The organism is Brevibacillus brevis (assembly GCF_900637055.1).
GTDB classification, from domain to species: Bacteria; Bacillota; Bacilli; order Brevibacillales; family Brevibacillaceae; genus Brevibacillus; species Brevibacillus brevis.
In genome coordinates this window covers 6,150,515-6,381,200 of record NZ_LR134338.1, presented here as the reverse complement: position 1 = coordinate 6,381,200, position 230,686 = coordinate 6,150,515, and the positions used below count along the sequence as shown (strand labels likewise).

The following is a 230,686-nucleotide window of genomic DNA, read 5'->3' as shown; positions in this document are numbered from 1 at the left end:
TCTGCTTTAATCAGTGTCGTTGCTCTAGTTGGCGGTTCGTTGATTGTGAAGCACGTATTCACTTTTTCCACAACACTCAGTGTCATTGTCAACTTTATTGGTGGGGTTTACTTCATCTATCTTCTGTTAAAGGAGAATAAAGCGTGATAGAAGTCCGGAATGTCTCAAAACAATATGGTAGCAAATATGTCGTGGAAGATGTCTCTGTGAAAATTGCCAAGGGAAAAATCACGTCCTTTATCGGACCCAATGGAGCCGGGAAGAGCACCTTGCTGTCCATGATCAGTCGTCTGTTGACCAAGGATCAAGGCGAGGTTTTCATTGAGGGCCAGGAGATTGGACAGACGAAGAGCAGTGAGCTGGCCAAAAAAATATCGATTCTCAAGCAATCAAACCACATTACGGTACGGTTGACGATCCGCGAGCTGGTCAGCTTTGGTCGCTTCCCGTACTCGCAGGGGAATTTGACAAAAGAGGATTGGAAGCATGTTGATGATGCCATCCGTTATTTGGAGCTTACGGACATTCAGCACAAGTACCTCGACCAGCTGAGTGGTGGTCAACGCCAGCGTGCGTACATCGCTATGGTCGTCGCTCAAAATACAGACTATGTCCTTCTGGATGAGCCGCTCAACAATCTGGATATGAAACATTCCGTCCAGATCATGAAGGTACTGCGACGTCTGGTAGACGAAATGGGCAAAACGGTCGTCATCGTGATTCATGACATTAACTTTGCCTCTGTCTATTCGGACTATATTGTCGCTCTCAAGGACGGCAAGGTCGTAAAAGAGGGTACCACAGACGAGATCATCACACGTCCAACTCTAAAAGATGTCTATGACATGGATATCCAGATCGAAGACATTGAACAGAACAAAATATGCGTATATTTCGCGTAAGATCCATCCTCCTATCGTTAAAATTTTGATGGCCTGCAGGGGTTTTCATCAGCAAGCTATCAATAATTTTATATATCTTTTTAAATTCTATATAGAGGTGAGAGAAGTGAACAAAAAACTACTCGTGCTGTTTATGGCAGTACTGATGGCAGTATTTACAGCTGCATGCGGCTCAAATAGCGCTGCACCTGCAACACCAGCGACAGATGCGACAAAAGCACCTGAAGCTGCACAAACATCTGAGGAAATTACCATCAAGCATAAATTGGGTGAAGCAAAACTGAAAAAGAATCCAAAAACCGTTGTTTCTTTTGACTACGGTGTCCTGGATTCCTTGGATAAATTGGGTATCGAAGTAGCGGGTGTTGCACAGTCGTCTAACATTCCTCCGTACCTGGAAAAGTTCAAAGATGCGAAGTACACAAATGTTGGTGGTTTGAAAGAACCAGACTTTGAAAAAATTAACGCAATGAAGCCTGATGTGATCTTCATCTCCGGTCGTCAAGAGCCTGCATATGAAGAGCTGAACAAAATCGCTCCAACCATCTTCATGGGCGTAGACAACGAGAAGTACATGGAATCTTTCAAAGAGAACATGAAGACATTGGGTACCATCTTCGGTAAAGAAGCACAAGTAGACGAAGAGCTGGCTAAAATCGATGAGTCTATCAAGCAAGTGAATGAGAAAGCAACAGCAAGCGGTAAAAATGCACTGATCGTATTGGTGAACGAAGGTAAGTTGAGCGCTTATGGTCCAGGATCTCGCTTTGGCATGATTCACAAAGAGCTTGGTATCACTCCTGTAGACAAAGACATCAAAGTAGAAGGCCACGGTCAAAGTGTATCCTTTGAATATATCATGGAAAAAAATCCGGACTACCTGTTTGTTGTAGACCGCGGAGTTGTGAATAAGAACCAAGACGCTTCCACTTCTGCAAAACAAACGATCGAAAACGACTTGATCAAAAACACCAAAGCGTTTAAAAACGGCAATATCATTTACCTCGATGCAAACTACTGGTACCTCTCCGGTGGCGGATTGGTTTCCACTGGCAGCATGGCTGAAGAAGTTTTGAAAGAAGTTAAGTGGTAAGAGGCTAGAAAAGAAAGTGGCGACAGCCCAGGGGAGTCAGATATTCCCTGGGCTGTCGCCTTTTTCATTTATATCCGGGGCCCGCTTGGCAAACTCCTGTAACATCCCTCTTATTTGTTCTACCAACAAAGCAGGTGCCTTCTTAGGTGAACCCGAGTCAAACGGTGGCTGGGGATCGTATTCCAAAATCAACTGGAAATTCGGCGGACTGCAACCGGGAACAACAAGAATATCAGCGGAAGTAAATTCAGAAAAACTGTAATCGGTAGGGATAGCAAAAAGCCGGTTACACCGTAAAACGTGGTGAAAACCGGCTTTTTGCTTGCGGAATCTAACAATTATCTGGCTCCAACCAGCTTGCGCTCTTCCGTGTAAACAGGTTGGGGAGTGTTTTCGTTTGGTTGCTTTTGATCCACAGCATGACACAGCTCATAAGGGAGGCAGAGCGGTACACCCGTGCGAGGATCAGTCAGGATGTCTGCTTCGATGTTGAATACTTTACGCAGCATCTCAGGCGTCATGACTTCAGCAGGGCTTCCCTCAGCGACAACGGTACCGCGAGAGATTGCAACCATGTGCTGTGCATAACGGGTTGCGTGGTTCAAATCGTGGACGACCATGACGATCGTACGATTTTCTTCGTCATTCAGCTTTTGCAGAAGCTTGAGAACTTCTAGCTGGTGAGCCATATCCAGGAAGGTCGTAGGCTCATCCAGGAACAGGATATCCGTTCCTTGCGCCAGAGCCATCGCAATCCAGGCGCGTTGGCGCTGACCGCCGGATAGCTGGTCGACCGGACGATCATGGAAATCGGCCATGCCGGTCATGGAGATAGCCCAGTTTACGATCTCCTTGTCTTCCTTGGTCAAGGAGCCGAAGCCTTTTTGATGGGGGAAGCGGCCGTAGGTAACGAGCTCAGACACGGTCAAGCCATCGGGTGCGGTAGGGTTTTGCGGCAAAATCGCCAGTTGCTTGGCGACTTCCTTGGTCGATTGCTGGTGGATCGATTTGCCGTCCAAAAATACTTGTCCGCCTGTTGGTTTCATAATCCGCGCGAGAGTTTTGAGGATCGTCGATTTACCAGAACCGTTTGCACCGACCAGGGCAGTGATTTTTCCAGAAGGAATGCTGATGTTCAAGTCTTTGACAATGGAAAGCTCACCGTATCCGATGTCCAGCTTTTGCGTGTATAAGCGCTCCACAATGGGCCAACTCCTTTTTATGAAAGTATGTACCTGTATAAGTAAACATAGTAATGATAATCATTTTCACTAAGTTAAAGTATATAACGGAACGAGGTCAAATTCAATATGTAAAAAGCCAACCTGCTCACATGCGTGAACAAATTGGCCTTAGGTTAACAAATGATTATCCTGTTTTAGTAGGTAATATGAGCGATGATCCCTTGTTCGTCGTCCAATACCAGCTCGATACCGGCGGAATAAGGGTTGCGCTGCATCTGGGTCTCCAGGTAGTAGCGAATCGCTTCAATCATATTAATCTCGACGAAGATTTGTTGGCGATCCATCCAGTGTATTTCAGCAGAGAAGCCATACTCCTCGTCCCACATCAACTCGACGGAGATATCTTGTGGCTTGACCTGCTTTTTGTAGGCTGCGTGAATACAGATCGCATTAATGATATCTTGTTCAGAAAATGTTATCTTTTCCATGCATTCAGTTCCTGTTCCTTCTCACGCTTGGTTTTGAAGTAGACGATCACTTTGCGGATCAGGATAATCACAGCGAGGATCGCCATCAGGTTGATCATGAAGCCAAGGATGGAGCCCAGAATACCCATGTCAGCGAACAGGGTTCCAAACAGCAAACCAGCCAGACCACCAATCATGAGACCTTTCATGAATCCGCCGCTTTTGCTTGCTGTAGCAGCAGGAGTTGTGGTCGTACCTTTATTTGTTGAAGCATTTACATTCGTATCGGCTTTGTTAGGCGTTTGCGTGTTCGTAGGAGCCGTATTAGAATTGAACGATTTTTTCCCGGACTTATAGCCTTTCGCGTCGGCGTGATCAATGAAACCTCCGGCTGGAGCGAGTACGAGCATTACGGCAACCAACATCATGATGAGTTTTTTCATGTTATTTGAGTAGCCCCTCTCATTTAAATGACTTCTATATTTCTATATATAAGTCTACATGAATATCGGGCGAAATTCCAACGAACTTTCAGTGACGATCGGTCTAAATACCTACAAAAAAGCCCCTGACGAGCAATCTGGTCAGGGGTTCTTCGATTTACGCGCTCTTTTTCAGTTTTCGAGCTGCCCAGTTGCCCAACGATTGAATGAGCTGGACCAAGACGACGAGAATGACGACAGTAATGATCATGACTTCGATGTCCCATTGCTGGTAGCCGTAACGCAAGGCGAGATCACCCAGTCCGCCGGCACCGACTGCGCCAGCCATAGCAGTAGCACCGATCAAACCGATGGTAGCGATGGTCAGGCAGAGGACGATGCCAGGCCGTGCTTCACGCAGCATGATGCGAAAAATAATTTGCGTCCGGGATGCGCCCATCGCCTGGTACGCTTCGATAACGCCACGATCTACGTCATGCAGGGCCGTTTCCATCAGGCGTGAGATGTAAGGCGATGTATAGACGATGAGCGGCACAATGGCTCCTTCAATCCCAATCGAAGTGCCCACGATCAACTCCGTAAAAGGAATGATTGCAACCATCAGGATAATAAAAGGCAGCGAACGCACAATGTTGATGATCGTGTTCAGGGTGTGATAAATGATTTTGTTCGGGAAAAGGTGGTTGGCCTGTGTGATGACCAGCAAAATCCCAAGTGGAATCCCGATCAGTGTCGCAATGAACAACGAAAACCCGACCATGATGACAGTCTCTTGCAGGGATTGCCCGAATACCGGAATCATTTCAATCAAGCGCTCCATTAGCTCCGCACCTCCTCTGGTGACACAATATCTACGCGGTAGACGGATTCGCGCAAGAAGCGAATGCCATCCTGAATGGCCTGGTCTTCACCGGAAATGTGCAAAAGCAAAATGCCGAGAGCCGTTCCCTTAATGGTCGTAATCGAGCCGTACAACAAATTGGTGCTAATCGGAAAACGTGCAGACAGTGTTCCTAGGACAGGATCGAGAGCGGCATCGCCTCGAAAAGCAACGCGGACAATTTTGGAGACAGGTCCAGTTTCTTTTATCTTGGACAAAATCTCCTGTGGTACCTGATCGTCGAAAACCGTTTTGATAAAATTACGGGTCGTTTGCTCTTGCGGATTGCTGAAAACATCCAGAACAGAGCCTTGCTCGATGACGACGCCGTTTTCCATGATGGCTACCTGGTCGCAGATTTTCTTGATGACCTGCATTTCATGTGTAATCAGCACGATGGTCAGGTTGAACTTTCGATTGATGTCGAGCAACAGCTCCAGAATCGATTCGGTTGTCTGCGGGTCGAGAGCGGAAGTCGCTTCGTCACAGAGCAGGATTTCCGGATCAGTCGCAAGCGCACGAGCGATGCCCACCCGTTGCTTTTGTCCACCGGATAGCTGAGAAGGATAAGCGTTTGCTTTATCAGACAAGCCAACCAAGCCGAGAAGGTCTTCTACCTTGCGCTTAATGACATCTTTGGGGACGCGATTCATCCGCAAGATTTCCGCCACATTGTCAAAGACATTATAGGAAGAGAGCAGGTTGAAGTGTTGAAAAATAATCCCGATCTTTTTGCGAGCTTGCCGCAGTTCTTTTTCCTTGAGGGACAGCATGTTCTGACCATTGACGATCACAGAACCGCTGGTCGGCTTCTCCAACAGGTTGATGGTACGGAGCAGGGTGCTTTTCCCCGCTCCGCTAAAGCCGATAACTCCGTAGATTTGCCCTTTTTCCACCTGCAGGGATACGCCCTTCAATGCTTCTACCTGCTTGTTTCCTACTTGATACGACTTATGAATATCGGTTAGCTGTATCATAACGAGTTCTCCTTGTTGTTCTTGATGTTCCTGGCGTCGATCTTACCAGGACGGCAGTACAGCTCCTTCAAAACGTTCGTCGATGAATTTTTTCACTTCTTCTGAACGGTAGATGTCGACCAGCTTTTTGACAGCTGGGTTGTCTTTATTGGTTTCGTTGGCTGCCAAGATATTCACGTATGGAGAGTCAGCCGTCTCGGCGAAGATCGCATCTTTTTTCGGGGAGTAGCCAGCTTCCATCGCGAAGTTCGTATTAATCGAAGCGACCTCTACGTTCTTCAGCGAGCGTGCCAGGAAAGCAGCCTCCAGCTCTTTGAATTGCAAATTTTTTGGATTTTCTATGATGTCCAGTGGTGTTGCGTTGTCGCCCACGCCATCTTTGAGTTTAATCAAGCCAGCTGCCTGATAGAGCAAGAGGGCGCGTGCTCGGTTGGTCGGGTCGTTTTGAATGCCGACAACGCCGCCTGCCGGGATGTCCTCGACTTTTTTATGCTTGGTGGAGTATAGGCCCATTGGGTACGTGACGGTTTTTCCGACCTCGACGATCTTTGTTTTGTGATCTTGATTGAACTTCGCCAAGAACGGGATGGTTTGGAAGCTGTTTACATCGAGATTTCCTTTATCGAGCGCTTGGTTCGGCTGTACGTAATCATTGAAAACGACGACTTCGACGTCGAGTCCTTTGCCTTTGGCGACTTCTTTTACTTTGTTGAGAATCTCTTCGTGCGGGCCGCCAGTGACGCCCACTTTGAGTGAGGTTTGTTCAGCAGCAGTGCCGCCGTTAGCAGGCGCAGCTTCTTGTTTACCGCCGCAAGCCGTTACGAGCGATGCAGCGAGCAGTAGTGTAGTGAGCAGTAGACCAGTCTTTTTCATGAAAATACCCCTTTTCTCTGGATGTAAGATGGAATAGAAAAAGCCTCTTCCGACAGAAGAGGCGAAAACTGCGAGTATGTATCCACACTGCAACAATACCTCTCTTATCTGTCGGAATAAATTCCGCTGGATTTGGCACCGTATCGTTTGTGATAGGTTGCCGAGGTGTCATAGGGCCAGTCCCTCAACCTCTCTTCATAAGAGAATGTGCTATGAAATTATCATTCCAAACATTGCTGTTAATTCTTATTTGGATAGTTGGATTATAACGACTGATTTTTTCGATGTCAACTGTTTTTGCAAACGAATGACTTGGTGGAAAAATGTGAAATTGATCTAAATACGAATATTCTATTGAAGAATTAAAAAATCATTTGTATAATGAGAGCGAATGAACCCGATACCAGCTATCGCAGGTGATGACATGACTCTAGTGGACTCCAATGAAACCAGAAAAAAGCTGTCTGCCATCTATAATGAGATAGCAAAAGAGTTGTTCGGATTTGGAACGACTTTGCTCCGAGTCACGATTGAAAATCAGATGATTACGTTCCAAGCCAAGCATCGCCGCTCTCCGCGCTCACAAGCGTTGGAAGGAGAAGCGCCGGCCCTCAAGCTCGAAGTCGATTTTCGCATGTCTCTTCTTTATAAGAAGAAACTGAAAGAACGACTGGAAGAAGAGATGGGGTTGCCGTTGGAAGCTGTGTTGCGGGACTATGATGCGCCTACGCAGTGGGCAATCACGAATGTTATTTTAGCTGAATCAGAACTGAATACCTGACGCAATCGTTCGGATTTTCTCTTTTGATCTATCTTAAGGGGAGACCGTAGACTTTGCGTAAAAACGGGTGTCACTTCTCTTTGTTTACGAAGAAAAGTGCTCTTGTTTAGAATGATACGTTCTAATCAAGGGTACTTTTCTTTTTATTGTCACACCATATTTTGTCATCAAATGAACTCAACTGGAGGAGAATTACGATGAAAAAATTACTTGCTGGAATCCTGTCTTTTTCTGTGATGTCACTGGCTCTTGCTGGCTGTGGCAGCAATGATCAACCACAAGCGGGAGGGGCTGGCGGCGAAGCCAAGGGCGAACCACAAAAGCTGGTCATCTCCACATGGGGCTTCTCCGAAGACTTTTTCCGCAAAGAAGTATATGAGCCGTTTGAAAAAGAACATAACGTGAAAATCGTGCTGGAAATCGGAAACAACGCAGAGCGTCTGAACAAAATTCGCCAAGGCAGCTCCGATGTAGACTTGATCTACCTCTCTGACTACTATGCACAGCAAGGAATTGAGAGTGGCGCATTTGAAAAAATCGACCGCAGCCGCATCACGAATCTGGATCAAATCTATGATATTGCCAAAGCACCACTGGGCGAGGAGTACGGTCCAGCTTATACGATTGGCCAATTCGGGATTGCTTACAATCCAAAGCTCGTGAAAACCGAGATCAAGGATTGGAAAGACCTGTGGAACCCAGAGCTGGCGGGCAAGCTGACACTGCCAAGCATTACGTCTACGACAGGCCCAATGGTTCTCGACAGTGCATCCCAGGTAGCGGGCAGCAAGGAATTTAACGAGGATCAAGCATTCGCGAAAATGAAAGAAGTCAACCAAGGTGTAGTGAAGTTCTACGACAAGACCTCCGAATACGTGAACATGTTTGGCCAAGAAGAAATCGGCGTAGGACCGATCATGGAAATGTACTTTAAAGATATCAAAGCAGCTGTGCCAGAAGCGGTGTTCGTAGCACCTGCAAGCGGCGGATATGCGGTCATGAATACGGTTAACATCGTAAAAGGCTCGAAAAACAAAGCACTCGCAGAAGACTTTATCAACTACCAGCTGAGCAAGGAAGTTCAGGAGAAAACAGCAAAAGCGAAAATCGATTCCCCTGTAAACAAGACAGTTCAACTGTCAGAAGAAGAAGCAAAAGGCGTAACGTACGGCGAAGAAACTGTAAGCAAGCTGCAAATGCTGGACATGAAATTCGTTAACGAGCACTCCAAAGCATGGATTGACCGTTGGAATCGTGAAATCACGCAATAACGAACGATAGAAAAACAGAGGCGAGGGTATAGACATTTACGGATATACCCTCGTTTTCTTGAGGAAGAGGAGGACCACTCGTGAAGCAAAAGATCATTCTTGATGTGGATACGGGCATTGATGATGCGCTGGGCATTATTCTCGCTGTGAAGAGCGGGCAATTGGATCTGGTTGGCATTACGACGGTGAATGGCAACGTGTCGTTGCGAAAAGCCACAGAAAACACGTGCAAAATTCTCGATTTCTTGCAAGTCGGCGAGCAAATCCCTGTCGTCCGTGGCGCGTCTGAACCGCTGCTGCGACCGTTGTTTTTCGAGCACGCCGTACATGGTGAGGATGGCTTGGGAGGTGCGCTTGCCGGAGTTCCGGTTTACAAGGAACCGACTGCTGGCTTTGCTCCTGATTTCATCGTAGACAACGTACTTGCTCATTCCGGCGAGATTACACTCATCATGACGGGGCCGTTGACCAATTTGGCGCTGGCGGTAAAAAAATGCCCGGAGCTTGTCCAACACGTCAAGGAAGTCATTTTCATGGGTGGAGTGGTCCGCGAGCACGGCAATGTAACGCCAGTTGCGGAGTACAACATGTACGTCGATCCAGAAGCAGCCAAGGTTGTGTTTCATGCCGGATTCCCGCAATTGACGCTGGTTGGACTGGATGTGACGCGAAGAGTGCTGCTGAACGAGGAGCATATTCGCGAGCTGGGAGATACACCGATGGGCGAGTACGTAAGACAGAGTACGTCTGATTACCTCCATCGCTATTTTCAGCGAAATGGCATCTATGCGTGCGCCATGCATGATCCATTGGCTGTCGCAGTCGCACTCGATCCGAAGCTGGTGAAGACGCAAAAGCTGTATGTGGATATCGAAACGAGAAGTGAGCTGTGTGATGGGCAAACGGTTTGCGACTTTCAAAACCGCCTGAAAAAAGAACCGAACATAAACGTCTGTCTGGACGTAGATGCAGATGCGTTCTTTGCGCGTTTTCTCGGCGCATTGAAAGCCTGACGATACCGTGAACAGGAGTTAATCAGATGAGAAAAACGGGTCTTTATTTATTGCTGTTGCCAGGTGTGCTGTTTTTGACGCTGTTCATGGTCATTCCGATCGTGATGACGATTGCGTCCACCTTTTATCAAGAGGGTAGCTTTACAATCCAAGGCTATCTCCAATTTCTTACCGACGCGTACTTCCTGAAAATTATGCTGACGACGCTTCAGGTCAGTCTGGTCACGACGATTGCATGTGTTCTGATTGGTTTTCCTGCCGCGTACTACATTTCCAAGCTCAGCCCACGCAAAAAGGGCATCCTGCTGGCATTGGCGATTTTTCCTTTGCTGACCAGCTCTGTCGTGCGGTCGTTCTCTTGGATGATTATTCTCGGAAAAAAGGGCTTGTTGAACAGCTCGCTGCTTGCAATCGGGCTCATCGATAAGCCGTTGGAAATATTGTATACGCCGACTGCGATGATGATTGGTTTGATTCATTTGTTCCTGCCGCTGATCATTATTACGCTCGTGGGTGTGATGGAAAACATCGACCCGGATTTGCTGAAGGCGGCGGAAAGCTTGGGTGCTTCCAAGTTGACGGCCTTCTGGAAGGTCATTGTGCCGCTTAGTGTACCGGGACTCATCATCGGTAGCATCCTGGTGTTCGTCGGAAGCTTGACTGCCTACACCACGCCAGCCCTGCTAGGTGGAAAACAGCGGGTCATCTCCACGTTCCTGTATCAAAATGCGATTACGCTTAATGATTGGCATTTGGCATCTGTCATTGCCACGATCATGATTGTCATTACATTTGTCGTCATCTATTTCATGAACAAGCTGGCGACGAAATTAAATCCGAAGGGGTAGAAGCTATGCAGGAGAAAAATCGCGGGTTGGCCCTGTTTACCTCTCTCGTCTTTCTGTTTTTGCTAGGGCCGCTCATTATCATTTCTTTTACGTCGTTTGAGCCGGGGAGCGTCTTGAAGTTTCCGCCGGAGGGCTTTTCCTGGCGGTGGTACGAAAACATTTTTGAGGTAGAAATGTTCATGACGACGTTCAAGACGTCGATGTTCGTTTCCTTGTTAGGGAATCTATTGGCACTCTTGTTGGGGATTCCGGCTGCCTATGCGCTCAGTCGCTTTGATTTTCGGGGCAAAGGCATCCTGAATGGCATTTTCATCTCACCGGTCCTGATTCCTGGCATCGTGATGGGTTTTGCCATGCTGAAATACGTCATCGTCGTGTACGAGTTGCCGATCTATGCGGGACTTCTCGTCGGTCATACGGTGCTGATGCTTCCATTTATCATTCGCGTCATTGCATCTTCCTTGTCCAACTTTGATTTCGCCATTGAAGAAGCGGCTTTAAGCCTTGGGGCAGGTCGTCTCGAAACCTTTTTCAAAGTCGTCTTGCCAAATATTCGCTCCGGGATTATTGCTGCGATTCTGATCGCTTTTCTGGAGTCGTTCAACAACGTAGATATCTCTGTTTTCATGACGGGACCAGGGGTAAGCACGCTGCCGATCCAGATGCTGACGTACGTAGAAAACAACTTCGATCCGACGATCGCCGCGATTTCCGTGCTGCTCATGATTCTTACGGCTATTCTCATGTTCATCATTGAACGTCTGATGGGGCTTTCCTACTTTACAAAACGATAACGGAGGCATCAACTCATGGCATTGCTCACGCTGGAAAACGTATCGGTTGCCTATGACAATCAATATATTTTGCAAAACTTCAATCTCAATATCGAAAAAGGACAGCTCATCTCTTTGCTCGGTCCGAGCGGTTGCGGAAAGACGACGACACTGCGTTTGATTGCGGGTTTTCTGGAAGCAAAAGATGGAAGGTTCATGTTTGAAGGAAAAGATTATACGCGCGTTCCGGTCAACAAACGCAACTTCGGGTTTGTGTTCCAGAGCTATGCGCTGTTTCCGCACCTTTCTGTTTTCGATAACGTGGCGTTCGGTTTGCGCCTGCGCAAGGTCAATGAAACAGAGGTAAAGACTCGGGTGCAGCAAATTCTCGAAGTCGTGAGTCTCGGCGGCTACGAAAAGCGTTTCCCGAAGGAGCTGTCCGGTGGTCAAAGACAGCGCGTGGCGATTGCCCGGGCACTGGTGATTCAGCCTGACCTGCTGCTGTTCGATGAGCCGCTCAGTAACCTCGATGCCAACCTGCGGATCAACATGCGCGTAGAAATCCGTCGCATTCAGCAGGAGCTGGGAATTACAACTGTGTACGTATCGCATGACCAGGAGGAGTGCTTCTCCATCTCGGATCAGGTGGCGATCATGAACAAGGGTGTGATCGAGCAGCTCGACGATCCAGCCACGATTTTCAAATATCCGAAGACGGAGTTCATCGCCCGCTTTATCGGTTTTACCAACTTCATCGACTTCGCAGAGCGCACCGAGCAGAACGGAGAAATCGGCTTGCGTGTTGGGGACCATGATTTTACCGCGTCCAAAAATCCAGGTACGGCGAATCCGTCCGGCAAAAAATGCGCAATGCGACCAGATGACCTCCTCGTGACGACAGAAGAGAGTGCTGAGGCGGGAATGAACCGTCTGCGCGGAACAGTAAAGGTAAGCACGTTTTTGGGACGCAGCTATCAATATGTCGTGGAAACAGAGTTGGGTGACTTCACGGTCAATCAAGAGATGGAGACACCGTACAAGACTGGCCTGAACGTCAATCTGCTGTTTCCAAAAGACAAAGTGGTACTCGTGGACTAAAGACAGGAGGTTATTTTCGTGAAGGTCGATTTGTTGATTCAAGACGTCCAAGTGTTTAACAGCTATTTTAAAAAGTTCATCAAAGGAAATGTCGCTGTACTGGATGGACGCTTCTTCTATATCGGTGAGCGGGGTACGGAAACATTTGAAGCTGCCGAGATCGTGGACGGACAAGGCCGCTACATGATTCCTGGTCTGGTCGATATTCACTTGCATATTGAGAGCACGATGGTGACACCGGAGACGTTTTCCTTTGGCTTGATTCAAAACGGAGTGACGACGATCGTACCGGAGCCGCATGAGATGGCCAATGTGTTCGGAATCGAAGGGATCAAAGAGATGATTCGTGCGAGCCGTGATTGTGTCGTTGATATGCTGTACGCGATCCCGAGCTCCGTACCAGCTACCTCGATGGAAACGACAGGTGGGTCTGTCGAGATTGCAGACATGGACGAGCTCTTGCGTTCTGAAGAGATCATTTGCCTCGGCGAAATCATGAATTATGTAGACATCATCAAGGACCCTGACTGCAAGACGAATCGCATCCTGGAGCATATCCGCAAAACGTATCCAAAGCTCGTTATCGAGGGGCATGTCCCGAAATTGCTCGATTTGGACCTGCATCGCGTCATTTATGCGGGGGTGGACTCCGATCATACGCACCAGACGCGTGAGGGCATGGAAGCGAGAATTGCAGCGGGCATGTTTCTGGAGATTCAAGAAAAATCGATGACGGATGAAGTCATGGACTATTTAATCAAGGAAGATGTTTCTGAGCATTTTTGTTTCGTGACGGATGATGTGATGACCGATTCTTTGGTCAATCGTGGACATTTGAACCATATCGTGAAAAAAGCCATGCAAATGGGCATGCAGCCGGAGCGCGCGATCTACGCAAGTACATTTACCCCAGCCAGACGTATGAACATGACGGATCGAGGGGCGATTGCTCCTGGCAAAATAGCGGACTTCCTGCTACTATCCGATCTGCATGAACTCAAGATCGAACGCGTCTACAAAAATGGGGAAAAAGCTTATGACGCCAAGGAAGAGTACCGACAAGTGGTCAAAGAGAAGCAGTTTCCTGCGCATTTTTATGAGAGCATCAAGCTATCGCCGCTTACAGAGCAAGATTTCCGCGTCACAGTAGATGTGCCGGACAATCGCTATCCATGTCGGGTCATGCTCGTGCAAAACGGTTCTACTTTTACAGAGGATCACCGTGGAATCGCTGAGGTGCGGGAAGGACAACTTTTGTGGGAGGAGAGCCCGTACGGCTTGATCGCCGTCTTTGAACGCTATGGCAAAAACGGCAATCGCGGTTACGGCTTGATCAGCGGCGATACGATCAAGCGAGGGGCGGTAGCCACCAGCTATTCGCATGACAACCACAATCTCTTGGTTGTCGGACACAATCCGCACGATATGATGGTCGCAGCCAATGAAGTCATCCGTAACCAGGGCGGCTTTTACGTGGTCGAGGATGGCAAGGTGATCGCGAGCCTTCATTTGCCTGTCGGAGGCATTTTGACAGAAGAACCATTGGAAAAAACCGCAAAGGAAGTCGAGCAACTTCGTCGTGCTATGGAGTCGCTCGGTTACGATCACTACAACCCGATTATGTCGATCAGCACGCATTCCTTACCGGTCAGTCCAGCCTTGAAGCTGACGGATCTGGGGTTGATTGATGTAAATGACGGGAAAATCGTTCCGTTGCTCTTGATGTGATAAAAGTTGCTTGCTGAGAATATTATTTTCGGCAGGCAATTTTTTTTGATCAAAAAGTCCCGAAAGAAACATATAAATTTTTATGCATAGGTATACACTCCCGAATCATCTCCCTATTTTCTGACTGGAATTCGGGTATTTGGTAGGTTTTGGTTTAGGTATTCAGAATCTGTAATACTGGAAAAATTTTCTGTAACATGGTATTCGATCCTAATCCAGAAAAGAGGAGATAGATAAATGGATACTGTAGGGTTGAGAAACAAACTGTGCAGTAAAGGGCTGTCGCTTTTGTTCATGCTGGCAATGATGCTGGTGGCGGGCGCAGCTACTCTCGTGTTCGCTGAGAAAGCCTCGGCTCACGGGTACATCGAATCGCCAGCGAGTCGGTCTTACTTGTGTAAGACGGGGCAAAACACAGGCTGCGGTCAAATCCAATGGGAACCGCAAAGCGTGGAGGGCATTGGAGGGTTCCCGCAATCGGGTCCGGCTGATGGTGAATTTACCGGTGCAGGCCGCTATCCGGAGCTTTACGCACAAACAGCAGATCGCTGGACCAAGGTTACCTTGCAGGGTGGACAAAATGCGTTTACTTGGAATCTAACAGCCCCGCATAGCACAGCGGAGTGGAAATATTACATCACGAAAAAAGATTGGAATCCTAACAAGCCGCTTGCCAGAGCGGATCTGGAACTGTTCTGTTCGTTCCAGGACGGAGGGAAAAGACCGCCATTCACGGTAACGCATTCGTGCAATGTACCGACAGATCGCAGCGGTTACCACATTATTTTGGCTGTTTGGGAAATTGCTGATACGGGCATGGCGTTTTATCAGGCGATTGACGTGAATTTGATTAACACGGGAACAGGAGTCGTAGAACAGCCTACCGTTCCAGGCAATGTAACTTCTGTGTCGCAAACAGCTACAAGCATTGAGCTAAGCTGGACAAAATCCGTGGCATCTGAGGGAATCAAGCAATACGATGTGTATCGCGATGGTAAATTAATCGCATCAACGAAAGAAACAGCTTACACGGACAAAGATTTGACGCCTGCTACGGCTTACAGCTACACCGTTGTGGCGGTCGATGGAAAAGGGAAAGAGTCTAACGCGAGCAAAGCACTTACCGTTCGCACAAAAGCTGAAGATATCGTGGATACAGAAGCACCGACGGCACCAGCAGGAATCATGACTCACCATCCAACAGAGACAGAAATCGACCTCATGTGGAGTCCTTCCCGTGACAATGTCGGCGTAGTGAAATACGAGGTGTACCGTGACGGTTCCCGTGTAGGGTCAGTCGAGCAGCCTTCCTTTGTTGATAAAGGATTAACAGCAGGAACATCTTATACGTATACGATCAAGGCAGTTGATGCGGCAGGTAATATTTCCGAAGAGAGCGCACCTTTTGCTGCAAGCACAACAGAGAAAAAGCCTGAAGTACCAGGTGAAATCGCCGAGTGGGATTCCTCTGCTGTGTATGTACAGGGAGACCGTGTCTTGTATGATGGACTGGAATTCGTAGCAAAATGGTGGGTAACTGGTGAACAGCCAGACCGTTCCGATGCGTGGAAACTGGTAGGCGATGTCGTACTGTCGTGGGATTCCGGCAAAGCGTATGATGGCGGAGCGCAAGTGAACTACGAAGACAAGGTTTATGAGGCAAAATGGTGGACCAAGGGCGAAGAGCCAGGGAAAGCCGATGTATGGAAGCTGGTTGAATAATGTTGCAAAGCCCGGGTGATCTCCCTGGGCTTTTGTTTGTCTAAATGCACCCAGTATTTTGCTGATTCCTACTTGTTTTGATATACTTATAATTTGAACGATAAACAGTCTCCTGCTACATTGATCCGGGATTGTTTGCCCATCTTATAAGGTTAGAAGGAAATGAAAAATTGAACGAAACCTATTCGCTAAAAGAAAAATGGCGACAGTTTTTGGCTGTATTGCTTCCGATTTTGATATCACAACTGGCGCTATTTTCGATGACGTTCGCCGATACCATCATGTCTGGACATGCCAGTCCGACAGATTTGGCGGGTGTAGCGATTGGGGCTAGTCTGTGGACTCCGGTTCAAGCAGGCTTGACGGGGATTCTGATGGCTGTCATGCCGATGGTTGCCCAGATGGTAGGGGCAGGAAAACGAGAGCAGGTTCCTTACACGGTTATGCAAGCCTTGTATTTGAGTGTGGGGATTGCGGTCGGTGTCATCATCATCGGTGGTTTGGTGCTTGATCCGATCCTGAACTGGATGCAACTGGAGCCTGAGGTGCGCACGATTGCTCGCGGCTTCCTGCATGCAATCGCTATTGGAATTATTCCGATGTTTCTTTATACGGTGCTCCGCTGCTTTATCGACGCATTAGGACAAACACGGGTAACGATGTTCATTACCCTGCTTTCATTGCCGATCAACGTCTTCTTGAACTACGCTCTTATCTTTGGTAACTTTGGCTTGCCTCGACTGGGCGGAATCGGTGCTGGGCTTGCATCTGGCATTACGTACTGGTGTATTTTGCTGATTACGCTGTTTGTCGTGAATCGCGTACACCCATTCGTTGAGTTCGGTTTGTTCTCCCAATTTCACCGGATCTCGATGAAAGCATGGAAAGAGCTGCTGAAGCTGGGGCTTCCTATCGGATTTTCGATCTTTTGCGAGGTTAGCATTTTTGCGGCCGTCACTTTGTTCATGAGTGAGTACAGCACGATTACGATTGCGGCGCATCAGGCAGCGATGAACTTCGCATCATTCCTGTACATGGTGCCATTGAGCATATCCATGGCGTTGACGATTGTCGTGGGCTTTGAGGTGGGAGCCAAAAGGTTCCGGGACGCGAAGCAGTACAGTTATATGGGGATAGGTATCGCTCTTGGTATCGCCCTCATGTTTGGAATTAGCTTGCTAATGTTCAGTGAGCAAGTGGCTGGTTTTTACACGACCGACATCGAGGTGTTGGAGCTTGCCCAGCATTTCTTGATGTACTCGATCCTCTTCCTGATCTCTGATGCCGTTGCGGCTCCTATTCAAGGGGTGCTGCGCGGGTACAAGGATGTGACCGTTACCTTTATCGTTGCGCTGATATCTTATTGGGTGATTGGCTTGCCTCTGGGATACATTCTGGCGCAATTCACTTCGCTTGCAGCATTCGGATACTGGATTGGTCTGATTACGGGATTGGCTGCCGGTGCCATCTTCCTTTTTGGACGTCTGCTGTCGTTACAGAAACGCATGATTCGCAGCCATTCATAAGGAAACAGATAAGCGGAAAATCCCTCATAAGGGGGTTTTCCGCTTTTTGCATGAACAGACAAGGGCTCGTTTACACTAGGAGCAAGACGATATATACTTTCTATCATAGGAAATGGAAGATAACCTGACATCAAGGCAGATGGGGGGAGAAACTCATGTCACTCTCGGCATTCATGACGTATGATTTTTTGCTAAAACTAGGAGTCGCACTATTTCTGGGTTTACTGATCGGAATGGATCGACAGCTCAAACACAAACCGCTTGGTGTCAAAACCAGTATGGTCATCTCGGTAGCGAGCTGTCTCATTACGATTGTCTCCATTGAATCCGTGCATCGATTCTCCATGCCCGGACACACCAATATGGACCCACTTCGACTGGCTGCTCAAATTGTGAGCGGTGTCGGTTTCCTTGGGGCCGGTGTGATTTTACGCCGGAGTAATGATGTCATTTCGGGTTTGACCACAGCATCGATGGTCTGGGCAGCTTCTGGACTTGGGATTGCAGTAGGAGCAGGATTTTATTTTGAGGCAGTAACCGCGACGATCCTCATTATTTTGGCGATTAATTTGTTCCCGATCATTCTTCGCTTGATTGGTCCGGAATCGCTCAGACAAAGAGATTTGTCGATCAAGATTGTGGTCGAAGGCGGGGGCGATTTAGATTTGGTATTCAAGCAGATTAAGCACCTCGATCTGCAAGTGAAGCGGGTCAAAGTCAAAGACTTGGACAATACGTTGCAAAAGCTGGAAATGATGATTACGGCATCGGAAAATACGTATACGACAGATATTTACAGCTTGCTGAAGGCCGTCGATCATGTCATTTCGGTAGAAGTAGAAAGCAGATAATAAGGAATACTAGAAGACGGAGGCCATGTGTGGCTTTCGTCTTTTTCATTTCATTTTCAAGTGGCTGTCGTGAGGGAAGAAGCGCATTTCCAGTCTACGCTTCGGCCTCCGCCCTGCTGAGGGTGAAGACTGTCCGCTTCGGAAAAAATGGCGGGAGCGCTTCAAACGTAGATGTTTCGAGGAAGGATTCCATAGGTGAAGCTGAAATTCCCCGCCATTTTTTCCTACGCTGGGTCGGGCTCCAGAGGCGCTTGGACTGGAAATGCGCTTCTTCTACGGGGGCTTTTTGTTTACTTCTTGGAAGGGAGCTCATGAAGTCTCCCTGAGTTGCTTACAAAACGTTGTAAAAGCTCCTACTACACACAAGCTGTACGAAAGCTCTGTCACATGTCTTCCCCCGACCACAACCGTTGGAGGACAGCATTATTCTTTCTGAAAAAACACTTCATCCCTTGCTAACAAGAATGAAAATCATTATCATTTTAGTTGAGAAGAACTGCTTCATTCCCTTTTTGACATAAGTAATACGTTCGATATTGAGGAGGATGCGAGATGGAATTCAGAATTGAAAAGGACACGATTGGAGAAATAAAGGTTCCGGCGGATAAGCTGTGGGGCGCCCAAACACAACGTAGCTTCCAAAACTTTGAAATCGGCGAAGAAAAAATGCCACTTCCATTGATTCGCATGTTTGCCATCCTGAAAAAAAGTGCTGCTCTGGCGAATCAAAAGCTGGGCAAGCTCGACAATGAAAAGGCAGAAGCGATTGTGGCGGCAGCAGATGAAGTGATCCAGGGAAAATGGGATGAGCATTTCCCATTGGTTGTCTGGCAAACTGGCAGCGGTACGCAATCCAACATGAACGTTAACGAAGTCATTGCTCATCGCGCGAACCAATTGCTTCAAGAGAAGGGCAGCTCGGCTCGCATCCACGCCAACGATGATGTGAATAAATCACAGAGCTCCAATGATACATTCCCGACAGCGATGCACATGGCTGGACTGGTCGCTATCGAGGAGCAAGTACTGCCTGCACTCCAGCTGTTAAAGGCAACGCTGAAAGAAAAAAGCGAAGCCTATATGGATATCATCAAAATCGGTCGTACGCATTTGCAGGACGCGACTCCGCTGACGCTGGGCCAAGAATTCAGCGGTTGGGTACGCATGCTGGAAAAATCCGAAAAGATGATCAAGGAGAGCAATGAGTACCTGCGTGAGCTGGCGATTGGCGGAACAGCGGTAGGAACAGGCATCAATGCGCATCCGCGCTTCGGTGAAATGGTCGCGGCAGAAATCAGCAAGGAAACCAACCATCAATTCATGACCGCAGAAAACAAGTTCCACGCGCTGACCAGCCATGACGAGCTCGTTCATGTACATGGTGCCCTGAAAGCACTGGCAGCGGATTTGATGAAAATCGCCAATGACGTGAGATGGCTGGCGAGCGGCCCGCGTTGCGGAATCGGTGAGATTATCATTCCAGCGAACGAGCCAGGCAGCTCCATCATGCCAGGCAAGGTGAATCCGACCCAAAGCGAAGCGATGACGATGGTCGTGTGCCAAGTGATGGGCAACGATGCTGCCATTGGCTTTGCTGCTAGCCAGGGGAACTTCGAGCTGAACGTGTTTAAGCCAGTGATCATCTACAATTTCCTGCAATCCGCAAGATTGTTGGCAGACGCAATGAAGTCCTTCAACGACAATTGCGCAGTAGGCATCGAGCCTGATCTGACAGTGATCAAAGAAAACCTGAACAACTCGCTGATGCTGGTGACGGCGCTGAACCCGCATATTGGCTATGAAAATGCGGCAGCCGTAGCGAAGCTGGCTCACAAAGAAGGCATCACTCTCAAGGAAGCGGCGATCAAGAGCAATTTGCTGACCGAAGAGCAATTCGATCAAGTCGTGCGCCCTGAACAAATGATTCATCCAAAAGAATAGCATCCTCATAAACAAAACCGATGGTCCCGTGCTTGTGGCCATCGGTTATTTTTTTGAGAACCATTACAGATGCGAGCCGCCACTTGCATCAATCAATTGACCGGTTACCCAACGGCTGTCCGAGGAAGCGAGGAAGGCGGCAATATCCGCTACATCATCAGGTTCTCCCCATCTGTTGAAGGTGGAAAGTCCAGCGGCGTACTTCTGCCCATCCGGATTATTTTGCAACGTGCCAGCATTCATCTCGGTGTTAATAATGCCCGGCAGAATCGCGTTTACCGTAATATGACGGCTCCCCAGTTGTTTAGCCAGAGCTAGCGTCAGTGTGTTAATAGCCCCCTTCGATATACTGTAAGTGAACACACTTGGGGAAGCTGCACGAGTCACAAAGGATGAGAGATTGATGATACGCCCTTCCTCTCTTAGGCGGGGCAAAGCTTGTTGGATCATAAAAAACGGTGCTTTGACATTGATGTTCATGACCTCGTCAAACGATTCTTCGGTAGCCTCTTCCAGCGTTAAGATTTGTCCGATCCCAGCATTATTGACGAGAATGTCAAAACGATGATCTCCTGTACGCTTCTGCAGTGCTTCGTCCAATGTCGCATAGAAATCGCGAATGCCGTCAAGGGTGCGCAAGTCTGCACCGATTGCGAATGCCTGGCCTCCCGTTCGTTCGATCTCCTGTACGACTGCTTCTGCTTCTTCTTGTCTTCTTCCATAGTGTACGACGACCAATGCGCCATCCTGTGCCAGACGTAATGCGATGCCACGACCAATCCCACGGCTTGCTCCGGTTACCAATGCCATTTTCCCTTTCAAATTACGCATGGTTTCATCTCCCCTAATTGAAATTCAAGTTAGTTATAACACAAGGGGATGTTTGAAATGTTGCTCTCTCACTCGCTCGGTTGGTCTTGTGAACGGAATGGCGATAATGATAATAAACAATCACTTGCTTTACCTTTTCTTTAACAATTCTTGATATAGTGATGCTATCTATATCTACCATGCACGAGTTCGGAGGTGTTTGTCCGTGAGGATTATGATTGTAGATGACGACAAAGAGATTGTAGAGCTGATGGCGATATATTTGAGCAACGAAGGGTATGAGATCGAAAAGGCTTTTGACGGTCTGGAAGCGATGGAGAGGCTGGAGCAGAAGCCCATTGATCTCGTCATTCTGGATGTGATGATGCCCAATCTGGATGGGCTGGAAGTGACTAAGCGAATACGAAAAAACTCGACCATCCCCATCCTGATGGCGAGTGCCAAAACGAATGATATGGACAAAATCCTGGGCTTGATGACGGGTGCAGACGATTATGTGGCGAAGCCGTTTAATCCGCTGGAAGTGATTGCGCGGGTCAAGTCTCTCCTGCGACGGTCGAACTACACGCAGGCAAACAAACAGGATCATGTGATTGAGGCGGGGCCATTGATTATCGACAAGCAAAGTCACTTCGTTCAGACAAAGGAAGGCACCCCGATCAAGCTGACGGCATTGGAATTTTCCGTCCTGCATCTTCTGGCAAGTCATCCGAATCGGGTATTCAGCTCGGAAGAAATTTTTGACCGCTGCTGGAAAATGGAGAATTTCGTTTCCTACAAGACGGTAATGGTTCACATCAGCAATCTGAGAGAAAAGCTGGAGAAGGCGACCAATGGCGAGAAGGTGATACAGACGGTCTGGGGGGTCGGCTACAAAATTGAAGCTTAGAGCCAAGGATTTTATTCGCATCCTTTTCGATTTGCTGCTTGGCCTCATGATCATCTACGCTGTTTTTCAAATGGCTGATTTTTTTGCCAACAACTATTTGTACACCATCCCGGAAATCAGAGAGTTCATCTGGAAGTTGCGGGTCAATTTCGATATCAACTCCTTTAAAATCCCAATTATTTTGTTGGCAACCGGTATGTTTGCAGCGTGGTCCGTCGTTCGTATCCGCAAGTACTTGGAACAAAAGCAAATGGAACAAATCATTAACGAGCTGCATTTCATTGCAAAAGGCAACTATCACCACCAGATTTCCATTCGTCCGAACGGCAGCTTGGGCCAAGTCGTCGATAGCATCCATGCTCTAGTCAAAAGCGCCTTAGATGCGATGGAGGAGGAGCGGCGGCTGGAGCAATCGAAGGATGAGCTGATCACCAACGTTTCCCATGATCTGCGAACGCCGTTGACCTCCATCATTGGCTACCTTGGACTGATTGAGCAGAACAAACACCAGGACGAAGAGAAGCTCAAGCATTACGCACATATTGCCTATGAGAAGGCCAAACAGATGAACGTGCTCGTCAATGATTTGTTTGAGTACACGAAGGTCCGCAATCGCGGGGCGTATTTGAAGCGAACGCAGTTTGACTTGGTAGAGCTGGTTGAACAAGTATCGGTTGGCTTTCGACTCGTGGCGAATGAGGCAGGGCTGCGTTTAATCGTAGATACGCCTGATCAAAAAATCGAAATGGCAGGAGATACCGACAAGCTCGTTCGCGTTCTGGAAAACCTCATTTCCAACGCCGTGAAATACGGACACGATGGTACAGAAATTATCATTCGCGTCTTCGAGCAAGGAGAAGGTGTCGCGATTTCTGTCGCCAATAACGGAGCGCCGATCCCGGCTGAATATGTGCCGAGCTTGTTTGAACGCTTTTTTCGGGTGGAGGCCTCACGTTCGAAAGAGACAGGAGGCTCGGGTCTCGGTCTCGCTATCGCCAAAAGCATCATCGATTTGCACCAAGGCAGCATTTCCGTCGAAAGCACAAACGAATGGACGACCTTTACCGTTCGGCTGCCACGTACAATCTCAAGCATTTGAGAAAAGCTTTACTTTTTCTTTACCTTTCGTTTCCGTTAATTTTAATCGAAAAGTCTATCCTGACTGCATGAAGGTTACAGCCTTTGTTTTTTGCAGGTGTAGGAGGGCTTTTTTTATGAGGAAAACAACATGGGCTGTGCTCATGCTCACCATATTCTTTGGGTTGACGCTTTTACGCGAATCAGATGGAGAGAGGGTTTGACAATGGATAACGTGCAAAAAATGGAGAGACCGACAGAACTGCTTGCTATTGCTGGTTATGCAGTGTTTGCCCTCTACTTGTTTCTCGTCGTGAAGGTACTGCTGTTTAAATTCGGCAGTTTAGATACCAGCTTGCTATTGGACCAGTGGAAAATCATTTGGAGCGATCCGTCTGTGATTGCGGACCGGTTGCGCCACCGAAGTAATTTGGTGCCGTTTCACGAAATCGAAAACTATGTCAAAGGCATTCGGTATAACCAAAGCTGGCATAGTGCGGTGAACTTCGTAGGAAACGTGATCGCCTTCATGCCGCTAGGCTTCTTGCTGCCGCTTTTGTTCCCGAAAAAAGCAGGCTCACTGTTCAGAGTCATCCTGCTATCCCTAATGTTAAGCTTCGGTGTGGAACTGACACAACTCGTAATGAACGTCGGAACATTCGATGTCGATGATTTGCTCCTGAATACAGCGGGCGGTATTATTGGGTATGTGGTCTACTTGTTCATTTGGCTTCTACAGAAAAAACGATTCATCTATTCGGTAACTTCATAGGCTACTTATTAGGCACCCATGTGGTGCTTTTTGTATTGTAAGAAAAGGTATGGATGAACCAGCAAAGCCGGTGAGAAGAAAAAGCACAGGGCTCGCAGACCTTGACAACGCCCACCCAGTCGGAACTTAAAAAAGGGGACCACGCTTGTCGAACACTTCTTCTTTGAGATACTTCCGCCCATAGGGTGGCTTTGGCTCGACGGTCCCCTTTTTTAAGTGGAGACGGCCAGTCAATCCCCCCTGCTGGCGTGTCAGAGTCGAAGAGAACTGTGCTTTTTCTTCCCCTCCACAATGTTGACTCAAACCAACCAGTCCCCCTTGTTTTGTCCCAATCCCTATGTTTACACTAATAGAGACCCATTGAAAATTCCTGTCGAAAGAGAAGGTGATTCTCTTTGTTAGATAAAGCGCAAGAGATTTTACGAAAGTACTTTGGCTACGAATCATTTCGAGAAGGCCAGAAGAAAATCATCACAAGCCTGTTAGCTGGACATGACACCGTAGGCATCATGCCAACAGGGGGCGGGAAATCGATCTGTTATCAAGTCCCAGCGATGCTCCAGGACGGCGTAACCATCGTGATCTCCCCACTCATCTCGCTGATGAAGGATCAGGTAGACGTGCTGGTCAGCATGGGCATTCCCGCCACCCAAATTAACAGCTCATTGGATTATAGCGAGGTTCGCGATCGCCTGCGTATGGCGGCTCAGGGAGAGTACAAGCTGTTGTATATCGCCCCGGAGCGTTTGGAATCCGAAGCGTTCCAAAACCTGATTCAGGATGTACCGATCTCGTTTGTAGCAGTGGACGAAGCGCATTGCGTCTCGCAGTGGGGGCATGATTTCCGTCCGAGTTATTTGGCGATTGCCCGTTTTCTTCAATCCTTGCCACAGCGCCCGCTCGTCGCAGCCTTGACCGCCACAGCGACTCCAGAGGTAACCGAGGACATCAAGCGACAGCTAGAATTAAAGGACGAGCGCCTTTTTATCACAGGGTTTGGCAGAGACAATCTCATCTTGTCTGTACGCAAGGGGGAGAACCGTCGAGAATTCATCCAGGCGTACTTGCGGGCGAATAAGCAGCAGGCGGGCATTATTTATGCGGCAACGAGAAAAGACGTGGACGCCTTGCATGCAGATTTGGACAAGCGTGGCTTTGCTGTGACCAAATACCATGCAGGACTGACGGAGGAGGAGCGTGCGGCCAACCAGGAAGCATTTCTGTTCGATGATGTCCGGACGATGATCGCGACCAACGCATTTGGCATGGGAATCGACAAGTCCAATGTGCGCTACGTCATTCATTACAACATGCCGAAAAACCTGGAGGCGTATTACCAGGAAGCAGGCCGTGCTGGACGCGATGGGGAGACAAGTGAGTGTATTCTACTGTTTCAGCCACAGGATATCCAGACGCAAACGTTTTTCATCGAGCAGAATCAACTGCTGGACGAGCGCAAGGAGCTTGAGTACAAAAAGCTGTACGCGATGATCGACTATTGCCGGACGCCGCGCTGCTTGCAGCAAAACATCGTGCAATACTTCGGAGAAACAGATGCTGCCGCGTGCGGACGTTGCGCGAACTGTACCGATGAGACCGAGCTGTCCGATATTACGCTCGAAGCACAGAAGATTTTCTCCTGCGTCAAACGTATGAGAGAGCGCTTCGGTGCCGCACTCGTCGCGCAGGTACTGAAAGGCTCGAAGAATAAAAAGGTCACTCAGTTTTCCTTCGATCAGTTGCCTACGTACGGTCTGATGAAGGAATACAAGGAAAAAGAGATCGCAGACTTGATCCAGCTCCTCATTGCCGAAGGCTATCTGCAAGTAACGGAGAGCCAATATCCAATCGTCAAGCTGGGGGAGCGGGCATTGCCTGTTCTGCGGGGCGAAGAGCGCGTCGTGCAAAAAATCTCGATACGTCCTGTGCAACTGACAGAGGATGACGAGTTGTTCGAGCACCTGCGCGCGTTGCGCAAGGAAATCTCGACGCGACAAAAAGTTCCTCCGTACGTGATTTTCCCAGACAGTACCTTGAAGGAAATGAGCAGTGTTTGCCCGACTGACAGAGAGGCCATGCTCAAGATCAAAGGAGTAGGCGAGGCGAAATTCGAGAAGTACGGGGAACTGTTTCTCGAATGCCTGCAAAACTATGCCGTAATGAAGTCGTGACATCCTCGTCACGGCTTTTTTTGCTATTTTTCCTTTCATATGCCTGCTATAGTTAGATAGCAAACCAGAATTTTCATATATAAAAGAATAGGAGGACAATAAGAGCAACACCATCGAGGGGCACTGACAGATTAAGAGAGACAGAGGGGAAAACATGAAAAAACTAGCGAAGGGCTTGTTAAGCGTAGCACTTGCATCCATGGTGCTTGGAAGTGCGATGATGGGGATCGCCGCACCGGTAAAAGCCGCAGAAACACCTACCAAAATTACGCTGCTGGGTACATCTGACATTCACGGACGATTCATGCCGTGGGATTATGCTTTGGATGGCCCGAATCAAAATGGCAGCATGACGCAGTTGTTCACGATGATTAAAGAGATTCGCAAAGAAAATCCAAACACCGTGTTGATGGATGCAGGCGATTCGATCCAAGACAACTCGGCAGAGCTGTTCAATGACCAACCGCAGTCTCCTGTCATGGTCGCGATGAACGAAATGAACTATGACGCATGGGCTTTTGGCAATCATGAATTTAATTTTGGACTTGATGTATTAGACAAGGTCAGCAGCCAATACAAAGGCGCTGTTTTGGCAGGAAACATTTACAAGGAAAACGGCGAGCGCTTTCTCCCGGCGTATACGATCATTGAGCGTGCCGGCGTAAAAATCGGCGTCATTGGGATGAATACGCCGATGATTACCGATTTCGAAAAAGGAACCGATCATCTGGATGGCCTCGTGATCAAAAACCCGGTAGAAGAAACCAAGAAAGCCGTAAAAGAGCTGGAAGGCAAAGTAGACGTCATGATCGGTCTCATGCACATGGGCATCGAGAATGAAAACGGAATTCCGGGTACGGGCGTAGCAGATATTGCGAACGCCGTTCCAGAACTGACCGCGATTTTTGCAGGGCACATGCACAAGCTTGTGAAAAAGGAAGAGATCAACGGTGTCCTGATCACAGAGCCGGATAAATACGGAACGCATCTCTCTCGCATTGACCTGACTTTCGAGAAAAAAGACGGCAAGCTCGTGCTGACTGACAAGGAAGCGACTGCGGTCCCTGTAAAAGGCGCAGATGGCACACTGGCGGTATCCGATGCAGCGCTGGAGACCAAGCTCAAGCCTTTCCATGAATTCGCGCGTGCAGATGCCAACATCGTCGTAGCAGAGCTTAAAGGCATGGATCTGGTGCCGAAAAACGAGATCGAGGGCATCCCGACGGTCCAAATTCAGGAGACGCCGCTATCTGACTTTTTCCATGAAGTGATGCTCTACTACAGCAAGGCAGACGTGGTTGCTCACCAGATCGACAACGACAAAGCCAAGCTGGATGTCGGTCCGATCAAGAAAAAGGATATCGCCTACAACTACCAATACGCAGGTGGCGAGATTACCGTTTATAAAGTAACCGGAAAAGACTTGAAGGACTATATGGAATGGGCGGTGGGCTACTTCAATTCCACGCGCGCTGGTGACGTGACCGTAAGCTTTGATCCAAAACGCCGCGCTTCCAAATACAGCACGAACGATTTCTTCGGTGGCGTGAAATACGAAATTGACCTGACCAAGCCGTACGGCAGCCGCATCACGAACCTGCGCAAGCTCGATGAGACACCGATCAAGGCTACAGATAGCTTGAAGCTCGGAATGAACGCATACCGAATGGAAGCTTTGCAAGCAAAAGGTGGCGCGTTGGAAGGACGCAAGTTTGAACAGCTTTGGTCTTCCAAGGACAACAGTGCGTTTGGTGAAACAGGTGGAACGATCCGCAACCGTGCTATTGCGTACCTGAAAGAAGTGAAAAAAGGCGTTTACGAGCCAAAAGTACAAAACAACTGGAAGATTACAGGTGTGGACGCCACTGCACCTGAACGCAAGGACGTAGTAGAGCTGATCAATGCAGGTATTCTGAGCGTTCCGAAAACGGCAGATGGCAAATACACCAATATCGCTTCCATCAACATCAAGGACGCGGTAACCAAAGAAGAAATCACCGAGCTGTCTGCAAAAGCAAAAGTCGATGCAGCGAAGTTTTCGTCCGTCAAAACAAAAGGTGAATTTTATCAGCAACTGAACGAAGCGAGAAAGGCTGCGGAGAAATCGGGTACACCGACAACTAATACGCAGCAAAAGAAATAGCATAGATTGACGCAAGAAAGCCGTGACGCTAGTAGTCACGGCTTTTTCTTTTTCTATGACGCAAACCTGTCAACGAACGATTCTTCTGCGATACTTCACCAAGTACAGCAGGAACCCGAGCAGCAGCAGCCCTTGACCAACAATCGCACCGGAGATGGAGATGCCGATATAGGTGATCAGGTAGTAAATGCCGGAGCCGACTGCCATCAGCAGATTCTCGATGAAGTTCTGAATCGCAATCGTTTTCCCGGAACCAACCATCCGCTTGCCTTCGTCCTGCAAGACGGTATTCATCGGGATAATGAACACGCCGCCCATGAATCCAACGAGAAGCAATAGACAGATCGCAACAAAGGTGATATTCGTCCAAGGAAATAGAACGATGATGAGAAACATTCCGAATCCGTATGTCAGCGATCGAGTGAAATGAGACAAAGGAATGAGCTTCGGAGCGAGAAAAGCTCCGGCGATAATTCCGATGGATGTCGTCGCAAGAATCAGCGATACAGAGAAGCTCTCCGGGTTAATCCCAAGCGCGAGGGGAATCCAGGCCAGAACGGCCACGCGCAGGACAGCAGAGGACATCCAGAATGCTCCGGTTCCAATCAGGGCAAAGCTCGTTTCCGGACGATTCATCAGGTGCTGGAAGTCGATGAAAAAGCGTCGTGCTTCTGCCCCATAGCGAATCGATGCATCCCCTCTCATGCGCGGAATGAAGAAAGTCATGCCAAGCGACAGCAGATAGATCAGCAGACAAATTCCTGACGAGATAAGCGGCGCTGTCATGTTAGCGATTGCTCCACCACCACCGATTCCTGTCAAAATCGCAAAGATCGTATAGGCTTCGATGCGTGCATTCGCATGAAACAGTTCATCTTCATTTCGAGTCAGCTCCGGCAAGATTCCGTACTTGGCCGGAGAATACACGACCGCTCCGACTCCGACTGTGAAGTAACACAACATCAGCATCATGATGCTCGACTGGTCAATGAAAAACAGCAGGACGACACCAAGCGCTTTAATCAGGTTGCCAATCACCAGTACGATTGACTTGGCGTGCTTGTCGGCAAAAGGCCCAACCAGTGGAGCGAGAAAAACGTAAGGGAGAAAGAATGAAATCGATACGAGTGCAAGCATCGCGGGAGAAAAACCGTTCTCCCGCAGCAGATTCGCGATGACAAACAAAATCATGTTGTCGGCAAAGGCCGATAGAAATTGAGTGAAGTACAGGGCTTGTAGTGGTTTTAATCGTATGTTCACATCATTTTCCTCCCGTTTCGGCCAGCTGTTTCAGACTGACGTAATCCGTTTTGCCGCTGCCGAGAAGTGGTAGAGCCTTGATGATTTGCATCGTACCTGGGATGAGCAGTGGCGAGTATTGTTTTTCCGTCAAATACGCGCGCAATTGGCTCAGTTGAACCGATTCATCTGTGGTAAACAGCAGGACACGCTCACCTTTTCGCGGATCATTCACTGTGATCGCAGCAAAACCGGAGTGTCCGAAGCATTGCATAGCCAGTTCTTCAACCAGATTGAGCGAAACCATCTCGCCGCCGATTTTGGCGAAGCGCTTCAGGCGGGATTGGATGCTGAAAAAGCCGTCCTTGTCAGCTGTAACCAAATCACCTGTGTGGTACCATTCCTCAGCCGGTACAAAGCCTTTTCCGTGAATCATATAACCCTTCATGACGTTTGGACCCTTCACCAACAGCTCTCCGCCAGCCTCGATTCCTTCGACTGGTTCCAGCTTGGCGGTCATCCCAGGCATCAAACGACCGACGGTTCCTGGTTTGTTAGCCAGCGGGGTGTTTAGCGACAGGATCGGAGCTGTTTCCGTTGCCCCATAGCCTTCAAAAATCCGCACACCGAACTTTTCCATCCACAGCTTGCGCACATCGTCTTTCAGTTTTTCTGCTCCTGCAAATACATAGCGCAAGGAGTAGAAGTTGTAAGGATGGGCCATACGTCCGTAACCAGCCATAAAGGTCGAGGTTCCGAAGAGGATCGTTGCGTTTTGATCATAGACCAATTCTGAAATCGCCTTGTAATGCAACGGACTTGGATACAGATAAACCGGGATGCCTTTCACTACCGGCAAGAGTGTTCCTGCAGTAAGACCGAAGCTATGGAACATAGGCAGGGCATTGAAAAACTTGTCGCGACTCGTAATGTCAATCACACTGGTCACTTGTTGAATATTCGCGTACAGATTCGTATGCGTCAGGATGACACCTTTTGGCTTGCTCTCACTGCCGGAGGTGAAGAGGATCAGCTCGTTGCTAGTCGCAGAAGCCTTTTTCTTCCGCAAATAAGAGAAGAGTGCGGACACTTTGTCAAAAGCAGTCGCGGATGCTTTCAAATCCTCGAGATAAACAATTTTCATGCTGGGTGAAAGACCTGCGATGATGTGCTCCAGCTTCCCTTTTTCAATGAATACACGCGACGTCAGGATCGTATCGATATGGGCAGTCTCACAGCAATCCAGCAAGGAACGAATGCCAAGCGAAAAGTTCAGGATGGCTGGAGTGGCTCCGATGCGGAACAACGATAGCAACGTTACGAGATGACCTACTGAATTGGGAAGGAATACACCGACGACCGGTTTTCCCAAGAGCATTGGCTGCAATTTGTTGCCGAGTAAGTAGCTGCCGATTAACAAGGTCTTGTAGTCGATCGCGGACGTCAGATCCTTGGCGATCTCCATTTTTGCACCATTCAGGCGTGCTGCTTCGAGAACTTCATCAAACAGATTCACGTTTTGCTTCATCCGGCTCTCGAACAAGCCTTCTTGGAGAATACGCAGGATACGATCATTGGCCGTGGCTTTTTGTTCGCGCATCGACAGGTTCTGATCGCGCTCGATGGTGAACGGAGTGCCTACTGTCATGGTTACATCTGGGAACCAGGAGAGCTTCAGCTTTCCTTTCAAATACGAGAAGATCGAACGTTCCAGGCCATTAATGATGATCGGGTAAACCGTTACGCCAGTGCGTAGAGCGAGATAGCCGACACCGCTGTAGATTTTCATGATGCCGCCCGTCGTCGTGATCCGACCTTCTGGGAAAATCACCAGCGTCTGTCCGTTGCGGAGGACGCGAAGCATGTGACGGATGGAGTACGGATTGAGTGGATCGATCGCGATATGCTTGCGGAAGCGGAGGAAAAACGCAAACCGCTTGGCGATCTCCGTGTTGACGACAAAGGTCGCTTCTTTTGGCAAGCAAAACGACAAGAGTACGGCATCTAGCAAGGAGACGTGATTGGGAGTGATAAGAGATGGCTTCGACAAGTCAATTTTGGAGAGTCCAAGCACACGAGGGCGAAACCACAGCATCAGGATCGTTTTTACGAAAGAATAAATAAGGGCCATGTGGACCACACCTTTACAAAGGATAATTTGCGTTGCTCTATAGCTTTCATTGTAAAGAGTGGGGCATGTAAAAAAAGTACCAACATTCATTGGTACCTGGTAATAAGACCTAGAATAGCTTTTTTTGGCTGGCTTTTGCGGCCGCTTCCTTGCTTGTTTTGACGCCCATTTTTTTGAGGATTCGGTTGATGTGATTTTTGATCGTACGCTTCGTGATGTGGAGAGATTGTTCAATCTGCGTTTGCGTATGACCTTGGTGGATTAGTTGTAGGATGTCCCTTTCTGCGGGAGACAACAGCTTTTGATTTTCATCGTTTTTCAAACGCAAAAATTCGTTGCGCAGTGCCGCAGCCGCTGTAGGGTGAATGGCAGATTGCCTGTTGTGAGCAGCACGGATGGCGTCAGGAATTTCCTTGAAGCTCGATTTGCTGATGTAATTGACGGCACCCGCTGAGAAGGATTCCACAATCACAGCCTCATCTGTCAGAGAGGTGAGCATGATGATTTTACTGTCAGCCTGGAGTGCCATGAATTCGATTGCCGTCTCGATCCCATCCAAATTGTTCTCGGTCAAGTTAATGTCCATTAAGACGACATCCGCTTTGGCAGGCAAAAAGCGCTCGATTGCTTCTGCTTTGAACCCGGCTTCCCCTACTACAGTAAGATCCGGTTCTTTGTTCAGGAAGTCAATGAGACCTTTGCGCCAGACGGGATCGTCCTCTACTAAAAATACCCTGATTGGATTCATGTGTGTGTTTGCGTCCTTTCGCTATTCAGAGTCGTTTATGATGACGCGCTTTTTCGGGAAGAACAGGAAAACGGTGGTTCCTTTGCCTTGCTCACTGTAGATTTCCAGTTGGCCCTGATGCTTTTGCATGACATTGTAGCAGTAGGAGAGCCCAAGACCAAAATTTTGCCCTGTCCTTTTTGTCGAGAAAAAAGGATCGAGCACGTGAGGCAGGTTCTCTTTTGTGATGCCTGTGCCTGTGTCTGCGACAGTGATGATGAGATGCTTGTGGGACAAAAATAGCTGAAGATGGAGCTTGCCGCCCGACTTCATGGCTTCCAGCGCATTCATGCACAAGTTGGTGATGACTTCGCGCAGTTGTACTCCATCGCCATACAAGCGAAGTGTTTCGTCCAATTCACTAACAACTTCTACCTGTTGTTTCAGGATATAGGGTGTCAAATTTTGTGTGACTTGCCCGATGATTTGGCCGGGGTCACATGGTTCTTCGCGCAGCTCGACGTCCCGCAGCTGGTTTTGAATCCGATTCATCATGTCCAGCATATGCTATTGCATCAGGACAAGCGCGTCTTCTTTTAGCGACGGCTGGTTGGTTTCATCTGCATATGTCTCGATACGGTCGGCATACAGCGAGATTTTGCCTGCTTCATTTTTGATCGTATGGTTAATGATTTGCGCACCGGAGGTCAAGGCGCGCAAGGTACTGTCCAGACGTTTTTTTTCTACGCGGAGACGGACGCCAAGGAAGCCGTATTTCAGACTGATGGCAACGATCAGGATAAACTGGATCGTGACTACGAGCATGTTGTAGCGCCAAGCTTCGTAATCGTTCTGGATACGCATGATGTAGATGAAAATAAAGACGAAAAACAACGGAACGATGATGAGTACGTTCGTGAAAAAGCTGTTCTTTTTCACGAGTGGATCTTTTTCTCTCATGTACTGCACGACAAGCAGCGTACAGGAGAACAGAAAAAACGGAATCACCCATGCCACCATAATCCAGTAGTTAAAAAGCAGCTCGGGATAAACGGGTGTAATCCAAAGCATCCCAAGTGGCATGAGAAGAGCAGCGTATTGTATCGTCAGCTTTACTCTGCGAGACAAAAATTCAGCTGAGTGTACGGCAAACATGAGAAACGTGTAGGGCAAACCCGCTTGGCAAATAAAAGAAGAGATGCGGCTTGCCAATATCAGGGTGTTCGTGGTCCCGGGCTTTGCGGCCAGGTAATCTGCAAAATAGGGCATGATCGTCTCGTCAATCACGCCTGAGATAAAGCCCCCAGCTCCAACAAAGGCAGTCGCACAAGCCCAGCGGATTGATGTTCGTTTCGGGTCTGTGAACAGCACGAACAGACCTAATGCCCATATGGTAAACAAGATGAAAACCATCATGGATTTGCTATCTCCTGTCAATCATTATTTATCTATTATATCGTACACCAGGGAAAGGAGACGGAAAAATAAATCAACGGGACAAAAACGGGGGAAGGGGGAAAAGAGCAGCAAGCAGGTTTTTCCAAATATTCGTGGAATTGAAAAGGATTGGTTGTGCATTTCGTGACTTTCTATCTATTCAACGGCGGGTGATAGAGTGAAACGATTAGATTTAATATTCCAGACGTTGGTAGACGCTGGTCCTGATAAAAAAGTAAGCGCTTCAGAGTTGGCTGAGCGGCTTGGTTTGAGTCGAGCGAATGTGAGCAGCGATTTGAACCGTTTGTGGAAGGAAGGCCGAATCGAGAAGGAAGAAGGGCGTCCGACGCTGTTTTTTGCCAAGCAAGGAAACGATTCGCTCTATTTGGCGGAGACGTCGCTGGACAGGCTGGCGAAAACCAACAAGAGCCTGATCACGCGTATTGAGCAGGCAAAGGCGGCCGTTTTGTATCCGCCGAGAGGGATGCATTGCTTGATTTTGGGGGAAACGGGTGTGGGTAAATCGTGGTTTGCTGGGATGATTCACGAGTTTGCCGTTGATATTGGACGCCTGGATAAGCGTGCTCCTTTCGTGATTTTTAACTGTGCTGATTATGCCAACAACCCCCAGCTTTTAATCAGTCAATTGTTCGGAGTCAAAAAAGGGGCGTATACCGGAGCGGAGATGGACCGCAAAGGACTGGTGGAAAAGGCAGACGGTGGCATTCTATTCCTCGATGAAGTGCATCGGCTGCCAGCGGAAGGACAGGAAATCTTTTTTACTTTTATGGATAAGGGGATTTTCCGCCGCGTAGGGGAAACCGAGGTGGAGCGGACTGCTCAGGTCCAGATTCTTATGGCTACGACTGAGAATCCGGAGTCGAGTCTCTTAAAAACGTTCATGAGGCGTATTCCCATGGTGATCAAGCTGCCATCGTTAGTAGAGCGTGGCTTGGAAGAGCGTTTCCGAATTACGATGGAAATTTTCCAAGAAGAGGCTTTCCGGTTGGGGAGAGAGATTCAGATATCAGCCAATGCTGTACAGGCGTTCTTGTGCTACCACTGCCCAAATAATATTGGACAGTTAAAAACAGATATTCAGCTCACCTGCGCCAGCGCTTATGCCGAGTTTATTTCGTTAAAGAAAAATCAACTGCATGTGTCGGTCCAAGACCTGCCGCATCATGTCAAGCAAGGGCTTCTTTTGGTGAAGGATTACAAGCAGGAGCTGGATCAAATCATCGGGACGGAGCACAATTACTTTGTCGTGCAGCCTTCTAAGGAAGGCATTTGGATCGGACGGGAAACAGGGGATGCGACGGACAGTGTCTACGAAAAGATCGAACAAAAAATACATGAGCTGCAAAACCTCGGTGTGAGTGAGGAAGAATTGGAGTTTGATATCGAGAATTATTTTACGACCTTTATCAAAGGTGTCCATCAACGAGTGAATAAGGGCGACATGGCCCGGATTATCGACCCGTTCATCATTCACCTTGTGGAAGAGATCGTTCGCTTCGCAGAGGCCAAGCTGGAGAAGATTTTGAGCCAGAAGGTGATCTTTGGTCTCGCGCTGCATATTCAGACATCGAAGGAGCGCCTCGCACAAGGCAAACAGATCGTAAATCCGCAAATCAACCATGTGCGAATCAAATACAAGAAAGAGTTTGCTGTGGCGCTCGAGTGCGTGCGCATGATAGAAGAAGCGATACTCATGGATCTGCCGATTGGTGAGGCTGGATATTTGACCATGTTTTTCGTGCTCGACGATGTCAGCATGGAGGAAGAGCGGGAAACAATCGGGGTGCTCGTGATTACGCACGGCAGCGGCGGTGCGACAGCGATGGTCGATGTGACGAACCGATTGCTGGTCACACAGTATGCGAGAGCCATTGACCTGCCGCTTGAAGAAGATTCCATGAGTGTTTTAGAAAAAGCACTGAAAGTAGCCAGAGAGATCGGGAGCAAGGCTGGAATGCTGTTGCTCGTAGATATGGGGTCGCTGCTCGGCTTTGGCGAGATTATTGAGAGGGAGATCGGCATTCCGGTCAAGGTCATTCCGATGGTCAGCACACCACATGTGATTGAGGCCACTCGGAAGGCCATGCTCGGTCATTCGCTGGAGGACGTTTATCGAGATGTCGTGGGAATGTCACTCTACCAGCGGGAGGAGCAGCCGAAAGAGCAGGTGCAAAAGCATGTTCCGGCGCTGACGATCGTCGCTGCCTGCCTGTCTGGGGAAGGCAGTGCCTTGTTTTTGAAAAAGCTGCTGGAATCGAGGCTCCGATACGACGAAAATCTGCTGGAATTTGTGCCGCTGCAACTGATCGATAAGGTACAGGCCCGCAGTCAGCTTCGAAAAATCAAGGAGGAGAGAAAAATTCTCTTCGTGGTGAGCAATTACATTCTCGACCGCGAGTTGCGCCACCATAGCATGGATGATGTTTTGAACGGAGAGGCGATGTCGGATATCCAGCAAGTGATCGACCTGGAAGAGGCCTACCTGAAGATGCAAGAGTCGCTGGGGGAGCATCTGCAAATGGTAGATGGACAAGACATTCTCGCTGACGTGAGAATGTGTGTCGGCCGTATGGAAGAGCGACTGAACAATTATTTGGTTTTTGACACGCGAATTGGGGCCTACTTGCACATCTGCTGCTTGGTAGATCGTTTGAAAGCAGGGGCGCAATCAGTGGCGTATATACAAAAAGACAGCTTTTTACTGGAGAACCGCAAGCTGTACAGCTTAATCCGCCATGAATTATTGCCGCTGGAAGACAAGTATGAGGTAGCGATCAGTGAGGACGACGTTTGCTTTATCATGAATTTCTTTATACACAATAAAACACTGGCGTAATCAGTGTTTTATTTTTTGTCTTTTCCAGCTTTAAAATCAAACACTACAGCGCTTACATAAAAACACTAATGAGGATGACAGGCGATGAAGCAGCGAAATAAGACTAACCATGCGGTTTTTCTGGAAAGCGCATACATTTTTTGGTGTTTTGGCACGTAACTTGCTCTTACAAAAAGGCATAACTCGTCGAGAGGAGGGGGTACAATGAATATTTTATTGTGTTGTGCAGCGGGTATGTCGACAAGCTTGCTGGTTCAAAAAATGGAGGAGGCTGCCAGAGAAAAAGGGTTGGACGCTAAAATATGGGCAGTTTCCGCAGATGAAGTGAAGAATCATATCGATCAAGCAGCAGTGCTCTTGTTGGGGCCACAAGTTCGTTACAAGCTGACAGAGATGAAAAAAGAAGGGGCATCCAGAGGAATTCCTGTAGACGTAATCAGTACCGTCGATTACGGAACGTTGAACGGGAAAAACGTGCTTGAGTTTGCACTTCGTCTAAAACAGTAGGAGGGGGATGCGTATGGGCGGATTTGTTTCTTTTATGGAAAACCGCATGATGCCGGTAGCGGGAAAAATGGCAGAGCAAAAGCATCTGCAGGCCATTCGTGACGGAATTATCCTTACTTTGCCTTTGTTGATCATTGGTTCTCTGTTCCTCATCATTGGCTTCATACCGATCCCTGGCTATGACGAATTCATGGGCGGTATTTTCGGTGAAAAATGGCGGACGAAGCTGCTGTATCCGGTAGGTGCTACTTTTGACGTCATGGGATTGATTGTCAGTTTTGGCGTCGCCTACCGACTGGCAGAGAAATACAAGGTCGATCCGCTGTCGGCTGGAGCGATTTCTGTCGCTTCCTTCCTGCTCGCTACTCCGTATAAAGTAATGTTCACCCCTGAGGGAGCGAGTGCAGCCCAAGAGGTAGGTGGAGTCATTCCACTTACGCTGATGGGTAGCCAAGGATTGTTTGTAGCCATGATATTGGCGATTTTAGGAACGGAGATTTACCGTAAAATCATCCAAATGAAAATCGTCATCTCCATGCCACCCGGAGTTCCCCCTGCCGTTTCCCGTTCGTTTGTAGCATTGATTCCTGCGGGTGCTGTGCTTATCGTTGTCTGGCTGATTCGGATTCTGCTGGAAAACACCTCTTTTGAAAGTATTCATAATATTGTAAAAGATTTGCTAGTCGGTCCATTGAGTGTGGTCGGCAGCAGCCTGATTGGCGCCATCATCTGTGTATTGCTTATTCATGTACTCTGGGCTGTCGGTTTGCATGGTGCGGCGATAGTCGGTGGCATTATGAGTCCCATCTGGCTGACATTGATGGACCAGAACAGAGCGGCGTTTCAGGCAAATCCAAACGGTGAATTGCCGAACGTCGTCACCACGCAATTTTTTGACATGTGGATATATGCAGGGGGATCAGGTGCCACTTTGGCTCTCGTTGTCCTGATGGTATTCATGGCACGCAGCAAACAGATGAAAAACATCGGCAGACTCTCGATCGGACCTGGTTTGTTTAACATCAATGAACCGGTCATCTTCGGAATGCCGATCGTCATGAACCCGCTCTTGATTATTCCGTTTGTATTTACCCCTGTCTTATTGGTTATTATCAGCTATTTTGCGATGTCGCTCGGATGGGTAGCAAAGCCAAGCGGGGTATCTGTTCCGTGGACGACACCATTATTTGTCAGCGGATATTTGGCTACAGGCGGAAAAGTATCGGGGATGGTTCTTCAAGCGGTGAATTTCCTCATCTCGCTCGCGATCTACTATCCGTTCTTCCGCTTGTGGGATAAACAAAAGGTAAGTGAAGAAAAAGCTGGTACTGCTTCCGATACAGCTGTGACTATGTAATCGCTAGAGGAGAGGCTATCTATGAAATTGATTGTGAATGCAGACGATTTTGGGTATTCCAAAGGCGTCAATCTGGGCATCGTCGAAGCGCATCGGGAAGGAGTCGTTACTTCTGCGACCTTGATGGTCAATATGGAGGGATTCGAGCACGCTGTAGGGCTGGCAAAAGAACATCCAACGCTCGGAGTAGGCATTCATCTGGTACTCACATGCGGATTGCCAGTCAGTCAGGATGTGCCATCGCTAACGGATGGAGAGGGGCGTTTTCGACGCGGGCAAGATCATTTGACATCTGCTGCACCGGAGGAGATCGAGCGGGAGCTGCGGGCTCAATTGAAGAGGTTCGTGGCGTCAGGGCTCAAGCTGACGCATATCGACAGCCACCACCATGTACATGCACATCCAGCCGTTTTGCCGATTGTTCTGAAGCTGGCAGAGGAATACAGGGTGCCAGTTCGCTATCCGTGGATGTCCGGGTCTCAGGAGCAGCGAGACCAGTCGAGTGTTTTGACGACAGAAGGCTTTTCTCATCATTTTTATGGAGATGACCTAACCGTACAATCCTTCGTCAGGATCGTAGAGGATATGGCAGATTATCCTGTAGTTGAGATCATGACGCACCCTGCTTATTTGGACGAAGCGATACTGACAGGCAGCTCATACGCAAAGCAACGAACCACAGAATTGAAAATCTTAACGGCAGCAGAGTTAAAGCAATACATTCGTGATCAAAAAATACAGCTCGTGACTTTTAGCGAACTTGGATAGGTGGAGATAGATTTGGACCATACAGACGTTATTTTTCAACTAATACTTCACGGAGGAAACGCGCGGAGTCTGGCAATGGAAGCAATCGCTCTGGCTAAAAATAGAGACATGTCAGGCGCAGAGGACGCGTTGAAGCGTGCAGGAGAAGAGCTCGGTCGTGCACACCAAAATCAAACGGCACTTATCCAGAAGGAGATAGCGGGCGAAAAGACTGAGATCAGCATGCTCTTGATTCACGCCCAGGATCATTTGATGAACGCGATAACAGTCAAGGATTTGGCTACGGAGTTTGTCGAGCTGTACAGCCAAATCCATGCAGGGAAGGAGGCAGGAGTATGAGTGGAATCAAAATTGTAACGATCGGTGGAGGGTCTAGCTATACACCTGAGCTGGTGGAAGGCTTCATCAAACGCTACGATGAATTGCCCGTGCGGGAATTGTGGCTGGTGGACATTCCGGAGGGCGAGAAAAAGCTGCAAACAGTAGGTGCCCTGGCCAAAAGGATGGTAGAGAAGGCAGGGGTGCCTATCGAGATCCATTTGACGATGGATCGGCGAAAAGCACTTGCGGGCGCAGATTTTGTTACGACACAAATGCGCGTAGGCCTGTTGGACGCGCGGATCAAGGATGAGCGTATTCCTTTGAAATACGGAGTAATCGGTCAGGAAACCAATGGCCCCGGCGGCTTGTTTAAAGGCTTGCGTACCATTCCGGTCATAATGGACATTTGTCGCGACATGGAAGAGCTATGTCCAGATGCTTGGCTGATTAACTTCACGAATCCGGCGGGTATGGTCACAGAGGCAGTGCTGCGATATACCAACCGCAAAAAGGTCATTGGGCTGTGCAATGTTCCCATCGGGATGAAAATGGGTGTTGCCACTGTTTTAGGGGTCGAGCAATCGCGGGTTCATATTGATTTTGCCGGATTGAATCATATGATCTTCGGACTGGGTGTGTACCTGGATGGGGAAAATGTCATTTCCCAGGTAATCGATAAGATCACGGGTGATCAATCGGGTATTACGATGCAAAACATTTTGGACCTTGGTTGGGATAAAGATTTCATCAAAGCATTGGGGATTCTCCCGTGCCCGTATCATCGTTACTACTACCAGACCCGCACGATGCTTGAGCATGAGCTGGAAGAAGCGGAGCAGAAGGGTACGCGGGCTGAAGTGGTCAAGCAGGTGGAAGCGGAGCTATTCGCACTCTACGAAGACCCAGACCTAGATATCAAGCCTCCGCAGTTGGAGAAGCGCGGCGGGGCCTATTACAGTGAGGCTGCTTGCAATCTGATTTACTCCATTTACAACGACAAGCGCGATATCCAGACGGTAAATGTTCGCAACAATGGAGCGATTGCCAGCATTCCGGATGATTCGGCAGTTGAAGTGAACTGCGTCATTACAAGAGAAGGACCGATTCCTTTGGCTGTTGGGGATTTGCCTGTTCCCGTGCGTGGACTCGTACAGCAAATCAAATCGTTTGAGCGAGTGGCAGCTGAGGCAGCTGTAACGGGTGATTACCATAAGGCGCTGTTGGCGATGAATATTAACCCGCTGGTGCCGTCTGATGTGATCGCCAAAAAAATACTCGATGAGATGCTGGAGGCGCACAAGGAGCATCTGCCCCAGTTTTTCAAGCCCGTCACATAAGGATGGGACTCGTGTGAAATACAAACTCCTCGCCTTGGATGTGGACGGAACGATTTTGATGTCGAATCATACCTTATCCAAAGTAACAGAGCGGGCTATTACCCAGCTGGTGAAGCAAGGCGTCCACGTCACACTGGCAACCGGCAGGGCATACCCATCGGCCAAATCGTTGGCCCAGCAGTTCCAGATCAATGCACCACTTGTTTCCCATGATGGCGCATACGTAGCAGATCCCAAGACGGATCAGGTGCTGTATGTACAGCGTATTCCGTATGAGATAGCGGCGAGGGTTACAGATATACTCGTATCGCATGGCTTGGATGTCATGCTGCTGCATGAGTCTTATGCTGTCACGAATCGCACGTGGAAGTGGACGGACTTGTTTCCGCTGTTAAATGCTTGGACACTGCGCCAGCTCTGGAAAAATCAATACCCGCTCAAAATCCAGGCTTCGCGGTTGATAGCCGGATACGTTCGTAAACATGAAGTGTGTGCTCCGAAAATTTTCGCTACGGGCGACGAGAAGCGTCTGTTGGCAGCGAGACAAGAGCTGGAGAAAGCTGAGCTTTCGGGGGTTCGCGTGACGGCATCGGGCGCGAATAATTTGGAAATATTGCCTGTGGGCATCTCCAAGGCGAGTGGTCTTGCGGTAGTGAGTGAAAGGCTTGCGATTCAGCCTGAGGAGATTGTTGCTGTAGGCGACAACTACAATGATGCAGAGATGCTCCAATTCGCCGGAATGGGTGTGGCGATGGGCAATGCTCCTGACGATCTGAAACAGCTGGCTCGGCATGTCACGGAAACGAACGATCGGCATGGGGTGGCAGAGGTCATTGAGAAGTTTTTTCTGTAAGAGATCGAACAGGAAGGGAGGCGTGAAATTGATCCGAATGAATCTGGAAGTAGCCGTGAGTGGAGGTCTCCATGCTCGCCCTGCTTCTGTCTTGGTGAACCTGCTCAATCAATACAGCTCGTCGGTTAAGATGATCTACAATGATAAGCAGGCTAATGGCAAAAGCATCCTCAGTGTAATGGCTCTGGGGGCAAAGACCGGAGACGAAATTATGTTTGAGGTGGAGGGGGCCGATGAGCAGGAAGTGGCTGCAAGTATTGAGTCCCTATTTGAAAGAAACTTTGCCATCTAACAGGGTGAAAACCACGTAATAAGGCCAGTGCCTGATGATCGGGCACTGGCCTTTCTATTTGATTCTTATGCGTGTTTGCGGAATACGACGATGACTTTGAAGTAATCGCCATCAATATCAATCGACAGCCTGCCGCCTTGCAATTCTACGATGCTTTTTGCGATAGCCAAGCCGAGGCCGGAGCCTTCGGTATTGCGGGATTGATCGGCGCGTTTAAAACGTTCAAACAGCTCTTGGGCATCAAAGTCTATCTCGTAGGCGGAGACGTTTTTGAACGTCAGGATGACGTCATCTTGTGTCTCTGCCAAGTGGATCAGGACGCGCGTATTCGGCATGGAATACTTCAGGGCGTTGCCGATCAAATTTTCAAATACGCGCCACGTTTTCTTGCCATCCAGAGGGGCCACGATCTTCGGCTGCTCCGTCGTTACGCGGAAGGTGAGCGTCGATTGCTCGATTTTGTCACTGAATTCTGCAATGGATTGGTTGAGCAGGGAGGCTACATTCACTTGCTCGATATTCAGCTCAACCGCACCGCTGGACATTTTGGCTGCGTCAAACAGGTCATCGATGAGAACGCGCAGTCGATCTGCTTTGCGATCCAAAATATCGACGTAGCTCTTGCGTTCCTCTGGTGTCAAATTTTCCTGCTTGAGCAGGGTAACGTAGTTAATAATCGACGTCAGCGGTGTTTTTAAATCATGGGAGACATTCGTGATCAACTCGGATTTCATGCGCTCGCTCTTCATTTGTTCTTCCACCGCGTGCTTGAGTCCCTTTGTGATGTTATTGAGCGAGTGGGCCAAATCAGATAACTTCCCTTTTTTCACCTTCTGAATGGTAACGTTCATATTGCCTCCAGCCATTTCGGAGGCACCTTGCATGATGCGGTTCATCAGTCCCAAGCGTCTAAGCGAGTATGGGAAAACGACGATCATGTAAAACATGCCATACAAAAAGCTGAAAAACAGTAAGCTACCGGAACTTTCGATTAGGGCGACGAATCCGAAACCGATGCTCATTCCGAACATGACAGTCAGGATGAACAACGTGGATACTTTGAAGAACATGCCGCGATTGGCATAGCTTTCTTGAAGAAGGACACGTTGTCTGGCAAAGATACTCTTTTGCCACTGTTGCAAGAATCTCTCAGGTTCTTTGTACATGAGCCGCGCCTCCAGCAATTGTAAAAGCAGGTAAGCGGTGAACAAGGATACGAACGCAAGGGTAAAGATATGCTCACCATCAACCGGCAAGAAGAAAAAGCGCAGGTTCGCCAACATAAGGAAGTACGTAATTCCAAGTACGAACAACAGACCCATCCGAATATCCAGCGGGATAAGGCGGAACAGAGCCATGCTTTTTGTGACAATAGGCACTTCCGCCGGTTTGCCTGTTCGCAAGTATAAAAAGCTAAAAGCAATGATAAGGAGAGTAACCGTAAGCAAGACAAACTCGCCAATCAGCCGCTCCCGAATGGAATCGTAGTAAAGGGCATCTGCGTGGACCTGACTATATCCGTCTGGTTCTTTTGGGACATAAAAGATACCGCTTAATTGATTCAGTTGATAAGTGCGATTGATGCTTTCCAAATCCCCGTTCGTATTAGGGAGGTTGATTGTATAGCGCGCATATCGGGCTAGTTCCCATTCTGTAGGTTCTTGCGCGAGATTGGTGTAAACTTTGTTGTTCTTTTTATCGGTGACGTAGTATTTGAAGGAGCCGCTTCGCAAGGTGAGGCTGTTTTTTTGTTCCTCGTACTCGGTATCTCTTTCGGCGATTCTGTTGTTCACCTGCTCCTGATAATGCGACGTTGCTTTTGCGATGTTTTCTTGCAAGCTTTGTGAATATTCTTCCGTTAATTGGGCGACTCTCTCGTTGTCACCCTCACTTTTTGCCCGTTTTATCGAATCTAAAAGCGGGTTATCTTCTTTAATCGTTCGGAGGGTTTCCTCATGCTCTTTTTTTAGCTCGTTGGCTGTCTTCTCGTCCAGCTTTCCTGGAGTGAAGTCTGCATAATCTACATGAACCTTTTTCACCAGCTCGGCAAATGTCTCTAATTCACGATTGAAGCCTGAGCTTTGAAAGTAATTATCCTCATGGAGATTCTCGCGTTTATGGTAGAGATCGGCCATCGTCAGGAGAGCGAGCGAAATACTCACGATCAGGACGATCAGCACGGGCACCGCAAAGCGCCTATTTTTCGATTTTGTATCCAATTCCCCATACCACCTTCAAATATTTTGGTTCTTTCGGGTTAATCTCTATTTTTTCCCGTATGCGCCGCACGTGGACAGCGACCGTGTTTTCCGCGTTCATATAAGGCTCTCTCCACACCCGTTCATAAATTTCCTCGATTGAAAACACCCGACCCTTGTTTTCCATCAACAGCTCGAGGATTTTGTACTCGGTAGCAGTCAGCCGGACCTCGTTACCATCAATGGCTACATTTTTGGTGCTTTTGTTCAAGGTCAATCCTCGTACCTCGATCTCATCTTCTGTCATTTGAGCGCTTCCCAGGTTGGTAAAACGTCTTAACTGAGATTTGACCCTGGCGATGAGCTCCAAGGGATTAAAAGGCTTCGTCACGTAGTCATCGGCACCGATGTTAAGCCCGAGGATTTTATCGGTATCCTCTGATTTGGCAGACAGCATGATAATGGGGATATTTTTTTTCTGTCGAATTTGAAAGGTAGCGGTCATCCCGTCCATTTTTGGCATCATGATGTCCATCAGGATGAGCTGGATCTCTTCACGCTCCAGTACTTCCAATGCTTCCATTCCATTGCTCGCCGTAAAAACGGTCATAGATTCATTTTTGAGATAGATTTCGATTGCGTCGCGGATTTCAGCCTCGTCGTCGACTACGAGGACTTGATATTTGGTCATGATTCGTCCCACCTTATGAATGCATTCATGGTACTATCTTAACGCCCAGCTCTAACAAAACAGTAATGAAATGTCTTACAAATTTCTTAATAAACCGCGTTCAGGAAATGCTAGCTGATAGGATCAAGCCGATAAATAAGGTAAGATGTGAGGAAGAATAAGAGAAAATTGGTGATTGCTTTGCTGGAATGGACAGGGGAGAGAATCATCCCCAAGCTGTTAAAACCTACGAATGGCATGCTGCTGGAGCATATAGCCAGATATTATTTTGCCGCGCCTTATGTAAAAGGTCGAGTGCTGGATATCGCTTGCGGTACCGGCTACGGATGTCATATGATCGCAAAGGATCGAAAACGAGAGCTGACAGAACTGGTCGGAGTCGACAACGATGAGGCGACGATATTTTACGCCAATCGGGAATACAACCATCAAAAGATTACGTATCAGCAGGGTGACGCGCTTGATCCGGCGCTTCCCGAGCAATTGGGGTTGTTTGATACGATTTTGAGCTTTGAGACGATTGAGCATGTCGCAGACGATTTGCTGTTTATGGATAACTTGTATCGGATGCTGAAACCAGGTGGTACGCTTGTGCTGTCCAGTCCATTTGGCAGAGGGCGAGGCAAAGAGACGAGTGAGCCCTTCCATGTTCATCAGTTGACGCCGGAAGAGTTCGCGGAGCTGTTTGTACGCTATTCTGACGTGGATATGTACTATCAGAGAGGCGTTACGTTTGAAAAAACCCCCCGCGATGGCGTACGGTACTTTATCGGCATGGCAGTATGTACGAAATAATGACGGATCGATCTATGAATGGAGATGGCGAAACTGGCTGATTTTTGGAGATTAGGAATTCGCAAGGAATTGATACATGCTCTGCAAGAGAACGGGATTACCGAACCGACACCGATTCAGGAAAAAGCAATCCCCGTCGTACTCGAAGGAAAAGATGTCATCTCGCAAGCGCAGACGGGAACGGGAAAGACGCTTGCATTTATTTTACCAATCCTGGAAAAGGTTGATCCGGAAGCAACGCATGTTCAGGCATTGATTTTGACGCCTACGCGGGAGCTAGCTCTGCAAATTACAGCAGAGGTGAAGAAGCTCGTAGCGATGCTGGATGACGTGCATGTGCTTGCTGTTTATGGTGGACAAGATGTGAATCAGCAACTGAGAAAGCTGGCTGGAAAAATACAAGTGGTCATCGCTACGCCGGGACGCTTGCTGGATCATCTGCGAAGAGGGACGATCGATCTGTCGCAGGTATCGATGTTTGTCCTGGATGAGGCGGATCAGATGTTGCATATGGGGTTTTTGCCAGAGGTAGAGGATATTATGGCCAAAACACCTTTCGAAAAGCAGATCATGCTGTTTTCGGCCACCATGTCGGAACAGGTGCAATCACTGGCAAAGCGCTTTATGCAAAAGCCAGAAAATATCAAAGTTCAGGGCAAACGCATCACGCTAGACGATATTCGCCAAATCGTGGTGGAGACGACAGACCGTGCAAAGCAAGCTACGCTGTGCAGTTTGTTGGATGAAGAACGTCCGTTTCTGGCGGTAATCTTTTGCCGAACAAAGCGCAGAGCGAGTAAGCTGAATGATGCGTTGCAAGCTCTTGGCTATATTTCTGACGAGCTGCACGGCGATTTGTCACAGGCGAAGCGTGAGGATGTCATGAAGCGATTCCGCGAGGCAAGAATTCAGTTTCTGGTCGCAACGGATGTGGCAGCGCGTGGGCTGGATGTAGAGGGGGTCACGCACGTTTTCAATTACGACATTCCAGAAGACGTGGACAGCTATATACACCGGATCGGCAGAACGGGGCGAGCCAAGGAAAAAGGGATCGCTTATACGTTGGTAGCCGCGAAGGATCGGATGCAGCTTGCGGAGATTGAAGCAGGAATCAAGCTGTCTCTGGAGCGGCGTGAAATGGATCGCGGAGAGACGGGCGATCAGACAAAGCAAAGGCCTGAGAGGGAGCGAGCCGAGAAAGCGGATCGACGCGGGGACAAGCAGGGCAGAGGGAAAGGGAGAGGAAAGTCCGCTGACGGAAGACAGCAAGGCTCTGGGGAGCGTCGAAGAGAAGGGGAAGGGCGTCAACAGAAGGGCGGCGGTTTTGAGAGTAAGCCGAAGGGGAGAGACCGGGTAGCAGGTGGCTTTGAACGCAAACCAAAGGATCGGGATCGTGCAGCAGCTGATTTTGAGCGCAAGCCAAAGGACGGTAACCGAGCAACAGCAGGTGGTTTTGATCGCAAGCCGAGCAATTCCAAGCGCAAGCCAGCGGCTGCTCAACGCGGCTCAGCACGTCCGAATGCAAAACAAGGCAATCGGGCAAACACTGCTCCTGCAAAACGTTCCTCTCGCAAAAAATCGAGATAGCCATCCGAGCAAAAAAAGACCGTTCCAGCCAGTAAAAAGGCAGGAGCGGTCTTCCTTTTATTCCGGTTCCGTGTCCGGAAATACCCGTGAACGTGTGAGGAAGCGTACCCCCTCGGGTCCTTCCAATGAAAACATCCCGCCACGCCCATTCACGACGTCAATGATAAGCTGCGTATGCTTCCAATACTCATACTGCGCTTTGCCCATGTAGAACGGGCAGCCGCCGATCTCACCCAACAGAACGTCCTGCTCACCTACGAGAAATTCTCCGAGCGGGTAACACATGGGGGAGCTGCCATCGCAGCAGCCCCCTGACTGGTGAAACATCAGGTCACCGTGTTTGGTGCGAAGCCGTTCAATTAATGCCAGTGCAGCATCTGTCGCGAGCACTTTTTCTGGCTGGCTCATGGATCAAAAGAAGCCCAGAGCTTGATCGCTGTAGCTGACTAGCAGGTTTTTCGTTTGTTGGTAGTGAGACAGCATCATTTTGTGTGTCTCACGGCCGATACCGGACATTTTGTAGCCGCCAAACGCTGCGTGAGCCGGGTAAGCGTGGTAGCAGTTGGTCCAGACGCGACCAGCCTGGATTTCGCGGCCCATGCGGTAGGCGGTGTTCGTGTCGCGTGTCCATACACCAGCACCCAAGCCGTACAGCGTATCATTTGCCATGGCGAGTGCTTCTTCTGTATCCTTGAAGGTCGTTACGGAGACGACCGGACCGAAGATTTCTTCCTGGAAGATGCGCATTTTGTTGTGCCCTTTAAAGACGGTTGGCTGGATGTAGTAGCCGCCCTCGAGATCACCTGCAAGCTGTGCACGAGAGCCGCCAATCAGGCATTCTGCGCCTTCTTGTTTGCCGATATCCAGGTAGGAGAGGATTTTTTCTACCTGCTCCAAGGAAGCCTGTGCGCCGATCATCGTATCTGTATCGAGCGGATTTCCTTGCTTGATATTGGCAACGCGTTGCAGGGCACGCTCCATGAATTGGTCGTAAATGCTTTCGTGAATGAGCGCACGGGATGGGCATGTGCAAACCTCGCCTTGGTTGAGCGCAAACAGTACGAATCCTTCAATCGCTTTGTTAAAGAAGGCATCGTCTTTTGCAGCCACATCCGGGAAGAAGATGTTTGGCGATTTTCCGCCCAGCTCCAGTGTCACCGGAATGATATTTTGGGAAGCGTATTGCATGATTAAGCGCCCTGTGGTCGTTTCACCTGTAAAGGCGATTTTCGCGATGCGGTTGCTTGAAGCGAGAGGTTTACCCGCTTCCAGACCGAAGCCATTCACGACGTTGACGACTCCAGGAGGAAGCAGGTCACCGACCAGCTCCATCAGCACCAAGATGGATGCAGGTGTTTGCTCCGCTGGCTTGAGGACGACGCAGTTGCCCGCAGCCAAGGCTGGAGCCAGCTTCCATGTAGCCATGAGGAGCGGGAAGTTCCACGGAATAATTTGACCAACGACACCGAGTGGCTCATGGAAATGATAAGCGACCGTATCGTTATCGATTTCAGCGAGTGTACTTTCTTGAGCGCGGATCGCTCCGGCGAAGTAACGGAAATGGTCAATCGCCAGCGGGATGTCGGCCGCGAGCGTTTCACGAACGGGCTTGCCGTTTTCCCACGTCTCTGCGTTTGCCAGCATCTCCAGATTTGCTTCCATGCGATCCGCAATTTTTAACAAAATATTCGCGCGCTGTGCAACAGAGGTACGACCCCACGCGTCTTTTGCCTCATGGGCAGCGTCCAGTGCCAGCTCAATATCTTCGGCTGTCGAGCGGGCTACCTCGCAAAAGACCTTGCCTGTTACAGGTGATACGTTTTCGAAATACTCACCTTTCACTGGCGGAACCCAATTACCCCCGATGTAGTTTTCATAGCGGTTTTTGAAAGTCACCTTGGAACCGGCTTGGCCGGGCTGAGCATAGATCATTGCGAGCGCCTCCTCATTTATCACATATTTCTTTACACCCCTCTCTAAAAGCAAGTCTCGTACCAACGTGAAAAAGCTCGAAGTGACAGCGTTTTCTCGAGTGAATGAGGGTAGAAATTGTTCCATATTGGATCATGTCGTGTTCCGTATTGGGACAAAAAGAGCAGCCGGTCGGACAAATGTGCTTATGATTCGACTGGTTTTTCAATAGCAAAGACTCTCATGTTATACTGAGAAGGAATGATTTTTGGGGGAGGGAATCGTGTTGTCGACGATTGTTCAGCAATCTTGGAAGCGCTGTCAGGAATCGAACCTCAAGGTAACGGAGAAGGCCAATGATCAAATCATTTCTGCCCGACGAATCAAAGAAATCATTCAGGATAATCACCCTCTGATTCGCGAAAGTCTCCCGCTTTTTAACAAGCTTGCTCCCTTTTTGTTATCGACAGAGCACATCGCACTCTTGTCTGACCGGGAAGGAAATATTATTCAAACGATCGGGGACCCAGTCTTCGCCAACCAGGCACAAAAAGTACAGCTGCAAATCGGAGCGAACTGGACAGAAGATTACAAAGGAACCAACGCGATTGGGACAGCACTGATCGCACAACAGCCGATTCAGGTACAGGGAGAGCAACACTACTTCTTGGAAAATCGCTTTCTTACATGCTCGGCGGCACCTATTTTTTCACCAGCGGGTGAGCTGTTGGGCATCATTGACATCAGTACGCGTAAAGAATATTCCCATCCGTTTGCCCTAACCATTGCTTGCATGATCGCAGAGGCTCTGCAAAACCGCTTTTTGTTATCAGATGCGGAGCGTGTGATTGCCTTGCCAACTTCATTACGCCCAGGAGATGGTCGAGAAAAGCTGGCACTCGTCGGCTTGGATCGGGATGAGCGTATCGTGGGCCTAAATGAGGCCGCGCAACAGCAGCTCGGAAAGGAAGCCTTGGGAACAAGAGTAAGTGCGGAGCAAGAGCGTGCTAGCAGTAATGTGAAAGATCATCGCCCGCGTTTTTGGTCTGCGGCACCCAAAGTACAGCTGAAGCCGTTTCCGCGTCTAGCTGGTTCATGCCCGCTCTTCTTGCAGGCAAAGATGCTCGGACAAAAGGCGGCTCAGGTAGATTTTCCTGTGATTATTTTGGGGGAAAGCGGTACGGGAAAAGAGCTGTTCGCTCAAATGGTCCATGAGACAGGTCCGCGCGCGCATGAGCCTTTTATCGCAGTGAACTGCAGTTCAATTCCAGAAAATTTGATCGAGAGTGAATTGTTCGGATATGAAAGCGGGTCATTCACAGGGGCACATCGGGAAGGAAGAATCGGAAAGTTTGAAGCGGCGAAAAAAGGCACGATCTTTTTGGATGAGATCGGGGATATGTCTTTGCGTGCGCAAGCGGCACTTCTGCGCGTTTTGCAGGAAAAGGTCGTCACCCCGGTGGGGAGCAATCAATCCCGCCCTATTTATGCGCGGATCATTGCCGCTACGCATCGAAATCTGTCAGAGGAGATCAAGGCGGGACGTTTTCGGGCTGACCTGTACTATCGGCTCAAAGGAGTCTCCATTCATTTGCCGTCGTTGAAAAAACGCAGTGATATCATCCAGATGGCAGAGTATCTGTTGCAGCAGATCGACACAGAACAACCGTACATACTGACCACTGCGGCAAAGGATAAGCTGTGTGCTTATTCGTGGCCGGGCAATATCCGGGAACTGCAAGGCGTGCTGATTCAAGCGGTGTTTTTGGCAGAGGGGGATACTATTGATTGCGATCACATCCAACTGGAGGGATTAATGGAAGCCGATTCGCCTGAGCCGTCAGATCATGCTATTCCTTCGTTGCGTGAAACAGAGAGAAACGCGATCAAAAAGGCACTGGAGAAAAGTGGCGGCAATGTCAGCAAAGCAGCCAAAATGCTGCAAATCGGTCGAAATACCTTGTACCGCAAAATAGAAGAATACCAGATTGGAGCACCGTTCCATCAGGAAGAGCCATAATGGATGAAACGGTATAGCTTGGCGTGAACAAATGTTGCAATGCGTGTTGCAACATTTTGTTGCGTTGTCTTGCAATATAACCAGACGCGGGATGCATGGAGAGGAACGGATGGAAGACTTTTATCCGGTCAGGGGGCATGATACGGAGCTTGGCATTAATCATGCAAGTGGATAGTGTAGCATAAAGTCAAAAAATTTAGATTTTTAGGAGGGAGACCGTTGCTTCACTATTCCATTGCTGTAATTCCAGGAGACGGAATCGGTCCCGAGGTCATGGAAGAGGGCCTGAAGGTGTTGGGTGCCATAGAAGAGAGTCACGGCGGCATTCGGTTTGCGCGTGATGTCATGGATTGGAATTGTAGCTACTATCTCGAACATGGCAAAATGATGCCGGAAAATGGACTACATATTTTAAAAGACTATGATTTGATTCTGCTTGGGGCAATTGGTGCGCCAGAGGTTCCCGACCACGTATCCGTGTGGGAGCTGATCTTGCCAATACGCCGGGCATTCCAGCAGTATGTGAACCTTCGCCCGGTCAAGCTGCTCAAAGGTCTGGAAAGCCCTCTTCGCTATAAGGGGCATGCCGATCTCGATTTCGTCGTGGTTCGGGAGAATACAGAGGGTGAGTACTCCAATATGGGCGGGCGCATGCACCAGGGTACACCGTACGAAATGGCGGTGCAAAACAACGTATTTACCCGGTACGGAACAGAGCGCATCCTCAAATACGCTTACTCCCTGGCGGAAAAGCGTTCGAAAAAGAGCGTGACGGCTGCTACGAAGTCCAACGGCATCAACCATTCCATGCCGTTCTGGGATGAGATCGTCAAGGAAGTCAGTCAGGAATACCCAGGCATCCAGACCAATCTGTATCATATCGATGCACTTGCTGCCTATTTCATCACGCGACCAGAAACGTTTGACGTCGTTGTCGCGAGCAACTTGTTTGGAGACATTTTGACCGATCTCGGGGCGGCGATCGTCGGTGGTTTGGGCTTGGCTCCTTCCGCGAACATCAATCCGGAGCGCAAGTACCCATCCATGTTTGAGCCCATTCACGGCTCTGCGCCAGATATCGCGGGTAAAGGAATCGCCAATCCGATCGCACAAGTATGGAGCCTCGCCATGATGATGGATCATCTCGATCTGCCAGAACTCAGTGCTGTCATTATGAACGCCATCGAAAACGTGTTGCAAGATGGCAAGGTGCTCACTCCTGATCTTGGGGGAACAGCGACAACGAAAGAATTGGGAGACGAAATCGTTCGCCACATCTATCAAACAACGAGATAAATATAAGGGAGGAAGAGGACATGGAAGCGAGATCGTATGATTTGTACATCGGTGGAGAATGGGTGAAAACCGAGAGCTACATTCCCGTCCTACACAAATACACGGGCGAGTGCATCGCGCGTATTGCCAAGGCCGAGCAGAGACATGTAACAGAAGCGGTGGAAGCTGCATGGGAGACGTTTAAAACAGACAAATTGACTCCTTTTCAACGGTACAAAATCTTGCTGAAAGCCTCTGAGCTAATGGAGGAACGCCGGGACGAGATGGAGCGATCCTTGATTCGCGAGGTGGGCAAAACGCGCAAGGACGCGATGAATGAGCTGGATCGGACGATCAATACGCTGCGCTTGTCGGCAGAGGAAGCTAAAAAAATTCATGGGGAAATGATTCCGCTGCAAGCAACAGAAGGCTCGGAAAACCGACTGGGCTTTACCATTCGGGTGCCAAAGGGAGTGATCGGTGCCATTACGCCGTTTAACTATCCCTTGCTGCTCAGTACGCACAAGATCGCGCCAGCGCTAGCCGCAGGAAATACGCTGGTGGTTAAGCCAGCTACAGTCACGCCTATCGCAACCTTTCTGTTGGTGGAGATCCTGGAGGAAGCGGGCTTGCCAAAAGGCTATGTAAATATCGTGACAGGGGCAGGCAGTCAGGTAGGGGAATGGCTGCTGGATGAAGAGCGCATCGCCATGTACACCTTTACCGGGTCAGGAGAAGTCGGTCGCCGCATCAAGGAGCGAAGTGGCATGCGTCCCGTTGCGCTGGAGCTGGGCAACAACTCTCCCAATATCGTGCACCTCGATGCGGATTTGGAGCTGGCAGCCCGTCAAACAGCCGCCCGCAGCTTTCACAATGCCGGTCAGGCGTGCATTGCTGTCCAGCGCATTTACGTGCATGAATCGGTTATGCAGGCGTTCAGTGACTTTTATATCTCGCATGTCCATCAGTTGAAGGTAGGGGACCCGGAAGACCCGGACACGGATGTCGGACCGATGATCAGTGAAAAAGAAGCGAGCCGTACCGAGGAATGGGTACAGGAAGCGATTAGCCAAGGGGCCAGATCGCTCTTGCCTGTCAAACGGGAGGGTGCTCTTTTCTATCCGGCTGTGTTGGTGGATACAAGGCCAGAGATGAAGGTGGTTTGCCGGGAAGTGTTCGCGCCCGTCGTTACGATCATTCCGTACAGTGATCTGGATGATGCGTTTGCACAAGCCAACGATTCGGAGTACGGCTTGCAGGCAGGGATTTTTACCCGTGATTTGAACGTCGCGATGAAAGCGGCACGCGTGCTGGAGTACGGTGGCGTGGTGATCAACGACGTATCGACCTATCGCAATGACGTCATGCCATACGGCGGAATCAAAAACAGCGGGCTAGGCAAGGAAGGTCCGCGTTACGCAGTCGAAGAGATGACAGAAGAGCGAATGGTGGTGATCAACCTATGAGCGGGCAACTTTTGCAAGGAAAAACGGCGATTGTAACAGGGGCCGCGTCAGGAATGGGCAAGGCCATTGCGCAGCTTTTTGCGGCCGAGGGAGCCAACGTCATCCTGGCTGATTTGAACAAAGAAGTGGCAGGAGTGGTCGCTCAAGAGCTGCCACAAGGGAAAGGTCATGCGGTGCAAACGGATGTGGCAGACGATACGAGCGTCGCTGCACTCGTGAAGGAAACGCTCGAAGCGTACGGCTCGATCGATGTCTTGGTCAACTGCGCGGGTGTTCCCCAAGCGTTTACCCCCATTGAGGAACTGACCTTGGAGCAGTGGGATCAAATCATGTCTGTGAACACGAAGTCGATCTTTTTGACGACAAGGCATGCGGTTCCTCACATGAAGGAGAAAGGGAAAGGAAGCATCATCAACATCGCTTCGATTGCCGGAATTCGCGCACGTCCGGGGTTGAATGCGTACTGCGCGTCCAAGGGGGCTGCTATCATGTTGAGCAAGGCACTGGCGATTGAACTTGCTTCTTTTCATATCCGAGTCAATGTCATTAATCCAGGGCCGGCAGAGACGCCGATGCTAGGTAAGTTTATCAATGGAGATGAAGCGGAAGTAGAGGCTGGGAAAAAAGATATTTTCATCAGCAGTGTTCCATTGGGTATGTTGATTCAGCCGGAGGATATCGCGCAGGCGGCTCTCTATTTGGCTTCTGATCTATCCAAAATTGTCACGGGCGAGGTCATGAATGTAGACGGTGGAAGAGGGATCTAGTAAAATGAACTAAATTTTCATATTATTTAAAAAACAAAAGAATCAACAGGGGGTACTATCGCATGTTTCGGAAGAAGTGGAGCTTCGTGCTAGCTGGCATCATGTCTGTGTCTTTATTTCTGGCGGCGTGCGGAGGAGGAGGCGGTCAACAGACTGCCCCGCCTTCGGGACAAGCCGGGGGGACAGAAGCACCGAAAAGTGACGGCCAAAGCTATGTTTTCAAAGCAGGGCATTCGCTGACTGAGGATCATCCGTACCATTTGGCATTGAAAAAAATGGCCGAGGATGTCGACAAGCGCTCGAGTGGGAAAGTGAAAATCGAGGTGTATCCGCTGAGCCAGCTAGGAGCGGAGCGTGAATTGACAGAGGCACTGACCTTTGGAACGGCAGATATGTCGATTACCTCGACTGCACCCGTGATGAACTTCCATCCGAAGCTGGGCGTGCTGGATCTCCCGTTCTTGTTTGAGAGCCGTGAGCAAGCGTACAAGGTCCTCGACGGACAAGTCGGACAGGACCTCCTCAAGGATTTGGAAAACGCCAATCTGGTCGGGCTGGCATGGGCTGAAAACGGCTTCCGCCATATTACGAACGGTTCGAAGGTGATCAAGAAGCCGGAAGATGTGGCAGGGCTGAAGATACGCACACAGGAAAACCCGATTCATCTGGCTGCATTCGAAGCATTGGGAGCGAAGCCGACCCCAATGGCTTGGACAGAGGCGCTGACGGCGCTGCAACAAGGAGTCGTCGATGCCCAGGAAAATCCGGCGATTGTTGCACAGACCTACAAGCTATATGAATCCAAGCAAACGCAAATGGCTTTGACCGGGCATGTCTACTCAGCGGCGATGATCTTGTTCAGCAAGCCTGTATGGGATAAGCTCCCGGCAGATGTCCAGCAACTTCTTGCCGAGGAAGCCAAAAAAGCGGGTCAGTACGAGCGCGAGCTGATGATCAAGATGGAAGAAGAGGCCATCTCGAATATTAAAGCAAAAGGTGTAGTCATTACCGAGGACGTGGATAAGCAAGCTTTCCGCGATGCAATGAAGCCTGTCTATGACAAATTTTCCGGGCAGTTTGGCAAAGAGCTGGTGGATCAAATTGTAAATACAAAATAAACGGCAGAAGGGAGACGAGCCACTCTGGCTTTTCTCCCCTTTTTCCTGCGAAAGGAGATTGTGTGTGGGCAACCTTGTTTCCAAAATAAACAGCATCCTTCGTTTTTTCATCATTGCCCTTCTGGCTATTATGGTGGTCGCTGTCTTCCTGCAGGTGCTTTTCCGTTTTTTGCTCGACCAGCCCTTGGCCTGGACGGAGGAATTGGCTCGGTATTTGCTGATCTGGATTACGTTTCTAGGATCAGCGTATGCGATGTCGATCAAAGCACACATCGGTACGGAATACATTCAAAAGTACTTGTCGCCTCGCATGAACAAAGTGGTACTGGTTATTGCCGCTTTGTGCAGTCTGGTCTTCTTTTTCGTCATGGTTCAGCAAGGCTATTTGTTGTCTGCGAGAAGCATGACACAAACCTCACCCACTCTGCTCGTTCCCATGGGTTATGTATACATGGTGATTCCGATCAGCGGTGCCTTGCTCATCATGAACGTGATCCATGTGACGTGGAAAGACATTACCGGGAAGGAGTGACCAGATTGTGGGTACGATCTTGTTTTTAACACTGTTGGTGCTCCTGATCCTGAACGTACCGATTGGGGTGGCACTGGGGTTATCTGTCGTTGTCGTGTTTATGCTGGAGGGAAACATCCCTCTTCTGGTTGTGATTCAAAAAATGTTCAACGGGACAGATTCCTTCCCGCTGATGGCGATCCCGTTCTTCCTATTGGCAGGAAAGCTGATGGAAACAGGCGGAATTTCGGCCAGGCTGATTCGCTTTGCGAATACGATTGTCGGGAACCTGCCGGGGGGATTGGCAATCGTGGCGGTCATGGGGTGTACCTTTTTTGCAGCGATATCGGGTTCTTCTGCCGCGACAACGGCAGCCGTAGGGGGAATTTTGATTCCGCACATGGTCAAAAAAGGGTATAATGTCCGGTTTTCTGCGGCCTTGCATGCAACAGGCGGTACGATTGGTGTCATGATTCCTCCGAGCGTGCCGATGGTTTTGTACGGGGTAGCAGCGAGTGCCTCGATTAGCGACTTGTTTATTGCCGGGATCGGGCCGGGTATTCTCGTAGCGATCTCGCTGATCTTGTACTCGTATTGGATCAGTAAGAAAAACGGATGGGGTGGCGGAGAGAAGCATACCCCCAAAGAAATATGGGAGGCTTTCAAGGACGCCATTTTGGCGATACTCATGCCGATCATTATTCTTGGCGGTATATACGGAGCCATCTTTACTCCGACAGAAGCAGCAGTGGTAGCCGTGATTTACGGTCTGGTTGTCGGGCTTTTCGTCTACCGGGAGATCAAGTGGAGGGACTTGGGGGAAATATTCGCTGGCTCTGCCAGTATGACAGCGGTCATCATGCTGATTATCGCGACCGCTAATGCATTTGGGTATCTGATGACGAGGGAAAACATCCCGCAGGAAATTGCGCAATTCATGCTGGGGATTACTGACAGCACGATCATTACGTTGCTCATTATTAACATCTTGCTGCTCATTTTGGGGACGTTCATGGAAACGGCGGTTACGATCATTCTCCTGACACCGATCCTGCTGCCGATCACGAACTCTTTGGGCATTGATCCGGTGCTATTCGGGGTGATCATGGTCGTCAACTCCGCCATCGGTATGCTGACGCCACCAGTTGGGATCAATTTGTTGGTAGCAGGAAATATTGCGAAGCTCCAGAATACGGAGATTGAGCGAGCGGTGATCCCATTTTTGGTCATCATGATCGTCGACTTGATGCTCATCACCTACATTCCTGAAATCAGTTTATTCCTTGTCAACTTGAGCAAGTAACGGAGGGGGAACCAATGTGGATTACAAGCAAGCGTTAGTGGGATTGCTGGGGGAAGAACGAGTATCGACCAACCCCACTGTACTGGAGCACCACAGTCATGATGAATCGTACCATACCCCGCATCTTCCGGATGTAGTCGTGTATCCGCAGACGGCAGAGGAAGTCAGTCAAATCATGAAGCTGGCCAACGAAAAGCACATTGCGGTAACGCCGTTTGGCATGGGGACCAGTCTGGAAGGCCACGCGATTCCTTATGCGGGCGGAATTAGCATGGATTTTTCCTTGATGAACCAAGTGTTGGAGGTGCGACCGAAGGATTTCCTCGTGAGAGTCCAGCCCGGTGTGACGCGGACCCAGCTCAATAAAGAATTGAAAAAGCACGGATTGTTTTTCTCCGTCGATCCTGGCGCGGACGCGACTTTGGGTGGGATGGCGGCTACAAACGCCAGTGGAACAACCTCTGTTCGCTATGGCGTGATGCGTGATCAGGTTCGCGATCTGGAAGTGGTGACGGCGGACGGACGTATCATCCGTACAGGGAGCATGACAGCCAAATCTTCCTCAGGCTACCACCTTACTGGGCTGTTTGTCGGGTCGGAGGGAACGCTCGGTGTATTCACAGAGCTGACCTTGCGTGTCTACGGCATCCCTGAGGCGACAACGGCGGCGCGTGCCAGCTTCCCTTCCGTGCAGGATGCCGTCGATACCGTCGTGGATATTCTCGGAGCGGGAATCCAGGTAGCGCGAATCGAGCTGGTAGATGAACGTTCCATCCAACAAGTGAATCTGTACAAGGAAACGAGTTACCCGGAAGCACCGACGCTGTTTATCGAGTTCCACGGAAGTGAACAAGGGCTCGCGTATGACATCGACTTTGCCCAAAACATCGCCGATGGACATGGCTGCACGCAGTTTCTTTTTGAAACCGATTCGAAGGCGCGGACGCAGCTCTGGGACGCTCGTCATAACCTGGCGTATGCCTTCCTGCACAAATCGCCCGGGAAAAAGCTGATGGTGACAGATGTTTGCTTGCCGATTTCCGAGCTGGCAGGAGCAGTTGTGGACGCACGGCAAGCCATTGATCGGGCTGGGCTGGATGGAGCGATTGCAGGGCATGTCGGGGATGGGAACTATCACGCGATCCTGATGATCGACCTGAATGATCCCGAAGAAGTGGCTCGTGCCGAGGAAGTAAATGCCCACCTGGTGGAATACGCATTGAGTCGGGGAGGAACCTGCACGGGAGAACATGGTGTGGGTGTGGGGAAAATCAAGTACCAGCGCAAGGAACACGGAGAAGCACTGGACATCATGCAAGCGATGAAGCAAGTGCTGGACCCGAACGGCATTTTGAATCCGGGAAAAATTTTCGGGAAATAAATGAGAGCCTGCATTCTGAACGTTTGTCGGAATGTGGGCTTTTTCTTTTGCGTAATGTGTCGAAGAGGAAAGGAGAAAGGATGATTATGCAGAATGTAGAAGATTGGTAACTGGTGCATTACATTCTGGTGTGGCAGGGAGGCAAGTATGAAGTCTATTGTTGAAATTGCCAAGATTGCAGGTATCGAAGAACAGCATTTGGAGCTATACGGAAAGTATAAAGCCAAACTATCAGATGAGCTATGGGAGCAAGTGAAGGATCGCCCTGATGGCAAACTGATTCTTGTTACAGCGATGAACCCTAACCCGGCGGGAGCAGGCAAGACGCTCACGACGATTGGTCTGTCACAAGCATTAAATTATCTCGGGAAGAAAACAATGGCAGCGCTTCGCGAGCCCTCTTTGGGTCCTTGCATGGGGATCAAGGGAGGCGCAACCGGAAGCGGCCAGGCACAAATTCTCCCGGCTGATGAAATTAACCTGCATTTTACAGGGGACATTCATGCGATTACAGCTGCCCATAACTTGTTGGCAGCGATGATCGACAATCATATTTTCCATGGCAATCCACGTGGGCTCAATCCAAAGAAAATCGTCTGGAAGCGGGCAATGGACATGAACGACCGCGCACTGCGAAACATCGTTGTTGGTCTGGGTGACGGCAATGGGATGACACGTGAGGATGGCTTCATGATTACGACCGCGTCGGAAATCATGGCGATTCTATGCTTGAGTGAGAATCTGGCAGACTTGCGCGACCGGTTGAACCATATCATTATTGGCTACGACTTCGATGATCAGCCTGTCCGGGCAGAAGAAATCAATGCGGTCGATGCGATGTGCGTTCTCTTGAAGGAAGCGATTAAGCCTAATCTCGTACAGACAATCGAAGGAACTCCGGTCATTATTCACGGCGGGCCTTTTGCCAATATCGCGCATGGGTGCAGCAGCGTAATCGGAACCAAGATGGCCATGAAGCTGGCGGATTACGTCGTAACAGAGGCGGGCTTTGGTGCGGATTTAGGAGCGGAGAAGTTTTTTGACATCAAGTGTAGAAAAGCAGGCCTCACACCATCGGCTGCTGTCGTGGTCATTACGGTTCGCTCCTTGAAATTCAACGGCGGGGTAAAAGTACCTGATCTGGCAGCGGAGAACTTGTCTGCTCTGGAAAAAGGCTTCGAAAACGTCAAGCGCCATCTGGAAAATCTGCAGAAGTTCGGTGTGCCAGCAGTGGTGGCTATCAATCATTTTGCGACGGATACGCAGGCAGAGATTGATGCCGTCATTGCGCTGTGCCACGCGGCCGGAGCCGAAGCGGCGCTCTCTAAAGTGTGGGCAGAAGGAGGAGCTGGCGGTGTCGAGCTGGCTGAAAAAGTGACACGTGCAGCAGAGCGGCCTTCCTCCTTCCGATTCTTGTATGAGGAGAACCTCAGCATTAGAGACAAGATTGAGACAGTAGTAAAAGAAGTGTACCGTGGATCAGGAGTTGTCTTTTCGCCGCTTGCATTGAAAACGATGCAAAAGGTAGAAGAAATGGGCATGTCCCATCTGCCTGTGTGCATGGCGAAAACCCCGTACTCCTTTACGGACCGTGCTGATCTGTTGGGGGCACCTGTTGACTTCACAATTCAAGTGAGTGAAGTGCGCATATCAGCAGGAGCTGGTTTTATCGTGGCACTGACCGGAAGCTTGGTGACAATGCCAGGCCTCCCGAAAAAGCCGGCTGCTGAATCGCTGTATGTAGATGAGAATGGACACGTGATCGGATTGAGCTGATCAAGAGAATATACAAGAGAGCTGACACCTGTTTCCGGGTCGTCAGCTTTTTTAAAAAAATTTGTGGTTTATAACAGAGAAAATATGGGAAAAGAACGATGAGATTGAAAAAGTGTGGACTAAAACTAAAAACAACAAGGAATGACAAAGGCAAACCTGTTGAAAGGCAGGGACGCAAAGCCACGGGTCTAAAGTCGAGGATCTATGATTTTCGCACTAGGACAGCCGGGTTGCCGTACCGTAGTCATGATCGGCTGTCGGTAGGCAGTCTTTTTTTTGTTGAAAGGAAGAGAAGGGAGAAGTGGTAGTGTATGAAAAATAGTTTGAAGAATAAGCTAATTATCATTTTGTGCCTGCTTTTGCTTGTTAGTTTGGGCATGGTATGCGGTGCAAGCTATTGGAGTGCTTCGAAGCTGTTGGCAGACAGTCTTGACAAAGAAGCTGAGCTGGCCGCAAGTAATCTCTCCATTCGTATCGACAGTTTCTTTCAAGAAAAAATCGGAGTTGTAAAAACGATAGGAGGATTGATCTCCGCGGATAACAATTTCGATCATGACCTGAAGTTGATTCAAGAAGCGCAAAAGGAAAATCCTGAGTTTGAGACCTTCTTCTTTTCGTATGATTTAAGCGGAACGAAAGTGATCAATTTCAAAGGAGAAGTGACCAATCCATCGGACCGTCCACACTTTCAGGAAGCTGGCAAAGGGGAAGGAAAGGTAATCGTTTCCGAGCCAGTGGTTTCGAAACGGACGGGGAATAACATTGTGACGATTATCGTTCCCCTGATGAAGGACAATCGTCAATACGGTTATGTCGGATCAACCATTCCGATCAATGAAATTCAACAAAAGGTGTCTCAAGAGAAGTTCGGGCAAAGCGGTTACGCCTTTTTAGTTAGTAAAACAGGGACTTTTATCTATCACCCGACGAGCGAGTACATTCTGAAGGAATCGATTCTCAACCTGGGTTTTCTTGAGCTTCAAACAGCATTTGAAGACATCAAGAACGGAACTCATGGAGTCACTCAATACCAATACGAGCAAATACCTCAATTTGTTTCCTATGCACCTACCAGTCTGAATTGGGGCGTATACATCACGGCACCGATAGCAGAGCTGCATGCTCCCGTAGATGCGCTGTCGCTTCAATTGATGATCATTTCCCTCATCGTGTTGGCTGTTGGGGTAGTCCTGGTTTATTTCTTGGCTGTACGCATGGTGAAACCAATTGAGCGTCTGAATCAAGCGGTAAACATAGTGGCTCAGGGGAATTTGGCTGAGACAGTTACGGTGGAAGGGAAAGACGAGATTGCCGTTCTGTCCCGTGACTTTAACCAAACCGTATCGCACTTGAAAAATTTGATCGAAGACGTATCTCTGTCGTCTGATCAAGTACAGCGTTTTAGTCAGGAAGTATCCGAAGGCATTAAACAAGCGACGGAAAACATCAACCAAATCGGCTTGTCTATTGGACAGATTTCTGAGGGAGTAGAGGCACAGGCAGCCAGCTCGCAGGAAGTCGCATTGTCGATGACTGACATGGCAGCAGGCATCGTGAAAATCGCGGAGACGTCTGCACATGTTTCAGAGGCTGCCCAGATAGCAACAGAGCAGGCAGAACAAGGAACTGCTGTGGTAGAGCAGGCAGTTCGCCAGATGGGAAGCATTGGCGAGGGAACATCGAAGGCGACAGTAGCAATCGAGCAGCTCAACAATCGCTCCAAAGAAATCGAAGGCATTCTCGATACCATCAGTCAGTTGACCTCGCAAATCAACCTGCTAGCCTTGAACGCTTCGATTGAGGCAGCACGTGCTGGCGAGCATGGACGTGGGTTTGCTGTAGTTGCCGGAGAGGTGAAAAAGCTGGCGAACCAATCCGAGGAGTCCGCATCCAAAATCGCGATGCTGATCGGGGAAATCCAGCAAGATACCCGTCACGCGGTAGAGGTCATGACCGAGGGCAACGAAAACGCACAGCAAGGTATTCAACTGGTCGAAGAGGTTCGCGAAATCTTCGGGTACATTTTGGAATCTTCCCGTAACGTTGCTGCGCACATTTTGGAAGTATCTGCAGCATCTGAACAAATGTCAGCAGGCTCTGAGCAGGTAAGTGCTTCTGTGGATGAAATGCATAACATTGCCAAACATGCTTCACTCGACGCACAAACAGTGGCAAGGGCAACCGAAGAGCAGCTTCAAGCCATCCAGGAAATTGGTCAGTCTGTCGAGCGTTTGAACGCAGTGGCAGAAGAACTACAGCAAGGTATCGGCAGGTTCACTGTGTAAGAGGCAGCTCAACAGGTTGTAAGTCCTCTTCTTTGAAAGGGGGGATGCCATTAGGGGATGATGGAGTTTGTTTCTGATAACTAAATTCATTACCGAACAACAGGAGGAGAAACCCAGATGAAAAAATTTACAAAGACAATCTTGGCGAGCACACTCGCTGCAACTATGCTCATGACTGGAGGAACAGGTGCATTTGCCGCAACGGCGGTTAAGCCTGTCCCAACCGTAGCTGCTGAAGCTGCTAAAAAACCGCAAGCGAAGAAGTTTGAATCCCGTTTGGATGAAATCATTGCGAGAGGCTACATCCTCGTTGGTACGCCAGGTGACTACAAACCGTTTACATATTTGAATCCAAAAACGAATGAATTCGAAGGCTACGATATCGACGCGATGAAAGAATTCGCAAAAAGCTTGGGAGTTGAGGCGCGTTTTGTCCAAACCTCTTGGCCAACACTGATGGACGATCTCTTGGCAAATAAATTCGATATTGCTGTTGGAGGCGTTACGCGCAACACAGACCGTCAGAAAAAAGCACACATGAGCGATCCTTATATTATGTTCGGTAAAGCTCCGCTTATCCGTGCAGAAGACAAGGACAAGTACAAGAGCGTAGCAGACATCAACAAGCCAGAGGTGCGCATTGGTGTGAATCCAGGAGGCACCAATGAAAAATTCGTTCGTGAGCACCTGACAAAAGCAACTGTGACTGTTGAACAAAACAACCTCGACATTCCTGGTCTGGTAGCAAGCGGTAAGTACGATGTGATGATCACGGATACGCTGGAAGCGATTGTATATTCCAAAGCAGATTCCCGCCTGTATGCCGCTCTGACTGACAACCCGTTCACCAAAAGTGAAAAAGCGTACATGATTCACCGCGGAGACACGATCTTCGCTAACTACTTGGATCTGTGGATGGACGAGATGAAGCTGCAAGGAAAATTTGATGAGCTTTACAAAAAATGGGTAAAATAATCCCGTAACAGACAAGCAGCCCTCTCCTGGGCTGCTTTGTTATTTTTACAAGATGCATCACCAAAAAATCAAACAATTTGGGTATATAAGCAGTTTGCTTTTTCAGTCATTGCATGGTACGATTACAGCTATGTTCTTTAGGGCGCTACGTACAATCGGGATAAAAGGGCATGTTCCGGATCGTAAGGAATAGTGCCCTTTTTTTTGAGAATTTTATAGATGAAGGTATTGATAAAGGAGACTGACATTCATTGGCGACTTTTAATGATTTTGGCTTACACCACTCCATTGTTAGAGCTTTGAGCAACATGGGCTTCGAAGAGGCTACAGCGATTCAGGATCAAACGGTTCCTGTAGCACTGCAAGGTCGTGACCTAATCGGTCAGGCACAAACAGGTACTGGTAAAACGGCTGCATTCGGTATTCCACTGGTTGAGCGCTTGGACGAAACCAACGGCAACATTCAAGGGGTTGTACTGACCCCTACTCGTGAGCTGGCTGTTCAGGTAGCAGAAGAGATTAATAAAATTGCCCAATTTAAAAACATCTCTGCCCTGCCAATCTACGGTGGCCAAGACATCACGCGTCAAATCAAGGCGTTGAAAAAACGCCCGCAAATCATTGTAGCAACACCTGGACGTTTCATGGACCATATGAGAAGAAGAACGATTCGTCTCGATGCGATTGAAATGGTGATTCTGGATGAAGCGGATGAAATGCTGAACATGGGCTTCATCGACGATATCAAGGAAATCTTGAAAGAGGTTCCTACCAATCGTCAAACATTGCTCTTCTCGGCGACGATGCCAAGAGCGATCCAGGAAATCGCCCAGCAGTTCATGAACGAACCAACCATCATTCAAGTGAAAGCAAAAGAAGTAACCGTACCAAACATCGAGCAGCAATATATGGAAGTAGCAGAAAGACAAAAATTCGATGTTCTGTGCCGTTTGCTGGATATTCATTCGCCTGAGCTGGCTATCGTATTCGGTAGAACCAAGCGCAGAGTGGATGAGCTGTCCGAAGCGCTGACCAAGCGCGGTTATGGAGCAGAAGGTATCCACGGAGACCTGAACCAGGCAAAACGCGACAGCGTACTTCGCAAGTTCAAGGAAGGTACAATCGAAGTATTGGTAGCGACTGACGTTGCAGCCCGCGGTCTGGATATCAGCGGGGTTACGCACGTATTCAACTTTGACATTCCACAAGACTCCGAAAGCTACGTTCACCGTATCGGAAGAACGGGACGTGCTGGTAAAACGGGTCTCGCGATTACTTTTGTTACTTCCCGTGAAATCGACCATCTGCGTCTGATTGAGCGTACGACCAAGCGTCGCATGGAGCGTCGTGCCGTTCCTTCGATGGCAGAAGCCCTGGAAGGTCAACAAAAAATGACGGTAGACAAAATTTTGGAAGCGTCTGGCAGAGATGATCTGTCTGCTTACAAAACATTGGCAGAGCAATTGTTGGAGGATGTTGATTCCGTGACATTGGTATCCGCAGCACTCAAGCTGTTGACCAAAGAGCCGGATACAACTCCTGTTCGCCTGACGGAAGAGGCTCCTCTTCGTGTCGGGAAGAAAAAGCTGCCTCCAAAAGGAAAAGGTGGCTTCGGCTCCGGTTCCGGTTTTGGTGGAAAGCGTCCATCTCGCCCGCGCAATGGCGAATATCGTCCTCGCGGCGGCGAATCTCGTCCGCGCAGCGGTGACTCTCGTCCACGCAGTGGCGACTCCCGTCCACGTGGCGAATCTCGTTCACCACGCAGCTAGGAATTGAGCGGTATCACAAGCAAAGACTGGTGTGCACATGTGCGCATCGGTCTTTTTTTCGTGCTGACCTGCCTGCGAATATTTAGGGGAATCCGTGACAAACTAGGATTGTTTTGGCACGAATTTTCGCGCAGGGAGAGAGTGCAAGTATGAGGAAAACAGCCATTGGAAAGTGGGCTGGTATTTGGCTCGCCGTATTGGGAGGGGGGATGTCGGTTCATGCAACTGGACATTCCTTTGATCAAGCGAAGGAGATTCTCACCGAGCAAAATCAGGTGTTTGAGATTGATGTCGATGTGAAAGACCGGAAAAGTGATCAAAGTTGAATTCGAGAATTTGTAAGGAGAAGGCTTCTGCAACTGGGTAGAGGTCTTTTTCCTGTGTGCAATTAAGTTTTGGCAACAACGAGTCAGACAAATTCGCGCTTTGATTTTGTTGTTAGCCTCTATGAAAACGCTTTATATTTGAGGTGTACACATTACCATTTCAATCATGTCAACATCTCATAGATAGGGGTAAAGGAGGGTTCAGTATGGAGAGCGTGGAAACAAAAAACTCTTCGGGTGGAATACGGGTCTCGGTACAAAAGTTTGGACGATTCTTGAGTGCTATGGTCATGCCGAATATCGGTGCTTTCATCGCTTGGGGATTGATTACCGCTTTATTTATTCCGACAGGCTGGCTGCCTAACGAAAATTTGGCCAAACTGGTTGGACCGATGATTACGTATTTACTGCCACTGCTGATCGGTTATACCGGCGGGAAAATGGTCCATGATGTTCGAGGTGGGGTCGTAGGTGCCGTCGCTACGATGGGGGTTGTCGTAGGCGCAGACATCCCGATGTTTTTGGGAGCCATGATCATGGGGCCTTTGGGCGGCTGGGTTATGAAAAAAGTGGACCAGTTGTTCGAAGGAAAAATTCGTTCCGGCTTTGAAATGCTGGTAAATAACTTTTCTGCGGGGATTGTTGGTGGGTTGCTGACACTTTTGGCATTCCAAGCAATTGGACCTGTCGTTGTGGGCTTGAGCAAAGCGCTTGCAGCAGGTGTAGAAGTCATTGTAGGTGCAGGGTTGCTGCCGCTTGCGAGCATTTTCATCGAGCCAGCGAAGATTCTGTTCCTGAATAATGCGATTAACCATGGTATTTTGAGCCCGATCGGTCTGGATGAAGCAGCGAAGATGGGTCAATCCGTCTTCTTCCTGCTTGAATCCAATCCAGGACCAGGTCTGGGGATTTTGTTGGCATACTGGCTTGCTGGCAGAGGCAGTGCCAAGCAATCGGCTCCGGGTGCTGTCATCATTCACTTCTTCGGAGGTATCCACGAAATTTACTTCCCGTATGTGCTGATGAATCCGCGTTTGATTCTGGCGGCCATTGGTGGCGGGATGGCTGGTGTGTTTACCTTCACGCTGCTTGGCGCAGGATTGGTGGCGCCACCGTCTCCAGGTAGTATCTTTGCCTTGATTGCAATGGCACCGCGTGGTGGATTGCTACCGGTACTCGCAGGTGTGTTGGCAGCGACTGTCGTGTCCTTCCTCATTGCATCTGCTCTCTTGAAAATGAGCGCAAAGACAGACGAAGATGAATTGGAAAAAGCGACAGAAAAAATGCAAGAGATGAAAGGCAAAAAAGCGCAGGCACAAGAAACGGTAGAAGCTCCAGTGATGCATGAGGTAGCTGCTGCTGACGTGAAGAAAGTCGTCTTCTCTTGCGATGCGGGAATGGGCTCCAGTGCGATGGGTGCGGCGTCCTTGCGCAAAAAGTTCAAGGATGCGGGCCTGACCGAGATTACGGTCATCAATACAGCGATCAACGACATTCCAAGCGACGCTGATATCGTCATTACGCACAAGACTTTAACAGAAAGAGCGCAGGTCAAAGCGCCTTCTGCGGAGCATATCTCCATTGAAAATTTCTTGAATAGTCCCGAGTATGACAAGTTGGTCAAACGCCTGGGGTAAAGGGAATCAACGCTAGTGAGAGCTAGCGTCTTCCCTCTTTGGCGTTAAGGAGGGAACGAAGACATGCATGTATCCTCTCGACAGCGATCTATTATCGAGATTTTATTGAAGGAACAAAAAGGAGTTACCGTTGGTTCGATCGCCGAGCAGATTGGTGTCAGCGGCCGTACCGTTCACAGAGAATTGGATGCGCTGGCCTCTTTGTTTGATGAGTTTGAACTGGAGTTGGTCAGAAAAACAGGTTCAGGGCTTGAAGTGGTTGGGACTGTAGAGCAAAGGCGTGCACTCAGAATGTCTGTCCTGCATCACATGACGAAGGAGTACACCGTACAGGAACGTAAGGCCATCATCCTGTGTGCGCTCCTAGAGGCATCAGAGCCAGTCAAGCTGATTTCGCTGGCGATCGATTTGAAAGTGACGACAGCGACCATCAGCCATGATCTGGATGATTTGGAGACCATGCTCGCTCGTTACGATCTGTCACTCTTGCGAAAAAGAGGGTACGGCGTAGAGCTGCAAGGTACCGAGTCGTCCAAGCGACGGGCTATCAGCAGACTGATTGCCGAGCATCTGGACGATCACGAGCTGATTGGGATCATCAAAGAAAATATTCAAAACAAGGCACTGCGAGACATCGACTCGATTTCGGAACGGTTGCTCGGCCTGATTGACCGGGAAAAGCTGATCAAGGTCGAGAATGCATTGAGCCATCTGGACGAGGAGCTTCCGTATCCTTTGGCAGACAGCGCCTATCTCGGGTTGGTCACCCATTTGGCATTGGCCATGGAACGGATTGAAAAAGGGGAAGGCATTCATTTTGACGAGAACACCCTCAGTGAATTGATTGGAACACCCGAGTACGAAATAGCCAGCAACATCATGGAGCGGCTGAAGCAAATTTTCCAAATGGAGATCCCTGCGGATGAGATCGGCTATATTACGATGCATTTGCGGGGAGCCAAGCTGCGGCATTCTCCGGATGACCAGGTATGGCCGGAAAATACAGAGCTCATGGTCATTACAAAACGCTTCATTCAAGCCTGCGAAGAACGATTGGACATTCCGCTTGGCAATGACGCCTCGCTGTTCCATGGTCTGCTGACGCATTTGGAGCCAGCATTGTACCGATTACAGCGGAAGATGGAGATTCGCAATCCGATTCTCGAGCAGATCAAGCAAAACTACCCAGAGCTGTTTGCCGTAACAAGTGAAGCGGTCCATACGATTTTGCCAGGGCTGCAGGTTCCAGATGAAGAGATCGGGTACCTCGTGATGCATCTTGGGGCGGCACTGGAGAGAACGCGCCATGAGCAGCAGTGGTACCGGGCATTGGTGGTATGCTCCAGCGGGATCGGCTCCTCCAAGATTTTGGCAACGCGCATCAAAAAAGAAATACCGGAGATCGTCAGCTTGAAAAATCTGTCCATGTTTGATCTGGAAGAGGTTCCGGCAACGGATTATGACTTGGTCATTTCCACCCTTCCATTGGCACTCGATCCAGCGGAATATGTCGTGGTCAGCCCGCTGCTTCCGCCAGACGATATCCAAAAAATTAAGTATCAATTGCACGCGAAGAGTCAGAAGCGATCCCATCAGGAGAAAAGTCAGCTGGTTCCCGCAGAACAGCAGTCCATCGAACAATTAAGGGCCATGCAATCCTACGCTGCGTATGCCAATGAGCTTTACGATGGGCTATGGGGAATGAGATGGGATAACCGTGATCTCGACATCGCCCAGCTTTTGAGCCAAATCAGCAAGAGGCTGAAAGCGCGTGGAACGATCGAGGAGGTCGAACCGGTCGTCAAGCAGTTGATCGAGCGGGAAAAGCTCGGCGGTTTGGGGATTCCGGGAACGTCCTTGGCCCTTTTTCACGGAAGAAATGAAGCAGTGAACAAGGCGACTTTTACGTTTCACCAATTACGAGAGCCTGTCCTTCTTCGCTCGATGGATGAAGAAGTGATATCGATTGACATGCTTCTGCTCTTGCTAGGGCCGAAAGAAGTGCCAAAGGAAGGGCTGGAGGTTCTCAGCGAGATCAGCTCCCTTTTGATTGAAGAAGAAATGCAAGCGGTTTTGAAAACAGGAGAAACACAGCAAATTGCTGATTATATAGCGGGCAAAATGTATGCGTTTTGCCTCAAAAAGATAGGATTGGAGAGAACGAAATGAAAAACATACTGACAGCGGAAAAAATCATGTTGAATGCAAAGGCAGCCAATAAAGAAGAAGCGATCAGACTGGCAGGACAATTGCTTGTGCGTGCAGGCCATGTAACAGAGGCGTATGTAGAGAAAATGCAAGAGCGCGAGCAGTTGGCGACCACATACATCGGAAGCGGCGTAGCCATCCCGCATGGAACGAACGAATCCAAGGCAGAGATTCAATCCACAGGGATCTCCATCATTCAGGTTCCAGAGGGCGTAGATTTTGGTGAGGGAAATACAGCCTATTTGTTAGTGGGCATTGCTGCTGTTGGAGATGAGCATCTGGAGGTGCTCTCGAACATCGCGATTCTTTGCTCCGAGGAGGAAAACGTCAAGCGGATTGTAAATGCAGCTTCGGCTGAAGAAATCATCGCGATGTTCTCTGAGGAGGTGTAATCGCCTATGCTAGCTGTACATTTTGGAGCAGGGAACATTGGGCGAGGCTTTATCGGACAACTTTTGCAAAAGGCTGGTTATGAAATTGCGTTTGTAGATGTCAACGCGGCTTTGGTCGATGAGCTGAATGAGCGAAAAATGTATCGCGTGCAACTAGCAACAACAGGAAAACCGGAGTCGGTCGTGGAAGGAGTTCGAGCGATAAATGGTCAGGATGTAGCGGCGGTAGCTGAAGCGATCGCAAATGCCGATTTGGTTACGACGGCAGTTGGTCCCAACATTCTTCCGCACATTGCTGGGGCCATCGCAGCCGGCATTACCCGGAGACTTTCTGTTCATGCGAAGCCACTCAATGTAATTGCATGCGAAAACATGATTGGCGGCAGCGAGAAGCTGAAGGAGCATGTGTATGAGCATCTGACGGAATCGGTTCAAGCCGAGGCAGCACAATGGATCGGATTCCCCAATGCAGCTGTAGACCGGATTGTTCCTTTGCAGCAGCATGATGACAAGCTTCTGGTTATGGTGGAACCGTTTTTCGAATGGGTGGTCGATTCGTCGCAGATGGTTGGAGAGGTCCCGTCCATTGAGGGCGTTACTTATGTGGAGGATCTTGCGCCGTACATCGAGAGAAAGCTGTTTACCGTCAACACAGGTCATGCGGTCATTGCGTACCTGGGGTATCAGCTGGGGATGAAAACGATTGATGAAGCGATGCGAGACGACCGGATCGTTCAGGTGACACGCGGGGCTCTTCAGGAGACAGGTGCACTGCTTGCTGCCAAGTACGGATTTGACCCGCGAGTGCATGAGCAATACGTGGAAAAAATCCTCGGCAGATACACCAACCCGCTGCTGTCTGACGATATTGTCAGGGTGGCACGTTCGCCGATCCGCAAGCTGTCGCAGCATGATCGTTTGGTCGGCCCAGCGCTGCAATGCATGGAAAAAGGAATGAATCCAGCGTATTTGGGTCTGGCAATTGCAGCGGCACTGGCGTTCGACCATCCCGAGGATGCGGAGTCCGCGCGGATACAAGCAAGCCTGAAAGAGTTTGGATGGGAAAATACATTACACAATTGTACCGGCATTCCGGCAGGTCATCCTCTGGAGGAGATCGTGCGCGCACAGGCACGCAGATTGAAGGAATGGTCAGGTAGCCATTGAGAGAGGCTGGTGTTACGATGTCCCAAAAGATCACAGGTGTAAAAGCTTCAGCAGGTATAGCCATTGGCAAGGCGTTTTTACTGACAACGCCCGACTTACAGATCAATACCGTAGCGATTGAAGATCCGGCAAGTGAAATCCAACGCTTCCAAGAGGCATTGGCTCGAGCAAAAAATGATTTGGAGGACATCGTTCTGCGCGTGGAGCGGGAGATGGGGACGGATCATGCAGACATTTTCAAAGCTCACCTGCTCGTCTTGGAAGACCCGGAACTGGTCGATACCGTCAAAGATAAAATTAATAGCGAAAAGACAAACGCTGAAAGTGCTTTGAATGATGTCGCACAAGCATTCATCGGACTTTTCGAGCAAATGGACAACGAATACATGCGGGAGAGAGCAGCAGACATTCGTGACGTGACCACACGTGTACTTTCTTACTTGCTCGGTTTACCATTTGCAGGACTCGGTGAGCTGACAGAAGAAGTGATCATTGTAGCGGATGATTTGACGCCTTCCGATACGGCTCAATTAGACCGCCGCTATGTCAAAGGCTTCGTCACGGACATTGGAGGACGAACCTCCCATTCTGCGATTATGGCACGTTCTCTGGAGATTCCTGCTGTTGTCGGAACACAAGGAATTACTCGTGCAGTTCAGCCTGGGACGCTCGTCATTCTCGACGGGCATGAAGGGATCGCGATTATTGACCCGAGTGAAGAGGAAATCGCTGTCTACAAACGCAAGCAGGCTGATTACGAAGTGCAAAAAGCCGAATTGGCGAAGCTTGTGAACAATAAAACGGTCACGCTGGACAATCATCATGTCGAGCTTGCCGCCAATATCGGAAGTCCTGAAGACGTCGCTGGAGCAATCGCCAATGGAGCTGAAGGTGTCGGGCTGTTCCGCACGGAGTTTCTGTACATGGGGCGCAATGATTTTCCGACGGAAGAGGAGCAATACCTCGCGTACAAGCACGTGCTGGAGCATATGGGCGACCGCCCGGTGGTGATTCGCACATTGGACATTGGTGGAGACAAGCATCTCTCCTACCTGGCTTTGCCAGAAGAAATGAACCCGTTTCTTGGACATCGCGCCATCCGGCTGTGTCTCGACAACCAAGAACTGTTTCGTACGCAGCTGCGTGCTCTATTGCGCGCAAGTGTACACGGCAATTTGAAAATCATGTTTCCGATGATTGCGACACTGGAGGAGTTCCGCCAGGCGAAATCGATTTTGGAAGAAGAGAAAAAATCTTTGGTGAATCGCGGAATTGTAGTATCCGATCAGTACGAAGTGGGTATCATGATTGAGATCCCTGCTGCGGCAATGTTGGCCGATCAATTTGCACGCGAGGTTGACTTTTTCAGCATTGGAACCAATGATTTAATTCAATACACAATGGCAGCCGACCGTATGAACGAGAAGGTCGCTTATCTCTACCAGCCTTATCACCCTGCCGTTTTGCGCTTGCTGCACAATGTCATCAAAGCAGGGCACGCGCAGAACAAATGGGTCGGTATGTGCGGGGAGATGGCGGGCGATCCAATCGCGATCCCGATTCTGTTGGGAATGGGTCTGGATGAATTCAGTATGAGTGCAGGGAGCATTTTGCCTGCACGCCAACAGCTGAGTCGTTTGAAGGTGGAGGACGCAGCGAAACAGGTGGATACAATTTTACAGATGAGCACTTCTGCGCAAGTAGAGGCGTTTGTGAAGGAATGGCTTGAGAGAGTATAGAGAAGGAGGCAGATCAGAATGGTAGAGAAAAAAATAGTGGTTCAATTGGCGCACGGCCTGCATGCACGGCCTGCTGCGAACTTTGTGAAGGTCGCCACGTCTTTTTCCAGCGAAATTAAAATCATCAAAAATGAGAAAAATGTAAATGGCAAGAGCATCATGGGTATTATGGCAGCAGCCATTGCAAAAGGGGAAGAAATTACCCTGATCACCGATGGTGTCGATGAACAAGAAGCGATGGCAGCATTGGAAAAAGCATTGACCGAACAGGAATAGCGAAGAGAAAAGAAATGACGACAAGCCCCTCAATCCGAGGGGTTTTTTCTGTTGTTCCGGGAAAGTTCACGTAGATAGAAGGTGTGCGAAAGGAGGCGAAAAGGGACAGGGGGAAATCGTTCCTGATCCACAATGATGAATAAGATGTTCGGTCGTCTCCTCAACCATTTTCTCGACATATAGATCCCCCTCGGCAAAGATGTACACATCTTTATCAACATATGGGGATAATCTTTGGCCTTATCCACAAAAAAAACTCGCCGATCAGTAAGAAATCGGCGAAGTCGAACCCGTATATTTGGTTATCCACAGCTTTTTAAACCAATGCAAAGGAGAGAACCGATAATAGAATCGAGGTAATAGTCATAGCAATCAGTGGGCGCGCCGCTTTTGTCCGCAGTGCACGCAAATTGACATTGAGACCAAGCCCGACCATCGCCATGGTAAGTACAAAGGTTGTAAGATTGGCGACACCGTTATGGAACGCTTCAGAGACAGGAATGGATGTGCCGAGAACGTAGCTACCCAAAACACTCATGGCAAGGAAGCCGATCAGGAACCAAGGGAATTCGATCTTGGTGCCACTTTGCAATTTCCCGGAACGTTTCATCCAAACCATCAGAATAAAACAGAGTGGGACCAACAGAAGCACACGCCCCAATTTTGCCAGCAGGGCAATCGCTAGCCCATCTTCACCCGACGGTGCAGCAGCCAACGCGACGTGAGCAATCTCGTGCAGACTAATTCCTGACCACATGCCGTATTCGACCGTCGACAGAGGAAGGAAGGGACGCAGGATCGTGTAGGAAATAGCAAAAAGGGTTCCAACGAGTGCGATCATTCCTACCCCAATGGCGGTATCTTCATCTTTGGCGGCAACGATAGGCGAGACGGCTGCAATTGCCGCTGCTCCACAGACGCCTGTACCGACTCCGAGCATGAGGGAGAGGGAAGAGTCTGCTTTCAGCCACTTGGCTATCAGCATCGTAACCGCGATGGCAAAAATAATGACACCAGCGTCATAGACGAGAAGCCCGAGGCCTTGATTCAAGACGACGTCGATATTGAGCTTAAGCCCGTACAAAATAATAGCCAGACGCAGTAAACGTTTGGCGGAAAATTGAATCCCTGATCGCAATGCTTCCGGATATCCACGAAAATGCCGGTATGCGACCGCGATCAGGATCGAACAGGCGAGGGGGCCAACTTGTTGGAAGCCAGGTATTTTTGCTAAGCCGTAGCCTGTCAGGGCGATGAAAAAAGTAAAAGCGATTCCAGCTATCCACAGCGAGAAGGATGCGGGGTTGCTTTCGGGGGTTTTTTTGGGCTGTACGCTGGCATTGCTTTCATTCAATGGCACGCTGTTTTTTATCGGAGTTGCCATTGCCATCACTCCTCGAAAAGATTTACAAACTCAGCATACGGCAACTGTTATAATAAGAAAAATAAATCATTGCGATGATCATCATAAGTGAAATGAATGGTTAGTGGTGGAAAGGAGAGTGAAGGCAGTTGGATCAGCATTTGCTTGTGTTCGTGACCGTTGCAGACAGACAGAACTTTTCCCGAGCTGCAGAAGAGCTTCATATGACGCAGCCTGCCGTTAGTCAGTATATTCATGCGCTGGAGCGCACGATAGGGACAAAGCTCCTGGAGCGAAGCAACAAATATGTTCGCTTGAATAAAGCAGGCGAGATTGTCTATCATCACGCTCGGGAGATATTGGGTCTGTACACGCGGATGCAGAGCCTCGTGGACGATTTGATGAATACACCCAGTGGGCATTTGACTATTGGCGCGAGTTACACATACGGGGAGTATGTGCTGCCTCATGTCATTGCGCGTCTTCGTCAGTATTACCCAATGATTACTCCTACGATTACGATTCACAATTCCACAGTGATCGCTGAGCTGGTGGCAAAGCGACAACTCGACGTCGGGATTGTTGAGGGGGAGTATGTGGACGAGAAAATGTGCGTGGAGCCGTTTGCTGATGATCGTATGTATTTGATTGCTTCTCCAGAGCATCGATTAGCGGGGCAGACTGAGGTCAGCATTGACGAGTTGACGCAGGAAACGTGGATTGTACGGGAAGAAGGATCGGGCACGAGAGAAGCGGCTGAAAAAATGTTTCGCCAACTGCAATTCACACCGCACAAGCGAATGGAGTTCGGCAGTACACAGGTGATCAAGGAGTCAGTGGAGGCTGGGTTGGGAATCAGCCTGCTTTCTTATTGGGCCATCCGCAAAGAACGAAAGCTCGGCACGCTCTGTACATTGAAGGTGACGGGGACACCGGTTACCCGTGATTTTTCGCTCGTCACGAAGTCCGACGAGTTTCATACCAAAGCATTGGACATCTTCATGGATCTTATCCGCACGCATGTGCCGGAGGGTGCCCATACGTAAAAGAGGAAGCGGCACGATCGGTACGTGCTGCTTCCTCTTTTTCATTTCAAGCAGACGAGTCTGGATGAGCGAGTGTCAGACGAAAGGTTGTTCCTTCTGGAGAAGTTCGAATCAATTCGACATTTCCCCCGTGTGCTTTTGCCAATAGTCGCGAGATCGTCAGGCCAAGCCCCAATCCATGTTTCTTTTTGCGTTTGCTATCGCCGCGATAGTACCGTTCGAAAATGAATGGAACCTCTGACTCAGGAATCCCTTTTCCATTGTCGGTCACGTCGATGGAGAGGAAGTCGCTTTGATTATGGACGCCGATCTCGATTTGCGTTGCATTTGCGCCAGCGCTGTTCCCCAATAAATTAAGCAAGATTTGTTTAACATGTGATTCATCGCCAATCCATACGATTTCTGATCCAGTCGGGTGAACTGTCACAGATACGTCTGCAAATGATGGTAGGGCTTGCACCTGTGCGACTACCTGATCCAATGTGCTATCGATTTGAATGGATTGCTTCTCGACGAATAACTCACCTGCTTCCATGGACGAAAAATCGAGCAGGTCATTGACCATTGTCTGGAGTCGCTTGGCTTCGTCCATGCTGATTTGCATGAATTCATCCGCGTCCGCACCCTTCACAACGCCGTCTTTGACCGCCTGAATCATCCCGCGGATCGAGGTGACAGGGGTACGCAGCTCATGGGAAACACCAGCCAAAAGGTCGGTGCGCATCCGCTCCAACTGTCCGAGTCGGTTGGCCATTTCGTCAAAGGAATGTACCAGCTGGCTGATTTCCGCCTCTTTTATTTTGGCGGTATCAGGCAGTGAGGGCGTATAATTCCCGGTGGATATTTGCTCGGCAGCCATTGCCAACTGCCGGAGAGGCTGAGTCAGGGATCGAGACAAAACATAAACGATAGCCCAACCGCACAAGGTGATGATGCCAATGGAAACCATGATCGTGATATAGGTGTGGACCAAATCATTGTTAAGCGGCGTGCTGACGTAATAGGTGCCTGCGACTCCGTTATGCTCATAGTAAGGTACACCTACCCGCAACCACGTAGCTTCCCCTGCGGAGATAACCTCCCGTGTTTCCTTTGTGTTGTCTACAGGCTGGATAGGTGTAGGTAACTGAGTAATGGTAGCAGCCGCCTGGTTGACCATTTCCTTTTTGGACGTCTTGCCTGCGACATCGTAAATCTGCACTACGTGATCGATTGGCACAGTTGGCATGACCTTAAGCGCGATCGTGGCGGTAGTTGCTGCGGGTATTGCGGCGTCAGGAATAGAAGGTGACGTAGGACTGGTTACAGCAGTGACGGTCTGGCCAGGCATAGCAGCGAACTCCTCTTTCTTTAAAGGAGTAGCTGTGTCGCTCTTGGTAAGCAACACCTTGGAATACGAATCAGCCAGCATCTCCGTTCTTGCTTCCAATACTTGAAACTGCTGTTCTGTAGCTGCTTTGTTAATCCAATAGATTCCAAAGAAGCCGATGCCGAGTAGGATGACCGATAAAATCAGAGCGTAGCGCCACGTCCAGTAGCGCAAGAGAGGCACAGCTGTCCTGGTAGAAATAGATCGTTTAGTAAACACGCAGGCTGTACCCCAATCCTCTGATCGTGCTGATTTCCCCTTCGGAAGTCGGCCAAGGCCGCAAGCTTTTGCGCAAGCGTTTCACAGCGGTATCCACAGAACGATCCCCTCCTTCAAAATCCATTCCCCAGACTTGATCTAGCAATTGATCGCGGCTAAAGCGTTGGTTGGGATGCCGCGCCAGGAAAACGAGCAGCTGCCAATCCCGTGGCATTAAGGAAAGGGGTGTTTTCCCGATCAGCGCATTCTGTGCCGTAACATCTATCGAAAGCGTGCCGAGTCTGATCGTATCCGCTTCCGTGAGATAAGAGGAACGGCGGAGCACGGCTTGGACACGAGCGAGCACTTCTTCTGGATCAAATGGCTTGGCAATGTAGTCATCTGCACCTTGCGCAAGCCCTTGAAGCTTGTCTGGCACGGTACCGCGTGCAGTGATAATGATGACGGGACAACTGCCGTATTGGCGAATCTGATTGAGTATGTCCAAGCCGTCATGATCAGGCAGCATCAAGTCTAGCAGGACAAGTTCGGGCTTCCAGGAGAGAAAAGTCGTGATTGCCTCGTGATCTCCCTCGTTCCACTGTACCTCGTAGCCTGCCCGTTCCAGGTAGACCTGGACAAGCCGAGCAATCGGCATTTCATCCTCAATGAGCAGAATTCGTTTCACGAAGAAACACTTCCTATCTATCTCGAGTCAATTTGTACTTATCATAGCAATGATAGACATGATTTCAGCTGACATCATTTGTAATAACGTTTTTTCGATTCAGTTGTTTAGCATAATGGAGTTATGTGTCCGTTAAATGGCGAAGTGTATAGCAAAACCTCTGGCAGTTTCCCGTCAGAGGTTTTGTGTATGCTTGAATGGTGAGCCTATTTTTTGATGGCAGGTACTGAGATTTGCTGAGCTTTTGTGATCTTGCCTTCTTTTTCAAGCTGCTTGATCAGTTCTTCTACGCTGATTCCTTTCTCTTTTGCCAATTGTTCCAGGCTGGTTGCCTCTTGCATGAAGACGGACATTTTGCCATTATCATCGATTTTGAAGGAAACGGTAGTAGCTTCTGTGAATTTCCCTTCTTTTTTCATCTGTTCGATCAATTCTTCTACGGAGATGCCCTTTTCCTTTGCCAAATCTACCAGATTGATAATCGGTTTCGCCATCGTTTGAGCATCATCGAAGTTTACCACCTGAAGGGGTACAGCGGTACCCGATGTTTTCGTTGTGTCACTTGCCGCAAACGCGGAGCCTGCCATTGCGGATACTGCCAGAGCCATTACTGCCATTGCCATTTTCTTTTTCATTGTAAAATTCCTCCTTGAAGATCTGTAAATTGTTGTAAGCCTTGCTTTCGGGCTTGCCCGTCTCGGCTACACCCCAAAGATAATGGGGGCTTGTGTCCGTAATATGACCGGAATATGGAAAAGTGACGGAATGCCGAAAACGCTTGCATTTTTCCCTGCCTTGTTCTACATTAGAGACAGGTAAAAGAGCACGTAAATCGCGTGTAATTTTACCCACAAGTGAATAATCAAAAGGCAAAGGTGCCCTTGAACACAAAGCATGTTCTTTTGTGTTTAGGCACCTTTTTTTGCTTTTGAAAAGGGAAGTTGTCTTGAAAGGAGTGACACGCATGGAAAAACCAATTCGAGCGACGCCGCTTGCGATCCGACTGATTCCCAATGTCGATCCTCAATTTGCGGAGAAGCTGAACCTGCCTTCTCATATCCGAAGTCTGGGTCTTTTGACCTCCACGATTGACGATGTGGGGTACACGGCCATTGACGAAGCGACCAAAAAGGCAGCGGTGGAAGTTGTGTATGCCAAGTCGTTTTATGCAGGCTCAGGCCATGCGTCTGGACCGTTGTCCGGCGAGTTCATCGGGATGATCGGAGGCGCGACGCCATCGGAGGTGCAGAGCGGACTGGATGCAGCCGTTGCATTTATGGAAAGCGGAGCATGCTTTTACTCTTTGAATGATGAAGGGACGCATGCGTATTACGCCCATGTTGTGTCGCGGACGGGCAGCTATTTGTCCCAACTGGCGGGTATCAGAGAAGGTGAACCGCTTGCCTACTTGATTGCTCCACCACTGGAGGCCATGTATGGTATTGATGCCGCCCTCAAGGCTGCAGATGTACAAATGGTTCAATTTTTTGGTCCACCGACAGAAACGAACTTTGGGGGAGCGCTACTCACTGGCAGCCAGTCGGCATGCACGGCAGCCGCTGATGCTTTTGCCGATGCCGTAAGAAGTGTCGCCCAACAGCCTGTCAAACGATAATAGGGATTTTCCCTCTTGAAGGGGAGGTAATGTAAATGCGCGCTACAACATATTCACTCGGCATGATCGAGACGCTGGGCTTGCCTGCTCTCATCGCTGCCGCAGACGCTGCTGCCAAAGCCGCAGACGTCAAAGTCGTCTCTTATGAAGGCGCGGACGCAGGGATCGTTACCGTGTATGTAATCGGAGATGTCTCCTCCGTACAGTCAGCTGTAGATGCTGGTGCTGAAGCTGCAAGACGTGTCGGAACATTGCTGCACTCACACGTCATTCCACGTCCTGACGAAAATGTACCAAAAATGCTGAAAAACCTGCTGAAACCGGAAGTGAAAGAAGAGGGTAAGGCAGAGTCGGCCCAAGTGCCAGCGACCAAATTGCAGGATCAGTCTATCAATGATCTGCGCAAAATGGCGCGTTCGTATGCGGACTTCCCGCTGACAACGAACGAAATCAACATGGCGAAGAAAGAAGATCTCATTCGTCTGTTGGAAGAGAAACAAGGCGGAGGTGACAAAGCCTAATGACACTCGACGCTGATCTGTATTCCATACAGGAAGTGCGTACCTACCTCGCACAAGCGAAGGAAGCACAGGCCAAGTTCGCTACTTACAGCCAAGAACAAGTCGACAGAATCATCGAAGCCATGTCCAAAGCGGGCGTGGAGCATGCAGATCGACTCGCAGCTATGGCTGTAGAAGAAACAGGCTTTGGTAACATCCCGGACAAACGGATGAAAAACCTGTTTGCTGCGCAAGATGTGTACGCATCTGTGAAAGATGTAAAAACGGTTGGCATCATCCGTAAGGACGAAGAGAACAAGGTATGGGAAGTGGCGCAGCCATTCGGTATCGTAGCTGGTATCGTGCCTTCCACCAATCCGACGTCCACGGTTATCTATAAATCGATGGTCTCCCTCAAGGCGAGAAATGCGATTGTCTTCAGCCCGCATCCGTCGGCAGCCAAGTGCACGCTGGAAGCAGCGCGACTGATGGCACAGGCGGCAGTAGCGGCTGGAGCACCAGAAGGCTTGATCCACTGCGTTACCAAGCCTACGCTACCAGCGACAAACGAGTTGATGAAGCACAAGCTGACCAATTTGATTCTCGCGACTGGCGGAACGCCGATGGTACGCGCAGCATACAGCTCAGGCAAGCCTGCTTACGGTGTAGGACCTGGTAACGTTCCGGTCTACGTCCACCACAGTGCGGACTTTGCTGCTGCTGCCAAGCGCATTGTGCAGAGCAAGACGTTTGACTATGGTACAATCTGCGCTTCTGAGCAAGCATTGGTAGTGGAAGAATCCGCAAAGCACCAATTGATTGCTGCGCTGAAGCGTGAAGGCGCCTACTTCCTGAACGAGCAAGAAAAGGAAAAGGTAGCTGCCATCGTCACGATTAACGGCTCGCTAAACGCGAAAATCGTTGGCCGCTCTCCGCATGTGATCGCTCAAATGGCGGGTATTACCATCCCTGCTGATACGCGTGTCCTGATTGCGGAGGAGAACAATGTAGGCAAAGCATATCCGATGTCCGTTGAAAAACTGGCTCCGGTCCTTGCCCTCTACACTGTTCACGGCGACAGCGAAGCGTTTGCCCGTTGCCGCGAATTGCTGGAGCATGGTGGTCTTGGACATACAGCGGGTATTCACGCCCAGGATGAGAATGTCATCGCAGCGTATGGTCAAGCAATGCCAGCATCTAGAATTCCGGTCAATACGGGTACGACCTTCGGAGGAATTGGTGCAACGACTGGCGTACAACCAGCGTTCACACTTGGATGCGGTTCTTTAGGGGGCAACATCACTTCCGATAACATCGGTGCGAAGCATATGTTCAACATCAAGCGTGTTGCATTTGGCATCAAAGAAATGCCACAATCAACGCCAGCACCACAAGCTCCTGCGACACAAGCGGAAGAAGCTGTCCTACAGGCTGTCTCTTCCATGAACGTTGGCTTGAGCCGTGATGAGATCAAGAACATCATCAAATCCGTGTTAACAGAAATGACGTCTTAATGTCGTAAAACACTAGAATCTTGGAGATATAATTAAGGAGGATACAAAAATGGCTGGAGAAATGTCCGCATTGGGAATGGTAGAAACAAAAGGTTTGATCGGAGCAGTTGAAGCTGCTGACGCAATGGTAAAAGCAGCAAACGTAAAACTGATTGGTAAAGTACACGTAGGTGGCGGTCTCGTGACTGTTATGGTACGTGGTGACGTAGGTGCAGTAAAAGCTTCCACAGACGCAGGCGCCGCTGCTGCTGAAAAAGTAGGAGAGCTCGTATCTGTACACGTAATCCCACGCCCTCATGGAGACATTGAATTGATCCTGCCTAAACTCGAAGGGTAATAAATCCCTATGGCAGTAATTACAGAAGCATCCTTGAGAGCAATGCATAAGTCAGGTATCCCAAACCCCTTTCTCGTTGAGAAAGGGGATAAAATAACACCAGCAGCGGCAGATTTCTTGAAAGGAAGAGGGATTCAAGTGAAACAAGTTGATCAGCACCAGCAGCCTTCCACCAATCAAGCTGCCGAGGCAGTGCGAGAAATTCCTTTGGGCGTATCTAACCGTCACATTCATTTGTCGCAAGCAGATGTCGAGAAGCTTTTCGGAGCCGGACATCAATTGACGCCAATGCGTGATTTGTCGCAACCGGGCCAGTTTGCTTGCCAGGAAACAGTCACCATCGTGGGACCAAAAGGCAGCATTCACGGGGTTCGTGTTTTGGGACCAGCTCGTGGCGCGACACAAGTGGAAATTTCCAGAACAGACGGCTTTGCAGTAGGTGTTCATGCCCCTGTGCGTATGTCTGGAGATATTGAAGGAACACCAGGTATGGTACTTGTAACGGCAAAAGGGACTGTTGTAATGGACAAAGGCGTAATCGTAGCGAAGAGCCACGTTCATATGTCCCCAGCAGATGCCGAGCAATATCAAGTGAAGGATGGCGATACGCTGATCCTGGCGACTCAAAGCGATCGTCCTATCATCTATCCAGATGTAGTCGTTCGTGTACATCCGCAGTTTGCACTTGATTTCCACGTGGATACGGATGAAGGAAATGCCGCTAATTTGAAAACGGGCGACCGGGTAAAAGTGATCGGCAAGAACGGGCAATTTTACTCCGGCTAACGGAGGTTGAGCTTGATGGACATCAGAGAAATGGTGGCGTCGATTACAAAAGAAATTTTGCAATCGATGAATACAGAAAAGCAAAGCAGCGCAGCGCCTCGTGTCCTGTACGTTTTTTGCGACAGCCAGGCTCATGAGGCGTTTCAGGATCATTTTATCCAACTGAAAAACCACGGGATCTGCCATGACATTCTCTTCCTGGACGGAGAAACCTCTTCCTGGTTGGGAATGCACAAGATTGAATGTGGGGGAGCAGGCAAAATTCTGACAGCAGATGAGTACGCTCCTGCTCCGTTGGAAGTGCCGAAAGATTATGTCGGTATCGTGATTCCTGAAATCGATTTGGATAATGCAGCGAGAATTGCTTCCGGTCTAAAAGGAACAATCAAAGCGGAAATCGTCTTTTCCGCGTTGGTGACGGGCAAATTCGTCATCGCTGGTTCCGATGTGCCAGGGATCAAGCGCGCAGACCGCCGTACCCTGCAAACATTGACACTGACACCTGCTTATGAAAAGCTGTTCAACCGTCACGTTGAGAGCATGAAAGAGCTGGGTGTGGAGTTTGCGGAGCAACGCCGTCTGGCTGATCGCGTGGTTTCCAAGCTGAAGTCTCAGCTGCAAAAAGTGGAGACTACCAAGACAGAACAACCGACATTGACTCCTTTGGATGAGCAAGAAGCCGTCTTTTCCGGGAAGCTGTTGACAGCGGATTGGATCAGATCTCAGCCTGAGCTTCGCGATACGACTTTGATCGTGAAAAAAGGTGCAATTGTTTCTCCGCTTGCTTATGACAGCATGAGAGAACGCGGCATTACGGTCAGCTATTTAGGAAAAGGGTGATCGCATGTTTTTGGGAAAAGTGATCGGCAGCGTCTGGGCCACGCAAAAAGAAGCAGGTATGGAAAATCTCAAGCTCATGGTGGTTCAGCCGATTGATTGGCGTGGCGAAGAAGGCGGACAAACCGTTATCGCAGCGGACAGGATCGGTGCGGGAATCGGGGAGCAGGTTATCGTCTCTCGTGGGACGCCTGCCCGAATCCTTTTCTCCGGCACCAGTGTGCCGATCGATGCGATCATCGTAGGCATCGTGGATTCGTTTGAGGTGCCGGGTGCCGCAGGAAGAGAGGAATAGGAATGGAACAGGAACGTTCACGAGTCATTCAGGAATTCGTACCGGGGAAACAGGTCACGTTGGCTCATGTAATCGCAAACCCTGACCCAATGCTCTATACCAAGCTAGGTATCAATGAGGCCGGTGCGATCGGCATTTTGACTTTGACGCCTACCGAAACAGCCATTATTGCCGCGGATATTGCGACAAAGGCTGCTGGCGTCGAGCTTGGGTTTCTCGATCGTTTTACAGGTTCCCTGATTGTCGTAGGAGATGTATCCGCTGTTGAGATGGCAGTCGATGCGGTCAATCAGGTGCTGAGCGAAAAACTGCGGTTTACACCGGCATTGGTGACGAAATCATGACCGGCCGTGTAATGATTATCGGTGCAATCGAAGCAGGCAAGTCTTCTCTGGTGCGGGCGCTGTTCAATGACGAACAGCCTGCCCGGAAGACACAAGCGCTCGAATATCGGGACTGGGCGATTGACACTCCGGGTGAGTACAGCGAAAACCCGATGTTTTACCGCACGCTTATGGCTACCTCTCTGGAGGCGAAGGTCATTGTGATGGTGCAGGATGCAACAAGGGAGCGCAATTATTTCCCTCCTGGCTTTTCACAAGGGTTTCCGCAATCGTGCATCGGGGTCATTACCAAAATGGATCATCCTGATGCAAATGTGGAGAGGGCAGAACAATTTCTGCGCCAATCGCTCGGCAATGCGAAAATTTTCCGGACCTCCTCGCTCACGAGTGAGGGAGTGCCAGAATTGCGAGCGTATTTGCAAGAAATTATCAATGAGTAAGTGAGAGTAACCAGTATTACACCCCTTTCCGCCGCAGCGTGTCTGTGAGAAAATGAGGTCATATCAACTCCTAGCAGGTGAAAAGAGGTTCACATGCAATCAATACGAGAAGTGTGCAAAGCGTCCACGACGTTGAGTGATGACGACATTCGGATTGTGGAGGATCTGGCTTCCAAGCTTCAGATTTTTGCTGATCTGTCTCAAGCGGACATGTTTATTGACTGTCCGACGGTAGATCGGAGCGCTGCGATGGTAGTCGCACAAGCTGCACCGAGTACGGCACGCTCTATGTACAGTGGATCGGTCGTAGGGCATTTGGCGACGGCGATTAATGAGCCGGCTGTTATGTATTGTCTGACTACAGGCAAGCCCGTCATCGGTTCACGTGGGGTTTCACAGGAGCAGGTCGTGATGCGACAAAGCGTCGTACCCATCACGAATGCCGCTGGAAAAACAATCGGGACCTTGATAACTGAACAAGATATATCCAAACAGGTGGAACAGGAAAAGAACGTCGAAATGCTCAAGGAAACAACGGAGCATTTAAGTGAGACGCTCATCCAGTTCGCTGTGCCTGATCTGCCCATTTCGTCGCTTTTGCACGAGGGCATGATTTTGTTTGATCAGAGTGGGGTTATCACGTACGCCAATGGACGTGCCCACAAGCTGCTCTCCTTGATCGGCTTTGAACGGCCGGAAAAAGGCGAGAGCATCGAACGTATTTTTTCCTGGAGAGTTACCCCGGAAAATTTTGTGCGCAACGGGGGTTACATTCAGGAGGAGCTGTCAAAAGGCAAACATTTTATCATGATGAAAGCGGTTTCGTCCGTCCGCAAGCAAGACATCATCGGGGGATTCATTCTCCTGCGAGACATATCGGACATTCGGGAAAAAGAAAAGCAATTAATGATCAAATCCGCGGTGATTAAAGAGATTCACCACCGGGTCAAAAACAATTTGCAAACCATCTCTAGCCTGCTGCGTCTGCAAATGCGGCGTTCGCAGTCCAACGAGATTGAAAAGGTATACCGGGAAAGCATCAATCGCATCAACAGCATCGCCATTATTCACGAATACTTGGCACAGGATGGTCTGGAGCAGATTGACTTCAAAGAGATTTTAACCAAAATATCGAAAATAATCGTCTCTTCGATGAGGCGTTCTGAGCAAGCTATACACGTCGTGGTGACGGGCGAATCGGTGTATCTGCCGTCCAACAAAGCAACATCGTTTGCCTTGATCGTCACCGAGCTGATTCAAAATTGCATGATTCATGGTTTTCATGAGCAGCAAGAAGGGAAAATCTCCATTGCACTCGTCGCCAAGGAAGACTTCGTTAGTCTGTCTGTGACAGATGACGGGGTAGGCATCGAGGACATGGAGCAAATCCACAAAAAGGGCCATCTCGGCCTGAAAATTGTCGATACACTGGTCAGGGAAGACCTCGAGGGCACGATGCATTTCCGCAATACTGGGAACGGAACAGAGGTTACCATCCTCTATCCGATCCAAAAGGAGGATGAAGATGACACAGCCGAAGATTATGGTGGTTGATGACGAGCCGATTATTCGCATGGATTTGCGCGAGATGCTCGAAAATGAAGGGTATTTAGTGGTTGCCGAGGCGAAAAACGGAGAAGAGGCAGTCGAACAGGCCCATCGTCACAAGCCCGATCTGATCATCATGGATGTGAAAATGCCTGTCTTGAATGGAATCAAGGCAAGCAGTATCATTCGTTCCTTTTCAGACAGTTCCATTCTTCTCTTGACGGCTTATAGCCAAAAGGAACTCGTCCAGGATGCCAGAAAAGCGGGTGTGACGGCTTACTTGGTGAAGCCGGTGTCGGAGGATGATTTGATTCCCGCAGTAGAAATCGCACTCAGTCAAAAGGAAAAAGTCGTTTCACTGAAGAAGGATATCAATGATCTGAAGCAAAAGATCGAGGATCGCAAGGCAGTGGAAAAGGCAAAAGGAAAGCGGATGAGTGCCCTATCCTTGGAAGAGGATGCGGCTTACAAATGGATGCAGCAAGTAAGCATGCAACGGCGCATGCCGCTTGTGAAGCTGGCAGAGGAAATTTTGTCGGGCGAGCAGGCCATTTTCACGCAAGGCTAGTACTGACGTTATCATAAAAAGCAGTGACAAGTAGATACGAAGAGAGCAAAGGCGCTTGAATCAGACCGGGAGCAAGGAACCGGCTGTTCAAGCGTTTTTTCGTAAGGCCCTTCTGGCACGCCAATGGTTCAAGGAGGTTCATATGGACGAACAATGGATCCAAAGCGTCGGAATCGATGTGGGAACAAGCACGACCAAAATGATCGTCAGCCGATTGCGATTGGGTCGCATGTCCAGCACGTTTTCGCTGCCGCGTTATCAGATCGTGGAGCGACAATTGCTGTATGCGAGTGAAGTACATTCCACACCGCTCATCGGATTTGATGAAATCGACGCTGACGGAATCGGAGCGATTCTTGCAGCCGAGTACGACAAGGCACAGATCAGCTTGTCTCAAATCAAGTCCGGGGCGGTTATCATTACCGGAGAAACAGCCAGCAAAAAGAACGCACAGCATATCGTTCATCTGCTGGCTGAACGCTCCGGGGATTTCGTGGTAGCGACAGCAGGTGCTGACCTCGAAGGCGTGCTGGCGGGCAAGGGCGCTGGCGCAGAAAAACGCTCGCAAGCCATGCAAGGTGTAATCGTCAATGTCGATATTGGCGGAGGAACAGCGAATGCCGCCTACTTCCAACGTGGCCGAGCGATTGCAACGGTTACGTTCCACGTCGGAGGAAGACTGATCCGTCTCAGTCCGCAAGGTGTCGTTCAATACGTGTCGCCGAACATTCAACAATGGCTGACGGCAAAAGGACTGCGTATTCAAGTCGGACAGGAAATCGGATTCGCGCAGCTCACAGAGGTTGCCGAACAGCTGGGACGCAGTATGCTCGATTATTTGACGGGCAAAGAGCGCCAAGTATCAGGCTTGCTCGTAGTGGGACAGCATTTGCGCGATTCCATCCCTGTTGATGAATTGACTGTCTCAGGCGGTGTGGGTCTGCTTATGAGCGGACCTCCCGTCAAAGATATTTCGGATGCGAGCCGATATGGCGATTTTGGACCACTGCTCGGATATGTACTCCAGCAGGAGCGCGAAAAAGGGACGTATCCGGTACAGTGGCTAGACCCGGATCAAACGGTACGGGCAACAGTAATTGGCGCGGGGATGCAGAGCACGGAGATTAGTGGTTCAACCGTGCATATCAAGCCGGAGCTGTTGCCGATCAAAAATATTCCGATTCTCAAGCTGGAGCTTACCGAAGAACAATTGGCAGATGCCACACGACTGCGACAGGAAGTGGCTTCGATCTACCAACTGGGTGAGCGCCTGTTTGAAAAAACGACAGGGATTCCTTTCGCACTCGCGATCTCCGGCATCGGGTACTGCTCGTACGCTCTGCTGCAGACGCTGTCCCAGGAGCTGTCGGAGCAATACCGGGCAACTTTCCCTGAGAGCCAGACCATGGTCGTCATCTGTGAAACAGATATGGCCAAAGCGCTTGGGCAGGCCTTGGCGCTGCGTTGCAAAGGGGCACCGGAAATCATTTGCATCGATCAGGTGCGTGTGGAATACGGCGATTACATCGATCTCGGTGAGCCGATCTCGGGAACGATCATTCCCGTCGTCGTCAAAACACTCGCGTTTGATGAGAGGCCGTAACGTAAGAAGGGGTGGACGTGATGAACACGAAAACGACTGTGCTTGGACAGACCTATCAATTTCGCGATTTGAAAGAAGTTTTCGCGAAGGCTAATGAAGATAAATCAGGCGACCAGCTGGCTGGTCTCGCCGCTGCTGATTCCCGGGAACGTGTAGCTGCCAAGCAAGTTTTGGCTGATCTGACGCTGGCGGACATCCGCAACAATCCGATGGTTCCGGCAGAAGAAGACGAAGTATCCCGTGTGATCGAAGAAGGAATCAACGAAAAAATTTACAACGAAATCAAAAACTGGAGTGTAGCAGAACTCCGCGAGTACATTTTGAGCCATCAAGCAGGCGATAATGAACTCAAGCGCATCAGCCGCGGCTTGTCCAGTGAAATGATCGCAGCAACCGCCAAGCTCATGAGCAACCTCGACTTGATTACGGCTGCGTCCAAGATCAAAGTTGTGACGCATGCCAACACGGCAATCGGTCAGAGAGGCGTATTGGCTTCTCGTGTACAGCCGAACCATCCATCCGATAACGTACAAGGCATCAAGGCATCCCTGTATGAAGGATTGAGCTACGGTATTGGCGATGCGGTAATCGGGATTAACCCGGTTATCGATACAGCGGACAGCGTGAAAGATATTTTGAACATGACCAAAGACGTGATGACCAAGTTCGATATCCCGACACAAAACTGCGTATTGGCTCACGTATCCACGCAAATGCGTGCCATCCGTAATGGGGCACCAGCAGACTTGATTTTCCAGAGTTTGGCGGGCAGTGAAAAAGGAAACAAGGCATTTGGTATTGATGTAGCACTGCTGGATGAAGCAGATGAGCTGATGCGCAAAGAGGGCACCTCCTACGGGCCGAACTTCTGGTATTTCGAGACAGGTCAAGGCTCTGAGCTGTCTTCCGAGGCGCATCACGGCATGGACCAGGTAACGATGGAAGCGCGCTGCTACGGACTTGCTCGCAAGTACAATCCGTTTATCGTGAACACAGTAGTTGGCTTCATTGGACCTGAGTATTTGTACGACAGCCGTCAAGTTATCCGCGCGGGTCTGGAAGACCATTACATGGGTAAAATGCACGGTTTGCCGATGGGCTGTGACGTATGCTACACGAACCACATGAAGGTCGATCAAAACGATATGGACAATCTCGGCATTTTGCTCTCGTCGGCAGGCGTTAACTTTGTTATCGGCGTAGCCATGGCAGACGATGTCATGCTCAACTATCAATCGACGAGCTTCCATGATATTGCCGCGTTCCGTGAAGTGATGGGACTGCGACCTGCTCCTGATTTTGAAAAATGGCTGGAGAAAATGGGCATCATGGAAAACGGTAGGCTGACTGCAAAAGCAGGCGATCCGACAATCTTCATGTAAGATCAGGAGGTGAAAGACGGATGGAACAACAATTAGATTTCTTGGTAGATAAAGTAGTAGCAGAACTGCAAAAGAAGCTGGGTGAGGTTAGCGAACAAGCTCCGTCACCAAAAGCAGAGACAGGCTTGATCCAACTGAGATCGGAGCCAAAGGCAGATTCGGTAGCGAATGCGACGACGGCTCCGACGCAAGCTCCAGCGGTGAATGAGCAGCTTGCTCCATCGAAAGAACCAGAGAGAACATCGCATGTACCGAATCCGAAGTACAAGGAAGGCTTGGATGAACTGCTGTCCAGTACGCCAGCGCGCATCGGAGTTTGGCGTGCAGGTGTGAGACCTTTGACCAAGACGATGCTTGAACTGCGTCGCGACCATGCTGCGGCTGTAGATGCTGTATATGGTGAAGTCAGTCAAGCGGTGCTCGATCAGTTTTCCTTGTTCACAGTGGAGACACAGTATGACAACACCGAAAACTATCTAAAGCGCCCGGATATGGGGCGCGTCCTCACCGAGGAAGGCGTGCGCTTGCTGCAAGAGCGCGGCCAAAAGAAACCGCAGGTACAAATCGTCGTTTCAGACGGCTTGAGTGCCGCTGCGGTGGATGCAAACCTGAAAGACGTGCTTCCATCCCTGATGGACTCTCTGAAAAGCTACGGACTGACCTGCGGCACTCCGTTTTTTATCAAAGGCGGACGCGTAGCCAGCATGGATCACGTCGGCGAGATTTTGGAGCCAGAAGTATTGGTACTCCTGATCGGAGAACGTCCAGGATTGGTTACGGCACATTCCATGAGTGCGTACATGTGCTACCGTCCACGCAAAGGTATGGTAGAATCAGAGCGTACAGTGATCTCGAATATTCATCGTCAAGGTACATCTCCGGTTGAGGCGGGGGCCCACATTGGGACAATCCTCTCCAAAATGCTGGAGCAAAAAGCAAGTGGTGTAAAACTAGTCTTGTAACATGACGAGGAGGATTCAGCATGACATTTCGCAGAAAAAAAGTAGCCGTAATCGGTAGTGGTTTTACTGGAGCGACAACTGCGTTCATCATGGCGCAAAAAGAGCTGGCTGACATCGTTTTGGTCGATATCCCTCAATTGGAAAACCCAACGAAGGGTAAAGCACTCGACATGATGGAAGCTTCCCCCGTTCTCGGCTTCGATGCTAGCATCACAGGTACTTCTGACTACAAAGACATCGAAGGCTCCGATATCGTAATTATTACAGCAGGGATTGCCCGCAAGCCAGGCATGTCCCGCGACGACTTGGTAGCAACGAATGCAGCCATCATGCGCTCGGTTGCTGAGCAAGTGAAAACATATGCACCAAACTCCATCGTACTCATCCTGTCCAACCCGGTAGATGCGATGACCTATACATTCTACAAAACGTCCGGCTTCCCGAAACACCGCGTAATCGGTCAATCCGGCGTACTGGATACAGCTCGCTTCCGTACTTTCGTAGCGATGGAACTGAATGTATCTGTAAATGACGTATCGGGCTTCGTATTGGGCGGTCACGGTGACGATATGGTGCCACTCTTGCGTTACTCCTACGCTGGTGGTATCCCACTCGAAAAATTGATCCCACAAGATCGTCTGGATGCCATCGTCGAGCGTACACGCAAAGGCGGCGGCGAGATCGTAGCTCTCTTGGGCAACGGTTCCGCTTACTATGCACCTGCGGCAGCTCTGGTAGAAATGGCAGAAGCGATCTTGAAAGACAAGAAGCGCATCCTGCCATCCATCGCTTTGCTCCAAGGCGAGTATGGCTACAACGATATCTACCTGGGCGTACCAACTCTCTTGGGCGGAAATGGTATCGAGCAAGTCATCGAGCTGGATCTGACTCCTGCTGAGAAAGCAGCCTTGGATAAATCCGCAGATTCCGTTCGGGCGGTTATGAAAGTAGCTATGCAATAAGCAAAGAATGAAAAGGAAAGCTTCGCCAGATGTATTGGCGGAGCTTTTTTTACAATGTGGATAGAGTAGCCGTAGTGGAGGGAAGAAGCGGATTTCCAGTCTACGCTTCGGCCTACGCCCTGCTGAGGGCGGGTTCTGTTCGCTCCGAAATAAATAGCGGGAGCGCTTCAAAAGTAGAGTTTCGAGGATGTTTTTTCAGAGGTTGAAGCTGAAAACCCCCGCTATTTATTTCGGAGCTGGGGAGGGCTCCAGAGGCGCTAGGACTGGAAATCCGCTTCTTCCTACGAGGCTGTATTCGCAAGACATTGGAGGAATTGTGCGAAAAGTGACGAACTAGTTTACTGAAATGTTAAAAAATATAAAACTAAAACTTCCAATAAAACTAATTTTATTGTAAAATAAAGGAAAAAATTAGGGGATGATTCTTTATGGGGGGGCTGCAAGGGACGATGCACTGGTCGCTGCGGTCAGAGATTGAAAGACACCGTAGAGAGTGCGGCTATACCTTGAGTAAATTAGGTGAATTAACGGGCATCAACCATGGGAGTTTGAGCGAAATTCTGAACGGAAATCCACCGCGGGCTATGACCATTGGTCAATTAGATGCGCTAGCGGCGGTCTTTGGACGCGAGCCAGGTTGGTTGTACGAATTGTATACGGAAGAATGCATATCAGAGGGCAGAATATCGCGGCCTCGGTTGATCCCTTATTTGATACGATGCGCGGAGGTTGGGCGGCAGGATTGTATAGACGAGGTTGTTCCTAAATTGTTGGAGAATCCAAAGAATATCTCGACCCTCTTTTTAGTGGCGGAACAGCTATATGAAAGCGGGAAACAAAAAGAGTCCGTACCTTTTTATCAGGCTGTTGTTGATAGTGAGAAGGATGGACATTCTGACCAATTCGTAATGAGTCAGTATCGATTATTTCGAGCTGCACTCGGGACCAATTCAGAAGAAAATGGGGAGGCAGTTATTCGGTTTTCCCCTTATCGGAATAGGCTTCCTGAAAACTATCAGTTGGATGCCTTATTTCAATTAACGCGAGTTTGTTTCGCTTTGCAGAAATGGAAGAAATCAGAGCAGTATGCAGATGAATTACGGTTTCTTGCAGAAACGATTTACATACATGAGTTGGATAGGTTGAAAAGAAACAAAAAAAGCGAACCTCTGGAAACAGAACGTCATTTCGTCTTTTATTATGGTATGGGACATTTATTTAAAGGTTTGGCATTGGAGATGCAAGGGCTATACGAACAAGCAAAAACGTATGTACAAGGCTATGCAGATCTAAGTTGGTTTGAACTGCTTGATGAAGTTGGATACAAAGAGGTTGAGAAATTCAGCGTCTGGGCGAAGGCTAACATGTACACGTTAGAAGTATTGGGTGGCAATACAAGCATCATAGAAGAGTATACAGACTATCTTGATAGTCTTCCAACGAATGAAATACTCGCGGGGTTAATTTCCATTATGAAATCGGCGAATACCTACCATTTTTGTGTGGATGAAATACTTAAACGTTTTTCTTCGCATATTGCTACTTTTGATCAATTTACCGAAGCAATTGGATTGGACAGGCAACTCCAGTTCCGGTCTCAAACTGCCATTTATGAATTTAATAAAGGACGTATAGAGAAAGGGATTGAAGAAACCTTGTGCTGCCTTTCTCTAGCTGACTCAATGAACAGATATCAAGATGCTCTTAAATGCGTAGCTTTATTTGAAGAGCACCGTCAATACGCATCAACAGCACAAGAGGAACAATACCAAGGAATTGTAACGGGAATGGTTGCTAATCTTCTTTTTCAAAATAGGTAAAATGAAGCGACTATATAACAGCCATTTATTTGGTTATTTTAATGCATGGCAACGATGCCTAGGGCTTAATTATAAATCCTGACCATTGCATGAAAGAGGCTACAAATTAGAAAAAGGGGGATGGGAGAATGAAGGCTCTTATTCTTGCATTTTTACTAACGATTGGATTAATTGGCGGTATACCTTTTGAACCAATCCATGATGGTCTAATTAAGGCTAAGGCATATCAGCATGGAAGTGATGGCTAGAGAAATTGCAGCCATAGATTTGTTATTTTAGTTTCTGCATTCCTAAAAGCATCCCTAAATGGGATGTTTTTTTCTATTCAATTTTTCTTAATCGGTGAATTTCTGCACATCCCTGTATAGTAAATATATGTAATAAATTGTAAAAGAGAGGGGGCGTTGGACATTACTGCTATCGCAAATATTTTAGATAGGGATGTTTCTTTTCACTCTGGAAACTCCCTCAAAAGAGGCGCAGCATCAGCCCCTAAAAGTAAGTGTACGATCCGGGGTATGGTAAAGGAAATCGGTTGCCATTTAGAGTTGGATAATAGAATCGAACAGCTACGACGGGAAATGATGGAGTTGGCAGGAAAGTATGGTCTTTCACATGATAAGGTTTTGGCTGTAAGCCAACAATTGGATAAATATATTGTCATTGCACAAAACAGACTGAAAACGGAAAAGTAAAGATCAGGTCATTTCTTCTAACACTTCAAGGCCCCCAAAAACCCTTCCGTTAACCCATTGTCCGGGTATCTGCTGACTCCTAGGTCAAAAAGTTATGAACTTGATGACGAAAATGTTAGGAAGGTAAAGTAGTGTATTTCAAAAAAATAAAAATTGTGAAATAAAGTAAAAGCGAAGGGATGAACCTTTATGGTAGGGCTGCAAGGGACATTGTATCAGTCACTGCGGTCAGAAATCGAACAATGTCGGAGAAAGCACGGTTATACATTAAGCAAACTGGGTGAATTAACGGGCATTAACCCCGGTAGCTTGAGTGAGATATTAAATGGAAATCCCCCGCGGGCTATGACCATAGGGCAATTAGATGCGTTCGCTAAGGTATTTGGACGTGAGCAGGGTTGGTTATATGAATTGTATACAGAAGAATGTTTATCGGAGCAGAGAATATCGCGTCCACGATTAATTCCTTATTTGGCTCGATGCGTGGAGGTTGGGAGAAAGGATTGCATAGAGGCTGCTGTTCCCATATTGCTGGAGAATCCGAAAAATATCTCAATTCTGTTTGCACTTGCAGAACAGCTATATGAGAAAGGGCAACTGAAAGAATCGGTGTCCTTTTATGAATATGTCATTGAGAATGAGAAAGATAGCTTTTCTGACCACTTTGTGATGAGTCAGTACAGGCTCTTTCGAATAGTCGTACAAGGAACGAATTTTGAAGAAAATTGGAAAGCAGTTATTCGATTTGATCCGTATCGAAGGCGCTTGCCGGAAAATATCCAGTTGGATGCTCTTCTGCAATTGGCCAATGTTTGTTATACGCTGCATAAGTGGAGGCAAATGGAGCATTATGCAGATGAATTAAGAGAATTGTCCACAATTATCTATGAGGATGAGTTGCGGAGGCGAAAAAGCAACATACCCAGTGAATTGTTAGCAACAGAACGTCATCTGGTTGTGTACTATGGACAATCATTTCTCATTAAAAGTATAGCATTAGAAAAACAGGAGTTGTATGAAGAAGCGAAGCGATATGTTGAAGGATATGCTGATTTAAGCTGGTTTGAACTCTTGGATGAAGTTGGACAAATCGAGGTGCAGAAATTTCGAACATGGGCAACAGCCAATTTGTACACATTAAATATCCTGATGGGGGATGGTGACGCCATCCCTGAGTATATTCAATTCCTGGACGATCATCCAAAAGAAATACTTTCCGGTTTAGTAACGATTGTGAAAGCGGCCAATGAACATGGTTTTTCCATTGATTCGGTATTTGATAAGTTTGCGGAAAATATAGATAATTTCAAGGGGCGCATAGACGCTATCGGTATGAGTGAACATATCCAGTTTCGGAATGAAATGGCCAAATACTTACTAGAAAAAGAGAAGTATGCAGAGGGGCTTAATGAAACGTTTCAATGTCTTGTTTTGTCTGATATTACTAAAGACTATAACAATTACACTGGTTTGTTCAAATTATGGGTGTGGGTATCAAAGTCGTTAGTGGATAAGCAAGCAACAAAGTAGGCGAGAGGATATATGTTAGGCTAAAAATATCCGAATTAGAGGATATTTTTCTATTTGGTTAGTAGAAACCGCTAGTTCCCTTAAATTCATTAAAAATAAAAAATCAAGTAAGAATCATGGGGATGATGCTATATAGGGGGCGCAAGAGACAATGCGTCGGTCACTGCGGTCAGAAATCGAAAAATGTCGTAGAAAGCACGGTTATACATTTAGCAAGCTGGGTGAGTTAACGGGCATTAACCCCGGAAGCTTGAGTGAGATTCTCAATGGAAATCCGCCGCGTGCAATTACCATTGGTCAGTTAGACGTACTAGCTAAGGTATTTGACCAAGATCCGGGTTGGTTGTATGAACTGTATACGGAAGAATGTTTATCAGAGCAGAGAATATCGCGCCCACGATTAATACCGTATTTGGCTCGATGCGTGGAGGTTGGGCGAAAGGATTGCATAGAGGCTGCTGTGCCCATATTACTGGAGAATGCGAAAAATATCTCAATTCTGTTTGCCCTTGCAGAGCAGCTATATGAGAAAGGGCAACTGAAAGAGTCAGTGCCCTTTTATAAATATGTGATTGAGAATGAAAAAGATAGCTATTCTGACCACTTTGTGATGAGTCAGTATCGGTTATTTCGTGTTGTACTTGGGACAAATGCAGAAGAAAATTGGGAGAATGTTATTCGGTTTTCTCCTTACCGAAACCGGCTTCCTGAAAACTATCAACTCGACGCCTTATACCAATTGGCGAAGATCTGTTTCGCTTTGCAAAAGTGGGAAAGATCAGAGCAGTACGCAGACGAATTAAGGCTTCTGGCAGACACTGTTTATAGGCATGAATTGGACAGAATGAAAAGAAACAAAAAAGGCGAATCTCTGAAAACGGAGCGCCATCTCGTCTATTATTACGGATTGGGCCATTTATATAAGAGCGTTTCACTGGAAATGCAAGGACTGTATGAAGAGGCGAAGAAGTATGTGCAAGTTTACGCTGATTTAGGATGGTTTGAATTACTTGATGAAGACGGACGTAAAGAGGTAGAAAGATTCAAGGTATGGGCAAAGGCGAACTCCTACACATTGGAGGTGTTGTCTGGCAATACTAGCATCATTGAAGAGTACGCTGACTATCTCGATAGTCTTCCCACCAATGAAGTTCTTGCTGGTTTAAATGCCATTATGAAATCCGCTAACACCTACCATTTTTGCGTGGATGAGATTTTAGAGCGCTTTGCCTCCCAAATTGCTAGTTTCGATCAATTTACAGAAGCAATTGGATTGGATCGACATCTTCGGTTTCGATATCAGATGGCTTTATATGAGTTCGGTAAAGGGAGGATAGAGAGAGGAATTGAAGAAACGATATATTGCCTTTCTCTAGCGGATTTGACGAATCGACACGACGAAACCCTTACATACATAGCACTGTTTGGATGGTTAGGGAATTTGAATAAGCAAATAGGTAACCAAAACGAGTTAGGTGGCTAGTATCCTGTTAGGTCATAGTAAATATAGCGTAGATTGATGAAACATCCTCTGTCAGGATGTTTTTTTATTCCATTTTTTGCAGTCGGTAAAAACCCGCATAACAACTTATGGTTAATTATGTAATAAATCTCAAAATAAGGGGTGGCGAATATTGATGTTCCATGAAGCAATAGAAATCTAAGAACAGCTCTAAAAAGAGGAGCCACAGGAGCCACTAAAACCAAGTGCGTAATCCGGTGGTAAAGTAAGGAGGGTGAGACTTATAGCAGCAATTGCATTTAAAAAGGGCGTTCCACCCCTTGTCATTCAGCTCTTCTCCAAATCGCTAGAAGCTGCTTGTAAACGTACCCATTCGCGGGGAACCCATCGCCGGGGGAGGCATGAACAACGTCTGCTCCATACCTCTCCTGATAAACTGAAAGCTGAGGAACAGGACGAATTAAAAGTCTGGTTAGCCCAAGATCCCCATCCAGAACGCCTTTACAACGCCCTTCAGCACATGAGAACGGTGTATGCAGCTCATACAGAAGAATCAGGGAAAGAAGCACTCCAACAATGGATTGCTGAGCATCTCACTTCCCCCACCGCTGCCATTCGGTCGATTGCAAAAAGGGTTGTCCAATGGCGCGAGTCGATTCAGAATTATTTTTCGTTTCGGGTCACGAATGCTCCGATTGAAGGGACACACAACAAAGTGAAAGTCATTAAGAGACGAGCCTATGGCTATCGCAACATTGAGCGATTCAAGATTCGAATTCGGCTGGAGTGTAAACCAGCCATGTAAAATAGTGAAAAACTACGTTAGAGGAAGATCAAGCACGTTTAACGGTGAAGAGCTATAAAAATACTTTGTCTCTACTATTAACAAGGAGGTTTTAATTATGGGAGTAGATGATTGCACTTTGTATGGGATTCACAAAATGAAGATTGTCTCGCGGGCTATCATTAAGAACAAAAACACGGGCAAAACAATCAATTCACATTGGAGTTATTACAGATGTAAATGTGGAAACTTGTTTGCTTGCAGTGGAGCTCCGCAACTCGGTGAACCGGTTATGGATTATTTAACTAACCACTACATGGATGGTGTGGGAATGAGTGGTATTATTACAATCTTTGTTGATCCAAGTGATATTGAATCAACTACCGACGACACGATTCCAGGTCATAGTTTCATGTAAATTTATGAACAAAATAGAGAAGTGCTACAGTGAAATGTAGTACTTCTCTTTATATTCTCCGAAGAATTAATATTGAATTAATTTTTAAACTGTTTTGTTCTAATATCGTCCCAATAATAATCAATTTTAAAAGTTTCATTTTCAGGTATTAAAGTTACCCTACCTGATTGTTGCTTAACATCGCTTTTTGAAGAGTCTTGTAAAAATATTGTATAACTAATATTTAGTGATCCGGTGGTTTCATCTCTCTTGAAGTCTGTAATTTTTACATCTTCTACCTTCAAAAATATATCGTTATAAGCTAAATAAGCAGCTGTAAAACCAATATTTAATTTGATCAGACTTTCAGGCTCTTCCTTTTTAGTTAAATAGGGCTTTGCTTTTTCTTGGATCACTGGTATATATGCAGTAAAATCTCCAGGGGTTTTTACATATTCTTCTTTTTTGACTTCGTAAAGAATTTTAGTATATTCAACCAAATGCTTCTTAGTTTGTTCTTTTAACTCATCTTCTGAAATTCCAGATGAACATGCGGTCAAGCTGAACAATAGCAAAATAGCTGAAAGTATCATTCTCAAATGAAAAACCCTCCTTTTAGAACGAATTCCTTATATTGGAATTATATCACATTTGTAGAAGTGTTGAAATCTACCACACTATCTCAAAGTACAAAAATTGCATCATCTGCACATTTAGGTTTCGCGCAAGTTAAAAGTGCTTAGTTTCTTAGCATAGGGAAAACTAACAAATCTAAAACAGTAACGCCTTCTTGGGGTAATAAATCAGGAATAAAAAAGGAGGCAGATATTATGATTAATGTCTCTCATAATATATCTTCTACATCTCTTTCAAAATCAAGCTTTGACTTGAAATCTATTATGGCACATGAAATGGGGCATGTTGTGGGACTAGATGAAGAAACTAAGCTAAAATATGGTGACTCTGTTATGTACGAATCATTATCAACTAATGAAATTAGATACAATCTTAGTAAAGACGACGAAAATGGCTACCATGCCATTTCCTGGTAGGAGGGATAAGAATGACTAATAAAAAAGCAATTGCTATCGGGCTATTAGCTTTCAGCTTTTCATTAGGGTTCGGATTGAATATATATTCACAAAGTTTAGTCAGTGGAAACGTAACTGAAATCAACAGACATGGACTTGTCCCTAGATATAGTATCGAAGAGTTAGCCGCCGGAAGTCAGTTGATTATTAAAGGTACTATCGTTGATATTGATAAGGATAAATGGAATACTGAAGATGGTGGACAACCGGAAGAAATTGGGGTTTCTGATTCGATCTACAGAGATGTTTCTGTAGAAATAGACGAAGTTCTCAAAGGAAACCAGGAAAAAGGTGATATAGTCGTCGTTCGGATGTATGGTGGTGAGATAAATAATACAGTAATCAGAGCTGACTATGAGGCTTCGTTTACAGAAGATGAAGAAGTTGTTCTTTTCTTAATTGTAGACGACTCCCTGAAAAATAAAGATGGCTCAACCGATCATTATATAACCTTAGGTAATTACCAAGGAAAGTATGAGGTTAGTGATTCGAAATCTAAAGTGTTTATTCAAGGAAAAGCAGATAAAAAAGTTTCATCCTTGGAAAATTTACTCGAAAAAATTGAGGATCACAAAAACGATCCGTTGCCACCTCAATTAGCAGAAAGTGACGAACCAGATTTGGAAAAATAAAAGGGCACTTGTAAGATTCTGAACCAATAGCCCAATCAAAAAGTGCACCCTTTGTCTTGCACGCCATAATTTAATATGGCCAGTTTCTTCTGAAAAAAGGAGAAATATTAGATTCCGGTTATCAAAAATGAAGTTGTAGACTGTTTGTGTCTACAACTTCATTTTAAGACGAGATCCCTACATACATAGCCCTGTTTGGATGGTTAGGGAATTTGAATAAGCGAATAGCTAACGAAAACGAGTTAGGCGGCTAGCATCCTGTTAGGTCAGTGTGAATATATCGTAGATTGATGAAACATCCTCTGTCAGGATGTTTTTTTATTCCATTTTTTGCAGTTGGTAAAAACCCGCATAACAAATTATGGTTAATTATGTAATAAATCTCAAAATAAGGGGTGGTGAATATTGATGTTCCATGAAGTAATAGAAATCTAAGAACAGCTCTAAAAAGAGGAGCCACGGGTGCCACTGAAACCAAGTGCATAATCCGGTGGTAAAGTAAGGAGGGTGAGACTTATACCAGCAATTGCATTTAAAAAGGGCGTTCCACCCCTTCGACAGGTTAAAGGAACGCCCGCAGGAGGAGCAGTGACAGCTCCTATAAGTAAATGTATCACGTTACCTCTAGATCGAGAAGGAGTAACCTATCACGATATTAATCATTTGAAAAACATTGTGGAACAATTGCGTGGACAGCTGGTGCAATTGTATTTAGAGAAGAATGATTTTTTGGATGATGAGGTCGTGGAATTAAGTCAGCAGTTGGATCAGTACATTTTGGTAATTCAATCAATAATGATGAATCGATGATTGAGTGAATACACAGAGAAACACTGATCTACAATGATTTAACGATGCTCAGAATGGATTTAGCATAGGTAAAAGGTTAATAAAACCGTGCAGAAATAGAAAAATGGTATATAAGAAAAATATTAAGAGGGGTAGGTTATAAGCTTATGGTATTGTTTACCTACTGTTTAATGGAAAAAGTAAGGATAAATGAATCATTTTACTAGATTTGCTTTTACATATTTAGTAAATAAATCTATTATATTGTCGTTGCTATCAGTATTTTGAAAAAATGGAAAAGGGAGATGAGTTTTTTGATTTTTACTCAAAAAATTAAAAACTATTTGTTAGCTACCTTGGTTCTGGGCGTATCTATCACATCATTGTCTACATTTAACACCGTATTGGCAAAAAAAGAGGTCACCAGTATCGAGGATTTGGAAAATTACGCCGTAGAGAAAAATGTAAACATTATGTTGTATGATGAAAACGGGAAAATTGAAAACGAGTTCCATGCTGATGGACTTGAAGTAACCTATGAGTATAAGAATGGCAAAATGAAATCTTCCAAGGACAACAAAGGCAAGAAACAGATATACATTGCTAACGACGATTTTGTTGAAGTTGTTGAGTACGAGAATGACAAAGAAATTTACAGACGCGGTCTCTCATTTAAACAATATAAATTTCCTGATATTACACCAGAAGAAAGAAAGAAATTGGATCAAGAAAAAATTCAACAAGCGATAGAGTTGGATGAGTCCTTAAGCCCACTTAGTACGACTAGTTATGAAAATTATTACGTAAACGGTGTTTTAATGAATGATATTGCCGTTTCTAGACCCAATTCCTCCACCGATTATTTTACTTACGCATACTCAATGAGTGAAAGTGAAATTCAACAATTTTTTGAGACTAAAAACTCCATCTTGAAATCTTCTGTACAAATCTGGAAAAAGGATTCTAGTGGTAATGTTTATAACACAGGTAGAACAATTGTCCCTTCGAAAGCAATTGCCACAGCAGCTACAACCCACTTTATGAATCCAAAAGTCATCATTGCCGCCTTGCAAAAAGAGTCTAGTTTGGTTAGTGCCGCACCCGGTACCGTGAGCTACTCATCCCGTCGCTTCTATTACGCTATGGGATATGGCGCAACAGACAGTGGTGATATCAACGGCACAAGCGGCTTTGATGTTCAAATCGACAAAGGTACAAAACTGTTCAAGGACCTTTGGGCGCAAGCACCTGTTACTCAACCCGCCCTGTTTAGTGGTATCAATTATAACAAAACTGTTACTTCAAACGGTGTAACCTACAAAAACTACATCTGGACAAAGAACTGGGGAACTTGGGCGTTGTACAAATATACACCTCATTCTTTGGACATTAATCTGCTCCCAACAATCGGTGGAGGTAACTATTTGTTCTATCAAATATTTAAGGGATATTGGGGAACAGATTGGACATAACAAAATTGGGAAGCAACCTTCATTAAAGAGTGAAGGTTGCTTCCGCACATAGAGGAGGGTAAGATATGATTCATGCTCGATATATAACCTTATTTTTTGGGGTGATCTCTTTTTTGGTGTTGATCATGGGGTGCTCCGAACGTACTGATGCCCCGATGAGTGAAACAAATTTGAAATCTATTTTTCCAAAAGAACAACTAAAAGAAATATGGGTACAACTCTATCGTGAAGACTCGATAAAAGCTCAACCAGAACTAATTGCTGAGTACTTCGAAGATCCGGACTTAAACAAAATCCTGAATTGGATACATGAAGGGGTAATAAGCGACTTTGAAGGAACCATTGCTTCCCTGTCTATATTGCAGTTTGAATATGGAACGAAGGAAGGTGCTGCAGAGGCCAAATATATAATGTACGCCGCAACCAAAGAGGGGGGTTACTACATCAAACCATTCAACATAACTCCTCATTTTAATCTTGATTCCTACAAACAAGAAGATGGAGACAAATTAATATCCTTATTGGGCAAAACTGAGTGGTACAAAGTTGAAAGAGCGCCCTATTGATTTATAAATCTTGAATAAAAGCATTTAAGGAAAGTGTTCATTAATTCGTAATCATGTTGGCTATAACAAATCAGTTTATGCTACCAATGTAATGGCAAAAGCAGAATAATAAGGCGATCAAGGTAATCAGACTGAAAGGTTTTTAGAATGATTTAAGAAAGAAATGTTTTTATGTTCCCCTTTTATTTTAAGCAAGAAATAGGGTGTCTTACTTGCCACTCAACGTTCTTTGGTGGAATTGTACCGTACTTCAACCATACCTTAGTCTTTAAACTCCGTTAAAATCTGAGACACGTGCATGGCATCCACCAATTTATTTCGTCGCAAGACGGCATCGAGCAAACAAGCTGTACATACTTTGTTTATTTTTCTCGAAATTCCTCTTGTATGGGCATGGATCTCGTCCATTGCTTCTGTGGTGAACACGGGATGCTCGCTGCCTACCACGGCCAACTGGTGCTCAATATAGTCTCTTGTTTCCTGAACTTCTAATCCACTCAAGTGAAAACGGACGTTCATCCGTTGCGTTAAGGTAACGATCTGCCGGACGCTGTTTGAAACTGTTATGCACTTTTTGATGGTAAGCGACTTCCAACCATGCAGTAAAAAAACGGTTCAAATCCTACAAGGTCTGAATTTTTCCCTGTTCGATAAGGTCATAGGCTTCTGGAACAAAACTCTGGTCAACAAAAGTACCAAGGCGAGCACAAATGCGTACAAAATGGATGGAGGAATAGATTGCTCCATTGTCGACATAAATCATTTGAGGATCGCTTTCTTTAAGCAGTCTTCTAATCTTGGGACACGCTCTTCAAGGTAAAACTGCCCATGTACGATGTAGCGAGAATAGTCGTCGATGGACACGACGAAGTATGCCATCTTTTTCTTACCTGTTTTTTCGGACTTCGGCAAATAGAGCGTATGCTGGACATTGCCTTGCCAACAAGCTCCTAATGAATGCCGAACCAAAGACTGTTGGAATGACTGGAAAACCTGAGGAAATCAAAAAAAACTTAGGAGAACCCTCTAGAGAGTTTGTGGATGACTCAGGTGATCATACGTTTATATTGGAATATGAAAACAATGGAAACCTACTAAGATTTACGTTTGATTCAAAAGAAAGTCCAGTAAAGTATGTTACCCTTCGAGTCCAATAAGCTAGAATATCTGGCTTATTGTGGCCTGAATTCTGAAAAATTAGTCCATAAAAAAAGAGGCGGTTCTCCCGCCTCTTCTCTTTTACTTGTGTAACCCAGTTGACTCTGTTTTTCTACCATTCCGTTTCCGTTTTGTGTTCAATTATGTGTACGACTTTTGGTTCAACTGCTTTCATCATTTCTTTCAGTGATTGCTCGGTGATCGGTACTCCATCACCTTGAAGTTGTCCTCTAGCCTGTGTTTCTGCAATCACATCAAGCACTTGTTGTTTCGTGACATTTTTAGATGCTGCAATGTCCACAACAGTTTTACCTTTTGCTAATTCTTGTTTTAATTCTGTCGGGCTGATTTTTAGTAAAGCAAACAGTTTTTCATCGTTTAAAAAGTTATCAGCACTATAATCAGGCTTACCATTTATAGAGAATAGGCCCTCTACTTTAATGTTTGAAGGTGTATCAGAAGGTGTATCAGCTGTAGGAATACCTACGATCTTAGTAAGACTAATGGTATTGTCATGAACAAAAACCTGGTAGACCGGTTTATCGAACATCTCATTGGTGTAATTCAACATCCATGTTTTTTGGTTTGGATTCTCCATTTGCTCGATAGCAACCTCGTACGTTTCGACGTTGCCATACATTTTATCAATAAGATCAGATACCTTCGCCTTGATTTCCTGATCGGTTAAAGTAATGAGTGACTTCTCCTTAGGCTCCCAATTCTCTTGAATCACGTGTTCAATCTCATTCGTACTACCGTTTGTATGGAGGGTAATCTTTTTGCCGGTTCCTCCTTTTTCCTGTAGTACGATACTTGTTTGCTTCAAGTTGATTACACTGTTCCCTTTGGATACATCACCTTGAGCGTTGCTTGCATCGATAATCTCAAACGATTTTGTTTCAGGATATGCGAGATACAGCTTCTCAAGCGTTGATTTGCCAACCTCATCCACCTTGACTTGTTCAGAAGTCATCGGTGTTCTTGTAGTCGTGTCAATCACGGCAGAAGCCGCAAATGCTGCAGCTGGAATCAAAATCGCAGTAGCAACGATTCCACCAATTAATCGTTTTTTCATAATTACTTCGCTCCTTTTTTGTTGTAAATAATGTGAATCGGATTGTTCTATTTGTTCTCTGAATAAGCAGCTTACACACTATATTGCCTCTTTAGCGGAAAAAGGTTCGGTTCATATCTTATTTTTTTTATATCGTGAGCAGACCCCATGCCCATCAAGCGAAGGAAATTACCTTTCACGAAAGAAGAAATCGGAATGAAAAAGTAAGAGTGTTCATCACTTGATTCCAAAAAGCAGGTTCTTAGCTTGATGGGCATGGAGACATCCAGCCAAACGCGGATTTACAATGATAAGCGGTGAAAACGGCTTTCGGTGTCAGTGGTTCTTTAGTACCATTTATCACGCTGGTAAAACATGTAATTATATACAGATAAACACATTGGTTAATTGGGAGGTAAGAGCATGAAAAAGTCTGCTAAAGTTGCTGCAATCCTACTGCTTGGGGCTGTTGTGGTTACTGGCGGTATTTGGACTTCCAACACTTACGCTTCGGTTAATGAGGAAAATGAAGTAAAAGAAACGGTTCAAATCTATTTGGAAGCTCTTGAGAACGGTGACACTCCAACTATGGTTGAATACACAATTGATGAGCGCTTTGATAATGATAAAGACAAACAGAAAGTGTACGAAAGTTTTGGTACTCAAAAGATGGATATAGATATGGATTCCGTATCGCTAAAAAAGATTGAAGATGAAAAAATGAGTGTTACGTTTCATTATTCGAACGAACATGTTTCGGAAGATATAACTCTTCCAGTTATTAAAGAAAATGATCAATGGAAAGTAGTAATTGAAAATACAAGATAGTACAACAGCAATCTCTGAACGAGTTTCCGAAGCCGATTGGCCTGAATAAAAACACGTAGGAGGTAACAGTATGAAAAAAAGAAATGTAATTCTTTCTGGTCTTTTTTTAGTCGGCGTTGTCTTCGTAGGTAGTAGTCTATACGCGAGTGAAGACATAGAATCGTATATAAAAGGTAATCACATGAAGGCAATTCATGCTATGGGAATCGAGATGAAAGATCAAAAATTGGAAAATATGGCTACTATAACTGATGAGAACGGTAAGAAATGGATTTTCAACGAATTTACTAACAGATCAGCACTTATAGAAACAATGAGAGAAAAGTATGAAGAGGATGTAGCTGGTCCGTTTATCAGCATACATGACGAAATTATGCAACAGTACGCTAAGCCCGGTGATTCCATACCGACTATTCTTTTGGATGAGACATTAAAAGAAGGCTATTTCGCGTTCATTAGACAAGATGGGGAAGCCTTGTCTTTCAAAATCAAGTATGACAATGGGGCATGGGAATACGAGTTGCAAAAATAATCTCGAATTTGCTGGAGGGTAGCCATGTACCTCTATTACTGATTTATCATTTGGTTGAAAGGGGAGTACTACCGATTAGCATTAAAAATTTTAAATCTACGAAAAAAATAGCACTAGCTACTATTGGTTTTATAACAATTGCAGGACTTGCTGTTTACTATATAGGTGACTTGAAAAAACAGAGTTTTCTTTATTCCAGTGATTCAGATTATAGAATAGTTTCTGGTGAAGCATATTTTAGGGAGACATTCACTGACGTGGAGGGTCTGGCTGAAAATGCAGATATCATTGCCGAAGCTGAGGTTATTTCTCAAGTATATCACCCTGAGTATGAATACCTTAGTGTATATACCGTCTCTGAATTAAGATTAACGAAAGTCTATAAAGGTGATGTAGAGATAGATGATACAGTATCTGTACTGGAAACTGGAGGGGAATTCGATGAAAGAGAGGCGGCCAAATATATCCCATCAGGAAAGCCGGGATCTAGATCAGGGAATGATGATCTTGGGGTAATAACGCAAGGGATTGAAGGAAGTGTTCCTATGAAAGAAGGAAATAAATATTTTGTTTTCTTAACAGAAGATGACGATGACGTTTATAACGTAGTAGGGTCAGTTCAAGGAAAAATAAAGATTAATGACAAGAACACACTTCTATCCCAAGTTTCACCGGAAGTAATAGAACATGGTAATAAACATCATAATAATCTTTATTTCCTGCAAGAAAATTATTCAGGAGAAGATATCTCTGAGCTTAGAAACGAAGTTGAACAACTCATTGCATCCTCTCCCAATTAGCTCCCCAAAGTCTCTCTCAACCGCAAGATTATTACGAAGTAGACAGAAAAGTAGATCACCGATAATTACAAAGGAAACTGGGAGCTTAGGTGCTCCCTATTTTCGTTGCAATTACATAGTGGAGGCTTTTTCAGTGACATACTATTCTTTTCTCGTTTTGTGCTTTTTCTGCTAATCACTAAAGTGTATAAACTATATCGAGAGTATACTCAGCCCGCTAGATTTCGCCTTAGTTGTTGGTATGGGAGTTTTTTTGCTATTACTAAAAGGTTGTGAATGGTTATCTGGCGTGTTGGAAAAGTTTTGTATCAAGTTCGAAATAAAAGGATGGAGAGGGATTGCGATGGAGGACATTATCGTAGAGCCGGGAATAGGGGTTGGCCCCATAAAGTTAGGATTGACTAGGGAAGAAGTAAAGGCTTATGAGCAAGAATGGCCGCTGAAATATGTGACATTTAAGATACAGTATGAGGAGAACAAAGTGAGTTTCATAGTACAAATATACACCTCATGCTTTGGACATTAATCTGCCCCCAACAATCGGTGGAGGTAACTATTTGTTCTATCAAATATTTAAGGGATATTGGGGAACAGATTGGACATAACAAAATTGGGAAGCAACCTTCATTAAAGAGTGAAGGTTGCTTCCGCACATAGAGGAGGGTAAGATATGATTCATGCTCGATATATAACCTTATTTTTTGGGGTGATTTCTTTTTTGGTGTTGATCATGGGGTGCTCCGAACGTACTGATGCCCCGATGAGCGAAACAAATTTGAAATCTATTTTTCCAAAAGAACAACTAAAAGAAATATGGGTACAACTCTATCGTGAAGACTCGATAAAAGCTCAACCAGAACTAATTGCTGAGTACTTCGAAGATCCGGACTTAAACAAAATCCTGAATTGGATACATGAAGGGGTAATAAGCGACTTTGAAGGAACCATTGCTTCCCTGTCTATATTGCAGTTTGAATATGGAACGAAGGAAGGTGCGGCAGAGGCCAAATATATAATGTACGCCGCAACCAAAGAGGGGGGTTACTACATCAAACCATTCAACATAACTCCTCATTTTAATCTTGATTCCTACAAACAAGAAGATGGAGACAAATTAATATCCTTATTGGGCAAAACTGAGTGGTACAAAGTTGAAAGAGCGCCCTATTGATTTATAAATCTTGAATAAAAGCATTTAAGGAAAGTGTTCATTAATTCGTAATCATGTTGGCTATACAAATCAGTTTATACTACCAATGTAATGGCAAAAGCAGAATAATAAGGCGATCAAGGTAATCAGACTGAAAGGTTTTTAGAATGATTTAAGAAAGAAATGTTTTTATGTTCTCCTTTTATTTTAAGCGGGTCTGTCAAGAATTTTGTGTAAACTCAATCAACCTAAATATTGCCGCTAAGAATAATCTAAAATCCCCCGAAGTTTCAGTTAGACAAGTCGAAGGAACCGGAGATCATATACAACTAATCGCAGAGCTTCTAATGATAGATTACGATGAAAATAATAGAATTCGAAAAGTATATGCAGGGAATCTCCTTTTCACCCTAGAGAAATCTTCGTTTTATAAGTGGGACGTAATAAACGTCGAGGAAAAAATGAAACTTAGCCTTTAGGTGGAAAGTTCTTGTAATAGTAATCACCCGTTTCTGTTCAGGGGACGGGTTTTTCCATGTTTAATATTTTTCGTCTATGTAACGTGAACCAAACTCCGCGTTCTCGTGAATATACAGTAGAGCAAAAACGAAGGGAGGGAACGCTGTGGATGAGTGGGAGTTGATTGCCAAATGCCAAGAGGGCGAGCCTGAAGCTTTCGAACAATTGGTCAAGCCCTATCTGGCGATGGCATACCGGACAGCGTATTTGATCATTCATGACAAGCATCTGGCGCAGGACGCCGTTCAGGAAGGGCTCATCGAAGCGTATCAGCACATAGACCGACTCGATAAAAAACGGGGAGTGGCCTTTCGCAATTGGTTATACCGGATTATTACGTTTCGGGCTCTGAATCTGGTACGCAAGCAGAAGCCTGTGGTGGAATACGAAGAGATGATCCCGGAAGAAGCGTTAACGCCGCTGGACAACGTGATCCAGCGAGAGGAGCAGCATCAAATATGGCAGGCGATTCGCAGCATGAAGGCGGAGCATCGCGCGGTTATTATTCTTTACTATTACGAGGGCTTCAGCGTGTCGGAGATCGCCAAAATTACGGGTTCCTTCGAGGGCACGGTTAAATCGCGGATGCACAAGGCCAGAAAGCTGATTGCACAGCACTTGGACAAGGATTGCATTCCATCTGATTTTTTGCGGGAAGGGGCAATGACTCATGACTAACGAGGAGAGGCAAATCCAAGAGACGCTTAGGAAAGTAGCGGGAGCTGTCGAGATACCGAGTTTTCAAATGCCATGCCAGAATAACGCGTTGCAGGTGAGAAGGCGTCCATTTTACCGTAGCAAAAAATGGACATCCATCGGCATCGCCTCCGCTGTCGTACTCGGGCTGCTCGGAACTATGCAAGTGTCCCCAACGTTTGCGGCCTATGTCAAATCGATCTTTGCTCAAGACGGGTTCGATGAAGGAGTGCAACAGGCAGCGAGACAAGGCTTCTCCGAAACATCGAATCTTTCTGTTACCGATCAGGGGATTACCTTGGAGGTAAAGGAAATCATTGCTGACTCGGCGCAGGTAATGGTAGCTTTAATGATAAAACAGTCGGATGGCAAGCAGTTGCTCCCTACATATCCGACAGCGACAAACGCAGAATCCAATGCCGTTGAATTGCTGGATGCCAAAGGGGCGGTCATTTCTGACAAGTGGGGAACAACCTTTGAAGATAATGCCGGATTCATCCGGTTTCTCCTTGGTAAAAAAGGACAGGAGCCCCTTCCGAAAACGTTGTCGATACATTTTGATGAAATCGGTGATAGAAAAGGAAACTGGAAGCTGCAAGTTCCGATCACGATGGCAAAAGCAACGGCCGCAACGACTGTGCTGCCTGTCAATCAAACGCAAGTGACGAAGCATGGATTGAAGATGACCCTGCACCAGATCGTCAACACGCCAACGACCACCCGAATTGAGCTGGAAACACAATGGACAGAGGCGGCCAAAAAACAACTGGAACAAGAGGCGAAAAAGCTAACCGGAAAGACGACGGACCCCGATTATGCTCCATTTCTTCCGTATCAGCAATATATGCTGGGATATTACTACGAGGAGGCAGATGGCAGCAAGGGGAAGGAAAGGCGCAAAGAAAGATCTCATTCTATTGATCGCTATGGGCATTTCCGCTGGATCATGGACGACGATCCGTTGCCAAAAGGGAAAGCAAAGACGCTTGTCATAAATAGCTTCCACAAGGCAATACCGTATGATATGAGTGTCACCTTCCATCCCGATGAGTTGAACAAGAAGCCCGTAATCAAACAAGTGGGAGAAGATATCTTCACAGTGAAAGGCATCAAGCTGGAAAAAGATGAGTTTTCGGAAAAGCAGCAAATGGTAATGGAGGTTGAGGTACTATCCAAAGATATTTCGGATATTTATTTGCCTTGGTGGATAGCCCAAGATGGGCAGGGAACCACTTACCGTGCTAGAAGGAGTACTCAATCCACAGGACCTGCTGACCAGTCAGGACGCGAGCGAGTAACGTACAAATTTTGGATAGTGGACAGCAAAAGCTGGAAAGAAGACGAAATCGACAAGCTCCCGGAGAAGCTTACACTACGACTAGATGCCGTACAGAAAAAATATCCACTCGAGTGGCGAATTCCAGTTATCCATCCATAAAGATAAAACCGCCCCGTACAAAGGGCGGTTTTTCCTGTTTATTTCGCGACCAGCTGCGGCTCTTTCTGCCCAAGTCGGATCGTGGCTTCGCTTGGAATCCACATGCCTGTGTTCTCGTCACGTCCTTGCAGGACGACCGTCGGGTTAGATTTACCCATCTGTTCTGCACCTTTGGCAATTTGCTGCCCAATTTTGCCGCCCTTGACGCGGTTCACGACGAGCACGAGCTGCACGCTGTCCAGCTCTGTCATCATCTCGAAATCACCGTTGCTATCGCCTGCGATGAAGATAGGGCCATGACCATACTTTTTCACCAATACTTCCTGGATCACTTCCGTCTTGCCGTGGGCTACCGTGATCGGGTAGTCAGGCTGGTATACATTCGTGATCCGTCCGTTTTCTGTTTTCAGTCGCATGCCGATGATGTTCTCCGCTGGGAGATTGTAGCCATATTTCGGGAGAGTAGCGAAGACACGAACGACATCCTCCAAGGACGCACTCACGACATACACGTCGATGCCATTGGCACGCAGCGTGTTCATCAGGTTTGCGACTTCGGAAGTGAGGCGCAGGCCTGTTGTATGAGAGGCTTTCACCACGCCTGCTTTGCCTGCCAACGATTTCGGGCTCGTCCAGGTTACTTTTTGAATCGCCATGCCCAGGCCCAGATCATTGGATGCTTCCGCCAACTGTTGCACTTCTTCCACTGTCATGTTCGTGAAGAGGTAGAGTACCCACGGATAGCCAATCGTGTTGCTGTGCGTATCGTTGATTGCTTCATACAAGAAAAACAGCTTGGCTTTAAAATCTGCGAATTGCTCTGTTGCTGTTACTTCTTCCAGCGACTTCGTTCCTTTAAGACCTTGATAATTTTGATATAAGTACGTGTAGTCGGCTACGAGATCAGTCGCGATGGCATCGAGTGTGACAGGCTTGCCGTCGACATTTTTATACGGATCGGAAAACGGTCCCTCTGGTACATTCGTACGGATGACCTTCCCGAATTCTTCCGGTGTGAGCTTGTAAGCCAAATGGTTGATTTGATAGACAAACAGCGCTTCCTCTGTGTCATGCATGATGCTCGTATTGTCCCAGTCAAAAACGACATACGGCTTCTTGTTGGCTTTGTAGGAGGCACTCTTGATGCCGTTTTTCTCAATCAACTCATGGACGGCTTGATAAGTCGCAGGTGCCCATTTCCCCTTGTCGAGCATCTGCACGCTGGTGTCCTTGGCCAGAGCTGGCATCTGCATCGCGAGCAGAGCGACGATCATCAGCATGGTCAGCCACCATGTTTTGTGTTGGGCTTTTCTGTGTGACATTGTTGTCATCCCCTTCTTCTTTTTCTAGATCCCCCAAATGAAAACGCTGTCATTTTCTCAAAAAAAGAAAAAGGCCTTCCCCACGCCTATTGATAAAGCGCGGGTAGAAGACCTCATTGTCTTAAGCGTTTTCATTTGTATTCTAATCATACTAAATCTTGCAGCAAAAGCAAGAAGATTCCGATAAACAGGATAAGGGCAGGACTAACGATCTAATCTAGCGAAGACAGAAGGGCTTGCAAGAAAAAAGTGGATATAATCTAACCATAAATAGATGAGAAGGATGATGCGGCATGACATTGATAGAATCCAGCAAGGGCATTTTGATGAATTGCTTGGCGTTGAAAGCGAATGAGACGTTTTTGGTGGTGGCCGACGAGCGGAAGCGAGACATCGGTGAAGCGATCTGGGAAGCAGGGAAACAGCTCGGGGCAGAAGCGATGCTGATGGTCATGAAGGAGCGGGAAAAGTCCGGGCAAGAGCCTCCTGCAGCTGTTGCAGCGGCGATGAAGAGCGCAGATGTGGTGGTATGTGTGACCCAGCACTCTTTGACGCATACAAAAGCACGCAAAGAAGCGGCAGCAAATGGCACGAGACTGGCTACCATGCCAGCTATTACGGAAGACATGTTCCTTGCGGGAGCGATTTCCGCTGACTATACACAAGTAAAGGCACTCACCGAGCGCGTAACCGAGATGCTGACACGGGCAAGTACCGTGCGAATCGAAAAAGCGGGCAAGTCACTGACGTTTTCCATCGCAGATCGCAATGGGGTGCCGAGTACAGGTATGTACGTCAATCCCGGAGAATCGGGCAACTTGCCTTCCGGAGAAGCGTATATCGCCCCATTGGAAGGGACGGCAGAGGGACAAATCCTCGTCGATGGCTCCATCGCCGGTATCGGGAAAATCGATTCGCCCTTGCTGCTGACGGTCCAAAATGGTCGGATCACAGAGGCAGAAGGAACATCGGCTGAACGCCTCCTGCAAATGCTCGGAGACCAAGACGGGCGGATGCTCGGTGAATTCGGAATCGGAACGAATGACAAGGCGCGTATCACGGGAGTTGTGTTAGAGGACGAGAAGGTGTACGGAACGATTCACGTAGCCTTTGGCAGCAACAACACGTTTGGCGGGACGATTGTCGCGGGGGTACATATTGATCTGGTGGTCAAAGAGCCGGATGTGTATTTGGACGACAAATGTATCATGAAGAGCGGAAAGCTATTGGCAACATAGGACAAACTAGATGGATAGGAAGGATGAATCCCGATAGTAAATGTTGTAATATGGGAGAAATCCTAGAGGTGGATGTGGTGTGATGGCATTGTCTGAAAAAATATTTGCGATTATTACAATAGGTAACCTGATTTTGGCTGCTGTTCTTATTTTCATGGAGAGGCGAAACATTGCGGCAACCTGGGCCTGGTTGATGGTTTTGCTGTTTTTGCCGGGCATCGGGTTTATCGTTTACCTGATTTTTGGACATAAGCTAAGCAAGAAAAAGCTGTATCGGCTCAAAGAAGGGGAATTTTCTCATTTTCGAGCTGCGGTCGATAGACAAAAGCAGTTGCTTGCCCATGGTGAACTACAGGTGAATGACCCTGAGATGGAGAGACACCGCGACATGATTTTCATGAACGTGGTAAGTGATGGAGCGTTTTATACGCAGGATAATACCATTCAGGTTTTTAAGGAAGGCCATAGTCTGTTCAACCTCATGTTCAAACAGATGGAGGAAGCACGCGAGCATATACATTTGCTCTACTATATTTTAAATGACGATGATTTAGGGAAACAGCTCATTCAACTGCTGACGAAGAAGGCACAGGAGGGCGTCGAGGTTCGATTGCTCTATGATGCGGTAGGTTCCTCGGGTGTCTCATCCCGGTTCCTGCGCCCACTGGTAGAAGCAGGGGGACAAGTCGCCTCCTTTTTCCCGGCGAAGATTCCGTTCCTGAATTTTCGGGTCAACTTCCGAAATCATCGCAAGCTGACGATTATTGATGGCAAGATTGGCTATATCGGAGGCTTCAACATCGGGGATGAATACCTGGGCAAGGATAAGAAGCTGGGGTATTGGCGTGATACTCATTTGCTAATTGAGGGAAGAGCGGTGTACATGCTGCAAGCACGCTTTTTCCTGGACTGGAATTTGTCTGCACAAAAAAGAATGAATGAGTCACTCGCGTATTTTCCGGAGATTCATGCCGAGGGCACGATTGGCGTTCAGATCGTTTCGAGCGGGCCGAACTCGGAAAAAGAGCAAATTAAGCATGCTTTTTTGAAAATGATTTACAAGGCACGGAAGAAGATTTACTTGCAGACACCGTATTTCGTTCCCGATGAAAGTATGCTGACCGCACTAAAAATGGCGGCAATGTCCGGCGTGGATGTGCGGGTGATGGTCCCGGGAAGACCTGATCATTTGATGGTATTCTGGGCGACTCATTCTTATCTCGGCGATTTGTTAAAGAGTGGTGTGCGCTGCTTCCTCTACGAAAAAGGCTTCATGCACGCCAAAGCCATTGTGGTCGATACCCAGCTGTCGTCTGTGGGAACGGCCAATGTTGATATTCGCAGCTTCAAGCTGAATTTCGAGACGAATGCGTTTATTTACGATTCGCAGATGGCAGAGGAGCTGGAGGAACTGTTTGTCTCCGATCTGGCTGATTGCCGGGAAATGACATTGGGAGAGTATGTGAACCGACCGCTGCGTTTGCGCTTGCTGGAATCGTTGACGCGGTTGTTGTCTCCACTTTTATAAAAGCGGGATGGAAAGAGGACCTGTTGGCCTATGTGAACAAACGCAGGCTGGCAGGTCCTTTTCCATATGTTTAAAGTGGCAGGGCTTTAAAAGAAATGGCCCTTACATTTAGGTCGTTGTGATTTACAGTTAAGACGACTTTACTCGCATAGCGAGATAAGAATATGAGAAAGGGAGATTCTAAAAGACGATCATTCAACACCCAGTTAAAAGGCAATACAGTGATTTCGTTATTCGGTAAGTGCGACTTAGCCATATATTCCCACAGCCTTGTGTGATTCGTTTCGGCATGGTAAGTAGTCTGATCGATATATTTATCCATGTCCATTTCAAACAGCTTACAGTCAAGCTGGTTGCTTAATCCAAAACTCTCCTTAAAATAAAAGTCAGTTACCAGGGGGGCTATTTTATTTGCATCTGCCAGCTTGGTATACGAATCTTTAATATGCGGCTTTAAATCCTCTAGTCTAATTTCTACTAACTTTCCATCAGCATACACTTCCCGTACTGAATGAAAAAGATTTGTTAGGATTGTAGAGGTGTATTCTTTTAATGGAGAGTCATGGGTGGCGATGCGATAAGAAACATTATTATGAACAACAAAGGGTGCTATAACCCATTGTAAGACGATATCATGCATAAAATCAGGAGTTTCAGGAAGGGATGCTTGTTCGCGTTTTCTAAATGAATAGATAACGTCTTCTTTGTTCCAATGCTCATCGTTGGTGAGGGGGATTGGTATTTCTTTAAGCCAATTCATATAAAACGTCTCCTTCAAAGTAAAAGAGGGATTTTCTGCCTTGGCTGACTGAACTGGTGAGATCTTTGTTACTATCATAAACAAAACACATCTAACCCGCCAATATTCGTTTATGAACGTTTGTTGGCGGGCTTTTCTTCGTTTATGCGGTACCGAACGTAACACCCATCTCCGTCAAGTATTGACGATAAGCGATGCTCGCACGGTCGCATTTTAAGGACAGCTCTACTTGCAGATCGAGCGGCAGGTCCTCAGGCTTTTGATTTTCCACGATCGGTTTATCTTGGGCGAAGATAAGGTTTTGGAAGCTAATGATCTCCTCATCGGAAAGGTTCGTCTCGTAATTAAAAGAAAGGACACCAAACGCTACACTACGTGCTTCATCCAGCGGCAACACAGTCAGCAAAATGGACATGAGATTGCCGTTTTCTGCATCGCGCTTCGTAAATTTTACCGTGAGTGGACGGAGGATTTCGTAGGTGTAATAGACGTGCTTCGCTTGACCAGTACCGTCCGGGTCAGGCTGAAAAATCTTGATCTCATCCGTGCGAATGACACCGTTCTCGTCGCGGTGAACGCGGTAATCCCCGATTTCCATATGCGTTTCGACACCCAAATACCCCTCATGAACGACAGCCAGATGGCCTACATCCAAAAAGTTCTCTACGATGCGTGGAGGCTTGGCCGTTACTGTTTGTGGCCCCCAAATGACATTTCGAAAACGTTGATCCTCAAATTCCGGCTGGGCAAAAAACTCAGGAGATTGGTTGGCGAGATTCACCCACACGAATCCATAGCGCTCTGCACAGCTGTATAAAATAGCGCGCGCCTTGCCGGGAATCGCTTGCTCGGCAGGCAGCTGAGGGATTTTTACACAGGCTCCGGATGCTTCATATTCCCAACCGTGATACGGACAGACCAGCTTTCCATCTCGGACACAGCCCAGAGACAGGGCAGCGCCTCTGTGAATACAGAGGTCTTTAAACGCATGGATTCCTTCTTCGTTGCGGAAGAGGACGACCCGCTCGCCCATAATGGTGACCTGGATCGGGCGGTCTTGTACATCCACCGAACGACAGGCGACAATCCACTCATTACGCAGCACGGTATCTTGCACGATCATTGATGAGACACTCCTTTGACGATACTTCGGTTATTCACCCATTGTAGCGGGAGAGTAGAAAGGAAGTCAACAGAAAACACGAACATTATAAAGTGATGCCACCTATTTATTACGTGAATAGTTGCCTAAAAACGTAATTATCCGGTATAATCCCACTTATATCGTTCGTAATTAGCTAAAATACCACTAGGGAGGCCTTTTGAAAGTGGAACAACATCGCGAAAGCAATCAGCTTGTTGTGGGCGTCGATGACAAAATCAGTGTGGGCAAGGCGTTTTTACTTGGTTTGCAGCATGTGTTGGCTATGGACTTGTACATTGCTCCTATTATTATTGCTGGGCTGCTGACCATGGACGCTTCAAGCACTTCTTTCTTTATTCAAATGTGTTTTCTCGCGACGGGTATCGGGACGTTGATCCAGACTGGCTTTGGATTGCGTTTGCCTGTCGTGCAAGGCCCTTCCTATGTACCCATCGGCGCGCTGGCTGCGATTGGCAGTAAGCTGGGGATGGGTGCGATGATTGGCAGCATGATCCCTGGAGCGCTGTTTGTGGCTCTGATGGGTTATCCATTGAAATGGTTTGCCAAAGCGGTTCGCAAATTCATTCCACCGCTCGTAGGCGGGACAGTGATCATCATCGTGGGCATTGCTCTGATGCCAACAGGGATGGGAAACATTTATCACTCCCCGGGAAATATTTGGACAAACATTTTGATTGCCGCCGTTTCTGCTGGTGTGCTTGTCATCTGTATGCTGCTTGGCACAAGAGCAAAGGTTGCGGGTGCGTTTTTTAGACTTGTATCTGTCCTGATTGCGATTTTCGTCGGAACGGTAACCGCTGCTTTTTTTGGAACGGTAGATTTTAGTCCGGTTGGACAAGCACCGTGGCTGTCCATGCCGAAGCTGTTTCCGTACGGGGCTCCTGTATTTGATCTCAGTGCTGTTTTGACGATGCTTTTTGTTTATTTGATTATCATGATTGAAACAACAGGGACCTGGTTCGTCGTCTCAACGGTAACGAACAGTGAATTGACGGAGGAGCGACTGAATCACGGTGCTGTCGGTGAAGGCTTGGGGTGCTTTGTCGGGGCATTGTTCGGAGGTACACCTACGACTGGCTATTCCTCCAATGCCGGGTTGATTGCGGTGACAGGAGTAGGGAGCCGGATGGCGATTATGGCCGGAGGATTGATCTTGATTGCCCTTGGGTTGGTGCCGAAGCTGTCAGCGGCGATTACCTGTATACCGGAGCCAGTCATCAACGGAATTTTTGGGATCGTGTGTGTAGCGATTGTGGCGAACGGAATCAAAGTCATTCAAAACATTACGATTGATGATCGGACGATGATGGTGATCGGTTTGCCGATTCTGCTGACAATGGCGGTAACGGTCCTGCCAAAAGATGCGCTCGCAGGAGTACCTGATTTCGTGAACTACATTTTATCTTCAGGCATTACAGTAGGAGCGTTGGCAACGGTTCTTTTGAATCTGCTCATTCCAGAAGGCAAAAAGAACGGAGTGAAGGTTCCACAGCAACAGCCTGTAAGTCATTGAGTTAGCAAATAGTAAAACAGCCCGGTCACTTCAGATCGGGCTGTTTTCTTGTTTTTCGATATGGTTTTGGACCACTGTTATGATACCAATTCAAAGGACTCGGTTACGACGATGCTTCCCTTGACAGATTGGACCATCGGGCAGTTTTTGCTCGCGGCTTCGATGGCTTTTTGCACTTTTTCTTCTTTCATATTTTCTCCCGTAATGATGAAGTGGAGGTGAATTTTTTCAACCCGATTTGCCTCTGCCTCATTTCGCTGAACATCTGCTGTTACTTTCATGTCCGTGCACGGCATTCTCATCTTGTCTAATACTTTTCGCAAAACACCGCCACTGCAAACAGCGATGGAAGAGACCAGGAGCTGATAGGGGCGAAAGCCATACTGTTCATCACCGGATACGTGCAGCTCACCGTAGGACAGTTGAGTGACAAAGCCATTTTCTTTTGCTTGAAATTCCATGCGTAACCCTCCCATGAAATGGTTTTCTTCATTATAAGGAAAAAGGCTCCCGTGCGACAGTAATCTATCGGTACAGGAACCTTCTCCCTTTTGCTATTCCTTCAATGCTTTCCCATTTTGCAAGAGAGACTGGATGCAGCGTGGAAGCATGTCTTTTAACGTATCGAATGCATAGTCGACGTCCAGACGCTCTGTCCACTGATGGGCGTCACGTCCGACTGGACCGAGGTTCATGACAGGTACATCAAAAGCTTCGAGCTCTTGGAGCGGAATGGAGTAGCCGTTGTCCCACAAAGGCATGTTCGCTACCAATGGCTTCATGGAAGCCGCCGGATATTGGAGTCCGACGTAGCTCAAGTCAGAGATGCCGCCAAAGTAGTTTTGTTTGACCAAATTAACCTGGTGCTGATCTCTCGCGTATGCTTTCATCTCTTCCATCGTTTGTTGGATCAGAGGATGATTGCGCGAGCTGACTGCCGGGTAAAACGGTGGAGCGAAGAACAAGATCATCATTGGCGACAGTTCTTTGCACAAAATCGCTAATTGATCCACCAGCTCGATCGTGGTGTCGCGATCGTCCTTGTCGCCGCGGTTGGCGATCACATCTGCTTCCAGCTGGCGGAGCCTTTCTTCCCCGTGCGTTTTCTTCGCGTAGGCGTACAGCTCTTCGTAAGTCATGACAGAAATGGACAGATCACGCGGGCTGAAAGGCGCAAAGTTGGCAAACTGGCTCGCGTGCTTCAGGTAGTTTTGCTTCATGCGCTCTGCGACATTTCTTGCCGATTCCAGCAGCGGCTCTACGACATCCTCCATTTGCTTTTCCAGCAGGAACAGGTTGAAAAGCGTCACAGCACGGTGCGGAATTTGCACCGAGTACTCTTTTTTCAAATCCTTTTGGATCAGGTTCGTCGGCGGAGGAGAGGCTTCCCCCTCGACGACCTCGCAAAAGGATGTGTTCAGCTCGAGCTCACATGTAATTTGAGAGGCCATGTAATTGCCGTTTAACCCAGCAAAAGGCTCGCCGACATGTGTTTCTTTGCCGTAGCAGAGGAAGCCAGGCAGCACTTTTCCGATGGAGCCTGTGTACAAGTACGTATTCGTATCCCCTGGATAGCGGGTAAACATCGGCTCGGAGTTGAGTACGGTGGTGTAGCTCAGGTCGAATTCTTCGGCGATTTTCAAAAGCGCTGGGACTGCTGCCCGCATCCCGACAGAATTCACCTCTTCGTCAGGGACGGTGAGAAGCAATATGTTGCCGTCGAACTCTCCAGCAATCGCTTGCTCAATCATCGACATGTGCAGCGTCAGTCCGCATTTCATATCCATGGTGCCACGACCAAACAGCCAGTTGCCGGTGCGGATATCCTGTTGAACGTCGGCTGGCATATCCGCTTGGTTTTGCTGGAAGAGAGGAGTGAGGGCCTTCGGATCAAAAGCATGCTTCATCCAGGCGCCGTAATCCTCGACATCGACCACATCAAAATGGCTGACGAGAATGACGGTGTCCCGTACCCCTTCCTTTTTAACCAGAGCAGTGACAAAATGGCGCCCGTCTCCAGTCGGATTCGCACGCACATGATCGGGATTGGCTTGATAATAAGGCAGGGTGCGCAGCTGATCGACGACGTAGCCAGGCAAGTCCTTTTCGGCAGCTGATCCTGTAATGCTTGGGATGCTTACCAAATTGCACAAGAGATCAACGAGCTGCTCTTTTGATTGCCATTTTTGCATAAAAAACGCCTCCGTTTTCCGTATAGTGAAAACTGTTTCCGATTAGTGGGCAAAAAAATTAAGGTAAGGCACCGATCTTGTGGGAAATTTCTTTGGCACTATGTTGGGCTTGTTCAATGAGTGAGGACAAGAGTTGCTCGTTGATCCGATAGCTCGGAACGCCGATACTCAGAGCACCTACGACCTTTTGGTTAACGCCGAAGATAGGAGCGGCAATGGATGCGGTGCCCTCGGTTTTCTCACCGTAGCTGACTGCATAGCCGTTTTGTCTGATTTCTGGGAGTCGTTCTAACAGCTCGCGACGTTTTTCTGCATCCGGGATTAAACCGGTCACGATTTGCTCTGCTTCGATCGGATTCATGCTGGCGAGAATCGTTTTGTTTGCCGCACCAATATGTAGCGGAATACGCTCGCCCAGATTATCCATGCTTCTGACAGACAGGGGACCTTCCACTCGTTCGAGTACGATGGCATGAGAGCCTTGCGGAATGTTCAGATAGACAGTTTCGCGTACATCTGCTGCCAATTGTTCCATGACAGTTCGGGCGACAGCGCGCATATCCATCTTGTCCAGGATGCGCAGCCCGATTTCCATCCACGTATAGCCGACCTTGTACTGCTTGCTCTCAGGAACCTGGAGGATGAGTCCGTGTTTGATGAGGCTGCTTATTAAACGGTGTACCGTACTCAGTGGCAGGTTCGTTTGTTCTGCAATTTCTGAGATGGACCAATGCTGCTTGTTTGGATCTGATACCAGGACGGAGATGATGCTCATCGCCCGGTCAATCGATTGTACCAACGTAGGTTACCTCCTGGCTTTGTTGCATTGTGACTGTTCGTTGAATGTCACGCCAGCTTAATATGACCTCAATCTATCAGAATTTTTCAGCCGAATCAATATCATTTAGACTAGATAAAAATTCATTGACAAAAAATTTGAAACTATTTTACATTAGGAGTGTAATTTTGTATTGCAGAAGCGATTCCACAATGCGGAATATTTCTGAGTAATTACTCAGAGAAGAATGAATGCAACATGGTGGCGATGAACAAGCAAAAGCAGTAGATGCGAAAGCGTTTACATGCTCGTTTCTCCGCCGTCTACTGTTACCAAAAGCAAGATTCGAAAACAGAAGGGAGATCTATCATCATGAAATTTTCACGTGCGATTGTAAGAAAACCGGGAAAGAGTTATGTAAATGGTTTGACGACTTCTGATTTGGGTACACCTGATTTTGAACTTGCTCTTAAACAGCATGCCGCTTATGTAGAAGCGCTGAAACAGACAGGTTTGGATGTAACCGTTCTGGAAGCGGACGAGCGTTTCCCGGATTCTACGTTTGTCGAAGATACAGCGGTCCTCACGGAAAAGTGCGCCGTTATCACCAATCCCGGTGCAGAAAGCCGCAATGGTGAAATTGAGGATATGAAATTGGTGCTTCCTCGTTTTTATGACACGATTGAATATATTCAGGCCCCTGGCTTCCTCGATGGTGGAGACGTCATGCAGGTAGACAACCATTTCTATGTCGGTCTGTCGACACGCACCAATGAAGAAGGAGCCATCCAGTTCCGCGAGATTCTCTCCAAGTACGGATATGAAGTCACCATTGTTCCGTTGAAAGAGTTTTTCCACCTGAAAACAGGAATCGCCTACCTTGGCAATTACTTGCTGGTTCTGGCTGGGGAGTTCATTGATTCTGAAGTATTTAGCCAATACAAGCATCTGGTCGTGGAAAAAGAAGTCGAGTACTCTGCGAACTGCATCCATATCAACGACTACGTCATTATTCCAAAAGGCTTTGAGAGCACGAAAAAGCAAATCACTGACGCTGGCTACAATGTGATTGAGCTGGATATGTCTGAATTCCAGAAACAAGACGGAGGATTGAGCTGCCTGTCCCTGCGTTTCTAGCGCAGGCAGTTCTCTCTTCTTTTATAGACCCTTGATAGACCTCTTAATAAGCTAGTGAAAGAGAGGAATCATATGAACAGTGGGAATGAAAGAGATACACAGCTACAACGCTCCATGAAAAGTCGCCACTTGTTTATGCTGTCGTTAGGTGGCGTGATCGGGACAGGGCTCTTCCTCAACGCTGGCTTCACGATTAATCAGGCTGGACCTGGCGGAGCGCTAGTCGCCTATATCGTCGGCGGGATTTTGCTGTACCTGGTCATGACATGCCTGGGTGAGCTTTCTGTAAAAATGCCAGTAACAGGCTCTTTCCAAGCCTACGCCAGCAAGTACATTGGTCCAGCGAGCGGGTTTACACTGGGATGGATGTATTGGCTAGGGTCAGCTACAACGGCCGGGGTAGAGTTCACTGCCGCGGGCATGGTCATGCAACGGTGGTTCCCGGATACGCCGATCTGGATCTGGTGCGCGCTCTTTATCGTTTTGCTCTTTGCCTTCAATGCGCTGACGACAAAAGGGTTTGCGGAAACCGAGTACTGGTTTGCCGGAATTAAAGTATTGGCTGTACTTATGTTTATTATTGTCGGACTAGGTGCTATATTCGGTATTGTCAGTATGGAAGGAAGGACCGCTCCGTTTCTCTCCAACTTCTCGGCAGATGGGGGACTATTCCCGTTTGGCATTGCGATCGTTTTTGTAACGATGATGAACGTGGTATTCTCTTATCAAGGCTCTGAACTGATCGGAATTGCAGCTGGGGAAGCAGAAAACCCGCAGAAGACCATTCCGCGGGCGATTCGCAACGTTGTGTTTCGTATTCTCGTGTTCTATGTGGCGTCGGTCACGATCTTGTCCGCCCTCTTTCCGTCGAGTGAGCTGGGACTCTTGGAAAGTCCGTTTGTGACGGTATTTGATGCAGTGGGGATTCCATTTGCAGCGGATATCATGAACTTCGTTATCTTGACGGCTTTGTTGTCTGTTGGCAATTCATGCTTGTACGCAGCCACTCGCTTGTTGTGGTCCCTTTCCCATAGCAATATGGCGCATCCTGTTTTTGGAAAATTGACCAAGCGTAAAGTACCCTTGAACGCACTCTTGGCGACGCTGGCGTTCTCGCTTCTGTCTCTGTTAACCAGTGTGGTTGCGGCGGATACGGTATACGTGCTGCTCATGTCTGTATCTGGTATTGCGGTCACCTTCACGTGGATGGGGATTGCTCTCTCTCAATTCAATTTTCGCCGTCAATACTTGCGTGAGGGTGGAAAAATAGAGAATTTACAGTTCGTAGCACCGTTTTACCCGGTGATGCCGCTCCTGTGTCTGGCTCTTTGCACATTCATTCTTATCTTCCCGGCGTTTGACCCGACACAGCGAATTGGACTCTTCTACGGAATTGGTGCGTTGGTGCTGTTCTATACCTTTTATTATGTGCGCTACGGACGCAAAAAGGTGCATAAACCGAATCTCCCAACGCAAGGCTAAGCCTTCCTGCTCAATAGAAAAATGCCCCTGCCATGATGATATGGTCGGGGCATTTTTGTGGCGTAAGGATTGTCTTCAGGAGATGCCGAACAGATCAGCCAAATACGGGTTCACGAACAAGCCGTCAGGGTCGAGTTCAGAGCGAATGGCGAGGAAATCGGGTAAGCGCGGATAGACCTGATGAAGCTGCTCGGCGGTCATGCTGTGCATTTTCCCCCAGTGTGGACGTCCGCCATATCGGGCGAAAATCTCCTCCATCCGGGCAAAGTACGCTTCGTAAGGCATGCCCTTGTACATGTGGACGGCAATGAAGGCACTATCCCTTTCGTAAGCGGGACTGAGCCAGATGTCGTCCTTTTTGACGTACCGGCATTCCAGCGGAAAATGAACGGCAAAGCGTTCCTGCTCAATCGCCTGACGCAGCTCCCGTATGGCTTCGCCCATATGCTCAGCAGGTAAGCAGTATTCCATTTCGTAAAAGCGAACAAGGCGAGGAGTGGCGAAAAGCTGATGGCTATAGCCGCTCTCATGGACAGAGGGGACGCTTTGGGCGGACAGCCTGCTGACGCTTTTGGTGAGTGAAGGGCGCAATCGGCAGCTCTCGGACAAGAGCCAAAAAAGCCCATTTTCCACGACCATTTTTTTCAAATAGCTCCAGCGTTGATTGCCGCTGGGGGGATCGCTGGTCTCGTTCATGAATTTCACCTGAACGGTGTCCGAATACGGGAAGATAAAAAATTCGAAATGCCGATGCTCGGTTTTAAAAGTGTCCAGAGAGGACAGGCACTCCTCTAGCTGCATGCGACGGCTTTGGTAGCGCAGGCGATAGGCTGGGAGGACTCGCAGCTTGACGCGTACAATGATGCCCAAGAGACCAAGAGAGACTTGCATGGCTTTGAACAGCTCCGGACGAGCTTGCTCGGATACTTCCAAGACCTCCCCGGATGCGGTCACGACTGTCAGCCCGACGATTTGCGTGGAGATGCTGCCAAAATGAATGCCTGTGCCATGTGTTCCGGTGCTGACGGCCCCTGCAATGGACTGGGCGTTAATGTCTCCAAGGTTTTCTTGAGAGTAGCCCGCTTGATGCAGGAGGTGTCCGAGTGTCTTGAGCTTGGTGCCTGCCCAGACTTCAACGGTATCATCGGCAGGGTTTACACTGACGATTCCTTGGAGATGATCCAAGGATAGCAAACAATCTTCTGTCTGGACGAGCCGCGTGAAGGAATGACCGGAGCCGACGACTCGAATCCGTGTACCTGCCTTCTTGCAAGCACGGACAAGCTGCACGACCTCATCCACGGACTCTGGCATCGCGACTTGCTTCGGCTGGCTTTGTACATTTCCTGTCCAATTGGTCCAGTGATTCGCGTGCTTCTTTACAGTGAGCATAATCCATCCCCCCGATAGGTGGTCACTTCCTCGATGATTTTCCCGCCAGAGATGCAATACAGCCGGGTAAAACGTTCGCAGAGCTCTCCTGCTTTGGCATGGCGAAAAAAGATCGGGTCTCCCAACTCCAGCGTTTCCATGCCTTGATAGTGGATCGGTGTCTGTACCTCACCTGCTCCTTCGTTGGGGAACAGCTTTGCTCCCGCTGGCAAGTAAGGCTTGGGGAGTCTGTCACGCCCAGCAGAACCAGAGGCGATGTAGCCGCCGCCAGCACATGTGTAGATATGCTCTGTGGGCTTGCGAATAATCTCCAGAGCAAATCCGGCAGCAGGATGAAACTGAAAATCTTGAAAGTAGTCAAAAAGCCCAGGCGAAAAAAATCCGGAGCCTGCTGTAACCTCTGTAACAGCGTCTTCTTTCCCGGTCAAGTGCAAGCTCCCCGTTCCTCCACCGTTTACGAAGCGGAGAGAAATGCCTAGCTCGCGAATGGCATGCACCAGTGTGGCACGTCGAGCAGCCACTTCTTTCACGGAATATTGCTTGAGGAGACGAATGATGCTGTTTTTCAGGAATTGACGAGGGTATCGATCACCTACGCCGGCAATTTGAGCTTCGTACCCCATGACACCATCTAGGTAGAGATGATCGGAGGAAGCAACGCGCTTGGCAAGGGAGAGGGACGCCTCGAGAGAGCGAAGAGGGGAGCGCCAGACGCCGAAATGCAGCCCCAGCACATCAGATGACATGTCGATATCGAGACAGACCGGCAGTCTGGTTCCTGTTTCCCGGGCGATTTGTTCGAGCTGTTCGACATGAGGGAGAGAGTCGATCATCAAAGTAATGGAGCGTCCGTTCTTAATCTCAGAGGCGATGGACAAAAGCCAGCTTTTTTCCCAGAGCGGATAGCCTAGCAGCAGGTCATCGAAGCCTGCCTCGCACAGGTGAAGCACCTCAGGAGCGGAATAGCACATGAGACCACGAAAGCAATCGTCCAACTGCAATACATGTTTGAGAATGGCAACGCTTCGGATCGACTTGCTCGCGATTCGAACGGGTTTTCCATTGCTTTGCAAACTGATTTGCTCCGCATTTTCCTCCAGCAGATCTAGGTCGACGAAAGCGAACGGCTTGGGAACACCGGCAAAGGCAGACTGATAATAGCGATAATCCCGCATGAACAGGCCCCATCCTTTTTGAGTGAAATAATGATCGTGAAATATTTCGTAAAATTCTCTCTATTCTGCTCATTTGTGATCGATTCCTTCCTGAGCAGATGGGCGTCATGTACAGAAATAACGAATGTTCGTTTTTTTAATGTTCGTGTTTTGGGTGATTTGTCGATTGTAAAGGCGTGTTAACATTAAAATTAACTTTAAAAAACGAATAAATAGGTTGTTTCCGGTTGACTTGATTCACCTTATAAGCTACTATACATATTGTTGTGAAGAACAACACAGGCTTGACGAATGAAATAGTGATTTGTATTCGTATATCCTCAGAAATATGGTTTGAGGGTCTCTACAGGGAACCGTAAATTCCCGGCTACGAATAGGGCAGTTTTGGTATACCCTATTCGTCGGCCGGGAATTTTTTGCATTTTTTGGGGAGGGAACGAAATGAAGAAGTATGATGTAATCGTTGTAGGAGCAGGACCAGCAGGGATTTTTACATGCTACGAGGTAATGCGAAAAGCACCGAATGCCAAGGTGCTGTTGATTGATAAAGGGCATGACATCTATAGCAGACGCTGTCCGATCTTGGAGGAAAAGATCAAGCTCTGCCCGCCGCCAGCAGGAAAAAAAGAATTCGCAGGCTGTTTGCCGGCCTGTTCGATTACCAGTGGTTTTGGTGGAGCAGGCGCCTATAGCGATGGTAAATTTAACATCACCACCGAATTTGGCGGTTGGATGACAGACTATCTCAGCCCTTCCACTGTACTTGGGCTGATCAAATACGTAGATGAAATCAATTTGGAGCATGGGGCTACCCAATCGATTACGGACCCGACCACTGAGACGATTAAGAGCATCGAGCAGCGCGGCTATGCAGCTGGACTCAAGCTGTTGCGAGCGCAGGTGCGTCACTTGGGAACGGAGCAAAACCTGGAGATTCTCCAGTCGATCTTCGAGCATTTGAAAAAGCATGTCGACATGATGTTCAAGACAGAGGTCGAGGACATTATTACGGTGAAAGAAGCAGACGGACATCAGGTAAAAGGTGTCGTCTTGAAAAACGGCCAAGAGTATGAGGCTGATTACGTGGTAATCGGACCAGGCCGCGATGGCTCCGCATGGTTGACGGATATCCTGAAAAAGCGCCGCCTGAAAATGTACAACAATCAAGTTGACGTAGGCGTACGTGTGGAGACGTCCGATGTCGTCATGCGCGAAATCAATGAGCATCTGTACGAAGGAAAATTCATTTTCAATACATCGGTCGGAACGCGTGTACGGACGTTCTGCAGCAATCCATCCGGTCACGTGGTCGTGGAAAACCACAGTGGTGTTATGGCGGCAAACGGGCACTCTTACAAAGACCCAGCGTTGGGCTCGATGAATACAAACTTTGCGCTCTTGGTATCGCATACGTTTACAGAGCCGTTTGACAAGCCGAATGAGTACGCGAGAGAAATTTGCAAGCGGGCGAACGATCTGTCAAACGGTGGGGTTATCGTACAAAAGTACGGCGATATCTTGCGCGGCCGACGTTCCACAGAGTCGCGTATTAAGGAAGGCTTCCTGGAGCCTACTCTGAAGGAAGCGGTACCGGGTGACTTGGGACTCGTGTTGCCTTACAACACGATGAAAAGTTTGATCGAGATGGTGGAAGCATTGGACAAGGTAACGCCGGGAATCGCTTCCGAGCACACATTGTTCTACGGAGTGGAAGCGAAATTCTACTCGGCACGTCCGAAACTGACGGAGGAATTCGAAACAGAGATCAAGGGATTGTTCTGTGGCGGAGATGGTGCCGGAATTACACGTGGTCTGGCACAGGCCGGAGCTGCTGGGGTCTGGATGGCTCGCAATATTGCGAAACGCATGCAATAACGAATACGATCATAACAAATAGGCTTCTTGCTGGGCACGCTGGTGCTTGGTGGGGAGCCATTTTTCATGACAGAACAGCATCAGGAAAGTATTGGTCCCGATGTCACGAGGGATTGGGCAGAAGCGTATTGTATAAAAGGGCCAATACTCAAACCACGACCTTTTGTTGGCAGGGAGGTATCTATGTTTTTTTGTGATGATGATGACGATACCGCTGTAATAGCACTTTGGATTATTTCGATTGGCTTTGTCATACTGGCGATTGATAAAACAACCAGATTAAGTCAAAAGCCTGCCTGCGACAATGAGAAGTTGATACAGCCCCTCATTCAATTAAACAAGCAAGTCAATGGGAAGAACAAGAATGGCAATGACGACGATGAAGATATGCAGTTTAAACGAATTGAACAGCAAATTGCCCAATTGCGCGACAGTGTTCAAGATATAAAGAAGAATTTACAGGAGAGTCCATCCAAAAACGGAGGGAAGAAGGATGATCGAAAAAAATCTGGCGAATGAGCTGGTAGCGGTAGGTGGGTGGATCGCCGTTCTGGGTGCCTTCCTGGCTGCTATAGGCTCGACTGGACAGGTGGAACCAGACGAGGATACTTCTACAGACAACGGATCAAATGGCAAAGAATCTAATGATTTGAAAAAACAAGTGCTGCAACAGAAAAAACAATTGCAAAAGCAACAGATACAGATTGAACTGATTCAATTGGAACAAGAGCTCAACACCATTATTCATAGCACAAGGAAAAATGGCTAACAAAAAATGACTTCACCAAACTGCTTTTGGGCGAAGTCATTTTTTTACTTGTTACGACGGCTGTAAATTATCGTTCATTTTCTTCAATACGCGGTTAAAGATAGCGAGTTCTGCTTCGTCAAGGCCGCGGAGTGCCAGTTCCTCTTGCTCTTTGGCAGCCTCCAGCCATTCCGGGAACCGTTCGACTGCTTGCGGAGACAAGGACACGTATCGCTCACGCTTGTCATCCCCCTCTGAGCGAATAATCCAGCCCATCTCTTCCAATCGGGTGAGTGTCCGGGTAATCGTCGGCGCTTCCACATTCAGGTAGTTGCTCAATTGAACCTGGGTGAGCGATTCACGATAATGCAAGCAAAGGATAATACCCCATTGCGAACTGTATAATCCCATGGGAGCCATAGTCCCATTCAACGTTTTACTGAATATTCTTGCGGTTCGGCTAATTCGATGACCATAATATTGCATGAGTATATACCTCCAGGAAAGCTGGTCCGATATATCGTACACTTTATTGCTTAAGTAAATATGGATACTAACATACTAGCAGTTATGGACATATAAGTAAATGTTTATTCGATGGCGAAATAATGGATTTTCTGACACAAATAGAATCAGGCGAGTGTCATGAAAGAAGACACTCACCTGGCTGAAAAATACAGTGATGCATTAATCTGCGGACAAGATACGCAGTGGACCTTTTTCATTGATGAGCGGCTCCAGTTCATAGACCGAAATGGGGAACATAGGGAAACCGACGTAGTAAGGCGTAATTTCGTACAGCTGGAAGTAGATGACCAGTGCTTTGTCGGCGACGTAATAATCCTGATCGGGCTTAATCGACGTAAAGCCATTGAGTGTGGGGATGCTTCTTTCTTTGATTTGGCGCTTGATGTTTTCGGAAATCACCTTGACGTAATCGCTTCCTGGCTTGAATAATTCACGCAGCGTATACAGCTTGCCTGTTTGGATATCTGCGGTGATCGACCCGAGGAAGGTCATGCCGTGAGCCATTTGCGGTGTGTAGGCGTAGTTGCTCAACATGACGCTGAAAATGCCGCGTTCGTTTGTCTTGATTTCGAAGCTGCCTTGCATTTGTGTATTTCCCGGTACCTGGACCCGTTGCTGCTCGTGAATTAAGCCTTGAACCGTTTGAGAAATCGCCCGGTTGATATCTTTTTCCGCTTGCTGATTGGCTAGGCCTGCCAATTGGGGGTAGTAAATCGTCGTGTTCGGACGGCTAATTGTCCGTGTCAGCACGGTAGCTGGCAATTGATTGAGTTCCACTTTTCTCCGTTTGCCTCCTGTACATGTAAGTTGTGTAATAGCCTATTCGAAATTGTTTTTGGCTGTTCTCACTTTTTTCACAAATTTGGCAAAGGTTTGGCTATATAATGGGGAAAGAATCCGATACATAAGTAATAGGGAAAAGGGGGGCAATTATGATTCAATTGATTCGCAATACCTTGACTGACAAAGAAGGCTTTATGATTTTTATCCTATGGAATCATTTGTGGATGGCGGGACTCATTGCCTACCAAATGGATGTGAACTTCTGGAAAGTGACGTCCTTGGGATTGCTGGTCACTTTAATTGTTTCGCCGTATTATTTCATTCGCAAAGATAGTCATGTGATTCGTTATCTGGTAGCAATCGGACTCATGTTTTATGCGATTTCATTCGATCACTTTACCACTTACCAGGAGGTTTCGTTCCTCGCCTTCATCGTCATGGGCTTTTTGGCAGCCTATTTGGACTGGAAACTGGTAGTAACAGCGGGAATTGCCCAAATCATCGTCACCGTTGTCGGGTTTTATACGGGAACCTATGAGATTTTCAACGGTGATTTTTCGGAGCTCAATCTGGGCGTGCGTATCGTAGCCATTCTCATGATGATGGGAGCCGTCACGTATCTATGTCTCGCCGGACAAGCTTCCCTGCAAAAAGCGCACGACGCAAGGCAGGAAGCAGAAGAGAAGGAGCGCCGTCTGGGAGAAATGCTTTTGAACATCCAGCAAATGACGGAGCAGCTGGATCGTACAAGCGATCATGTGCATGAGCATGCGGAAGGTACAAAGCGCAATACAGATGAAATGATGGTAGCCTTCAAGGAAGTCGCCGTCGGTATGGAATCGCAGGCGAATTCAACGGTGAAAATCGAAGAAGAGGTTCAATCCATCGACCAGGAAATCGAGGCAGTTACAACACAGACAAACGCAATGAAAACGGAATCGCAACAAAACAACCGTCGTTTGACAGAAAGCGTTCAGATGATGAACGAGCTGTCCTCGCAGATGGAGCAAATTGTGCAGGCAGTTAATGTAGCAGCCTCTACGATTCACCAGCTCAATCGACAGGCGAATCGCGTAGAAGAAATTGTCGGCGCTATTAATCAGATCGCGACACAAACGAATCTCTTGGCGCTGAATGCGGCGATTGAATCGGCGCGTGCAGGCGAGCATGGACGGGGATTTGCTGTTGTAGCGGATGAGGTACGCAAGCTGGCAGAGCAAAGCGCGACAGCTACACAGGAAATTACCGACATTCTGAAATCTCTCCATCAGGAAAGTGAGAATGCGGTGCAGCATATGAGCAATGGGGAAACGTCTGTTGCAAAAGGCCAAGAGCTGGCCGTGAAAACAGTGGCCTCCATCGAAGCAGTGCGTGCCGGGATGATGGCTTTCTTAGAAGCAGCTGATCAAGTAAGCTCCAGCATGGACCGGGTAAAAGTGCGTTCCGGCGAAGTTGCCATCGAGATGTCGACCATTACAGCCGTAACGGAGGAATCGGTAGCCAACTTAGAAGAGCTGTTTGCGACTGCAGAAAACCAGCATCAAAAAGTGCGTGAGATTACGGAAGAGCTGGGTGAGCTGAATACGTTGTCTCATCGCCTCCAGCAAACCTTTCACGTAAAATAAAGGTTGTTTAAAAAGTCGTCTTTTGATCACGAAGTAGTTCTGAAAGCTGATTCGGCATCGAAATAGAACTGTTTGGAATTGAGAAAAAAGAATTGCATTTTTGAACCGTTCTGCTAGAATGAATTCCATTGTAACTAAATACATTCACCTACCTTATCAAGAGCGGCGGAGGGACTGGCCCGATGATGCCCGGCAACCACTGATCATGTCTATGCATGAACAGAAAGGTGCCAATTCCTGCAAAACCTGTAACATGGTTTTGACAGATGAGGAAGAGAACGGCTACGTACGCAAACTCTTCCTCCGGGAAGAGTTTTTTTGTTGTATATGTAAAAGGAAAGGAAGGAATAAACGAACGATAAATAAAGTTTATAAGAGAATATTCGTAAATAGTATTGAAAAAATGGGTAAAAAGCCGTACATTACCTAATAGGATAAAGAAAAACGTAAAGTTCGGATAGGGAGAGATACATCATGAAGAAGTTATTGCTGGCATTAACGACATTCGCAGTATTGGCAACAGGGTGCTCGACTGGCACTAGCGCACCTGCAGATCAGCCAGGAGGACAAGCAGCAGGACAAGAGGGCGCGGACAAAAAGCGAATTGCCTTGATTTTGCCCGAGAAAATCGGTGTGAATCCGTTCTTCCAACAAATGGATGAGGGTGCAAAGAAAGCCGCGCAAGAGCTAGGCGCAGAAGTGAAAACGATTGAATCTACGGACCATGGGGCGATTGAAGAAAATCTGCGCGTAGCTGTTGCAGAAAATTATGATTTGATCATCACTTCTTCCTTTACATCAGAGGATGCCTTGAAAAAAGTAGCTACCGAAAATCCTGACCGTAATTTTGCGATTATTGATACGGTAGTGGATTTGCCAAACGTGCGCAGTGTTACCTTCCGCGAGCAGGAAGCGGCTTACCTGGTAGGAGCAGCAGCAGGTCTGGCAACGAAAACGAACAAAGTAGGTATGGTTGTCGCTCTTGATATTCCACAGTTGAAAAAATGGACAGTTGGCTTCGAGGAGGGCTTGAAAGCGACGAATCCAAAAGCAGAGCTGATGGTCAACTATGTAGGAAGCTTCACTGACCCGGCAAAAGCGAAGGAATTGGCTTTGCTCCAAGCTTCCAAAGGCGCAGACTTCATTAACGGTGCAGCAGCAGTAGGCGACCTTGGCGTTTTCGAAGCGGCGAAGGAAAAGGGCTTCTTCACAGCAGGTCAGGACGTAGACCGTACCACGATTGATCCTGAGCATATTGTTCTGTCCCAATTGAAAGGGACTGACGCGGCGGCTTATGAAACCGTGAAGAACTTTGTAGAAGGAACGTTCAAGCCAGGTGTTGTGGCGTACGGCTTGAAAGAAAAAGGTGTTGGCGTGACCTATGTCACACACGAAAGCAAAACGCCTCTGAACGCTTTTATTGGACAAGAAGTGGTGGATAAAGTGAAAGCGATCAGCGATGAGATTGTAGTGGGCACCCGCAAAGTACCAGACCAGTTTTAAACAAGTACGTGAAAAGCTTGTGCACAGTGATGCATGTGACCGACTACGGCTGTGTAGTCGGTCTTCCATTTTCATAAAAGGACGTACAGAAATGAGGGAGTGGGAATGACCGATCGCTTGGAAATGAGGGCCATGACCAAGAAGTACGGAGATTTTACCGCCAACGACAAGGTGTCGTTCTCACTGGCAGCAGGAGAAGTCCACGCGATTGTCGGGGAAAACGGAGCGGGCAAAACGACACTGATGCGGATGCTGTACGGAATGGAGCAGCCGACGTCGGGAGAGATCGTGTTAAATGGCAAGCCAGTCGTTTTTCGCGGACCAGAGGACGCGATTCGAAATGGAATCGGGATGGTTCACCAGCACTTTATGCTCTTCGGAGAATTTAGTGTAACTGAAAATATCGTGATCGGATACGAGCCGAAGCAAGCGGGTTTTTTCAAAAGAAATGATGCAGAGGACACGGTGCAGGCGCTTAGTGAGCAGTATCGCATTCCGATTCATCCGCAGGCCAAGGTAGCGAATTGCTCGATTGGGGAACAGCAACGGGTCGAAATTCTTAAGGTCCTGTATCAGGGAGCGGATATCATCGTGCTGGACGAGCCGACCGCTGTACTGACTCCACTAGAGGTACGCGACCTCTTGCAAACGATTCGCAACTTGGCGGAGAGCGGCAAAAGCGTCATTTTGATTACACATAAGCTGCAGGAAGTCATGGAGGTAGCGGATCGTATTACGGTACTGCGCGGAGGCAAGGTGACGGGAACGGTTTCCCGTACAGAAACCAATGCGGACGATTTAGCCAGACTGATGGTTGGACGTGAATTGCAGGAGCTTTCTGAGCGCATCCCTTTGGAACCTCGACCACTCATGCAGGTGGAGAATCTCACAGTTCGAGAAAAGCAGACACTGCTCGATCAAGTCAGCTTTACCGTGCACCATGGGGAAATTGTAGGAATCGCAGGTGTTTCCGGGAATGGACAATCCGAGCTGCTGCAAGCGATCAGCGGCTTGCGAGCGGCACAGGAGGGCACGGTGCGGTTAGGCGGCAAGGACGTGACGAACAAATCAGTAGCTACTATTCGGGATGCCGGCTTGGCGCATATTCCGGAGGATCGCTACCTGTGGGGAACGGCCAAACTCTCAAGCGTCGAGGAAAATGCGTTGATGGGCTATCAGCGAAAGCCTGCTTACAACCGCCGCGGCGTCGTTTTGCGGGAGAAATTCCGCCAAGTCGTAAAAGGCTGGGTGGAGCAGTTTGCCATTAAGACAGGCTCCCGGCAATTGCAGGAGCTGGCAGGGAATCTGTCAGGGGGAAATTTGCAAAAGCTGATCGTCGCAAGGGAGCTGGGACATGAAACCCCGTTTTTGATTGCGGCTGAGCCTACGCGAGGGGTGGATATCGGTGCCATGGAGTACATCCATCAGGCATTGATCGAAAAGCGCAATCAAGGAGACGGGATCTTGTTAGTTTCGTCCGAGTTGTCCGAAATTCTCGCCTTGTCTGACAGGATTTTGGTCATGTATAAAGGGCGCATCGCTGGAGAGCTTTCACGCCTGGAGGCAACCGAAGAAAAAATCAGCGTGATCATGGCGGGAGGAAGCATTCATGGCAGCAATCAAAGAGCTATCTAAGTCATTGGTTCAGCCGTTCTTGGCTGTCGTCATCGGTTTGTTGACCGGGGCGCTGGTCATTGCTGCGGTTGGCGAATCGATCTTGGGCACCTACCAGGAAATGTGGAAAGGGGCCTTTGGCAGTTTTTATTTCTTTACGTCTACATTAGCGAGGGCCACGCCTATCATGCTGATTGCCCTGGGTCTTTCCCTCGCATTTCGTGCAGGGGTATTCAACCTGGGGGCGGAAGGGCAAATGGTGCTGGGTGCCGTCAGTGCTGCGTTAGTCGCGATCTACTTGCCCGCACCAGGAATGATCAAAATTGTGGCGGGTATTTTCGCAGGAATGGCAGTCGGTGGGTTCTGGGCGTTGCTGCCAGGCTTTATGGAAGCCCGCTTTCGTATTCCGTTGCTCATCTCTACGTTGCTCTTCAACTATATTGCCGTTTTGTTTGCGAGCTATCTCGTGACAGAGCCATTCCGGGATCGCTCGGGTTCTGCGGCACTGGCACAGACCGTCATGCTGGAGAAAAGCGCTTGGCTTCCGAAGCTGTTTGCGGGGATGAGCGTGCATGCAGGGTTTTTGTTTGCGATCGTTGCAGCGCTGTTGTTGTTCTGGGTACTTCGTTTTACGCCTTTTGGCTATGAAGTGAAGATGCTGGGTCAAAACTCGCTGTTTGCTCAATACGGAGGCATTAATCGGATTCGGGTCATGCTAACCGGGATGTTTGCCAGTGGTGGACTGGCTGGGTTGGCGGGAACTGTCGAGGTAATGGGGGCGCACTATCGTTTTGTTGACGGAGCCCTGACTGTACCAGGGTTCGCCTGGACGGGCCTGATGGCCGCTCTGCTTGCAAACTCGCACCCGCTTGGCATCATTGTGACTTCGATCCTGCTTGCTGCTTTTCAGACAGGAGCCATGGGTGTAGAGCGTAATACGGATGTGCCGCTGGAGCTGGCAAGTGTTATACAAGCCGTATTGATTTTGTTCATCTCCGCCAAGTTCAGCTACGACTGGTGGAAAAAGCGGAAGGCAAAAGGAGGGGAATCGCATGGAGCTCTTTGATTGGTCCCTCCTCAGTTCTACCATTCGGATGGTCACGCCGATCTTGTTGGCAGCTTTGGGTGGAGCGCTCTGCGCACGTGTCGGAATTTTTAATGTTGGTTTGGAGGGCTTGGTGCTGGTCGGTGCCTTTTCCGCGATTGTCGGCAATCATTTTACCGGGAATCTCTTTTTGGCCGTTTTGATTGCAGCGCTGGTCAGCATTGTCTTTTCTCTTTTATTCGCCTACATGACGATCAAGCTTAGGGCGAATGAAATCGTCGTCGGTGTGGCGATTAACTTTCTCGCGCTGGGGTTGACGACATTTGCACTGCGGGCGATCTTCGGTGTCAAAGGTGCGTTTTACGATAAGGATATGGCTGGCTTGCCAACCGTCGAGATTCCTTTCATTCACGATATTCCGGTCATCGGAGGCATTGTCTCTGGTCATTCGCCTCTCGTGTATTTTGCGTTTTTGGCTGCGATTCTGTTGTATGTGTTCTTTTATCGGACGGTTACGGGCTTCCGCGTCCTCGCAGTTGGTCTGAATCCCGTTGCGGCACGCAGTCTCGGTCTGAAAGTGACGGGACTTCAGGTGCTGGCGATAGTGATGAGTGGCGCATTGTGCGGGATTGCAGGGGCACAGCTTTCCCTGGGGCAAGTCACGATGTTTACAGAAGGGATGACGGCTGGTCGGGGCTTTATCGCATTGGTGGCGATGATGATGGGGCAGTCGCATCCACTCGGTATTTTGGCTTCGAGCTTTTTGTTCGGATTGATGGATGTCCTTAGTATTCGTTTGCAGGGCTTTTCGCTTCCGACGCAATTCACGGCTATGCTGCCATACGTGCTGACGATTGCCGCGATGTTCTTCTTGAAAAACAAGAGTCAGATCGGCAGCAACAATCGGCAGAGCACCCGTTAATCCATAAGCATGATAGACACGAAGACAGGGGAAATGCGAGATGAACAACAAGGCAGATCGAATCAAAAGAATGAAGGTACCCGCCCCAGTGGGACCGGGACTCGCCAGACGACTTCCGCCAGGACAAATCCTGACAGAGCGCTTTCCCATTTTACATGAGGGAGACGTGCCAGTGTATGACATGAACGAATGGACGCTGCGCGTTTTCGGTGAGGTAGACCGGGAAGTGACGCTCACTTACGAAGAGATCATGGCGATGCCGCAGGTGACAGTGACGAGCGACATTCACTGCGTGACGCGCTGGTCCCGTTTTGACAATGCCTTTACAGGCGTGCGTTTTCGTGATTTTCTACAGGCGATTGGCGTGACTCCGGGGGCGAACTTCGTCATGCTGCACGGTGATCACGACTATACCGCCAATGTGCCGCTTGCTGATCTGGAGCATGATGATGTGCTGCTGGCTCACTCCTTTGATGGAGAGCGACTGACGGACAAGCACGGTTGGCCGCTTCGCCTGGTTGTTCCTCATCTGTATTTTTGGAAAAGCGTAAAGTGGATCAGAGGAATTGAATTTATGACGGAAAACAAGCCCGGCTTCTGGGAGCAAAATGGTTTTCACTTGATCGCAGACCCGTTTCGCGAAGAGCGGTTCTCCGGCGAAGCGTTGCCGATACCAGAGGATGAGTGGGAGAAAAAGGAGTTCGATTGAGATGTTGACGAATCTAAAGGTAGATCCAGAACAACTGCCCAAACGCGTCATCGTGTGCGGTGATCCAAAACGTGCAGCCTTGATTGCTTCGAAACTCGACGATCAGCGTCAAATCGGGGAAAACCGCGAGTATCACAGCTATGCGGGTACTTGGAAAGGCGTCGAGGTAGCGGTAGTGAGCCATGGTGTAGGTGCACCTGGAGCAGCCGTATGCTTCGAGGAGCTAGCGAAGGGCGGCGCTCAGGTCATCATTCGTGTAGGAACTGCCGGGTCATACCAAAAAGAAATCGAGACAGGCAGCCTCGTTATCAGCTCCGCAGCGGTTCGCCAAGACGGCTTGACCAGTCAATTGGTTCCGGCGGGATTCCCGGCTGTTGCCAATCGCCATGTCGTGGATGCACTCGTACAAGCAGCGGGAGCAAACGCATCAGACTTGAAGGTATTTGAAGGAATCACGCTGACACTTGATGTCTTTTACAGTGGAGTGTTGGAATTCCCGCACAAACTGTACCAAAAAGCTGGTGTTTTGGCAGTCGAGATGGAAAACACCGCTCTGTTCGTGATTGCGGCACTTCGCGGTATGAAGGCAGGCTCTATTTTGGCGATTGACGGGTATGCAGATGCAGACCTGCTCGAATCGTATAACCCCCACACCGATGTAATGGCAAAAGCCATTGAAGCAGAAGCGTTGATCGCATTGGATGCGGTTATTGCGGTTTCGTAAATTCATTTATAGGAACGCCCGGAACTGATTTAGGTTCTGGGTGTTTTTGCATTCATGCAGTGTTTTTATTTTTATTTAGTAGGCTTGATATGGAAGCAGTAGCTGTAGAGAGGAAAAAGGAGAAACCGACGAAGGATCTTTGGAACACCGACCAAGGTGGAATGGAAAAAGCGAAACACGATTTTAGCGGCCACCTCTGAACTTACCTCCTGAGTGGACTACTTTGGACGCGGGTTTCGCTTTTTCCATGGAACCGGCCAGTCAAACCCCCAGCAGGTGTGACAAGAAGCCTGAGTGGTTTCTCCTTTTTCCTCTCCTCCACTAAAGTCCGATCAAATTGTAAACCACATCTTTTCCGATAATTAACATTCCCTTTAAGCTTCCTTAACGCTCGTACAGTACCATTCAAAGTAACAAGTGAACACATCCCTTCGGTTGGAGCCATGGAGAAACCCCCGACAGCCTTTCCAAGCACTTTCATCGAGAGTTCTTTGGCATTGTCATGTCGCAGGGTTTTTTGTCTTGGGCATAAGGAGGCTTAAACGAGTGAACCAGGAACAGTTTCATGCAAGACTGGCACAGTACAAGCTAATCGCTTCCGTAAAAGAAGCGAAGTACCTGGAAAAAGCGGCAGAGGCAAAATTGAGTGCTGCGGTACTCTCGATTGGCAACATTGGTGTGATCAAAGGCTACGTGGATTATTTCAAGTCGAAAAATATCCCTGTATTTCTTCATTTGGAGCGGATTGGCGGAATCAGTCATGACCGGGAAGGCATCGCATTTCTGGCGCATTACGTCAAGCCAGACGGGATCGTCACTACGCGCAACACACTGGTCAAGCTGGCGAAAAAGCAAGGCCTGCTGACGATTCAGCGTTTGTTTTTGGTCGATAGCGACTCGATTAAATCAGGCCTAACTTCCCTGCAAGATACACAGCCTGACGCTGTTGAGCTGATGCCTGGTTTGCTGCCAGAGTTTATCGAAGAATTTCGAAGTGTGATCGATACCCCGATCATTTCAGGCGGGCTGATTCGCAAGCGGGAACAGATGGAGGAAGTATTGAAGCATGGAGCGACAGCTGTTTCAGTCGGAAATCCCCTGCTGTGGAAGGAGTGTATGAACATTGATTCAAGCGTTGTTATTTGATTTGGACGGGACCTTGCTGGACAGTCGGGATGCGGTCGTGGATGCCGTTGCTTTTACGGCTGAGCAGTACGCACCGGGACATTTTAGCAGAGAAGAGCTGCTCGCACGTTTTGGCGAATCGTTTGATGATTTTTTGGCGGCAGTTGCTACAGCAGCGGGCGTCCCTGACAAAAAGGAAGTGCTGCAGAGATACTTCGCCTATGTACGGGAGCATCATGAAGAACACGTCAAACTGTTTCCGTTTGTTCGCGAAGGGTTGGAAAAGCTGAAGGCGGCGGGCTTTACGATGGCGATCGTCACGAACAAGCAACGGGAGTTTACATTGGCGGGTCTGGAGATGGCAGGAATTGAGCATCTGTTTGAGGCAATCGTCACGGTCGATGATGTATCACGAGGCAAGCCGTCGGCTGAGCCTGTACAAAAAGCGCTGGGAGCGCTAGGCAAAAGTCCCGAGCAAGCCATGATGATCGGTGACAGTCGCTATGATGTATTGGCTGCGGTAGGAGCGGGCGTGCAATCTGTCGTGCTGGAGTGGTACGGACAAGAGAAATGGCTCTACGCTTCTCCGGATTACCGCTACGCCGATTTTGAGACATTTGTTACGGAAATGCTGGCCGCAAAGGCGCAAGGAGGGAAATAAAAACAGATGGCACGTGTGGTGTTGGAGCAGGTAACGAAAGCCTTTCAGAATCAAAGTGTGGTCAAAGGATTGGATTTGGTCATTCCAGATGGCTCCTTTACGGTTCTGGTAGGTCCGTCCGGCTGTGGGAAATCAACCACACTCAGGATGATCGCTGGCTTGGAAACAGTGACGGACGGCAAAATCATGATCGGTGATCAAACAGTGAATCAATTGCCACCTGGCAAGCGTGATATTGCGATGGTTTTTCAAAATTACGCCCTCTACCCAACCATGAACGTGTACGACAATATCGCTTATGGCTTGAGAAATCGTGGAACATCGAAAAAGGAATGTCAGGTGCTGGTAGAGGAGATCGCGGAAATCGTCGGGCTAACCGATTATCTCAAGCGCAAGCCTTCTCAGCTCTCCGGTGGTCAAAGGCAACGTGTTGCACTCGCGAGGGCCATGGTGAAAAAGCCAAAGGTTTTCCTGATGGACGAACCCCTCTCCAATCTCGATGCAAAGCTGCGAAATCAGATGCGTGTGGAATTGACTAGCCTGCACAAGCAGCTCGGCAGCACCTTCATCTACGTGACACATGATCAGGTAGAGGCGATGACCATGGGCGATCAGATCGTTGTCATGAATGACGGACACATTATGCAAGTAGCGGCCCCGATGGATTTGTATCAGGAGCCGGAAAATCTGTTTGTTGCCCAATTTATCGGTTCTCCGCCGATGAACATTGTTTCAGCGGAGGGCAAGAGTGAGCACGTATGGGGATTCCGCCCGGAAAAAGCAGTGTTGTTGCCTCTGGCTGTCTCTGCCATTACGAGCGAAGAGATGTGGAACGCACGAGGTCAGGTCGTATCCAGGGAAATTCTTGGCTCAGACACGCTCCTTCACGTAGAGACGGAAAAAGGCAGGGTCATCGTCAAAGCGGACTCGGAGGTAGCGATGCAGGTCGGCTCCTCGGTCACGGTCACTGTGCAGTGGGAGTACATGTATGTGTTCGAAAAGGGTAGCGGAAAACGAGTGGGTCGTATGAGTGGACGAGAGCCTGTATCGACACGTGCAGGAGGGGATAGCTGATGCGAAAAGCGGCAACTGTACAGGAGTTGCCTGGTGTAAGCCAGTCGAAAACAGAAGTGCGTCCGTCTACACTCGCATGGTCTGACCTAGCGTCCCGACTGCGTCCGTACTTGTATCTGGCACCCGCATTGATTTGCTTTGTCCTGTTCTTCTTTTACCCGATTGGCTCGATCATTTATTTGAGCTTTCAGGACTGGTCATTGATCAATCTGGAGCAAATGGAATGGGTAGGCTTGCAAAACTATCAGGACTTGATGGTAGACGGGGATTTTCATCAAGTATTGGGAAATACCGCAGTCTTTACCATTGCGACAGTAGGGATCGGCCTGACACTATCTTTCCTGCTCGCACTATGGCTGAACAAAAAGGCAAAGGTGTACGGCATTATTCAGGCGACTGTTTTCAGTCCTCACATCATTTCGCTGGTATCTGTCTCGATGCTGTGGATGTGGCTGATGGACCCGCAGTTTGGCCTGTTGAACGCAGGACTGGAAGCGGTCGGATTGCCTGCGTATACATGGCTGACTGACCCGAAAAGCTCCTTGTTGTCACTGATCATCGTCAGCATTTGGAAAGGTGTCGGCTATAACACACTCATTTTCATCGCAGGTTTGCAAAGCATTCCGGGCGATATATACGAGGCAGCGGCGCTCGATCAATCGCCGTGGTGGCGGACGCTGAGGCGTATTACGATACCGATGCTGTCGCCGACGATTTTCTTTTTGCTCATTATCAATACGATCTCATCCTTTCAAGCGTTTGACACGATTGCCATTATGACACAGGGTGGTCCAATCAATAGTACGAACATGCTTGTCTACTACATTTACGAGCAGGGCATGGACTTCTACAATGGCGGGATTGCTTCGGCTGCCTCTGTCATTTTGCTGATACTGGTTGGGATTTTAACAGCTCTGCATTTCCTGGTGATGTCCAAGCGCGTGCATTATCGCTGATGAACTCGTGAGAAAGGAGGAGCAGCATGTATCGAGTGGTTTTGGCTTCACGCAAGACCGTGGAATGGATTGGGCTTTTGATCGTGGCTTTCCTGTTTGTGTTCCCGTTTCTGTGGATGGCATCGACGGCTTTCAAAACGATGCCAGAGGTCCGGCAATTTCCCCCGACGCTTTTGCCTGAGACGTGGGAGTGGAGCAACTTCGCCCAAGCGTGGGAATCAGGTCCGTTCCTTATGTTTACCTGGAACAGCATTCTGGTTGCGGTGGGGATTTTGATCCTGCAATTTTTGACGGCGGTGCCCGCAGCTTACGCTTTTGCACGCTACAAGTTTCCCGGTCGCAATCTGTTGTTCGGTCTCGTCTTGATTGTCTTGATGATTCCCGGACAAGTCATCTTTTTGCCGATTTACGTGCAATTGAGTGGCTGGGGACTCGTCAATACGCTGTGGTCGCTCATCCTGCCGTACGCAGCCAGTGCTTTCGGGATCTTCCTGCTCAGGCAAGCATTCATGCAGGTGCCCGATGAAGTGATCGAGGCAGCACGTCTGGATAACGCGTCCGAATGGAAGATCATGTGGACGATCATGGTGCCGATGGCGAAGCCTGTGCTGGTCACTTTCGGACTTTTCAGCTTTATCTACCATTGGAACGACTATTTCTGGCCGCTGATTATGACCAACAGCGACGAGGTTCGCACCTTGCCGATCGGAATATCCAGCTTGCACATGTCCGACGGCGGAACCTTGTGGAACGTCATGATGGCGGGCAACATGATCCTCATTCTACCGATTCTCGTGATTTTCTTCGTGGCACAACGGCATATTATCAAAGCGTTCATCTATCAATCCAAATAATAAAAGATAGCTCTTAGGGAGGAAATCAAACCATGTTTTCCATGAAAAAGACTGGAACGATTCTATGTGCATTGACTATCGGATTGTCAGGAGTGTTGGCTGGGTGCGGATCATCTGGAAAAGAACAGTCTGCTAGTACTGGCAGCACTTCTCAGCCGGCAGCGTCTACAGCATCCAGCGGCCCTGTCGAAATTGATTTCTGGTATGCGTTGGGTGGCGTTCGTGGGAAAACAATTGAGGATATGGTCAAAAAATTCAATGAAACACATAAAGATATTGTCGTCAAACCAGCCTACCAAGGTGCGTATCAAGAGAATCACTCGAAAGTACTGGCATCTGTAGCAGCGGGCAACAATCCAGATGTCACGATGGTCGAGATCGCTTCAATCGCGGCATTTGCGGATGCAAAGGTTTTGGAAGATTTGACGCCTTACTCGCAGGGGGATGAAAAGAAGTACATTCCTGGTCTTATGAAAAACTCTTATTGGAATGACAAACTGTACGCAGTGCCATTTAACCGCTCCACTCCACTGCTGTACATCAACCGTGATATGTTAAAAGAAGCAGGACTTGATTCAAACGGTCCGAAAACGTGGGATGAGCTCGTCAGCTTCTCGCAAAAGCTGAGCAAAAAAGAGGGAGACAAAATTACCCGGTACGGCTTCTCGACGCCTGTTGATATTTGGTTCTACGAAGCGCTTGTTTTCCAAGGCGGGGGCAACATCCTGAGCGAGGACGGCAAGGAGCTGACCATCAACAATGAAGCAGGAAAGGCACCGCTTGAGCTCTGGTCCAAAATGGTGAAGGAAGGCATTATGAAAAACCCTCCAGGGGAGAATTACAACGCGTGGGATGTAGCGGAGCAAGACTTCTTGAATCAAAAAGTGGGCATGATTTTTACCTCGACTGGTTCCTTGACGGAATTGAAGAAAAATGCCAAATTTGACATGGGTGCAGCTTTCTTGCCAGCCAATAAAACGTTTGGTACGCCAACGGGCGGCGCGAATCTCGTGATGCTGGCGAAGTCGACCGATGCAGAGAAAAAAGCAGCGTGGGAATTCATGAAGTGGATGACCGACACCGCGCAAACAGTTCCTTGGTCAATCGCTTCCGGTTATATGCCTGTTACGACAGAGGCAATCGATTCGGCTGAAATGAAGGCTTTCTATGAAAAAGATCCAAACTTCAAGGTCGCGGTAGATCAACTGCAATACGGCTATCCTCGTCCAATGGCTCCAGGCTACAAAGAATTGCAGGATGTGATTCAAAAAGAACTGCAGCGTGCGATGCTAGGCCAAGCGACTGTAGATGAAGCGATGCAGGCGGCGACAGAAAAAGGCAGCAAGCTTTTGAAAAAATAACAGAAACGAAACGATAGAGGAGCTGGCGACATGAACATTTGTATGGCACATCGCGGGTGGTCAGGCAAAGTCCCTGAGAATACAATGACAGCGATTCGATTGGCTTTGGCAGAGCCAGCTATCAAAGCAATGGAAATTGATGTACAGCTGACGCGTGACGGTGTTCCGGTGCTGATTCATGATTTTACGCTGGAACGCACGACCAATGGCCGCGGTCTGGTCATGGATCATACCTTGGCAGAGCTGCGTGAGCTGGATGCAGGGAGCTGGTTTGGCGACAAGTTTGCAGGCGAAAAAATCCCTACACTCGAGGAAGTACTGATCGCAGTAAGAGGTCGCTGCACGCTAAATATCGAGTTGAAAGCAACAAGTGACATGTATCCTGGTATCGCAGAAAAGGTGCTCGCGCTTGTAGAAAAGCATGGCATGAAGCAAGAGGTGTACCTGACTTCATTTGACCACGATTTGATCCGTCACGTACGCACGCTCGATCAAGAAGTGCAGACAGGTCTGATTGTATATGGTCGCCCTGTACTCATGCTGGAACAGATGGAGGCAGCAGGTGCTACGATTCTCTCCATGGGATATCCGTTCCTGACTCGCGAGCTAACTGTAGCCGCGATTGAAAAAGGCTTCAAAGTCATCGCGTGGACGCTGGATGATCCGAAGCATATCCGCGAAGTCATTTCGTGGCATCCTCAGGTTCAAATTTGCACGAACCATCCTGACCGGATGTGGGAGTTTGTATAAGCGCAAGCAGGAAAGAGCCGCCGGGCAACATGCATGGCGGCTTTCCTTGTTTTCGTTGTTTGGACTATATCTTGAATTTGCTTACATGAGATTGCAGTTCTTCGGCTATTCTTGCCAGAGAAGTAGCTGATGAACTGACTTCTTCCATAGCTGCCAGCTGTTCTTCTGTGGCGGCCGACACGCTTTGTGTTCCGTCAGCAGAATTCTCCGCTACTTCTTCAATGACACTGACCAATTCTACCACCTGTTTGGTGCCAAAAGACATTTGCTCAGAATAAGCCTTTACTTCTTGAATTTGGCTTGCCACCTGCGTGACAGCATCTTGGATCTGTTCAAAGGACTTGCCTGCATTGTTAACGACCGTAAGTCCCGTGGCGACCTCTTTAGTGCCCTGTTCCATCGAAAGGACAGCCTGGTTGGATTCGAGCTGAATCGTCGTAATCAACAGTTTAATCTGTTGCGCGGATTGCGCGGACTGCTCAGCCAATTTGCGTACTTCGTCTGCCACAACGGCGAATCCGCGCCCCTGTTCACCAGCTCTCGCCGCTTCAATAGCTGCGTTAAGTGCTAACAGATTTGTTTGTTCAGCTATGGCGGTGATGACTTGTACGATTTGTCCGATTTCCTGCGAGCTGTTTCCTAATCGTTTGACGATATCGGCAATGTTGCCGACAGTGTTCTCGATCGATTGCATCTGGCTGATCACGACCTGAAGGGCCTGATTGCCTTCCACTGCAATTTGGGAAGCGCCCAAAGCCGATTCGGCAGCTTGCTGTGCATTCGTGGCAACCTGCTGAGCCCCTGTCGATACGCCTTGAATTGCAGTGACGCTTTCCTCTACACTCTTCACTTGCTTTTCCGCACCGTAAGCTACTTCCTGAATCGTTATGGCGATTTGTTCGGTAGCCTTGCTCGTATGGTCGGCGTTGACCGACAATTCCTCTGCTGAAGAAGCAAGATCTGAAGCTGTATCATTTACTTGTTGAATAATCGTTCGCAGGTTGAGCACCATTGTGTTTACTGATTGAGATAGCTGTCCAACCTCATCCTTAGTTCGAATCTGCAAGGGCTGTACAGTCAGTTCACCCTCGGAAATACGGTTAGCCACGGAGGCAACTGCCGCAATAGGGCGTGAGATTTGCCGGGAAACAGCGTATGCGATTGCGATGACGACAGCAACAACAACGATGACAATGATCGTAACCATGGTGGTAACGGATGAAACCGCAGACGTTATGGATTCGACGGGGATATGCAGATACAAACCAAAGTTGGTCTTGGGAATGGGAGAATAGGTGACAACGTAGTCCTTGCCATTGTCCGAGTAGCTGTATGAGCCCTTTTCCGTTTTTCCTGATTTAAGGATTTCCATTAATGGTTGCGGCAGAGCGGATTCCTCAAGCGGTTTTCCGATCAGATCCTGGGTGGGATGGTACTGAATGTGGTCCTTGTTATCAACGAGAATCGGATAACCATCGTTGCCTACTTTCAAATCTTTGAGAAATGTAGCTGTGAAGTCATCTACATTGACAAGCCCTGTCAAGACACCAAGCTTCTGATTGTTTTTCGCTTTTACAGGGGAAGCGACGATGATAGAGCGATTGCCGGTTGTCTTCGCAACAAGAACATCGGAGAAGCTGGGCTTGTCCTGCATACCGTCTTTGAAGAATTGGCGCTCGCCAAGATTGATTCCAACGCTTTTGGGGAACGTATCAGCCGTTACTTTTCCATCGCTTGCGATAAACGTATTTCCGTCATACAGTTTCATTTCCTCGGTAAACTTGCGGATGAATTCATTTTTTGCCGCTGCATCATCGGATTGAATATCCGAGGTACGGGCTAAAACCTGAATTTCTGTCATACGCCGGTCCAGATATTGATCCATAGCTATGGCTGTACTGGAAGTAAGGTCAACATAGGATGATTTTTGTTTATCAATCAGAATGGATGAAAAGCTGCTCGTGATAAAAGACGAAACGGCAGCAAGTGGAATGACGGCCACGACGAGAAACCAAAGGATCATTTTGTTCCTGAGTTTGTTGAACAAAAACATAGGGTTTTTCCACTCCTAATCCGTGTTTGCGAAATAGAAACAGGTAGACTGCTGAGATTTACTCAGCAGCCTGACAAAATATCAATATCCCATTGCTGCGCCTTCACCGCGAGGGTCAGCACCGCCAAATTTTACATTGGTTTGCGGGTCAATCAGGATTGCGCCGGACTGTCCCATCGAATCGGTATAGGCTGCTTCCAGCTTTTCGACTGGATGCCCCCGTTTTATTAACTCGTCCAGGACTTCTTGAGGGATGCGGCTTTCCACCTTGAGATTGTTGGAAGCAGATCCCCAGTTGCGTCCATGCAGCCATCTTGGCGCTTCGATTGCGTCTTGCACGCTGAAACCAAAGTCGACGATACGCGTGACGAGAGCGGCTTGCGTTTGCGGCTGTCCTTCTCCCCCTTGTGTTCCGTAGAGGAGATAAGGCTTGTCCCCTTTAAAGAGCATCGCTGGGTTAATTGTGTGGAAAGTGCGTTTTCCTGGTTCCAAGTGATTGATGTGTTTGGGATCCAAAGAGAAATAGCTTCCGCGGTTTTGCAAAAGGATGCCCGTATCTTTCGCTACGATGCCGGAACCCCAGTCAAAGTAGTGACTCTGAATGATGGACACTGCATTGCCATCTTTGTCGACGATCCCGAACCAGGTTGTATCGCCTTTTGGATCAAGCGGTTCTACGGATTTGGCGGCTTGCTTCATATCAATGCGCGCAGCTAAATCTTTCCCGTGCTCCTTGGACAACAGCTCATCCACAGGGATATCCACAAAGGCAGGGTCAGTCAGCCATTTGTCGCGGTCAGCAAAAGACTGTTTGGTAGCTTCTACAATCGTATGATAGTAATCGGGTGTTCCTTCACCCATGCTCTTGAGGTCAAAATTATTCAGAACATTAAGAATGGAGAGCGATGCCATGCCTTGGGAGTTAGGCGGAACGTTGTACGCTTTATAACCGCGGTAGTCTACCGAAATTGGATCTGCCCAAGTGGAGGTGTGCTTCTCAAAATCTTTCAACGTGAGCAATCCTCCGTTGGCTTGCATGTCTGCTACGATTTTTTTAGCAACTTCTCCTTTATAAAAACCGTCAGCGCCTTTTTTTGCAATGATTCGCAAAGTATTGGCAAGATCCTTTTGTTTAAGAATTTCGCCTGCGGCATAGGGATCGCCGTTGGGCTTCAGGAATGTTTTGCGGAATCCATCAAAACGTTGAAGATTTTTCAAGTCATTGTCAGTTGGATCTGTCGCGTATTTCGTCCAATATACTTGGTTGGGGGAGACTGGATATCCGTTCTCGGCGTATCCAATGGCCGGCTCCAGCAGTTTGTGCCATTGAAGCTTACTGTTGCCCATGCTTTTATGGGCGTAGTTGTACGCCTCCCACCAGCCGGAGACGACACCAGGGACAGTGTTTGCCGATTCATAACCGCGGGACGGGATTTTTTCGTAGCCTTTGCCTTTGTAATAGTCGATGGTTGCCTTTTCGCCTGCGCGACCACTGCCGTTCAGCGCCTTCAGTTCTTTTGTTTTGGCATTGTAGATGAGCCAGAAGTTATCTCCGCCAATGGTTGTGTAATGAGGATAGACGACAGCTAATGTGGAAGCGGCTGTAATAGCAGCATCTACTGCATTACCACCGTTTTCCAATGTCTTCAGGGCCGCAGCCGTAGCCAGATAGTGAGGAGTCGTCACCATTGCGTTCGGTGACATCGATGTTGGACGATTAGCAGCTTGTGCCCCAGAGAATGTTGATACCCCGATGACAGCAGTCAGCGCGACGGTCGAGAGTTTCTTCCAGAATGACATTCCTATGAAACCTCCTTCATGATGAATAGAATAATGATTCATTAAACCGGCTATCCGCTGTTGCCTCACCTCCTTTAAAAGTTAAAAATACACAAACATACAAAAATAGACAAAAATAGACATTGCGAGCGCAAAAAAAGACCAATGATATAGGATCATTGGTCTCGTCCTACATCAATACTTCGGTAGCTGGCAAGCGTGTCCGCTGTTGCGGAGGTAGCCCCTGTAGCTTTGCGTCGCCGGATTTCCCCGGGTATGCCGTTTCGATATCAATGGATGAAGTACAAAATTGACACATAGACTGATTCGATCGTTGTGGGAAAATGTTCCTAAAACTCCGTTTGCCAATAATATAGACTATTTACCATTTGTGGTAAATAAGAAAAATATTTTAATCCAGAAAAATAGTCAGGAATGCTGTGGGGAAGGTTGTTTTTCGCAGACATTCACACACCTCCTGGGGCTGAACTGCTTATGATGATAAAAAGGCACATTCGCCAAGGAGTGAAACAAAGACCATGATGCATCCCGATACAGAATTGCGCTATATCAACGATGAGATCGGGTACGGTGTGTTTGCGACAAGGTTTATCCCAAAAGGAACGATTGTATGGGCACAGGATGATTTGGACCAGGTATTGGACCCTGCATTTGTGGAAAGACTTGACTCATTACGAAAACAGGACGTGCAAAAATATTCATTCAAGAACCAGTTTGGAAAGTACATTCTTTGTTGGGATAAGGCAAGATACGTGAACCACAGCTTTCATGCGAATTGTGTGCCGACCATGTATGATCTGGAATTGGCTGCACGGGATATTTTTCCGGGAGAAGAGCTGACCGATGATTATGGAACGTTAAATCTGGATGAACCTTTTGATTGTTTGCCCGAGTCCGATACGGACCGCGCCCGCGTAATGCCCGATGACTTGCTTCGGTATTACCCGCAGTGGGATCGGATTGCAGCGGAAGCATTCCAACGTTTCAATCATGTTGAACAGCCTTTGCTGCATTTGATTTCCCCGAAGCATCTCGAAACGATTCGAGGGATCACGGAGCAGCGCTTAGCCATTGATTCTGTCATTCATCTGTATTGCAGGTCACAATGGCAAACGAGGCAGCAACAGAAGACGTGAGCGGGTCGGTCAACGACCCGATTTTGTTGAACTCTGGGTAGAGAATCAGTATTATGGAATGTAAAGGTGAAGTGAAAGGTTGATTTCATTGGAAAACAAGGTAGCGGCATCCAATTTTATCCGCAATATCATGATTGATGACTTGCAAGAGGGCAAAGTAAAGGAAATCATTACCCGCTTTCCCCCAGAACCGAACGGGTATCTTCATATTGGACATGCAAAAGCGATCTGCCTCAACTTTGAGTTGGCACGAGAATTTTCCGGCAAGGCCAACCTTCGTTTTGACGATACCAACCCGGTGAAGGAAGACATCGAATACGTAGAGGCCATCAAAAGGGACGTTCAATGGCTTGGCTTCGATTGGGACGGGCTGTTTTTTGCATCTGATTACTTTGAAGAGATGTACAACCGTGCGGTGCTGTTGATTAAAAAAGGTCTGGCTTACGTAGACGATCTGTCTCCCGAAGACATGCGTAAAATGCGTGGAACATGGACAGAGCCAGGCACAGATAGTCCGTTCCGCAACCGATCTGTGGAGGAAAACCTGGACCTGTTTGCACGGATGCGCCAAGGGGAATTCAAGGACGGAGAAAAGGTGCTGCGTGCGAAAATCGATATGGCTTCTCAGAACTTCAACATGCGTGATCCGGTTCTGTATCGAATCTCCCATGCGACGCATCACAACACGGGCGACAAATGGTGCATCTATCCGATGTACGACTTCGCTCATCCGTTGGAGGATGCCATTGAGGGCGTGACACACTCTCTGTGTTCACTGGAATTCGAAGATCATCGCCCGTTGTACGACTGGGTAGTCCGCGAGTGCGAAATGGAGAAGGTACCACGCCAGTACGAATTTGCCCGTTTGAACCTGACGAACACCGTTATGAGTAAGCGCAAGCTGAAACAGCTTGTCGATGAGAATGTAGTAGACGGCTGGGATGACCCGCGCATGCCAACCATTGCAGGCTTCCGTCGTCGCGGCTATACACCGGAAGCGATTCGCACATTCGCTCGTGAAGTAGGCGTAGCGCGCGCTAACAGCACCGTTGATGAGAAAATGCTGGAGTATTTCATCCGTGAGGACCTGAAGCTGAAGGCACCACGTACGATGGCTGTTTTGAATCCGTTGAAGGTCGTCATCACGAACTATCCTGAAGGACAAGTCGAGATGCTCGAAGCGGAGATCAATCCGGAGAATCCAGAGATGGGCAATCGTCAAATTCCGTTTTCCCGCGAAATCTACATTGAGCAGGATGACTTTATGGAAAACCCGCCGAGCAAGTATTTCCGCTTGTTCCCGGGAAATGAAGTGCGTCTGAAGCACGCGTATTTCATTAAATGCAATGACGTCGTGAAGGATGCTGATGGCAATGTGATCGAGATCCATTGCACGTATGACCCTGAGACGAAGAGCGGCAGTGGTTTTACAGGTCGCAAGGTAAAAGGTACGATTCACTGGGTGGATGCGACCAGTGCGGTTCCTGCTGAATTCCGTTTGTATGAGCCATTGATTATGGATGATGAAGAGGCAGAGGGCACATTCCTCGACAACGTTAACCCGAATTCGTTGGAAGTGCTGCAAGGCTATGTGGAGCCAAATATGAAAGAAACCAAGCCACAAGACAAGTATCAATTTTTCCGTCATGGCTATTTCAATGTCGATCCGAAGCATACGACAGATGATAAACTCGTATTCAACCGAATTGTATCGTTGAAGAGTTCCTTTGAACTGCCAAAAGCATAGGAAATACTCATATAAATCAAGCGCTGCTGTGCATGGAGAACCCGTGTGCAACAGCGCTTTTTTCTTTCGTGATTATAAATTGGCGTGTATAATTATTCTGTTACAAAAAGGGGGACAGGCAGTGAACGGGAGAGCAGAACTAACGCGTAGTTTGAAGCTGCGGCATATTGTCGTAATTGGACTGGGCTACATGGCCCCAATGGCCGTTTTTGACACCTTTGGCATTGTTTCTGGAGAAACGGGGGGGCACGTTCCTGCTGCTTATGCAGTCACACTTCTTGCGATCCTGTTTACGGCGGCAAGCTACGGAAAGATGGTACGGCTATTCCCTTCAGCAGGGACCGCGTATACGTATACGCAACAAACGATTCATCCCTATGCAGGATTTTTGGTAGGCTGGGCGTCCTTGCTGGATTATTTGTTTTTACCGATGATTAACGCTTTGTTGACGGGGGTATACCTATCGTCCGTGTTTCCTGACGTGTCGACAGCGTGGTGGATTATTGGATTCATTGTATTGGTGACGGGTTTAAACGTATTTCGCGTAACCGTAACCGCATCCGTCAACTCGTTTCTCGTGTTGTTTCAAGTCGTGGTCGTCGTGTTGTTTGCGGGATTGGCAATCCGTGGTCTTATGCAAGGGGACGGGCTTGGACAAGTATTCAACCTGCGTCCATTTGTGTCACCGGATCTATCTGTCATTGCACTGCTTTCCGGTGCGGCGATTCTTTGTTTTTCCTTCCTTGGCTTTGATGCAGTAACCACGCTAACGGAGGAAACTGTCGATGCGAAAAAGACGATTCCACGCGGGATTATGCTCGTAGCACTCGCAGGAGGAGCGCTATTTATTACGGCATCTTATTTCATGCAATCATTATTTCCTGATGTTTCGGTATTGTCTGATCCAGAAGCGGCTTCTGCGGAGATTGCTCTGTTTATCGGTGGGACGATCTTTCAATTGGTGTTTTTGGCGGCAGCGTTGTCTTCGACACTGGCATCCGGGCTCGTATCTGTCACGAGCGTAACGCGCTTATTGTACGCAATGGGACGAGATGGATTTTTGCCGCGACGCTGGTTCGGTTATGTACATCCGAAGCTAAGAACTCCTTTGCTTAACGTCTTGCTGGTCGGAGCGCTGATGCTGTTCGCTTTGTATATGGATTTGTTAACGGCAACTTCCTTTATTAACTTCGGCGCGCTAATCGCCTTTAGCTTTGTGAACATCAGCGTAATGGCGTACTATTTCCGCAAACAAAAGAACAAGCATATCAAGGATTGGTGGGGCTTCGTGCTGTCTCCACTCATCGGGACAACGTTCATCGCCTTCCTATGGGTAAACCTGGAAGAAACGTCCATGATGCTCGGCTTGCTCTGGACCATTGTCGGCTTGATCTATTTGCTGTACTTGGTGAAGATCAAGAAAACCAATTTGGAAATGGTGAAGTTTGAGGAGTAGAGTGGCTGTCGTGGAGAAGAAGTGCATTTCCAGTCTGCGCTTCGGCCTCCGCCCCGCGAGGGGGATTGACTGCCCGCCCCGGAATAAATGGTGGGAGCGCTTCAAACGTAGAAGTTTCGAAGAAGGATTCCATAAGTGAAGCTGAAATTCCCCACCATTTATTCCGGAGCTAGGTTGGGCTCCAGAGGCGCTTGGACTGGAAATGCACTTCTTCTAACGTGGCTTTTGAATAATATTTGAAAGTGAATTCGGGAGGGAGAGAACAATGATTCTCTCTCTTTTTTATTCTCCCTAATTAATGCAAGGGGACACCAAACAGCTCGCAGAGGAAACAGGAGAAAACAGCGAAGATCTTAGGGACACCGACCGAGACTCCATGCAAAAAGCGAAACGCGCCTTTAAGCGTCCACCTCTGAGACACATCCTGATTGGACCACTTTGGACGCGGTTTCGCTTTTTGCATGGAGTCGGGCAGTCAATCCCCCTAGGGGGTGGCCCTAGAAGCTGAGCGTTTTCTCCTGTTTCCTCCCCACCACTACAGCCAGAACCAATGGTTTTACCCACCCTCTTCTAGACGATCCAGTAAAGAGAGAGTAAACTGGCTACAGGAATATTCCAAACATTAACACTTGACACAAGGAGGGTTTATTCTGATGCTTTCGACTCTGTTCCGGCGGAAATGGACGACCGTAGATTACGTCCTGATTGTCGTTACTGCCGCGCTCTACGCTGTTGCCATTATTATGCTTGCCAATATCAAGCTCATTCCTTCCGTACCGATCCGTCCGGCCAATGCCCTTCAGCCCGTATTTGGCATGTTATTCGGTTTGCCGGGGTGCATAGGCCTTGCTTTTGGAAATATGGTCAGTGATTTGTTAACCGGAAGCGCACCGCCTCATGCGATCGCGGTCGGTTTCTTTTCTAATTTTATGGGGGGCTTTATCGGGTTGCTTGCTGTGAGTCACCCTGCACTGAAAACAAAGCGGAGCGTCCTTCAATACATTGTGTTTGTCGTTATCATCAGCTCTGCAGTAGTAGCATGTGCGATTTTGATTAATGTGGCGCTGGGCCTGACACCAAAAGAAGTGGCGGTATGGTACATCCCAACCGTGTTCTTGAACCAAGCCATTTCAACGGCGATTCTGGGGCCAATCCTCTTGAAGCTGTTGTACCCATTCGTGAAGCGTTCTGGACTATACCGGGGTCGCCCCTTGCAGGATTTCAACTATCTCGGGAATGAAAGCAGGATCGCAAGGTGAAAACAGAACCATTGCTGCGAGTAAACGGAGTCAATTGGCACTATGAAGAGGGAGCACTGCCTGCGCTAGCGGACATTCATCTGGCGCTCTATCCAGAGGAAGTGGTCGGCGTTGTCGGGCCTGCTGCCGCAGGGAAAACAACGCTGCTATTGACGATGTCAGGTCTGATTCCGGCTAACTACGGTGGACACTTCGAGGGGAGTGTCGAGTCCAAAAGCGAGCAAGGCATCGTCTTTCAGGACCCGGAGACGCAGTTCATCGGGCTGACCGTCGAAGAGGAGCTTGCCTTCTCGCTTGAGAATGCCGGGTGGTCGGACGAGCAAATTGAAAAAAGAATGGCAGAGGTACTCGATCTGATCGGATTGAACGGCTTTGCTAATCGTTCGCCTCTTGAGCTGTCGGGGGGAGAAAAGCAGCGGGTGGCAATTGCATCTGCTCTCTCCCACAGTCCGCAGGTGCTCATTTTGGATGAGCCTACTTCCGAGCTGGACCCGGTGGGAGCGCGGGAGGTCTTCTCGCTTCTTGCACGGCTGAAGCAGGAAAAAGAAATGACGATTGTGGTATCGTCCCATGCGACAGAAGAGCTCGCTGCCTTTTGCGACCGAATGATTCTGATTGCAGAGGGGAAAATCGTTTTGGACCAGCCGACTCGCCAATTTTTTGCCCAAGTGGACGTGTTGGATGAGCATGGCATATTGGTCCCGGATGTCATCCGACTCTATCACATGCTATGCCAGGAAGGCGTCATGTCAGCGTCCTCTGCTGGTGTGCCTCTGACTGTTGAGGAGCTGGCACTCCACTACAAGGAAGGGCAGCTCGTTCGGGAGGGAAGCCTGTGAGTATCGTCATTGAATTCGATGAGGTCTGGTATGGCTATGAAAAGGAAAAGCCGGTGCTGCATGGCGTTTCGCTCCAACTGAAACAGGGAGAATTCGTCGCCATCATCGGGGGAAACGGTTCCGGTAAAACGACATTGGCTAAGCATTGTAACGGTCTATACAAGCCGACACAGGGTACTGTCAAAGTGAATGGTCTCGATACCAAGACGATGAACGTTGCCCAACTATCGAGAATCGTGGCGTATTGCTATCAAAATCCTGATCATCAAATCTTTCATTCGACCATAAAGGCGGAGGTAGCATTTGGGCCCAAAAACATGGGCTGGCCGCCTGAAAAAATAGAGCAAGCTGTCGCAGAAGCGTTGGCAGCAGTGGGGTTATCCGACAAGGGCGACGAAGAGCCTCATTTTTCGAGCAAAGGCACACGACAAAAGATTGCGGTGGCTTCGATCTTGGCGATGAAGCCGCAGGTGATCGTGCTGGACGAGCCTACGACCGGTCTCGATTACCGAGGCATGCAAGAAATGATGGAGTTGGTGCGGCATTTGCACGCAGAAGGTCATACGATCATTGTCATCACGCATGATATGCGTCTGGTAGCGGAGTACGCCCAGCGAGTGATCGTTATGCATAAAGGAAAGCTGCTATGCGACGGGGACCCACAGCACGTATTTTCGCAGCCGCAAGTATTAGCTGCTGCCCAGGTAGAAGCGCCTGCCATGTATCGTTTCGGGAAAGCAGTGGATGTCCATGATCCGATTCCACTCACGCTGACAGCGATGAAAAAACAGCTGCTGGGAGAGGGGATCTAAGATGAAGAATGCCCATCCGAGCTACACGCTGCTTGTATTTGTGCTGCTGGGCTTGCTCCCTTTTTTATTCCAGGACCCACGTGCGCTTATCATTCTGTTGGCGGTAAACATCGCGTTGATTGCCAAGCTGGGCTGGGAGCGCTCCATGATTAAGGCGTACGTGTTGGTTGGTGGAATTGGTTCGTGCTTTGCTGTGATTACGTGGCTGCCGTTTACCAATGTAGGCACTCCGTACTGGAGCAGCACCATTCCGTTGATCCACTATCCCGTGCAAATTACGGATGTCGGTGTCTTATGGGCATTGGGAATGGGACTTCGACTGGCAAATGTCGCGTTATTGTCGATGTACTATGTGTTTACAACTTCGCCCAGAGAAATCGCAATGGGACTTCGCGGGATTGGCGTTCCGTTTTCGATCAGCTATTTGCTCTCGCTCATTTTTCGCTTTATTCCCCTTGTCAAAAATGATTTGGCGATCATTCGGGAAGCGCAGATGGTACGAGGGATGTCGACGAGCGAAGGAAATGTTCCAGAACGCATCAGGAAGTACAGCTACTTGCTTGTGCCGCTCATCTTCAACTCACTCAAGCGTGTGCAATTGATCGCCAATGCATTGGATGCCAAAGGCTTTCGCATGCGTAACAGTCAGCATCGCTTTTACCGCAGCAAACGGTGGAAAAAAACAGAAGTAATCACGTTAGTGGCAAGTGTATGCATCGTCGCAGCATTGTTTTACATCGCCAGACTACATCCAGAGCATATAGGCGTGCTGATTCCGGGGCGTATTTAGTAAGGAGGCAAGCAAAATGAACGAAGCATTGTTTTCGCAGGTCAATCGTTTGCAGGTAGAAGGGGGCACGCTGGAGTACGGCGTCACCGGAAAGCCAGGTGCACCTGCGCTGCTGCTTTTGCATGGCATTCGCAACACGAAGCTACTGTTTGCGCCCATCGTGCCAGCATTGGCAGAGCGATATCGGGTGATTGCGGTAGATATCCGTGGTCACGGGAATTCTGAGAGCCAGGATAATTCCTTTTCGTTTGAGAGGATCGTAACGGATTTGATTCAACTGTTGGAGAAAGAACAGCTCGAACAAGTGACGATTGTCGCAGCGTCCTTTTCTGCTGTGCCTGCCCAGATGCTTGCGATCCGCGAGCCCAAGTGCGTAGCTTCGCTCGTTTTGCTGGATGGAGGCTATTATTCCTTGGGAGAAGTGCCCGGATTCAATAGGGAGAAGGTTGTCGAGCGGCTGGCTACCACGCGGTTTTCTTCCGTAGAGGAAGCAGAAAGGCAGTTCGCAGAGCGATATGGTACGAGAGTCATGCCAGAGGGCTGGATGCGAGAGGAGCTATTGAAAAGGGAAGACGACAGCTACGGGTACCGTTTGCCGAGGGAGGGGTTCTCTGCTTATTTCCAAGAGTACAGCGTCCATAGCCAATCGGAATTGTTCCAACAGCTGACATGCCCCGTGCTTTTACTGCTTGCTGACGACAGCCTTTTATCAAAAGACGAGCAACAGTTTCATCGACAGGCAGTCGCCAATTATCAGCGGATTGTGAAGCAGGCCAAGGTGAAAGTGATACCAGAAGCACAACATTTGCTGATGGTGACGCATCCGCAAGAGACAGTGAACGAAATCCATGATTTTTTGTCGAAATAAAGAAGGGACAAGCGAAAATGCTTGTCCCTTTTTCTTTGGTTACCGCTTTGCTTCACGCATGAGCACGTTCAGCTGTTCTGCCATGGCTTGCTTATTCTTTTGATCCCTCATGTGTTTTTTTACCGTTTCCAGCGCTTTGATGCCTTTTTTCGAGCTGACGACCTTCACGGGTGTATCCGTTCCGTAAATACGCTCGATTTGGGCGCGAGCTTGTGCGAAAGTGCTTTGCTGATCGCTCGTACCCAATGTCCCTGCGGTTCCGCTCCCTGATTTTGTACGAGCAGCATCATGCCCGCGACTGGAGCTGCCGGAGTAATTGCTGATGAGATGGGACTGCATCGGGTCCATTTGATTGATCGATTGTGCATTGGCAGTAGAAGGAGCCAGGTAAATGGCATCATTCACAATCAACGCCTGGACGCCGTGAACGCCCGCTGCCTTCAGTTGGGCTTCCAGCTTCGTGGAAGGACCGCCCGTGTGCAGGTGTGAGCTGCCCATAGAGCTGTATAGAGCATTGCCCATTCCGCTATACGTATGGCCTTGCGAATTTGTCGTGAATTTTTTGTCGCGGTCCACGCTGGGAATAACGGTTGCGTCATTTGGATTTGGTGCCAATGACTGAGTACGTGCTGGCGGTTGTGGTGTCGGAGCCGGGGCCGCTTGATTCACACAGGCTGTCAAAAGAAGGACAGCTCCTAATCCTGCGGTTCCTACCCATGTATGGAAGTGCTTCATCACGATCCCTCCAAGTCTTCCTGCCTAGATAAGATTATCCTTTGTTCGCTGCATGAAGTTATGAGTGGAGCATGTTGGAAAAAATTCTGTTAACCACGATTATCTTTTGGAAAAAATGCACAAAACAAAGAGAGGAAATCACTGGAGGTGGTCATTTTGGCAGAAGCAAACAACACGAATGAGCGGCCAGTATCCCGAAGGAACTTTTTGAAAAACTCCGGGCTGGTGCTCGGCAGTTTGGTCGTAGGGGGAGTGGCAGGGAGCTTGCTCCGCAGACCGGAAACTCCGCCGCAACCGGGAGCAACTCCGGCCCCTGCTGCCGATTACAATCAGGCGCTTATGTTTTTTACGCCTGAGCAATTTAAAGTGGTGGACGCCGCTTGTGAGCGCATTTTTCCTGAGGATGAGCTGGGTCCGGGCGCGAAGGTACTCGGTGCAGCCTATTTCATTGACCACCAGCTGGCGGGTGATTGGGGCTTTAACGCTCGTGAATACATGCAAGCGCCCTTTTATCCGGGTGAGATTACACAGGGCTATCAAGGCAGGTTGAAACGTAGGGAAATATTCGACATCGGTATCCAAGAAATGAACAACTACAGTAACAGTACCCACGGAAAACGGTTTTATGAACTCCCGCCGGAACAACAGGACGCTGTTTTAAAAGCTTTTGAAACCGATGAAGTAAAATTGACGACCATTTCGGCGAGCACTTTTTTCAATATGTTGCGGGCTAGTACGCTCGAAGGCGTTTATGCAGACCCCTTGTACGGAGGCAATAAAAATATGGATGGCTGGAAAATGAAGAATTTCCCAGGTAATCAGATGGCGTATACGCAGCTGATCGATAAGCCTGAGTTTGTGAAGATGTCTCCCTTAAGCTTGCGGGATCATCAACATTGAGGGAGGACTGTACATATGGCCAAAAAGTTGCCCAAGGTTGACGTCGTGATCGTGGGAGTGGGCTGGGGAGGAGGCATTATTGCTTCTGAGCTAACCAAGCAAGGTTTGACAGTAGTAGGGCTAGAGCGAGGCAAGGAGCGCAAAACCGAAGACTACTTCATGGTACACGACGAATTGCGTTACGCTCTTCGTTATGAGCTGATGCAGGATTTGTCCAAGGAGACGATCACATTCCGCAGTAAAATGAACGTTCGCGCGCTTCCAATGCGGTCATACGGTTCCTTTTTGCTCGGGACAGGACTCGGGGGTGCTGGTGTCCACTGGAACGGACAGACCTTCCGCTTCCTGCCGTATGATTTCGAGATCCGCAGCAAGACGATTGAACGGTATGGCGCAAAGAAAATTCCAGAGGGGATGACGATCCAGGATTGGGGCATTACCTACGATCAACTGGAGCCGTACTTCGACAAGTTCGAAAAGATGGCGGGAATCGCGGGCGAGGAAAATCCGTTGGGGGGAAAACGCTCCAGTCCGTATCCAGTACCTCCGATGCGTACTACACCGAGTATGAAATTGTTTGCGGATGCGGCGAAAAAGAGAAACCTGCATCCATACATCCTGCCATCAGCAAATCTCTCGCAAGCGTATACCAATCCAGACGGGGTGGCACGGGCAGCTTGTCAATATTGCGGCTTCTGTGAAAGGTTTGGCTGCGAGTACGGAGCAAAAGCCGATCCAGTGGTGACGGTGATCCCAGTAGCCAAGAAGACAGGGAAGTTTGAAATTCGCACGCATTCCCATGTCCGCAGAATTTTACATACAGGGAACAAGGCGACAGGCGTCTTGTATACGGACGTCACGACGGGGGAGGAATTCGAACAGCCCGCCGATATTGTGGTGATGACCAGCTATGTATTTAACAACACGCGAATCTTGCTCATGTCCAAGCTGGGGAAACCGTATGATCCAGCAACGGGAAAAGGCGTGATCGGTAAAAACTACGCCTACCAGGTCATGCGAGGAGGCGCGGTCGGCTTCTTCGACGACAAGGAGTTTAACAATTATGCAGGCGCAGGATCATTGGGAATGTGTTTGGATGACTACAACGGTGATAACTTCGATCACTCCGATCTGAAATTTATCCATGGGGCGAATATCGCTGTCACACAAACCGGCTTCCGACCAATCGGCACGAACAAGGTGCCACCGGGAACGCCTAGCTGGGGCAAGGAATTCAAGGCTGCATCGATCAAATACACGAACCGGTTCATATCGGTAGGCGCCCAAGGGGCTTCGATGCCATTTCGCCAACACTTCCTTGATCTGGACCCGACGTACAAGGACGCATTTGGCGATCCGTTGATGCGCATTACGTATGATTTCGTCGATCAGGACAGGGAGCTGGCGGCTTTTTGTGCAGATAAGTGCGCAGAAATTGTAAAAGAAATGGGGGCGAACGAGAAGCTCGAAATCAACCGCAAGCTCGGACCCTACGATATTACACCATACCAATCGACGCACAATACAGGCGGCGTCATCATGGGAGCCTCTCCAGAAACCTCGGCAGTCAACAACTACTTGCAGATGTGGGATGCAGAAAACGTATTTGTCGTCGGAGCTTCTGCCTTTGCCCACAATAGCGGCTACAATCCGACAGGAACGATGGGTGCTCTCTCCTACCGAGCGGCAGAAGGCATTTTAAAATACAGGAAAAGCGCGGGTGGCATGCTCGTCTAAGCTGTTTTTCTAGTTATGCAAAACACAATTGCAACTATGCGAAAAGTCGTTGGGGCAACTGACGGCTTTTTCGCATGGATCTGAAAAAGTCCATTTGCATGATTGCGAAAGTCTATGAGCACAAAAAGCGAAAAGCACTGGAATGATGCGGTTTCTCACCTTGGCATGCTCCTTGCTATATCCATTGGTAACAGCTGAAGCCAAAGGGAGAGACGAGAAATGACGACAAACAAGTGGAAGATGGACACCTCCATTATTCATACCGCACAAACACCTTGCCAAAAAACAGGAGCAGTCGTATCCGCGGTGGTGCCTGCCGTGGCCTACGCGTTCCCAGATGCAGACTCCGCAGCGGCGTGCGTGGCTGGCGAGCGGGAAGGAACGTACTACGGAAGATATGGCAACCCTACCATCACTACCTTGGAGCAAAAAATCGCCGCATTGGAAAATGGCGAGGCTGCCTTGGGCGTAAGCAGTGGGATGGCAGCCATTTCGGGAGCTTTGCTCGCCTTTTTGAAGCAGGGTGATCATGTGGTGTGTACGCGAGATGTGTACGGAGGAAGCTACAAGTTTCTTACGACCATGGCCCCGCGTTATGGCATTGCGACGGACTTCGTCGATTGCACTGATTTACAGGCAGTCGAGAGCGCTTTTTTGCCGAACACAAAAGTACTGTACATCGAAACACCCTCGAACCCGTGTCTGACTGTTTTAGATATTTCGGCGTTGTCCCGATTGGCGCACGCACATGGCATTGTGGTAATCGTCGACAACACCTTCTTAACCCCGTATTTGCAGCGACCACTTGAGCTAGGGGCAGATGTCGTCGTGCATAGCGCCACCAAATATTTGAACGGACATGGCGATGTCATTGCGGGCTTCATCGTTGGGAAGCAGGAACATATCCAATTCATGCGCAAAAACGTCATGGGAGACTTGGGGCAAAATTTGAACGCTTGGGATGCTTTCTTGATCTTGCGTGGGCTGAAGACACTCGGCTTGCGTGTCAGACAGCATGGGAAAAACGCGCAGGCAGTGGCGGAGTTTTTGGAGCAGCACCCTGCAATCTCGCACGTCTACTACCCTGGTTTGCCTTCGCATCCACAGCATGAGCTGGCCAAACGGCAAATGGCCGGAATGGGCGGGATCGTTTCCTTTGAAGTAAAGGGCGGCTACGAGGCAGCCAAATCTTTCATTAACGCTCTGCACTTGGCTATGATATCGTTTAGTTTAGGAGATCCCGAGACACTGGTACAGCATCCTGCCTCGATGACGCATTCCTCGATTCCTGCCTCTGAGCGGATCAAGTTCAACATTACGGACGGTCTGATTCGCTTATCGACTGGCTTGGAGGATGTGGAGGATATCATCGCGGATTTGGAGCAGGCGTTAGCTAGTCTGCCAATGGCAGCAGCGTCCAGGGGATAAAGGAACGTGAAACTGGAGGATTGGGCATGACAGAGTTTTCCCGGATCGAGGAATTCATTCAATCGTACGCCGACAATATTTCCAAGGTGCTGGGACTCGATGTCACCATCCTGGATGAACAAGGGATACGTGTAAGCGGAACCGGCTACTATCAGGAGTTGATTGGATTGCCTGCACCGGAAGGATCGTTTTTCCGAATGATCCTGCAAACCGGACAGCCGGGAATGATTTTTGACATGAAAAAGAACGAGTCGCAATGCGGCAATTGCAAGTTTTTGCAGCAATGCCGGGAGCTGGCGACGATTGGATTTCCGGTGCACAAACGGGAGAAGACGGTAGGAGTCATCGGAATTATCGGCTTTTCCCCTGAACAAAAGGAAAAAATGCTGCACCACTCGGAAAAATGGATGCCGTTTTTGCAGCATACGAGTTCCTTGATAGAGCACAAGCTGCTAGAGCTGGATGCGGAGCGGGAGAAGAGCTGTAACATTCAAGAGGAAATGCCGCAGGCCTCGGTTCATCCGGTGTATTTCGCTCAGCTGATTGGGGCAGAAACAGGCTTGCGCGATGTGATTGCCAAAGCAAAAAAAGTGACGAACAGCATTTCTACTGTTTTGATCCGGGGGGAGAGCGGAACGGGCAAGGAGCTGCTGGCAAAAGCCATTCACTGCGAGAGTGGGCGCAGCAGACAGCCATTTGTGGCAGTCAATTGCGCGGCGATTCCCGAGACCTTGTTAGAAAGCGAATTGTTCGGGTACGAAGGCGGTGCATTCACAGGCTCCAGACGCGAAGGGAAGCCGGGGAAATTTGAATTGGCCCACAAGGGAACGATTTTTCTGGATGAAGTAGGAGATATTCCGTTGTCCCTGCAGCCTAAACTGCTACGCGTCCTTCAGGAGAAAACAGTAGATCGGGTAGGCGGCGTAAAAACGCTGGGTGTCGATGTACGTGTCATTGCCGCTACACACAGAGATTTGGAGAGCATGGTCAGGGAAGGCACGTTTCGCGAAGATTTGTATTATCGACTCAACGTCATCCCCCTGCGGTTAAAGCCGTTGCGTGAACGCACGGAGGATATTGCGCTTTACCTGCGGCACTTCCTGTATCGGTACGGGACGTTGCTGCAAAAAGGCAGACTGGAGCTCGAAGCCCAGCTCGTCCAACGACTACAGGCATACGAATGGCCGGGGAATATTCGTCAGCTGGAAAATGCGGTCGAGTATATGGTCAACATGGCGGAGGGGCAAGTCATCGGCAACGAAGAGCTTCCTGAGTATTTGCTGTTCGAGGATGAGCCGAGGATAGTGGGCAGCAGCGATTTGGGATTGGAAAAGCTGGTGGCTGATTATGAACGTTCCATTCTCCAACGTTACCTGAATGCAGGCAAGTATGGTCAGGACAAAGCCGCGATAGCCAATGAGCTGCAAATCAGCTTGTCGACCTTGTACCGGAAGATGGAGAAGTACGGATTGGAAAAAGGATAGAGGGACAATAAAAAAACCAGCCTGGATTGATCGGAGTTTTTCCGAGGTCTGGGCTGGTTTGTTTGTATTTACGAAGGCTGCGGTTCTTTTTTCGCTTTCAGCTCGTAATGGCCGGTTTTGCCGCTGATGTACCATTCAGGGGTTTCTTCTTCACGCGCTTGGCGGTGACCTTCCAGATGAACGTCACTCAGCTCCCACTGCTTCCACGCCTCTTTTGATTCCCAGCGGATCATGACGACCACTTCTTCTTCACCTTTGCGCGGCTTCTGTACCAGCACGCTCAAATCTACAAAACCAGGAGCCTTCTCAACAGCACCAGGCTCGCTAAAGCCTTGTACGATTTTGTCAGAATGACCTTCCTGGACGACGAATGTTTTTATCTCCATCATCATGAAGTGCGACACTCCTTATATACCATTTCCCTACTTTTCCATATTATTGAGAAATATTATCATTGTCAACCAGATATTAGCAAATGGTAGGACGATCGAGAGCTTCGGTTTCAAGTGGGACTTCTTCTTTCTTGGCGGCAGCGAAAATATCAATACCGCGTTCGAGCAGGATTTCTACCGCCTCGCGAACAGGGAGAAGTGGCAGTTGCATTTCATCGGCTACGGCAGCTTCTATATCAGAGACAGTGTGGAGGGTTGTTATCTGGTTTGTGCCATCCGAATAGCCGAGCTGGAGGGTATTGTTTTTAAGAACCACGAAGCGATCTTGCTCCAGCTGAAAACGATGGATGTGAAGTCGATTCAAAAAGAAGGCGTCTGGTAAAAAAGAGGAGCGGATGACTTCCGTCAAGTCAGACAGTTCTTTTCGTTCATCCGGATGAAAATCCCACGGAGGAATTGCTACTTTTCCGTTTTCATACCGCGTAAAGCGATAGTGTTCAGGATGATCGGGACTTTTGGTCAAATCCATCGAAACAGTGCCAAAAGATCTGGCATGGTTCCCCTCTTCCAGAAAATGAATCGGCTCAAAGATAGGAGCGGTAGCCCCCGTATCTACATAGACAGGTGTTTCTCCAGTATGGGGACCATCGATCAGGATGGCAGCATGCCCTCCGCCTGGCAAGACCAGATTACCGGAAAATCCAAGTGCACGAAGCAGTGCGAGAAAGCTGTGATTATTTGTCATGCATGTGCCGCCGAAGTGATGACTGATCGCGTTTTGTACATATTCTTCCGGGGAAGGTATAGCATGTTTTCCAGCCCGGAAGAAAAGCAGCTTGCTTACATTTTCATAAGGGAAGGTCTGTAGATGCGCACGGCAGAGCTCACTGAGATAAGAGAGGCTGGGGGACTTGCGGTCTAGCTGTAGACGTTGAAGGTATAAACTCGCCCAGTTCGGTAAGGTAGACATAAACAAGTTCACTCCTTATATAAAATAAATAGTAAATAAAAATGTTTATTAAATAGTTGTAGGGAGATCGTATCACATGGGACAAGTGGGAATCAATCTAAATTTTTCCATGAAAACAAAAAGGCACCGGAAGGATATCCTCCGGTGCTAGCGGGTCCCTAGTCCGCTGTCTTTTTCGTACGAATAGATAAGTGCAATAAAATTATAACAACGACTTAATTTCCCCGGTATTCGGGTTCACTACGAACCAGCCATACGTACTGGTGTAGCTGTCGCCAGATTGGAAGTTGTTGACAACTGTTTGGTACACTTGGATGACATAGTGACCTTTTTCGTCGTCGTGAGCGTACTCGACTACATGTGTTGGAGTGAGTTTGCCAGCGAATTTCTTTTTCACCAGCTCGATCGCTTCCATTTTGGAGTACATTTTTGCTGATGGAATTTTACCGATGAAAATCGATTTGGTTCTCGCATCGTAAATGACCGGTTTGTTCAGGTTCTCTGCTACGAAGCGGATTGGCACATAGACGGAGTTTTTGTACATGATGCCTTGTACGTCGCTGTTTGGTGATTTTGGCAACCCGTCAAAGTAGTAGGTGAACGGTGTTTTCATTCCTTCTTCCGCGTCTGGAAAAGCGGGTGCTGCAATGGCAATTCCGGAAAAGAGCACCGAACCTACAACAATGCCCCCCAAAAATGACTTGATGTCCCATTTCATGATGTGAAACCCTCTCCCTTTCTCTTTTCTCTAAATCTTCCCAGCAATCATTATGTCAAAGATCATAGGAGAAAAGCTATCAAACGAGGGTACTAGGAAACAAAGACTAGGAATCGCGGGAAAGATAGGACTAAATCAGAATAGTCCTAGTTCTCGAATCAGTGGTTCAGTGATTGGGTGGTTTGTGGTAAGGTAGAAAAAAACAGCGGACAAGGTGAGGAACATGGCTACCATATTGCAAAATGACTGGGCCCCCGTATTGGCCGATGAATTCGAGAAGCCCTATTATGTAAAGCTTCGTCAGACGTTGAAGGAAGAGTATCAGACGCAGACAATCTACCCAGATATGTATCAAATATTCACAGCGCTGCACCTGACTGAATATCAGAATGCAAAGGTTGTGATCTTGGGGCAGGACCCGTATCACGGACCGGGACAAGCACATGGATTGAGCTTTTCGGTCAAGCCGGGAATCAAGCCGCCGCCGTCTTTGGTCAACATCTACAAAGAGCTGAAAAGCGATGTCGGTTTTGAAATTCCCCAGCATGGTTATCTGAACCATTGGGCGAAGCAAGGCGTCATGATGCTGAACACTGTCCTGACGGTTCGTCGCGGCACTCCGAATTCGCACAAGGACATTGGGTGGGAGACGTTTACGGATCGAATTATTCATTTGTTGAACGACCGGGAGACTCCACTCGTTTTCATCCTGTGGGGAAAGCATGCGCAGGAGAAGGCGGCATTCATTGATCGAAACAAGCATTTCGTCATCGCCTCCCCGCATCCGAGCCCATTTTCGGCGAATCGCGGCTTTTTTGGCAGCCGTCCTTTTTCGCGGACCAACGAGTTTTTGCGTTCGCGCGGGCTTCAAGAGATTGATTGGCAGTTGCCGATGCAGGTTGAGGAAGAGTAGTCTTTCTTTTAGCCAGGAAAAAGAAAAGGATCTCCAACGTATTGCATAAGATTGGAGATCCTTTCTACTTTTAAGACTGTGGTAACGCAGAGTTTATAGGATTGGACATTCAGTTTATACGGACAAGGCTGATCATCCCAAGTTTTAACAGGCAAAGCAGGTAAGAAGAAAAAGCACAGTGCTCGTAGACCTTGACAGCGCCTACCCAGTCGGAACTTCCAAAAGGGGACCACGGTTGTCGAAAACTTCTTCCTTAAGAAACTTCCGCCCGTAGGGTGGCTTTGGCTCGACGGTCCCCTTTTGGAAGTGGAGACGGGCAGTGAATCACCCATGCTGGGGTGTCAGAGTCGAAGAGAACTGTGCTTTTTCTTCTCCTCCACTATGTTGACTCAAACCAAATCAGTCTTTGCTTTTGACAACGAGCAGCTTGCCTGTTTGAATCGTGATCGTTCCAGTCTGTTCCGTCAGCAGATTGCTGATGCCAAGCGTGTCGCCGATCCGCAGGGTGGCGTCCTTCAACGGATAGAGGAATCCGGTCAAGGTAATCCCTGTTACTTCCGGTGTAAGAGGCAGTAGAGAGATATGCTCAAAATGATTCTGCTCTATCGTACTATGGCGGTCAATCAGCCGGATTTCATTGGTCTCGTCGAGGATGCAGCAGCTGATGCCCGTCTGCAAAACTTTGTTCAGCAAGTGTACATTTGCCAGCATGTGGTCAAAACGAGAGCCGAGCACACCGAGCAGCACGATTTCCTCCGGCTGTTGCTCTATTGCCCAAGTAAGGGCCATTTCTGTATCGGTCAAATCTTTCATTACGGGATCGCAGGAGGAGACGTGGATACTGTGTCGTTCAATTTCTGCCATTTCCTCGGTACTGACAGAATCAAAGTCACCGATCGACAATCTTGGCACAAGACCGTTGCGAACGAGGAACAAGGCACCTCTGTCAACGCCGACGAGCCAATCATTTTCACGAATCTCTTGGATCGCCCAGTTGCCCAGATTGCCCCCTGCGAATAGTAGGATGCGTGTAGGATTCATGCTACGGCCACCTTTTTCTATTAGAAATAACCTCTATGTAGGAATCGAAGAGCGAAATGTGCTCTGACAAGCGAGGCGATAGCCTGTAGTGAGTTTTTCCCCCAGCTTTGCTTTTTCCTGTCCGCTTGGGGTATCGAGTAATGATGCACCAGCTACGATCTGCACACTGCACTTGCCGCAATGCCCTTGTTGGCATTTGTATGCGATGGGTTGCTCTTGCGTAATTGCAGCTTGTAATAGTGTCTCGGAGGGGGTGTACCGGACTGGCATCGTTTGTGAGCGTTGCTTCACCTGTACGAGCTTCTGCTCTGATTGGGGGCGAGTCGTATTCAATTCTGCTTTTTTCAACGACGCATGCACGGGAACGGGAGCCGGACTCGACATTTGTACGTCAGATCGTCCAGGTATGAGCGAGCCAACCGTAAGCTGTTTGCGCATAGGAACCTCCCGAGTAAGTGATTTTTTTCATATTACCATGTCAGGCGTGTAGGTGACAAAGCTGGAGAAAGCGTTCATAGATGATTGAATTTTTAGATTTTATTGATTAAAATAATTTTATTAAAAACCAGGAAGGTGATACCATGATTACCATCATACGGATGAGCGACTGTACCTTTGCAGAAGTGACCAAAGCGTGGAACCGAGGATTTGAAGGCTATTTTATCGAGTTTACGATGACAGAAGAAATGCTTGTCCAGCGACTGGGAGGCGAGGGATACGTGCTGTCCCTGTCTGTGGTTGCTTTTGATGGCACAGAGCCGATTGGCGTAGTAGCCAGCGGGATGAGGACCATTGCAGGGAAAAAAGTCGCGTGGAATGGTGGAACGGGTGTCGCCACGGAATATCGTCGACAAGGAGTAGGGAAGCAACTGATTGAGGCAACATTGGAATTATACCGGGAAGCTGGAGTGGAAGTAGCTACCTTGGAGGCATTGAGCCAAAATACCAAAGCGATTGCCTTGTATGAGCAAAAAGGCTATGACGTTGTGGATCGTCTGTTGTTTTTGCAACAGAGTGGACCGCTGGCAGAGAATGTCTTTCAGACGAATGTACAGGCTGAGTATCGGGTTCGGCGCATTTTGGCCCAGGAAGCCGCTATGCTGCCGTTTTACGTGACCGATGTCCCTTGGCAAAATTACTGGCTGAACTTGCGAGATGCGCAGGCTCTGCTCGTAGAAGACAGAGAGGGTCAGGCGGTCGGCTATGCGATGTACAAGTGTTCGATAAACGAAGAAGGCAAAGTGAGTGGGATCGTGCTGCGTCAATGTGTAGCGCAGCCAGAGCATCCTGATGCACAAGATATTTTGAAAACCGCACTCGCGCATGTGTATGGGCCGCTTGAGCGCGATTGCCGCCGATCTACGTTTAATTTGCGTGCGGCAGATACCTTGCTTGTCGAAATACTGCAAGCGGCGGGATTCGGTCCTTCCGAGACGGAGCAGGTGTTTATGATCAAGCAGATGGAAGCCGCACAGACCCCTGTCGTCTAAGGAGTGAATACGCTTCTGTCAATGCTGGCAGTTCGTGCAGGCGAATACTTTGCGGGAGGAGAGCTCGCTCTTTTCGATAGGCTGTCCACAGCGTGGGCAAGGCTCTCCGCCGCGATCGTATACCTGGCAGCGTTCATCGAAGCCGCCTGTCAGGGAATCGCCTTGAAAAAGCGGCTGCATGTAACCGCCGAATCGTATGGCTTCTTTGAGTACGGTTTGCATGGAATGATACAGTCGTTTTTGTTCCTCGAAAGAAAGCGTCGGGATCGTCCGTGTAGGCAGGATGGCGGCATGAAAGCAGATTTCGTCCGCATAGCAGTTTCCGATGCCTGCCAGCCAATGCTGATTGACTAATGCTGTTTTGAGGACACTGCGCTTGTCAGCGAGCAGCTCCGTAAATCGGGTAAAGGTAAACAGCGGGTCCAATGGCTCGGGACCGAGTGGAGCCAGTTTTTCGTCGATCTGAACGTTGGTGAGCAAGTGCAGGTAGCCTAAACGGAGGCCATGAAAATATAAGAGGCGTTCTCCAAAGGCAAGAGTCACTTGAGCGGTTCTTTTCAGCTTGTCTTCCGACGAGCCCAGGTATAGAAAGCCGCCCAGCATCAGATGAAGCAGCAGGACATGCCCACTTTCCAGATGGAAGAGAATATGCTTGCCACGTCGGTCGACAAGCGTCAGGCGATTGCCTTGCAAAAGACGAACAAATTCCGCAGGCGGCAGATTGATTGTTTTTTCCCGCTGAACGTGTGAGGCTGTAATCGTTCCGCCACCGATTTTCTCCTGCAGCAGTCGGCGATAGGTCTCCATCTCAGGTAATTCTGGCATGCGGACTCCCTCCCGTACGCAAAGTTTTTTGTAGGATTTCCCATATGGATGATTCGCATGCCGTACCCTTCACTGTTTTTGGTGAGGGGTCGTTTCAATTTAGACAAGTTTACCAACGCTATTAGTAAATGGGGTAATATAATATAGGTAGTAGGATCAGGGCATCGCCCGAAGGATTATTGGACGGACAGGAGATTACATATGCAAAAAGTGGAATTGATCGCTACGGCGACTTTTGGTTTGGAATCAGTAGTAGCAGAAGAGGTGAAGGCCCTCGGATACGGACCGGTACAGGTGGAAAACGGTAAGGTAACGTTCACCGCAGATATTTCTGCGATTCCCCGCACAAATTTGTGGTTACGAACTGCCGACCGCGTGCGTCTTAAGATAGGGGAGTTCAAAGCGACTACGTTTGACGAGCTGTTTGAAAAGACAAAGGCACTGCCGTGGGCCGATTGGATCACAGAGGACGGGACGTTTCCTGTAGAAGGGAAATCGGTTAAATCTACCTTGTTCAGTGTGCCGGATTGCCAAGCGATCGTGAAAAAGGCAGTCGTAGAAAGTCTGAAAAAGACCTACAATCGCGAGTGGTTCGATGAGCAAGGACCACTGTACAAGATTGAAGTGGCACTGCTCAAGGATGTGGCGACGCTGACGATCGATACGTCAGGACCGGGCCTGCACAAGCGCGGCTACCGGGAATTGATCGGACAAGCGCCACTGAAGGAAACGATGGCTGCGGCGATGATTATGCTGTCTCGCTGGAAGCCTGATCGGGTATTCATGGACCCATTCTGTGGATCGGGTACACTTCCGATTGAGGCGGCGTTGATCGGACAAAACATCGCTCCAGGGATGAACCGCGAATTTGTCTCGGAGTCGTGGCCTATTATTCCGAAAACAGCTTGGCGCGAAGCTCGCGCAGAAACGCATGATTTGGCGCGCTATGATCAAAAACTGGAGATTATCGGGACAGATATGGATGACGAGATCCTGAAAATTGCCCGCCGCAACGCGACTGAGGCTGGTGTAGATGACCTGATTCATTTTCAGCGCATGGATGTGCGGGATGTGCGAACCAAGCGTAAGTACGGCTACTTGATTTGCAACCCACCTTATGGGGAGCGCTTGGGAGAATGGAAGCAGGTTGCCAAGATGTATGGCGAAATGGGGAAAACCTTTGCTGCCATGGATACGTGGTCTTTCTACATTATTACCTCCGACGAACAGTTTGAGGAGCATTTTGGTCGTACAGCAAGCAAAAAGCGCAAGCTCTACAACGGAAATATCAAGGTAGATTACTATCAGTTTTTCGGACCTAGACCGCCGCGCGGACCAATGGTTACCCCAACCGAGTAGACATAAGGGTGTGTTCAACGGATGACTTTTTGAACCACCTCGTACAGAAGGGGCATAATTGGAGGAGAAAATGCAATGAGCAAGAAAAGATTCGGGAGCAGAATGCTGGCCGCTTTATTGGCAGCGACTACATTACTGGTCCAAAGCACGCCGTTGACTCATGCTGCAACAGAGCCAGAGAAACCGGCGGTGGAGAGCGAGAAACCAGCAGAAGAGACCAAGAAGCTGGAAGAGCAGTTCAATAAAAAAGAAGAAGCGCACACGGAGTTTACGGATTTGGGCAACAGCTACGCCAGTAAAGCCGTAAACAGACTCGCAGCCCTGCATATGATCAGTGGTCAGGGAGATAACCGCTTCAACCCGCAAAACACGATTTCTCGACAGGATATTGCCGTGCTTTTGACAAAAGTAATCGGTCTTCAACCAACAGAAATCGAGGATGCAGCTTTTGAAGATGTACCGTTTGAAAGTCCTTATGCACCGTACGTTTATGGACTCTCTGAGTTGGGTGTGATGAACGGCAGAAGTGAGCATACCATGGGTGCTCTAGACCCGCTTACACGACAAGAGCTGGCTGTCATGCTGTCTCGCTTAATGAAAGAGGGCTCTGTAACCAAAGTGGCAGGCCAGACTCCTGTTGCATACAGCGATGAAGAAGAAATCGCCGACTACGCCAAAACGGCTGTGGAAGAAGTGACGAATCAGCGCTGGATGCAAGGTGCAGGCGGCAAGTTTAATCCGGCAGGAACTGTCACACGTGCGGAGGCTGCTGTGATCGCTGAGCGTGTCTTGGATGCACGCTACCAGCAAGCAGAACAGGTGAAATACAAGGTAGATGTAGAGCGGCTGAGTTTGGCTGCTGGCACGAGCCAACGCTTGAAGGTAAGCAGCATTGGCGGAGATGAGCTGCCCTTTACACCCATTTTCGCATTTGATCGTCCCGAGCTGGGAACCATTTCGGCAGACGGAACCTTTATTGCTGGTCCTACAGCAGGAAAAGGAAATCTCACGGTGACAGTCGGCTACAAAACGACGACGATTCCGGTTGAGATCAAGGACGCTGGTAAGCCAGCTGTCGAAAAGGCAGAGGACACGCCAAAGACTGCACCGGTGACTTCCTCCAATGACTCGGCAACGAAAGTCGATGAAAGCAAGACGGTAGTAGAGGGAGAAAAGCCAGAAGCAGACAAAGGAGCAACCGAAACGGATGCAACGAAGCCTGCTGATCCAGAAGAAGAGGCGGAGGAGCCAGCAGAGAGGGACGAACTGGTCAATATCGCACCAGGCAGTTATACATCTGTTACTACTTTTGGAACGCCAGACTCGTATTTCCAAGAGCTGGAGAAGCAGTATCCGGGTCCAGTAGGCGGACTTGTTACGCCTACGGAAGACTGGACGGGTTACCACCGTCAGTTTGGGCGCAAGGTAACCGTTGAACTCGACGAGGCGAAGCCATTGGAGAGAGTTGCGCTGACGTTTAAGCAGCAGAAGACATCGGGCATCACGATGCCAGAATACATGGAAGTCGAGGTGTCTCGCGACGGGAAAGTGTGGTCGTATGCGGGAAGAGCCATTCACGATGTTTCCGCCAAAGAGGACAAGCTCGTTACACGCACGTTGAGCGTGACCTTGCCTGACGTTAACACCCGCTATGTCCGGGTAGCCTTCCCGGTGAAAGTATTTACGTTCGCTCGTCAGCTGGAGGTATGGGCAAAATCGGATAGCGAGTGGGATAATGGCGCTGTCTTGCTGCCGCCTCCAAACCCGGCGAAGCTGGAAGAAGCCAAACAAGCAGGGCGTCGTGTGGAAAATATGCTGCTTGCTTATACCGGAGAGCATGGCGAACTCGGGACTTGGACCAAAGAGGATTTCCTCCCGATGGTTGGCTACCGCACCGTAGATGGTTATATGCGTGACCAGATGTTTGACACGATTCTGTTCCTGCCGTATCAGACCATTCCGGCAACGAAGGAAAGCTGGACAAAGTATATGAATGATTTGTTCGGATCGAACAAGCAGCTCGACGCTCTCAACCAGGCTATGCGGGAGTACAACCGCCTGCGCGGAACACTGTATACAACACCGACGCAGGAAAATGTCGTGCTGGCGCTGCCGTATCCGAATGCCAATCAGACCAATTTTGGCCAGCTGGATGAAAAGAAACCATCCCTCTCCTTTAGCCCTGCGGGAATTGGGGAAGAGCAAGCGTATCTGAACCGCAAAGCTGCGTTGGAATGGTACTTCCAGGAGCTCATGAAGCGCTGGAACAAGGAAGGATACGCCTATCTGAAGCTGGAAGGAATCTATTGGTTCCATGAGCTGGTGGAGGATAGTGCGCCGAAAGAACGCCAATTGATTCGTGACATGGGTAGCATGGTGCATGACGAAGCGTTGCGCTACTATTGGATTCCGTATTTCGGTTCACCGGGAGTGTCCGAGTGGAAATCTCTTTATTTCGATAAGGCGTTCCTGCAGCCGAGCTATTACAGCGACAAGCCGGTAGGAATTGACCGTATTCAAGGGGTACTGGAGGTCGTCAACAAGTACGACATGGACATCGAGATCGAAGGCGACTGGAAGATGTACAACGATCCGAAGTTCTATCAGACCTACTACAATCAGTTAGTTGCCACCCACAAGCTGGGGATGGATAAAAACAACGTGCACGCTTACTACTTCGGCTCCAAGACATTGCTAGAGTCTGTCAAGAGCACGGACCCTGTCAAGCGCGCCATCTATGATGACACGTACAAATGGATGCGCGGTCGTTTTGACAGAACGGAATTTTTCGAGGGCAGCGAGATGCCGTAGTGAATGGAAAAGAGTCTGTTTCCCGGTTTGCGGGGAGACAGACTCTTTTTTTCTAAAGCGGATGGGCAGGCTTTTGCCCAATCGTTTTCCGATAGATCTCCACCAGTTCCTCCAGGATCATTTCTTTCGCCGCATGTAGAGGGGGACTAGGATGGTAGTAATCGATTCTCTTGGGACATGGCTTGCCAAAAGTCGGTACTCCTGCTGCTGCGATCCGTTGTTTCCACAGTTTCTTGAGCGAAGGAAAATGCTGCCACGAATGGTGGCGGGAAAGCCCCCAACCGAGCAGGAGCCACGGATGCTTTTGCAGTTCCTGCGTAGACACGAGCTGAGCCTCGAGCGTCGTCTCTTTTTCATGAATGAGTTGCTCGAAATGGGAAATGGCACTCACGGCAGCAGCATTTTGTACGGAAAACAGGTTGTAAATATGAAATCTGCCTGCCAATGCCCGTTTTCCGTAGATCGCTTCCACCAGCCGGATCAATTGTCGCATGGTGGGATCGAGTGTGGTTTGACCCATGGTACTATGGTCGGATGCAGGTCTTTCACGAAAAAGCTTGGCACTACCAGGGTTCAGTAAGAGACAGCTCCCAAGAGAACGATGGCCCTCTGAATTCGGTCCCCATTGAAGATAAGTAGAAGTTCGATAGACGACTCCTCGGTGTTCTTTAAAGGTAGCAAAGGCATTCGGCTGGTTCATGACGATCCCCTCCTGGTCAAGCTATCTATGACCTATTTATATGAGAGGAGGGGATTTGGTAGAACGGACATGCTTTTCTCTAGCTACTTTTGCTAACTTCTTTGGCACCAATCATCCGGAACAAGATGATATACAAATAAGCACTGACTAAGGTTAAGCCCAGGATGACACCGAATACACCAACAGGAGCGAGCCATTGGGATAGACCGATCGTCAGGGGAGCGATGAAGCGACCAATCGAGAACTGGAGTGAAGAAGCTCCCATGTACTGACCGCGTGCATCCTCGGGCGAGTATTTACTGATGAAGCTCTGGGCCACTGGCGTGCGCATCAGCTCGCCGAATGTCAAAATCGCCATACAGCCGAACAGGAGCCAAATATTCGTCGTAAAGGCCATCAAGAACAGACCAAGACCAAATAAGATGGAGGAGATGACGAGGCTGTTGCGATCGCTCCAGTTTTCAAACCAACGTGTGACCGGTAGTGTAAACAGAACAACCAAAAAACCATTTAAGGCCATGAGCCAGCCAAATGCGCTGGTTCCCCCGACAGAATAAGTCCAATTGCCCCAGGAGAATAATGGTTGCTGCATAACATGCTCTTTGACATACAACGCCATGTAAATATCCAACTGCATGAATCCAATGGCGATCAAAATCCCTGCGCCAATGTACAGGGCAAATGCTTTGTCTCGGAAAATAATGGCGTAACTCTTGAATTGCTGAGTCAGGGAAAAACGCTCCTTTGCCTTCTCCTGACGGACGTGTTCAGGCAGCGTTTCTTTGATCAGGAAAAAGACAGTGATCGCAAAAAGCAACTCAACGATGGTACAGAACATCAACAGCTGCGGGCGATAATGAACAAAAAAGACAGAGCCCAATACAGGACCTGCAACCACCCCGATGTTCATCGCTGTGTAAAAGGTGGCAAAGACAATTCTTCGATCCTCTTCTGTGGTCAAATCAGCCACCATGGCGGAGCTGGCAGGCCAGTAGAGAGCCCCAGCGATCCCGATCCCGATGAAGGCAATGTAGTCGATCCAAGGAGACGGAGAGAACGCAAACAGCGCGAACATCACCGTCGAAGTACAGAGCGAGAGCAGCATGGTAAACCTGCGCCCTACCCGGTCAGCCAAATATCCGCCAAACAGATTGGACAGCATCCCGAGTAGCGGCGGCACCATCAACAGAAGACCCGCTACATCCTTCCCAAACGTATCACTAAAATAAATCGCCATAAACGGAAAGTACATCCAAAAGAAGGTGTGCGTAATCAATTCACCAAAGAGACGTACCTTCAAATTAAGATCCCACGAACGCCAAATCATGACACGAATTCCTCCATTCATTTCGGCAGGAGCCTTGACCTCGATTCTCTTCTTGGAAAAATTCCACGTAAAAAAGCGCAAACGGGGTAGAGACACTGCTCTTCCGCTTGCGCTTTATCAAACGATACAAGGGTGGCGGGAAATAACCAGTTCAACGGAGTACAAAAGAGAGACGGTTACCTACCTATGGTTTTAGGTACAGTAAACCGACTGTTCACCCGAGAACATGGCCCGCAATTCATATCGGGAAAAAGACGGAAGCGGTTCAGGCATCCTGCAGCTTCTAGCTTTGGATAGGGTTGTAAGAGGCAGTGCCCCTTAAGAGAGGCCCTACCTAAGCGAAGATAACTACAGAAAACACCATGAACTCAGCACTCCCGTCTTTCAAATTTTTTACATAGGTAAACTCTTGTTGATTAGAATACTCGAAAGAGTTGAATTTATGCAAGATAATTTTTTAGTTTCTTTCGAATAGTACCAAGAACATCGATAATTGAAAAAGGTGCTTTCATTCGGTAAAATATTTTTTACAACAACCAAATCATGCTAGAAATGTGGGGGATATCGCATGCGGGATGCACGCATCGTTAAGTTGGCTACAAATTTGCTGAGCCATTCTGTACGCCTGAAAGAAAAGGAAAGCTTGTTGATTGAAGTTCGTGGCGAGGGTCACGCTTTGGCGAAAGAATTGGTTAAGCAGGCGTACGACTTGGGAGCCTATCCGTTTGTACGGATTATTGACCCGTCTATCCAACGTGAGCTGATGCTCGGTGCAAGTGCAGAGCGTGCGACTCATTTGGCGAAATGGGAAGAGCCAATGTACAAAGATTTGGATACCTATATCGTCATCAATGGTCCATCCAATGACAGCGAGATGGCCGATGTTCCGGTAGAGCGTCGTCGTGCGCATCAGAGTGTGATGCAAGAATTGCATGATTACCTGACCAACAATGTACGCTGGACACTGCTCAACTACCCGACCACCGCTTTGGCGCAAAATGCCAACATGTCTACCGTTGCTTTTGAAGATTTTTATTTTGACGTATGTTCCGTTGACTATAAAAAGATGCACGAAGCCTTTTTGCCTTTGCAGCAATTGATGAATCGCACGGACAAAGTGCGTCTGGTCGGACCGGGAACGGATCTTCAATTCTCGATCAAGGATATCCCTAGCGTCATCTGCTCCGGACTGCGCAATATTCCAGACGGCGAGATTTTTACAGCTCCTGTACGTGACTCTGTGAATGGAACCATTACGTACAACACCGCAACAAGCTACATGGGCACGAAATTCGAAAATGTGTGTCTGAAGTTTGTAGACGGAAAAATCGTTGAGGCGACTTCTAACAACACAGATCGACTTAACCAAATTTTCGATACAGACGAAGGAGCACGCTACATCGGGGAATTCGCAATCGGCGTGCATCCATACATCCTGCATCCAATGAATGATATCTTGTTCGATGAAAAAATTGCAGGCAGCTTCCACTTCACTCCAGGACGTGCATACGACACCGCAGATAACGGTAACCGCAGCCAAATTCACTGGGATATGGTAAACATCCAGCGTCCAGAGTACGGCGGCGGCGAAATCTGGTTTGATGATGTGCTGATTCGCAAAGACGGTTTGTTCGTTTTGCCAGAGCTGCAAGGACTCAATCCGGAAAACTTAAAAGGGTAAGTTGGTACAACAGAGCCATCATGCTTAGCGTGGTGGCTTTTTTCGTTTTTTAACGTAGCTTTCGGTGAGGGAAGAAGCGCATTTCCAGTCTACGCTTCGGCTTACGCCCCGCAAGGGGGATTGACTGCCCGCTCCGGAATAAATGGCGGGAGATTTATTCCGGAGCTAAGATGGGCTCCAGAGGCGCTTGACTGGAAATGCGCTTCTTCCTACGGAGCTTTTGCCTACTTCTCGAAAGTACTGTTTTTTATCATAAAAACTTCTTTGAATAACAAACAAACCGCTCTAAAAGCACGGAGTAGATACAAGCTGTACGCAAGCACTGTCACATGTCTGGAAGGAGACCGCCCGAACGAAGAGAGGATACAGGCGACTGGAAGACATGTGGCAGGGCTTCCCCCGACCACCATCGTCTGAATTCAACCATTTGTATTGTTTACTTTTTATACAAAAATGTTTGTAAAGTGCGAAAACCGGATGTATACTTAATATAATAAAAAGTATAAAAATAACTCGAGGGGGAATTTTTGTGAAACTGCTTAATCAAAAAAGCTGCTTACATGCCTTTTTTACATCGGGTCGAATCGATTTGGAATATCGCGGTTGTGAAGGCTGCATCACACAGCTCCTTGAAATGGGACAAAAGGAAGAGGTACCCGGATTTGATCAGATGCTAGTTGATATATGGCTGTACCGGTAGTCGGGCTGGACAGACGAGCATCTCTGGCATCCTTTTGCTACAATAAGAAAAAAGCATGGAACAGAGGGATTAGACGTGAGCCGCAAAGATTGGATCGAATACATCGTCAGTGAACAAGACACGGGAATGAACGTGGAACAAATCGTCCGGCAAAAGCTCAACGTGTCGGGGCGTATGATGCAGCGGCTGACGAGAAGCAAAGGGATTTTGCTCAATCGCAAGCAGCCCTTCCTCCAAAGACAAGTAAAAGCAGGAGATACAATCGCTGTTCGTGTCATCGAGAGACAAGAGCAAGCGCCTAGGCAGCCCCGGCATGATACGAAGCCCGAGGGACCAATCACACCAATGCCGTCCATCGACATTTTGTACGAGGACGATCATCTCTTGATTGCAAACAAACCAGCAGGCATGATGGTGCATCCAATTAAACAGGAGACTGACACATTGGTACATGCACTCGCTGCCGTACTGGCGGCACGGGGTGAGCAGACGAGCGTACATCCTGTGCATCGGCTAGATAAAGATACATCAGGAGCGATTCTCGTAGCCAAAAGCAGCTATGGTCATCAATTGGCTGACAGGCTGTTGCGCGAAGGAGGTATTCATCGCGAGTATCTTGCGGTTGTCAGTGGCGTGCTGTCAGAGGAAGCTGGAACGATTAATGCGCCAATCGGCCGGGATGTGCGTCATCCTACGAAGCGCCGTGTCGTGGAGAGTGGCGATCCTGCCATCACGCATTACGAGGTACAACAGACCTCTGAGGGAATGACGCTCGCGCGGGTCTGGCTGGAAACGGGTCGTACCCATCAGATTCGCGTTCACTTCGCCCACATTGGACACTCGCTTGCTGGCGATACGATGTACGGGGGAGCGAGAGGTTTGTTACGCCGACAGGCTCTGCATGCTTCGAAGCTGTCCTTTTTGCATCCGCTTCTCGAAAAAGAGATTGTAGTCGAGGCACCGGTACCATCTGATATGAAACGCTTGATGCAAGCGGAGTTTACATAAGAACGGGCAACAAGCTGAAACCACCTATAATAGGTGGTTTTATTTGTGTATTTAATAAAGGGAGATTGTGTCCGGCCAGCGTCCAGTTTCGCTAGTTAATCAAGCCATTTTCCGGCGTAACGGCGAAATCATAGAAGATTCCTTTTTTGTTGATCGATGCCGTAATAGTCGGTTTCCCCTTTTTCGTAAACGTGTAAACGTTATATTTGGACGAAACATTGTATCCGGTTAGATCAAGGTTGAAGACCTTTTTCATTATCGGGTTGGCAGCAGCAATCGCCTTTTCTTTTGTAAAGAATGGTTTGGCGAACACCTTGGGAATATCTTCGTCCGCTGTATAGTTCTCATTTATGAACTCGCTGATCAGGGTCGCTGCCACCACTTTCCCTGTTTTCGCCCCTATGACGATACTGTATTTCCCTTCGGTATCCATGAAATCCCATACTTGATCCAAGCGTTCTTTCGATTCTTTCACCAGTGTTACCTCAGGGAGCAGCGCCGATGCTTTACCGTTGGAAAGAGACTTCAGCGCCTTTTGCGCTGTATCGATCACTTCGGGGTTTATTTGCTCGTTTGTATAATGCAATTTCGCAGAATTGACCTTCCCGGTGGCAGCGTCAATGCTGACCGATGCATGTTGCCCTTTGAACAGCCAAATGTTTTGTTTTTCCCAGTTGATCCGTTCTACCCAATCAATCGTAAAGGCATGCTGATTATCCATTCCTTTTAACGTGCTCGTAACAGTATTTTGCAAATCAGCTGCCACTTCGCTAAGTTTTAATTTTACGTTTACAGATACAACCTTTCCCTCCTGCTTGGTAACGAGCACCTCACCTCTGTTGTTTTTGGCCGCAATCACCCAGCAATCTGCCGTTTCTCCCTTAATCTCGTACAGTTCGATCGGCACGCCGCCAGCCTGTTTTTGCATTGCTTGTTTGGCCGCTTCTACGACATTTTTGTCTAGTTGTGCGAGGGTCTTCATTTCTGGCTTTACGGCTGGCGCCTGACCAGCTGCGTATGCTGGTGCTTGTGTGTTTGTAAAAGGAGATGCTACGGACAACAGCAAGGCAATCATACTTGTTACTGCTAGTGTTTGTTTTTTCATGTGTCATTCTTCCTTTCTGCATTCAAATCACTTATTTGATCCAGCTGATCGGATTTTGTGACAATAATCAGAGTATCAAACAGTCCGTAGTTGAATAACGTAACAGTGTTATGTTACATTGTTTTTGGAGGTGCTTCACTTGGACACAAATGTAATCTCGAAGAAGGACCTACTGGAGCTAACAGGCATTTCGTACGGACAATTGTACCGTTGGAAACGAAAAAACTTGATTCCAGAGGAGTGGTTCATTCGCCGAGCAACTTTTACAGGGCAAGAAACCTTTTTCCCACGTGAACAGATTTTGGCTCGAATCGACAAGATCCTGAACATGAAAGACGACCTGTCGCTGGATGAATTGGCGGACATGTTTTCACCAAGTATGAGTGGAACGTCGTTGACCGCAGATGAATTATTGGCACGAAACATTGTTTCGACTACTTCTCTAGAAGTGTTTAACGTTTTTCTCGGGAGCTTACGGACCTTTACCTTCCAGCAGGCACTATACGCCTATGTGTTGGAAAAGCTTTTGGCGGCAGGAGACTTAAGTGTAGATGAAGGCGGCGGATTGCTGCAGGTAATGGCTAGCCACTATCCCAAATTCGAAGGGAAGCCTTGCGAGCTGATCTTTATGCGCAAGATGGGGATTTCCACGTTCGTGTTGGTGTCTGGCTCTACCGAAATGTATTTTGATAGCGGTGTAAAGGTAGTGAAACGGCTCGATCTAGCCAATTGCATCGAGGAATTAAAAGGAAAATATTTGTAGGGGGAGACCATACCATGCAGAACGAGAATAAGAACAAGCTAGATTTGATCTTTCATGGGGCAGTGAATGCTACGGGTGGCGTATACAACAAAGTAGATGTGCAGGGTTACGGCAAGATTAATGGCGACGTAGAGTGCGAGTCGCTTCATTGTGCGGGACATGTCAGTATCACGGGAGATCTTACTGGCTCTTCGGCAAGAGTAGAAGGCAACGCGTCGATTAAAGGCAAAGTGAAAATGGATACGTTATCTGTATACGGACAGCTTGATGTTGGGGACGATTTGAATTTTACGAGTCTAAAAGTCGGTGGCAATGTCAAAGTACAGGGCAATATGGCAGGAGAGGATGTTAAGGTTCACGGATCATTGAAAACCGCAGGGGATTGTGAAGCCGAAGTGTTCCGGGCAAACGGTGCGTTTAGTATCGGAGGGCTGCTGAATGCAGGGCGAATCGAGGTACTTCTGCATGGCAGCTGTGAGGCAAAAGAAATTGGCGGAGAGTACATCGAGGTGCGCCGAACAGGCAATAGCACTTTGGGCAAGTTGTTGAAGCATTTTCTCAACAATACCTTGTCTGTAGAGACGATTGAAGGAGACGAAATCTATCTGGAAAACACAAAGGCCAAGGTCGTTCGCGGCAACAAGATCGAGATTGGTCCCGACTGCGAAATTGACTTGGTCGAATACAGTACAGAATGCAAGCAAGACCAAAGCTCACAGATAAAGACACTGACACAACGGTAAGGCTGACAAGGAAAATTCACATTCGAAACTGCATGCAAGTATTTACATGCATGCAGTTTCTATATATAATGGGCTTGGAAAAATATGAAAATGCAAGTAATTGCTTGCTTGGCACGGAGGTGCGTTATGGATCACCCAGATATAGAACAGAAGCTGGGGGGGAGAGGCGAAGAGGAACAGGAAACCCGTGAGCGAATTTTATCGGCCGCACGTCAGCTAATGGCACAAAAGGGATACAAGGGAGCGACTACACGCAAGATTTCTGAAATTGCAGGGGTTAATGAGGTGACGGTATTTCGTCACTTCAAGAACAAGGTAGGCATCTTGAAAGAGCTCCTGAAAGAAATCATGGATGTCCGAGAGCAGCTGGAGCAAGGGTTGCAAGGCGAGTTTTCTGACCTCAAGGAAATGCTGGTCAGCTACGCACGTACGTATTACGGCTTATTGGTCGAGCGCAAAGAAATTTTCATGATCTGCATGATCGAAGCGGATAACCACCCGGAAGTCGTACAGATGTTCAGCAGCCTGCCGATGACCGCAGTCGAGGTATTGTCCAACAAGCTCCTAGCGTTTCAGGAGCAAGGGCATTTGCCAAAGGCAGATCCGTTCACGGCAGCTCTTATGTTCGTCTCCACTTTCTTCTATGCCTTCATGGCGAAGTATCGGGTCAATCTCGATCTCGAAATGGTAGAAGAAGAGCTTTTTGAAAATGCTTCTGAAATCTTGCTACAAGGCATCAAGGGACTCAAATAAACAGCATAGCTACATAGGGGCGGAGGAAGTCATGAAGAGAAGATGGCTTGTATCTGTAATGATGATCGGACTTTTGGCAACGACGGCTTGCAGCGAGCAACAACCTGCTTCGGCACCCCAGAAGGAAGTGAAGCATGTCGTCGTTGCACAAGTGAAGAAGGAGCAGGCTGTTAGCGTCACGGAGTTGTCTGGTACGCTGGCACCTTTGGAGGAAGCATTCGTCTCTTTTGAAGTAGGCGGTCGTATCGTGGAGATGAACCGAAAAGAAGGAGACACGGTCAAAGCGGGAGATGTGCTCGCCCGTGTGAACGCCACAGATTATTCGCTCCAGGTTGCTTCGTCCAACGCTGCCGTGCAGCAGAGTGCAGCAAATCTTAGCAAGGTAAACAATGGCGCGAGAGAGCAAGAAGTGACGCAGGCGCGTTTGCTTGTGGAGAAGGCAACAGTGGGACTACAAAAAATGCAGGATGATTTCAACCGGATTGAAAAGCTCTACCAGCAAAACGCCATTTCCAAAAGCGAGTATGAAAGTGCACAAAATGGACTGACGATTGCGCAAAAGGATTTGCAAAACGCACAGCAGTCTTATTCACTGGTTACGCAAGGGGCTCGTGCGGAAGACAAACAGTTGACGCAGGCTGTATACAATCAGACGATTATCGCCAAGGAAGTGGCAGCCAATACACTTGCCAAAACGCAGCTTCGTTCGCCGATTAACGGGACGATCATCGCCAAGCTCTCGTCTGCGGGCAATTTGGTCGGTTCAGGTACCCCCGTCTATCAAGTCGGCAACATCGACACATTAAAAGTCGTATTGCCCGTTCCTGACCGTGAGATTTCGGCATGGAAAACAGGCGAGACGATCTCCCTTGACCTGTATGGACAAAAACGGGATGGCAAAGTGACAAAAATATTTCCTGCCACGAACCAAAATACCGGAACGATTGGCGTAGAGGTCCAAATCGCCAACCCAGCTCGTGACTGGTTTGCTGGTCAGGTGGTGAAAGCGACCAAAACGGTAACGGGACAGGAAGGTGTCTACGTACCAGTAGAAGCAGTCATCAGCAGAGGAAAAGATGACGCGCATGTCTTCGTCAATGCAGGCGGCAAGGCTGTCAAAACAAGCGTAGCCATCGGGCAGATTGTAAGTGACAAGCTCGAGATCAAAAACGGATTAAAAGAAGGAGACCAACTGATCGTCAAAGGGGTGGACCGTTTGTTTGACGGTGATCCAATCGAGGCGGCAGGAGGTACACAACCGTGATTAAGTACATCGTACAAAAGCGCAAAATCACGCTCCTGTTTTTCAGCATGATCGTACTTGTAGGCTCCCTGAGCTTTTTTCAACTGCCCAAGCAAGAGATGCCGGATATTATCGTGAACATGGCGACAATCACGACGGTTTACCCGGGAGCTTCACCGGAAAAGGTCGAGCAGGCTGTTACGAAAAAGCTGGAAGAAAAAATCAATGAATTGCAGGGACTTAACTATATATCATCCTCGTCTTCCCTCGGAGTCTCTTTTATCATGGTGGAAGCAAAGAGTGACGTAGACCCGAAGCAAAAATGGGATGAATTGCGGAAGAAGGTAAAGGACGCAGAGGCTGATCTGCCAGCCGATGCGAAACAACCGATCATCAATGATGATTTGAACCGTACGTTTGTCCAATCGTTTGCGGTCACTGTTGACACGCGTGAAGAATTGTACAGCATGCGTACCATGTTGAAATCGTGGAAAGAACAGCTGCGGACAATTCCGAACGTAGCGGATGTACTGGTGGAAGGTTTACCGGAGCAGGAAGTCCACATCGAGGTGGATACGCAAAAGCTGAGCCAGTATGGGATCACGTGGAGTCAGGTGATGATGGCTGTCAAAAAGGAAAATGAAAAAATCCCGCTTGGCGACCTGACCACAGAAAAACGGACCTACCAGCTCAAGCTGGCGGAAAATACAGATGTCGAAGAACTGAACAAAGTCATTATCTCCCGTTCAAATGAGGGCTTCCCGATCTATCTGAAGGACATCGGATCGGTCAAAATGACGACGGAGACGGTGAAAACGACTTCGTATTTCAATGGGAAGCCTTCGATCACGATCAGCGTCAACGCAGAGACGGGAAGTGATGTGCCGTCCTTGCAGAAGCGCGTAGACGAGATGATGGTAACTCTGGATAAAACACTTCCGGCGGGGGCCGAGAGACACTCGATTTACAGTCAAAATGAACGCGTGGATGAGCTTTTTAGCGACCTGACCCGGGAAATGATGATTGCCATCGTCGCTGTTTTGGTGGTGTGTGCACTCGGATTAAATCTGATCACATCGTTGGTAGTAGCGATGGCGATTCCGATTTCCTTGGCTGTGGGGCTTATGTTCCTGCCGTCTCTGGGTATTTCACTCAACATGATCTCGATCGTTTCCTTGATTATTGTGCTCGGGATCTTGGTCGATGACGCCGTGGTGGTCAATGACAATATCGAGCGGAGACTGTCTGTCCTGGGCGAAAAACCGATGGCTGCGGCGGTTAATGGTGCCAAGGAAGTATCGATTTCAATCACGACCGCTACGCTGGCTACGATCGCGTCATTTGCTCCTTTAATGTTTTTGAGCGGCAACGTAGGGCAGTTCATTCGTCCGGTTCCGGTGATTATTTCGATGACGATGCTGGCGTCGATGGTCATGTCGCTGACGATCATCCCGATCTTTCGCCAATGGTATGAACAACGAAGAAAGGCTGGCGTAGAAGGGTATCGCAAGCCGGCTGGACTGTTGGGGAAACAATTGTTGCAGCTGACCAAGTGGTATGCGAGCAAGCTCATGCCGAAGATTTTGAAGCGACCGCTTTTGGCAGGAATGATTGGCGTATTGATTGGAACGGCGGCATATGGATTAATACCGCTCACTCCGGTGGAATTGTTCCCGAACGATGATCGCCCGCAATTTCTCATCGATATCCGTCTACCCGTGGGCCACAGTCTGGAGGAAACGGACCGAGTGGTGCGTGGGACGGCAGACTGGGTGTTGAAACAGCCTGGCATCGAGACAGTATCTGCGTACGCGGGAGGCAGTGCACCGAAAATGTTCGGCGGAGATACAGCTGTCGGAAGTGGCATTACCGTCGGACAGCTAGTGGTTCGTTATCATGAAAAAGAGACCCATCTCGAGAACATGCTGGAGCCGTGGACGGAGGAATTCAAAAAGCTGTATCCGGAAGCGAGTATCTTGCCGAAGCAGCTGGAGGCAGGTCCACCGGTTGGAAAACCAGTCGTGATTCGTTTTTATGGAGAGGATATTGAGACGCTACGCTCTCTTTCTGCACAAGCAAAAGAAAAGGTTGCCGGATTAGAGGGAACGTACAATGTGCAAGACGATTTCGGGGTAGAACGCTACACCTTGGAATTTGTCATCAATAAAGAGCTGATGGAGCAAAAGCTCGTCAACTACACGGACTTGTCCACGACATTGCGTCTGGTGAGCGAAGGCATTACCGTCAGTGAGTTTGATACGGGCTCAGACCTGATTGATATGAAGCTGTTCTTGCAAAAAGGCGAGGAAGATCCTGCCTTGCTGTTCCAGCGACTAAGCATCGCCAATGCGCGTGGAGAGCTGATTCCGTTGTCACAGCTCGCGGAAGTAAAACCGACTTTCAGTACACAGACGATCCCGCATCGCGATTTGTCGCGGAGCGTGACAATTACCAGTGATCTGAAAGGTAGAACGGCGACAGAAGTAATGGAAGAGATCAAGCCGATGCTCGATAGCATGTCCTTTCCTGAAGGATACCGCTATGAGATTGGCGGCGAGACTTCCGAGCAGACGGATATTTTTATCGACATGGGCAAACTCTCGATTCTTGTGGTTTTCCTGATCCTGATTTTGATCGCGATGCAATTCTATTCCTTGACCATTCCCGTACTGGTTACCAGTACGATTTACCTCGCTGTATCGGGGAGCTTGATTGGATTGTTCGTGACTCAGACGCCACTTGGCTTTATGACAATGATGGGGATTATTGCGTTGGCGGGTATCGTGGTGCGTAACGGGATCGTTTTGATCGAGTTCATCGAGGAGGCACGCCATACAGGCATGGAGCTGAAGCAGGCAGTTATTTCTGCGTGTGAGGCACGACTGCGGCCTATTCTTTTGACCTCGCTTACAGCGATTGCAGGTATGATGCCGCTAGCTATTTCGGGTGACGTTTTGTTCAAACCGCTTGCGGTCACCATTATTTCCGGCTTGGCGTTCTCGACACTTTTGACCTTGATCGTTGTTCCGTCCTTCTATATGGTTCTGACGCAGCACAAGATCAAAAAGCTGGCGAAAAAAGCCGCGAAGCGCCCGGATTTGTATGGGCCTGAGGCAGAGACTCATGATGGGTAATTAAACATTTAAAAGGAAAATAAACAGACATGAAAAATGTAGCCAACAAGATTGTTTTGGCTACATTTTTTTATGATGTATAAAAATGTGAATATAACATAATGAACTCTGTCAGTTAAGAACTAGTAGTTAGGTTGTTTAGCCTAGTTCTGATTGTAGGATTTCCAGTAGGTCATTATGTCTTGAATCAACAAATGCCTTAAATTCGTATGGCGAATTTTTTCTAGCTATAATCATGTGTGGATGCCAGATTGTATTACGAATAGACCAATCAATAAGTCCTAGCAATTCAATTTCTTCTTCCCAATTATCAATCCATGTGATTTCTGACTCACAATCTATAATTATTTTGTTGTGTAGGTGTAGAGCTAATGCGTTTTGCAAAGATTCATGTCCTAAGACATACTGTAAAACGTCTCCTGGGGTATTAGGGAGAACGCCAAATAATAAAGAAAAAAACTTATCTAAAAAACTAAAAAGATCATCATACTGTTTTTTTACTTGTGCTTCATTTTTATTACTAAGTGACCTTTTACCGAAAAGAAGAATGCTGATAAATTTCTTAATTCTTACACTCGTAGAGAAGTGTGTATTTCTTGGACGTAAAATTTTGCTTTTGTTGAATTCAATCTGAACTGCCTGTAAAGAACTTGATGAGTTGAATATTTCATTGACAAGAATATTCATTATATCTCTTGTGTCGTAACTTGTGACAAGTGACATAGAGACTCTTCTTGCATTCGAGTTTATATCTGAGAATAGTCTTCTCTCATCATCACGGTCTAATCCAAAATAAATTTGAACAGTCATATAGCTTTCTAAAACTTTTTGTTTTTTTTCATTATCAGTAATAGTAGAAACCATTTTTTCAAAGGATTTAATTCTATGCTGACCATCAATTACAGTTAACTTTATGTCAGGTGGTATAGTAAGCTCCTGATCCTGTGGACTATAGTAATAATGAGGATTTTCTGGAAATGAGAAAACTAGAGATGGTAAGAATACCCCGATATTGCCATCAAGGCTTTCAATATACTTAATTATCTGAGGGAGTCTATTGTAAGATAGATCTCTATTAATTGTTGAGTCTATTCTATAAATGTTTAATATATCTTTGACTTTAAGTTGAGATGTCATAATACCTTTGTCATTTGAGAAATTTATTAAACCTATGGTTCCAAAGGCTTTAATATTGAACATTATTTTTTGCCCCCCTCAAAAATTTTTTCCAAGTATTGTGATATTGATTTTATTGTTCTTACCCCCGTTGTAAAATTGTACTTCTTAGTATTTGGATTATAACTTACAGCTAAATTTCTTAATTCTTTATTTTTGTGAGTCCAATCAAATGATTTAATAACTCTTTCAAATAATAATTCCATACTTATAGCTGGATTTTTTTTCTGTATAGTATAAATGAAGAGGGCAATTGACGAGATGATATTTGGAATGAAAATTATGTGTTTGTTTCTATCGTAGGCATATTCTGGGGCGTATTTGATTAATAGAGTGAGAAATTCTTCAGTTCTTTTTTTGTATAATTTATAGTTGTCTGGATTTATCTTGCTTTTTATGACCATCGGCCCGCCTAATAACCCTTCATTTAATACGTTAATTAGTGAGTAAAGAGTAGCTGATGTCATTAATTTAGTTCTTGTTGTTTTACTTCTAATTTCAAATCGGTCTTCTGAGATTGATGGATGATTTTGAATAATTTCTTTAACTAACTCACCACATAGATCATTATTTTTATACATAATGAGAAGAGTATTATTTACTCTTGAAGACTTGGTATTTATGTCAGTGAAGAGTTGTCTTTCTTGATCAGTTGTTAGATTGGTGAAAATTTGAATGCTGAGAGGGAAATTTAGAATTTTTTTTAACTTATCTTTATTTATAGGGTCATTTTTTAATTCTAAGCGTTTTGTTAATAATTCAAATGCTTTAATGCGATGTTGCCCGTCTAAAATGTACATTTTATCGTCTAAATCTAAATGGAAATCGTTAGTTTCATTATGAAAGGTTCCTTTACCTCGTGCTGAAAATATCATGGGTGGAAAATATATGTCGTTTCCATCTAAGCCATATTGAATATATTTAGATATGTTTGAAATTTGTTGTTCAATCGTATCTCTTTGAACGCTTTTATCTACGTCCATAAACTTTAGTATATTATTCACTGTGCATTGTGTTGATATCACACTATGGTTGAATTGGATTCCTTGAACTCCTTTTAACGTTATGTAGTGGGATGTAGTGCTCAAGGTGGATAAATCTTTTATCATAGAGTCTCATCTCCTGTATTTTCTGTTTGTGTATTATTTATAGTATAGATCAGTTTGTAGATTTATCAATATTCTAATGATTCTGTTTAGTATTTGGGTATTTGTTTTCATTCGATGTAAAACTTATTAATATTATGACTTCTATTTATATCAAGATTAAATGACTTTTTATATTTTTTGAAAAGAACATACGTTTCTGTTTGTGGTTGTTTTTTAATCAATTATAGAGTTATTATCTTATGAGAAACTGATATGATAAAGACAACAACTCATTAATCATAAAAAGAGAAGTTACAGGAAGGGAGTGTCCAGGATGCAACAGCCCCAGCTTCTTCATGAAGAAAAGGTATTCAAAGACCCTGTCCACCGCTACGTCCACGTGCGTGACAAATTCATTTGGGATTTGATCAACTCGGCAGAATTCCAGCGTTTGCGCCGAGTCAGGCAACTGGGCACCAGTTTTTTTACCTTTCATGGTGGAGAGCATAGTCGTTTTAACCACTCGCTTGGTGTATATGAACTGATGCGCAGAATTTTGGAGACGTTCGAAGGCCGTATTCAGTTGACGTATGAAGAAAAGCTGCTGTGTCTATGTGCGGCTTTGCTCCACGATGTGGGCCACGGTCCGTTTTCCCATTCGTTTGAAAAGGTGTTCAAGTATCACCACGAGGATTGGACGCGCGCCATTTTGCTTGGAGATACGCAAATCAACCGAATTCTTCGTCGGTTTGATGATAGCTTCCCGAAGAAATTGGCAGAAGTGATTAATAAGACATATGACAATAAACTGATCGTAAGCCTCATCTCCAGCCAGCTCGATGCCGATCGGATGGATTACTTGCTGCGTGATGCCTACTATACGGGCGTCAATTACGGCAATTTCGAGATTGAGCGAATCTTGCGCGTCATGCGGCCGCAGGAGGATGGCATTGTCTTTAAATTCAGCGGGATGCATGCTGTCGAAGACTACATCATGTCTCGCTATCAAATGTACTGGCAGGTCTATTTCCATCCTGTGACACGAAGTGCAGAAGTAATCCTGTGCAAAATTTTCCAACGGGCGAAGCTCTTGTTCTCCCAAGGCTATCCGTTCATGCAGGAGCCTGTGATGCTGCTTCCTTTCTTGCAGGAAAAGGTAGAGCTCGCTGATTATTTGGCGCTCGATGAATCCATTATTCTTTTCTATATGCAGCTCTGGCGCAGAGAGCAAGACCCTGTGTTGAAAGATTTGTGCGCCCGATTTTTGGACAGGAATCTCTTTAAATACGTCGAATATAATCCGAGGGATTTCCGCTTGCTGACTGAGCTGAAAGAACTATTTCAATCTGCCGGAATTGATCCGATGTATTATTTGGAGGTAGACACGACCTCCGATCTTCCGTATGATTTTTACCGTGCCGGAGAAGAAGAGGAGCGCATTCCGATTATGCTCCAAATGCCTTCAGGTGAACTGGTCGAGCTGTCACAGAAGTCAGAAATTGTACAGGCCATTAGCGGAAAGCGGCGCTTTGATTACAAGCTGTACTTTCCATTGGATAAAGTCATGGCTTTGCCGGGGGATCTCTCCCGTAAGATTCGAGAACGTCTGGGAGTGATGGAGGATGCTTAATCGTCACGCCAAGATCATACGCCTGATTGAGATAGTCGGCGAAGTGAGCGGGCGAAAAAAATTGCAAAAGATGGTGTACATAGGAAAACATCTGGAGATGGATTTCGATGAGCGCTACGAGTTTCACATGTACGGTCCATATTCGGAAGAGCTGACGCTCAGAGTAGATGAGCTGTGCAACATGGGGCTTCTGGATGAGCAAATGGAGAGTAAAGGTGCCATTCATATGTATCGTTATTCTTTGAACGAAACTGGTCATGATTTTCTCAAGTTTCATGAGGTTGACTTCGGTAGTGGAGAACGTGCCATTTTGCGTATGAACGAGGAGAATTCCCGTTTTCTCGAGCTGGTTTCTACGATTCTGTATTTCAACCACCTGCCTTATGAGGAAATGAAGGGCAAAATCTTTACGTTTAAAAGCAAGCAGCGCTACACCGAGGAAGAGATTCAAAAAGGGCAGGCGTTTATTGAAGAACTCCGTGCGCTGATGAAGGAAGACGGCGGCACTGCACTTATGTAAAAGGGAACATCATACGAGGACAAGCACGGCGTACGAACTTGCAAGAGTTGTGGTACGTCTTTTTTTTATACATGTCAGCCAGTCCAATGGGGCTGGCTTTTTTTGTCTCAGTTTGGAGCTGCATAATACGGGCATCGTTCTTTGACAAGTGCATAGTTATGGAACATTTTGATTAGCGAAAGGGAGATGGACATGAGTAGAAGCAAGCAATGGTGGCTGTGGATCGCGCTCGGTGTGGTTATGCTTGCCGTCGGTATAAGTGCGTGGGGTACAGCCAGTGCACATGAAGTAAGAGTGGTGTACGTCTATAGTGATAGCTGCGTCTATTGTACGGAGTTTGGGCCGACATTTGAGAGAGTCGTAAAGGAGTATCCTCCGGAAATGATCCAACGACTGGACATCCATAAGCAGAAAGAGCTGGATGAAGCGTCGCGCCTTGGTGCAGAGGCAACCCCCACTGTTTTTGTCGTCGAACAAGGTAAGGTGGTCGACAAGCTGGAAGGAGCTGTACCCGAGAATACGTTGCGAAGCTTTTTGCAAAGGAACCTAAATCAGACTCTTTCTAAAAATGGATAATATAGGTAAAATATCCGGTAAAGAGGGGGTCATTCCATGAACAAACATGCAATAATGTCATACCTACTAGCATCTGTCCTTGCAGTGGCAGGGTTTATTGGAGTTGCTGACAGTCCTACCGTACAAGCGAAAGCGTCAGCGAAGGATTACGCTTCACATACAGCAAAGGCAGCCATTGATTTCGGTGTACAGAAGAAATATTTGTGGCTGGATAGCAAAGGGAACTTTTATCCGAATAGTCAAATCACGCAGGGGCAGTTTATTGCCAGTTTAGTAGCCATTCGCGGATTGAAGGAGGTAGCTCCCGTACCGCAGCTCCCAGCAGGGCACTGGGCGAAGATGAGCTATGAGAAGGCGCAGAAAGCTGGGATTTTGGAAAATGTGAAGATTGATCCAAACCGTTTACTTACTAAAGAAGAAACTGCATTGCTTGTATTTAATACGTGGAAGCCATATAGAGGTGAAAAAAGCCCGAATCTAACTAATACCGGTGCGTTGGTTACTTGGGGATGGATGAAGCCAGCACCAAATGGTCAACCAAAATTCCGCGAGGATTTGCCAGTGCTTCGCAGTGATGCTGCTGAAATTTTACAATTTATGTGGCAGGATAAATGGCAGCTTGAGCAAGGTAGAAAATATGCAGATGAATTCCATAAAAGCTTGAAAGTAGTAAATGGGAAGATTACAGGAAAAGTCCCTAAAGGGGATGGTAACTTTTTGATTAGAGCAATGTTTATCACTAACGGTGATGGAAGAAATGGATTTTTAAATAATGAGTCGTTCTCAGTTTCTGTCAGTACAGTTAAATCTCTTACCTTCCAAGTGATTAACTCGAAAGACTCCGGAATAGCTGGGGGATATTGGTATCCCAAACTTCCCAAGTTTGATCGAGAAAATCGCACAAAAAAATTCTATCGCTAGGTTGAGGGTACAAATATGAATAATAAAATGTACAAGCATAGATATCTACTTTTTTCTGTGCTTTCCTTCTGTCTTTTGATAGGAGTGATCGGAATGCATCCTCAGATCGCTGACGCTGCTCCCAATTTACATGGAATCAAAATCGCGACCCATATTGATTCCTATAAGCGACTGGCGCCAAAAAACGGCTTCGACACAGTTTCTATTCAAACTATACCTGCATCTCTAGGGGCGACAATAGCTCAGATAGAAATTGATAGAAATATTGATGGACAGCCAGTATTGGTATTTGCTGACGTAGATGAAAATGCGGATAAAGGATGGTACTTCGTAGATGATTCGGAGGCTCCTTATTGGATCAAGCGATTTGGTGGAAATCCCAATTTTATTCTCGGTGGCTCTGCAAATGTGTATAGTAAAGAAGTAACGAATGAAACTGGCTTTGACAGCAAACCCTACCAAGCCTACAACCTCGCAGAACTAGCCTCCGCCTCAGGCGGCGCCGGCTACACCAAAGGAGACAACCTCGTCCCAGACGGCAAAGGCGGATACATCTCGGTAGGCCACTTCCGAACAACCCCGCAGCCAACTGGCAGCATAACCACCAACAAAACCAAATACAACCTCAACGAAACAGTTGAGATCCATGCAAATGCCACGGACTTTTCTTACTATGACCGCGGCATTTTTGTATGGTCTTTAAATGTGATCAACAAGACGACAGGGCGTGGATACAAAAGTCTCCTATCTAATCGACCATTCAACGATCCCAGTACCGCCGTTCCCACAGTAAACGAGACAAGCAGTCCCCCAGGCTACAAGTGGACCTATAAAAATACCGAATATAAGCCTACCGAGCCAGGCGTGTATGAAGTATCGCTAACAATCACTGACCTGCATCAAAGAAGCCGCCAAGGATCAAGCAGCATAAACGTTTCCACACCTTACACAGCACAATTCACAGTAGGTGATGGAATCCCACCGGAAAAACCCGATCCCGAAAAGCCTGACCCAGGTCCAGCATGTTCGATCGGATCAACAAAAACCAAACTGAACATTCAAGTCGTGGGCGACAAGGATATTAAAGACCACAATGCTGTTGCAAGTGGTGGCTCAGATATCGCTGTCGAAAAAAATGCCGAAATCACTCTCTATGCCAATAAAGCGGGGAAGTTCACCATGAATGGTTATGACATGAAGCATGGAGCGAATGGCAACAGGAAAGTAGGGACAGGAACCATCGGGAGCTCTGGACGGGTAAAAGTCGTATACATCAGTGATGATGGAACAGAATGCTGGGAGAAATATTTTAGAGTCAAGTCGCCAGACGGCGAAGACTCATGCCCCATCGTTACACTGTCGGCATCTGCAGTGAGAAACGGTGAAACGATTGAGATTATGCCGTTTGACACGCTGACGTTCCATACCAAATACACAACCAAATACGGAGATAGCGAGGAAGCATCGCTCAAGTGGGATGTAGCACTTCCAAACGGAAAAATCTATACCTTACCAGTCGAGGAAAGTGACAATGGCAGATGGCGATCCTATCATTCCTCCACCTTAAAACTACCGTATGGAAATGTTCACGACCCGTATGACGTTCAGTTTGAGCGAGGAAAAACGTACAAATTGAAACTTAACTTCGATGGGACACAGTGGAAGGATCGGCCTGACTGCAATTGGGAAATCACGATCATAGTAAAAGATGCCTCCTGCACCATAGCGGACCAAAAAAAGGTGAAATTCCTGGTACACAGTGAGCCGCCGCTACCATTTTCTCCAGAAGGCGAACTGATGAATGGATCAGCCAGTTCAGGATATACACTGACAGATCCGGTATATTTCAAATACTTTACTAATGTCGGAGACCACTACGATACCAATCTATCGTTTTCCTCGAAGGTATCCGGTACTTGGTATTTGAAGACCCCCGAAGGAAAAACAGCGTTAACCGACAAGCTTGCAGCGGACGAGCAATTCAGGCTCATATTGCCAGTCACTGTGGATGTTGGTGATGAAGTTGTACTGCTGTTCGAGTCCGAGACGGGCTGCACGGGTGAGGTGAAATTCACCATTGAATCTGACCAAAAATGCCGGGATATTTTGGTGTCTGTAGAAATTGATCTGAAAAATCAAAAGTGGAGCAAAGAAATTAAACGTGGAGAAACAATTGAATTAGCAGCAGATGAAATTCCAGACGGGTATCGTTTTCACATGTTTTTATCCGAGGATAGTCGCTTTTCGATGAGGTGGTTCGATCCGGCCACAGGAAACTGGGAAAGAAAGCGGAATGGAAAAGAACTGGATGGATCAAACACCTCCACAAATGGACATTGGGTATATTTTCCGGAAGATGGGAACGATCTTCTTCTAGAAGGTCTGTACAAGGTGCAATTTTATTCACCCCAGAGTGATGGCTGCGACGGTCATTATTTTGTGCAAATCGGCAAAGGCTCTCCAAAACCGGATGGAGAGAATTTGCTTATTGTGAAATCGAGCTTTCAAATTGATCCGAAGAGCCCTCAAGCCCCAGGAACCGATGCGACGATTACATTCAACGTGAAGAATGCCGGGAAATTAACGCATGATACGAAATTAGCTGTTCGGTGGGCTAGTTCAGAAAAGGAAACCAGCTTGGATGTGAAGGAATTCAAGCCGGGTGAGGTGCGTAAGATTACGGTTCCGACGAAGTATCCGCAAAAATCCGAGGATTTCATCGCCCATATCAACCCTGCGAAATCCATGCCGGAAAATGAGACGATCTGGACGGACAATCGTGCGGCTTGGCCAGTGAAAATAATTGGTGGGGAAGTTCCCGAGCCGCCTGGTGGTGGAGGCGATTTTGATGGCGGTGAAATCGGTTTAGAGATTTATGACAGTGATCGTCGACAGCTACAAAAACTGCCGCTACATGCAGATGGCGTGTGGGAACGTGAGCCTGCTACGATTCGCGTGGTCATTGATCAGACGAAAATAAACGAAGGCTTCCAAAAAACAGAGCAGGAGCTCAATCAGAAGATAACGGAATTCAAAGCACAATTGGAGAGCTCAGTCAGCGGAGACAATATCAAAAACGTATCCGTCACTGCGAATCCAGGGTGGATTTCGGATGCCAAGAGCATGGCAGTCTATACACCACCCCAGCTTGATCTAAAGCTGACAGGCCCCGGAGCGCCGATGCAATGGCAGGTAAGCAGTGCATCTACAGGCGCAGAGGTCGTGTACACAGGAACCACTGTCCCCACGCAGACGACTTGGCGCCAAGTACTCCAATCCCAAAAGTACAAAGCAGAAATCAACGGCTTTGTTATCGTGATGGATTATCAGGTCGATTTTGAACTGTCCTACGAGAGCTGCGCAACGAACGACGAAGATGAAGCGGTGTGTGAACCACAGAACATATCCAAAACAATGGCAGGACGCTATACCATTACGGTCAAAGGGGGAGAGCGCTCCTTTGAAGTATTTGAGCCGAATGCAATAGGCTCGATTCGCCATACAGCCGAATGGGAAGGGTATCATGCCAGAGACCGGTATCCAAACAGCCAGCCAAACGATTACTACGCAGGGGAGCGCATCTTGACACAAGTGGAGCTGCAGGATCGACACCGCCATCCTGTGAGCAACCAGTTTCCTGTCGTGACATCTGCACGGGCGTGGATTTCAGAAACTGGCTTGCGCCAAACGCCGTTACAGTCGTTGTTAGCCTTGCAACAAGCGACTCCCCAGATCTGGAGAGGACCCTCCTATTCCGCTTCCAAGCTAGGAACTCGTGAAGTGGGAGTAGATACGCCTTTGATGGGGGATAAACAGCATGGCTTCCAAAAGGATGCGAGCTACGCAGTCTATTACTCCGTTTCCTTTCGTTTTGACGTGAACAAAGGCTTCCCCTATCAAAATAAAGCCTCCGGGCAAGGGCACGAGCTAAAAGATTACCAACTCCCCTTCCGTATCATTGCAAATGCATGGGAACGACAAGGAATCCGCAACCATACGACTCAGTAAAAATATTTGCACCCCCTCTCTGTCTTTTTCTACTGTAAAGCTAGAAAAAGGATGAGGGGGATTTTTGTGGGAATAATCACGCGTCGGTTGCTATGTGTACTTCTCCTATTCGCTTTATGCTTGGGAAATACAGTGGAACAGGGCTGGGCAAAAGAAGAGGAGATATTCGTAGAGGAAGCGTGGGCATGGATCGACGAGGGAGAGGTGCGTTTTCAGGCACAATTATCGGGTGCTCCGGATAAAGTCGAGCTTTCTGTCAATCAGGACAGCGACAGCAAAACTCGCTCTTTTCACGAGGAGTCTCATATTTCCCTCGCTGTAATGCCTATGGATGATAGCCCTATCCAGATAACGATGTTCATAAATGATTCAGACGAGCCGTTACGTAGTTGGGAGCTATCGTTGCCTGAACATATAGAGCTGACAGAAGACAAAATAAAAATCAAAAAGACGCCTTGGGATGAAATGGCTGCCGATCAGGAAGAACCACTAGAGTTGATCGAACTAGAGATCGAAGACACAAACGCAGCTCCAGCAGAAGAGGAAGAACAAGAACAGGAGCAGGAGCAGGAGCAGGATACCACCGATGAAGAGCTTTCGCGGCTGGCAGAGGAATTTTATGCGCATTTTTCAGGAGAGAATAAGCCAGAAGAAGCGGAACTGCGCAATAGAGAAGCTCGCTTTGAAGTAGAACCGAATGATACGTTGGGCAGCAAATCGGACTGGCTATTTGACGGAAAGGACAGCCATGGAAAGATTAGCAGCAATGATGATGTGGATTTTTGGAAAATCAGAGGAACAACAAATGGACAGATGAATATATCCCTCACAGATATTCGGGCAAGCGAAGACTACGATTTGTATGTGTATGATGAGGAGGAGCGGGAGCTGGCCCGTTCAGAGCAGCAGGGAAATGAGCCTGAGTTAATTGAGGGACTGGCACTGGAAAAAGACAAATGGTACTACATCAAGGTCGTTGGAAAGCAGGGTTCTTTTTCGAAAGATTACTACTACCGTTTGCGAGCTGATTTTTTCGCGGATCAAGGAGGGGGCAAGGCAGACGGATACGAGCCGAACGACGCAATGGAAGAGGCCTACGAGCTGGATGCGTATAACCGAAAGATCGTAGGAAATCTTCATTCAAAGACGGATGTGGATTTTTACAGCTTATCCTTTAAGCTCTCCTCTACTGTGGAGGTCTCCCTCAAGGATATCCCTGCTGGAATGGATATGGACGTATTTCTGCTCGACGAGACTGGAAAAGTAGTCGCCAGATCAGAGAAAGCGAAGAATTCGGATGAACATATTATCTTCAACGCCTATCCTGGAACCTACAAAGTCAAGGTCATGGCCAGCAAGCGCTCGGGATTTACCGCTAACTCGTACAGTCTTTATATAGGAGACAGAACGATTCCGGTTATCTTAATCCCAGGAGTAGGTGGATCGCGACTCGAAGTGGAGCAGAATGGAAAGAGATCGGAAATATGGTTAGCACTTGGCGATAGTCTCATTGGTATTAATGATCCCAAACACCGCAGGCTACTCTCTCTGGAGCCGATCAAGCCAAACAGTGTAGATGTACAGCCAGTCGTACGTGATGCGACGATCCACCCGGAAAAAGATGATTTTTACGCTATCGAATATCTTTCCTATGCGCCGTTTTTAAAAGAACTTACCGAACAGTATTACAGCATGGTAAAGGAACTGGAGAAGGCGGGGTACAAAAAGCACCGCACCTTATTTGCACTGCCGTACGATTGGCGATACAGCAGCACCAAAAATGCCAAACTTCTAAAAGAAGAAATCGATGCCGCACTGAAGGCAAGTGGGGCAAATCAGGTGCATTTGGTGGCACATAGCATGGGTGGGCTCTTGGTAAAAGAGACACTTCTATCCAATGTGTCGTACCAGCGCAAAGTGAATCTTGTCGTTTATATGGGAACACCCTTCCTTGGCTCTCCACGGGCATATCAGGCTCTTAAGCACGGATATAATTTTTCGATCCCTTGGCTGGATGAGGAAACAGGGAAAGTGATTTCTTCTTATGCACCTGCCGTTTACGAGCTGTTACCCTCCAAAAAATACTTTGAAACGGTTGGTTTCCTGAAAAAGAGTAACATTCAGTACTACACCTACGACGAATTTTTAAAGGACAAAAATATTCGCCTCGACTATGCGCCGCTCGTCAGACATGGCGGCAAGATGCATGAAAAGTGGGATAACAAAACGATCAATGTTCCACAGTATTCCATCGTGGGTACAGGCCAAGTAACACTGCTAGGTTACTTTTATGATTCTTTTTATAACGAATGGTCGCCGATTCACGATCCTGGCGTTGGGGATGGTACTGTCCCGTATATGAGTGCCAATTACGCCCAGAAGGATATGAAAAAACGATACTACGTGAAAGGCGAACACGCCAAGCTGCCGACCATACCAGAAGTCATTGATCAAGTAACGCGATTGTTACAGGGAGATGAGGAATCACAACCAGGATTGCGCAATGCTCCGGACCAACATGCTGACTACTTGTACTACATCATTGCACAAGATGACAAAAGCTTTCCTGAAGTGACGATACACAAATCCGGTCAGAGCTTTACGCTCGACGCCAATAAAAAAGAAGTACGGGAAGATCTGTCCATTGAATACCACGATCGCATCGTTGTCATCCATGTTCGAGATGGTGAAGACCTGGAATTCCAGCCGCCTGTAGCTGTAGAGGGAGAGGAGCCAGCGCGTTTTCTGATCAAACGTTTCTCTTCAGATGATTCGGAGCGTTACAAAGAAACAGGCAGACGTTACGTGCTCGATGAGCGTGGACTGGCAGAGGTAGAAGAATCTACGGATTCCAATGATGTGTAGTCATCAAAAGCAAGGAGAGTAAGACATGGATGATAATTGGTTTGTCTGGTTCATACTCGGTCCTTTCGTATTCTCATTGATGTTCGCGGGGCCTTTGATCGGTTTACTCATCGCCTCTTTCATTCGCTTCACGCTAGGATTTCGAGGTTGGTTAATCTTTCTAAGTGTCCTTTTTATCAGCTTTGTGTACTACTTGTTTATCGTTCCCTCCGACACGATGCTAGGTGAACTGTTAGTTATGAAGGTTGCCATGGCGGTACATACAGCCGTCGTAACGATCCTGGTCATGTCGGGCATCGAAAAAATCATCCAGCTCGTAAACAAAAACCGAAACACCCAAAAGCCTATGGATAAATAACTGGGCACATAGGCAAATTGCGTCATCGTACGTTTTTCGAGTAGAATAAAAGGAAGGAGAATGATTGTCTGGAGGTTATTCAAATGGATATTTTTGATAATAAAAAAGGCGGCTTTACCATCATGAGTGGAAAAACCGATGTACACGGAGGTTTTGGTCAAGGTGTACTCGACCTGAATGCTGTGTCCTCGGTCATTATCGATGGGGACGAAGCGTACATTGACATGGGCGCCTTGCATGCCAAAAGTTCTGTAGAAAAGGGCATCAAATGGACGACAAATAAAGAAGAAGTACCAAATGGAAAGCCTTATTGGCTCGTTTGGGTAACCGTTGATCGCAATGAAGCGGGTCCTTATTATGCAGGCGCAACTGCGTGCTACATGGAAATCGATCGGGAAGCGCGTCGGGGCTACAAAATTTTGGCAGATCACGTGAATCGCATGGATTACTCCATGAAGAGACGTATTATGCTGTCCGACCTATCCGAGAAGGAAAAAGCCGCTCTGAAAAAGCTTTTGATTGAAAATAACGCGGACATGTATGAGAATTCCTCCGAGGAATTAAAGCGAAATTTGTCCTGAAGTTGGAAATCGTGAACGGTCTGTGAACAAATCGTGAAATCAATTGTTCACACAATTGAAGTCAGGTAAACTTATTTCCATATCTGTGTACATGTACACTAGGTCAACAAACAGGGAGAGAGCCGTCACTCTTTCCCTGTTTGTCTTATATAATTATCATCGTTGATCATAGTTTTTGGGATATCGCGGAACACTAATGAGGATTGAACCAAACTGTTTGACGGAAGGGGCGGTACCCATTGGAAGAAGATCTCCGTGGTAATGAACAATCGCATGATCATTTTGTGAAGCACGGTGGCGTCCATTTCCGTACACACGTGACTCCGACCGAGATAAACAACTTTGTGCGCAAGCTTCCTGCTGGAAAAAGGGACAGCTTGTTTGAAGTATTGGAACAGCTTGATAATGCCGGTCTGATTACGATCGTCAACGACCATGTTTTTGCCGATGGAGATGGAGTCGTGGGCGGCGGGGACAATCAGAGCACGCAAGGTTAATAGGCACAGCAAAAGGACGTACTCGATGAAGAGAAACGTCCTTTTTTCTTTAGTTATTCGGTTTCCACCAACTGCCCATGCGCTGCCAGAAGGTCGAAGAATCAGGCGGCTTTAAAGGCGTCGGTGTCTCATTGGTCGGGATGTGATCCGTGCAATAATCTTGAGGCTCTGTTCCGCTGGCGAAATAAAAGAGCTGTGGATTCGGACAATGCTCGGTCGCCAGTTTTCCAGAAGCGGGATCGATATAAACAGATACAACACCAGCTGGCATGTCAAAGAGTGCAGGGGGCTGACCTTTGAGCGCACTTTCCATGAACTGGGCCCAGATTTTTTTGGACAGGTACCCTTCCTTTACATCATCGACCTTTTGGTTTTTGTCGTAACCTACCCATACAGTCGAAACCAGCTGCGGAGTGAACCCGCTCAGCCAAGCGTCATAATCCGTTGACCCTGTTTTCCCTGCTACAGGTCGGTTCATTTCACCAGCAACGCGATATCCGGTACCGCCTTGTTCAAATACACTTTGCATCATATTCACTAAGAGAGCGGACGCGACAGGATCGGCTACCTGTGTTTTTTCCGGTTTTTCTTCGACCAAAATATTGCCCTCGCTGTCCTCGATGGAGGTGATCGCAATGGGCTTCACTGCTTGTCCCTTGTTGACGATTGCTGCATAAGCTGCGTTTAACTCTAAGGGAGAGACAGGTGAAGTTCCCAGTGCCAGTGAGGGAACTGCTTGCATCGAGCTGGTGATACCTAATTGCTTTGCCTGATCAACCACTTTTTGCGGCCCGAGAAAATCAATGGTCTTGACGGCATAAATGTTGTCGGAGGTTTTGATTGCTTCACGCATATTGATCAGTGCGTTTGCATATTTTCCACCAAAATTGCCGGGAATGTACTGCTTATTGTTATCGTAGGTAAAAACGGTCGGTTCGCTTTTTATCAAAGTGAGCGGTGTATAGCCGTTTTGCAAGGCAGACAAATACATGATCGGCTTGAAGGAGGAACCGGGCTGCCGCTTGCCAAGCACGCGATTGTACTGGCTCACCTTGTAGTCACGTCCACCTACCATTGCTTTGATATAGCCGGTCGCAGGGTCCATGGCGACAAGGGCTACCTGCAAATTCGGATTATTCTTCGGTAAGACGGAGGCGACAATATCCTCGGCCTTTTTTTGTATGACTGGATCAAGGGTCGTATGGATTTTTAGACCGCCATGAATAAATTTTTCTTCTTCAATGCCATATTTGTTTTTTACCAAATTGGCGATGTAATCGCGGAAATAAGGAGCCGGCTCGGTTACGTTCTCGTTTGCTCGCTGTTTCAGCTTGATTGGTTCCGCGTAGGCTTGCTCTACTTCCTTCGCTGTCAGTAGATTGTCGCGCTCCATGGCATTCAATATGAGCTTTTGTCTGGCTTTGGCGCGTTCTAAATCGACAAATGGTGAATAATAAGTAGGACCCTTAGGGATGCCTGCCAGCATGGCGCTCTCTGCAACCGTCAAATCTTTGGCGTCCTTGCCGAAATAGGTTTGGGCAGCAGCTTGAACGCCATAGGCTGAATGACCGTAATAAATCTGATTGACGTACATCTCTAATATTTCATCCTTGCTGTAATTCAGTTCAAGCTGAATCGCAAGCAAGGCTTCTTTGATTTTTCGCTCCCATGTCTTGTCCAAGCTGAGGTACAAGTTTCTCGCCAATTGTTGGGTAATAGTACTGGCACCCTGACGCTTGTCCATGTTAATGACATCAACATAAGCGGCCATGGCCAATCGCTTCCAATCAAAGCCAAAATGCTCGCGGAACGAACGGTCCTCGATCGCGATGGTCGCATCCAGCAATGCGGGTGAAATCTCTGCAAGTGGCACAGAAATCCGGTTCTCGCCACGGTGCATCGTATCCAAAACCTCTCCATTGGAAGCGTAAATCGTCGTGGTTTGCTTCACAAACGTTTCCGGGAGTGGTTGTGAGCGTAAGTACAAAATGAGCAGCAAGATGGCAAAAGAGAAACATAATAGGCTGAGAATGGTAAATTTTACAAATTTCTTAGCCCAACGCAAATAGCGCAGCAATGGGGCTTCGCGAATGACTTCCATGTGTGCCTCTCCTCCTTTCTGCGGTTGAATCAATAAAATAGGACATACTACGTTACTAGTAGTATGTGTCGCTTGCAAGCTGGTTAAACTTTCCTCACTAGAAAAATATCTTGCAATTTGGAAGACAGCTACTATAATTTTCTTGTTATATTGTATTTTCATGCGGTTAATTGAAGGAGGTTACATAGCCATGAACATGGAATTGTGGTACACCGAAAAACAGACGGAAAATCACGGGATAACAACGAAAATTACAGAAACCCTATACAGTGAGAAATCCGAGTTTCAACAAATCGACGTCATTAATACGAAGCAGTTTGGTCGCATGTTAGTGCTCGACGGCATGGTTATGACTACCGATGTCGATGAGTTTGTCTACCATGAAATGATTTCTCATATCGCGCTGAATACGCATCCAAACCCGAAAAAGGTTCTGGTTGTAGGCGGCGGCGATGGCGGTGCTATTCGTGAAATCGTAAAGCACGCGTCTGTAGAAAAAGCAGTTCTGGCTGAAATCGACGGTGGCGTCATTGAGTCTTGCAAAAAATATTTCCCTGAGATTGCGAGTGCATTGACAGGCAATCCGCGTGTAGATGTACAAGTTATCGATGGTATTAAACATATCCATGACCACAAAGGTGAGTATGATGTGATCATGGTTGACTCTACAGAGCCAGTAGGACCTGCTGTAGGTCTGTTCGAAAAAGGTTTCTACCAAGGCATTCACGATGCTTTGAAACCAGACGGTATCATGGTTGCTCAAACGGAATCTCCTTGGTTTAACCGTGATCTGATCAAGCGCGTCTTCAAAGACCTGAAATCGATCTTCCCGGTTACTCGTCTCTACACCTGCAGCATTCCTACTTATCCATCCGGACTGTGGAGCTTCACCATCGCTTCCAAGCAACATGATCCGTTGGAAGTAGATCCAGCGAAAATCAAAGATTTGGGCACCAAATACTACAATGCGGAAGTTCACCACGCTGCTTTCAAACTGCCTAACTTTGTGGCTGAGCTGACCCGCGACTAATCGGGGGAGAACTACACCTATGCGTTTTGACGAAGCATACTCTGGAAATGTCTTTATCCGTAGTCACGGGAATTACGAAGAAAGCCAAGCGGTTATTTACGGTATGCCAATGGACTGGACAGTGAGCTTCCGTCCGGGCTCTCGTTTTGGCCCTTCCCGTATTCGCGAGGTTTCTATCGGTCTGGAAGAGTACAGCCCGTACTTGGACAGGCTGTTGGAAGACATCAAATACTTTGATGCCGGCGATATTCCTCTTCCTTTTGGAAACGTGGAAGGTAGCCTGGATGCGATCCGTACATTCGTGGCAAAAGTATTGGCAGATGGCAAATTCCCATTGGGTCTGGGTGGAGAGCACTTGGTTTCCTGGCCAGTTTTCCAAGCGGTTTATGAAAAGTACAAGGACATGGTCGTGTTCCACTTTGACGCGCATACAGACCTGCGCGACAACTACGAGGGATACGAATACTCCCACTCCACCCCGATCAAAAAGGTATGCAACCTGATCGGCGGCAAAAATGTATATTCGTTCGGTATCCGCAGCGGGATGAAGGACGAGTTTGAGTGGGCAAAAGAAAACATGCATCTGTACAAATACGATGTACTGGAGCCAGTGAAGCAAGTGTTGCCTACCATCGGCAACCGTCCAATCTACCTGTCAATTGACATCGATGTATTGGACCCTGCGCACGCTCCAGGTACAGGTACAACAGAAGCAGGCGGCATCACGTCTCGTGAGCTGCTCGATACCATTCACTTCATGGCAAACAACGGTGCGAATGTCATTGGTTGTGACCTGGTAGAGGTTGCTCCTGTGTATGACCACAGTGAAATGACGCAAATCGCGGCATCCAAAATCGTTCGCGAGCTCCTCTTGAGCTTTGTAAAATAAGATATCCGCGTAAATAAGCCTCCGGTTTTGCAAAAGGACCGGGGGCTTTTCCTATTGGTGGCAGACGTTCAATTCAATTAATAAACATTTTTATTTACAAAGTATTGAATTGTCAGTACAATCATAATAGTGAAATGATGTAAGAGTCGACGGAGGTTTTCTTACAAAGGAGTTGTCTGCATGAGAGAAGTATTTGCCTACGCACCATTTCGAAAGCTGTTCTTTTCCAATCTTTTCTCTGGCTTTGGGCAAGGCATGACGATGATCGGGATTGCCTGGTTCCTCGTGGAAACGACAGGCTCGGCTCAACTTTTGGGCTCGACCATGTTTACTTCTGCGGTACTGATGTTTTTCATTGGGCCGTATATCGGGACGCTCATCGATCGTTACTCCCGCAAAAAAATGCTGCTGGTAGAAAACTTGATCGGATTTAGCGTACTCGGCATGCTCGCGATCTGGGGCTTTTTTGGAGAGTACACCGAGTGGATGCTAATCGTGATCTATTTGACGACGACCTTTATGTACCAGATTCATTACCCGACGCAGTCCGCGCTGGTTCAGGAGACGTTCGAGCCCAAGCACTACAACAGCATTAACAGTCTGCTCGAGATCGAAGGACAGACTGCATCCGTTCTTGCTGGGGCGTTTGCGGGGATTTTGCTTAGCTCCTACGGGCTGCATGTGGTGATTATTTTCAATGCGATTACCTATTTGTTCGCCTTTACCTTGCTGTCTACCATGACGTATACCTTCACGCTGGAAAAAGAAGCGAAGCAAAACCAGGGTGTCGCGTGGACGGAGCAGCTGATGGAAAGCTGGCGGTACATTCGGCAAAAGAAAGGCTTCCTCCTGTTTGGCATATCGGCACTCATGCCCTTCATTGCTGTTATGGCTACGAACTTATTGAAGCCTGTTTACATAAGCCAAACGCTGCAGGCGGGTGTTTCAGTTTATTCGCTGGGAGAGGTCACGTATGCACTGGGTGCGGTGGCGGCAGGTTTACTCGTTGCTTTCGTCGTTAGCAAGATGGGGCAACTGGCAGCCATGATCGGCAATACGCTGTTGTTCGCGATTGCCATTGTCGTCATGATTGCTTTGCCGTATGGCTGGGCGCTGATTGCGGCGTACACGTTTTACGGGTGGAGCAACGCTTCTGTGCGCTTGATTCGGCAATCGCTCTATATGACAGTTGTGCCGAAGCATCAGATGGGGCGGGTGATGAGCTTTTTCAACTCAATCGGCATGATGATGCGTTTGGTCCTGATCGGTTTGTTTACGGCTATGATCGATTACACGGGGGCAGGAATCGGGTACTTGGTGTTGGCGGGTCTGCTGCTGCTTGCGGCGATCGGGATTGCTGCTACCATGAGATACCTGCTGGCGGATGCCAAAGCGGAGGCGGCGGTTGCCACAGAAGAGCGATGAAGGGTAGAATGTAGGGATAAATGGGAAGCGAAAGAAAGTGGAGTGTGGAAGCAGCATGCAAGACATACAAGTGAAATTGACGGCACGGCATCATGTCGAAGGCAACTGGGAAGAAACGACCCACAGCTATGAAGGCAAGCGCGTACAAAAAGCAACCGCGTGGTACTTGACCTACAAAGAGCAGATGGAGGGCGTCGGCGAAGTAAGCACGACACTGAAGCTGACAGATACGTCCATTACGCTGGTTCGTCAGGGCGGAGTTTCAACCAGACAGCAATTCGAAAAAGGAGCCAGCACCCATTCTACCTATCAAAGTCCCTATGGTCCGTTTGCAATGGAGACGCATACGAACAAGCTGCGAATCCGCTACGAAGCAGAGGTTCCTGTACAGGTAGAAATCGCATACCAGCTATGGATGAATGAGCAGTACGCTGGCGAGCATGAGCTGAAAATAGAGCTAGGAAAATAAGCCGCCCTTTGCAAGGGCGGTTTTTTGCACGTACAATAGGATTACTTGCGGCTGAAGTGAGAGGGGGATACAGCATGTTTGTACTCGCAAATGGACTGATAGCCGGTCTGGGTCTTGCTGCTTTTTTGGCGCTCGGAGATGGTTTGTTTGATACCAATACCTTTCCCGTTTTAATTGATGTCAGCTATGTACCGGGTATGGAAAACCTGCCCTCTATTGTAGAACTATTGATTCATCTGCTGATTAGTGTGATCGTCGCCTTTTTTCTCATGCACTTTTACCCGCGGGAACGAAAAGCCCGATCGGTACGATACTTGCTGTACTGGATGCTCGGTTTTTCTGTCGCGTTTTTCCCATTTAGCCTGTTGAGTCAATCCGCGATGAGTTTGGCAGCGTTTCTCATTTGGGTATTGGGACATTTACTGTATACCGCAATGCTTGCCATTCAGGTAGGGCGTAATCGATAACATCGTAAAAGTGCCGAATATTCGGCGAAGTGATGATTTTTTGGCAGCATGGATGGAAGGAAGGAGTGAAAGCCAAGATGCCGTTGTCAGATACGGTAGAAATGTTGCAGGCGATCTTGGGTGCTATCGATGAAGGAATTCACGTTGTGGACGCAAATGGCATTACGATTTTCTACAATCACGTCGCAGCCAAGCTCGATGGGCTGACCTCAGAGGAGGTGTTGGGGAAGCCATTGTTGGAGGTTTTTCCTTCGCTTGATCGACAGTCGAGTACCCTGCTTCGTGTCATCGATAGTGGCGAATCAATCTACAACCAGACACAGACATATAAGAACTGGAAGGGAATGCGTGTGGAGACAATCAACACAACACTTCCGGTGAGAGTAGGCAAACGGTTAGTCGGTGCAGTCGAGGTGGCGAAGGATATTGGCAAGCTAAAAGAACTGTCGGAGCGCTTAGTCGATCTTCAGGCCAAGATTAGCAAGCCGAAACGGACAAAACGCACGGTAGATGAAACGACTTTCCATTTCGATGACATTTTGACGATGAGTGAAAAAATGAAACGCCTCAAAGAACGCGCTCGAAAAGCTGCCCGGACATCTTCTCCCGTGTTGATATACGGCGAAACCGGGACGGGAAAAGAACTGTTTGTCCAATCTATTCACCATGCGTCTGTCCGCACCAGTAAGCCATTCATCGCGCAAAACTGTGCCGCGCTGCCGGCTGCGCTGCTCGAAAGCTTGCTGTTTGGCACGACAAAAGGAAGCTTCACAGGAGCCGATGATCGGCCAGGGCTATTCGAGCTGGCGGACGGCGGTACTCTATTTCTGGATGAACTGAACAGCATGCCGCTCGATTTGCAGGCAAAGCTGCTGCGAGTCCTCCAGGACGGTCAGATCAGACGGATCGGCGGGAGCCAATCGACCAAAGTGGACGTACGGGTAATCGCTGCAGTCAACGAGGCACCGCAGTCACTCGTGGAGCGAGGAGTCATGCGAACCGACCTGTACTACCGGATCAATGTCGTCTCTTTTGAATTGCCGCCATTGCGGGAGCGCAGAGAAGATGTGGATATGCTGATCGATCATTTCTTGCAAAAGTTCAACCGGATCTTCGGTATGAATGTACGTGGAATCAGCAGCGAAGTGGCACGTTTGTTTGCTATGTATGATTGGCCGGGGAACGTACGTGAACTGGAACATGTCATAGAAGCAGCCATGAATATGGTGGAATCGGACATTATTTTGTTGGACCATCTTCCGACTCATTTGCTGGAACGCCCGCAATCTGAGAAAAAAGAAGCGCCTATTTCGGCGCAACTCCTGTCAAAGGAAGGCTGTACGCTGCCAGAAATTTTGCGTGAGGTAGAGGAAAAAGTGATCAAAGAGGCGATGCAGCAAACGGACGGCAATGTCCTTCGTGCCGCCAAGCTCTTGGGAATCCCAAGACAGACGCTGCAATACAAGCTCTCGCAACGAATGATCCCTCCCTGTTGAGTGCCGAAAATTCGGCAGACTCACATAGGCGCAAATCAGGATGAAGCGCTCACAAAACGCTCTATTCCTTATTTTCTAAATCTTTTGATTTGTTGGCATGGCACTTGCATCTCTTGTTGGTTGAGTGAAACGAAGAGGTTCACCATAAGACGAGAGGAGACGGGATGCACATGACAGTAGCGACAAAACGCGATTGGCGTTCGATAGAACTTTGGAAGGATGTCACGGACGAGCAATGGAATGACTGGATGTGGCAGCTTACGCACACCATCAAGACGGTCGATGATTTGAAGCAGGTAATCAATCTGACACCGGAAGAGGAAGAGGGCGTACGTATTTCTACGCAAACGATTCCACTCAACATCACACCGTACTATGCTCATCTGATGGATCCAGACGATCCAAGCGATCCGGTTCGCATGCAGTCTGTACCTTTGTCCTCTGAGATGGTTCGTACCAAATACGACATGGAAGACCCACTCCACGAGGATACGGATTCTCCTGTACCTGGTCTGACGCATCGTTATCCAGATCGCGTGCTTTTCCTAGTGACGAACCAATGCTCCATGTATTGCCGTTACTGTACGCGTCGTCGCTTTTCCGGCCAGATCGGCATGGGTGTGCCAAAGAAACAGCTGGATGCCTGTATCGATTACATCCGCTCAAGACCAGAAGTCCGCGATGTACTGCTCTCCGGTGGAGACGGTCTGTTGATCAATGACCGCGTACTGGAGTACATCATCAGCAGCCTGCGCGACATCCCGCATGTTGAAATTATTCGGATCGGTACGCGTGCACCTGTTGTATTCCCGCAGCGCATTACCGAAAACCTGTGCAACATCTTGAAAAAATACCATCCGGTTTGGCTCAATACACACTTTAACCATCCAAAAGAAATTACACCGGAAGCGAAGCTGGCTTGCGAAATGCTCGCCAATGCTGGTGTTCCGCTCGGCAACCAAGCAGTTATTTTAGCTGGCATTAACGATTGTGCGAATACGATGAAAAAGCTGGTGCAGGACCTGGTCAAAATCCGCGTTCGCCCGTATTACATCTATCAATGCGACCTGTCAGAGGGCATTGGACACTTCCGCGCGCCTGTCAGCAAAGGGATCGAAATCATTGAGCACCTGCGCGGCCATACTTCCGGCTATGCAGTGCCGACCTTTGTAGTAGACGCTCCACACGGCGGCGGTAAAATTCCAGTCAGCCCGAACTACATTATTTCGCAAGCGTCCGATAAAGTCGTCCTGCGGAACTTTGAAGGCGTTATCACGTCCTATCCAGAGCCGAAGCAATACCATGAGCATGATGAAGAAAACTGCGAGTACTGCATTGCTGCAAAAGGCAAAGCGGTTGGGATCGCAGCACTCATGCAAGACGAGGTGGACAATCTGGAGCCGACTGATCTGCCGCGCAACAAGCGTATCAAAGCAACCAAGGTCAAGTCACTCGCAGATGTACGTTCGGAGCAAAAGGCCAAGAAAGAACAGACTACTGTCGAGACGAAGGAAGCTTCAGGAAAATAAGCAGGATCAACAGCTACCCGTATGAAGGTAGCTGTTTCTTTTTTTCGTAAGAATATTTCCAACTCTTCGAAGAGGATGGATGATTCGCAACTTGTGTGATAAGATCGAGTTATACCCAATATGAGCGGTCGCTCAGTATCGTTTCATTTTTCGAAAAAAATAAACAAACTGACTGAATACTCATTCATTTATTTCCATGATTCTGATAAGATAGAAAAAACGATTTCCACGTGCAAAGACAAACTCGCAATAGAGGGGAGTAGAAAACATGCTGGCACTCATTAATTTGATCGCCTTTTTCCTGGTTCTCGCTTACGGGCTGTATTTAGCAGGACATGTCGTGTACAGCAGATACTTGTTTATCAAGCTGGGGAAAAAGCCGGATGTGAAAAATGACTTTGGGGCACGCATCAATCTGATGCTGGACAACGTCATTTTCCACAAGAAGCTGCTGAAGGACAAAAAGAGCGGCGTGATGCACGTCGTGATGTTTTACGGCTTTATCACCCTGCAATTCGGAGCCATTGAGCTGATTATCAAAGGGCTTTCGAAAGGCTACGAGCTTCCTTTTGGCAGCGCTCACAAATACTTCTCCGTCATGCAGGAGATCACCACGTTTCTCATTTTGGCTGCGGTCGGCTACGCTTACTATCGCCGCTACATCGAAAAGCTCAAGCGTCTGAAGCGCGGCTTCAAATCAGGGCTCGTCCTCTTGCTGATTTCCTCCCTGATGGCGACTGTATTGCTCTCGCTCGCTTTTGAACAAATTTGGCTCGGACATGAGCCATCGGCGTTCGCTCCGATCTCTTCTGTTTTCGCGATTGTCTTCTCTGCGATTGGGGTAGGTACAACGGGTGCAGCGGTAGGCTTTTACGTTTTCTGGTGGCTGCATCTGATTATCTTGCTCGGCTTTGCGGTGTATGTGCCGCAGTCCAAGCACGCGCATCTGCTGTTTGCGCCCGTCAATGTGTGGTTCAAGAAGCTGGACCCGCCAGGCAAGCTGACCAGCATCAATTTCGAGGACGAGACGCAGGAGGAATTCGGTGTCGGCAAAATCGAGGATTTTACACAAACGCAGCTCATTGACTTGTACGCTTGTGTAGAGTGCGGTCGCTGTACGAATATGTGCCCGGCCTCTGGAACGGGAAAAATGCTATCCCCGATGGATCTGATTACGAAAATGCGCGACCATTTGACGGAAAAAGGTGCTTCGGTAACGTCGCGTACGCCATGGATGCCGAGCTTCGCTTTTTCGCAGACGACTGCCAATCAGATTGCGTTCCAAGCATCTGAAGTAGCGGCCACTGCCGAAGGAGCAACCGCTGTCTATGAGAAAAGCTTGATCGGCGATGTCATTACCGAGCAGGAGCTGTGGGCTTGTACGACCTGTCGCAACTGTGAAGATCAATGTCCGGTAATGAACGAGCACGTCGATAAAATCATCGATATGCGCCGCTATCTGGTCATGACAGAAGGAAGCATGCCAGCAGAAGCGCAGCGTGCCTTGAACAATATCGAGCGTCAGGGCAACCCGTGGGGAATCAACCGCAAAGACCGGACGAAATGGATTGAAGGTCTGAATGGCGAGTACGAGGTGCCGACGGTCAAGCAGGTCGAGGAATTCGAGTACTTGTTCTGGGTAGGCTCGATGGGATCGTTTGACTTGCGCAGTCAAAAAATTTCGCAGGCATTTGTGAAGCTCATGCACGAAGCAGGCGTGAAGTTCGCCATTCTGGGCAATGAAGAAAAGAACTCTGGCGATACCGCTCGCCGCATTGGTAACGAGTTCTTGTTCCAGCAGCTCGCCCAAGAAAATATCGCCTTGTTTGAAGCGTATGAAGTCAAAAAAATCGTCACCTGCGACCCGCATGCGTTCAATACGTTTAAGAACGAATATCCGGAGTTTGGGTTGAAGGCAGAGGTGTACCACCACTCTGAGCTGTTGGCGGAGTGGGTGAAGGAAGGCAGATTGAAGCCAACCAAGGAAATCAAGGAACGCATCACCTACCACGATTCCTGCTATCTGGGCCGTTACAACGAAATTTACGACAAGCCACGCGTCATCCTCGAAGCCATTCCTGGCGTAGAGGTGGTCGAAATGAAGCGCAGCGGCTGCGACAGCATGTGCTGCGGAGCGGGCGGCGGCTTGATGTGGATGGAGGAGCATGAAGGCTCTCGTGTCAACGTCACACGTACGGAGCAAGCTCTGGAGGTCAACCCGACGGAAATCGCCAGTGCATGCCCATACTGCCTGACGATGATGAACGACGGAATCAAGACCAAAGAGCAGGAAGATCACGTCAAAACACGCGACGTCGCGGAAATTCTCGCAGACGCCATCTAGGTTCATACCATGCGCAAGTCTCGGTGCTGATCAAGCGGCGGGGCTTGCGCATTATTTTATTGCAAAAAACTGTAAGATAAAGGAGCCAGCTGAATCTAAAGGAGTGGGAAGGGAGTGAGGAAGCTGGAGCTTGCAGAGAAAAGCTTAACCAAAACAAAAGAAGCATTATTTGATGAGTTGATCCGGCACTATTTGAAAAAGGTGTTGCGCCTGGTGTATTTGATGGTCAAGGACCGCAGCCTTGCTGAGGATATTACGCAGGAAGTGTTCCTGTCAGCTTACAAAAACTTGGGGAAATTCCGCCAAGAGAGCTCGATGCAAACATGGGTGTACCGAATCGCCGTCAACGAAGCGAAAAAACACCTGCGCTCGTGGTCGTTCCGTCACCTGTTTTTCAAACCGGAAGTGGACATAGAGGTAGTCGAGGGAGCAGAGTCGGCCGTTTTGCAAAATGACCTTCGTGCCCGTTTTGCTCATCTCGTTATGAAGCTGCCGCATAGCTACCGTCAGCTGATCGTCCTGCACTACTATGAAGAATTGTCTGTAGAGGAGATTGCGGTCATTTTGGACATGACCGCCGGAGCGATTTATACGAAAATGCACCGGGCACGTCAAAAGCTCAAAGCGCTGCTGGAAAAGGAGGGGATCGAATGAACCTGGATAAATTGCTGGCGGAATTCAAGGAAACGGCTGACCGGACGCTGCTTGGCGGAATGGAAGATACCAATGGCTTGGAGGAGCGGATTCGCATGAATATTGAGAAGAAAGGCAAGAGAAGGTTTCGGATCACCTACTCCGTAAGCGCTACGCTTGTTGTCATTTTGCTTGTCATCGGGTTCACTCCTTATTGGCTGCAAAAGGAAAACGCGAGTACAAACACCATCAAGGGAACGACAGCTCAACCAAGTCCGAATCAAATCCTCGATCCAAAGGTGACTGCTCTTGATTTTGACGATGAGGAGATTATGAGAACGGTAGATGAGATCGTCGGTTTCTTGCGTGTTGGACTGACACAAGACCAAATGAAAGAGGCTATATCCGTCCCTTACACAGTCATGGACGATTATGGTGGAGGCGGGGATGATGGCGCAGAAGAGTACTGGGGCTATTCTATTTTCGCAAAAGAAGGATATCAGCGAAAAGACTGGGCGATGATCGAGGGAGAAGGTCTGTTAAAAAGAGACGTGGGCTTGGAGCTATTAGTGGGATGGAAGGATAAAAAGCTATATTGGTATTCCTTGAGCTATGTCCAAGGCAAAGACGTTTATCTTTTCAAATTGAACAGCAACGGAACTGTCCAAGAAGATATCGTGAATGTCAATCAAGATGGTACCGAGACACCTGCTCCTCCGTCTATATTCGATTTAAAGCCGGGGGAAGAAGATCGTTACTACAATTACATGTATGAAAAAAAGGATGAGCTATTGCGTGGGCTGTCTCCGATTGACATCGTGAAGCTTTATGTAAGAGCAGTGCAAGATGGGCAGCTCGAAATGCAGTACGCCTTGCGTATCGTGGATGAAGGCGTAGTGAAGCCGACGTTGGAGCAATATTTGGAAGAAGTGAAGAAAGATCCGGCTAGAGAACGAAGTATCTGGAGAGGCAGTAAAAAAATGATTGAGATGGGGAGCAAAATTTGGGTTGAATATAATGACGACGAAACCATTGTCTGGACTGAGTACAAGAATAAAAGCCACGAGACAACGGGATATATCATGCGGCAAGACGACCAGGGTATCTGGAAAATAAGATGGAGACCGTAGCAGCAGCAAGAACAGCCTGACTCTCACAAAAGTCAGGCTGTTCTTTTTTTCATTATTGATTGACTATTCGTACGGAAGACGGCAAAATAAAAGTATGCAAAGTGAACGAACGCTCGATCAATTTAGTTTTTGTTGATGTGAAACACCATCCGAATGGAGGTCATTCGATGAAAACAGTCATTGTAGGGGCAGCGCGTACCCCGTTTGGTAAGTTTGGCGGAGCTTTGAAAGCGCTATCGGCAGTAGAGCTCGGCTCCGTTGTAATCAAGGAAGCGGTAGAGCGCGCTGGCATTTCCGGCGATCAGGTGGACGAAGTGATCATGGGCATGGTTTTGCAGGCAGGTGCGGGTCAGGTGCCATCTCGTCAGGCGGCACGCAAAGCTGGACTACCGTGGAATGTAGCGAGTGAGACGATCAACAAAGTATGTGCATCCGGGATGCGTGCAGTGACGATGGGGGACCAGATCATTCGCGCAGGGGACGGAGAAATCATCGTCGCGGGCGGCATGGAGAGCATGAGCAACGCACCGTATGCATTGCCGGATGCCAGATACGGAATGCGGATGGGAGATGCAACGGTTCGCGATCTCATGATGTACGACGGTCTCACTTGTCCGTTTGATCAAGTACCGATGGCTGTTCATGGCAGCAATGTGGCAGAAGAGAACGGGATTACGCGAGAAGAGCAGGATGCGTGGGCGCTACGCAGCCAGCAGAGAGCCGCACAAGCGATGGAAAAAGGACTTTTTGCTGACGAGCTTGTCTCGGTGTCCATCCCGCAAAGAAAAGGGGAGGCACTGCAAGTAAATGTCGATGAAGGGCCGCGCCCGGATACCTCCAAAGAAGGATTGGCGAAGCTGCCACCTGTGTACAAAAAGGACGGAACGATCACGGCAGGCAATGCACCGGGGATCAACGACGGAGCAGCAGCGATGGTACTGATGTCAGACGCGAAAGCACAAGAGCTGGGCATCAAGCCGCTCGCCACGATACTGGGACACGCCGCGGTCGGCGCAGAGGCTCCTTATATCGCGACAACTCCGGGGCTTGCGATCAACAAGCTCTTGGAAAAGACGGGAGTTTCCCTATCTGAAATCGATTTGTTCGAGGTGAATGAAGCCTTCGCTGCTGTCATTTTGACCAGTGGCAAAATCGTCGGGTGGGACGAAGAGAAAGTGAATGTAAACGGGGGAGCGATTGCGCTCGGACACCCGATTGGTGCGAGTGGTGCTCGGATTATTATGCACCTCGCCTATGAATTGAAAAGACGAGGCGGCGGTTTGGGAGTCGCGGCAATTTGCAGTGGTGCCGCACAGGGTGACGCCATCTTGATTAAAGTAGAGTAAGGGAGGCCTTTTTGCATGAACGTACAAACCATTATGGTCATCGGGGCAGGACAGATGGGCAGCGGGATTGCCCAAGTAGCGGCGCAGGCTGGCTTTCGCGTTTTTTTGAACGACGTCCAGCAGGCGTTTGTGGAACGCGGCCTGGCTACGATTGCAAAAAACTTGTCGCGCAACGTGGAAAAAGGCAAGCTCAGCGAAGCGGAAAAGGAAGCGATTCTCGGGCGTTTGACGCTGTCTACTGATCTGGCAGATGCGTCTGAAGCAGATTTTGTGGTAGAAGCGGTGACAGAAAACATGGCGGTTAAAACGCAAATCTTTTCCAAGCTGGACGAGGTATGTCCGCCGCATACGGTGCTCGCGAGCAATACATCCTCACTGCCGATTACCGAGATCGCGGCAGTTACGAAGCGCCCGGAAAAAGTAATCGGGATGCACTTCATGAACCCGGTTCCCGTGATGAAGCTGGTTGAGATCATCCGCGGCCTGCAAACAGCCGACGAGGTTTATCAGCTGACAGAAGATTTGTCCAAGCAAATGAGCAAGGTACCCGTGAGCGTCAACGATTTCCCTGGTTTTGTGTCCAATCGGGTACTGATGCCAATGCTGAATGAAGCGATTTATTGTGTGTACGAAGGAGTTGCAACACCGGAAGCGATCGATGAAGTCATGAAACTGGGCATGAACCATCCGATGGGGCCGCTTCAGCTGGCTGATTTCATCGGGCTGGATACTTGCCTCTACATTATGGAGGTACTGCACGAAGGGTTCGGTGATTCGAAATACCGCCCATGCCCGTTGCTGCGCAAGTACGTCAAAGCAGGATGGTTAGGCAAAAAATCCGGTCGTGGTTTCTACGTGTATAGCTAACCGATGATTTTCGCAGAAAGGTAGGACGGACATGGATTTCCGATTGAACGAAGAGCAAGAGATGATGCGCCGCATGGTGCGAGACTTTGCCCAGAAAGAGATCGCACCTTTCGTCCCGGTGATGGAAGAGACGGACCAGTTCCCGCGTCAGATCCTCAAAAAAATGGGCGAGATGGGGCTCATGGGCATTCCGATCGCCGAAGAGTGGGGAGGAGCAGGAGCGGACTTTATTTCCTACATTTTGGCCATTCACGAGATTTCCAAGGTGAGTGCGACTGTAGGCGTCATTCTGTCCGTGCATACCTCTGTCGGGACGAACCCGATTCTCTACTTCGGTACCGAGGAGCAAAAACGCAAATACGTGACCAAGCTTGCGAGTGGGGAATACCTCGGGGCTTTTGCCTTGACCGAGCCGCATGCAGGTTCTGATGCGAGCAGTATCCGAACCACAGCCGTGAAAAAAGATGATGAATACATCCTGAACGGAAACAAAGTGTTCATCACGAACGGCGGAGAAGCAGATACGTATATCGCGTTTGCCGTTACCGACTCGGCGAAAGGAACCAAGGGAATATCGGCCTTTATTGTAGACAAGGATACACCGGGCTTTACGGTTGGGAAAAAGGAAAAGAAGATGGGACTTCACGGTTCCTATACGACAGAGCTCGTATTCGACAATGCGCGTGTACCGGCTGCCAACCTGCTGGGGCAGGAAGGGGAAGGCTTCTGTATCGCGATGGCGAATTTGGATTCTGGTCGAATCGGGATTGCTGCCCAAGCCCTTGGCATTGCCGAGGCCGCAGTCCAGTACGCGACAGAGTACGCGCGGGAACGCAAACAGTTCGGACAATCGATTGGCAAGCAGCAAGCCATCGCCTTCAAGCTGGCTGACATGGCGACGAAAGCAGAAATAGCCCGGTTGCTGGTATACCGAGCGGCGTGGCTGCGCAGTCAAGGAATTGCTTGTGGAATGGAAGCCTCGATGGCAAAGCGTTTTGCCACAGACTCCGCAATGGAGCTCGCGACAGAGGCCGTGCAAATCTTTGGCGGCTATGGCTACACGAGAGAATATCCGGTAGAGCGTCTATTCCGGGATGCGAAAGTAACCCAAATCTATGAGGGAACCAACGAAATTCAGCGAATCGTTATCGCCAAGCATTTGCTTGCTGATTCATAGACAAACGAAGAACACATGGGGGAGTGATTCATATGAATTTCCAACTGACCGAAGAACATGACATGATGCGCAAAATGATTCGCGACTTTGCAGAGAATCAAGTAGCTCCGACAGCAGCCGAGCGCGATGAAGAAGAGTGCTTTGATCGTTCCATTTTTGAGCAAATGGCTGAGCTTGGACTGACAGGAATTCCTTGGCCGGAACAATACGGCGGAGCAGGTGCAGATTACCTGAGCTACGTCATTGCAGTGGAAGAACTCTCCCGTGTGGATGCCTCTATTGGTGTGACACTGTCCGCACATGTTTCCTTGGCGAGCTGGCCGATTTACAAATTCGGGACAGAGGAGCAAAAGCAAAAGTTTTTGCGTCCATTAGCAGAAGGCAAGAAGATGGGTGCGTACTGTTTGACCGAGGCGGGATCTGGCTCCGATTCTGCTGGAATGCGCACGACAGCCGTACGCGATGGCGATCACTACATTTTAAATGGTACCAAAATCTTCATTACCAATGCGGGTGAAGCAGAAATCTACATCGTATTTGCGGTCACCCAACCAGAGTTGAAGCATAAAGGGATCACTGCTTTCATCGTTGAAAAAGGCATGGACGGATTCACGATGGGGAAAAAGGAGAAAAAGCTGGGTATCCGTTCCTCGCCAACACTTGCGGTCAATTTTGAAGATGTGCGCGTGCCGGTAGAGAATAGACTGGGCGAAGAAGGCCAAGGCTTCAAGATCGCGATGATGACGTTGGACGGTGGAAGAAACGGTATCGCCGCTCAAGCATTGGGAATTGCACAGGGTGCATACGAGCATGCGCGGAACTATGCCAAAGAACGCAATCAGTTCGGCAAACCAATCGCATCCTTGCAGGCAATCCAGTTCAAGCTGGCAGATATGGCTACCAAGATCGAGGCATCCCGTTTGCTCACTTACCAAGCAGCGTGGCTGGAAGATCAAGGTCTACCCTATGGCAAAGCATCTGCGATGTCCAAAGTATTTGCGGGGGATACAGCAATGGAAGTAACAACCGAGGCTGTTCAAGTTTTCGGCGGTTACGGCTATACGCGGGAGTATCCTGTGGAGCGCTTCATGCGTGATGCCAAAATTACACAAATCTATGAAGGAACAAATGAAATCCAACGTGTCGTGATCAGCAATTTCCTGCTAAAAGAGTAGGAAGCTGTCCCGTCTTCCAACACGATGAAACACATAGAAAAGAAAAGTTTGGCTTTGTGCTCTTACTCGCGTATAATGATCTCCGAATGATACAAAAGTAGAGTGTTTGCGCCTTCTTTTCTATGAGGCGTCTGACCAAACGCTCAGTCGGTTGGAAAGGTGGATTTTGGAGTGTCTGACAAGAGAAAAACGATACCATCCCTGGTAAAGGACCCAAAACTGATCGAGAGAAGACGAGAGCAGATTATTGAGGCTGCCGTTCATCTCTTCATTAATAAAGGTTTTCATAAAACGACGACAAGGGAGATTGCCCGGGCGTCTGGATTTAGTATTGGTACGTTGTACGAGTATATAGAGTCAAAAGAAGACGTGCTCTATCTTGTTTGTGATGCCATTCATGCGGAGATGGAGACACGCTTGCGTGAAGCGATCAACTTCAACGGAACTGGCTTGAAAACATTAAAGATTGCACTAAAGAGCCTGATCCGCGTGATGGATCAGATGAGCGACCGCGTCTTGCTTATTTATCAGGAAGCCAAATCATTGCCAAAAGAAACACTTCGCTACGTGTTGGGGCGTGAAGAAGCCATTTCGCATATTTTCGTCGAAATCCTGGAAAAAGGGATTGCTGACGGTTCGCTGCGCATTGATGAAAAGAACGTCAAGCTGATGGCGGACAATATCATGGTGCTGGGCGAAATGTGGGTGTTCCGCCGCTGGGCATTGAAAAAACACTATACCATTGAGGAGTACACAGAGAAGCAAATTGCCCTGTTGCTTCGCGATATCAGTGTCTCCGATTAAGAAGAAAGTTTAAAAAGTCTGGGAAACATAGGGTGCCAAGCAAACCTCGCGTCTACTTCGCCTTGATCTGCTTGGCCCTGTTTTTCCGCCTTTTTAAACTAATGAAAAGGAGAGTGGAACGATGGAAACGGAAGTGTATCGTCCGCAAAACAAGGTTCGCTTTGTGACCGCAGCCAGTCTGTATGATGGTCACGACGCTTCGATTAATATCATGCGCCGTATTTTACAATCGTCGGGAGTAGAGGTCATCCATCTCGGGCATAACCGCTCTGTTGACGACATTGTAACAGCCGCTATCCAGGAGGATGTGCAAGGGATTGCCATCAGTTCCTACCAAGGCGGTCATGTGGAGTATTTCAAATACGTAATTGATCTATTACGCGAGCGGGGAGCAGAGCATATCCGTGTTTTTGGCGGCGGTGGCGGCGTTATCGTTCCACGCGAGATTCGGGAATTGGAAGAGTACGGAGTCTGTAAAATTTATTCGCCAGATGACGGCAGACGATTGGGCTTGCAGGGCATGATCAACGACATGATCAGACATAGCGATTTCCCTACCGTCAAGCAGCTGGAGGAAGAAGTAGCAGGCTTGCGCGAGCAAAACCATCAGGCGATTGCCCGGCTGATTTCCGTTGCAGAGTATGCAGTGGACCAGCCCGAATGGACAGAACCGCTCCGTGAAAGTTTAGTGGAAGCCGATTCAACCATTCCGGTATTAGGGATTACAGGTACGGGTGGCGCAGGAAAAAGCTCATTGACCGATGAGCTTGTTCGTCGATTTATTCGCACTTATCCCGAGAAGACGGTTGCGATCTTGTCTGTCGATCCATCGAAGCAAAAATCAGGTGGGGCGTTACTTGGTGACCGCATCCGCATGAATGCCAATTCGACACCGCGCGTTTACATGCGCAGTCTCGCCACCCGCAAATCGGGCATGGAGTTGTCTGCTGCATTAAAAGACGCGATTCAAGTAACACGTTCTGCCCATTTTGATCTGATTATTGTGGAAACGAGCGGGATTGGTCAGGGGGATGCGCAGGTCACAGAAGTGTGCGACGTCTCCATGTACGTCATGACCAGTGAATTCGGGGCGCCATCCCAGCTGGAAAAGATTGATATGCTCGACTTCGCTGATGTGATCGCGATCAACAAATTTGAGCGCAAAGGCTCAGAAGACGCTCTTCGCGAGGTTCGCAAGCAATATCGACGCAATCACCAGCTTTTTGAGCTGCCGGACGAGAAGGTTCCTGTGTATGGTACGATTGCGAGCCAGTTTAACGATCCGGGAACGAATGTGTTGTTTGCTGCTCTGATGCATCGAATTGTAGAAAAAACTGGCGTTGACTGGTCTGTGGAGCATTTGGATACAACTCCCGTAAAGATTCATAAAACTTCGTTGATTCCGACAGAGAGAATCAATTATTTGCAAGACATTGCCAACACCGTCCGCCAATACCGTGCCTATGCAGAAGAGCAGTCGCTGATTGCACGCAAGCTGTTCCAGTTGCAGGGCGCGAAGGAGACGGTGCTTGCCTCGGGAGATTCTGCAGCTGCCGAGCTGGCAGCGGTACTTGATAAACAAATCGTTCTCTTCGAAGAAAAGCTGCATCCGGAGTGCCGACGTATTCTTGAAAATTGGCCAAAGCTCAAGGAAGCGTATCGGAAGGATCAATTTGTTACGAAAATTCGCGACAAGGAATTGGTTACCAAGCTTTTCAGCGTATCGTTGTCCGGTACACGCATTTCAAAAGTAGCCGTCCCAGATTACGAGGATTGGGGCGAAATTTTAAAGTGGTCGTTAAAAGAAAATGTCCCAGGTGAATTCCCGTATACCGCAGGAGTATTTCCGTTTAAACGGGAGGGAGAAGACCCCAAGCGACAATTTGCCGGAGAAGGTACTCCAGAGCGGACGAACAGACGCTTTCACTTCCTGTCTCAAAATGATGAAGCGAAGCGACTCAGTACGGCTTTTGATTCGGTTACGCTGTATGGTGAGGACCCAGACTACCGCCCGGACATTTACGGGAAAATCGGTACGAGTGGAGTTAGTATTTGCACCTTGGATGACATGAAAAAGCTGTACGCCGGCTTTGACCTTTGTGCACCTAGCACTTCTGTGTCCATGACGATCAACGGCCCTGCGCCGATGATTTTGGCCATGTTCATGAATACGGCGATTGAGCAGCAGATGGATGCTTTTGTCCAAAAAGAAGGGCGTCAGCCTACCGAGGACGAAGCCAAGCAAATCAGAGCGTACACGCTGTCGACTGTTCGTGGAACCGTTCAGGCGGATATTTTGAAAGAGGATCAGGGGCAAAACACGTGTATCTTCTCGACAGAATTTGCCTTGCGGATGATGGGGGATATCCAGCAGTATTTTATCGACCATAAAGTGCGGAACTATTATTCGGTGTCCATTTCCGGCTATCATATTGCGGAGGCAGGAGCGAATCCGATTACGCAGCTTGCATTTACGCTGTCTAACGGATTTACCTATGTCGAGTACTATTTAAGCCGCGGCATGAACATTGATGACTTTGCGCCGAACCTGTCCTTTTTCTTCTCCAATGGTCTCGATCCGGAATACACCGTAATTGGACGAGTGGCTCGCCGGATTTGGGCAACCGTGATGAAAAATCGTTATGGTGCAAATGACCGCAGTCAAAAGCTGAAGTACCACATCCAGACATCCGGCCGTTCCTTGCACGCGCAGGAGATGGATTTCAACGATATCAGAACGACCTTGCAGGCGTTGATTGCGATTTATGACAACTGTAATTCACTTCATACGAATGCGTTCGATGAAGCGATTACGACCCCGACAGAGAACTCTGTGCGACGGGCAATGGCGATTCAAATGATCATCAACAAGGAAATGGGACTCGCGAAAAATGAGAACCCGCTTCAAGGGGCATTCATCATCGATGAGCTGACAGATCTGGTAGAAGAGGCAGTTATGCAAGAGTTCGAGCGGATCAGTTCTCGCGGAGGCGTGCTGGGGGCGATGGAGACTCAATACCAGCGCGGCAAAATTCAAGACGAGTCCATGTATTACGAAATGAAAAAGCATACGGGCGAGCTGCCAATTATTGGGGTAAACACATTCATTAATCCAAATGCATCTGAGGACGATTACGAGATTGAATTGGCTCGCGCAACCGAAGAGGAAAAAGAACAGCAAATCATAAATCTCCGTGCATTCCAGGAGCGCCACAAGGATGTGTCTACGGCTGCGCTGCGGCGCCTGCAGGAAGTGGCCATGGCGGGAGAGAATATCTTTGCCGAGCTGATGGAGACGGTAAAAGTAGCATCGCTTGGTCAAATCAGTGCTGCTCTGTATGAAGTAGGCGGCCAATACCGCAGAAATATGTAAGACAAATCCCTCGGTAGCGATTGCCGAGGGATATCTTTGGTTTTGATGTCGATAAGAATTAGTCAACGCCTGTTTGAAAGCCTTGCATTTTCGTCTAAAATAAGGAATACTGTATGATAGCCTTCTTATGTTGTACGATGTACAATCGAAGAAATCGATATCATTTATGAATGACTTATACAAGCCTGCGTCCCCCGAACAGGGCCCCGGGTCAGTATTCAAATCAATCGTTTTCATATGGAAAGGACGTGCCCTGAGTGAGTCAATTGTTTGCTCATATTGATTCCGAGAAACTGAGTGAGATGGCGTTAGTTGACATTGCGTATGAAATTTTGCGTCAAACTAACCGCACTTACAACTTCCGCGAGCTGATGAATGAACTGGTTGCAGTGCGCAAGCTGACTGATGAACAACTCATGGCAATCATCGCGCAAGTATACACAGAAATTAACATTGATGGCCGTTTCGTGTGCCTCGGTGACAATGTATGGGGATTGAAACGCTGGTACCCAACCGACACCGTGGAAGAAACCCAAGAGGGTGGCGGAACGAAGAAGAAGAAAATCGTCTTGGACGACGACTTCGACGATTACGATTCCGAAGACGAAAGTGTCGAAGAATACGAGGACGACGATGTTGTCATCTTTGAGGACGAAGAGGAATTCGTCGACGAAGATTCTGATATCGAAGAAGAAGAAATCGATGGAGAAATCGACGAGGAAGAACTCGAAGACGAAGATGATGAGATGTTCGAAGAGGACGAAGAGCTTGCGGAAGAGGAATCTGACGAAGAGCTCGACGACGAAGACGAGAAATAGGTCCTTGACTTCGGCTTAAGGGACAGATAAAATACTCCTTGGGCTTCACATGAAGAAGGATCAAATATGGGAAACTATAAAACAAAAGTGCCCCTACCCCATTTCTTTACGGGATAGGACTCGCTTTTGTTTTTCTTTTTTTTTGGAGCCGTCTTCATTCGATTTTTATAACAACTTAAGGGTGAGGGAAAGAGGGGACGTTAACGATGACGAAGTATATTTTTGTGACAGGCGGGGTTGTATCCTCGTTGGGAAAAGGAATTACAGCGGCTTCTCTGGGCCGACTCTTGAAAAATAGGGGTCTGAAGGTAACCATCCAGAAGTGTGACCCATACATCAACGTTGACCCGGGAACGATGAGTCCGTATCAACACGGGGAAGTTTTCGTAACGGACGATGGTGCGGAAACAGACCTGGACTTGGGCCACTATGAGCGCTTTATCGATATCAACCTGAGCGCTAACTCCAATATGACGACTGGTAGAATTTACTCGACTGTCATCGCCAAAGAACGCCGTGGCGATTATTTGGGAGGAACCGTTCAAGTTATTCCTCACATCACGAACGAAATCAAAGATCGCATTTTCCGTGCAGGTCGCGAAACCGGGGCAGATGTTGTGATTACCGAGATCGGTGGAACTGTTGGGGATATCGAGAGCTTGCCATTCCTTGAATCCATCCGCCAGATCAAAAGTGACATCGGTCGTGAAAACGTCATGTACATTCACGTAACCCTGGTACCATATATTAAGGCCGCGGGTGAAATGAAAACCAAGCCTACGCAACACAGCGTGAAAGAACTGCGCAGCTTGGGTATTCAGCCAAACGTGATCGTGACACGTACGGAGCAACCGATGACGCAAGAAATGAAAGACAAGCTGGCTCTGTTCTGTGATATCGATAAAAATGCGGTAGTGGAATGTGTAGACGCTGACAGCCTGTACGATGTACCACTGCAATTGCAAGCACAAGGATTGGACGATTATGTATGCCGCCACTTGGGTCTGACTTGCCAGGAAGCGAATATGACAGAGTGGAAATCGCTCGTATCGAAAATCAAAAACCTGTCCAAAACGACTACCATTGCAATCGTTGGTAAATATGTAGAATTGCATGATGCGTACTTGTCCGTAGCAGAAGCGCTGTACCATGGTGGCTATGCGAACGACTCCAAAGTAGAAATCAAATGGGTGCACGCGGAAGAAGTTACGCCAGAAAATGTTGGCGAACTGCTGGGTGATGTAAATGGTATCCTCGTACCGGGCGGCTTTGGCGATCGTGGTATCGAAGGTAAAATCATCGCTACGCGCTATGCTCGTGAAAATAAAGTACCATTCCTCGGAATTTGCCTGGGTATGCAAATCGCTGTGATCGAGTTCGCTCGCCACGTAGCGGGTATGGATGGCGCAAACAGCTCCGAAATCAACCCGAATACAGCGTATCCGGTGATTGACCTCTTGCCAGAGCAAAAGGATATCGAGGACAAGGGCGGTACCATGCGTCTTGGTCTCGGTCCAACCAAAGTGGAAGAAGGCACGCTGACTGAGGCTGCATACGGAAGCACCCTGGTTTATGAACGTCATCGTCATCGCTATGAAGTGAACAACGAATACCGTGATCAATTGGCGCAAATGGGCTTGCGTTTTGCGGGTACAACTCCAGATGGTCGTCTGGTTGAAATCGTGGAAGTTCCAGAACATCCATGGTATGTAGCGACACAGTTCCATCCAGAGTTCACATCTCGTCCGAACCGTCCACAGCCACTGTTCCGTGACTTCGTGAAGGCTTCCCTGAACCTGAAAAAATAACGTAGATCGATAAATAAAAAGACGCACCCGCGATGTAAAGTCGCAGGTGCGTCTTGTGCTTTTTTTAAGCAGATTAATGAAACAAGGGCGAGAGCCAGGCTACCCAATAGGCGGCGGGAATGAGCAGGAATTGAGCCAAAATCGTTCCAATAAAACGTGAGATCATCAGCCACAGGTACATGTCACGAATCGATTGCTGCGTGGTTTTCCCTTGCATTGCTTTTTCTGTCAAAAGGGCAATTTGCGGGTCTACCAGAATCGTCATGAAAATCGTGGCGAAACCGTTGATTAATCCAGAAGACATCAAAACGGTTGCTTTGTAATCCGGGGCTAATAATGTCGCGTACAACACGGACAGTACGCTGCTTGTGTAGATCGCTGTCCCCAATGCATTTAATAACAGTAATCGTTTGGGAACTCCTTTGATTCGAAACCGAGAGATGGCTTGCCAGCTAGGAATCCGGACATGATGGTGGACACGTCGGATGGTTTCGACAGTAACTGCCGTGCGAATCATTTGCGGAATCGAGCCCGCTATTTCCAAGTGTGAGATCATTCGTTTCGATATTTGAACAAAAGTGGGAAACAGTACGATAGCCGCCAAGGTTCCGAGCGAGGACGATGCAATAATCACGTGCAATTGCGTGCTGGGATCAAAGTGCTCGATTGCAGCTTGATCCATCAATCCCCCAGTGAATGGACCTTGAATCAGGTTGGAAGTACGGGAGAGGAGCAATACGATCCCGACCAAAGACATCGCTACAGCTATCCTGCCCGTTTGTACCCCTGCAAAACGGATCCCGTAGGTAAGCGTCTCTGTCGTATGGATAATAAATGTTAACAAGCAAATCAGCCACAGAGCATCCATAGTGAGTATCTGGCTCCTTGTGTGTAGGGGAAATTGGTTTTTCCCATTATACTCGAAATGAAGCCTATGGGAAATTTTAAGTTGACGTTCAGCAAAAAAGGTGAAGGAGTTTCCTGTTTTTAGGCGAACCCATAATAATTAAGAAAACGCATTCGTCAGGGGGGAATCAGAATGTTCGACAAACAAGATAAAAAGGTACTGGTTGTGGATGACCAGTATGGGATTCGCATTTTACTGTATGAGGTGCTGGGAAAAGAAGGGTACAAGACCTTTCAGGCAGCAAACGGGAAAATGGCATTGGAGATCGTGGAAAAAGAATCGCCAGATTTGGTTATCCTCGACATGAAGATCCCTGGGATGGATGGTATTGAGATCTTGAAACACATCAAAAAGATCAATCAGGAAATCAAAGTCATCATGATGACAGCTTACGGAGAGCTGGACATGATCAAAGAAGCAACACAACTGGGAGCATTGACTCATTTTACAAAGCCGTTTGATATCGATGAACTACGAATGGCAGTGCATCAGCAATTAGCTTGTTAGGAACTGACTGCTAAGGTCAGGGTACAAGCGTCCCTGTTAACAAATGCTTGTCTGTGGTATAATAAGCCACATGACTGAAGTCTGCTAGAGGAGGATTTACAAAATGCCACTGGTACCTATGACCGCTTTTACCGAAGACGTCAAAAAGCATAAATACGCCGTCGGACAATTTAACCTGAACAATCTGGAGTTTACTCAAGCGATTACGGAAGCCGCGATGGAAGAAAAATCGCCTGTGATCTTTGGTGTTTCTGAGGGTGCACTGAAATACATGGGGATAGATTATACAGTAGCGATTGCAAAAGTGGCTGCTGAACGCGCAGGAGTTCCTGTTGCTTTGCATCTTGACCATGGTAGCAATTTCGACATGGTAATGAAGTGCATTCGCGCTGGGTTCTCTTCTGTTATGTTCGATGGTTCCCATCATTCGTTTGAAGATAACCTTCGCCTGACCAAACAGGTTGTAGAGGCTGCTCACGCTGTTGGCGTATCGGTAGAAGGTGAACTCGGTACCATCGGCGGGGTGGAAGACGACTTGTCTGTTGACGAGGAAGATGCTACCCTGGCAAATCCTGAGGAAGCAATCCGCTTCTGGGAAGAAACAAAAGTAGACTACGTAGCGATTGCTGTAGGTACAGCACACGGTATGTACAAAGGAGTTCCGAAAATCCGCTACGACATTATCGAAAAAGTAGCGAGCAACATTGGAGCGCCGATCGTTCTTCACGGTGGTTCCGGCGTACCAGACGAAGCGATTATCGAATCCATCCGTTTGGGCGTAGGAAAAATCAATGTAAATACAGAAAGCCAAGTCGCATGCACGGAAACAGTTCGCAAAGTGCTGGCTGCCAAGCCGAATGAGATCGACCCACGCAAATACCTAGGTCCTGCTCGCGATGCGATCAAGGAAGTAGTCAAAGGAAAAATGCGCTTGTTCGGAAGCAGCAACCGCGCGTAACTGGGAGGATAATCATGCGTTTTTTGATTGATACAGCAAACGTTGAAGAAATCCGCGAAATTCACGAATGGGGAGTTCTGGCGGGCGTAACGACAAATCCGTCCCTGGTTGCAAAAGAAGGACGCGATTTTGTAGAAACCCTGAAAGAAATTCTCGATATTGTTGACGGTCCGATCAGTGCCGAAGTCATCAGTACAGATGCAAAAGGCATGATCGAAGAGGGAGAGAAGCTCGCTGCTCTCTCGAAAAACATCGTCATCAAGCTGCCAATGACCGCAGAAGGTTTGAAGGCAACCAAGTATTTTGCCAAACGCAAAATCAGAACAAACGTAACACTGGTGTTCTCCGCGAACCAGGCACTTTTGGCTGCGCGCGCAGGTGCGAGCTTCGTGTCTCCGTTCCTGGGACGTCTGGATGATATTGGTCAAGATGGCATGCAATTGATCGAAGATATTGCAGAAATCTTTTCTGTTCACGGTATCGACACCGAAATCATTGCGGCATCTGTGCGCCACCCTGTTCACGTAACGG

205 protein-coding genes, 1 pseudogene and 5 riboswitches (2 of these 211 cut by a window edge) are annotated in these 230,686 nt (G+C 48.1%); of the genes and pseudogenes, 157 read left to right on the top strand and 49 right to left on the bottom strand.

Features of this window, described 5'->3' with window-relative positions:
- From EL268_RS30930 to EL268_RS30920, 3 genes are all read left to right on the top strand, one after another.
- Positions 1–147: the final stretch of an iron chelate uptake ABC transporter family permease subunit gene (locus tag EL268_RS30930; RefSeq protein ID WP_106654971.1), read on the top strand. 792 nt of this gene lie to the left of the window's left edge; only the last 147 of its 939 coding nucleotides appear in the window; its start codon lies off the left edge, out of view; it ends in the stop codon at positions 145–147.
- A complete protein-coding gene (locus EL268_RS30925) occupies positions 144–902 on the top strand; it encodes an iron ABC transporter ATP-binding protein (RefSeq protein WP_106654970.1) in 759 nt (252 codons plus the stop codon). The genes EL268_RS30930 and EL268_RS30925 overlap by 4 nt, the downstream gene beginning before the upstream one ends.
- A gap of 106 nt (positions 903–1,008) precedes the next feature.
- On the top strand, positions 1,009–1,995 hold the full coding sequence (locus EL268_RS30920) for a siderophore ABC transporter substrate-binding protein (protein WP_106654969.1): 987 nt from the start codon (positions 1,009–1,011) through the stop codon (positions 1,993–1,995).
- A gap of 338 nt (positions 1,996–2,333) precedes the next feature.
- On the opposite strand, the gene EL268_RS30910 is transcribed toward EL268_RS30920, so the two are convergent.
- The 6 genes from EL268_RS30910 to EL268_RS30885 all read right to left on the bottom strand — a co-directional run bounded on the left by EL268_RS30910 (position 2,334) and on the right by EL268_RS30885 (position 6,819).
- Positions 2,334–3,197, bottom strand: a complete 864-nt coding sequence (locus EL268_RS30910; protein WP_106654968.1) for an ABC transporter ATP-binding protein — start codon at positions 3,195–3,197, stop codon at positions 2,334–2,336.
- A gap of 176 nt (positions 3,198–3,373) precedes the next feature.
- On the bottom strand, positions 3,374–3,667 hold the full coding sequence (locus tag EL268_RS30905) for a YxcD family protein (protein WP_106654967.1): 294 nt from the start codon (positions 3,665–3,667) through the stop codon (positions 3,374–3,376).
- Positions 3,655–4,089 carry a hypothetical protein gene (locus EL268_RS30900; RefSeq protein ID WP_106654966.1) on the bottom strand — a complete coding sequence of 145 codons (435 nt, stop codon included), beginning with the start codon at positions 4,087–4,089 and terminating at the stop codon, positions 3,655–3,657. The genes EL268_RS30905 and EL268_RS30900 overlap by 13 nt, the downstream gene beginning before the upstream one ends.
- Positions 4,090–4,246: 157 nt before the next feature.
- On the bottom strand, positions 4,247–4,909 hold the full coding sequence (locus tag EL268_RS30895; RefSeq protein WP_017246619.1) for a methionine ABC transporter permease: 663 nt from the start codon (positions 4,907–4,909) through the stop codon (positions 4,247–4,249).
- Entirely contained in the window at positions 4,909–5,946 is a 1,038-nt protein-coding gene (locus tag EL268_RS30890; RefSeq protein WP_106654965.1) for a methionine ABC transporter ATP-binding protein, read from the bottom strand. Before EL268_RS30890 ends, EL268_RS30895 begins: the two co-directional genes overlap by 1 nt.
- 42 nt (positions 5,947–5,988) lie before the next feature.
- Positions 5,989–6,819, bottom strand: coding sequence for a MetQ/NlpA family ABC transporter substrate-binding protein (locus tag EL268_RS30885; protein WP_106654964.1), 831 nt, complete (start codon positions 6,817–6,819; stop codon positions 5,989–5,991).
- A gap of 101 nt (positions 6,820–6,920) precedes the next feature.
- Positions 6,921–7,023: riboswitch (SAM riboswitch) on the bottom strand.
- A 220-nt stretch (positions 7,024–7,243) separates the two neighbouring features.
- Between EL268_RS30885 and EL268_RS30880 the strand changes: the two genes are divergently transcribed.
- The 11 genes from EL268_RS30880 (at position 7,244) to fumC (ending at position 20,371) form a co-directional block, all read left to right on the top strand.
- The gene (locus EL268_RS30880) at positions 7,244–7,600 is read left to right on the top strand and encodes a Na-translocating system protein MpsC family protein (RefSeq protein ID WP_174769461.1); all 357 of its coding nucleotides are present in this window, start codon (positions 7,244–7,246) and stop codon (positions 7,598–7,600) included.
- 197 nt (positions 7,601–7,797) lie between these two features.
- A complete protein-coding gene (locus EL268_RS30875; RefSeq protein ID WP_106654962.1) occupies positions 7,798–8,871 on the top strand; it encodes an ABC transporter substrate-binding protein in 1,074 nt (357 codons plus the stop codon).
- Positions 8,872–8,951: 80 nt separating this feature from the next.
- Positions 8,952–9,884: a nucleoside hydrolase gene (locus EL268_RS30870; RefSeq protein WP_106654961.1), complete on the top strand. Its 933-nt coding sequence runs from the start codon at positions 8,952–8,954 to the stop codon at positions 9,882–9,884.
- A gap of 26 nt (positions 9,885–9,910) precedes the next feature.
- Positions 9,911–10,732, top strand: a complete 822-nt coding sequence (locus EL268_RS30865; protein WP_106654960.1) for an ABC transporter permease — start codon at positions 9,911–9,913, stop codon at positions 10,730–10,732.
- A gap of 5 nt (positions 10,733–10,737) precedes the next feature.
- Complete coding sequence (locus EL268_RS30860) at positions 10,738–11,526, top strand: ABC transporter permease (RefSeq protein ID WP_106654959.1); 789 nt, start codon at positions 10,738–10,740, stop codon at positions 11,524–11,526.
- 15 nt (positions 11,527–11,541) lie between these two features.
- Entirely contained in the window at positions 11,542–12,603 is a 1,062-nt protein-coding gene (locus tag EL268_RS30855) for an ABC transporter ATP-binding protein (RefSeq protein ID WP_106654958.1), read from the top strand.
- 18 nt (positions 12,604–12,621) lie between these two features.
- Positions 12,622–14,331 (top strand): adenine deaminase, encoded by a 1,710-nt coding sequence (locus EL268_RS30850; RefSeq protein ID WP_106654957.1) that lies wholly within the window; start codon positions 12,622–12,624, stop codon positions 14,329–14,331.
- 237 nt (positions 14,332–14,568) lie between these two features.
- Complete coding sequence (locus EL268_RS30845) at positions 14,569–16,053, top strand: lytic polysaccharide monooxygenase (protein WP_106654956.1); 1,485 nt, start codon at positions 14,569–14,571, stop codon at positions 16,051–16,053.
- A 170-nt stretch (positions 16,054–16,223) separates the two neighbouring features.
- Positions 16,224–17,579 (top strand): MATE family efflux transporter, encoded by a 1,356-nt coding sequence (locus EL268_RS30840; RefSeq protein ID WP_106654955.1) that lies wholly within the window; start codon positions 16,224–16,226, stop codon positions 17,577–17,579.
- A gap of 173 nt (positions 17,580–17,752) precedes the next feature.
- A complete protein-coding gene (locus tag EL268_RS30835; protein WP_115984399.1) occupies positions 17,753–18,430 on the top strand; it encodes an MgtC/SapB family protein in 678 nt (225 codons plus the stop codon).
- A 552-nt stretch (positions 18,431–18,982) separates the two neighbouring features.
- Positions 18,983–20,371, top strand: a complete 1,389-nt coding sequence (fumC, locus tag EL268_RS30825) for a class II fumarate hydratase (protein WP_106654952.1) — start codon at positions 18,983–18,985, stop codon at positions 20,369–20,371.
- Between the two features lie 63 nt (positions 20,372–20,434).
- Here the strand turns inward: fumC and EL268_RS30820 are convergent, their stop codons facing one another.
- The gene (locus EL268_RS30820; protein ID WP_106654951.1) at positions 20,435–21,202 is read right to left on the bottom strand and encodes an SDR family oxidoreductase; all 768 of its coding nucleotides are present in this window, start codon (positions 21,200–21,202) and stop codon (positions 20,435–20,437) included.
- A gap of 214 nt (positions 21,203–21,416) precedes the next feature.
- Here EL268_RS30820 and EL268_RS30815 point away from each other — a divergent pair, with 214 nt between their 5' ends.
- The 3 genes from EL268_RS30815 to EL268_RS30805 all read left to right on the top strand — a co-directional run bounded on the left by EL268_RS30815 (position 21,417) and on the right by EL268_RS30805 (position 23,940).
- A complete protein-coding gene (locus EL268_RS30815; protein ID WP_373863430.1) occupies positions 21,417–22,091 on the top strand; it encodes a response regulator transcription factor in 675 nt (224 codons plus the stop codon).
- A complete protein-coding gene (locus EL268_RS30810; protein ID WP_106654949.1) occupies positions 22,081–23,190 on the top strand; it encodes a sensor histidine kinase in 1,110 nt (369 codons plus the stop codon). Before EL268_RS30815 ends, EL268_RS30810 begins: the two co-directional genes overlap by 11 nt.
- 204 nt (positions 23,191–23,394) lie before the next feature.
- A complete protein-coding gene (locus EL268_RS30805) occupies positions 23,395–23,940 on the top strand; it encodes a VanZ family protein (RefSeq protein ID WP_106654948.1) in 546 nt (181 codons plus the stop codon).
- A gap of 126 nt (positions 23,941–24,066) precedes the next feature.
- Here EL268_RS30805 and EL268_RS33035 read toward each other — a convergent pair whose 3' ends face one another.
- Complete coding sequence (locus EL268_RS33035; RefSeq protein ID WP_164724546.1) at positions 24,067–24,243, bottom strand: hypothetical protein; 177 nt, start codon at positions 24,241–24,243, stop codon at positions 24,067–24,069.
- Positions 24,244–24,335: 92 nt separating this feature from the next.
- Between EL268_RS33035 and recQ the strand changes: the two genes are divergently transcribed.
- Positions 24,336–26,111 (top strand): DNA helicase RecQ, encoded by a 1,776-nt coding sequence (gene recQ / locus EL268_RS30800; RefSeq protein ID WP_106654947.1) that lies wholly within the window; start codon positions 24,336–24,338, stop codon positions 26,109–26,111.
- 199 nt (positions 26,112–26,310) lie between these two features.
- On the top strand, positions 26,311–28,254 hold the full coding sequence (locus tag EL268_RS30795) for a bifunctional metallophosphatase/5'-nucleotidase (RefSeq protein ID WP_373863424.1): 1,944 nt from the start codon (positions 26,311–26,313) through the stop codon (positions 28,252–28,254).
- A gap of 69 nt (positions 28,255–28,323) precedes the next feature.
- Here the strand turns inward: EL268_RS30795 and lplT are convergent, their stop codons facing one another.
- The 5 genes from lplT to EL268_RS33560 all read right to left on the bottom strand — a co-directional run bounded on the left by lplT (position 28,324) and on the right by EL268_RS33560 (position 33,767).
- Positions 28,324–29,514, bottom strand: a complete 1,191-nt coding sequence (gene lplT / locus EL268_RS30790) for a lysophospholipid transporter LplT (RefSeq protein ID WP_106654945.1) — start codon at positions 29,512–29,514, stop codon at positions 28,324–28,326.
- Between the two features lies 1 nt (position 29,515).
- Positions 29,516–31,624 (bottom strand): AMP-binding protein, encoded by a 2,109-nt coding sequence (locus tag EL268_RS30785; RefSeq protein WP_106654944.1) that lies wholly within the window; start codon positions 31,622–31,624, stop codon positions 29,516–29,518.
- 109 nt (positions 31,625–31,733) lie between these two features.
- Positions 31,734–32,372: a response regulator gene (locus EL268_RS30780; protein WP_106654943.1), complete on the bottom strand. Its 639-nt coding sequence runs from the start codon at positions 32,370–32,372 to the stop codon at positions 31,734–31,736.
- A 21-nt stretch (positions 32,373–32,393) separates the two neighbouring features.
- Complete coding sequence (locus EL268_RS33565; RefSeq protein WP_232030183.1) at positions 32,394–32,906, bottom strand: sensor histidine kinase; 513 nt, start codon at positions 32,904–32,906, stop codon at positions 32,394–32,396.
- 12 nt (positions 32,907–32,918) lie between these two features.
- Positions 32,919–33,767, bottom strand: a complete 849-nt coding sequence (locus tag EL268_RS33560) for a hypothetical protein (RefSeq protein ID WP_232030181.1) — start codon at positions 33,765–33,767, stop codon at positions 32,919–32,921.
- Positions 33,768–33,966: 199 nt separating this feature from the next.
- Between EL268_RS33560 and EL268_RS30770 the strand changes: the two genes are divergently transcribed.
- The 8 genes from EL268_RS30770 (at position 33,967) to EL268_RS30735 (ending at position 42,080) form a co-directional block, all read left to right on the top strand.
- A complete protein-coding gene (locus tag EL268_RS30770; RefSeq protein ID WP_106654942.1) occupies positions 33,967–36,645 on the top strand; it encodes a sigma-54-dependent transcriptional regulator in 2,679 nt (892 codons plus the stop codon).
- A gap of 204 nt (positions 36,646–36,849) precedes the next feature.
- Positions 36,850–37,152, top strand: coding sequence for a PTS sugar transporter subunit IIB (locus EL268_RS30765; RefSeq protein ID WP_015893830.1), 303 nt, complete (start codon positions 36,850–36,852; stop codon positions 37,150–37,152).
- Between the two features lie 13 nt (positions 37,153–37,165).
- Positions 37,166–38,509 carry a PTS cellobiose transporter subunit IIC gene (gene celB, locus EL268_RS30760; protein ID WP_164724545.1) on the top strand — a complete coding sequence of 448 codons (1,344 nt, stop codon included), beginning with the start codon at positions 37,166–37,168 and terminating at the stop codon, positions 38,507–38,509.
- A gap of 21 nt (positions 38,510–38,530) precedes the next feature.
- Positions 38,531–39,277: a chitin disaccharide deacetylase gene (chbG, locus tag EL268_RS30755; protein WP_106654940.1), complete on the top strand. Its 747-nt coding sequence runs from the start codon at positions 38,531–38,533 to the stop codon at positions 39,275–39,277.
- Positions 39,278–39,289: 12 nt separating this feature from the next.
- Complete coding sequence (locus EL268_RS30750; protein WP_106654939.1) at positions 39,290–39,616, top strand: PTS sugar transporter subunit IIA; 327 nt, start codon at positions 39,290–39,292, stop codon at positions 39,614–39,616.
- Positions 39,613–40,935 carry a 6-phospho-beta-glucosidase gene (locus tag EL268_RS30745; protein ID WP_106654938.1) on the top strand — a complete coding sequence of 441 codons (1,323 nt, stop codon included), beginning with the start codon at positions 39,613–39,615 and terminating at the stop codon, positions 40,933–40,935. The genes EL268_RS30750 and EL268_RS30745 overlap by 4 nt, the downstream gene beginning before the upstream one ends.
- Positions 40,936–40,948: 13 nt before the next feature.
- Entirely contained in the window at positions 40,949–41,788 is an 840-nt protein-coding gene (locus tag EL268_RS30740) for a Cof-type HAD-IIB family hydrolase (protein WP_106654937.1), read from the top strand.
- Between the two features lie 28 nt (positions 41,789–41,816).
- Complete coding sequence (locus EL268_RS30735; protein ID WP_007724557.1) at positions 41,817–42,080, top strand: HPr family phosphocarrier protein; 264 nt, start codon at positions 41,817–41,819, stop codon at positions 42,078–42,080.
- A gap of 65 nt (positions 42,081–42,145) precedes the next feature.
- On the opposite strand, the gene EL268_RS30730 is transcribed toward EL268_RS30735, so the two are convergent.
- Positions 42,146–44,299 carry a sensor histidine kinase gene (locus EL268_RS30730; protein ID WP_106654936.1) on the bottom strand — a complete coding sequence of 718 codons (2,154 nt, stop codon included), beginning with the start codon at positions 44,297–44,299 and terminating at the stop codon, positions 42,146–42,148.
- Entirely contained in the window at positions 44,277–44,969 is a 693-nt protein-coding gene (locus EL268_RS30725) for a response regulator transcription factor (protein WP_106654935.1), read from the bottom strand. Before EL268_RS30725 ends, EL268_RS30730 begins: the two co-directional genes overlap by 23 nt.
- A gap of 168 nt (positions 44,970–45,137) precedes the next feature.
- Between EL268_RS30725 and EL268_RS30720 the strand changes: the two genes are divergently transcribed.
- Positions 45,138–45,764 (top strand): class I SAM-dependent methyltransferase, encoded by a 627-nt coding sequence (locus tag EL268_RS30720; protein WP_106654934.1) that lies wholly within the window; start codon positions 45,138–45,140, stop codon positions 45,762–45,764.
- A gap of 18 nt (positions 45,765–45,782) precedes the next feature.
- Positions 45,783–47,351 carry a DEAD/DEAH box helicase gene (locus EL268_RS30715; RefSeq protein ID WP_106654933.1) on the top strand — a complete coding sequence of 523 codons (1,569 nt, stop codon included), beginning with the start codon at positions 45,783–45,785 and terminating at the stop codon, positions 47,349–47,351.
- Between the two features lie 57 nt (positions 47,352–47,408).
- Here the strand turns inward: EL268_RS30715 and EL268_RS30710 are convergent, their stop codons facing one another.
- Together EL268_RS30710 and adh are read right to left on the bottom strand one after the other, a co-directional pair.
- The gene (locus EL268_RS30710) at positions 47,409–47,759 is read right to left on the bottom strand and encodes a DUF779 domain-containing protein (RefSeq protein ID WP_106654932.1); all 351 of its coding nucleotides are present in this window, start codon (positions 47,757–47,759) and stop codon (positions 47,409–47,411) included.
- A 3-nt stretch (positions 47,760–47,762) separates the two neighbouring features.
- The gene (gene adh / locus EL268_RS30705; protein ID WP_106654931.1) at positions 47,763–49,283 is read right to left on the bottom strand and encodes an aldehyde dehydrogenase; all 1,521 of its coding nucleotides are present in this window, start codon (positions 49,281–49,283) and stop codon (positions 47,763–47,765) included.
- A gap of 265 nt (positions 49,284–49,548) precedes the next feature.
- On the opposite strand from adh, the gene EL268_RS30700 reads away from it, so the two are divergent.
- The 19 genes from EL268_RS30700 (at position 49,549) to EL268_RS30610 (ending at position 73,653) form a co-directional block, all read left to right on the top strand.
- On the top strand, positions 49,549–51,282 hold the full coding sequence (locus EL268_RS30700; protein ID WP_106654997.1) for a sigma-54-dependent Fis family transcriptional regulator: 1,734 nt from the start codon (positions 49,549–49,551) through the stop codon (positions 51,280–51,282).
- Between the two features lie 219 nt (positions 51,283–51,501).
- Positions 51,502–52,578, top strand: coding sequence for a tartrate dehydrogenase (locus EL268_RS30695; protein WP_106654930.1), 1,077 nt, complete (start codon positions 51,502–51,504; stop codon positions 52,576–52,578).
- Between the two features lie 20 nt (positions 52,579–52,598).
- On the top strand, positions 52,599–54,023 hold the full coding sequence (locus tag EL268_RS30690) for an aldehyde dehydrogenase family protein (RefSeq protein WP_106654929.1): 1,425 nt from the start codon (positions 52,599–52,601) through the stop codon (positions 54,021–54,023).
- Positions 54,020–54,790 carry an SDR family oxidoreductase gene (locus EL268_RS30685; RefSeq protein WP_106654928.1) on the top strand — a complete coding sequence of 257 codons (771 nt, stop codon included), beginning with the start codon at positions 54,020–54,022 and terminating at the stop codon, positions 54,788–54,790. The genes EL268_RS30690 and EL268_RS30685 overlap by 4 nt, the downstream gene beginning before the upstream one ends.
- A 62-nt stretch (positions 54,791–54,852) precedes the next feature.
- Positions 54,853–55,908, top strand: a complete 1,056-nt coding sequence (locus EL268_RS30680; RefSeq protein ID WP_106654927.1) for a TRAP transporter substrate-binding protein — start codon at positions 54,853–54,855, stop codon at positions 55,906–55,908.
- 64 nt (positions 55,909–55,972) lie between these two features.
- Complete coding sequence (locus tag EL268_RS30675) at positions 55,973–56,440, top strand: TRAP transporter small permease (RefSeq protein ID WP_106654926.1); 468 nt, start codon at positions 55,973–55,975, stop codon at positions 56,438–56,440.
- A gap of 7 nt (positions 56,441–56,447) precedes the next feature.
- On the top strand, positions 56,448–57,722 hold the full coding sequence (locus EL268_RS30670; protein WP_106654925.1) for a TRAP transporter large permease: 1,275 nt from the start codon (positions 56,448–56,450) through the stop codon (positions 57,720–57,722).
- Between the two features lie 16 nt (positions 57,723–57,738).
- Positions 57,739–59,103, top strand: a complete 1,365-nt coding sequence (locus EL268_RS30665; protein ID WP_106654924.1) for an FAD-binding oxidoreductase — start codon at positions 57,739–57,741, stop codon at positions 59,101–59,103.
- Positions 59,104–59,250: 147 nt separating this feature from the next.
- Positions 59,251–60,879, top strand: a complete 1,629-nt coding sequence (locus tag EL268_RS30660; protein ID WP_106654923.1) for a formate--tetrahydrofolate ligase — start codon at positions 59,251–59,253, stop codon at positions 60,877–60,879.
- A 139-nt stretch (positions 60,880–61,018) separates the two neighbouring features.
- Positions 61,019–61,117, top strand: a riboswitch (cyclic di-GMP riboswitch).
- A gap of 73 nt (positions 61,118–61,190) precedes the next feature.
- Positions 61,191–63,164: a methyl-accepting chemotaxis protein gene (locus EL268_RS30655; RefSeq protein WP_106654922.1), complete on the top strand. Its 1,974-nt coding sequence runs from the start codon at positions 61,191–61,193 to the stop codon at positions 63,162–63,164.
- A 117-nt stretch (positions 63,165–63,281) separates the two neighbouring features.
- On the top strand, positions 63,282–64,139 hold the full coding sequence (locus EL268_RS30650) for a transporter substrate-binding domain-containing protein (protein WP_106654921.1): 858 nt from the start codon (positions 63,282–63,284) through the stop codon (positions 64,137–64,139).
- Positions 64,140–64,390: 251 nt separating this feature from the next.
- A complete protein-coding gene (locus tag EL268_RS30645; RefSeq protein WP_106654920.1) occupies positions 64,391–65,908 on the top strand; it encodes a degradosome RNA helicase CshA in 1,518 nt (505 codons plus the stop codon).
- 149 nt (positions 65,909–66,057) lie between these two features.
- Entirely contained in the window at positions 66,058–66,234 is a 177-nt protein-coding gene (locus EL268_RS30640) for a hypothetical protein (RefSeq protein ID WP_232030179.1), read from the top strand.
- 206 nt (positions 66,235–66,440) lie between these two features.
- A complete protein-coding gene (locus EL268_RS30635; RefSeq protein WP_106654919.1) occupies positions 66,441–67,871 on the top strand; it encodes a PTS mannitol transporter subunit IIBC in 1,431 nt (476 codons plus the stop codon).
- A 63-nt stretch (positions 67,872–67,934) separates the two neighbouring features.
- Positions 67,935–70,040, top strand: coding sequence for a BglG family transcription antiterminator (locus EL268_RS30630; protein WP_106654918.1), 2,106 nt, complete (start codon positions 67,935–67,937; stop codon positions 70,038–70,040).
- Complete coding sequence (locus EL268_RS30625) at positions 70,037–70,471, top strand: PTS mannitol transporter subunit IIA (RefSeq protein WP_106654917.1); 435 nt, start codon at positions 70,037–70,039, stop codon at positions 70,469–70,471. The genes EL268_RS30630 and EL268_RS30625 overlap by 4 nt, the downstream gene beginning before the upstream one ends.
- Before the next feature lie 6 nt (positions 70,472–70,477).
- Complete coding sequence (locus EL268_RS30620; RefSeq protein WP_106654916.1) at positions 70,478–71,638, top strand: mannitol-1-phosphate 5-dehydrogenase; 1,161 nt, start codon at positions 70,478–70,480, stop codon at positions 71,636–71,638.
- A 17-nt stretch (positions 71,639–71,655) separates the two neighbouring features.
- Positions 71,656–73,377, top strand: coding sequence for a phosphoenolpyruvate--protein phosphotransferase (gene ptsP / locus EL268_RS30615; RefSeq protein WP_164724544.1), 1,722 nt, complete (start codon positions 71,656–71,658; stop codon positions 73,375–73,377).
- Positions 73,378–73,395: 18 nt separating this feature from the next.
- Positions 73,396–73,653 carry an HPr family phosphocarrier protein gene (locus tag EL268_RS30610; RefSeq protein ID WP_047069997.1) on the top strand — a complete coding sequence of 86 codons (258 nt, stop codon included), beginning with the start codon at positions 73,396–73,398 and terminating at the stop codon, positions 73,651–73,653.
- Positions 73,654–73,969: 316 nt separating this feature from the next.
- Here EL268_RS30610 and EL268_RS30605 read toward each other — a convergent pair whose 3' ends face one another.
- The gene (locus EL268_RS30605) at positions 73,970–75,037 is read right to left on the bottom strand and encodes a YeiH family protein (RefSeq protein ID WP_106654914.1); all 1,068 of its coding nucleotides are present in this window, start codon (positions 75,035–75,037) and stop codon (positions 73,970–73,972) included.
- 128 nt (positions 75,038–75,165) lie between these two features.
- Between EL268_RS30605 and EL268_RS30600 the strand changes: the two genes are divergently transcribed.
- Positions 75,166–76,062 carry a LysR family transcriptional regulator gene (locus EL268_RS30600; protein ID WP_106654913.1) on the top strand — a complete coding sequence of 299 codons (897 nt, stop codon included), beginning with the start codon at positions 75,166–75,168 and terminating at the stop codon, positions 76,060–76,062.
- A gap of 46 nt (positions 76,063–76,108) precedes the next feature.
- On the opposite strand, the gene EL268_RS30595 is transcribed toward EL268_RS30600, so the two are convergent.
- The 3 genes from EL268_RS30595 to EL268_RS30585 form a co-directional block, all read right to left on the bottom strand.
- On the bottom strand, positions 76,109–77,650 hold the full coding sequence (locus EL268_RS30595; protein WP_106654912.1) for a sensor histidine kinase: 1,542 nt from the start codon (positions 77,648–77,650) through the stop codon (positions 76,109–76,111).
- Entirely contained in the window at positions 77,640–78,317 is a 678-nt protein-coding gene (locus EL268_RS30590; RefSeq protein ID WP_106654911.1) for a response regulator transcription factor, read from the bottom strand. The genes EL268_RS30595 and EL268_RS30590 overlap by 11 nt, the downstream gene beginning before the upstream one ends.
- A gap of 206 nt (positions 78,318–78,523) precedes the next feature.
- The gene (locus EL268_RS30585) at positions 78,524–78,952 is read right to left on the bottom strand and encodes a hypothetical protein (RefSeq protein ID WP_106654910.1); all 429 of its coding nucleotides are present in this window, start codon (positions 78,950–78,952) and stop codon (positions 78,524–78,526) included.
- 329 nt (positions 78,953–79,281) lie between these two features.
- Between EL268_RS30585 and eutL the strand changes: the two genes are divergently transcribed.
- The 21 genes and pseudogenes from eutL (at position 79,282) to EL268_RS30480 (ending at position 98,719) form a co-directional block, all read left to right on the top strand.
- Entirely contained in the window at positions 79,282–79,932 is a 651-nt protein-coding gene (gene eutL, locus EL268_RS30580) for an ethanolamine utilization microcompartment protein EutL (RefSeq protein WP_048035227.1), read from the top strand.
- 35 nt (positions 79,933–79,967) lie between these two features.
- Positions 79,968–80,453 (top strand): BMC domain-containing protein, encoded by a 486-nt coding sequence (locus EL268_RS33795; protein ID WP_106654909.1) that lies wholly within the window; start codon positions 79,968–79,970, stop codon positions 80,451–80,453.
- Entirely contained in the window at positions 80,453–81,946 is a 1,494-nt protein-coding gene (locus EL268_RS30570) for an acetaldehyde dehydrogenase (acetylating) (RefSeq protein ID WP_106654908.1), read from the top strand. Before EL268_RS33795 ends, EL268_RS30570 begins: the two co-directional genes overlap by 1 nt.
- Before the next feature lie 49 nt (positions 81,947–81,995).
- A complete protein-coding gene (eutM, locus tag EL268_RS30565) occupies positions 81,996–82,283 on the top strand; it encodes an ethanolamine utilization microcompartment protein EutM (RefSeq protein WP_047069988.1) in 288 nt (95 codons plus the stop codon).
- 9 nt (positions 82,284–82,292) lie between these two features.
- Entirely contained in the window at positions 82,293–83,069 is a 777-nt protein-coding gene (gene pduL, locus EL268_RS30560) for a phosphate propanoyltransferase (RefSeq protein WP_106654907.1), read from the top strand.
- 15 nt (positions 83,070–83,084) lie between these two features.
- Entirely contained in the window at positions 83,085–83,909 is an 825-nt protein-coding gene (locus EL268_RS30555; protein ID WP_106654906.1) for a hypothetical protein, read from the top strand.
- 4 nt (positions 83,910–83,913) lie between these two features.
- On the top strand, positions 83,914–84,201 hold the full coding sequence (locus EL268_RS30550; protein ID WP_007720099.1) for a EutN/CcmL family microcompartment protein: 288 nt from the start codon (positions 83,914–83,916) through the stop codon (positions 84,199–84,201).
- A 2-nt stretch (positions 84,202–84,203) separates the two neighbouring features.
- Positions 84,204–84,545 carry an ethanolamine utilization microcompartment protein EutS gene (gene eutS, locus EL268_RS30545; protein ID WP_047069984.1) on the top strand — a complete coding sequence of 114 codons (342 nt, stop codon included), beginning with the start codon at positions 84,204–84,206 and terminating at the stop codon, positions 84,543–84,545.
- The gene (locus EL268_RS30540; RefSeq protein ID WP_106654905.1) at positions 84,542–84,985 is read left to right on the top strand and encodes a EutP/PduV family microcompartment system protein; all 444 of its coding nucleotides are present in this window, start codon (positions 84,542–84,544) and stop codon (positions 84,983–84,985) included. Before eutS ends, EL268_RS30540 begins: the two co-directional genes overlap by 4 nt.
- Positions 84,986–85,078: 93 nt before the next feature.
- A complete protein-coding gene (locus EL268_RS30535; protein ID WP_016739633.1) occupies positions 85,079–86,539 on the top strand; it encodes a sensor histidine kinase in 1,461 nt (486 codons plus the stop codon).
- The gene (locus EL268_RS30530; protein ID WP_456263992.1) at positions 86,505–87,101 is read left to right on the top strand and encodes an ANTAR domain-containing response regulator; all 597 of its coding nucleotides are present in this window, start codon (positions 86,505–86,507) and stop codon (positions 87,099–87,101) included. Before EL268_RS30535 ends, EL268_RS30530 begins: the two co-directional genes overlap by 35 nt.
- Before the next feature lie 142 nt (positions 87,102–87,243).
- The gene (locus tag EL268_RS30525; protein WP_106654995.1) at positions 87,244–88,704 is read left to right on the top strand and encodes an ethanolamine ammonia-lyase reactivating factor EutA; all 1,461 of its coding nucleotides are present in this window, start codon (positions 87,244–87,246) and stop codon (positions 88,702–88,704) included.
- Positions 88,705–88,724: 20 nt separating this feature from the next.
- Positions 88,725–90,086, top strand: a complete 1,362-nt coding sequence (locus EL268_RS30520; RefSeq protein WP_106654904.1) for an ethanolamine ammonia-lyase subunit EutB — start codon at positions 88,725–88,727, stop codon at positions 90,084–90,086.
- A 20-nt stretch (positions 90,087–90,106) separates the two neighbouring features.
- The gene (gene eutC / locus EL268_RS30515) at positions 90,107–91,048 is read left to right on the top strand and encodes an ethanolamine ammonia-lyase subunit EutC (protein WP_106654903.1); all 942 of its coding nucleotides are present in this window, start codon (positions 90,107–90,109) and stop codon (positions 91,046–91,048) included.
- Between the two features lie 20 nt (positions 91,049–91,068).
- Positions 91,069–92,010, top strand: a complete 942-nt coding sequence (gene mdh, locus EL268_RS30510) for a malate dehydrogenase (RefSeq protein ID WP_106654902.1) — start codon at positions 91,069–91,071, stop codon at positions 92,008–92,010.
- Between the two features lie 428 nt (positions 92,011–92,438).
- Entirely contained in the window at positions 92,439–93,830 is a 1,392-nt protein-coding gene (locus EL268_RS30505) for a helix-turn-helix domain-containing protein (protein WP_106654901.1), read from the top strand.
- A gap of 404 nt (positions 93,831–94,234) precedes the next feature.
- Positions 94,235–94,525: an aspartyl-phosphate phosphatase Spo0E family protein gene (locus EL268_RS30500; protein ID WP_106654900.1), complete on the top strand. Its 291-nt coding sequence runs from the start codon at positions 94,235–94,237 to the stop codon at positions 94,523–94,525.
- 189 nt (positions 94,526–94,714) lie between these two features.
- Positions 94,715–96,055 (top strand): helix-turn-helix domain-containing protein, encoded by a 1,341-nt coding sequence (locus tag EL268_RS30495; protein WP_106654899.1) that lies wholly within the window; start codon positions 94,715–94,717, stop codon positions 96,053–96,055.
- 151 nt (positions 96,056–96,206) lie between these two features.
- Positions 96,207–97,538, top strand: coding sequence for a helix-turn-helix domain-containing protein (locus EL268_RS30490; RefSeq protein ID WP_106654898.1), 1,332 nt, complete (start codon positions 96,207–96,209; stop codon positions 97,536–97,538).
- Positions 97,539–97,839: 301 nt separating this feature from the next.
- Positions 97,840–98,322, top strand: a pseudogene (locus tag EL268_RS30485) (ISL3 family transposase); the annotation flags it as partial.
- Positions 98,323–98,419: 97 nt separating this feature from the next.
- Complete coding sequence (locus EL268_RS30480; protein ID WP_069849760.1) at positions 98,420–98,719, top strand: hypothetical protein; 300 nt, start codon at positions 98,420–98,422, stop codon at positions 98,717–98,719.
- A gap of 77 nt (positions 98,720–98,796) precedes the next feature.
- On the opposite strand, the gene EL268_RS30475 is transcribed toward EL268_RS30480, so the two are convergent.
- A complete protein-coding gene (locus EL268_RS30475; RefSeq protein ID WP_069849758.1) occupies positions 98,797–99,297 on the bottom strand; it encodes a hypothetical protein in 501 nt (166 codons plus the stop codon).
- Between the two features lie 153 nt (positions 99,298–99,450).
- Here EL268_RS30475 and EL268_RS30470 point away from each other — a divergent pair, with 153 nt between their 5' ends.
- From EL268_RS30470 to EL268_RS30450, 5 genes are all read left to right on the top strand, one after another.
- Positions 99,451–99,750 carry a matrixin family metalloprotease gene (locus tag EL268_RS30470; RefSeq protein WP_331251427.1) on the top strand — a complete coding sequence of 100 codons (300 nt, stop codon included), beginning with the start codon at positions 99,451–99,453 and terminating at the stop codon, positions 99,748–99,750.
- A gap of 11 nt (positions 99,751–99,761) precedes the next feature.
- Positions 99,762–100,421 carry a hypothetical protein gene (locus EL268_RS30465; protein WP_106654896.1) on the top strand — a complete coding sequence of 220 codons (660 nt, stop codon included), beginning with the start codon at positions 99,762–99,764 and terminating at the stop codon, positions 100,419–100,421.
- Positions 100,422–101,084: 663 nt separating this feature from the next.
- Positions 101,085–101,231 carry an aspartyl-phosphate phosphatase Spo0E family protein gene (locus EL268_RS33550; protein ID WP_232030174.1) on the top strand — a complete coding sequence of 49 codons (147 nt, stop codon included), beginning with the start codon at positions 101,085–101,087 and terminating at the stop codon, positions 101,229–101,231.
- Between the two features lie 293 nt (positions 101,232–101,524).
- Positions 101,525–102,682, top strand: a complete 1,158-nt coding sequence (locus EL268_RS30455; protein WP_232030172.1) for a hypothetical protein — start codon at positions 101,525–101,527, stop codon at positions 102,680–102,682.
- Positions 102,683–102,747: 65 nt separating this feature from the next.
- Positions 102,748–103,248, top strand: coding sequence for a hypothetical protein (locus EL268_RS30450; protein ID WP_106654889.1), 501 nt, complete (start codon positions 102,748–102,750; stop codon positions 103,246–103,248).
- A gap of 1,270 nt (positions 103,249–104,518) precedes the next feature.
- On the opposite strand, the gene EL268_RS30435 is transcribed toward EL268_RS30450, so the two are convergent.
- Positions 104,519–105,481 (bottom strand): hypothetical protein, encoded by a 963-nt coding sequence (locus tag EL268_RS30435; protein WP_106654893.1) that lies wholly within the window; start codon positions 105,479–105,481, stop codon positions 104,519–104,521.
- A 402-nt stretch (positions 105,482–105,883) separates the two neighbouring features.
- Here EL268_RS30435 and EL268_RS30430 point away from each other — a divergent pair, with 402 nt between their 5' ends.
- The 6 genes from EL268_RS30430 to EL268_RS30400 all read left to right on the top strand — a co-directional run bounded on the left by EL268_RS30430 (position 105,884) and on the right by EL268_RS30400 (position 111,423).
- Entirely contained in the window at positions 105,884–106,288 is a 405-nt protein-coding gene (locus EL268_RS30430; RefSeq protein ID WP_106654892.1) for an Rv0361 family membrane protein, read from the top strand.
- A 70-nt stretch (positions 106,289–106,358) separates the two neighbouring features.
- Positions 106,359–106,820, top strand: a complete 462-nt coding sequence (locus EL268_RS30425) for a hypothetical protein (RefSeq protein ID WP_106654891.1) — start codon at positions 106,359–106,361, stop codon at positions 106,818–106,820.
- Complete coding sequence (locus EL268_RS30420; RefSeq protein WP_232030170.1) at positions 106,796–107,620, top strand: hypothetical protein; 825 nt, start codon at positions 106,796–106,798, stop codon at positions 107,618–107,620. Before EL268_RS30425 ends, EL268_RS30420 begins: the two co-directional genes overlap by 25 nt.
- 670 nt (positions 107,621–108,290) lie before the next feature.
- Positions 108,291–108,791, top strand: coding sequence for a hypothetical protein (locus tag EL268_RS30410; protein ID WP_106654889.1), 501 nt, complete (start codon positions 108,291–108,293; stop codon positions 108,789–108,791).
- Positions 108,792–109,394: 603 nt separating this feature from the next.
- Positions 109,395–109,967, top strand: coding sequence for an RNA polymerase sigma factor (locus EL268_RS30405; RefSeq protein ID WP_106654887.1), 573 nt, complete (start codon positions 109,395–109,397; stop codon positions 109,965–109,967).
- Positions 109,960–111,423, top strand: a complete 1,464-nt coding sequence (locus tag EL268_RS30400) for a DUF4179 domain-containing protein (protein WP_106654886.1) — start codon at positions 109,960–109,962, stop codon at positions 111,421–111,423. Before EL268_RS30405 ends, EL268_RS30400 begins: the two co-directional genes overlap by 8 nt.
- A 38-nt stretch (positions 111,424–111,461) precedes the next feature.
- Here the strand turns inward: EL268_RS30400 and EL268_RS30395 are convergent, their stop codons facing one another.
- Entirely contained in the window at positions 111,462–112,745 is a 1,284-nt protein-coding gene (locus EL268_RS30395; RefSeq protein WP_106654885.1) for a haloacid dehalogenase-like hydrolase, read from the bottom strand.
- Between the two features lie 293 nt (positions 112,746–113,038).
- On the opposite strand from EL268_RS30395, the gene EL268_RS30390 reads away from it, so the two are divergent.
- Both EL268_RS30390 and cls read left to right on the top strand, forming a co-directional pair.
- Entirely contained in the window at positions 113,039–113,983 is a 945-nt protein-coding gene (locus EL268_RS30390) for an aminopeptidase (RefSeq protein ID WP_106654884.1), read from the top strand.
- An 82-nt stretch (positions 113,984–114,065) separates the two neighbouring features.
- Positions 114,066–115,511, top strand: a complete 1,446-nt coding sequence (cls, locus tag EL268_RS30385; RefSeq protein ID WP_106654883.1) for a cardiolipin synthase — start codon at positions 114,066–114,068, stop codon at positions 115,509–115,511.
- Between the two features lie 70 nt (positions 115,512–115,581).
- Here the strand turns inward: cls and EL268_RS30380 are convergent, their stop codons facing one another.
- Together EL268_RS30380 and EL268_RS30375 are read right to left on the bottom strand one after the other, a co-directional pair.
- On the bottom strand, positions 115,582–116,271 hold the full coding sequence (locus EL268_RS30380) for a hypothetical protein (protein WP_106654882.1): 690 nt from the start codon (positions 116,269–116,271) through the stop codon (positions 115,582–115,584).
- Positions 116,272–116,413: 142 nt separating this feature from the next.
- Complete coding sequence (locus EL268_RS30375; RefSeq protein ID WP_106654881.1) at positions 116,414–117,394, bottom strand: aromatic ring-hydroxylating oxygenase subunit alpha; 981 nt, start codon at positions 117,392–117,394, stop codon at positions 116,414–116,416.
- A 205-nt stretch (positions 117,395–117,599) separates the two neighbouring features.
- On the opposite strand from EL268_RS30375, the gene EL268_RS30370 reads away from it, so the two are divergent.
- Entirely contained in the window at positions 117,600–118,949 is a 1,350-nt protein-coding gene (locus EL268_RS30370) for a nucleobase:cation symporter-2 family protein (protein ID WP_106654880.1), read from the top strand.
- Between the two features lie 77 nt (positions 118,950–119,026).
- On the opposite strand, the gene EL268_RS30365 is transcribed toward EL268_RS30370, so the two are convergent.
- The 3 genes from EL268_RS30365 to EL268_RS30355 form a co-directional block, all read right to left on the bottom strand.
- Positions 119,027–119,410, bottom strand: a complete 384-nt coding sequence (locus tag EL268_RS30365) for an OsmC family protein (protein WP_007720051.1) — start codon at positions 119,408–119,410, stop codon at positions 119,027–119,029.
- A gap of 93 nt (positions 119,411–119,503) precedes the next feature.
- Entirely contained in the window at positions 119,504–121,141 is a 1,638-nt protein-coding gene (locus tag EL268_RS30360; protein ID WP_106654879.1) for a M20/M25/M40 family metallo-hydrolase, read from the bottom strand.
- 58 nt (positions 121,142–121,199) lie between these two features.
- Positions 121,200–121,940: an IclR family transcriptional regulator gene (locus EL268_RS30355; protein WP_106654878.1), complete on the bottom strand. Its 741-nt coding sequence runs from the start codon at positions 121,938–121,940 to the stop codon at positions 121,200–121,202.
- 351 nt (positions 121,941–122,291) lie between these two features.
- On the opposite strand from EL268_RS30355, the gene EL268_RS30350 reads away from it, so the two are divergent.
- Both EL268_RS30350 and EL268_RS30345 read left to right on the top strand, forming a co-directional pair.
- Positions 122,292–123,056: a dimethylarginine dimethylaminohydrolase family protein gene (locus tag EL268_RS30350; RefSeq protein WP_106654877.1), complete on the top strand. Its 765-nt coding sequence runs from the start codon at positions 122,292–122,294 to the stop codon at positions 123,054–123,056.
- Positions 123,057–123,128: 72 nt separating this feature from the next.
- Complete coding sequence (locus EL268_RS30345) at positions 123,129–124,538, top strand: amino acid permease (protein WP_106654876.1); 1,410 nt, start codon at positions 123,129–123,131, stop codon at positions 124,536–124,538.
- A 75-nt stretch (positions 124,539–124,613) separates the two neighbouring features.
- Here EL268_RS30345 and EL268_RS30340 read toward each other — a convergent pair whose 3' ends face one another.
- Entirely contained in the window at positions 124,614–125,930 is a 1,317-nt protein-coding gene (locus EL268_RS30340) for a D-arabinono-1,4-lactone oxidase (RefSeq protein WP_106654875.1), read from the bottom strand.
- Positions 125,918–127,105: an amino acid deaminase/aldolase gene (locus EL268_RS30335; protein ID WP_106654874.1), complete on the bottom strand. Its 1,188-nt coding sequence runs from the start codon at positions 127,103–127,105 to the stop codon at positions 125,918–125,920. The genes EL268_RS30340 and EL268_RS30335 overlap by 13 nt, the downstream gene beginning before the upstream one ends.
- 290 nt (positions 127,106–127,395) lie before the next feature.
- Positions 127,396–127,495, top strand: a riboswitch (purine riboswitch).
- A 51-nt stretch (positions 127,496–127,546) separates the two neighbouring features.
- On the opposite strand from EL268_RS30335, the gene EL268_RS30330 reads away from it, so the two are divergent.
- The 3 genes from EL268_RS30330 to EL268_RS30320 all read left to right on the top strand — a co-directional run bounded on the left by EL268_RS30330 (position 127,547) and on the right by EL268_RS30320 (position 129,749).
- Positions 127,547–128,980, top strand: coding sequence for an NAD(P)/FAD-dependent oxidoreductase (locus tag EL268_RS30330; RefSeq protein WP_106654873.1), 1,434 nt, complete (start codon positions 127,547–127,549; stop codon positions 128,978–128,980).
- A gap of 66 nt (positions 128,981–129,046) precedes the next feature.
- Positions 129,047–129,499 (top strand): hypothetical protein, encoded by a 453-nt coding sequence (locus EL268_RS30325; protein WP_232030168.1) that lies wholly within the window; start codon positions 129,047–129,049, stop codon positions 129,497–129,499.
- Positions 129,474–129,749, top strand: coding sequence for a hypothetical protein (locus EL268_RS30320; RefSeq protein ID WP_106654872.1), 276 nt, complete (start codon positions 129,474–129,476; stop codon positions 129,747–129,749). Before EL268_RS30325 ends, EL268_RS30320 begins: the two co-directional genes overlap by 26 nt.
- Before the next feature lie 51 nt (positions 129,750–129,800).
- Here EL268_RS30320 and EL268_RS30315 read toward each other — a convergent pair whose 3' ends face one another.
- Together EL268_RS30315 and EL268_RS30310 are read right to left on the bottom strand one after the other, a co-directional pair.
- Positions 129,801–130,214, bottom strand: coding sequence for a MarR family winged helix-turn-helix transcriptional regulator (locus EL268_RS30315; protein WP_106654871.1), 414 nt, complete (start codon positions 130,212–130,214; stop codon positions 129,801–129,803).
- A gap of 201 nt (positions 130,215–130,415) precedes the next feature.
- Entirely contained in the window at positions 130,416–131,033 is a 618-nt protein-coding gene (locus EL268_RS30310) for a DUF3298 and DUF4163 domain-containing protein (RefSeq protein ID WP_106654870.1), read from the bottom strand.
- A 155-nt stretch (positions 131,034–131,188) separates the two neighbouring features.
- Here EL268_RS30310 and EL268_RS30305 point away from each other — a divergent pair, with 155 nt between their 5' ends.
- The 14 genes from EL268_RS30305 to EL268_RS30240 all read left to right on the top strand — a co-directional run bounded on the left by EL268_RS30305 (position 131,189) and on the right by EL268_RS30240 (position 145,962).
- Positions 131,189–132,664 carry a methyl-accepting chemotaxis protein gene (locus EL268_RS30305; protein WP_106654869.1) on the top strand — a complete coding sequence of 492 codons (1,476 nt, stop codon included), beginning with the start codon at positions 131,189–131,191 and terminating at the stop codon, positions 132,662–132,664.
- A 150-nt stretch (positions 132,665–132,814) separates the two neighbouring features.
- A riboswitch (SAM riboswitch) is annotated at positions 132,815–132,937 on the top strand.
- A 201-nt stretch (positions 132,938–133,138) separates the two neighbouring features.
- Complete coding sequence (locus tag EL268_RS30300; protein WP_106654868.1) at positions 133,139–134,167, top strand: BMP family lipoprotein; 1,029 nt, start codon at positions 133,139–133,141, stop codon at positions 134,165–134,167.
- Between the two features lie 105 nt (positions 134,168–134,272).
- Positions 134,273–135,802, top strand: coding sequence for an ABC transporter ATP-binding protein (locus EL268_RS30295; RefSeq protein WP_106654867.1), 1,530 nt, complete (start codon positions 134,273–134,275; stop codon positions 135,800–135,802).
- Positions 135,777–136,847 carry an ABC transporter permease gene (locus EL268_RS30290; protein ID WP_017252474.1) on the top strand — a complete coding sequence of 357 codons (1,071 nt, stop codon included), beginning with the start codon at positions 135,777–135,779 and terminating at the stop codon, positions 136,845–136,847. Before EL268_RS30295 ends, EL268_RS30290 begins: the two co-directional genes overlap by 26 nt.
- On the top strand, positions 136,834–137,748 hold the full coding sequence (locus EL268_RS30285) for an ABC transporter permease (protein ID WP_106654866.1): 915 nt from the start codon (positions 136,834–136,836) through the stop codon (positions 137,746–137,748). Before EL268_RS30290 ends, EL268_RS30285 begins: the two co-directional genes overlap by 14 nt.
- 40 nt (positions 137,749–137,788) lie before the next feature.
- Positions 137,789–138,457 carry a sulfite oxidase-like oxidoreductase gene (locus tag EL268_RS30280; RefSeq protein WP_106654865.1) on the top strand — a complete coding sequence of 223 codons (669 nt, stop codon included), beginning with the start codon at positions 137,789–137,791 and terminating at the stop codon, positions 138,455–138,457.
- Between the two features lies 1 nt (position 138,458).
- Positions 138,459–139,181: a nucleoside phosphorylase gene (locus tag EL268_RS30275; protein WP_106654864.1), complete on the top strand. Its 723-nt coding sequence runs from the start codon at positions 138,459–138,461 to the stop codon at positions 139,179–139,181.
- Positions 139,182–139,727: 546 nt separating this feature from the next.
- Positions 139,728–140,327 (top strand): glycerol-3-phosphate responsive antiterminator, encoded by a 600-nt coding sequence (locus EL268_RS30270; RefSeq protein ID WP_106654862.1) that lies wholly within the window; start codon positions 139,728–139,730, stop codon positions 140,325–140,327.
- Positions 140,305–140,967, top strand: coding sequence for an HAD family hydrolase (locus tag EL268_RS30265; RefSeq protein WP_048035180.1), 663 nt, complete (start codon positions 140,305–140,307; stop codon positions 140,965–140,967). The genes EL268_RS30270 and EL268_RS30265 overlap by 23 nt, the downstream gene beginning before the upstream one ends.
- A gap of 6 nt (positions 140,968–140,973) precedes the next feature.
- Positions 140,974–142,041 (top strand): ABC transporter ATP-binding protein, encoded by a 1,068-nt coding sequence (locus EL268_RS30260; protein ID WP_106654861.1) that lies wholly within the window; start codon positions 140,974–140,976, stop codon positions 142,039–142,041.
- Positions 142,041–142,997: a carbohydrate ABC transporter permease gene (locus tag EL268_RS30255; protein WP_106654860.1), complete on the top strand. Its 957-nt coding sequence runs from the start codon at positions 142,041–142,043 to the stop codon at positions 142,995–142,997. Before EL268_RS30260 ends, EL268_RS30255 begins: the two co-directional genes overlap by 1 nt.
- Before the next feature lie 26 nt (positions 142,998–143,023).
- Positions 143,024–143,851: a carbohydrate ABC transporter permease gene (locus EL268_RS30250; RefSeq protein ID WP_106654859.1), complete on the top strand. Its 828-nt coding sequence runs from the start codon at positions 143,024–143,026 to the stop codon at positions 143,849–143,851.
- A 32-nt stretch (positions 143,852–143,883) separates the two neighbouring features.
- Complete coding sequence (locus EL268_RS30245; protein WP_106654858.1) at positions 143,884–145,212, top strand: ABC transporter substrate-binding protein; 1,329 nt, start codon at positions 143,884–143,886, stop codon at positions 145,210–145,212.
- Positions 145,213–145,242: 30 nt separating this feature from the next.
- Complete coding sequence (locus EL268_RS30240) at positions 145,243–145,962, top strand: glycerophosphodiester phosphodiesterase (RefSeq protein ID WP_106654857.1); 720 nt, start codon at positions 145,243–145,245, stop codon at positions 145,960–145,962.
- A gap of 64 nt (positions 145,963–146,026) precedes the next feature.
- Here EL268_RS30240 and EL268_RS30235 read toward each other — a convergent pair whose 3' ends face one another.
- On the bottom strand, positions 146,027–148,015 hold the full coding sequence (locus EL268_RS30235; protein ID WP_106654856.1) for a methyl-accepting chemotaxis protein: 1,989 nt from the start codon (positions 148,013–148,015) through the stop codon (positions 146,027–146,029).
- A gap of 81 nt (positions 148,016–148,096) precedes the next feature.
- Positions 148,097–149,815, bottom strand: coding sequence for a gamma-glutamyltransferase (gene ggt / locus EL268_RS30230; RefSeq protein WP_106654855.1), 1,719 nt, complete (start codon positions 149,813–149,815; stop codon positions 148,097–148,099).
- A gap of 181 nt (positions 149,816–149,996) precedes the next feature.
- Positions 149,997–150,085: riboswitch (cyclic di-GMP riboswitch) on the bottom strand.
- A gap of 248 nt (positions 150,086–150,333) precedes the next feature.
- On the opposite strand from ggt, the gene EL268_RS30225 reads away from it, so the two are divergent.
- From EL268_RS30225 to EL268_RS30185, 8 genes are all read left to right on the top strand, one after another.
- Complete coding sequence (locus EL268_RS30225; RefSeq protein ID WP_106654854.1) at positions 150,334–150,951, top strand: SET domain-containing protein; 618 nt, start codon at positions 150,334–150,336, stop codon at positions 150,949–150,951.
- Positions 150,952–151,030: 79 nt separating this feature from the next.
- Complete coding sequence (locus EL268_RS30220; RefSeq protein WP_106654853.1) at positions 151,031–152,698, top strand: glutamine--tRNA ligase/YqeY domain fusion protein; 1,668 nt, start codon at positions 151,031–151,033, stop codon at positions 152,696–152,698.
- A gap of 121 nt (positions 152,699–152,819) precedes the next feature.
- The gene (locus EL268_RS30215) at positions 152,820–154,154 is read left to right on the top strand and encodes an APC family permease (RefSeq protein ID WP_106654852.1); all 1,335 of its coding nucleotides are present in this window, start codon (positions 152,820–152,822) and stop codon (positions 154,152–154,154) included.
- 653 nt (positions 154,155–154,807) lie between these two features.
- A complete protein-coding gene (locus EL268_RS30205; protein WP_106654851.1) occupies positions 154,808–155,413 on the top strand; it encodes a QueT transporter family protein in 606 nt (201 codons plus the stop codon).
- Positions 155,410–156,252 carry an energy-coupling factor ABC transporter ATP-binding protein gene (locus EL268_RS30200; protein WP_106654850.1) on the top strand — a complete coding sequence of 281 codons (843 nt, stop codon included), beginning with the start codon at positions 155,410–155,412 and terminating at the stop codon, positions 156,250–156,252. The genes EL268_RS30205 and EL268_RS30200 overlap by 4 nt, the downstream gene beginning before the upstream one ends.
- Entirely contained in the window at positions 156,249–157,064 is an 816-nt protein-coding gene (locus tag EL268_RS30195; RefSeq protein WP_106654849.1) for an energy-coupling factor ABC transporter ATP-binding protein, read from the top strand. The genes EL268_RS30200 and EL268_RS30195 overlap by 4 nt, the downstream gene beginning before the upstream one ends.
- Before the next feature lies 1 nt (position 157,065).
- Positions 157,066–157,854: an energy-coupling factor transporter transmembrane component T gene (locus EL268_RS30190; protein WP_106654848.1), complete on the top strand. Its 789-nt coding sequence runs from the start codon at positions 157,066–157,068 to the stop codon at positions 157,852–157,854.
- Positions 157,855–157,870: 16 nt separating this feature from the next.
- Positions 157,871–158,722: an alpha/beta fold hydrolase gene (locus EL268_RS30185; protein ID WP_106654847.1), complete on the top strand. Its 852-nt coding sequence runs from the start codon at positions 157,871–157,873 to the stop codon at positions 158,720–158,722.
- A 39-nt stretch (positions 158,723–158,761) separates the two neighbouring features.
- Here the strand turns inward: EL268_RS30185 and EL268_RS30180 are convergent, their stop codons facing one another.
- Entirely contained in the window at positions 158,762–159,457 is a 696-nt protein-coding gene (locus tag EL268_RS30180; protein WP_106654846.1) for a hypothetical protein, read from the bottom strand.
- A gap of 147 nt (positions 159,458–159,604) precedes the next feature.
- Here EL268_RS30180 and EL268_RS30175 point away from each other — a divergent pair, with 147 nt between their 5' ends.
- From EL268_RS30175 to EL268_RS30160, 4 genes are all read left to right on the top strand, one after another.
- Complete coding sequence (locus EL268_RS30175; RefSeq protein WP_106654845.1) at positions 159,605–160,357, top strand: gluconate 2-dehydrogenase subunit 3 family protein; 753 nt, start codon at positions 159,605–159,607, stop codon at positions 160,355–160,357.
- A 15-nt stretch (positions 160,358–160,372) separates the two neighbouring features.
- Positions 160,373–162,094: a GMC family oxidoreductase gene (locus EL268_RS30170; protein WP_106654844.1), complete on the top strand. Its 1,722-nt coding sequence runs from the start codon at positions 160,373–160,375 to the stop codon at positions 162,092–162,094.
- 219 nt (positions 162,095–162,313) lie between these two features.
- Positions 162,314–163,522, top strand: coding sequence for a trans-sulfuration enzyme family protein (locus EL268_RS30165; protein ID WP_106654843.1), 1,209 nt, complete (start codon positions 162,314–162,316; stop codon positions 163,520–163,522).
- Between the two features lie 26 nt (positions 163,523–163,548).
- Positions 163,549–165,006, top strand: coding sequence for a sigma-54 interaction domain-containing protein (locus EL268_RS30160; protein ID WP_106654842.1), 1,458 nt, complete (start codon positions 163,549–163,551; stop codon positions 165,004–165,006).
- A gap of 68 nt (positions 165,007–165,074) precedes the next feature.
- Here the strand turns inward: EL268_RS30160 and EL268_RS30155 are convergent, their stop codons facing one another.
- From EL268_RS30155 to EL268_RS30145, 3 genes are all read right to left on the bottom strand, one after another.
- Complete coding sequence (locus EL268_RS30155; RefSeq protein WP_088909818.1) at positions 165,075–165,398, bottom strand: antibiotic biosynthesis monooxygenase family protein; 324 nt, start codon at positions 165,396–165,398, stop codon at positions 165,075–165,077.
- A gap of 76 nt (positions 165,399–165,474) precedes the next feature.
- Complete coding sequence (locus tag EL268_RS30150) at positions 165,475–166,368, bottom strand: arylamine N-acetyltransferase (protein ID WP_106654841.1); 894 nt, start codon at positions 166,366–166,368, stop codon at positions 165,475–165,477.
- Between the two features lie 202 nt (positions 166,369–166,570).
- Positions 166,571–167,086 carry a stalk domain-containing protein gene (locus EL268_RS30145; protein WP_106654840.1) on the bottom strand — a complete coding sequence of 172 codons (516 nt, stop codon included), beginning with the start codon at positions 167,084–167,086 and terminating at the stop codon, positions 166,571–166,573.
- A gap of 223 nt (positions 167,087–167,309) precedes the next feature.
- On the opposite strand from EL268_RS30145, the gene EL268_RS30140 reads away from it, so the two are divergent.
- Complete coding sequence (locus EL268_RS30140; RefSeq protein ID WP_106654839.1) at positions 167,310–167,999, top strand: uracil-DNA glycosylase; 690 nt, start codon at positions 167,310–167,312, stop codon at positions 167,997–167,999.
- 399 nt (positions 168,000–168,398) lie between these two features.
- Here EL268_RS30140 and EL268_RS30130 read toward each other — a convergent pair whose 3' ends face one another.
- Together EL268_RS30130 and EL268_RS30125 are read right to left on the bottom strand one after the other, a co-directional pair.
- Positions 168,399–169,040, bottom strand: a complete 642-nt coding sequence (locus EL268_RS30130; RefSeq protein ID WP_106654838.1) for a thiamine diphosphokinase — start codon at positions 169,038–169,040, stop codon at positions 168,399–168,401.
- A gap of 33 nt (positions 169,041–169,073) precedes the next feature.
- The gene (locus tag EL268_RS30125) at positions 169,074–169,478 is read right to left on the bottom strand and encodes a 2Fe-2S iron-sulfur cluster-binding protein (protein WP_106654837.1); all 405 of its coding nucleotides are present in this window, start codon (positions 169,476–169,478) and stop codon (positions 169,074–169,076) included.
- Between the two features lie 143 nt (positions 169,479–169,621).
- Here EL268_RS30125 and EL268_RS30120 point away from each other — a divergent pair, with 143 nt between their 5' ends.
- The gene (locus EL268_RS30120; protein WP_106654836.1) at positions 169,622–170,530 is read left to right on the top strand and encodes a GNAT family N-acetyltransferase; all 909 of its coding nucleotides are present in this window, start codon (positions 169,622–169,624) and stop codon (positions 170,528–170,530) included.
- A gap of 18 nt (positions 170,531–170,548) precedes the next feature.
- On the opposite strand, the gene EL268_RS30115 is transcribed toward EL268_RS30120, so the two are convergent.
- Positions 170,549–171,355, bottom strand: a complete 807-nt coding sequence (locus EL268_RS30115; protein WP_106654835.1) for an Fpg/Nei family DNA glycosylase — start codon at positions 171,353–171,355, stop codon at positions 170,549–170,551.
- 201 nt (positions 171,356–171,556) lie between these two features.
- Between EL268_RS30115 and EL268_RS30110 the strand changes: the two genes are divergently transcribed.
- Positions 171,557–172,714, top strand: a complete 1,158-nt coding sequence (locus tag EL268_RS30110) for a THUMP domain-containing class I SAM-dependent RNA methyltransferase (protein ID WP_106654834.1) — start codon at positions 171,557–171,559, stop codon at positions 172,712–172,714.
- Positions 172,715–172,789: 75 nt separating this feature from the next.
- The gene (locus EL268_RS30105) at positions 172,790–175,525 is read left to right on the top strand and encodes a DUF4855 domain-containing protein (RefSeq protein WP_106654833.1); all 2,736 of its coding nucleotides are present in this window, start codon (positions 172,790–172,792) and stop codon (positions 175,523–175,525) included.
- 52 nt (positions 175,526–175,577) lie between these two features.
- On the opposite strand, the gene EL268_RS30100 is transcribed toward EL268_RS30105, so the two are convergent.
- Positions 175,578–176,225: a hypothetical protein gene (locus EL268_RS30100; RefSeq protein ID WP_106654832.1), complete on the bottom strand. Its 648-nt coding sequence runs from the start codon at positions 176,223–176,225 to the stop codon at positions 175,578–175,580.
- Between the two features lie 79 nt (positions 176,226–176,304).
- Positions 176,305–177,552 carry an MDR family MFS transporter gene (locus EL268_RS30095; RefSeq protein WP_106654831.1) on the bottom strand — a complete coding sequence of 416 codons (1,248 nt, stop codon included), beginning with the start codon at positions 177,550–177,552 and terminating at the stop codon, positions 176,305–176,307.
- 568 nt (positions 177,553–178,120) lie between these two features.
- Here EL268_RS30095 and EL268_RS30090 point away from each other — a divergent pair.
- From EL268_RS30090 to EL268_RS30085, 3 genes are all read left to right on the top strand, one after another.
- Positions 178,121–179,233, top strand: coding sequence for an aminopeptidase (locus EL268_RS30090; RefSeq protein WP_106654830.1), 1,113 nt, complete (start codon positions 178,121–178,123; stop codon positions 179,231–179,233).
- A gap of 529 nt (positions 179,234–179,762) precedes the next feature.
- A complete protein-coding gene (locus EL268_RS33030) occupies positions 179,763–179,933 on the top strand; it encodes a hypothetical protein (RefSeq protein WP_157696815.1) in 171 nt (56 codons plus the stop codon).
- Between the two features lie 75 nt (positions 179,934–180,008).
- Entirely contained in the window at positions 180,009–180,941 is a 933-nt protein-coding gene (locus EL268_RS30085) for an RluA family pseudouridine synthase (protein ID WP_106654828.1), read from the top strand.
- 91 nt (positions 180,942–181,032) lie between these two features.
- Here EL268_RS30085 and EL268_RS30080 read toward each other — a convergent pair whose 3' ends face one another.
- Complete coding sequence (locus EL268_RS30080; protein ID WP_106654827.1) at positions 181,033–182,046, bottom strand: hypothetical protein; 1,014 nt, start codon at positions 182,044–182,046, stop codon at positions 181,033–181,035.
- Between the two features lie 139 nt (positions 182,047–182,185).
- Between EL268_RS30080 and EL268_RS30075 the strand changes: the two genes are divergently transcribed.
- The 5 genes from EL268_RS30075 (at position 182,186) to EL268_RS30055 (ending at position 188,682) form a co-directional block, all read left to right on the top strand.
- Entirely contained in the window at positions 182,186–182,809 is a 624-nt protein-coding gene (locus tag EL268_RS30075; protein WP_106654826.1) for a YhbD family protein, read from the top strand.
- Between the two features lie 14 nt (positions 182,810–182,823).
- A complete protein-coding gene (locus EL268_RS30070) occupies positions 182,824–183,552 on the top strand; it encodes a polymer-forming cytoskeletal protein (RefSeq protein WP_106654825.1) in 729 nt (242 codons plus the stop codon).
- A 126-nt stretch (positions 183,553–183,678) separates the two neighbouring features.
- Positions 183,679–184,305, top strand: coding sequence for a TetR/AcrR family transcriptional regulator (locus tag EL268_RS30065; RefSeq protein WP_106654824.1), 627 nt, complete (start codon positions 183,679–183,681; stop codon positions 184,303–184,305).
- A 31-nt stretch (positions 184,306–184,336) separates the two neighbouring features.
- Positions 184,337–185,569, top strand: coding sequence for an efflux RND transporter periplasmic adaptor subunit (locus EL268_RS30060; RefSeq protein WP_106654823.1), 1,233 nt, complete (start codon positions 184,337–184,339; stop codon positions 185,567–185,569).
- Complete coding sequence (locus EL268_RS30055; RefSeq protein WP_106654822.1) at positions 185,566–188,682, top strand: efflux RND transporter permease subunit; 3,117 nt, start codon at positions 185,566–185,568, stop codon at positions 188,680–188,682. The genes EL268_RS30060 and EL268_RS30055 overlap by 4 nt, the downstream gene beginning before the upstream one ends.
- A 138-nt stretch (positions 188,683–188,820) precedes the next feature.
- Here the strand turns inward: EL268_RS30055 and EL268_RS30050 are convergent, their stop codons facing one another.
- Together EL268_RS30050 and EL268_RS30045 are read right to left on the bottom strand one after the other, a co-directional pair.
- Entirely contained in the window at positions 188,821–189,882 is a 1,062-nt protein-coding gene (locus EL268_RS30050) for a DNA sulfur modification protein DndB (RefSeq protein WP_106654821.1), read from the bottom strand.
- On the bottom strand, positions 189,882–190,967 hold the full coding sequence (locus EL268_RS30045) for a DNA sulfur modification protein DndB (protein ID WP_106654820.1): 1,086 nt from the start codon (positions 190,965–190,967) through the stop codon (positions 189,882–189,884). The genes EL268_RS30050 and EL268_RS30045 overlap by 1 nt, the downstream gene beginning before the upstream one ends.
- Before the next feature lie 313 nt (positions 190,968–191,280).
- Between EL268_RS30045 and EL268_RS30040 the strand changes: the two genes are divergently transcribed.
- The 9 genes from EL268_RS30040 to EL268_RS30000 all read left to right on the top strand — a co-directional run bounded on the left by EL268_RS30040 (position 191,281) and on the right by EL268_RS30000 (position 202,902).
- Positions 191,281–192,576 (top strand): HD domain-containing protein, encoded by a 1,296-nt coding sequence (locus EL268_RS30040; RefSeq protein WP_106654819.1) that lies wholly within the window; start codon positions 191,281–191,283, stop codon positions 192,574–192,576.
- On the top strand, positions 192,569–193,096 hold the full coding sequence (locus EL268_RS30035; RefSeq protein WP_056486801.1) for a YwgA family protein: 528 nt from the start codon (positions 192,569–192,571) through the stop codon (positions 193,094–193,096). Before EL268_RS30040 ends, EL268_RS30035 begins: the two co-directional genes overlap by 8 nt.
- Positions 193,097–193,288: 192 nt before the next feature.
- The gene (locus EL268_RS30030; protein ID WP_232030166.1) at positions 193,289–193,672 is read left to right on the top strand and encodes a thioredoxin family protein; all 384 of its coding nucleotides are present in this window, start codon (positions 193,289–193,291) and stop codon (positions 193,670–193,672) included.
- A 36-nt stretch (positions 193,673–193,708) separates the two neighbouring features.
- A complete protein-coding gene (locus EL268_RS30025; RefSeq protein WP_106654817.1) occupies positions 193,709–194,593 on the top strand; it encodes an S-layer homology domain-containing protein in 885 nt (294 codons plus the stop codon).
- A 93-nt stretch (positions 194,594–194,686) separates the two neighbouring features.
- Entirely contained in the window at positions 194,687–198,601 is a 3,915-nt protein-coding gene (locus EL268_RS30020; protein WP_232030165.1) for an ABC transporter permease, read from the top strand.
- 66 nt (positions 198,602–198,667) lie between these two features.
- Complete coding sequence (locus tag EL268_RS30015; protein WP_106654815.1) at positions 198,668–201,466, top strand: lipase/acyltransferase domain-containing protein; 2,799 nt, start codon at positions 198,668–198,670, stop codon at positions 201,464–201,466.
- A gap of 25 nt (positions 201,467–201,491) precedes the next feature.
- The gene (locus EL268_RS30010) at positions 201,492–201,824 is read left to right on the top strand and encodes a hypothetical protein (protein WP_106654814.1); all 333 of its coding nucleotides are present in this window, start codon (positions 201,492–201,494) and stop codon (positions 201,822–201,824) included.
- Between the two features lie 83 nt (positions 201,825–201,907).
- Positions 201,908–202,405: a YwhD family protein gene (locus EL268_RS30005; RefSeq protein WP_106654813.1), complete on the top strand. Its 498-nt coding sequence runs from the start codon at positions 201,908–201,910 to the stop codon at positions 202,403–202,405.
- A 239-nt stretch (positions 202,406–202,644) separates the two neighbouring features.
- Positions 202,645–202,902: a hypothetical protein gene (locus EL268_RS30000; protein WP_106654812.1), complete on the top strand. Its 258-nt coding sequence runs from the start codon at positions 202,645–202,647 to the stop codon at positions 202,900–202,902.
- 49 nt (positions 202,903–202,951) lie between these two features.
- Here EL268_RS30000 and EL268_RS29995 read toward each other — a convergent pair whose 3' ends face one another.
- The gene (locus EL268_RS29995; RefSeq protein WP_106654811.1) at positions 202,952–205,003 is read right to left on the bottom strand and encodes a transglycosylase domain-containing protein; all 2,052 of its coding nucleotides are present in this window, start codon (positions 205,001–205,003) and stop codon (positions 202,952–202,954) included.
- 196 nt (positions 205,004–205,199) lie between these two features.
- Here EL268_RS29995 and speE point away from each other — a divergent pair, with 196 nt between their 5' ends.
- The 18 genes from speE (at position 205,200) to EL268_RS29905 (ending at position 227,783) form a co-directional block, all read left to right on the top strand.
- Positions 205,200–206,033, top strand: coding sequence for a polyamine aminopropyltransferase (gene speE / locus EL268_RS29990; RefSeq protein ID WP_088911020.1), 834 nt, complete (start codon positions 205,200–205,202; stop codon positions 206,031–206,033).
- Positions 206,034–206,052: 19 nt separating this feature from the next.
- Positions 206,053–206,922, top strand: coding sequence for an agmatinase (gene speB, locus EL268_RS29985; RefSeq protein WP_048035131.1), 870 nt, complete (start codon positions 206,053–206,055; stop codon positions 206,920–206,922).
- 180 nt (positions 206,923–207,102) lie between these two features.
- Complete coding sequence (locus tag EL268_RS29980) at positions 207,103–208,347, top strand: MFS transporter (protein ID WP_106654810.1); 1,245 nt, start codon at positions 207,103–207,105, stop codon at positions 208,345–208,347.
- A 55-nt stretch (positions 208,348–208,402) separates the two neighbouring features.
- Positions 208,403–208,816: a YwiB family protein gene (locus tag EL268_RS29975; RefSeq protein ID WP_106654809.1), complete on the top strand. Its 414-nt coding sequence runs from the start codon at positions 208,403–208,405 to the stop codon at positions 208,814–208,816.
- A 74-nt stretch (positions 208,817–208,890) separates the two neighbouring features.
- Complete coding sequence (locus EL268_RS29970; protein WP_106654808.1) at positions 208,891–209,283, top strand: hypothetical protein; 393 nt, start codon at positions 208,891–208,893, stop codon at positions 209,281–209,283.
- 77 nt (positions 209,284–209,360) lie between these two features.
- Complete coding sequence (locus EL268_RS29965; RefSeq protein ID WP_106654807.1) at positions 209,361–210,779, top strand: sigma-54 interaction domain-containing protein; 1,419 nt, start codon at positions 209,361–209,363, stop codon at positions 210,777–210,779.
- A 164-nt stretch (positions 210,780–210,943) separates the two neighbouring features.
- A complete protein-coding gene (gene kamA, locus EL268_RS29960; RefSeq protein ID WP_106654806.1) occupies positions 210,944–212,308 on the top strand; it encodes a lysine 2,3-aminomutase in 1,365 nt (454 codons plus the stop codon).
- 268 nt (positions 212,309–212,576) lie between these two features.
- Entirely contained in the window at positions 212,577–214,652 is a 2,076-nt protein-coding gene (locus EL268_RS29955) for a (Fe-S)-binding protein (RefSeq protein WP_106654805.1), read from the top strand.
- Between the two features lie 114 nt (positions 214,653–214,766).
- Positions 214,767–215,306 (top strand): sigma-70 family RNA polymerase sigma factor, encoded by a 540-nt coding sequence (locus EL268_RS29950; protein ID WP_106654804.1) that lies wholly within the window; start codon positions 214,767–214,769, stop codon positions 215,304–215,306.
- Positions 215,303–216,415 (top strand): hypothetical protein, encoded by a 1,113-nt coding sequence (locus EL268_RS29945; protein ID WP_106654803.1) that lies wholly within the window; start codon positions 215,303–215,305, stop codon positions 216,413–216,415. The genes EL268_RS29950 and EL268_RS29945 overlap by 4 nt, the downstream gene beginning before the upstream one ends.
- 167 nt (positions 216,416–216,582) lie before the next feature.
- Positions 216,583–217,761 carry an acetyl-CoA C-acetyltransferase gene (locus EL268_RS29940; RefSeq protein WP_106654802.1) on the top strand — a complete coding sequence of 393 codons (1,179 nt, stop codon included), beginning with the start codon at positions 216,583–216,585 and terminating at the stop codon, positions 217,759–217,761.
- Between the two features lie 15 nt (positions 217,762–217,776).
- Entirely contained in the window at positions 217,777–218,628 is an 852-nt protein-coding gene (locus tag EL268_RS29935; protein ID WP_106654801.1) for a 3-hydroxybutyryl-CoA dehydrogenase, read from the top strand.
- Between the two features lie 31 nt (positions 218,629–218,659).
- A complete protein-coding gene (locus EL268_RS29930; RefSeq protein ID WP_106654800.1) occupies positions 218,660–219,805 on the top strand; it encodes an acyl-CoA dehydrogenase in 1,146 nt (381 codons plus the stop codon).
- 32 nt (positions 219,806–219,837) lie between these two features.
- The gene (locus tag EL268_RS29925; RefSeq protein ID WP_047069847.1) at positions 219,838–220,980 is read left to right on the top strand and encodes an acyl-CoA dehydrogenase; all 1,143 of its coding nucleotides are present in this window, start codon (positions 219,838–219,840) and stop codon (positions 220,978–220,980) included.
- A gap of 171 nt (positions 220,981–221,151) precedes the next feature.
- Positions 221,152–221,784 carry a TetR/AcrR family transcriptional regulator gene (locus EL268_RS29920; RefSeq protein WP_106654799.1) on the top strand — a complete coding sequence of 211 codons (633 nt, stop codon included), beginning with the start codon at positions 221,152–221,154 and terminating at the stop codon, positions 221,782–221,784.
- Between the two features lie 121 nt (positions 221,785–221,905).
- A complete protein-coding gene (icmF, locus tag EL268_RS29915; RefSeq protein ID WP_106654798.1) occupies positions 221,906–225,157 on the top strand; it encodes a fused isobutyryl-CoA mutase/GTPase IcmF in 3,252 nt (1,083 codons plus the stop codon).
- A gap of 257 nt (positions 225,158–225,414) precedes the next feature.
- Positions 225,415–225,975: a DNA-directed RNA polymerase subunit delta gene (gene rpoE, locus EL268_RS29910; RefSeq protein WP_106654797.1), complete on the top strand. Its 561-nt coding sequence runs from the start codon at positions 225,415–225,417 to the stop codon at positions 225,973–225,975.
- A 206-nt stretch (positions 225,976–226,181) separates the two neighbouring features.
- A complete protein-coding gene (locus tag EL268_RS29905; RefSeq protein ID WP_106654796.1) occupies positions 226,182–227,783 on the top strand; it encodes a CTP synthase in 1,602 nt (533 codons plus the stop codon).
- Positions 227,784–227,856: 73 nt separating this feature from the next.
- Here the strand turns inward: EL268_RS29905 and EL268_RS29900 are convergent, their stop codons facing one another.
- Positions 227,857–228,651, bottom strand: a complete 795-nt coding sequence (locus EL268_RS29900) for a lipid II flippase Amj family protein (protein WP_047069842.1) — start codon at positions 228,649–228,651, stop codon at positions 227,857–227,859.
- A gap of 171 nt (positions 228,652–228,822) precedes the next feature.
- Between EL268_RS29900 and EL268_RS29895 the strand changes: the two genes are divergently transcribed.
- The 3 genes from EL268_RS29895 to fsa form a co-directional block, all read left to right on the top strand.
- Positions 228,823–229,197, top strand: coding sequence for a response regulator (locus tag EL268_RS29895; RefSeq protein ID WP_007725537.1), 375 nt, complete (start codon positions 228,823–228,825; stop codon positions 229,195–229,197).
- A gap of 103 nt (positions 229,198–229,300) precedes the next feature.
- A complete protein-coding gene (gene fba, locus EL268_RS29890) occupies positions 229,301–230,155 on the top strand; it encodes a class II fructose-1,6-bisphosphate aldolase (protein WP_016740164.1) in 855 nt (284 codons plus the stop codon).
- Positions 230,156–230,169: 14 nt separating this feature from the next.
- On the top strand, positions 230,170–230,686 hold the 5' portion of the coding sequence (gene fsa / locus EL268_RS29885) for a fructose-6-phosphate aldolase (protein ID WP_015893657.1). The gene runs 128 nt beyond the window's last position; only the first 517 of its 645 coding nucleotides appear in the window; its start codon is at positions 230,170–230,172; the stop codon falls past the right edge of the window.

Coding starts and splice junctions, on each gene's coding strand:
- EL268_RS30905 (WP_106654967.1), bottom strand. CDS start 3,667: ATGGAAAAGATAACATTTTCTGAACAAGATATCATTAATGCGATCTGT.
- EL268_RS30900 (WP_106654966.1), bottom strand. CDS start 4,089: ATGAAAAAACTCATCATGATGTTGGTTGCCGTAATGCTCGTACTCGCT.
- EL268_RS30895 (WP_017246619.1), bottom strand. CDS start 4,909: ATGGAGCGCTTGATTGAAATGATTCCGGTATTCGGGCAATCCCTGCAA.
- EL268_RS30890 (WP_106654965.1), bottom strand. CDS start 5,946: ATGATACAGCTAACCGATATTCATAAGTCGTATCAAGTAGGAAACAAG.
- EL268_RS30885 (WP_106654964.1), bottom strand. CDS start 6,819: ATGAAAAAGACTGGTCTACTGCTCACTACACTACTGCTCGCTGCATCG.
- EL268_RS30880 (WP_174769461.1), top strand. CDS start 7,244: ATGACTCTAGTGGACTCCAATGAAACCAGAAAAAAGCTGTCTGCCATC.
- EL268_RS30875 (WP_106654962.1), top strand. CDS start 7,798: ATGAAAAAATTACTTGCTGGAATCCTGTCTTTTTCTGTGATGTCACTG.
- EL268_RS30865 (WP_106654960.1), top strand. CDS start 9,911: ATGAGAAAAACGGGTCTTTATTTATTGCTGTTGCCAGGTGTGCTGTTT.
- EL268_RS30860 (WP_106654959.1), top strand. CDS start 10,738: ATGCAGGAGAAAAATCGCGGGTTGGCCCTGTTTACCTCTCTCGTCTTT.
- EL268_RS30855 (WP_106654958.1), top strand. CDS start 11,542: ATGGCATTGCTCACGCTGGAAAACGTATCGGTTGCCTATGACAATCAA.
- EL268_RS30845 (WP_106654956.1), top strand. CDS start 14,569: ATGGATACTGTAGGGTTGAGAAACAAACTGTGCAGTAAAGGGCTGTCG.
- EL268_RS30835 (WP_115984399.1), top strand. CDS start 17,753: ATGACGTATGATTTTTTGCTAAAACTAGGAGTCGCACTATTTCTGGGT.
- fumC (WP_106654952.1), top strand. CDS start 18,983: ATGGAATTCAGAATTGAAAAGGACACGATTGGAGAAATAAAGGTTCCG.
- EL268_RS30820 (WP_106654951.1), bottom strand. CDS start 21,202: ATGCGTAATTTGAAAGGGAAAATGGCATTGGTAACCGGAGCAAGCCGT.
- EL268_RS30815 (WP_373863430.1), top strand. CDS start 21,417: ATGATTGTAGATGACGACAAAGAGATTGTAGAGCTGATGGCGATATAT.
- EL268_RS30805 (WP_106654948.1), top strand. CDS start 23,395: ATGGATAACGTGCAAAAAATGGAGAGACCGACAGAACTGCTTGCTATT.
- EL268_RS30795 (WP_373863424.1), top strand. CDS start 26,311: ATGGTGCTTGGAAGTGCGATGATGGGGATCGCCGCACCGGTAAAAGCC.
- EL268_RS30785 (WP_106654944.1), bottom strand. CDS start 31,624: ATGGCCCTTATTTATTCTTTCGTAAAAACGATCCTGATGCTGTGGTTT.
- EL268_RS30780 (WP_106654943.1), bottom strand. CDS start 32,372: ATGAATCCAATCAGGGTATTTTTAGTAGAGGACGATCCCGTCTGGCGC.
- EL268_RS33565 (WP_232030183.1), bottom strand. CDS start 32,906: ATGATGAATCGGATTCAAAACCAGCTGCGGGACGTCGAGCTGCGCGAA.
- EL268_RS33560 (WP_232030181.1), bottom strand. CDS start 33,767: ATGATGGTTTTCATCTTGTTTACCATATGGGCATTAGGTCTGTTCGTG.
- EL268_RS30765 (WP_015893830.1), top strand. CDS start 36,850: ATGAATATTTTATTGTGTTGTGCAGCGGGTATGTCGACAAGCTTGCTG.
- celB (WP_164724545.1), top strand. CDS start 37,166: ATGGGCGGATTTGTTTCTTTTATGGAAAACCGCATGATGCCGGTAGCG.
- chbG (WP_106654940.1), top strand. CDS start 38,531: ATGAAATTGATTGTGAATGCAGACGATTTTGGGTATTCCAAAGGCGTC.
- EL268_RS30745 (WP_106654938.1), top strand. CDS start 39,613: ATGAGTGGAATCAAAATTGTAACGATCGGTGGAGGGTCTAGCTATACA.
- EL268_RS30725 (WP_106654935.1), bottom strand. CDS start 44,969: ATGACCAAATATCAAGTCCTCGTAGTCGACGACGAGGCTGAAATCCGC.
- EL268_RS30715 (WP_106654933.1), top strand. CDS start 45,783: ATGGAGATGGCGAAACTGGCTGATTTTTGGAGATTAGGAATTCGCAAG.
- EL268_RS30710 (WP_106654932.1), bottom strand. CDS start 47,759: ATGAGCCAGCCAGAAAAAGTGCTCGCGACAGATGCTGCACTGGCATTA.
- adh (WP_106654931.1), bottom strand. CDS start 49,283: ATGATCTATGCTCAGCCCGGCCAAGCCGGTTCCAAGGTGACTTTCAAA.
- EL268_RS30690 (WP_106654929.1), top strand. CDS start 52,599: ATGGAAGCGAGATCGTATGATTTGTACATCGGTGGAGAATGGGTGAAA.
- EL268_RS30685 (WP_106654928.1), top strand. CDS start 54,020: ATGAGCGGGCAACTTTTGCAAGGAAAAACGGCGATTGTAACAGGGGCC.
- EL268_RS30680 (WP_106654927.1), top strand. CDS start 54,853: ATGTTTCGGAAGAAGTGGAGCTTCGTGCTAGCTGGCATCATGTCTGTG.
- EL268_RS30660 (WP_106654923.1), top strand. CDS start 59,251: ATGAAGTCTATTGTTGAAATTGCCAAGATTGCAGGTATCGAAGAACAG.
- EL268_RS30655 (WP_106654922.1), top strand. CDS start 61,191: ATGAAAAATAGTTTGAAGAATAAGCTAATTATCATTTTGTGCCTGCTT.
- EL268_RS30650 (WP_106654921.1), top strand. CDS start 63,282: ATGAAAAAATTTACAAAGACAATCTTGGCGAGCACACTCGCTGCAACT.
- EL268_RS30640 (WP_232030179.1), top strand. CDS start 66,058: ATGAGGAAAACAGCCATTGGAAAGTGGGCTGGTATTTGGCTCGCCGTA.
- EL268_RS30635 (WP_106654919.1), top strand. CDS start 66,441: ATGGAGAGCGTGGAAACAAAAAACTCTTCGGGTGGAATACGGGTCTCG.
- EL268_RS30630 (WP_106654918.1), top strand. CDS start 67,935: ATGCATGTATCCTCTCGACAGCGATCTATTATCGAGATTTTATTGAAG.
- EL268_RS30625 (WP_106654917.1), top strand. CDS start 70,037: ATGAAAAACATACTGACAGCGGAAAAAATCATGTTGAATGCAAAGGCA.
- EL268_RS30620 (WP_106654916.1), top strand. CDS start 70,478: ATGCTAGCTGTACATTTTGGAGCAGGGAACATTGGGCGAGGCTTTATC.
- ptsP (WP_164724544.1), top strand. CDS start 71,656: ATGTCCCAAAAGATCACAGGTGTAAAAGCTTCAGCAGGTATAGCCATT.
- EL268_RS30610 (WP_047069997.1), top strand. CDS start 73,396: ATGGTAGAGAAAAAAATAGTGGTTCAATTGGCGCACGGCCTGCATGCA.
- EL268_RS30605 (WP_106654914.1), bottom strand. CDS start 75,037: ATGGCAACTCCGATAAAAAACAGCGTGCCATTGAATGAAAGCAATGCC.
- EL268_RS30585 (WP_106654910.1), bottom strand. CDS start 78,952: ATGAAAAAGAAAATGGCAATGGCAGTAATGGCTCTGGCAGTATCCGCA.
- eutL (WP_048035227.1), top strand. CDS start 79,282: ATGGAAAAACCAATTCGAGCGACGCCGCTTGCGATCCGACTGATTCCC.
- EL268_RS33795 (WP_106654909.1), top strand. CDS start 79,968: ATGCGCGCTACAACATATTCACTCGGCATGATCGAGACGCTGGGCTTG.
- EL268_RS30570 (WP_106654908.1), top strand. CDS start 80,453: ATGACACTCGACGCTGATCTGTATTCCATACAGGAAGTGCGTACCTAC.
- eutM (WP_047069988.1), top strand. CDS start 81,996: ATGGCTGGAGAAATGTCCGCATTGGGAATGGTAGAAACAAAAGGTTTG.
- pduL (WP_106654907.1), top strand. CDS start 82,293: ATGGCAGTAATTACAGAAGCATCCTTGAGAGCAATGCATAAGTCAGGT.
- EL268_RS30555 (WP_106654906.1), top strand. CDS start 83,085: ATGGACATCAGAGAAATGGTGGCGTCGATTACAAAAGAAATTTTGCAA.
- EL268_RS30550 (WP_007720099.1), top strand. CDS start 83,914: ATGTTTTTGGGAAAAGTGATCGGCAGCGTCTGGGCCACGCAAAAAGAA.
- eutS (WP_047069984.1), top strand. CDS start 84,204: ATGGAACAGGAACGTTCACGAGTCATTCAGGAATTCGTACCGGGGAAA.
- EL268_RS30540 (WP_106654905.1), top strand. CDS start 84,542: ATGACCGGCCGTGTAATGATTATCGGTGCAATCGAAGCAGGCAAGTCT.
- EL268_RS30535 (WP_016739633.1), top strand. CDS start 85,079: ATGCAATCAATACGAGAAGTGTGCAAAGCGTCCACGACGTTGAGTGAT.
- EL268_RS30530 (WP_456263992.1), top strand. CDS start 86,505: ATGAAGATGACACAGCCGAAGATTATGGTGGTTGATGACGAGCCGATT.
- EL268_RS30525 (WP_106654995.1), top strand. CDS start 87,244: ATGGACGAACAATGGATCCAAAGCGTCGGAATCGATGTGGGAACAAGC.
- EL268_RS30520 (WP_106654904.1), top strand. CDS start 88,725: ATGAACACGAAAACGACTGTGCTTGGACAGACCTATCAATTTCGCGAT.
- eutC (WP_106654903.1), top strand. CDS start 90,107: ATGGAACAACAATTAGATTTCTTGGTAGATAAAGTAGTAGCAGAACTG.
- mdh (WP_106654902.1), top strand. CDS start 91,069: ATGACATTTCGCAGAAAAAAAGTAGCCGTAATCGGTAGTGGTTTTACT.
- EL268_RS30505 (WP_106654901.1), top strand. CDS start 92,439: ATGGGGGGGCTGCAAGGGACGATGCACTGGTCGCTGCGGTCAGAGATT.
- EL268_RS30495 (WP_106654899.1), top strand. CDS start 94,715: ATGGTAGGGCTGCAAGGGACATTGTATCAGTCACTGCGGTCAGAAATC.
- EL268_RS30490 (WP_106654898.1), top strand. CDS start 96,207: ATGCGTCGGTCACTGCGGTCAGAAATCGAAAAATGTCGTAGAAAGCAC.
- EL268_RS30480 (WP_069849760.1), top strand. CDS start 98,420: ATGGGAGTAGATGATTGCACTTTGTATGGGATTCACAAAATGAAGATT.
- EL268_RS30465 (WP_106654896.1), top strand. CDS start 99,762: ATGACTAATAAAAAAGCAATTGCTATCGGGCTATTAGCTTTCAGCTTT.
- EL268_RS30450 (WP_106654889.1), top strand. CDS start 102,748: ATGATTCATGCTCGATATATAACCTTATTTTTTGGGGTGATCTCTTTT.
- EL268_RS30435 (WP_106654893.1), bottom strand. CDS start 105,481: ATGAAAAAACGATTAATTGGTGGAATCGTTGCTACTGCGATTTTGATT.
- EL268_RS30430 (WP_106654892.1), top strand. CDS start 105,884: ATGAAAAAGTCTGCTAAAGTTGCTGCAATCCTACTGCTTGGGGCTGTT.
- EL268_RS30425 (WP_106654891.1), top strand. CDS start 106,359: ATGAAAAAAAGAAATGTAATTCTTTCTGGTCTTTTTTTAGTCGGCGTT.
- EL268_RS30420 (WP_232030170.1), top strand. CDS start 106,796: ATGGGAATACGAGTTGCAAAAATAATCTCGAATTTGCTGGAGGGTAGC.
- EL268_RS30410 (WP_106654889.1), top strand. CDS start 108,291: ATGATTCATGCTCGATATATAACCTTATTTTTTGGGGTGATTTCTTTT.
- EL268_RS30400 (WP_106654886.1), top strand. CDS start 109,960: ATGACTAACGAGGAGAGGCAAATCCAAGAGACGCTTAGGAAAGTAGCG.
- EL268_RS30395 (WP_106654885.1), bottom strand. CDS start 112,745: ATGTCACACAGAAAAGCCCAACACAAAACATGGTGGCTGACCATGCTG.
- EL268_RS30390 (WP_106654884.1), top strand. CDS start 113,039: ATGACATTGATAGAATCCAGCAAGGGCATTTTGATGAATTGCTTGGCG.
- cls (WP_106654883.1), top strand. CDS start 114,066: ATGGCATTGTCTGAAAAAATATTTGCGATTATTACAATAGGTAACCTG.
- EL268_RS30380 (WP_106654882.1), bottom strand. CDS start 116,271: ATGAATTGGCTTAAAGAAATACCAATCCCCCTCACCAACGATGAGCAT.
- EL268_RS30375 (WP_106654881.1), bottom strand. CDS start 117,394: ATGATCGTGCAAGATACCGTGCTGCGTAATGAGTGGATTGTCGCCTGT.
- EL268_RS30365 (WP_007720051.1), bottom strand. CDS start 119,410: ATGGAATTTCAAGCAAAAGAAAATGGCTTTGTCACTCAACTGTCCTAC.
- EL268_RS30360 (WP_106654879.1), bottom strand. CDS start 121,141: ATGCAAAAATGGCAATCAAAAGAGCAGCTCGTTGATCTCTTGTGCAAT.
- EL268_RS30350 (WP_106654877.1), top strand. CDS start 122,292: ATGAAATTTTCACGTGCGATTGTAAGAAAACCGGGAAAGAGTTATGTA.
- EL268_RS30345 (WP_106654876.1), top strand. CDS start 123,129: ATGAACAGTGGGAATGAAAGAGATACACAGCTACAACGCTCCATGAAA.
- EL268_RS30340 (WP_106654875.1), bottom strand. CDS start 125,930: ATGCTCACTGTAAAGAAGCACGCGAATCACTGGACCAATTGGACAGGA.
- EL268_RS30335 (WP_106654874.1), bottom strand. CDS start 127,105: ATGCGGGATTATCGCTATTATCAGTCTGCCTTTGCCGGTGTTCCCAAG.
- EL268_RS30330 (WP_106654873.1), top strand. CDS start 127,547: ATGAAGAAGTATGATGTAATCGTTGTAGGAGCAGGACCAGCAGGGATT.
- EL268_RS30325 (WP_232030168.1), top strand. CDS start 129,047: ATGACAGAACAGCATCAGGAAAGTATTGGTCCCGATGTCACGAGGGAT.
- EL268_RS30320 (WP_106654872.1), top strand. CDS start 129,474: ATGATCGAAAAAAATCTGGCGAATGAGCTGGTAGCGGTAGGTGGGTGG.
- EL268_RS30315 (WP_106654871.1), bottom strand. CDS start 130,214: ATGCAATATTATGGTCATCGAATTAGCCGAACCGCAAGAATATTCAGT.
- EL268_RS30305 (WP_106654869.1), top strand. CDS start 131,189: ATGATTCAATTGATTCGCAATACCTTGACTGACAAAGAAGGCTTTATG.
- EL268_RS30300 (WP_106654868.1), top strand. CDS start 133,139: ATGAAGAAGTTATTGCTGGCATTAACGACATTCGCAGTATTGGCAACA.
- EL268_RS30295 (WP_106654867.1), top strand. CDS start 134,273: ATGACCGATCGCTTGGAAATGAGGGCCATGACCAAGAAGTACGGAGAT.
- EL268_RS30290 (WP_017252474.1), top strand. CDS start 135,777: ATGGCAGCAATCAAAGAGCTATCTAAGTCATTGGTTCAGCCGTTCTTG.
- EL268_RS30285 (WP_106654866.1), top strand. CDS start 136,834: ATGGAGCTCTTTGATTGGTCCCTCCTCAGTTCTACCATTCGGATGGTC.
- EL268_RS30280 (WP_106654865.1), top strand. CDS start 137,789: ATGAACAACAAGGCAGATCGAATCAAAAGAATGAAGGTACCCGCCCCA.
- EL268_RS30275 (WP_106654864.1), top strand. CDS start 138,459: ATGTTGACGAATCTAAAGGTAGATCCAGAACAACTGCCCAAACGCGTC.
- EL268_RS30260 (WP_106654861.1), top strand. CDS start 140,974: ATGGCACGTGTGGTGTTGGAGCAGGTAACGAAAGCCTTTCAGAATCAA.
- EL268_RS30255 (WP_106654860.1), top strand. CDS start 142,041: ATGCGAAAAGCGGCAACTGTACAGGAGTTGCCTGGTGTAAGCCAGTCG.
- EL268_RS30250 (WP_106654859.1), top strand. CDS start 143,024: ATGTATCGAGTGGTTTTGGCTTCACGCAAGACCGTGGAATGGATTGGG.
- EL268_RS30245 (WP_106654858.1), top strand. CDS start 143,884: ATGTTTTCCATGAAAAAGACTGGAACGATTCTATGTGCATTGACTATC.
- EL268_RS30240 (WP_106654857.1), top strand. CDS start 145,243: ATGAACATTTGTATGGCACATCGCGGGTGGTCAGGCAAAGTCCCTGAG.
- EL268_RS30235 (WP_106654856.1), bottom strand. CDS start 148,015: ATGTTTTTGTTCAACAAACTCAGGAACAAAATGATCCTTTGGTTTCTC.
- ggt (WP_106654855.1), bottom strand. CDS start 149,815: ATGTCATTCTGGAAGAAACTCTCGACCGTCGCGCTGACTGCTGTCATC.
- EL268_RS30225 (WP_106654854.1), top strand. CDS start 150,334: ATGATGCATCCCGATACAGAATTGCGCTATATCAACGATGAGATCGGG.
- EL268_RS30205 (WP_106654851.1), top strand. CDS start 154,808: ATGCTTTCGACTCTGTTCCGGCGGAAATGGACGACCGTAGATTACGTC.
- EL268_RS30190 (WP_106654848.1), top strand. CDS start 157,066: ATGAAGAATGCCCATCCGAGCTACACGCTGCTTGTATTTGTGCTGCTG.
- EL268_RS30185 (WP_106654847.1), top strand. CDS start 157,871: ATGAACGAAGCATTGTTTTCGCAGGTCAATCGTTTGCAGGTAGAAGGG.
- EL268_RS30180 (WP_106654846.1), bottom strand. CDS start 159,457: ATGAAGCACTTCCATACATGGGTAGGAACCGCAGGATTAGGAGCTGTC.
- EL268_RS30170 (WP_106654844.1), top strand. CDS start 160,373: ATGGCCAAAAAGTTGCCCAAGGTTGACGTCGTGATCGTGGGAGTGGGC.
- EL268_RS30165 (WP_106654843.1), top strand. CDS start 162,314: ATGACGACAAACAAGTGGAAGATGGACACCTCCATTATTCATACCGCA.
- EL268_RS30160 (WP_106654842.1), top strand. CDS start 163,549: ATGACAGAGTTTTCCCGGATCGAGGAATTCATTCAATCGTACGCCGAC.
- EL268_RS30155 (WP_088909818.1), bottom strand. CDS start 165,398: ATGATGATGGAGATAAAAACATTCGTCGTCCAGGAAGGTCATTCTGAC.
- EL268_RS30150 (WP_106654841.1), bottom strand. CDS start 166,368: ATGTCTACCTTACCGAACTGGGCGAGTTTATACCTTCAACGTCTACAG.
- EL268_RS30145 (WP_106654840.1), bottom strand. CDS start 167,086: ATGAAATGGGACATCAAGTCATTTTTGGGGGGCATTGTTGTAGGTTCG.
- EL268_RS30140 (WP_106654839.1), top strand. CDS start 167,310: ATGGCTACCATATTGCAAAATGACTGGGCCCCCGTATTGGCCGATGAA.
- EL268_RS30130 (WP_106654838.1), bottom strand. CDS start 169,040: ATGAATCCTACACGCATCCTACTATTCGCAGGGGGCAATCTGGGCAAC.
- EL268_RS30125 (WP_106654837.1), bottom strand. CDS start 169,478: ATGCGCAAACAGCTTACGGTTGGCTCGCTCATACCTGGACGATCTGAC.
- EL268_RS30120 (WP_106654836.1), top strand. CDS start 169,622: ATGATTACCATCATACGGATGAGCGACTGTACCTTTGCAGAAGTGACC.
- EL268_RS30115 (WP_106654835.1), bottom strand. CDS start 171,355: ATGCCAGAATTACCTGAGATGGAGACCTATCGCCGACTGCTGCAGGAG.
- EL268_RS30110 (WP_106654834.1), top strand. CDS start 171,557: ATGCAAAAAGTGGAATTGATCGCTACGGCGACTTTTGGTTTGGAATCA.
- EL268_RS30105 (WP_106654833.1), top strand. CDS start 172,790: ATGAGCAAGAAAAGATTCGGGAGCAGAATGCTGGCCGCTTTATTGGCA.
- EL268_RS30100 (WP_106654832.1), bottom strand. CDS start 176,225: ATGAACCAGCCGAATGCCTTTGCTACCTTTAAAGAACACCGAGGAGTC.
- EL268_RS30095 (WP_106654831.1), bottom strand. CDS start 177,552: ATGATTTGGCGTTCGTGGGATCTTAATTTGAAGGTACGTCTCTTTGGT.
- EL268_RS30090 (WP_106654830.1), top strand. CDS start 178,121: ATGCGGGATGCACGCATCGTTAAGTTGGCTACAAATTTGCTGAGCCAT.
- EL268_RS30080 (WP_106654827.1), bottom strand. CDS start 182,046: ATGAAAAAACAAACACTAGCAGTAACAAGTATGATTGCCTTGCTGTTG.
- EL268_RS30070 (WP_106654825.1), top strand. CDS start 182,824: ATGCAGAACGAGAATAAGAACAAGCTAGATTTGATCTTTCATGGGGCA.
- EL268_RS30065 (WP_106654824.1), top strand. CDS start 183,679: ATGGATCACCCAGATATAGAACAGAAGCTGGGGGGGAGAGGCGAAGAG.
- EL268_RS30060 (WP_106654823.1), top strand. CDS start 184,337: ATGAAGAGAAGATGGCTTGTATCTGTAATGATGATCGGACTTTTGGCA.
- EL268_RS30050 (WP_106654821.1), bottom strand. CDS start 189,882: ATGTTCAATATTAAAGCCTTTGGAACCATAGGTTTAATAAATTTCTCA.
- EL268_RS30045 (WP_106654820.1), bottom strand. CDS start 190,967: ATGATAAAAGATTTATCCACCTTGAGCACTACATCCCACTACATAACG.
- EL268_RS30040 (WP_106654819.1), top strand. CDS start 191,281: ATGCAACAGCCCCAGCTTCTTCATGAAGAAAAGGTATTCAAAGACCCT.
- EL268_RS30035 (WP_056486801.1), top strand. CDS start 192,569: ATGCTTAATCGTCACGCCAAGATCATACGCCTGATTGAGATAGTCGGC.
- EL268_RS30030 (WP_232030166.1), top strand. CDS start 193,289: ATGAGTAGAAGCAAGCAATGGTGGCTGTGGATCGCGCTCGGTGTGGTT.
- EL268_RS30025 (WP_106654817.1), top strand. CDS start 193,709: ATGAACAAACATGCAATAATGTCATACCTACTAGCATCTGTCCTTGCA.
- EL268_RS30020 (WP_232030165.1), top strand. CDS start 194,687: ATGCATCCTCAGATCGCTGACGCTGCTCCCAATTTACATGGAATCAAA.
- EL268_RS30010 (WP_106654814.1), top strand. CDS start 201,492: ATGGATGATAATTGGTTTGTCTGGTTCATACTCGGTCCTTTCGTATTC.
- EL268_RS30005 (WP_106654813.1), top strand. CDS start 201,908: ATGGATATTTTTGATAATAAAAAAGGCGGCTTTACCATCATGAGTGGA.
- EL268_RS29995 (WP_106654811.1), bottom strand. CDS start 205,003: ATGGAAGTCATTCGCGAAGCCCCATTGCTGCGCTATTTGCGTTGGGCT.
- speE (WP_088911020.1), top strand. CDS start 205,200: ATGGAATTGTGGTACACCGAAAAACAGACGGAAAATCACGGGATAACA.
- speB (WP_048035131.1), top strand. CDS start 206,053: ATGCGTTTTGACGAAGCATACTCTGGAAATGTCTTTATCCGTAGTCAC.
- EL268_RS29980 (WP_106654810.1), top strand. CDS start 207,103: ATGAGAGAAGTATTTGCCTACGCACCATTTCGAAAGCTGTTCTTTTCC.
- EL268_RS29975 (WP_106654809.1), top strand. CDS start 208,403: ATGCAAGACATACAAGTGAAATTGACGGCACGGCATCATGTCGAAGGC.
- EL268_RS29970 (WP_106654808.1), top strand. CDS start 208,891: ATGTTTGTACTCGCAAATGGACTGATAGCCGGTCTGGGTCTTGCTGCT.
- EL268_RS29965 (WP_106654807.1), top strand. CDS start 209,361: ATGCCGTTGTCAGATACGGTAGAAATGTTGCAGGCGATCTTGGGTGCT.
- kamA (WP_106654806.1), top strand. CDS start 210,944: ATGCACATGACAGTAGCGACAAAACGCGATTGGCGTTCGATAGAACTT.
- EL268_RS29955 (WP_106654805.1), top strand. CDS start 212,577: ATGCTGGCACTCATTAATTTGATCGCCTTTTTCCTGGTTCTCGCTTAC.
- EL268_RS29945 (WP_106654803.1), top strand. CDS start 215,303: ATGAACCTGGATAAATTGCTGGCGGAATTCAAGGAAACGGCTGACCGG.
- EL268_RS29940 (WP_106654802.1), top strand. CDS start 216,583: ATGAAAACAGTCATTGTAGGGGCAGCGCGTACCCCGTTTGGTAAGTTT.
- EL268_RS29935 (WP_106654801.1), top strand. CDS start 217,777: ATGAACGTACAAACCATTATGGTCATCGGGGCAGGACAGATGGGCAGC.
- EL268_RS29930 (WP_106654800.1), top strand. CDS start 218,660: ATGGATTTCCGATTGAACGAAGAGCAAGAGATGATGCGCCGCATGGTG.
- EL268_RS29925 (WP_047069847.1), top strand. CDS start 219,838: ATGAATTTCCAACTGACCGAAGAACATGACATGATGCGCAAAATGATT.
- icmF (WP_106654798.1), top strand. CDS start 221,906: ATGGAAACGGAAGTGTATCGTCCGCAAAACAAGGTTCGCTTTGTGACC.
- EL268_RS29905 (WP_106654796.1), top strand. CDS start 226,182: ATGACGAAGTATATTTTTGTGACAGGCGGGGTTGTATCCTCGTTGGGA.
- EL268_RS29900 (WP_047069842.1), bottom strand. CDS start 228,651: ATGGATGCTCTGTGGCTGATTTGCTTGTTAACATTTATTATCCATACG.
- EL268_RS29895 (WP_007725537.1), top strand. CDS start 228,823: ATGTTCGACAAACAAGATAAAAAGGTACTGGTTGTGGATGACCAGTAT.
- fba (WP_016740164.1), top strand. CDS start 229,301: ATGCCACTGGTACCTATGACCGCTTTTACCGAAGACGTCAAAAAGCAT.